Annotated in this window: 204 protein-coding genes, 1 tRNA gene, 7 pseudogenes and 1 riboswitch (2 of these 213 only partly in view); of the genes and pseudogenes, 120 read left to right on the top strand and 92 right to left on the bottom strand. The window is 72.5% G+C overall.

The features are described 5' to 3' along the window. The 5 genes from RM590_RS17755 to RM590_RS17735 form a co-directional block, all read left to right on the top strand. A protein-coding gene (locus RM590_RS17755; protein ID WP_394813890.1) for a glycoside hydrolase family 6 protein crosses the window boundary here: on the top strand, window positions 1-390 show its 3' portion. Its footprint begins 339 nt before the window's first position; the window shows 390 of its 729 coding nt (coding positions 340-729); the start codon falls outside the window, past its left edge; it ends in the stop codon at window positions 388-390. Window positions 391-456: 66 nt separating this feature from the next. Continuing rightward, complete coding sequence (locus tag RM590_RS17750; protein ID WP_311705566.1) at window positions 457-849, top strand: VOC family protein; 393 nt, start codon at window positions 457-459, stop codon at window positions 847-849. Window positions 850-1,025: 176 nt separating this feature from the next. Then, window positions 1,026-1,436, top strand: a complete 411-nt coding sequence (locus RM590_RS17745) for a cold-shock protein (protein WP_311705565.1) — start codon at window positions 1,026-1,028, stop codon at window positions 1,434-1,436. A gap of 76 nt (window positions 1,437-1,512) precedes the next feature. Beyond that, entirely contained in the window at window positions 1,513-2,517 is a 1,005-nt protein-coding gene (locus tag RM590_RS17740) for an aldo/keto reductase family protein (protein WP_311705564.1), read from the top strand. A 174-nt stretch (window positions 2,518-2,691) separates the two neighbouring features. After that, a complete protein-coding gene (locus tag RM590_RS17735; protein ID WP_311705563.1) occupies window positions 2,692-3,471 on the top strand; it encodes an endonuclease I family protein in 780 nt (259 codons plus the stop codon). Window positions 3,472-3,546: 75 nt separating this feature from the next. On the opposite strand, the gene RM590_RS17730 is transcribed toward RM590_RS17735, so the two are convergent. From RM590_RS17730 to RM590_RS17710, 5 genes are all read right to left on the bottom strand, one after another. Next, complete coding sequence (locus tag RM590_RS17730) at window positions 3,547-5,613, bottom strand: ArnT family glycosyltransferase (protein ID WP_311705562.1); 2,067 nt, start codon at window positions 5,611-5,613, stop codon at window positions 3,547-3,549. After that, window positions 5,610-7,052: a bifunctional glycosyltransferase family 2/GtrA family protein gene (locus tag RM590_RS17725; protein ID WP_311705561.1), complete on the bottom strand. Its 1,443-nt coding sequence runs from the start codon at window positions 7,050-7,052 to the stop codon at window positions 5,610-5,612. Before RM590_RS17725 ends, RM590_RS17730 begins: the two co-directional genes overlap by 4 nt. Before the next feature lie 26 nt (window positions 7,053-7,078). Continuing rightward, window positions 7,079-8,518, bottom strand: a complete 1,440-nt coding sequence (locus RM590_RS17720; protein ID WP_311705584.1) for an ATP-binding protein — start codon at window positions 8,516-8,518, stop codon at window positions 7,079-7,081. 50 nt (window positions 8,519-8,568) lie between these two features. Further along, entirely contained in the window at window positions 8,569-9,336 is a 768-nt protein-coding gene (locus RM590_RS17715; protein WP_311705560.1) for a response regulator transcription factor, read from the bottom strand. A gap of 154 nt (window positions 9,337-9,490) precedes the next feature. Beyond that, a complete protein-coding gene (locus tag RM590_RS17710) occupies window positions 9,491-10,531 on the bottom strand; it encodes a LacI family DNA-binding transcriptional regulator (RefSeq protein WP_311705559.1) in 1,041 nt (346 codons plus the stop codon). Window positions 10,532-10,686: 155 nt separating this feature from the next. Here RM590_RS17710 and RM590_RS17705 point away from each other — a divergent pair, with 155 nt between their 5' ends. From RM590_RS17705 to RM590_RS17680, 6 genes are all read left to right on the top strand, one after another. Next, entirely contained in the window at window positions 10,687-11,988 is a 1,302-nt protein-coding gene (locus RM590_RS17705) for an ABC transporter substrate-binding protein (RefSeq protein WP_311705558.1), read from the top strand. Between the two features lie 79 nt (window positions 11,989-12,067). Continuing rightward, complete coding sequence (locus RM590_RS17700) at window positions 12,068-13,015, top strand: carbohydrate ABC transporter permease (RefSeq protein WP_311705557.1); 948 nt, start codon at window positions 12,068-12,070, stop codon at window positions 13,013-13,015. Beyond that, window positions 13,012-13,839, top strand: coding sequence for a carbohydrate ABC transporter permease (locus RM590_RS17695; protein WP_311705556.1), 828 nt, complete (start codon window positions 13,012-13,014; stop codon window positions 13,837-13,839). The genes RM590_RS17700 and RM590_RS17695 overlap by 4 nt, the downstream gene beginning before the upstream one ends. Then, on the top strand, window positions 13,836-15,494 hold the full coding sequence (locus tag RM590_RS17690) for a glycoside hydrolase family 13 protein (RefSeq protein WP_394813888.1): 1,659 nt from the start codon (window positions 13,836-13,838) through the stop codon (window positions 15,492-15,494). The genes RM590_RS17695 and RM590_RS17690 overlap by 4 nt, the downstream gene beginning before the upstream one ends. Window positions 15,495-15,661: 167 nt before the next feature. Continuing rightward, window positions 15,662-16,504 carry a sodium/glutamate symporter family protein gene (locus RM590_RS17685; protein WP_311705554.1) on the top strand — a complete coding sequence of 281 codons (843 nt, stop codon included), beginning with the start codon at window positions 15,662-15,664 and terminating at the stop codon, window positions 16,502-16,504. Beyond that, on the top strand, window positions 16,495-17,091 hold the full coding sequence (locus tag RM590_RS17680; RefSeq protein ID WP_311705553.1) for an FAD-dependent oxidoreductase: 597 nt from the start codon (window positions 16,495-16,497) through the stop codon (window positions 17,089-17,091). Before RM590_RS17685 ends, RM590_RS17680 begins: the two co-directional genes overlap by 10 nt. Here RM590_RS17680 and RM590_RS17675 read toward each other — a convergent pair. Then, window positions 16,974-17,894 (bottom strand): LysR family transcriptional regulator, encoded by a 921-nt coding sequence (locus tag RM590_RS17675; protein ID WP_311705552.1) that lies wholly within the window; start codon window positions 17,892-17,894, stop codon window positions 16,974-16,976. The two genes, RM590_RS17680 and RM590_RS17675, sit on opposite strands and share 118 nt — an antisense overlap. Before the next feature lie 235 nt (window positions 17,895-18,129). Between RM590_RS17675 and RM590_RS17670 the strand changes: the two genes are divergently transcribed. Then, complete coding sequence (locus RM590_RS17670) at window positions 18,130-18,870, top strand: FkbM family methyltransferase (RefSeq protein ID WP_311705551.1); 741 nt, start codon at window positions 18,130-18,132, stop codon at window positions 18,868-18,870. 138 nt (window positions 18,871-19,008) lie between these two features. Here RM590_RS17670 and RM590_RS17665 read toward each other — a convergent pair whose 3' ends face one another. Next, window positions 19,009-19,893: an NAD(P)-dependent oxidoreductase gene (locus RM590_RS17665; protein WP_311705550.1), complete on the bottom strand. Its 885-nt coding sequence runs from the start codon at window positions 19,891-19,893 to the stop codon at window positions 19,009-19,011. Between the two features lie 147 nt (window positions 19,894-20,040). On the opposite strand from RM590_RS17665, the gene RM590_RS17660 reads away from it, so the two are divergent. Continuing rightward, window positions 20,041-21,033 carry a GlxA family transcriptional regulator gene (locus RM590_RS17660; protein ID WP_449657245.1) on the top strand — a complete coding sequence of 331 codons (993 nt, stop codon included), beginning with the start codon at window positions 20,041-20,043 and terminating at the stop codon, window positions 21,031-21,033. Window positions 21,034-21,167: 134 nt separating this feature from the next. Beyond that, window positions 21,168-22,214 carry a methyltransferase gene (locus RM590_RS17655; RefSeq protein WP_311705548.1) on the top strand — a complete coding sequence of 349 codons (1,047 nt, stop codon included), beginning with the start codon at window positions 21,168-21,170 and terminating at the stop codon, window positions 22,212-22,214. A 19-nt stretch (window positions 22,215-22,233) separates the two neighbouring features. On the opposite strand, the pseudogene RM590_RS17650 reads toward RM590_RS17655, so the two are convergent. Together RM590_RS17650 and RM590_RS17645 are read right to left on the bottom strand one after the other, a co-directional pair. Continuing rightward, window positions 22,234-23,683, bottom strand: a pseudogene (locus RM590_RS17650) (NADH-quinone oxidoreductase subunit N). Between the two features lie 14 nt (window positions 23,684-23,697). Further along, a pseudogene (locus RM590_RS17645) lies at window positions 23,698-24,186 on the bottom strand (proton-conducting transporter transmembrane domain-containing protein); the annotation flags it as partial. A gap of 349 nt (window positions 24,187-24,535) precedes the next feature. On the opposite strand from RM590_RS17645, the gene RM590_RS17640 reads away from it, so the two are divergent. Beyond that, complete coding sequence (locus tag RM590_RS17640) at window positions 24,536-25,216, top strand: hypothetical protein (protein ID WP_311705547.1); 681 nt, start codon at window positions 24,536-24,538, stop codon at window positions 25,214-25,216. Here the strand turns inward: RM590_RS17640 and RM590_RS17635 are convergent. The 5 genes from RM590_RS17635 to RM590_RS17615 all read right to left on the bottom strand — a co-directional run bounded on the left by RM590_RS17635 (window position 25,180) and on the right by RM590_RS17615 (window position 28,460). Next, entirely contained in the window at window positions 25,180-25,566 is a 387-nt protein-coding gene (locus RM590_RS17635; RefSeq protein WP_311705546.1) for an NADH-quinone oxidoreductase subunit A, read from the bottom strand. The genes RM590_RS17640 and RM590_RS17635 overlap by 37 nt on opposite strands. Window positions 25,567-25,615: 49 nt before the next feature. Beyond that, the gene (locus tag RM590_RS17630) at window positions 25,616-26,239 is read right to left on the bottom strand and encodes a DUF305 domain-containing protein (protein WP_311705545.1); all 624 of its coding nucleotides are present in this window, start codon (window positions 26,237-26,239) and stop codon (window positions 25,616-25,618) included. Between the two features lie 84 nt (window positions 26,240-26,323). Beyond that, window positions 26,324-26,725: a DUF6153 family protein gene (locus tag RM590_RS17625; protein ID WP_311705544.1), complete on the bottom strand. Its 402-nt coding sequence runs from the start codon at window positions 26,723-26,725 to the stop codon at window positions 26,324-26,326. A gap of 31 nt (window positions 26,726-26,756) precedes the next feature. Then, complete coding sequence (locus tag RM590_RS17620) at window positions 26,757-27,497, bottom strand: NUDIX hydrolase (protein WP_311705543.1); 741 nt, start codon at window positions 27,495-27,497, stop codon at window positions 26,757-26,759. 60 nt (window positions 27,498-27,557) lie between these two features. Then, window positions 27,558-28,460 (bottom strand): MBL fold metallo-hydrolase, encoded by a 903-nt coding sequence (locus RM590_RS17615; protein WP_311705542.1) that lies wholly within the window; start codon window positions 28,458-28,460, stop codon window positions 27,558-27,560. 80 nt (window positions 28,461-28,540) lie between these two features. Between RM590_RS17615 and RM590_RS17610 the strand changes: the two genes are divergently transcribed. The 5 genes from RM590_RS17610 (at window position 28,541) to RM590_RS17590 (ending at window position 34,730) form a co-directional block, all read left to right on the top strand. After that, the gene (locus tag RM590_RS17610; RefSeq protein ID WP_311705541.1) at window positions 28,541-29,236 is read left to right on the top strand and encodes a TetR/AcrR family transcriptional regulator; all 696 of its coding nucleotides are present in this window, start codon (window positions 28,541-28,543) and stop codon (window positions 29,234-29,236) included. A gap of 303 nt (window positions 29,237-29,539) precedes the next feature. Next, a complete protein-coding gene (locus tag RM590_RS17605) occupies window positions 29,540-30,838 on the top strand; it encodes a helix-turn-helix domain-containing protein (RefSeq protein WP_311705540.1) in 1,299 nt (432 codons plus the stop codon). Between the two features lie 27 nt (window positions 30,839-30,865). Next, on the top strand, window positions 30,866-31,663 hold the full coding sequence (locus RM590_RS17600) for a toll/interleukin-1 receptor domain-containing protein (protein ID WP_311705539.1): 798 nt from the start codon (window positions 30,866-30,868) through the stop codon (window positions 31,661-31,663). Then, on the top strand, window positions 31,660-33,663 hold the full coding sequence (locus RM590_RS17595) for an ABC transporter substrate-binding protein (RefSeq protein WP_311705538.1): 2,004 nt from the start codon (window positions 31,660-31,662) through the stop codon (window positions 33,661-33,663). Before RM590_RS17600 ends, RM590_RS17595 begins: the two co-directional genes overlap by 4 nt. Continuing rightward, window positions 33,660-34,730: a hypothetical protein gene (locus RM590_RS17590; protein WP_311705537.1), complete on the top strand. Its 1,071-nt coding sequence runs from the start codon at window positions 33,660-33,662 to the stop codon at window positions 34,728-34,730. Before RM590_RS17595 ends, RM590_RS17590 begins: the two co-directional genes overlap by 4 nt. A gap of 94 nt (window positions 34,731-34,824) precedes the next feature. On the opposite strand, the gene RM590_RS17585 is transcribed toward RM590_RS17590, so the two are convergent. The 4 genes from RM590_RS17585 to RM590_RS17570 form a co-directional block, all read right to left on the bottom strand. Continuing rightward, entirely contained in the window at window positions 34,825-35,694 is an 870-nt protein-coding gene (locus tag RM590_RS17585) for a carbohydrate ABC transporter permease (RefSeq protein WP_394813887.1), read from the bottom strand. Next, the gene (locus RM590_RS17580) at window positions 35,691-36,545 is read right to left on the bottom strand and encodes a carbohydrate ABC transporter permease (protein WP_311705582.1); all 855 of its coding nucleotides are present in this window, start codon (window positions 36,543-36,545) and stop codon (window positions 35,691-35,693) included. The genes RM590_RS17585 and RM590_RS17580 overlap by 4 nt, the downstream gene beginning before the upstream one ends. Window positions 36,546-36,682: 137 nt before the next feature. Continuing rightward, window positions 36,683-38,014, bottom strand: coding sequence for an ABC transporter substrate-binding protein (locus RM590_RS17575; RefSeq protein ID WP_311705536.1), 1,332 nt, complete (start codon window positions 38,012-38,014; stop codon window positions 36,683-36,685). An 81-nt stretch (window positions 38,015-38,095) separates the two neighbouring features. Next, window positions 38,096-39,154, bottom strand: coding sequence for a LacI family DNA-binding transcriptional regulator (locus RM590_RS17570; RefSeq protein WP_311705535.1), 1,059 nt, complete (start codon window positions 39,152-39,154; stop codon window positions 38,096-38,098). A 70-nt stretch (window positions 39,155-39,224) separates the two neighbouring features. Here RM590_RS17570 and RM590_RS17565 point away from each other — a divergent pair, with 70 nt between their 5' ends. After that, complete coding sequence (locus RM590_RS17565; RefSeq protein WP_394813886.1) at window positions 39,225-41,336, top strand: glycoside hydrolase family 36 protein; 2,112 nt, start codon at window positions 39,225-39,227, stop codon at window positions 41,334-41,336. A gap of 91 nt (window positions 41,337-41,427) precedes the next feature. Here the strand turns inward: RM590_RS17565 and RM590_RS17560 are convergent, their stop codons facing one another. Beyond that, a complete protein-coding gene (locus RM590_RS17560) occupies window positions 41,428-42,465 on the bottom strand; it encodes a LacI family DNA-binding transcriptional regulator (RefSeq protein WP_311705534.1) in 1,038 nt (345 codons plus the stop codon). Window positions 42,466-42,994: 529 nt separating this feature from the next. On the opposite strand from RM590_RS17560, the gene RM590_RS17555 reads away from it, so the two are divergent. Next, window positions 42,995-45,730, top strand: a complete 2,736-nt coding sequence (locus tag RM590_RS17555; protein ID WP_311705533.1) for a carbohydrate-binding protein — start codon at window positions 42,995-42,997, stop codon at window positions 45,728-45,730. 85 nt (window positions 45,731-45,815) lie between these two features. On the opposite strand, the gene RM590_RS17550 is transcribed toward RM590_RS17555, so the two are convergent. Further along, window positions 45,816-46,097 carry a metal-sensitive transcriptional regulator gene (locus RM590_RS17550; protein WP_311705532.1) on the bottom strand — a complete coding sequence of 94 codons (282 nt, stop codon included), beginning with the start codon at window positions 46,095-46,097 and terminating at the stop codon, window positions 45,816-45,818. 104 nt (window positions 46,098-46,201) lie between these two features. Between RM590_RS17550 and RM590_RS17545 the strand changes: the two genes are divergently transcribed. Continuing rightward, on the top strand, window positions 46,202-46,768 hold the full coding sequence (locus tag RM590_RS17545; protein WP_311705531.1) for a rhodanese-like domain-containing protein: 567 nt from the start codon (window positions 46,202-46,204) through the stop codon (window positions 46,766-46,768). Between the two features lie 16 nt (window positions 46,769-46,784). On the opposite strand, the gene RM590_RS17540 is transcribed toward RM590_RS17545, so the two are convergent. After that, window positions 46,785-47,537, bottom strand: coding sequence for a class I SAM-dependent methyltransferase (locus tag RM590_RS17540; protein WP_311705530.1), 753 nt, complete (start codon window positions 47,535-47,537; stop codon window positions 46,785-46,787). Next, window positions 47,521-48,831, bottom strand: coding sequence for an APC family permease (locus RM590_RS17535; protein ID WP_311705529.1), 1,311 nt, complete (start codon window positions 48,829-48,831; stop codon window positions 47,521-47,523). Before RM590_RS17535 ends, RM590_RS17540 begins: the two co-directional genes overlap by 17 nt. Window positions 48,832-48,940: 109 nt before the next feature. Between RM590_RS17535 and RM590_RS17530 the strand changes: the two genes are divergently transcribed. Further along, window positions 48,941-49,405 carry an Lrp/AsnC family transcriptional regulator gene (locus RM590_RS17530; protein ID WP_311705528.1) on the top strand — a complete coding sequence of 155 codons (465 nt, stop codon included), beginning with the start codon at window positions 48,941-48,943 and terminating at the stop codon, window positions 49,403-49,405. 819 nt (window positions 49,406-50,224) lie between these two features. After that, window positions 50,225-50,776 carry a DUF3885 domain-containing protein gene (locus RM590_RS17525; protein WP_449657244.1) on the top strand — a complete coding sequence of 184 codons (552 nt, stop codon included), beginning with the start codon at window positions 50,225-50,227 and terminating at the stop codon, window positions 50,774-50,776. A 16-nt stretch (window positions 50,777-50,792) separates the two neighbouring features. On the opposite strand, the gene RM590_RS17520 is transcribed toward RM590_RS17525, so the two are convergent. After that, window positions 50,793-50,918 (bottom strand): hypothetical protein, encoded by a 126-nt coding sequence (locus tag RM590_RS17520; RefSeq protein ID WP_311705526.1) that lies wholly within the window; start codon window positions 50,916-50,918, stop codon window positions 50,793-50,795. Between the two features lie 146 nt (window positions 50,919-51,064). Beyond that, window positions 51,065-51,604, bottom strand: a complete 540-nt coding sequence (locus RM590_RS17515) for a CGNR zinc finger domain-containing protein (RefSeq protein ID WP_311705580.1) — start codon at window positions 51,602-51,604, stop codon at window positions 51,065-51,067. Between the two features lie 124 nt (window positions 51,605-51,728). On the opposite strand from RM590_RS17515, the gene RM590_RS17510 reads away from it, so the two are divergent. Then, window positions 51,729-53,036 carry an MFS transporter gene (locus RM590_RS17510; protein ID WP_394813885.1) on the top strand — a complete coding sequence of 436 codons (1,308 nt, stop codon included), beginning with the start codon at window positions 51,729-51,731 and terminating at the stop codon, window positions 53,034-53,036. Between the two features lie 10 nt (window positions 53,037-53,046). Beyond that, window positions 53,047-54,075, top strand: a complete 1,029-nt coding sequence (locus RM590_RS17505) for a CehA/McbA family metallohydrolase (RefSeq protein ID WP_311705524.1) — start codon at window positions 53,047-53,049, stop codon at window positions 54,073-54,075. Window positions 54,076-54,162: 87 nt separating this feature from the next. Here RM590_RS17505 and RM590_RS17500 read toward each other — a convergent pair whose 3' ends face one another. Beyond that, window positions 54,163-56,346: a hypothetical protein gene (locus RM590_RS17500; protein WP_311705523.1), complete on the bottom strand. Its 2,184-nt coding sequence runs from the start codon at window positions 56,344-56,346 to the stop codon at window positions 54,163-54,165. A 181-nt stretch (window positions 56,347-56,527) separates the two neighbouring features. Here RM590_RS17500 and RM590_RS17495 point away from each other — a divergent pair, with 181 nt between their 5' ends. Beyond that, window positions 56,528-56,878, top strand: a complete 351-nt coding sequence (locus RM590_RS17495; protein ID WP_311705522.1) for a hypothetical protein — start codon at window positions 56,528-56,530, stop codon at window positions 56,876-56,878. Here RM590_RS17495 and RM590_RS17490 read toward each other — a convergent pair. Both RM590_RS17490 and RM590_RS17485 read right to left on the bottom strand, forming a co-directional pair. Beyond that, window positions 56,817-57,419 (bottom strand): hypothetical protein, encoded by a 603-nt coding sequence (locus tag RM590_RS17490; RefSeq protein ID WP_311705521.1) that lies wholly within the window; start codon window positions 57,417-57,419, stop codon window positions 56,817-56,819. The genes RM590_RS17495 and RM590_RS17490 overlap by 62 nt on opposite strands. A 211-nt stretch (window positions 57,420-57,630) precedes the next feature. Beyond that, window positions 57,631-58,551, bottom strand: coding sequence for an SMP-30/gluconolactonase/LRE family protein (locus RM590_RS17485; protein WP_311705520.1), 921 nt, complete (start codon window positions 58,549-58,551; stop codon window positions 57,631-57,633). 99 nt (window positions 58,552-58,650) lie between these two features. Between RM590_RS17485 and RM590_RS17480 the strand changes: the two genes are divergently transcribed. After that, complete coding sequence (locus RM590_RS17480; RefSeq protein WP_311705579.1) at window positions 58,651-59,085, top strand: Lrp/AsnC family transcriptional regulator; 435 nt, start codon at window positions 58,651-58,653, stop codon at window positions 59,083-59,085. Window positions 59,086-59,127: 42 nt separating this feature from the next. Here the strand turns inward: RM590_RS17480 and RM590_RS17475 are convergent. Then, a pseudogene (locus tag RM590_RS17475) lies at window positions 59,128-59,836 on the bottom strand (DUF4328 domain-containing protein). Between the two features lie 172 nt (window positions 59,837-60,008). Here RM590_RS17475 and RM590_RS17470 point away from each other — a divergent pair. The 4 genes from RM590_RS17470 to RM590_RS17455 all read left to right on the top strand — a co-directional run bounded on the left by RM590_RS17470 (window position 60,009) and on the right by RM590_RS17455 (window position 63,710). Beyond that, window positions 60,009-61,022 (top strand): ABC transporter ATP-binding protein, encoded by a 1,014-nt coding sequence (locus RM590_RS17470; protein ID WP_394813892.1) that lies wholly within the window; start codon window positions 60,009-60,011, stop codon window positions 61,020-61,022. Further along, window positions 61,019-61,849 carry an ABC transporter permease gene (locus RM590_RS17465; protein WP_311705518.1) on the top strand — a complete coding sequence of 277 codons (831 nt, stop codon included), beginning with the start codon at window positions 61,019-61,021 and terminating at the stop codon, window positions 61,847-61,849. The genes RM590_RS17470 and RM590_RS17465 overlap by 4 nt, the downstream gene beginning before the upstream one ends. A 7-nt stretch (window positions 61,850-61,856) precedes the next feature. Then, window positions 61,857-62,675 (top strand): ABC transporter permease, encoded by an 819-nt coding sequence (locus RM590_RS17460; protein ID WP_311705517.1) that lies wholly within the window; start codon window positions 61,857-61,859, stop codon window positions 62,673-62,675. Window positions 62,676-62,984: 309 nt separating this feature from the next. After that, entirely contained in the window at window positions 62,985-63,710 is a 726-nt protein-coding gene (locus RM590_RS17455) for an SDR family NAD(P)-dependent oxidoreductase (RefSeq protein WP_311705516.1), read from the top strand. A 70-nt stretch (window positions 63,711-63,780) separates the two neighbouring features. On the opposite strand, the gene RM590_RS17450 is transcribed toward RM590_RS17455, so the two are convergent. The 3 genes from RM590_RS17450 to RM590_RS17440 form a co-directional block, all read right to left on the bottom strand. Further along, complete coding sequence (locus RM590_RS17450; RefSeq protein WP_311705515.1) at window positions 63,781-64,827, bottom strand: sulfotransferase family protein; 1,047 nt, start codon at window positions 64,825-64,827, stop codon at window positions 63,781-63,783. A 146-nt stretch (window positions 64,828-64,973) separates the two neighbouring features. Then, window positions 64,974-65,528 carry a choice-of-anchor K domain-containing protein gene (locus tag RM590_RS17445; RefSeq protein WP_311705514.1) on the bottom strand — a complete coding sequence of 185 codons (555 nt, stop codon included), beginning with the start codon at window positions 65,526-65,528 and terminating at the stop codon, window positions 64,974-64,976. A 192-nt stretch (window positions 65,529-65,720) separates the two neighbouring features. Continuing rightward, window positions 65,721-66,344: an HD domain-containing protein gene (locus RM590_RS17440; RefSeq protein ID WP_311705513.1), complete on the bottom strand. Its 624-nt coding sequence runs from the start codon at window positions 66,342-66,344 to the stop codon at window positions 65,721-65,723. Between the two features lie 200 nt (window positions 66,345-66,544). Between RM590_RS17440 and RM590_RS17430 the strand changes: the two genes are divergently transcribed. After that, window positions 66,545-67,516 carry a hypothetical protein gene (locus RM590_RS17430; protein ID WP_311705512.1) on the top strand — a complete coding sequence of 324 codons (972 nt, stop codon included), beginning with the start codon at window positions 66,545-66,547 and terminating at the stop codon, window positions 67,514-67,516. A 26-nt stretch (window positions 67,517-67,542) separates the two neighbouring features. Here RM590_RS17430 and RM590_RS17425 read toward each other — a convergent pair whose 3' ends face one another. Then, window positions 67,543-68,790: an MFS transporter gene (locus RM590_RS17425; RefSeq protein WP_311705511.1), complete on the bottom strand. Its 1,248-nt coding sequence runs from the start codon at window positions 68,788-68,790 to the stop codon at window positions 67,543-67,545. Window positions 68,791-68,912: 122 nt separating this feature from the next. Here RM590_RS17425 and RM590_RS17420 point away from each other — a divergent pair, with 122 nt between their 5' ends. Then, window positions 68,913-69,881: a LysR family transcriptional regulator gene (locus RM590_RS17420; RefSeq protein ID WP_311705510.1), complete on the top strand. Its 969-nt coding sequence runs from the start codon at window positions 68,913-68,915 to the stop codon at window positions 69,879-69,881. A gap of 20 nt (window positions 69,882-69,901) precedes the next feature. Here the strand turns inward: RM590_RS17420 and RM590_RS17415 are convergent, their stop codons facing one another. Continuing rightward, a complete protein-coding gene (locus RM590_RS17415; protein ID WP_311705509.1) occupies window positions 69,902-70,279 on the bottom strand; it encodes an ArsR/SmtB family transcription factor in 378 nt (125 codons plus the stop codon). Window positions 70,280-70,357: 78 nt separating this feature from the next. Here RM590_RS17415 and RM590_RS17410 point away from each other — a divergent pair. After that, window positions 70,358-71,968, top strand: a pseudogene (locus tag RM590_RS17410) (heavy metal translocating P-type ATPase); the annotation flags it as partial. Window positions 71,969-72,017: 49 nt separating this feature from the next. Here the strand turns inward: RM590_RS17410 and RM590_RS17405 are convergent. From RM590_RS17405 to RM590_RS17395, 3 genes are all read right to left on the bottom strand, one after another. Next, window positions 72,018-72,866: a phosphotransferase gene (locus tag RM590_RS17405; RefSeq protein WP_311705508.1), complete on the bottom strand. Its 849-nt coding sequence runs from the start codon at window positions 72,864-72,866 to the stop codon at window positions 72,018-72,020. Between the two features lie 174 nt (window positions 72,867-73,040). Then, window positions 73,041-73,928 carry a TIGR03619 family F420-dependent LLM class oxidoreductase gene (locus RM590_RS17400; RefSeq protein ID WP_311705507.1) on the bottom strand — a complete coding sequence of 296 codons (888 nt, stop codon included), beginning with the start codon at window positions 73,926-73,928 and terminating at the stop codon, window positions 73,041-73,043. 124 nt (window positions 73,929-74,052) lie between these two features. Next, on the bottom strand, window positions 74,053-75,000 hold the full coding sequence (locus tag RM590_RS17395) for an RNA polymerase sigma-70 factor (RefSeq protein ID WP_311705506.1): 948 nt from the start codon (window positions 74,998-75,000) through the stop codon (window positions 74,053-74,055). A 363-nt stretch (window positions 75,001-75,363) separates the two neighbouring features. Between RM590_RS17395 and RM590_RS17390 the strand changes: the two genes are divergently transcribed. The 8 genes from RM590_RS17390 to RM590_RS17355 all read left to right on the top strand — a co-directional run bounded on the left by RM590_RS17390 (window position 75,364) and on the right by RM590_RS17355 (window position 84,828). Beyond that, window positions 75,364-76,131 (top strand): SDR family oxidoreductase, encoded by a 768-nt coding sequence (locus tag RM590_RS17390; protein ID WP_311705505.1) that lies wholly within the window; start codon window positions 75,364-75,366, stop codon window positions 76,129-76,131. 92 nt (window positions 76,132-76,223) lie between these two features. Next, window positions 76,224-77,825 carry an MFS transporter gene (locus RM590_RS17385; RefSeq protein ID WP_311705504.1) on the top strand — a complete coding sequence of 534 codons (1,602 nt, stop codon included), beginning with the start codon at window positions 76,224-76,226 and terminating at the stop codon, window positions 77,823-77,825. A 210-nt stretch (window positions 77,826-78,035) separates the two neighbouring features. Continuing rightward, window positions 78,036-78,572: a VOC family protein gene (locus RM590_RS17380; RefSeq protein ID WP_311705503.1), complete on the top strand. Its 537-nt coding sequence runs from the start codon at window positions 78,036-78,038 to the stop codon at window positions 78,570-78,572. After that, a complete protein-coding gene (locus RM590_RS17375; RefSeq protein WP_311705502.1) occupies window positions 78,565-79,368 on the top strand; it encodes a MerR family transcriptional regulator in 804 nt (267 codons plus the stop codon). Before RM590_RS17380 ends, RM590_RS17375 begins: the two co-directional genes overlap by 8 nt. Before the next feature lie 423 nt (window positions 79,369-79,791). Next, a complete protein-coding gene (locus tag RM590_RS17370; RefSeq protein WP_311705501.1) occupies window positions 79,792-80,193 on the top strand; it encodes a hypothetical protein in 402 nt (133 codons plus the stop codon). Beyond that, complete coding sequence (locus tag RM590_RS17365) at window positions 80,190-80,564, top strand: helix-turn-helix domain-containing protein (RefSeq protein WP_311705578.1); 375 nt, start codon at window positions 80,190-80,192, stop codon at window positions 80,562-80,564. Before RM590_RS17370 ends, RM590_RS17365 begins: the two co-directional genes overlap by 4 nt. 33 nt (window positions 80,565-80,597) lie before the next feature. Next, window positions 80,598-81,872, top strand: a complete 1,275-nt coding sequence (locus RM590_RS17360; protein WP_311705500.1) for an FtsK/SpoIIIE domain-containing protein — start codon at window positions 80,598-80,600, stop codon at window positions 81,870-81,872. 523 nt (window positions 81,873-82,395) lie between these two features. After that, complete coding sequence (locus RM590_RS17355) at window positions 82,396-84,828, top strand: SpoIIE family protein phosphatase (protein ID WP_311705499.1); 2,433 nt, start codon at window positions 82,396-82,398, stop codon at window positions 84,826-84,828. A 248-nt stretch (window positions 84,829-85,076) separates the two neighbouring features. Here RM590_RS17355 and RM590_RS17350 read toward each other — a convergent pair. Continuing rightward, window positions 85,077-85,161, bottom strand: a tRNA-Leu gene (locus tag RM590_RS17350). A gap of 222 nt (window positions 85,162-85,383) precedes the next feature. Between RM590_RS17350 and RM590_RS17345 the strand changes: the two genes are divergently transcribed. Beyond that, complete coding sequence (locus tag RM590_RS17345; RefSeq protein ID WP_311705498.1) at window positions 85,384-86,946, top strand: acyl-CoA carboxylase subunit beta; 1,563 nt, start codon at window positions 85,384-85,386, stop codon at window positions 86,944-86,946. A gap of 51 nt (window positions 86,947-86,997) precedes the next feature. After that, window positions 86,998-87,753, top strand: coding sequence for a thioesterase II family protein (locus tag RM590_RS17340; protein ID WP_311705497.1), 756 nt, complete (start codon window positions 86,998-87,000; stop codon window positions 87,751-87,753). Window positions 87,754-87,767: 14 nt separating this feature from the next. Here RM590_RS17340 and RM590_RS17335 read toward each other — a convergent pair whose 3' ends face one another. Beyond that, window positions 87,768-88,223: a carboxymuconolactone decarboxylase family protein gene (locus RM590_RS17335; protein WP_311705496.1), complete on the bottom strand. Its 456-nt coding sequence runs from the start codon at window positions 88,221-88,223 to the stop codon at window positions 87,768-87,770. Between the two features lie 32 nt (window positions 88,224-88,255). Between RM590_RS17335 and pdxR the strand changes: the two genes are divergently transcribed. Further along, entirely contained in the window at window positions 88,256-89,761 is a 1,506-nt protein-coding gene (gene pdxR, locus RM590_RS17330; protein WP_394813884.1) for a MocR-like pyridoxine biosynthesis transcription factor PdxR, read from the top strand. On the opposite strand, the gene RM590_RS17325 is transcribed toward pdxR, so the two are convergent. Continuing rightward, window positions 89,691-90,323 carry an ATP-binding protein gene (locus RM590_RS17325; RefSeq protein ID WP_311705494.1) on the bottom strand — a complete coding sequence of 211 codons (633 nt, stop codon included), beginning with the start codon at window positions 90,321-90,323 and terminating at the stop codon, window positions 89,691-89,693. The genes pdxR and RM590_RS17325 overlap by 71 nt on opposite strands. A 226-nt stretch (window positions 90,324-90,549) precedes the next feature. Between RM590_RS17325 and RM590_RS17320 the strand changes: the two genes are divergently transcribed. After that, window positions 90,550-90,792, top strand: a complete 243-nt coding sequence (locus tag RM590_RS17320) for a DUF397 domain-containing protein (RefSeq protein WP_311705493.1) — start codon at window positions 90,550-90,552, stop codon at window positions 90,790-90,792. A gap of 92 nt (window positions 90,793-90,884) precedes the next feature. After that, complete coding sequence (locus RM590_RS17315) at window positions 90,885-91,808, top strand: helix-turn-helix domain-containing protein (RefSeq protein WP_311705492.1); 924 nt, start codon at window positions 90,885-90,887, stop codon at window positions 91,806-91,808. Window positions 91,809-91,884: 76 nt separating this feature from the next. On the opposite strand, the gene RM590_RS17310 is transcribed toward RM590_RS17315, so the two are convergent. Further along, window positions 91,885-92,700 (bottom strand): SAM-dependent methyltransferase, encoded by an 816-nt coding sequence (locus tag RM590_RS17310; RefSeq protein WP_311705491.1) that lies wholly within the window; start codon window positions 92,698-92,700, stop codon window positions 91,885-91,887. A 137-nt stretch (window positions 92,701-92,837) separates the two neighbouring features. Beyond that, entirely contained in the window at window positions 92,838-93,779 is a 942-nt protein-coding gene (locus tag RM590_RS17305) for an alpha/beta fold hydrolase (RefSeq protein WP_311705490.1), read from the bottom strand. Between the two features lie 128 nt (window positions 93,780-93,907). Here RM590_RS17305 and RM590_RS17300 point away from each other — a divergent pair, with 128 nt between their 5' ends. Further along, on the top strand, window positions 93,908-94,756 hold the full coding sequence (locus RM590_RS17300) for a helix-turn-helix domain-containing protein (protein ID WP_311705489.1): 849 nt from the start codon (window positions 93,908-93,910) through the stop codon (window positions 94,754-94,756). Between the two features lie 24 nt (window positions 94,757-94,780). Here RM590_RS17300 and RM590_RS17295 read toward each other — a convergent pair whose 3' ends face one another. Continuing rightward, window positions 94,781-95,191 carry a hypothetical protein gene (locus RM590_RS17295; RefSeq protein ID WP_311705488.1) on the bottom strand — a complete coding sequence of 137 codons (411 nt, stop codon included), beginning with the start codon at window positions 95,189-95,191 and terminating at the stop codon, window positions 94,781-94,783. A 176-nt stretch (window positions 95,192-95,367) separates the two neighbouring features. Between RM590_RS17295 and RM590_RS17290 the strand changes: the two genes are divergently transcribed. Further along, window positions 95,368-96,171 carry a class I SAM-dependent methyltransferase gene (locus RM590_RS17290; protein ID WP_311705487.1) on the top strand — a complete coding sequence of 268 codons (804 nt, stop codon included), beginning with the start codon at window positions 95,368-95,370 and terminating at the stop codon, window positions 96,169-96,171. 35 nt (window positions 96,172-96,206) lie between these two features. On the opposite strand, the gene RM590_RS17285 is transcribed toward RM590_RS17290, so the two are convergent. Both RM590_RS17285 and RM590_RS17280 read right to left on the bottom strand, forming a co-directional pair. Next, complete coding sequence (locus RM590_RS17285; protein WP_311705486.1) at window positions 96,207-97,259, bottom strand: serine hydrolase domain-containing protein; 1,053 nt, start codon at window positions 97,257-97,259, stop codon at window positions 96,207-96,209. After that, on the bottom strand, window positions 97,259-97,489 hold the full coding sequence (locus RM590_RS17280) for a hypothetical protein (RefSeq protein WP_311705485.1): 231 nt from the start codon (window positions 97,487-97,489) through the stop codon (window positions 97,259-97,261). Before RM590_RS17280 ends, RM590_RS17285 begins: the two co-directional genes overlap by 1 nt. 159 nt (window positions 97,490-97,648) lie before the next feature. Between RM590_RS17280 and RM590_RS17275 the strand changes: the two genes are divergently transcribed. The 8 genes and pseudogenes from RM590_RS17275 (at window position 97,649) to RM590_RS17240 (ending at window position 104,995) form a co-directional block, all read left to right on the top strand. After that, window positions 97,649-98,545 (top strand): carbohydrate kinase family protein, encoded by an 897-nt coding sequence (locus RM590_RS17275; RefSeq protein WP_311705484.1) that lies wholly within the window; start codon window positions 97,649-97,651, stop codon window positions 98,543-98,545. A 417-nt stretch (window positions 98,546-98,962) separates the two neighbouring features. After that, window positions 98,963-100,078 (top strand): ATP-binding protein, encoded by a 1,116-nt coding sequence (locus RM590_RS17270; RefSeq protein WP_311705483.1) that lies wholly within the window; start codon window positions 98,963-98,965, stop codon window positions 100,076-100,078. After that, entirely contained in the window at window positions 100,075-100,476 is a 402-nt protein-coding gene (locus RM590_RS17265) for a roadblock/LC7 domain-containing protein (RefSeq protein ID WP_311705482.1), read from the top strand. Before RM590_RS17270 ends, RM590_RS17265 begins: the two co-directional genes overlap by 4 nt. Next, the gene (locus RM590_RS17260) at window positions 100,473-100,844 is read left to right on the top strand and encodes a DUF742 domain-containing protein (protein WP_311705481.1); all 372 of its coding nucleotides are present in this window, start codon (window positions 100,473-100,475) and stop codon (window positions 100,842-100,844) included. Before RM590_RS17265 ends, RM590_RS17260 begins: the two co-directional genes overlap by 4 nt. Further along, a complete protein-coding gene (locus RM590_RS17255) occupies window positions 100,819-101,409 on the top strand; it encodes a GTP-binding protein (protein ID WP_311705480.1) in 591 nt (196 codons plus the stop codon). The genes RM590_RS17260 and RM590_RS17255 overlap by 26 nt, the downstream gene beginning before the upstream one ends. An 8-nt stretch (window positions 101,410-101,417) precedes the next feature. Continuing rightward, window positions 101,418-102,803, top strand: a pseudogene (locus RM590_RS17250) (cytochrome P450). A 268-nt stretch (window positions 102,804-103,071) separates the two neighbouring features. Next, window positions 103,072-104,214 carry a cytochrome P450 gene (locus RM590_RS17245; RefSeq protein WP_311705479.1) on the top strand — a complete coding sequence of 381 codons (1,143 nt, stop codon included), beginning with the start codon at window positions 103,072-103,074 and terminating at the stop codon, window positions 104,212-104,214. 7 nt (window positions 104,215-104,221) lie between these two features. Then, window positions 104,222-104,995 (top strand): enoyl-CoA hydratase/isomerase family protein, encoded by a 774-nt coding sequence (locus RM590_RS17240; RefSeq protein ID WP_311705478.1) that lies wholly within the window; start codon window positions 104,222-104,224, stop codon window positions 104,993-104,995. 291 nt (window positions 104,996-105,286) lie between these two features. Here RM590_RS17240 and RM590_RS17235 read toward each other — a convergent pair whose 3' ends face one another. Further along, entirely contained in the window at window positions 105,287-105,505 is a 219-nt protein-coding gene (locus RM590_RS17235; RefSeq protein WP_311705477.1) for a dodecin, read from the bottom strand. Between the two features lie 686 nt (window positions 105,506-106,191). Here RM590_RS17235 and RM590_RS17230 point away from each other — a divergent pair. From RM590_RS17230 to RM590_RS17220, 3 genes are all read left to right on the top strand, one after another. Continuing rightward, on the top strand, window positions 106,192-106,929 hold the full coding sequence (locus RM590_RS17230; RefSeq protein WP_311705476.1) for a family 43 glycosylhydrolase: 738 nt from the start codon (window positions 106,192-106,194) through the stop codon (window positions 106,927-106,929). Between the two features lie 18 nt (window positions 106,930-106,947). Then, a riboswitch (ZMP/ZTP riboswitch) is annotated at window positions 106,948-107,037 on the top strand. Between the two features lie 22 nt (window positions 107,038-107,059). Beyond that, complete coding sequence (locus RM590_RS17225) at window positions 107,060-108,505, top strand: glycine hydroxymethyltransferase (RefSeq protein ID WP_311705475.1); 1,446 nt, start codon at window positions 107,060-107,062, stop codon at window positions 108,503-108,505. Beyond that, window positions 108,502-109,191 carry an endonuclease V gene (locus RM590_RS17220; RefSeq protein ID WP_311705577.1) on the top strand — a complete coding sequence of 230 codons (690 nt, stop codon included), beginning with the start codon at window positions 108,502-108,504 and terminating at the stop codon, window positions 109,189-109,191. The genes RM590_RS17225 and RM590_RS17220 overlap by 4 nt, the downstream gene beginning before the upstream one ends. On the opposite strand, the gene RM590_RS17215 is transcribed toward RM590_RS17220, so the two are convergent. Further along, window positions 109,170-110,243, bottom strand: coding sequence for an aminotransferase class V-fold PLP-dependent enzyme (locus RM590_RS17215; protein WP_311705474.1), 1,074 nt, complete (start codon window positions 110,241-110,243; stop codon window positions 109,170-109,172). The genes RM590_RS17220 and RM590_RS17215 overlap by 22 nt on opposite strands. A 248-nt stretch (window positions 110,244-110,491) precedes the next feature. Between RM590_RS17215 and RM590_RS17210 the strand changes: the two genes are divergently transcribed. The 7 genes from RM590_RS17210 (at window position 110,492) to RM590_RS17180 (ending at window position 120,689) form a co-directional block, all read left to right on the top strand. Next, on the top strand, window positions 110,492-112,594 hold the full coding sequence (locus RM590_RS17210; RefSeq protein ID WP_311705473.1) for a bifunctional serine/threonine-protein kinase/ABC transporter substrate-binding protein: 2,103 nt from the start codon (window positions 110,492-110,494) through the stop codon (window positions 112,592-112,594). A 59-nt stretch (window positions 112,595-112,653) separates the two neighbouring features. Beyond that, window positions 112,654-113,484, top strand: a complete 831-nt coding sequence (locus tag RM590_RS17205) for an SAM-dependent methyltransferase (protein WP_311705472.1) — start codon at window positions 112,654-112,656, stop codon at window positions 113,482-113,484. 93 nt (window positions 113,485-113,577) lie between these two features. Further along, a complete protein-coding gene (locus RM590_RS17200) occupies window positions 113,578-114,828 on the top strand; it encodes an ROK family transcriptional regulator (protein WP_311705471.1) in 1,251 nt (416 codons plus the stop codon). 91 nt (window positions 114,829-114,919) lie between these two features. Continuing rightward, entirely contained in the window at window positions 114,920-116,071 is a 1,152-nt protein-coding gene (locus RM590_RS17195; RefSeq protein WP_311705470.1) for a CaiB/BaiF CoA transferase family protein, read from the top strand. Between the two features lie 25 nt (window positions 116,072-116,096). After that, a complete protein-coding gene (locus tag RM590_RS17190; RefSeq protein WP_311705576.1) occupies window positions 116,097-117,242 on the top strand; it encodes an acyl-CoA dehydrogenase family protein in 1,146 nt (381 codons plus the stop codon). Between the two features lie 28 nt (window positions 117,243-117,270). Next, entirely contained in the window at window positions 117,271-118,485 is a 1,215-nt protein-coding gene (locus RM590_RS17185) for an acetyl-CoA C-acetyltransferase (protein ID WP_311705469.1), read from the top strand. A gap of 23 nt (window positions 118,486-118,508) precedes the next feature. Continuing rightward, window positions 118,509-120,689 (top strand): 3-hydroxyacyl-CoA dehydrogenase NAD-binding domain-containing protein, encoded by a 2,181-nt coding sequence (locus tag RM590_RS17180; protein ID WP_311705468.1) that lies wholly within the window; start codon window positions 118,509-118,511, stop codon window positions 120,687-120,689. 19 nt (window positions 120,690-120,708) lie between these two features. On the opposite strand, the gene RM590_RS17175 is transcribed toward RM590_RS17180, so the two are convergent. Both RM590_RS17175 and RM590_RS17170 read right to left on the bottom strand, forming a co-directional pair. Beyond that, window positions 120,709-121,131 (bottom strand): ATP-binding protein, encoded by a 423-nt coding sequence (locus RM590_RS17175; RefSeq protein WP_311705467.1) that lies wholly within the window; start codon window positions 121,129-121,131, stop codon window positions 120,709-120,711. 190 nt (window positions 121,132-121,321) lie between these two features. Next, complete coding sequence (locus RM590_RS17170; RefSeq protein ID WP_311705466.1) at window positions 121,322-122,176, bottom strand: SDR family oxidoreductase; 855 nt, start codon at window positions 122,174-122,176, stop codon at window positions 121,322-121,324. A gap of 103 nt (window positions 122,177-122,279) precedes the next feature. Here RM590_RS17170 and RM590_RS17165 point away from each other — a divergent pair, with 103 nt between their 5' ends. Further along, the gene (locus RM590_RS17165) at window positions 122,280-122,705 is read left to right on the top strand and encodes a winged helix-turn-helix transcriptional regulator (RefSeq protein WP_311705465.1); all 426 of its coding nucleotides are present in this window, start codon (window positions 122,280-122,282) and stop codon (window positions 122,703-122,705) included. Here the strand turns inward: RM590_RS17165 and RM590_RS17160 are convergent. After that, a complete protein-coding gene (locus RM590_RS17160) occupies window positions 122,671-123,312 on the bottom strand; it encodes a TetR/AcrR family transcriptional regulator (protein ID WP_311705464.1) in 642 nt (213 codons plus the stop codon). The two genes, RM590_RS17165 and RM590_RS17160, sit on opposite strands and share 35 nt — an antisense overlap. 191 nt (window positions 123,313-123,503) lie before the next feature. Here RM590_RS17160 and RM590_RS17155 point away from each other — a divergent pair, with 191 nt between their 5' ends. From RM590_RS17155 to RM590_RS17145, 3 genes are all read left to right on the top strand, one after another. Next, window positions 123,504-125,909, top strand: coding sequence for a Tex family protein (locus RM590_RS17155; RefSeq protein ID WP_311705463.1), 2,406 nt, complete (start codon window positions 123,504-123,506; stop codon window positions 125,907-125,909). A 160-nt stretch (window positions 125,910-126,069) separates the two neighbouring features. Then, complete coding sequence (locus RM590_RS17150; protein ID WP_311705462.1) at window positions 126,070-127,047, top strand: acyl-ACP desaturase; 978 nt, start codon at window positions 126,070-126,072, stop codon at window positions 127,045-127,047. 308 nt (window positions 127,048-127,355) lie between these two features. Continuing rightward, the gene (locus RM590_RS17145) at window positions 127,356-128,963 is read left to right on the top strand and encodes an ABC-F family ATP-binding cassette domain-containing protein (RefSeq protein WP_311705461.1); all 1,608 of its coding nucleotides are present in this window, start codon (window positions 127,356-127,358) and stop codon (window positions 128,961-128,963) included. A gap of 63 nt (window positions 128,964-129,026) precedes the next feature. Here RM590_RS17145 and RM590_RS17140 read toward each other — a convergent pair whose 3' ends face one another. Both RM590_RS17140 and RM590_RS17135 read right to left on the bottom strand, forming a co-directional pair. Continuing rightward, complete coding sequence (locus RM590_RS17140; protein ID WP_311705460.1) at window positions 129,027-130,793, bottom strand: ABC transporter ATP-binding protein; 1,767 nt, start codon at window positions 130,791-130,793, stop codon at window positions 129,027-129,029. Window positions 130,794-131,150: 357 nt separating this feature from the next. Beyond that, complete coding sequence (locus RM590_RS17135) at window positions 131,151-131,372, bottom strand: hypothetical protein (protein WP_311705459.1); 222 nt, start codon at window positions 131,370-131,372, stop codon at window positions 131,151-131,153. Between the two features lie 230 nt (window positions 131,373-131,602). Here RM590_RS17135 and RM590_RS17130 point away from each other — a divergent pair, with 230 nt between their 5' ends. Beyond that, window positions 131,603-132,076 (top strand): ATP-binding protein, encoded by a 474-nt coding sequence (locus RM590_RS17130; RefSeq protein ID WP_311705458.1) that lies wholly within the window; start codon window positions 131,603-131,605, stop codon window positions 132,074-132,076. 4 nt (window positions 132,077-132,080) lie between these two features. Here RM590_RS17130 and idi read toward each other — a convergent pair whose 3' ends face one another. After that, window positions 132,081-132,650, bottom strand: a complete 570-nt coding sequence (idi, locus tag RM590_RS17125) for an isopentenyl-diphosphate Delta-isomerase (RefSeq protein WP_311705457.1) — start codon at window positions 132,648-132,650, stop codon at window positions 132,081-132,083. Window positions 132,651-132,786: 136 nt separating this feature from the next. Then, complete coding sequence (gene galE / locus RM590_RS17120; RefSeq protein ID WP_311705456.1) at window positions 132,787-133,764, bottom strand: UDP-glucose 4-epimerase GalE; 978 nt, start codon at window positions 133,762-133,764, stop codon at window positions 132,787-132,789. 206 nt (window positions 133,765-133,970) lie between these two features. Between galE and RM590_RS17115 the strand changes: the two genes are divergently transcribed. The 11 genes from RM590_RS17115 (at window position 133,971) to RM590_RS17065 (ending at window position 145,469) form a co-directional block, all read left to right on the top strand. Next, window positions 133,971-135,818 (top strand): DUF5941 domain-containing protein, encoded by a 1,848-nt coding sequence (locus RM590_RS17115; protein WP_311705575.1) that lies wholly within the window; start codon window positions 133,971-133,973, stop codon window positions 135,816-135,818. Continuing rightward, the gene (locus tag RM590_RS17110) at window positions 135,815-136,567 is read left to right on the top strand and encodes a phosphocholine cytidylyltransferase family protein (protein WP_311705455.1); all 753 of its coding nucleotides are present in this window, start codon (window positions 135,815-135,817) and stop codon (window positions 136,565-136,567) included. The genes RM590_RS17115 and RM590_RS17110 overlap by 4 nt, the downstream gene beginning before the upstream one ends. Further along, entirely contained in the window at window positions 136,555-137,616 is a 1,062-nt protein-coding gene (locus RM590_RS17105; protein ID WP_311705454.1) for an iron-containing alcohol dehydrogenase family protein, read from the top strand. The genes RM590_RS17110 and RM590_RS17105 overlap by 13 nt, the downstream gene beginning before the upstream one ends. Continuing rightward, window positions 137,594-138,379: a CDP-alcohol phosphatidyltransferase family protein gene (locus RM590_RS17100; protein ID WP_311705453.1), complete on the top strand. Its 786-nt coding sequence runs from the start codon at window positions 137,594-137,596 to the stop codon at window positions 138,377-138,379. The genes RM590_RS17105 and RM590_RS17100 overlap by 23 nt, the downstream gene beginning before the upstream one ends. A gap of 47 nt (window positions 138,380-138,426) precedes the next feature. Then, entirely contained in the window at window positions 138,427-139,272 is an 846-nt protein-coding gene (locus RM590_RS17095) for a glycosyltransferase family 2 protein (RefSeq protein WP_311705574.1), read from the top strand. 85 nt (window positions 139,273-139,357) lie between these two features. Further along, on the top strand, window positions 139,358-140,272 hold the full coding sequence (locus RM590_RS17090) for an ABC transporter permease (protein ID WP_311705452.1): 915 nt from the start codon (window positions 139,358-139,360) through the stop codon (window positions 140,270-140,272). Further along, window positions 140,265-141,059, top strand: coding sequence for an ABC transporter ATP-binding protein (locus tag RM590_RS17085; protein WP_311705451.1), 795 nt, complete (start codon window positions 140,265-140,267; stop codon window positions 141,057-141,059). The genes RM590_RS17090 and RM590_RS17085 overlap by 8 nt, the downstream gene beginning before the upstream one ends. Window positions 141,060-141,161: 102 nt before the next feature. Next, window positions 141,162-142,070 (top strand): squalene synthase HpnC, encoded by a 909-nt coding sequence (gene hpnC, locus RM590_RS17080; protein WP_394813883.1) that lies wholly within the window; start codon window positions 141,162-141,164, stop codon window positions 142,068-142,070. A gap of 11 nt (window positions 142,071-142,081) precedes the next feature. Continuing rightward, a complete protein-coding gene (gene hpnD / locus RM590_RS17075) occupies window positions 142,082-143,011 on the top strand; it encodes a presqualene diphosphate synthase HpnD (protein ID WP_311705450.1) in 930 nt (309 codons plus the stop codon). Continuing rightward, the gene (gene hpnE, locus RM590_RS17070) at window positions 143,008-144,411 is read left to right on the top strand and encodes a hydroxysqualene dehydroxylase HpnE (RefSeq protein WP_311705449.1); all 1,404 of its coding nucleotides are present in this window, start codon (window positions 143,008-143,010) and stop codon (window positions 144,409-144,411) included. Before hpnD ends, hpnE begins: the two co-directional genes overlap by 4 nt. Then, window positions 144,408-145,469, top strand: coding sequence for a polyprenyl synthetase family protein (locus RM590_RS17065; protein WP_311705448.1), 1,062 nt, complete (start codon window positions 144,408-144,410; stop codon window positions 145,467-145,469). Before hpnE ends, RM590_RS17065 begins: the two co-directional genes overlap by 4 nt. 19 nt (window positions 145,470-145,488) lie before the next feature. Here the strand turns inward: RM590_RS17065 and RM590_RS17060 are convergent, their stop codons facing one another. Further along, a complete protein-coding gene (locus RM590_RS17060) occupies window positions 145,489-146,298 on the bottom strand; it encodes a tyrosine-protein phosphatase (RefSeq protein ID WP_311705447.1) in 810 nt (269 codons plus the stop codon). A 69-nt stretch (window positions 146,299-146,367) separates the two neighbouring features. Next, on the bottom strand, window positions 146,368-147,777 hold the full coding sequence (locus tag RM590_RS17055; protein ID WP_311705446.1) for a cytochrome P450: 1,410 nt from the start codon (window positions 147,775-147,777) through the stop codon (window positions 146,368-146,370). Window positions 147,778-148,091: 314 nt separating this feature from the next. Here RM590_RS17055 and RM590_RS17050 point away from each other — a divergent pair, with 314 nt between their 5' ends. The 3 genes from RM590_RS17050 to RM590_RS17040 all read left to right on the top strand — a co-directional run bounded on the left by RM590_RS17050 (window position 148,092) and on the right by RM590_RS17040 (window position 151,231). Continuing rightward, a complete protein-coding gene (locus RM590_RS17050; RefSeq protein WP_311705445.1) occupies window positions 148,092-148,817 on the top strand; it encodes an alpha-ketoglutarate-dependent dioxygenase AlkB family protein in 726 nt (241 codons plus the stop codon). A gap of 10 nt (window positions 148,818-148,827) precedes the next feature. Continuing rightward, on the top strand, window positions 148,828-149,664 hold the full coding sequence (locus RM590_RS17045; RefSeq protein WP_311705444.1) for an RNA polymerase subunit sigma-70: 837 nt from the start codon (window positions 148,828-148,830) through the stop codon (window positions 149,662-149,664). 166 nt (window positions 149,665-149,830) lie between these two features. Continuing rightward, the gene (locus tag RM590_RS17040; protein ID WP_311705443.1) at window positions 149,831-151,231 is read left to right on the top strand and encodes a sensor histidine kinase; all 1,401 of its coding nucleotides are present in this window, start codon (window positions 149,831-149,833) and stop codon (window positions 151,229-151,231) included. A 72-nt stretch (window positions 151,232-151,303) separates the two neighbouring features. On the opposite strand, the gene metG is transcribed toward RM590_RS17040, so the two are convergent. Further along, window positions 151,304-153,043 carry a methionine--tRNA ligase gene (gene metG, locus RM590_RS17035; protein WP_311705442.1) on the bottom strand — a complete coding sequence of 580 codons (1,740 nt, stop codon included), beginning with the start codon at window positions 153,041-153,043 and terminating at the stop codon, window positions 151,304-151,306. 151 nt (window positions 153,044-153,194) lie between these two features. Here metG and RM590_RS17030 point away from each other — a divergent pair, with 151 nt between their 5' ends. After that, window positions 153,195-154,373, top strand: a complete 1,179-nt coding sequence (locus RM590_RS17030) for an anhydro-N-acetylmuramic acid kinase (RefSeq protein WP_311705572.1) — start codon at window positions 153,195-153,197, stop codon at window positions 154,371-154,373. Window positions 154,374-154,410: 37 nt separating this feature from the next. Here RM590_RS17030 and RM590_RS17025 read toward each other — a convergent pair. The 3 genes and pseudogenes from RM590_RS17025 to RM590_RS17015 all read right to left on the bottom strand — a co-directional run bounded on the left by RM590_RS17025 (window position 154,411) and on the right by RM590_RS17015 (window position 158,814). Continuing rightward, a pseudogene (locus RM590_RS17025) lies at window positions 154,411-156,577 on the bottom strand (putative bifunctional diguanylate cyclase/phosphodiesterase). Beyond that, complete coding sequence (locus RM590_RS17020) at window positions 156,574-157,386, bottom strand: SAM-dependent methyltransferase (RefSeq protein ID WP_311705441.1); 813 nt, start codon at window positions 157,384-157,386, stop codon at window positions 156,574-156,576. The pseudogene RM590_RS17025 and the gene RM590_RS17020 overlap by 4 nt, the downstream one beginning before the upstream one ends. Window positions 157,387-157,581: 195 nt before the next feature. After that, window positions 157,582-158,814: a transglycosylase family protein gene (locus RM590_RS17015; RefSeq protein WP_311705440.1), complete on the bottom strand. Its 1,233-nt coding sequence runs from the start codon at window positions 158,812-158,814 to the stop codon at window positions 157,582-157,584. A gap of 229 nt (window positions 158,815-159,043) precedes the next feature. Between RM590_RS17015 and RM590_RS17010 the strand changes: the two genes are divergently transcribed. The 3 genes from RM590_RS17010 to RM590_RS17000 all read left to right on the top strand — a co-directional run bounded on the left by RM590_RS17010 (window position 159,044) and on the right by RM590_RS17000 (window position 163,137). After that, window positions 159,044-160,237, top strand: coding sequence for an RtcB family protein (locus RM590_RS17010; protein WP_311705439.1), 1,194 nt, complete (start codon window positions 159,044-159,046; stop codon window positions 160,235-160,237). Between the two features lie 85 nt (window positions 160,238-160,322). Further along, window positions 160,323-160,502: a hypothetical protein gene (locus RM590_RS17005; RefSeq protein WP_311705438.1), complete on the top strand. Its 180-nt coding sequence runs from the start codon at window positions 160,323-160,325 to the stop codon at window positions 160,500-160,502. A gap of 10 nt (window positions 160,503-160,512) precedes the next feature. Continuing rightward, window positions 160,513-163,137: a class III lanthionine synthetase LanKC N-terminal domain-containing protein gene (locus RM590_RS17000; RefSeq protein ID WP_311705437.1), complete on the top strand. Its 2,625-nt coding sequence runs from the start codon at window positions 160,513-160,515 to the stop codon at window positions 163,135-163,137. On the opposite strand, the gene RM590_RS16995 is transcribed toward RM590_RS17000, so the two are convergent. Beyond that, on the bottom strand, window positions 163,076-163,942 hold the full coding sequence (locus tag RM590_RS16995) for a phosphatase PAP2 family protein (RefSeq protein WP_311705436.1): 867 nt from the start codon (window positions 163,940-163,942) through the stop codon (window positions 163,076-163,078). The genes RM590_RS17000 and RM590_RS16995 overlap by 62 nt on opposite strands. Window positions 163,943-164,777: 835 nt before the next feature. Here RM590_RS16995 and RM590_RS16990 point away from each other — a divergent pair. From RM590_RS16990 to RM590_RS16960, 7 genes are all read left to right on the top strand, one after another. Then, window positions 164,778-165,401 carry a TetR/AcrR family transcriptional regulator gene (locus RM590_RS16990; RefSeq protein WP_311705435.1) on the top strand — a complete coding sequence of 208 codons (624 nt, stop codon included), beginning with the start codon at window positions 164,778-164,780 and terminating at the stop codon, window positions 165,399-165,401. A gap of 155 nt (window positions 165,402-165,556) precedes the next feature. Continuing rightward, window positions 165,557-166,744 carry an ROK family transcriptional regulator gene (locus RM590_RS16985; protein ID WP_311705434.1) on the top strand — a complete coding sequence of 396 codons (1,188 nt, stop codon included), beginning with the start codon at window positions 165,557-165,559 and terminating at the stop codon, window positions 166,742-166,744. Window positions 166,745-166,931: 187 nt separating this feature from the next. Further along, window positions 166,932-168,452 carry a sugar ABC transporter ATP-binding protein gene (locus RM590_RS16980; RefSeq protein ID WP_311705433.1) on the top strand — a complete coding sequence of 507 codons (1,521 nt, stop codon included), beginning with the start codon at window positions 166,932-166,934 and terminating at the stop codon, window positions 168,450-168,452. Further along, window positions 168,449-169,504, top strand: coding sequence for an ABC transporter permease (locus tag RM590_RS16975; RefSeq protein WP_311705432.1), 1,056 nt, complete (start codon window positions 168,449-168,451; stop codon window positions 169,502-169,504). The genes RM590_RS16980 and RM590_RS16975 overlap by 4 nt, the downstream gene beginning before the upstream one ends. Window positions 169,505-169,525: 21 nt before the next feature. Then, window positions 169,526-170,581: a substrate-binding domain-containing protein gene (locus RM590_RS16970; protein WP_311705431.1), complete on the top strand. Its 1,056-nt coding sequence runs from the start codon at window positions 169,526-169,528 to the stop codon at window positions 170,579-170,581. Between the two features lie 39 nt (window positions 170,582-170,620). Then, on the top strand, window positions 170,621-171,787 hold the full coding sequence (locus RM590_RS16965; RefSeq protein WP_311705430.1) for a Gfo/Idh/MocA family protein: 1,167 nt from the start codon (window positions 170,621-170,623) through the stop codon (window positions 171,785-171,787). Between the two features lie 22 nt (window positions 171,788-171,809). Beyond that, complete coding sequence (locus tag RM590_RS16960; protein ID WP_311705429.1) at window positions 171,810-172,811, top strand: sugar phosphate isomerase/epimerase family protein; 1,002 nt, start codon at window positions 171,810-171,812, stop codon at window positions 172,809-172,811. Between the two features lie 139 nt (window positions 172,812-172,950). On the opposite strand, the gene RM590_RS16955 is transcribed toward RM590_RS16960, so the two are convergent. Both RM590_RS16955 and RM590_RS16950 read right to left on the bottom strand, forming a co-directional pair. Continuing rightward, entirely contained in the window at window positions 172,951-173,457 is a 507-nt protein-coding gene (locus tag RM590_RS16955; RefSeq protein WP_311705428.1) for a gluconokinase, read from the bottom strand. A 66-nt stretch (window positions 173,458-173,523) separates the two neighbouring features. Further along, window positions 173,524-174,279, bottom strand: a complete 756-nt coding sequence (locus RM590_RS16950) for a histidine kinase dimerization/phosphoacceptor domain-containing protein (protein WP_311705427.1) — start codon at window positions 174,277-174,279, stop codon at window positions 173,524-173,526. 240 nt (window positions 174,280-174,519) lie between these two features. Between RM590_RS16950 and RM590_RS16945 the strand changes: the two genes are divergently transcribed. Further along, window positions 174,520-175,662 carry an MBL fold metallo-hydrolase gene (locus tag RM590_RS16945; RefSeq protein ID WP_311705571.1) on the top strand — a complete coding sequence of 381 codons (1,143 nt, stop codon included), beginning with the start codon at window positions 174,520-174,522 and terminating at the stop codon, window positions 175,660-175,662. A gap of 52 nt (window positions 175,663-175,714) precedes the next feature. On the opposite strand, the gene RM590_RS16940 is transcribed toward RM590_RS16945, so the two are convergent. The 9 genes from RM590_RS16940 to RM590_RS16900 all read right to left on the bottom strand — a co-directional run bounded on the left by RM590_RS16940 (window position 175,715) and on the right by RM590_RS16900 (window position 183,564). Continuing rightward, window positions 175,715-176,065 carry a DUF3140 domain-containing protein gene (locus RM590_RS16940; protein WP_311705426.1) on the bottom strand — a complete coding sequence of 117 codons (351 nt, stop codon included), beginning with the start codon at window positions 176,063-176,065 and terminating at the stop codon, window positions 175,715-175,717. 30 nt (window positions 176,066-176,095) lie between these two features. Next, window positions 176,096-176,731: an HhH-GDP family DNA glycosylase gene (locus tag RM590_RS16935; RefSeq protein ID WP_311705425.1), complete on the bottom strand. Its 636-nt coding sequence runs from the start codon at window positions 176,729-176,731 to the stop codon at window positions 176,096-176,098. A 34-nt stretch (window positions 176,732-176,765) separates the two neighbouring features. Continuing rightward, window positions 176,766-176,963 (bottom strand): hypothetical protein, encoded by a 198-nt coding sequence (locus RM590_RS16930; protein ID WP_311705424.1) that lies wholly within the window; start codon window positions 176,961-176,963, stop codon window positions 176,766-176,768. A gap of 96 nt (window positions 176,964-177,059) precedes the next feature. Next, on the bottom strand, window positions 177,060-178,082 hold the full coding sequence (locus tag RM590_RS16925; protein WP_311705423.1) for an ABC transporter ATP-binding protein: 1,023 nt from the start codon (window positions 178,080-178,082) through the stop codon (window positions 177,060-177,062). Beyond that, complete coding sequence (locus RM590_RS16920) at window positions 178,075-179,103, bottom strand: ABC transporter ATP-binding protein (RefSeq protein WP_311705422.1); 1,029 nt, start codon at window positions 179,101-179,103, stop codon at window positions 178,075-178,077. Before RM590_RS16920 ends, RM590_RS16925 begins: the two co-directional genes overlap by 8 nt. Then, the gene (locus RM590_RS16915; protein ID WP_311705421.1) at window positions 179,100-180,098 is read right to left on the bottom strand and encodes an ABC transporter permease; all 999 of its coding nucleotides are present in this window, start codon (window positions 180,096-180,098) and stop codon (window positions 179,100-179,102) included. Before RM590_RS16915 ends, RM590_RS16920 begins: the two co-directional genes overlap by 4 nt. Beyond that, entirely contained in the window at window positions 180,095-181,021 is a 927-nt protein-coding gene (locus RM590_RS16910) for an ABC transporter permease (protein ID WP_311705420.1), read from the bottom strand. Before RM590_RS16910 ends, RM590_RS16915 begins: the two co-directional genes overlap by 4 nt. An 8-nt stretch (window positions 181,022-181,029) precedes the next feature. Beyond that, window positions 181,030-182,595 carry an ABC transporter substrate-binding protein gene (locus RM590_RS16905; RefSeq protein ID WP_311705419.1) on the bottom strand — a complete coding sequence of 522 codons (1,566 nt, stop codon included), beginning with the start codon at window positions 182,593-182,595 and terminating at the stop codon, window positions 181,030-181,032. 36 nt (window positions 182,596-182,631) lie between these two features. After that, the gene (locus RM590_RS16900) at window positions 182,632-183,564 is read right to left on the bottom strand and encodes a 5-dehydro-4-deoxyglucarate dehydratase (RefSeq protein WP_311705418.1); all 933 of its coding nucleotides are present in this window, start codon (window positions 183,562-183,564) and stop codon (window positions 182,632-182,634) included. A 108-nt stretch (window positions 183,565-183,672) separates the two neighbouring features. Here RM590_RS16900 and RM590_RS16895 point away from each other — a divergent pair, with 108 nt between their 5' ends. Beyond that, window positions 183,673-184,443, top strand: a complete 771-nt coding sequence (locus RM590_RS16895; protein ID WP_311705417.1) for an IclR family transcriptional regulator — start codon at window positions 183,673-183,675, stop codon at window positions 184,441-184,443. Window positions 184,444-184,527: 84 nt separating this feature from the next. Here RM590_RS16895 and yicI read toward each other — a convergent pair whose 3' ends face one another. From yicI to RM590_RS16865, 6 genes are all read right to left on the bottom strand, one after another. Further along, window positions 184,528-186,816: an alpha-xylosidase gene (gene yicI / locus RM590_RS16890; RefSeq protein WP_311705416.1), complete on the bottom strand. Its 2,289-nt coding sequence runs from the start codon at window positions 186,814-186,816 to the stop codon at window positions 184,528-184,530. 34 nt (window positions 186,817-186,850) lie between these two features. Continuing rightward, window positions 186,851-188,248 carry a GH1 family beta-glucosidase gene (locus RM590_RS16885; protein WP_311705415.1) on the bottom strand — a complete coding sequence of 466 codons (1,398 nt, stop codon included), beginning with the start codon at window positions 188,246-188,248 and terminating at the stop codon, window positions 186,851-186,853. Between the two features lie 14 nt (window positions 188,249-188,262). Continuing rightward, on the bottom strand, window positions 188,263-189,090 hold the full coding sequence (locus tag RM590_RS16880) for a carbohydrate ABC transporter permease (RefSeq protein WP_311705414.1): 828 nt from the start codon (window positions 189,088-189,090) through the stop codon (window positions 188,263-188,265). A gap of 5 nt (window positions 189,091-189,095) precedes the next feature. Further along, entirely contained in the window at window positions 189,096-190,019 is a 924-nt protein-coding gene (locus RM590_RS16875) for a carbohydrate ABC transporter permease (RefSeq protein WP_311705413.1), read from the bottom strand. 10 nt (window positions 190,020-190,029) lie between these two features. Continuing rightward, a complete protein-coding gene (locus RM590_RS16870; RefSeq protein ID WP_311705412.1) occupies window positions 190,030-191,268 on the bottom strand; it encodes a sugar ABC transporter substrate-binding protein in 1,239 nt (412 codons plus the stop codon). 65 nt (window positions 191,269-191,333) lie between these two features. Further along, entirely contained in the window at window positions 191,334-192,350 is a 1,017-nt protein-coding gene (locus RM590_RS16865) for a LacI family DNA-binding transcriptional regulator (RefSeq protein WP_311705411.1), read from the bottom strand. A gap of 334 nt (window positions 192,351-192,684) precedes the next feature. Here RM590_RS16865 and RM590_RS36035 point away from each other — a divergent pair. Together RM590_RS36035 and RM590_RS16855 are read left to right on the top strand one after the other, a co-directional pair. After that, window positions 192,685-192,774: pseudogene (locus RM590_RS36035) on the top strand (helix-turn-helix domain-containing protein); the annotation flags it as partial. Between the two features lie 67 nt (window positions 192,775-192,841). Beyond that, window positions 192,842-193,792 carry a zinc-dependent alcohol dehydrogenase family protein gene (locus tag RM590_RS16855; protein WP_311705410.1) on the top strand — a complete coding sequence of 317 codons (951 nt, stop codon included), beginning with the start codon at window positions 192,842-192,844 and terminating at the stop codon, window positions 193,790-193,792. 302 nt (window positions 193,793-194,094) lie between these two features. Here the strand turns inward: RM590_RS16855 and RM590_RS16850 are convergent, their stop codons facing one another. Then, window positions 194,095-194,565 (bottom strand): MmyB family transcriptional regulator, encoded by a 471-nt coding sequence (locus RM590_RS16850; RefSeq protein WP_394813891.1) that lies wholly within the window; start codon window positions 194,563-194,565, stop codon window positions 194,095-194,097. Window positions 194,566-194,699: 134 nt separating this feature from the next. On the opposite strand from RM590_RS16850, the gene RM590_RS16845 reads away from it, so the two are divergent. From RM590_RS16845 to RM590_RS16835, 3 genes are all read left to right on the top strand, one after another. Continuing rightward, window positions 194,700-195,743, top strand: coding sequence for an alcohol dehydrogenase catalytic domain-containing protein (locus RM590_RS16845; protein ID WP_311705408.1), 1,044 nt, complete (start codon window positions 194,700-194,702; stop codon window positions 195,741-195,743). Between the two features lie 158 nt (window positions 195,744-195,901). Next, complete coding sequence (locus RM590_RS16840; protein ID WP_311705407.1) at window positions 195,902-196,684, top strand: hypothetical protein; 783 nt, start codon at window positions 195,902-195,904, stop codon at window positions 196,682-196,684. A 256-nt stretch (window positions 196,685-196,940) separates the two neighbouring features. Then, a complete protein-coding gene (locus tag RM590_RS16835; protein WP_311705406.1) occupies window positions 196,941-198,527 on the top strand; it encodes a carbohydrate-binding protein in 1,587 nt (528 codons plus the stop codon). A 73-nt stretch (window positions 198,528-198,600) separates the two neighbouring features. Here the strand turns inward: RM590_RS16835 and RM590_RS16830 are convergent, their stop codons facing one another. Beyond that, complete coding sequence (locus RM590_RS16830) at window positions 198,601-198,969, bottom strand: nuclear transport factor 2 family protein (protein ID WP_311705405.1); 369 nt, start codon at window positions 198,967-198,969, stop codon at window positions 198,601-198,603. Window positions 198,970-199,340: 371 nt separating this feature from the next. Here RM590_RS16830 and RM590_RS16825 point away from each other — a divergent pair, with 371 nt between their 5' ends. After that, complete coding sequence (locus RM590_RS16825; RefSeq protein ID WP_311705404.1) at window positions 199,341-199,577, top strand: alpha/beta fold hydrolase; 237 nt, start codon at window positions 199,341-199,343, stop codon at window positions 199,575-199,577. A gap of 9 nt (window positions 199,578-199,586) precedes the next feature. Here the strand turns inward: RM590_RS16825 and RM590_RS16820 are convergent, their stop codons facing one another. Genes RM590_RS16820 through bioB form a run of 5 tightly spaced genes read right to left on the bottom strand, consistent with a single transcriptional unit; the run spans window position 199,587 to window position 203,701 of the window. Then, a complete protein-coding gene (locus RM590_RS16820) occupies window positions 199,587-199,961 on the bottom strand; it encodes a VOC family protein (RefSeq protein WP_311705403.1) in 375 nt (124 codons plus the stop codon). After that, window positions 199,958-200,575 carry a TetR/AcrR family transcriptional regulator gene (locus RM590_RS16815; RefSeq protein WP_311705402.1) on the bottom strand — a complete coding sequence of 206 codons (618 nt, stop codon included), beginning with the start codon at window positions 200,573-200,575 and terminating at the stop codon, window positions 199,958-199,960. The genes RM590_RS16820 and RM590_RS16815 overlap by 4 nt, the downstream gene beginning before the upstream one ends. 25 nt (window positions 200,576-200,600) lie before the next feature. After that, window positions 200,601-201,317: a dethiobiotin synthase gene (gene bioD / locus RM590_RS16810; protein ID WP_311705401.1), complete on the bottom strand. Its 717-nt coding sequence runs from the start codon at window positions 201,315-201,317 to the stop codon at window positions 200,601-200,603. A gap of 16 nt (window positions 201,318-201,333) precedes the next feature. Next, complete coding sequence (locus RM590_RS16805) at window positions 201,334-202,647, bottom strand: adenosylmethionine--8-amino-7-oxononanoate transaminase (protein ID WP_311705400.1); 1,314 nt, start codon at window positions 202,645-202,647, stop codon at window positions 201,334-201,336. Next, complete coding sequence (gene bioB / locus RM590_RS16800) at window positions 202,640-203,701, bottom strand: biotin synthase BioB (protein ID WP_311705399.1); 1,062 nt, start codon at window positions 203,699-203,701, stop codon at window positions 202,640-202,642. The genes RM590_RS16805 and bioB overlap by 8 nt, the downstream gene beginning before the upstream one ends. 149 nt (window positions 203,702-203,850) lie before the next feature. Here bioB and RM590_RS16795 point away from each other — a divergent pair, with 149 nt between their 5' ends. Then, the gene (locus tag RM590_RS16795) at window positions 203,851-205,020 is read left to right on the top strand and encodes an 8-amino-7-oxononanoate synthase (protein ID WP_311705398.1); all 1,170 of its coding nucleotides are present in this window, start codon (window positions 203,851-203,853) and stop codon (window positions 205,018-205,020) included. A 189-nt stretch (window positions 205,021-205,209) separates the two neighbouring features. Here RM590_RS16795 and RM590_RS16790 read toward each other — a convergent pair whose 3' ends face one another. Beyond that, entirely contained in the window at window positions 205,210-206,172 is a 963-nt protein-coding gene (locus RM590_RS16790; protein ID WP_311705397.1) for a sugar-binding transcriptional regulator, read from the bottom strand. 396 nt (window positions 206,173-206,568) lie between these two features. Here RM590_RS16790 and RM590_RS16785 point away from each other — a divergent pair, with 396 nt between their 5' ends. The 3 genes from RM590_RS16785 (at window position 206,569) to RM590_RS16775 (ending at window position 209,831) form a co-directional block, all read left to right on the top strand. Next, window positions 206,569-207,888, top strand: coding sequence for an ABC transporter substrate-binding protein (locus RM590_RS16785; RefSeq protein WP_311705396.1), 1,320 nt, complete (start codon window positions 206,569-206,571; stop codon window positions 207,886-207,888). A 126-nt stretch (window positions 207,889-208,014) separates the two neighbouring features. Then, entirely contained in the window at window positions 208,015-208,881 is an 867-nt protein-coding gene (locus RM590_RS16780) for a carbohydrate ABC transporter permease (protein WP_311705395.1), read from the top strand. Then, window positions 208,878-209,831, top strand: a complete 954-nt coding sequence (locus RM590_RS16775) for a carbohydrate ABC transporter permease (RefSeq protein ID WP_311705394.1) — start codon at window positions 208,878-208,880, stop codon at window positions 209,829-209,831. The genes RM590_RS16780 and RM590_RS16775 overlap by 4 nt, the downstream gene beginning before the upstream one ends. Window positions 209,832-209,854: 23 nt before the next feature. Here the strand turns inward: RM590_RS16775 and RM590_RS16770 are convergent, their stop codons facing one another. Continuing rightward, the gene (locus tag RM590_RS16770) at window positions 209,855-210,961 is read right to left on the bottom strand and encodes a LacI family DNA-binding transcriptional regulator (RefSeq protein ID WP_311705393.1); all 1,107 of its coding nucleotides are present in this window, start codon (window positions 210,959-210,961) and stop codon (window positions 209,855-209,857) included. Between the two features lie 132 nt (window positions 210,962-211,093). Between RM590_RS16770 and RM590_RS16765 the strand changes: the two genes are divergently transcribed. Together RM590_RS16765 and RM590_RS16760 are read left to right on the top strand one after the other, a co-directional pair. Beyond that, window positions 211,094-212,074 (top strand): hydroxyacid dehydrogenase, encoded by a 981-nt coding sequence (locus RM590_RS16765; protein ID WP_311705570.1) that lies wholly within the window; start codon window positions 211,094-211,096, stop codon window positions 212,072-212,074. A 173-nt stretch (window positions 212,075-212,247) separates the two neighbouring features. Further along, window positions 212,248-213,609, top strand: coding sequence for a glycoside hydrolase family 140 protein (locus tag RM590_RS16760; RefSeq protein WP_311705392.1), 1,362 nt, complete (start codon window positions 212,248-212,250; stop codon window positions 213,607-213,609). 6 nt (window positions 213,610-213,615) lie between these two features. On the opposite strand, the gene RM590_RS16755 is transcribed toward RM590_RS16760, so the two are convergent. Beyond that, window positions 213,616-214,800, bottom strand: coding sequence for a thiolase family protein (locus RM590_RS16755; protein ID WP_311705391.1), 1,185 nt, complete (start codon window positions 214,798-214,800; stop codon window positions 213,616-213,618). A gap of 151 nt (window positions 214,801-214,951) precedes the next feature. Between RM590_RS16755 and RM590_RS16750 the strand changes: the two genes are divergently transcribed. Next, the gene (locus RM590_RS16750; RefSeq protein ID WP_311705390.1) at window positions 214,952-215,767 is read left to right on the top strand and encodes an SAM-dependent methyltransferase; all 816 of its coding nucleotides are present in this window, start codon (window positions 214,952-214,954) and stop codon (window positions 215,765-215,767) included. A 2-nt stretch (window positions 215,768-215,769) separates the two neighbouring features. Here the strand turns inward: RM590_RS16750 and ligD are convergent, their stop codons facing one another. Then, window positions 215,770-216,804, bottom strand: coding sequence for a non-homologous end-joining DNA ligase (ligD, locus tag RM590_RS16745; RefSeq protein ID WP_311705389.1), 1,035 nt, complete (start codon window positions 216,802-216,804; stop codon window positions 215,770-215,772). A 77-nt stretch (window positions 216,805-216,881) separates the two neighbouring features. Between ligD and RM590_RS16740 the strand changes: the two genes are divergently transcribed. Next, entirely contained in the window at window positions 216,882-217,958 is a 1,077-nt protein-coding gene (locus tag RM590_RS16740; protein ID WP_311705388.1) for an ATP-dependent DNA ligase, read from the top strand. Here RM590_RS16740 and RM590_RS16735 read toward each other — a convergent pair. Next, on the bottom strand, window positions 217,933-218,361 hold the full coding sequence (locus tag RM590_RS16735) for an HIT family protein (RefSeq protein ID WP_311705387.1): 429 nt from the start codon (window positions 218,359-218,361) through the stop codon (window positions 217,933-217,935). The genes RM590_RS16740 and RM590_RS16735 overlap by 26 nt on opposite strands. A gap of 64 nt (window positions 218,362-218,425) precedes the next feature. On the opposite strand from RM590_RS16735, the gene RM590_RS16730 reads away from it, so the two are divergent. The 3 genes from RM590_RS16730 to RM590_RS16720 all read left to right on the top strand — a co-directional run bounded on the left by RM590_RS16730 (window position 218,426) and on the right by RM590_RS16720 (window position 221,140). Continuing rightward, window positions 218,426-219,535 (top strand): NAD(P)-binding domain-containing protein, encoded by a 1,110-nt coding sequence (locus tag RM590_RS16730; protein WP_311705386.1) that lies wholly within the window; start codon window positions 218,426-218,428, stop codon window positions 219,533-219,535. Between the two features lie 253 nt (window positions 219,536-219,788). After that, on the top strand, window positions 219,789-220,565 hold the full coding sequence (locus RM590_RS16725; protein ID WP_311705569.1) for an SAM-dependent methyltransferase: 777 nt from the start codon (window positions 219,789-219,791) through the stop codon (window positions 220,563-220,565). A gap of 65 nt (window positions 220,566-220,630) precedes the next feature. Further along, entirely contained in the window at window positions 220,631-221,140 is a 510-nt protein-coding gene (locus RM590_RS16720; protein WP_311705385.1) for an NUDIX domain-containing protein, read from the top strand. 8 nt (window positions 221,141-221,148) lie between these two features. Here RM590_RS16720 and RM590_RS16715 read toward each other — a convergent pair whose 3' ends face one another. Continuing rightward, window positions 221,149-222,252: a type III polyketide synthase gene (locus tag RM590_RS16715; protein ID WP_311705384.1), complete on the bottom strand. Its 1,104-nt coding sequence runs from the start codon at window positions 222,250-222,252 to the stop codon at window positions 221,149-221,151. Between the two features lie 84 nt (window positions 222,253-222,336). Then, the gene (locus RM590_RS16710) at window positions 222,337-223,542 is read right to left on the bottom strand and encodes a cytochrome P450 (protein WP_311705383.1); all 1,206 of its coding nucleotides are present in this window, start codon (window positions 223,540-223,542) and stop codon (window positions 222,337-222,339) included. Between the two features lie 191 nt (window positions 223,543-223,733). Between RM590_RS16710 and RM590_RS16705 the strand changes: the two genes are divergently transcribed. Next, on the top strand, window positions 223,734-223,859 hold the full coding sequence (locus tag RM590_RS16705) for a hypothetical protein (protein WP_311705382.1): 126 nt from the start codon (window positions 223,734-223,736) through the stop codon (window positions 223,857-223,859). A gap of 557 nt (window positions 223,860-224,416) precedes the next feature. On the opposite strand, the gene RM590_RS16700 is transcribed toward RM590_RS16705, so the two are convergent. After that, a complete protein-coding gene (locus RM590_RS16700; RefSeq protein ID WP_311705381.1) occupies window positions 224,417-225,691 on the bottom strand; it encodes an ROK family transcriptional regulator in 1,275 nt (424 codons plus the stop codon). A 363-nt stretch (window positions 225,692-226,054) separates the two neighbouring features. Here RM590_RS16700 and RM590_RS16695 point away from each other — a divergent pair, with 363 nt between their 5' ends. Further along, on the top strand, window positions 226,055-226,663 hold the beginning of the coding sequence (locus RM590_RS16695; protein WP_311705380.1) for an ABC transporter substrate-binding protein. It continues 1,035 nt past the right edge of the window; 609 of the gene's 1,644 nt are visible here — the first part of the coding sequence; its start codon is at window positions 226,055-226,057; the stop codon falls past the right edge of the window.

Here is a 226,663-nt window from a genome sequence, read left to right as displayed (position 1 = left end):
GCCTGCGACCGGGACGACCCGGACAACGAGCTGCTGCCGTACGAACTGCCGCGCTACCGGGCCGAGTTCATCGACCCGATCGCCGGCATCCTGGCCGACCCGGCGTACGCCGGCCTCGGCCAGCGGCCCACCGCCGCGCCGGAGCCCGGCATCGACGCCTACGTCTGGGCCAAGCCGCCGGGCGAGTCGGACGGCAGCGACATCCCCCTCCCCATGGAGGGCGCGACGTTCGACCGGATGTGCGACCCCACCTATGAGGGCTGGGTCCACAACGACTACAACCCCACCGGCGCGCTGGCGTTCGCCCCGCTCAACCGCGAGTGGTTCCCCGCCCACTTCCGCGAACTGCTCCGCAACGCCTGGCCCCCGCTGCCCGCCCCGGGCACGTAACGGCCGTCGCCCGGCGCCGCCCCGGAACTGCTCCGGCGCGGCGCCGGGCCCCCCTAGGCTGGTGCGATGACGACCATCGGACAGATTTCGCTGGGCGTGCGCGACGACCGGCGGGCCGGGGAGTTCTGGCGGCGGGCACTGGGATATGTGCGGCGGCCCCCGCGGTACGAGGGCGACGAGTGGATCGTCCTGGAGCCGCCACCCGGAGGCCGTGGCAGCGCGCTGGCCATGGATGTGAGCGAGAGCCCGGCCGAGGAGTTCCCCCGGATCCACCTCGATCTCGACGCGGGCGAGCGCGACCTCGACGAGGAGGTCGACCGCCTGGTCGCGCTGGGCGCCCGGCACGTGGACTGGCCGTACTACCCGGAGGAGCCGGAGCCCGGCGCGCTCCCGTACGTCGTGCTGGCCGACACCGAGGGGAATCGCTTCTGCGTGGCGGGCCGGCGCCGGGCGAAGTGAGCCGCCGCGCCCCCGAAAGGGGTAAGTTGCGGCAGCAGGGGACGTCGGACCGCGGTCGTCCGTTGCCGGTATGGGCGGACGGCCCGGTGGCCGTCGCCGCCCCGGAGCGGGTCCGGGCCGGTCGGCGGCGGGCCGCGCCCCGGTACCTGCTGTGTGGCTGGGATTGGATGTGTGTGATGGTTACGGGAAAGGTCGTGCGGTTCGACGAGCTCAAGGGCTACGGGTTCGTCGCCCCCGACACCGGCGGCGAGGACGTGTTCATCCACGTCAACGACCTGGAGTTCGACAAGCGCCTGCTGGGACCGGGGATGCTGGTCTCGTTCGACGTGGAGGAGGGGGACCGCGGGCTGAAGGCCAGCCGGGTGCGCCTCCAGGAGGGGGTCGAGCGGCCGTTCTCCGCGTCCGGCCGCGCGTCGGGCGTCTCGCCGGGTGAGGAGCTCTGCGACGTCCTGTCGGCGAAGGAGTTCATCGAGGAGATCACGGAGGTGCTGCTGCACGCCGCGCCGACCGCCACCTCGGAGCAAATCCTCCAGATCCGCCAGCGGTTGGTCCAGGTCGCGCACTCCCACGGCTGGGTCGATTCCTGACGGCCGGGCCCGCGTCCCTCCCGCTCCCCGATGCCGGTTCCGGCGGCGGGGACGGGGGGCGTTAGGTTTGACCACCATGGAACATCGTCACCTTGGCCGCAGCGGTCTCCTCATCAGCGAGATCGCCTACGGCAACTGGCTCACCCACGGATCCCAGGTGGAGGAGGACGCCGCCGTCGCGTGCGTGCGCGCGGCCCTGGACGCCGGGATCACCACCTTCGACACCGCGGACGTCTACGCCGAGACCCGCGCCGAGTCCGTGCTCGGCCGGGCGCTGAAGGGCGAGCGCCGTGAGGGGCTGGAGATCTTCACCAAGGTCTACTGGCCCACCGGCCCGGGCCGGAACGACCGCGGTCTGTCGCGCAAGCACATCATGGAGTCCATCGACAACTCCCTGCGCAGGCTGCAGACGGACTATGTCGACCTCTACCAGGCGCACCGGTTCGACCGGTTCACGCCGCTGGAGGAGACCATGGAGGCGTTCGCCGACGTGGTCCACTCCGGCAAGGCCCACTACATCGGCGTCTCCGAGTGGACCGCCGACCAGATCCGCCGCGCCCACGCGCTGGCCCGCGAGCTGCGGATTCCCCTGGTGTCCAACCAGCCGCAGTACTCGATGCTGTGGCGGATCATCGAGGCGGACATCGTCCCGGCTTCGGAGGAGCTGGGGCTGGGCCAGATCGTCTGGTCGCCGATCGCGCAGGGCGTGCTGACCGGCAAGTACCTGCCGGGCGAGCAGCCGCCCGCGGGCTCGCGCGCCACGGACGAGAAGGGCGGCGCGAACATGATCAGCCGCTTCATGCGCGACGAGGTGCTGGAGGCCGTGCAGCGGCTGCGGCCGCTGGCCGACGAGGCCGGGCTGAGCCTGGCCCAGCTCGCGGTCGCCTGGGTCCTCCAGAACCGGAACGTGTCGGCCGCGATCATCGGCGCCTCGCGCCCGGAGCAGGTCGCCGAGAACGCCAAGGCGGCGGGCGTCACGCTGGACGCCGGGCTGCTGGAGCGGATCGACGAGATCATCGCGCCCGTCGCGGTCACCGACCCGCTGCTGCCGTACCAGAACACGCCGGCGCGGCGGCCGTAGCCCGGCCGGGGCGGCGGAGGTCTCTTCCGCCGCCCCGGGGCCCGGCGCGTGATGGGGGCCACGCGCGATGACGCGCGTAGCGGGGCCTGATGGCAGGTACATATCACTCGAACGGCCGCTCGTATCGGGGCCGTTCGGCGAATGCCCCAGGATCCGCACCGAGAGGCCCCCCACATGAAACGGACCCTGCTGACCGGCGCCCTGACGGCCGCGCTGATCGCGCCGCTGTCGCTCGCCGCCACGGCCGAACCCGCCGTCGCCGCCGACGACGCCTACTACGCGGACGCGCTCGGCCTGACCGGCGAGCCGCTGCGGGACGCCCTGCACGACATCATCAGCACGGGCACCACCACCCTCACCTACTCCCAGGTCTGGGACGCGCTGAAGAACACCGACCAGGACCCCGCCAACGTCGCCAACGTCCGCCTCTTCTACACCGGCCAGTCCCGCGACGCCGACCTCAACGGCGGAGACGTCGGCGACTGGAACCGGGAGCACGTCTGGGCCCAGTCGCACGGCGACTTCGGCACCTCCCCGGGCCCGGGCACGGACATCCACCATCTGCGGCCCACGGATGTGCGGGTGAACAGCACCCGCGGCAACAAGGACTTCGACGACGGCGGCTCCCCGGTCTCCATCGCCCCGGGCAACTACACGGACGCCGACTCCTGGGAGCCCCGCGACCAGGACAAGGGCGATGTCGCCCGGATGCTCTTCTACATGGCGGTGCGCTACGAGGGCGGCGACGGATTCGCCGACCTGGAGGTCAACGACGCGGTGAACAACGGCGGTTCCCCCTATATGGGCCGGCTCTCCACGCTGCTGGAGTGGCACGCCGAGGACCCGCCGGACGCGTTCGAGGAGCGCCGCAACGAGCTGATATACGACACGTACCAGCACAACCGGAACCCGTTCATCGACCACCCCGAATGGGCCGACGCCATCTGGGGCTGACCCACGGCGGGCCCGCCCGCCGTGGGTGCCTTTCCCCGCCTCGTCGAAACGGCCCGAGGCGGGGAAAGGCATCGCTCAGGCCACCGAGCCGACGTCGTAGAGCGTGATCCCGTCGATCGTGGTGGCGGGGAAGTTCGCCGTGACCCAGTCGGTGATCCGCGCCGCCTCGGAGTCCTCGTCGCCGCCGGGGCCCAGGCCCATGGGGGAGTCGGTGCCGATGAAGTAGTGGACGCGTCCGCTGTCCACCAGGCGCCGGAACTCCTCCAGCGTCGGCGACGGGTCGCTGCCGTTGAAGCCGCCGATGGGCATCACCGGTTCCCCGGTGGCGAGTTGGTAGCCGGAGGCGCCCTGCGAGCCGACCACGGCCGCCACCCAGGTGTAGTCGTCGCTGTCCCTCTCCAGCGCGGCGGTCAGCTCCGCGCTGGGCTTGCTGCTGTTCAGCAGGCCGCCCGCGCCGTTCTCGCCGGGTGCCCCCGGGCCGAGCACCTGGAGGCCCGGCTCCCCGCGTTCCCCCTGGCCCGGGCCCCCGGGCGCCCCCCGCCCGCCCGGGGCCCCGGGCCCGTATCCCAGGTGCAGCGGTCCCGCGCCGCCGCCGGGGCCGAAGCCGGTGGCCGGTCCCGCCAGCGGAATCGAGCCCTCGGCGGCGGAGGCGGCGGTCTCCAGCGCGAAGGCCGCCGGTCCGGCCAGCGCCGTGACCAGCGCCGCGCCGCCGACCACCACCGCCACCCGCGGCCCCGGCCGCCGGGTCCCCGCCCGCCGCGGCCGGACCGGCACCAGCAGTCCGAGCGCCGCCACGCAGCCCGCGGCCAGCACCACGTACCGCAGCCACGGGTGCCAGTCCTCCGCGCGCCCCAGCAGGACGTAGGACCACCAGGCCGTGAGCGCCGTGGCCGCCGCCAGGGTCACCGCCGCCAGCGGGCGCCGCCGGCGCCGCCACAGCACCGTCGCGCCCATCCCGACCACCGCGGCGATCCCCGGGGCCAGGGCCACCGTGTAGTACTCGTGGAAGATGCCCCGCATATGGCTGAACACCAGCCAGTGCGTGAGCAGCCACGTCCCCCACAGCAGGAACGCGGCCCGCGTGGCGCTGGTGCGCGGCCGGCGGCGGCTGAACCACAGGCCCGCCGCGAGCAGGATCAGCGAGGCGGGCAGCAGCCAGGCGATGTGCCCGCCCAGCCCCGCGGAGAACAGGCGGCCGATGCCGGTCTCGCCCCAGCCGCTCTGCGTGACCTCGCCGTTCGGCCCCATGATCACCATGCCACCGACGCTGCCCTCCTCCTCCCCGTTCAGCCGGCCCAGGCCGTTGTAGCCGAAGGTCAGCTCCAGAATGCTGTTCTCCTGTGAACCCCCGATGTACGGACGGGAGTTCTCCGGCCACAGCTCCACCAGCGCGACCCACCACCCCCCGGAGACCACCAGGGCCAGCCCGCCGAGCAGCAGTTGCCCGATTCGCCGGTACAACCCGGTCGGCGCACACACGAGATACACCAGCGCCAGCGCGGGCAGCACCAGGAACGCCTGGAGCATCTTGGTCAGGAAGCCGAACCCGACGCAGGAGCCCGCCAGCACCAGCCACCCGGTCCGCCCGTCGGCCACGGCCCGCAGTACCGCGTACGCCGCGACGGTCATCAGCAGCACCAGCAGGGCGTCGGGGTTGTTGTAACGGAACATGAGCGCCGAGGCGGGCGTGAGCGCGAACACGGCGGCGGCGACGAGCCCGGCGGCCGGGCCGAACCGCGGCCGCACGGCGGCGTACAGCACCGCCGCGGTGGCCACGCCCATCAGCGCCTGCGGAACGAGCAGGCTCCAGGAGCCGAGCCCGAAGATCCGGGCGGACAGCGCCATCACCCACAGCGAGGCGGGCGTCTTGTCGACCGTGATGGAGTTCCCCGCGTCGGAGGAGCCGAACAGGAACGCCTTCCAGCTCTCGGTCCCGGCCTGCACGGCCGCCGAGTAGTAGGCGTTGGCCCAGCCGGAGGCGCTGAGATTCCACACGTACAGCGCTCCGGTGAGCGCCAGCACGGCGAGCAGGGCCGGCCGGGCCCAGCGCGGGTCGCCGGGCTGGCCGCGCCAGAGCCGGCTCGGCCACGCGGTGCCGAGGCGCGCGGCGGCTGCCGGGGCATGGGCGGATGCGGTGGTCATCGGAGGGTGGTCCTCGGTTCGGTGGTGGGGGCGACGGGTGTCGCGCGGGAGGCCCGGGCGAACACCCAGGCCCGGAAGAGCAGGAAACGGGCCAGGGTGGAGGCGAGGTTGGCCGCGACGAGCACGGTCAGCTCCACCGGCCGGGAGGGCAACGGGTCCAGCGCGTGCAGCACCGCCAGCGAGCCGCTGGTCAGCGCGAGCCCGAACAGGAACACCACCAGGCCCCGCGCCTGGTGGTGCGCGGCGCGTGCCCGGCCCCGCACGCCGAAGGTGAGACGGCGGTTGGCGGCCGTGTTGCCGACGGCGGTGAGCAGCAGCGCTAGCGCGTTCGCCGCCTGCGCGCCCACGGGCTCGCGCAGGCCGGTGAACAGCAGCAGATAGGCGAGGGTGCTCACGGCGCCGACCGCGCAGAACCGGAGCAGTTGGCCGCCTAGGGGCTGTCGTTTGGATCTTCGTGGATCAGGTCGCGTCGTATGGCGCCCGTCTGGCAAGGCGCCGGATCGCAGCTCGTACTTGGCCGTACTCGCGCGATTCGGTAACGCAGCCAGGCGGGATGCCAGGCGGCGTGACCCCGCGAAGATCCAAACGACAGGCCCTGGTCCCGGGGGCACGCCGCCCGCCGCGGCCGGGTCGTCGGCGCGGTGCAGGGTGGCCAGCGAGAGGCGTCCGCGCGCCAGCGCCCTGCCCAGCCGCGCGATGCCGCGCAGATCGGCGAGGGCCGTGGCGAGGATGTCCACCCGGCTGTCGGGGTCGTCCACCCAGTCGACCGGCACCTCGTGGATGCGCAGCCCGGCGCGTTCGGCGACGACCAGCATCTCCGTGTCGAAGAACCACCCGGTGTCCGCCACCATCGGCAGCAGCCGCTCCGCGACGTCCTTGCGGATCGCCTTGAACCCGCACTGCGCGTCGGAGAAACGGGTCGCCAGGGTGCCGCGCAGGATCAGGTTGTACGCGCGGGAGATCACCTCGCGCTTGGGGCCGCGCACCACCCGGGAACCGGGCGAGAGGCGCGAGCCGATCGCCAGGTCCGAGTGGCCGGAGATCAGCGGGGCGACCAGCGGCAGCAGCGCCGCGAGATCGGTCGACAGGTCCACGTCCATATAGGCCAGCACCGGCGCGTCCGACTCCGACCACACCCGGCGCAGCGCCCGGCCGCGCCCCTTCTCCGGCAGCCGCACCGCGGTGACCTCGGGCAGGTCCCGCTGGAGCGCGGCGGCGATCTCGGCCGTGCCGTCGCGGCTGGCGTTGTCCGCGATCGTCACCCGGAACGGGTAGGGGAACGTGCCGCGCAGGTGCGCCAGGAGCCGCCGCACGCACGGCTCCAGATCGCGCTCCTCGTTGTGGACCGGTATCACGACGTCCAGCACGGGTCTGCCGCGGGCGGCGGCGACGGGGCCGCGGGCGGGCAGCGCGCCCGGCGTGGGGATCAGCGTCTCCATGTCCCCGACCCTCGCGACGCCGCCTGTCAGGCCGGTGTGGAACCGCTGTGCCCCGCCTGTGAGTTCACCGCCGGCAGCCGCACGGTGAACGACGTCCGGCCCGGCGCGCTGGCCACCCCGACCGTGCCCGCGTGCGCCGCGACCACCGCCGCCACGATGGCCAGCCCGAGCCCGGTGCTGCCCGCCGACCGGGACCGGGAGGTGTCCCCGCGGACGAACCGCTCGAAGACGTTCGGCAGCACCTCCGGCGCGATCCCCGGCCCGTTGTCCGTCACACGCAGCTCCACGGCGTCGCCGTCGAGGCGGGCGAGCGACGTGGTCACCACGGTGCCCGGCGGCGTGTGGGTGCGCGCGTTGGCCAGGAGGTTGACCAGCACCTGCTGCAAACGCGCGGGGTCGGCCGACACGTGCAGCGGCTCGTCCGGCACCGTCAGCCGCCAGTGGTGACCGGGACCGGCGGCGCGGGCGTCGCTCACCGCGTCGATGACCAGCGGGGAGAGATCCACCCGGGTCCGCTCCAGCGGCCGGCCCGCGTCCAGCCGCGCCAGCAGCAGCAGGTCCTCCACCAGCGACGTCATCCGCGTCGCCTCCGCCTCCACCCGCCGCATCGCGTGCGCGGCGTCGGGCGGCAGCTCCGCACGCCCGCGCCGGGTCAGCTCGGCGTAGCCGCGGATGGACGCCAGCGGGGTGCGCAACTCGTGGCTGGCGTCCGCGACGAACTGGCGCACCCGCGTCTCGGTGGCGTGCCGGGCGGTCAGGGCGGCCGTGACATGGTCGAGCAGCCGGTTCAACGAGGCGCCGACCTGGCCTACTTCGGTGCGCGGGTCGGTGTCGGCCGCCGGGACCCGCTCCAGCCACTCGACCTCCCCCTCGTGCAGGTTCTGCCCGGAGACGCGGATGGCCGTGCCCGCGACGCGGCGCAGCGGGCGCAGGGCCAGCTTGACCACCACGACCAGCGCCAGCCCCGCGGCCACCAGTCCCGCGGCGGACACCACGACCTCCACGGTGAGCACCTGCTGGATCGCCTCCTGCACCGACGCCATCGGCACGCCCGTGACTACCAGCTCGCCGCTGTCGGGGTGGCCCACCGTGATCAGCCGGTAGTCGCCGAGCCCCGGCACGGAAAGGGTGTGCGGCTCCGCGTCGGCCGGGATGCCGAGCACCGCCTCGGTCTGCTCGCGCGTCAGCTCCCGCAGCCGCGGCGGGGTGCCGCCGTCCAGCACCGCGCCCGACACGGTCCCGTCGGGGAACCGGCGCACGCCCACCGCGTCCGGTTCGACCCCCGGGCCGCGGAGGAAGTCCAGCCCCGGCGGCTCGCCGGGCGGCGCCCCCAGATGGACGACCACGCCGGGCCCGGCCCGCGCGCCCGCGTCGATCACCCGCTGATCCAACTGCGACATGAGGAAGGCACGGATGGTCAGCGTGCTCACCACCGCGATCACCGTGAGCACGACCGCGAGCAGCATGATCGCGGAGGCGACCAGCCGGGCGCGCAGCGGGCGCCCGTTCCACCAGTTCACCGGCCCGGGGCCGGCTTGAGGATGTAGCCGGCGCCGCGCCGGGTGTGGATCATCGGCTCGCGCCCGGCGTCGATCTTGCGCCGCAGATAGGAGATGTACAGCTCGACGATGTTGGCCTGGCCCCCGAAGTCGTAGGACCACACCCGGTCCAGGATCTGCGCCTTGCTCAGCACCCGCCGCGGATTGCGCATCAGGAACCGCAGCAGCTCGAACTCCGTCGCCGTCAGCCGTATCGGCTCCCCGGCCCGGTGCACCTCGTGGCTGTCCTCGTCCAGCGTGAGATCCCCGATGACCAGCAGCGAATCCGGCCGCGCCGACGCCACCCCGGACCGCCGCAGCAGCCCGCGCAGCCGGGCGACGACCTCCTCCAGGCTGAACGGCTTGGTGACGTAGTCGTCGCCGCCCGCGGTCAGGCCCGCGATCCGGTCCTCCACGGCGTCCCGGGCGGTGAGGAACAGCACCGGCAGCTCCGGCAGTTCGGCCCGCACCCGGTGCATCACCTCCAGCCCGTCGAAGTCGGGCAGCATGATGTCCAGCACCACCGCGTCCGGCCGGAACTCCCGCGCGGCGCGCACCGCCCCGGCCCCGTCGCCGGCCGAACGGACCTCCCACCCCTCGTAACGCAGCGCCATCGTCAGCAGATCGGCGAGCGACGCCTCGTCGTCGACGACCAGCACCCGCACCGGGCTGCCGTCGGGCCGGCGCAACTCGACGGCGGGGCGCGGGCGGGACTCGGGAGAGCGGTCGGAGGCCATCGCGGTCATGCTGCCACGCTGGCGCCGCATTCTGAGCGCCGCCTGAGAGTTGTCTGTGAACCGGCTGTGAGCCCACTGTGGGCCGGCGGCGCCCGGCGCCGGACCCACTGTGAGCCGGCGGCGCCGGAAGCCCCGGGCGCCGGGCGGCCGTTCAGCGGATCGGCTACCCGGCGGTTCCGGGCCGGCCGGGCCGGGCGCTGGTGGTGCCCCGGGGGACCAGACGGGTCTCCAGCCGGACCGCCGGCTCGGCGACGCGGGCCTGCTGCACCGCCTCGACCAGCATCCGCCCGGCGATCAGCCCCTGTTCGTGCACGGACTGCGCGACGGTCGTCAGGTCGAGCAGCTCGGCCATCGGGCTGTCGTCGAACCCGATCACCGACATCTCGCCCGGCACGGCGATCCCGGCCCGCCGCAGCGTGCGCAGCGCGCCGATCGCGATCTCGTCCGCCTCGGCGAACACGGCGGTGGGCGGCGTCCGTTGGGACAGCAGCTCGCCCATCGCGCGGGCGCCGCCGTCGATGCCCCAGGGCGCCGAGACCACCAGCGCGGGATCCACCTCCAGGCCGGACTCGGTCATCGCATCCTCGTAGCCGGCCAGCCGGCGCCGGGAGACCCCGCCGTGGAACCCCTCCTCGTCGGTGGACCGGATCATGGCGATCCGCCGGTGCCCCAGGTTCGCCAGGTGCCGCACGGCCTTCGCCGCGCCCGCCACGTCGTCGATCCCGACCGCGGGCGCGGGCCCCAGGTCCGTGCTCGCGCCGACGACCGGCATGCCCAGACCGTTCAGCCGGGCCAGCTCCTCGTCGGTCAGCGACAGCGCGATCACCACCAGCCCGTCCGCCCGCCGCCGCACCGGCAGCGTCTCGAAGAACTCCCGGCGCTCCGCCGTGCCCTCGACGTGGTAGAGCACGATCTCGAAGCCCGAACCGCGCAGCACCTGGTGTGCGGCGGCCAGCACCTGGGCGTGGAACCAGCGGCTGATGAACGGCACCAGCACCGCCACCGACCCCGTGCGCCCGGTGACCAGGCCGGAGGCGGCCGGGGAGACCACATAGTCCAGGCTCTCGGCGGCGCGCAGGATGCGCCGGCGCATCGCGTCCGAGACGCCGGGCTGCCCGCGCAGCGCCCGGGAGACGGTGCCGGTGGAGACCCCGACCGCGCGTGCGACATCGGCCATGGTCGGGGGTGACTGCTCAGGGCTCACGTCGGCAGATTACCAGGCGCTTACGCAAAGGTTTTAGTTCATTCGTGCGCCCGGCGCTTCCCTTGTGAATGTGAATCCGAAGTTTCCGGCTCTTGACGGACGGCCGCATCGACCGCAGGATGACGCAAGCGCTTTAGCAAGGGACGGAGGGCGTGGTGGTGTGGAGATCACAGCGGGCGGTCACGGTGATCGCCGCCGGGCTGGCGCTCGGCCTGACGGCGGCCTGCGGCTCAGGCGGCGGCTCGGCGGACGACGACGGGCCGGTGACGATCACCTGGCAGGCGGCGCCGTTCGGGGACCGCTCGGACGACGCCCGCCACTATCTGGTCGACGCCTTCGAACGTGAGCACCCCGGCATCGACGTCGAGGTGGTCAGCGCCCCGACCAACGTCGACACCAACCGGGCGAGCCTGGCCACCCAGATCCTGGGCCAGGCCAGCACGCCCGACGTCTACAACGGCGATGTCTCCTGGGCCGCGCAGTTCGCCTCGGCCGGTCTGGCGCTGCCCATCGGCGACCACGTAGCCGCCGGATTCTGGGACAAGTTCGACCCCGCTACCGTCGCCGGGGCCTCCTTCGAGGGCACCGCGTACGGCGTGCCGCTCACGCTCGACCAGTCGTTCCTCTACTACCGGGAGGACCTGCTGGAGAAGCACGGGCTGCCGGTCCCGACCACCTGGGAGGAGGTCGCCGAGCAGTCGGAGATCCTGCGCGAGGCGGGTGACGTCGACTACGGCGTGGCCTGGCAGGGTGCCTCCTACGAGGGCCTGACCTGCGTGGTCAACGAGTTCCTCGCCGCGGGCGGCGGCGGCCTGGTCACGGCGGACGGCTCCCGGCCGGACGTGGCGGCCCCCGGCTCCCGGGGAGCGCTGGAATTCCTCGGCGGGCTGATCGACGACGGCGTGAGCCCGCGCGCCACGACGACGTATCAGGAGCCGCAGGCGCTCCAGGCGTTCACCGGCGGCCAGGCCGCGTTCCTGCGCAACTGGTCCTACGCCTACGACACCGCGAACGCCGCGGGCTCCGGCGTCGCCGGCCGGGTCGGCGTGACGGCCATGCCCGCCCTGGAGCAGGGCGACGGCACCCGGGCCTCGACCGTCGGCGGCTGGAACGTCTACATCAACCCGCACACCCGCCAGCAGGAGGCGGCGCTGACCTTCGTCCAGTGGCTGACCGGCGCGGAGACCCAGCGGCTGATGGCCGAGCGGTCCTCCACCATCCCGACCGTGGACAGCGTGCGCAACGCGCCCGAGGTGCGGGAGCTCAGCCCGGTGCTGCGCGCCTCGGCCGACAACGACCTGGTGAGCCGGCCCACCACCTCGCCGTACTACACGCAGGTCAGCCAGGCCACCTACACCACCGTCAACTCCATGCTGTCCGGCTCGCTGTCCGCCTCCGAGGCCGTGCGCCGGCTGGCCAGTGACATCGAGGCCGCCCTCGCCGGCCGCCGCCTCTAGGCCGCGCGCCCCGCGCCGGCCGGCCTCGACCCGAACGAACGGCCGGCCTCGACCCGAACGAACGAAAAGGCACCTTCCCATGACCGCACACGCCTGGCCGCCCGGCCGCACGCGCGCGGCGCGGACGCGCCCGGGCGGGCGACCGCCCCGCCGCTCCCGCGTCGCCTGGTGGTACACCGCGCCGACGCTGCTGGTCGTCGCGCTGGTGACGATCTTCCCCATCGGCTTCTCCGTGGTGATGAGCTTCTCCCGGGTGGAGCTGTCCTCCTCCGGCTTCTCGTTCACCGACTGGTCCACCGACAACTACGCCGCCGTCCTCCAGAGCCCGGTCTGGCGCGAGGCGCTGGTCTTCACCGTGCTCTACACGCTGGTGAGCGTCGCGGTCGAACTGGTCCTGGGCGTCCTGGTGGCGCTGGTCCTGGAGCGCCTCACCGCCGCGCGCGGCTGGCTGATGGCGCTGCTGCTGATCCCGTGGGCCATGATCACCGTGATCTCCGCGCAGTTGTGGAGCTACATCTTCAACTCCGCCTATGGCGCGGCCTCCTGGCTGCTGGGGCTGTTCACCGACGAGCCGCCGGTGATCCTGGGCACCCCCGCCTCGGCGTTTTCCGCGATCCTGGTCGCCGACGTGTGGAAGACCACCCCGTTCGTGGCCATCATCGTGCTGGCCGGGCTGGTCACGATCGACCGGAGCGTCTACGAGGCGGCCGAGATGGACGGCTCCGGCCCGTGGTCCACGTTCTGGCGCATCACCCTGCCGCTGCTGCGCACCACGCTCGCCATCGCGGTGCTGTTCCGGGTGCTCCAGGCGTTCGGGATCTTCGACCTGCCGTTCGTGCTGACCAGCGGTGGGCCGGGCACCTCCACCCAGCCGCTGGCGCTGCTCGGCTGGCGGGTGATGTTCCAGAACCTCAACATGGGCGCGGGCGCCGCCGTGGCGGCGTCCACGGCGCTGATCGTGTTCCTGGCGTGTCTGCTGTGCCTGCGGGCGTTCCGCGCCCAGGTCGGTGAGGAGGAGGTCCGGTGAGGCGCCGCCGCGTATTCAGCCCCGTCCACCTCGGCGCGTTCGTCATCGCGCTGCTCGTCGCGCTGCCGCTGTACTGGCTCGCCGTCTCCTCGCTCAAACCGGGCGCCGAGCTGGGCAGCCTGCCGCCCCGGCTGTGGCCACAGAACCCGACCACCGAGCACTACACCGAGGCGTTCGCCGACTACAATTTCGCCCGCTACATGCTCAACAGCCTGCTGGTGGCGACGGTTTCCACCGCCGGGGTGCTGGCCCTGTCCCTCTTCTCCGGCTACGCGCTGGCCCGGCTGCCGATGCGCGGCAAGCGGCCGATCCTGGTGGGCCTGCTGATGATCTCGGTCTTCCCGACCGTCTCGGTCATCACGCCGCTCTATCTGATCGAACGGGAGATCGGCTGGCTGAACAGCTACCAGGGCCTGATCGTCCCCTACATCGCCTTCCATCTGCCGTTCGCCGTCTGGATCATGCGCAACTATCTGCTGCGCATCCCCGCCGAGATGGAGGAGTCGGCGACCGTGGACGGCGCCGGGCCCACCCGGACGGTGTTGCAGATCATCGTTCCGCAGGCGCTGCCGGGGCTGTTCACGGCCGGGGTGTTCACCTTCACGGCCACCTACACCGAGTTCCTGATGGCGCTCACCTTCAACAGCGAGGACGCGTTCCGCACGGTGCCCGTCGGGGTGGCGCTCTTCGGCGCGGAGTTCGAGGTGCCCTACGGAACGATCTTCGCCGGGTCCATGGCCGCCATCCTGCCGGTGGTCATCCTGGTCCTGGTCTTCCGGCGGGCCGTGGTCTCCGGGCTCACCTCGGGTGCGGTCAAGGGATGAGAGACGAACGAGAGGATGCCGTGACAGACAGCACGTGGTGGCGCGATTCCGTGGTCTACCAGGTCTATGTGCCGAGCTTCGCCGACTCCGACGGCGACGGCGTCGGCGACCTGAACGGCATCGCCGAACGGCTGGACCACCTGGCGGGGCTCGGCGTGGACGCCGTCTGGCTCACGCCGTTCTACCGCTCGCCCTGGGCCGACGGCGGGTACGACGTCGCCGACTACCGGGACGTCGATCCCCGGCACGGCACCCTGGACGACTTCCGGGCGCTGCTCGCCCGGGCGCACGGCCTGGGCCTGAAGGTCATCGTCGACATCGTGCCCAACCACTGCTCCGACCGGCACCCGTGGTTCGCCGAGGCGCTGGCGGCCGGGCCCGGGTCGGCCGCCCGGGACCGGTTCGTCTTCCGCGACGGCAAAGGACCGGACGGCGCGGAGCCGCCCTCCGACTGGCAGTCGAAGTTCGGCGGCCCCGCCTGGACCCGGGTGCCGGACGGACAGTGGTACATGCACATCTTCGCCGCCGAGCAGCCCGACCTGAACTGGGAGAACCCCGAGGTCGCCGCCGACTTCGAACGCACCCTGCGGTTCTGGCTCGACCTCGGCGTGGACGGCTTCCGCATCGACGTGGCGCACGGCCTGCGCAAGGACCTGGCCGAGCCGCTGCGCGAGACCCACGGCAACGACGCGGCCCCGCTCAACTCGCCACCCGAGGGCGACAACCACCCGTTCTGGGACCGCGACGAGGTGCACGAGATCTACCGCTCCTGGCGCAAGCTCACCGACTCCTACCGCCCGCCGCGGATCACGGTCGCCGAGGCCGGTGTCAGCGCGCCCCGGCTGCCGCTCTACACCCGGCCCGACGAGCTGCACCAGGCGTTCAACTTCTTCTATCTGCGCTGCCCCTGGGGCGCGGACGACTTCCGCCGCGTCATCGACACCTCGCTGGCCGGCGCCCGTTCCGTCGGCACCCTCCCGACCTGGGTGCTGTCCAACCACGACGTGGTCCGCCACACCACCCGCTACGCGCTGCCGCCGGGCACCGACCTGGTCGAGTGGCTGGCCGGCGACGGCCGCGCCCCGGCCCCCGACCCCGCGCTGGGCCGGCGGCGCGCCCGGGCGGCGGCCCTGCTGACGCTGGCGCTGCCCGGCACCGCGTACCTGTACCAGGGCGAGGAGCTGGGCCTGCCGGAGGTCGGTGACCTGCCGCGCGAGGCGCTGCGCGACCCGATGTGGGAACGGACCGGGCACCGGCAGAAGGGCCGCGACGGCTGCCGGGTCCCGCTGCCGTGGACCCGGGGCGGCCCCTCGTACGGCTTCGGCCCTGCCGCCGCGAGCTGGCTGCCGCAGCCGCCCGGCTGGGGCGACCTCTCGGTCGAGGCCCAGCGCGGGCGCGCGGACTCCTTCCTGGAGCTGTACCGCGCGGCGCTCACCCTGCGCCGCACCTTCCTGGACGACGACAGCTTCCGCTGGCTCCCCGGGGCCGATGGCGAACTGGCGTTCGCCAAGGGCCGCCTGGAGTGCCGGATCAACTTCACCGCCGAACCGTTGCCACTGCCGCACGCCGGTGACGTGCTGCTGTCGAGCGGCCCGCTGCCGGACGCCACGCTTCCGCCGGACACGGCGGTCTGGCTGGGCGAGCCGGGGAAGTGACCGCGCGGTGACGGGAGCCCGCGCCGGCGGGACCGCCTCCGGCGCGGGCAACGCTCGCCGAGGGGCCGCGTCCCCGTTCCTTTGCCGCATGATCGCGGCGTTTAGGATTCCACGGTGTTTCCGGCGGATGACGCCCCAGCTCGAATTCGAGGCCATAGCCGTTTCGTATGACCCCATCCGCTCATTCGTATGGGCCGCCCCCTGTCCCGCCCGCGCGGCGTGCTGATAGAAAGTCGTGCGTCATCACCAACTGGGGCGCGCGGCGCGGGCACGCCAAGGGCGTCGGCAGCTTCGACGAACTGCCCGAGGAACTGCGTTCCGGACTGATCAGGGAGGAGCGGGACCGGACCCCCACTGGCACGGCGACCACCTCGGCCGTCGCCATCGAGCCCCTGGCGCTTCAGCTCTCCCTGATCGCCGCGGTGTCGGCGGCGGCCTACGGACTGTCGGAGTGGGCCGGGGACCTCTACCCCGACTTCGCCGTCCCGGTGTTCGCCGTCGCGTTCCTGGTGGGCCTCGCGCTCCGCCTGCTCGGCGGCCGCACGCCCGCCTGGCGCTATGTCGACCCGGTGACCATCCGCAGCGTCTCCGGCTCCGCCACCGACGTGCTCATCGTCTGCGGCACAGCCTCCATCGTCCCCAGCTTCGTCGCCGATTACGTCACCCCGCTGATCCTGCTCTTCGTCCCGGCCCTCGCCCTGTGCCTGGTGCTGTTCCTGTGGGTGGCGCCCCGTGTGTTCGAGCGGGCCTGGTTCGAGAAGGCGCTGTTCACCTGGGGCTGGGCGACCGGCTCCGTCTCCACCGGCATCGCCCTGCTGCGGATGAGCGACCCCAAGCTGGAGACCCGCACTCTGGACGAGTTCGGGCTCGCCTACCTGCCGCTGGCGCCGCTGGAGACCCTGACCGTCACACTGACGCCCACCATCGTCGCGGCCGGCGGCGTCTGGGCCCTGGCCGGCGGCTCGTTCCCGCGCTGGCCGGCCACCTCACCGTCCGGCCCGTGGTGCTGACCTGGTTCGCGCCGAGGGACCTGGCCCGTTACACACCGGACCGCTTCCCCGCCTTCATCCGCGACACCGACGGCGTGCACCTCTTCGGGGTGCCCGTGCTGGACGGGATGTCGGTCAAGACGGGCTTCGCCGACGACTTCGGCGACCTGGCCGGGCCCGAGGCGTACACCTGGGACTTCGACGAGGCGCGGCTGCGCCCGGTGAGCGAGGCCGTCCGGAACCTGCTGCCCGGGCTGCACCCCGACCCGATCCGTTACGCCGTGTACCAGGAGGGGTACACCGCCGACCGCACGGCTGTGGTGGACCGGGTGCCCGGGCAGGAGCGGGCCATCGTGCTCGCCGGATTCTCCGGGCACGGCTTCAAGATGGCGCCGTGTTCGGCCAGATCGCCGCCGACCTGGTGCTGGAGCGGGGCGCCGGCTTCGACATCGGGCCGATGGCCGCCGGCCGGTTCGCCCCCGCCGCGGTCTCAGGGTGACTCGGCCGGGCCGGCGGGCCGCGCGGCGCTGAGCGCGTCCCGCAGCGACAGCGCCGCCTCCGGCGGGCTCCCGGCGCTGACCGCCACCGACAGCGGGGTCACGGCGTAGGGCTCGCCCACCGGTAGGTAGACCACGTTCCGCACCCGCACCCGGGTCGTCATCTCCGGCACCAGGGCGAGCCCGAGCCCGCACGCGACCAGGCCGAGAATGGCCTGGTCGCTGCGCGCCTCCTGACGGAACCGCGGCGAGAACCCCGCCCGCTTGCACACCGCGACGATCGTGTCGTAGGCCACGGGCGCCAGCGAGCGCGGGAACCCGACCAGGTCCTCGTCGGCCAGCGCCCGCAGCGACAACGGACCGCCGCCCGCCGCCGCGACGAGCGGATGGCCCTCGGGAACCGCGCAGCGCAACGGCTCGTCGCCCAGCCGCAGCACCGCCACGCCCGCGTCCGGCTCGGCCCGGGGGAGCCGGCAGACGCCGACGTCGATGTCGCCCGCGCGCAGCGCGTCCACCTGCCTGCGCTGCCCCATCTCGTACACCAGGGGGACCACCTCCGGGCGCGCCGCGAGGAAGTCCGGCAGCACGCGCGGCAGCAGCCCCGAGACGGCCGAGGCGATCGAGCCGATCCACAGCACCGTGCGCTCCGGGCCCCGGACGAGTGGCACGAGCTCGGCGATCTCGTCCGCCCGGTCCAGCAGCGCCCGGGCCTCCGGCACCAGCAGCCGGCCCGCCGCGGTGAGCCGCAGCCGCCCGCCGCCCCGGTCGAACAGCGAGGCGCCCAGTTGCCGTTCCAGCCTGGTGATGGCCTGGCTCAGCGCCGGCTGCGCCATATGGAAACGGCGGGCCGCCGCCGTCACGCTCGACTCCTCCGCCACGGCCAGGAAGTACCGCAGATGTCTCAGCTCCACCATGCGCCTCAGCTTCGTCCACGGGAGGGCGGTCGGCCATAAGGGAGCGCCGGGGAATGCGGAGTCAACCTCCTGTCGGCTTTCTCACAGCGCCTCTCATCCGGCGCGAAAGTATAGTAAGTGGCCTTTGGCTTAAGGAAGTTGACAAAGTGCCAGGGGCGTCGGAGGATCAACGGCGTTGGATGCTCGACGCATGCGACCTGCTGCTAGATGCGGATGGTGCACATTGACGGATTCAGTGGAACTGGCGTCCCTTCCGAATGGTCTTGAGCTCTACACGGAGAGCCCGACCGAGGCGGAATATCTGTACAAGGAAATGTACGAGCACGGCTGCTACGATTCGATTTCCCTGCCGGATGACCCGTTCGTGCTGGATGTCGGGGCCAACATCGGCATGTTCAGCCTGTATACCAAGCAGCGCTATCCCAAGGCGCGGATCATGGCCTTTGAGCCGATTCCGGTGACGCGGGGGATTCTGGAGCGCAACATCGCGCTGCACGGGCTCACCGATATCCAGGTCGAGGGGCACGCCCTGGGCGCCGAGACCGAGGCGGACGTCGTCTTCACGCATTACCCCCGGCTGCCCGGGAATTCGACCCGGTATCCGGAGCAGAAGCAGCTCCAGATCGACGTCTGTCTCCGGCTCTACCCGGACGACGACACCATTGAGCAGCACCAGGGGTACGAAGTCACCGTGCCCGTCGACCGGCTCTCCCGTCGACTTCCCGCGGACACCCGGGTGGATCTGCTGAAGGTCGATGTCGAGGGCGCGGAATACGAGGTGCTTCTCGGTATCGACCCGGAGGACTGGGCCCGGATCGACCGCATCATCCTGGAGGTGCAGGACCTGGACGGCAGGCTGGACCGGATCAACGGATTCCTGGCCGGCAAGGGGTACCGCACCGAGACCATGCCGAGCCCGATGGTCGAGGAGGAGATCCTGACCTTCCTCGTCACCGCGGTGCGCGAAGGGCTCTGACGGCTCCGGCGGCCGGCGCGCACCCGCGCCGGCCGCGTCCCCCAGCGGTCGGCCGGAGCGCCGGCCCGCGAACGAGGACGCGCAGGATCGCGTTGACGCGGGCCATCGTCAGCCGCCGGCAGCGACACCGGCCGGGGATCAGGCCCCGTCGGACGGGTTTCGCAGGACCTCGATCACGCTCGCGTAGCTGTCGGAGCCGTGGCCCGCCGAACTGGCGCGTTCCATGGCGGACTTCAGCAGCTCGGGCAGGGCGTTGTCGATGCCCCGGGCCGCCGCCGCGTGGATGAGGTGGCCGATGGCCGCGATCTGCACGTCGACGGTGGCGTCGTCGCCCGGGTAGCGGCCGGCGTCCACCTGGGGCGCGTAGGTGGTCAGGAACCCGGCCACCGCGGTCAGCCAGCGGATCGCGACGGGCGTGAACGCCGTGGCCGGGGTCTTCTCCGCGCCGACCAGCGCCGTGCCGTGCAGCCAGCCGGTCATGGTGGCCCACATCAGGCCGAGCAGGGCGGCGTCGTAGAGCGAGGCCAGGCCCGGGTCGGTGCCCAGGTGCAGCGGGTCGCCGAGGGCGGCCAGGGTCGGACGGTGGGCCTCGAAGACGGCCTGCTCGCCGCTGTACAGGAACATCATGTCGGCGCTGCCGACGCCGGGCGGGGTCGTCATGATGGCGCCGTCGAGGTAGTCCGCGCCGTGTGACCGCGCCCACGCGGCGGCCTCGCGGGCCTGCTCCGGGGAGCCGGAGGTCAGGTTGACCAGGGTCTTGCCGGCCAGGGAGCCGGCGATGGGGTCGAGGACGGCGTGCAGCGCGTCGTAGTCCAGCACGCAGGCGATGACGAGCGGGCTCGCCACGATCGCCTCCTCGGCCGTCGCGGCCGGGCGGGCACCCCGGTCGGCCAGCGGCCGGGCCTTGTCCGCCGAACGGTTCCACACGGTGGCCGGGTGCCCCCGGTCCAGCAGCGCGGCGGCCAGCGCCGAGCCCATCGAGCCCAGTCCCAGGACGGATACGGCCTGGCGGTCACGGTTCATCGCACAACTCCTCGTACGTCCGCACATGGCGGTTGATCAGGTGCGCACCACGCTCGCAGGGCTCGGCGAACGGGGACAGTGACACCGGTGACGGCGATCACCAAATTCCTGCCATACCCTCGGGGCATGAGTGCTGGTTCTGTCGCCGTGGTCGTGACCGAGGAGATCGGCGTCCCCTCCTGGGACCTGTACGAGTTGAGCATTCCGTGCACGGTCTTCGGCAAGCCGCAGCCCGATCTCGCCGACCCCTGGTACGACCTGCGGCTGTGCGGCACCGGCGCGCCGGCCGCGGACGGCGCGGCGGTCGGCGCCGGGCTCGCCGTGCGGACCCGCCACGGTCTCGACGACCTCGTGGGCGCCGACACGGTCATCGTGCCCTCGGTGCCCGACGCCTGCGTCGAGGAGGGCAGGCCGCTGCCGCCGGAGCTGATCTCGGCGCTGCGCCGCGCCCACGAGGCGGGCGCCCGCATGGTCTCCCTGTGCACCGGCGCCTTCGCGCTCGCCGAGGCCGGGCTGCTCGACGGGCGCCGCGCCACGGCCCATTGGATGCACACCGCCCAACTGGCCGAGCGCTACCCGGAGGTGCGGGTCGACGCGTCGGTGCTGTACGTGGACGACGGCGACGTGCTCACCAGCGCCGGGCTGACCGCCGGTCTCGACCTGTGCCTGCACCTGGTGCGCCAGGACCTCGGCGCGCACGTCGCCAACCAGCTCGCCCGCCGGATGGTGGTGCCCGCCCACCGGCCGGGCGGCCAGGCGCAGTTCATCGAGTTGCCCGTGCCCACCGGGGACGATCAGGGCCTCGCGCCCGTGCTCGACTGGGCCCGCGCCCACCTGGACCGGCCGCTGACCGTCGAGGACTTGGCGCGGCGGGCCGCGATGAGCCCGCGGACGTTCTACCGCCGGCTCCAGGCCGCCACGGGGACAACTCCCCTTCAGTGGCTGCTCGATCAGCGCCTGGGCCGGGCCCGGATCCTGCTGGAGTCGACGGACCTCCCGATCGAGAAGGTGGGGGAGCTCAGCGGGCTCGGCTCGGCCAACAACCTCCGCCATCACTTCCTCCGGCACGTCGGGGTCTCGCCCGGCGACTACCGGCGGGCCTTCCCCCGGGCAACGCCCGGGCCGTCCCTCGCGGTCTGAGACCCGGTCCGCCATCGGCCCTCAACTCCCCTCATCAGGCCCCCTCTTATCGAAAATCGTGTTCGTTTCCGATAGGGTCGCCGTCCGGCGGCCGTCACCCGGTCGGCCGTCCGGTGACCGAGCGTGAGGGAGCCATGGCGACGAACGAGGGACCGGCCGCGGCGGCGGAGGCGCGCGGCAAGCTGGGCCGGATGGTGTTCGGGACGATGGCGGCCCAAGTGGTCGCGACCGCCGCCCGGTTCGGGCTCATGGACCGCATCGGCGACGGCGAGCGGACCGCCGCCGAACTGGCCGAGGAGTGCGACGCCGACCCGCAGGCGATGCACCGGCTGCTGCGCGCGCTCGCCGGGCTCGAACTGCTCACCGAGCATCAGCCGGGAACGTTCTCCGCGACCGCGGTCGGTGCCCTGCTGGTCACCGATCGCCCGGACTCGTTCCACTCCTTCGTGCGGATGTTCACCGACCCCGCCATGCTGCGCGCCTGGGACCACCTGGAGGACAGCGTCCGCACCGGCCGGCCCGCCTTCGCCGACGTGTTCGGCACCGACTTCTTCGGCTACCTCAAGCAAAACCCCGAGCTGTCCGCCCAGTTCAACGGCGCCATGAGCCAGGGCACCCGGGCCACCGCCATCGCCGTTCCGGCGCGCTACGACTTCGGCCGCTTCTCGACGGTGGTGGACGTCGGGGGCGGCGACGGCACGCTCCTGGCCGCGATCCTGCGCGAGCACCCGGCCCTGCGCGGGGTCCTCTTCGACACCGCCGAAGGACTCGCCGGGGCCGCCGAGACGTTCCGGCGCGAGGGCGTCGGCGAACGCTGCGAGTCGGTGACCGGCGACTTCTTCCGGTCGGTGGCCCCGGGCGGGGATCTCTACCTGCTCAAGAGCGTGATCCACGACTGGGACGACGAGCGGGCGGCGACCATCCTGCGGCACTGCCGGGCCGCGCTCCCCGGCCACGGCCGGGTGCTGCTGATCGAGCCGGTCCTGCCGCCCGTGGTGGACCCGGCCACCGCCTCGCTCACCTACCTCAGCGACCTGAACATGCTCGTCAACCTCGGCGGACGCGAACGCACCCGCGCCGACTTCGAGGACCTCTGCGGGCGAGCGGGCCTGACCGTCACGGCGGTTGAGCCGCTGCCGCCGCCCAACGCGTTCTCGCTCATCGAGGCCGCGCCGGTCTGAGGTCGCCCCCCGCGCCGGTTCAGCGCGCGCCCAGCGCCGCGAGCACCGGCCCGCCGGTCAGGCCCAGAACCAGCGACGCGGCCGCCGCCGCACACGCGACCGCGACGGCGGCCCGCCCCGCGCCGCCGCCCGGCCCGCCCGGCCCGCCCGGCCCGCCCGGCCCGCCCGGCCCGCCCGGCGCGGTGGCCAGCGCCGGGACGAGCCAGCGCAGGTAGTAGAAGAGCGAGGCGGCGGTGTTGACCACGGCGACGGCGGCGAGCCAGGCGTAGCCGCCGTCGACCGCCGCGCCGAACGCCTCCAGCTTGCCCAGGAAGACGGCGGTGGGCGGGGTGCCGACGAGCCCGAGGAGACAGACCAGCAGCGACCCGGCCAGGGCGGGCCGCCGGGCGGCGAGGCCCCGGTAGTCGGTGAGGGTCCGGGCGCGCGGCAGGGCGCACACGACGGCGAACGCGCCCAGGTTGGTCAGCGCGTAGGCGCCCAGGTAGTACAGCAGCGCCTGCTCGGCCAGCGCCGAACGTCCGGCCACCGCGACCGGCATGAGCAGATAACCGGCCTGGCTGATCGCGGAGTACGCGAGCAGCCGTTTGACATCAGTTTGGAAGAACGCCGCGAGGTTGCCCAGGGTCATCGTGGCGGCGGCCAGGACCGCCAGCAGCGCGGGCCACGGCACGGACGTCGCGGCGAGCGGCCCGGACCCGAGGCGGAACAGCGCGGCCAGCGCGCCGGCCTTGGGCAGCGTGGTGAGGAGCGCCGCGACCGGCGCGGTGGCGCCCTGCACGGCGTCCGGCATCCAGAAGTGCCCGGGCACCGCCCCGGACTTGAGGAGCAGTCCCGCCAGCACCCCGGCCAGCCCGGCGGCCACCAGGGCGTCCGGCGCCCCCGGCAGTTGATCCCGCAGCGCGCCATAGGCGGTGGCGCGCCCGGCGGCGTACAGCACCGTGACACCGGCCAGCGTCAGCGTGCCGAACAGCGCGCCCAGGACGTAGTACTTCAGCGCCGCCTCCGTCCCGGGGGCCGTCCTTGGCGAAGCCGGCCAGGGCGTAGGCGGGGACACCGGCCAGCAGATAGGCGGCGGCCAGCAGCAGCAGGTCGCCGGCGCCGGCGAGCATCAGGGCGCCGAGGGCGGCCAGTTGGAGCAGGACGTAGAACTCGCTCTCCCGGGGATGGCCGCGCAGCGGCCCGGCGCTCAGCGCGAGGATCACCAGGGTGCCCGCGAGGATGACGATCCGGGCCGTGGTGGTGACCGGGTCGATGACGAACACGTCGCCGAATGCCGTGGTGGGCGAGTCGGCCGCCGCCTGGACGGCCGCGGCGACGATGCCGGCCGCGCTCGCCGCGGCGGCGAGCAGCGCGGCTGGCCACTGGCGGTGCCGGGGCAGCCAGGAGCCCAGCAGCAGCCCGAGGACGGCGGACGCGGCGAGCAGCACCTCGGGCAGGACGGCCAGCGGGTTCTCGTTCATCCCGTCCATCCCGGTCATCCCGGTCACCGGGCGAGGAGGTCCAGCAGCTCGCGCGAGGCGGGCTCGACCACGTCGAGGAAGAAACGGGGCGCCACGCCGAGGACGACGGCCAGTCCGAGCAGGGGCACGATCGCCGCCGCCTCGTGCGCCCGGATGTCGGGGAACGCGCCCAGCCCCTGCGGCAGCCGGGCCGGGCCGAGGAGGATCCGATGCAGGGCGCGCAGGAACAGCCCGGCGGTGAACAGGATGCCCAGCACGGCCAGCGCCGTGGCCACGGGCCGGGCGGGCAGGCTGCCGGCGAAGATCTGGAACTCGGCGATGAACCCGGAGAAGCCCGGCAGGCCGAGGGAGGCGAACGCCGCGACACCGGTCAGGGCGGCGAAGACGGGCGCGATGCCGGCCAGTCCCGACCAGTCGGCCATGCGGTAGGTGTGGCCCCGGTCGTGCAGCACGCCCGCCAGCAGGAACAGCGCGCCGGTGAGGAGGCCATGGCTGACCATCTGGGTGACCGCCGGGGACCGGACCTTCGTCACCCGTCAGCGCTCCGCGTTCCCCGAACAGCGCCGGTGCCCGCCCGATCTCCGCCAGCCAGTGGCGGAACCGGTCGTACGCGTCCCCGCCCGCCGCCAGCGCCGGACCCGTCACCCCCGCCGCCCGCGCCCGGCGCGCCGGCAACGGGCCCAGCCCGCCCAGCATCCACCGCAGCGCCCGCGAGCGCTCGCCCCGCCGGACCAGCTCCCGTAGCCCCTCCGGGGCCCCGGCGCCGCCCGGCCCCGCCAGCACCGCGTCCCGCACCCGGCGCGCCAGGGCGGCCAGGTCCGCCCAGCCCGCCACCCCGAGCAGCCGGCCGACGCTGTCCAGGTGCGCCGCGCACAACCGCCGTGCCCCCGCGCCCCGTTGGACGCGTTCGCCGCGCGCGGCCAGCAGCCAGGGCTCGTTCCAGAACGGGGGAGCGGCGGGCGCCGGGGCCGCCGGCACCCGGTCCACGGCCGCCGACTGCACCACATCGCCCTGCATGGCCAGCCGCAGCACCAGCCCGGCGGGCCAGTCGCGCAGCGCGGGACCCAGCGGGACATGCAGCCGGTCCAGCCGCAGGCCGTCGCGGTCGTCGGCCCGTTCGGCGAGCGGCCGCCCGGCCACAAGCATTCCGTGTCCGCCGTGCTCGCTGTGCCCGCCGTGCTCGTTGTGCTCATGCCCGGCGTGCCCGTCGGCGAGCAGCCGGGCCCGCCCGGCCCGCAGCGCGCCGGCCGCCCGGTCGGGCGACTCGACCGTCACCCGCGCCCGCGGGCCCGGCACCGAGTCGAACAGCCCGTCCAGCCACTCCGGCCGCCCGGCGTCGGCCCGCCCCGCCACCACCAGCAGATCGGCGGCGGCCGGTCCCTCCGCCAGCGGCCACCGGGACCGGCGCAGCTCCCGCTCCACGGCCAGCCGGCTCCGCGTGCCGCCGGGCATCGCCACCAGGAGAACGGCCGGCCGGGCCAGCGCCCGCCGCCGTACCGCCGCGGTCAGGTCCACCGGAACGCCCCCTCGCGCCAGGCGTAGCCGACGCCGGCCAGCAGGATCCCGAGGAAGAGGAACATCTCGACCACGGCCGCGGTGCCGACCTCGGCCACCACCACGGCCCACGGGTACATGAAGAGCATCTCCATGTCGAAGGCGAGGAAGATCATCGTCACGGCGTACCACCGCACGTGGAACCGGGACGCCGCGTGCTCCGCCGGATCGAGGCCGCCGCTGAACGGCCGCGCCCGCAGCGGCTCCCCGGACCCCGCCAGCCACGCCCGCAGCGCGTACAGCGCGGCGACCGCACTCGCCACCACGCCGAGGACCACGAACACCGGCTGCCACTGGCTCACGCCATCGATCGTCCGTCGGCGACGGCGCGGGCGCATCCCGGGCGGGGGCGGGGGCGGCCGGCGCCGCGCCCCGCCCGGGCAGGGCTCAGCCCTCGTCGAGCAGTTGGTTCATCTGGTCGATCTCGGCGGTCTGGGAGGTGGTGATGTCCTCCGCCATGTCCAGCGCGGGCTCGTACGCGCCGTCGGCCCGTTCCGCCTCGGCCATCTCCACCGCGCCGCGGTGGTGCTCGACCATCATCTCCAGGAAGGCCGTGTCGAAGGCGGCACCGGAGGCGTTCGCCAGCTCGGCCATCTCCGCCTCGGACATCATCCCGGCCATCTCGTGTCCCTCGCCGGCTTCGCCCGAGCCGTGGCCGGAGTGGTCCATCCCGGCTCCGGGGACCTCCTCGCCCCACTCCTCCAGCCAGCCGGTCAGGGTCTCGATCTCCGGGTCCTGTGCCGCGCGGATCTGCTCGGCCAGGGCCCGGACCTCTTCCGAGCCGGCCCGCTCCCGGGCGAGGTCGGCCATCTCCACGGCCTGCTGGTGGTGCGGGATCATCCCCTGGGCGAACGACACGTCGGCCTCGTTGTGCTCGGGCGCGGTGGTGTCGCCGCCGTGCCCGGCGTGTTCGGCGGAGTCGTCGTCGCCGCCACAGGCGGCCAGCAGCAGTGCGGCGGTGACGGCACCCGCCGCGGCGACGGCGGAACGGTGGAAACGCTTCTTGCTCATGGTGGTGCAACTCTCTGCGTGAAAGAAGTGATAGGCGTGCTCGGGACCGGCGTCCCCGGGCTGGGCCCGGCGCCGGTGGCGCGCCTATATGCGCAGGAGTTGCAGTTCGCTCAACGACGGCGGGGCCCGCCCGCCCGGCGCGTTCCCCACGGCCCGGGCGGCGGCGCACGGCTCACCCGCACCGGACGGAACGCCGGCGGGCAGCACCACGGGAAGCTGCGGGCCGCCGCTCACCCCGCTCGCGACACAGTCGGCGTCGGCGTGCTCGGCGTGTCCCGGCGCCTCGTCGTGGGCGTGCTCGCCGCCCATGTCTTCCATGCCGTTCATGTCGTCCATGGCCCTGACGTGCTCCGATCCGGGCCCCGGGCCGGGGACGGACGACAGTCCGTGCATGGCCACGATGCCGAGGAGAACCCCGAACAGGAGCAGCACAAGCCCGGCCCGCTTCCGTGGAAGCGGCACCGGTGTCCAGCGCTGCGGCGACATGGCCCCCATGGTACGGAGTCCGGGCGAGTGGTCAGGCGGCGTGGCGGCGGACGACCGGCTCCAGGTAGTCCGCGTGCGGGCCGCCGAGGCCCGTCACCTCGGCGTGGGAGCCGACGAAGGCGATCCGGTCCAGTTCCGGGGCGCGGCCCAGCGCCGTCTCCGCGGACACCAGGGCCGCGTACCGTTCCCGCACCGCCGACGCGGGCAGGCTCGGCGCGCGGAACAGGAAGCCGACGTTCCCGTTCCCGCCGCGTGTCACCTGCCACAGCGCCAGGTCCTCGGGCGGCGTGACGATGCCGGTCTCCTCGACCAGTTCACGGGCGGCGTGCCGGCGGAGCGCGGCCAGGTCCAGCGGCCGGTGGTCCTCCGGCGGTTCCATGGAGCCGCCCGGAAGCTGCCAGCGGCCCGGCGAGGCCGTCCACGGTGCCATCCGACCCACCAACAGCCGCGCGTCGTCCGCCGGCTGGAGGACGCCGACGAACAGGGAGGGCAGCCAGGAGGTGGCGCCCGGGACCCGGTGCAGGGCGCGGAACCGGTAGGTGGTCCGCGCCCAGTCGACGACCAGGCTGTGCGGCTCCTCCCAGTCCAGGCCCGCGCACGCCACCACGGGCCCGTCGAAGAGGTTCGGGTTGGCCCGCACGGCCTCGTCCCAGACGCGGTTCAGGGCGCGCAGTTCCTCGGGCGACGGCGTGGGGGCGGGCGTTTCCACCAGGCGGAGTTGGTGAACGTCCAGGAGTTCGACGCCGGGAGGTCGCAGCAGTGGCTCGGTCACCGGGTCATGCTGGCACACGCGCCTCCGCGAACGGCTGATCGCCGTGGCGGCCGCGTCGGGTCACCGCGCGCTGTCGTAGAACGCCCGGGCGGCGAAGCCGATCCACTCGGGGTTGTCCCAGGTGCTCCACCGGGCCCGGGCATCCCGGTCGATGGTGGCCGCCGCCTCGTCGGCGGTGGCACCGGCGGCGCGCAGGCGCGCGGCCTCGCCGCGGACGTGGTCGAGGTAGTCGCGGACCTCCCGGAGCAGCGAGACGTCGGTCACCTCGCCATGTCCGGGAACGACCACCTCCGGGCCGAGCGCGATGAGCCGGTCCAGGACGGAGATCCAGCGGTGGCCGTCGACATCGGTGTCGTGCGGCGGGAAGTAGGGCGCGATCGGGAACATCCGCGTCTCGAACAAGTCGCCCCCGAACAGCACCCGATCGTCGATCAGCACCGTCTGGTCCGAGGCGGTGTGCGCGGGGCCAACGGTGCGCAGCGTCGCCCGGTGGCCGCCCAGGTCGAGCTCCAGGCGGCCGTCGTGGACGAGGTCCGGCTCGACGAGTTCGACGCCCTCCAGCTCCGCCGCGATGGCCCGGCCCAGCCCCTTGAACATGTCGACGTAGCCGGCGCCCTTGCGGCGCAGCTCCTCCCGCTGGGCGCGGTCGCCGACGATGGTGGCGATGCCCTTGAACGCCTGGGCGCCGAAGCCGTGTTCGGGGTGGAAGTGCGTGGCGGTCACGAACAACGGCCGGTCGCCGGCCAGTTGCCGGGCCCGGTCGAGGACGTAACGGCCGTTGCGGGGCCCGAGGCCGGTGTCGACGACCAGGGCGGCGCGGTCGCCGACGACGATGCCGACGTTCGGGACGAGCGGCACGCGGTTGTCCGGGATGACGAAGACGCCGTCCGCCGCCCGGACCGGCTCTCCCCGCACGACGGGCGGCGGGGTTTTGTTCACGTCGGGCAGTTCGTTGGCGCACATGGCTCAACTCCCATCTAAACGGTGTTCAGTTGATGGCGCTGTCAGCATAGCGCCGATCTGAGCGGCGTTAAGATTGGGTCATGCCCAAAGCGTGCTACCACCATGGACAGTTGCGCGGCGCCCTGCTGGACGCCGCGGAGACGCTCGTCCGCGAACGCGGCGTCGACGGCTGGTCCCTGCGCGAGGCGTCGGCCCGGGTGGGTGTCAGCCCGAGCGCGGCGTACCACCACTTCGCCTCACGCGACGCGCTGGTCCGCGCGCTGTCCGAGCGGGTGCTCGGCCGCCTGGGCGAACGCGTGAGCCGCGCCGCGGCCGAGACTCCCGACCCCGGCACCGACCACCAACGACGCCTGGTCGCCGTCGGCCGCGCCTACGTCCGCTGGGCACTGGAAGACCCGTCCGTCGCCACCCTGGCCTTCCGCGCCGGCGCCACCGGCCCCGAAACGTCCCTCGACCCCCACCCGCACGACGTACTCGCGGCGGAACTCGACCACTTGACCACCACCGGCGGCCTGCCACCCCGGGCCCGCCCCGGAGCGGAATTCGTCCTCTGGTCGGCCGTCCACGGCCTCGCCACGCTGCTCGCCGACGGCCTCATCCACCTCGACGACGACCAGGCGGTCGACCACGAAGCGGAACGAGTGGTCCGCGCCACCCTCACGGGCCTCGCCCACGAGACCACCACCCCCGGACCGACACCGCACTCGGCCCACACGAAACGCCTGTGCCAACGCCCAGGCTCCCCGGGCGCTCCGGCCCTGCATGGCGGGGCGTAGCCCAGTCCTGCCGACTCAACCGCGGCGGCCCCACCCGGGCCGGCCGGGCGGGTGGCGTTCTTCGAACTCGCCCCTGAGCTGCACCAACGCCGCCCGCGCGCCCGCCCGTTCATCCCCATGACACCGCTGCGGGGCATGTCCGAATGGTGCGGTATCGGCTCGACACCGACAGGTGCTCCCTGTTCACTCTCCGTATGGGAAACGGGAAACAGCCTCATTCGCCTTGTTCCACCAATGCCCGGTGCCGCAGGCTGACTGCCGGTGACCGACGGCCCTTCGGGCGGGAGAGTCACGGGGGTTCGGATGTCTGAGCGTATGCACCGGTTCGGGCCCGAACTCCGCAGGTTACGCCTGGCCGCCGGGCTCACGCTCGACCGCCTGGCCGCCCTGGTGCACTACAGCAAGAGCTACCTGAGCAAGGTCGAAACCGGGCAGAAGCGCCCCACGCCCGACTTGGCCCGGCTCTGCGATACCGCGCTCGACGCGGGCGGCGCGCTCGCGGTCCTCGTTCCCGAGCAGGCGGCGCCCGTTGGGCTCCCCACTATCAGTCACAGGGGTGAGGTGTGGTTGTTGCGCATGAGTAAAGAGGGCTGGAGCCAGTTCGAGTCCATGGACCGGCGGCAGGTCACGGCGGCCGGCGCCGGCGCGGTGCTCGGCCTTGGCCTGGGAGGGCCGCGCTCGTCCGCCGAAGCCCAGGGAACGAGCCTGATCGAGGCTTCGCGATCGCTGTTCGTGCAGTTCCGGCTGCTCGGCCAGACCTCGGGTCCCGGCGTCCTGCTTCCATCCCTGATCGCCCAGACACACAGTCTGGAACAGTTGGCACTCCGCTCCGGCTCTCGTACCCGACGTGAACTCCTCGTCCTAGCATCGCGGTTCGCGGAGTACGCCGGGTGGATGGCCCAGGAGTCCGGCAACGACGAGGCGGCACTCTGGTGGACGGACCGGGCCGTCGAACTCGCGGCGGCCGGGGAAGACCGTCATCTCGCGGCGTACGGCCTGGTTCGGCGCAGCCTGGTCAGTCTCCTCCGCGGAGATGTGGCCCAGGCCCTCGGCCTCGCGGAACACGCCCTCAACGGCAACGCTCCGCCTCGCATCCGGGGCCTGGCCGCACAGCAGCAGGCCCAGGGGCACGCGCTCAGTGGCAACTACCGCGCCTGCATGCGCAGTCTGGATCAGGCGCGTGAACTGCTCGCACTCGACCCTCCGGATCCCGGCGCCCCGGTCATCGGCGCCTCACACGTTCCCGACGTGGCGGCGATGTACACGGGCTGGTGTCTGTACCACCTCGGACAGCCGCAGCGGGCCGCCGAGGTCTACGCCCAGGAGACGGCCCGCATTCCAGGCCACGCATGGCGCACCCGAACCCGCTGCGGCATCCGGCTGGCTCTCGCCCACGCCGCGGCCGGGGAGATCGAGCGTGCCTGCGAACTCCTACGACCGTTGCTCGACCAGGCCGGGATGGTCCAATCCGCGACCATCGCCACCGACCTCCGCCGCACGGTTCGCATCTTGGGCCGTCACTCGCGCAACGCCGCGGTGGAGGCCCTGAGCCCTTATCTCGCGGCCGCCTTGACCAACGTTTCGCCCTCCACACCTCAATGAGACCCGACTGCCGGAAAGGACGTTCCCATGCCCGAAGTGTTCATCAACTACCGCACGAGCGACGGCAAGGAGGCCGCATACGCGATCTGTGAGGAGCTATCCCGCCGTTTCGGTGACAGCAATGTCTTCCTGGCGGCCAAGTCCATAGCCCCCGGCGAGAACTACGTCAACGCCCTCCACAGGGGGGTGCGCCGCAGCAGCGTCCTGCTGGCATTGATCGGCGAGGGCTGGCTCGACGCGCCCCATCGGACCCGGCCGGAGGCCAGGGCACTCGACGACGAGCAGGACTGGGTGCGCAGGGAGATCGAGGACGCCTTCGAACACGGGGTCGCGGTCATCCCCATCCTCATCGGGAGGAAGGCCGAACAACTGGACCCCCAGCGCCTCCCGGGTTCGCTGGCCCGACTCGCCGAGTGCCAGTACATGCGCTACACGCTGCGCTCCGCACGGCACGACCTTGCCCTGATCGGCGACAGGCTCGCCAAACAGGTGCCGGAACTGGCCGCCGCCGACACGGGTCCGGAGCCGACGCCGGCGGAGACGGGCAAGGCGACGACGAGCGCGGACGAGAAGCCTTCGGAGGAGCACGGCGGTATGCACAACACCCACCAGCGCGGCGGCATCGGCAACATCAGCGGCACCGTTGGCACGGTCATCGGCGAGTCGAACGCGCCACTGCACACGGGCTCCGGCGACCAGATCCACGGAACACAGGTCAACGGGACGCACGTCAACGGCGACGGCACTTCGGTGGGCGGCAGCATCCACGGTGGGATCCAGCACCATTTCGGTCCATCGCGTCGCCGACGGGAGAACGAGCGGTGACGAGCTTCTATACCGAGGTCTCCCACGCGGGCGGACCCGTCAACATGGGGTCGGGCAACCAGAACAACCTCTACATCTCGCTGGCGGAAACATTCCAACGGCTCGGCACCCACGGCAAGGACCGCCGGGCCATCGCCGAGCAGGAACTGAACTGGCTGCACCAGCGATTCATTCCGCCCGACCGGTTCGGCCGGGCACGCGGCCTGCTGCGCGACCACCGGACCGTCATCGTCTCCGGCCAGTCGGGCAACGGACGTCGCACGGCGGCGTTGATGCTGCTGTACGAACTCGCGGAGGACGGTGCCGGCATGCACGAGATCGACCCGGGCCGCGACGAGGACGGTCCGATCCTGGATCGCCAGGCCGTTGGCGACGGTGACCGGCTGCTGCTGGACCTGTCCGGCAGCGACTCGTCCCGCTACCTCGGTGTGCAGAAGGACCTCTCCGCCTTCCGTTCCGTCGTCGAGGATCGCGACGCCCGACTGGTCGTCGTGCTGCCGCCACACCTCAAGGGTCATCTCGCCGCCGAGTTGCAGCGGCTGACCGTGGAAATTGGTCGGCCACGCGGGGATGAGCTGCTGATGCGTTATTTGCGGCGAGACCGCATCATCCCCTCCCCGACCGAACTTCTGGCCCCTTCCTTGGCCGACTACCTGGCCAGTAAACCCATGAGAGACCTCGCGCGGCTGGCGAACCTCATTGGCCGCAACCGCGACAGCACGCCCGCCGGAGGCTTCTCCGAGTGGTGGAACGAGGCGCTGGCGCAGCTGACGGACGACGGTTCCGAGACGGCCACATTCATCGCCGAGCTGAACGACGGACGGCGTCGAGCCCTCGCGTTGACGGTCGCCATGTTCCACGGCTCCGCACCTGACACCATCAACCAGGCTGTGATGAGCTTGCTGGCACAGGTGAGCCACCCGGAGGACGACCGACCCCGGCTGGACCGGTCCGATCTCACCACGGAACTGCACAGGATCGGAGCCTCAGCCGGGGCGGAGGGCCGCGTCCGTTTCGATACCGTCGGACGCGACCGAGCGGTTCTAACGCACTTCTGGACCTACTTCCCCGACCTGCGCCCCGGCTTTCGCGCCTGGGTGGGGGAGTGCGGAAGGAACCTGCGGCTGGACGGCGAGGAACGAAGGGATCTGATCGCCCGCTTCGCGGAACAGACGCTGCGCGCCGACCTCCCCGAAGAACTGCTGTCGCTGGCCCGTGAATGGACGCAACGCGGTGACGCGCAACGGCTGCTGCCGGACGCGGCTCAGGTCCTGGCGGAAGGACTGCGCCACGATCTTCACGGCCGCGTCCTGCGCCAGCGGATTCTCGATCTGGTGAAGGAGCCCGAGTTGCCCCGGACGTTCCGGCTGGCTTTGACCCTGGTCTGCTCGCAGGTGATGGCCGTGCGCCACCCGGACGAGGCTGTGACCCGGCTTCACCACCTGGCCCGGCGAGAGGCAACCCTCGAAAGACGCCCGGCATGGGATGCCCTGCTCACGCTCGCGGTGAGCGAGCGTCGGCTGTGCGCCCTGCTACTCCACCGCCTCACGCGCTACGGCAGCAACTCTCCCGGCTCCCTGTCGGCCGACAGCCGCATATTCCTGGCGCTCGCCGACTCGGTGTCCCGCCGCCCGGACCTCTGCGCCGGCTACGCCATCAGGGAACGGCTCACCGCGGGCTGGGCCACCGTTCTGGAACACGGCCCGCACGAGGACTGGGCGCCGCACGTGGAGCACTGGCTGGAGGCCGCGCGGGCCACCGATGGACAACGTGACCGGCTGCTCGCCACGCTCGCCGAATCCGGGGCCCACCAGCCCGGTGCCATCGGCCGGATGTACGTCATCTCGCAGCGCTGGGCGCGGACGAGTACCGCCGACCGCGCGGAGCGCCGACTCGTCGCCGACCATTTTCGGCGCAGCCTCGACGCGGCTCAGGGGATCGAGCCCCCGACCGCCACCGCTGCCCCTGCGGACCAGCCCGCCCCGGAGGCAATTCCATGAGTTCTGGACACCGCACGTTGACGGTGTTGCTCGCCATCATCTGCACACTCGTTCTCACGATCGCCGGTCTGTGCACGGACTGGCCCGTGTGGTTGTGGCCGGCCCCCGCCGCCGTGCTGCTGACCGGTTTGATCACGGCCATCAGAGCCGCGGCCCGGCCGCCCGGATACATTGCGCCGGAAAACACGCTGGAGCCCGACCTGCCCATCCCACCTCCGCTGCGTCAGGAACACCGGGTGACGAATGTCGCGCTGCCCAGCGCCGCGCCGGACTACGACTTCCTCTTCTCCGCGACGGTGCGGTGGATTCCACAGGATTCCGAGATCTCGTCGTACTTCGACCCGAGCGGCCTCGCGGTCCAGTCCGTCCTGCTGCGAGCTCGTACGTTCACGGCCCGGCAGCATCCCACGAGCAGCACCATGGCTCAGCATGAGCTGAACGGCGTGCTGGGGGTGATGGAACCGGATTCCTCCGGCCGCGTGCTCGCCATGGCGAAGAACGTCACCCTGACTCTCTCGGACACCGACTTGGAACGCCTCACCAAGTTGTCGAACGTACGCAAGGACGAGGAGGTCTGGGAGCACGAACGGAACTACGAGCGGAGCAAGCGCACTTATCTGGCCGATGACGTCCTCAAAGATCCGGGCAGCGCCGTGGTCTGGTGGCTGGCGAGGAACGAGGAGCATGTCGAGCGGACCGTGGAACGCATCGGCCTGCTGGCCCAGCTCTCGGCCGCGGCGAACAACAGCGAGGTGGCGGAGCCGTTCCGCGAGTTGCTGTACTCGATGGTCCCCGAGCAGGCCACGGAGTACGAGCCGCGGCTCGACGAACCGCCTGAACCGTCTACGGAACGGGCCGCCGAGGCGTTGATGCGCTGGCTCGGGCTCGGCCGAGATGACCCCCAAATGCGCCTGCTTGCCGACAGGTTCGCCGTCGATCTGCGGGCCGCGGGGAAGAAGGAGGAAGCCGAGGAGTTCTCGCGCCTCTTCGCCTTCCCCGACGATTCCCCCGCAGACGAGGAGGGAGACCCGAGCCGCCCGGATCCGCCTCCGTCCGACGGCAGTTGAGAAGCCGCCCGTCGGCCCACTTCGGCCGACGGGCGGACAGCGATGCGTGGCCACGCACGGTCACGTGCCTCGCCGCGGCATGTCAATGTGTGCGTTACTTGACGGCTCCGCTCGTGATACCGGAGACAATCCTTCGCTGGGCGACCAGGAAGATCGCGATCATCGGCAGGCTCATCACCACCACATAGGCGAAGATGAGGTGCCAGTTCTCCTGGTACAGCTCCGCGCTCGCCACCTGGTAGAGATTGATCGGCAGCGTGGCGGCGTCGCCCCCGCCGAGGACGAAGAACGAGTAGAAGATGTCGCTCCAGGCGTAGAGCATCACCATGATCGTCGCCGTGGCGATGACCGGGCGCAGCAGGGGAAGCACGATCCGCAGGAAGATCCGCAGCGGCTTGGCGCCGTCCATCCGGGCCGCCTCCTCCAGTTCGTAGGGGATGGCGCGGATGAAGCCGGTCATGAAGAAGATGGACGTGGACAGGTACATCGCCGTGTAGACGGCGATCATGCCGGGGCGGGTGCCGGCCAGGTCGAGCTGCCGCAGTTGCAGCACGATGGTGATGATGGCCGGCGGCAGCAGGAGGCCGCTGATGCACACCGCGTAGGCCGTGGCGACCAGCTTGCCCCGGCGGCGGGCGAAGACCCAGGCCGCGGCGGCGCCTAGGATCAGCACCAGGACCACCGAGGGCACGATGACCAGCAGGCTGTTGGCGAAGCCGCGCATCATCTCGCCCTGGTCGAGGGCGTCGGCGTAGTTGCTGCCCGGCTGCCAGTGGTCCGGTGGGTCGAGGTTCGGATTGATGGCCTCGCCCCGGGGCTTGGCGGAGGTGGCGAGCACCAGCCACAGCGGGATGCCGATGACCACCAGCGCCAGGGCGACGACGATCGTCGGCCGCGCCCACCGCCAGATCCGCGGGCCCAGCGGCGCGTTGCGCGGGCCGGGGGTGTCCAGGACAGCCGTCACAGCATCTGCTCCCTTCGTCGCAGGCCGATGACCAGGGGGAAGGCCATGGCGACCACCACCAGGAAGAGCACCAGGCTCATCGCGGACGCCTCGGCCCACTGGCCCTGGCCGAAGACTCGGAACATGTAGATGTTCATGACCTCGGTGGAGGAGGCCGGGCCGCCCCCGGTGGTGGCCTGGACGATGTCGAAGGTGTTCATCGAACCGAGCAGCGAGGTCGTGACGTTGAAGGTGACGGCCGGGGCCAGCATCGGGAAACGGACGGACCAGAACATCCGCCAGGGCCCGGCGCCGTCCGCCCGCGCCGCCTCCAGCATGTCGCCCGGGATGCCCTTGAGCCCGGCCAGGTAGATGAGCATGGCCAGGCCCATCCACTTCCAGCCGTGCACCACCGCGACCAGCACGATGGTCCAGGACGTGGAGCCCAGCCATGGAACGTCCGTGCCGAGCGTCTCGTTGATGGCGCCGTCGGTGTTCAGCAGCGCCTGGAAGACATAGCCGACGGCCAGCGCCGAGATCAGCACCGGCAGGAAGAACAGCGCCCGGAAGAACCGGTTGAACCGGGTGTCCTTCTCCAGCAGCAGCGCCAGCAGCAGACCGAAGAGGTTCTGGAAGAACGCCGCCAGCAGCGCGTAGACCAGCGTGACGCGAAGCGCGCGCCACAGCGTGCCGTCGTCCAGGATCTCCCGGAAGTTCCGCGTCCCGACCCAGTTGATGTCGGTGTGGTAATTCGACCAGTCGGTGAACGGGTAGTAGAAGTTGAGCAGGTTCGGCAGCAGGAAGAAGCCGCCGAAGATCACGACGGCCGGCAGGGCGAACCACCAGGGGTGGTGAACGGCGGCCCGCGACATCCGGCCCGGCGGCCGGCCGCCCGCCCGCCGAGGGGACGGCGGCCGGCCCCGGGTCGTCACGGGCTGCGCGGCGGCTGCCCCGGTGGTGGCTGACTGCGCCACGGGGATTCCCCTTCCATGTCCGGTGTCACCAGCCGTCAGAAGCCCTCGGCGCCCTGGTCCCTGGCGATGTCGTCGAACTGGTCCTCCACGAACTCCGCCACCTCCTGCGGACTCCTCTCGCCGTAGATCATGTCGGCGAGGGCGACGTGGAGTTCGGGCGCGACGATCGCCTTGGCCTGGAACACGCCGTGCGCGTCGGCCAGTTCGCCGACCTGGTCGACGGCGGTCTGCGGCATTCCCTCCGGGTTCGGCACATCCGGCTGGACGGACGGGATCTTCCGGGCGTCGAGGAAGTCGGCGTAGTCGGGGCCCAGCCAGAAGGCGAGGAACTGCCGTGCGGCGTTCTGCCGTTCCTCGTCACCGGTGGCGAACGCGACGACGCCGTTCGTCTGGTCCGGCGAATACAGACCGCGCGCCTCGGAGTTGGCGATCGGGAACCAGCCGATCCGCTCGTCGATCTCCTCCGTGCTGTGCTGCGCCTGGAGCTGGGACTGGAACGAGGTGACGTTCAGCGCCATGGCCGAGGAGCCCTCCCACAGGGCCTCGCCCTGACCCGTGAAGGTCCCGGTCCGGTAGTCCTCCTGCGCCAGGCCGGCGCCGAGCAGCTCCTCGTTGTACGTGGTGATGGCGTCCACGACGGCCGGATCGGTCCAGGACTCCTCGTTGCGATTGAGGCCCTCCCACCAGGTCTCCGGCAGATCGGTGAGCTGCACCTGCACCTGCCACTGCAACGGCCACTGGTCGCCGCCGACTTCGTAGAACGCCGACGCGTCGGTCCGGTCCTGAACGGTGTGGCCGAGCTCGAGCAGCTCCTCGTAGCTGGTCGGGAAGTCCTCCTCGGTGATCCCGGCCTCGGCGAAGACGTCCTTGTTGTAGTAGACGCCGAGCATCGCCGGGCTGGTCACGATCGCCGCGTAACGGGTGCCGTCGATCACACCGAGCGACTGCTCGGTGGGCCCGAGATCGCCCACCCACGGCTCGTCGTCCAGCGGCAGGAGGTTCTGCCGCGGCTGGATGAACGGCAGCGTGCTGATGCTGGGCTGCCAGAACATCAGGTCCGGGCGCTCGCCGGAGGCCAGCCGGGTGGGCACGTTCTGCTCGTACAGGTCGGGGATGGCCTCGACGTTGACGGTGGCACCCGTCGCCTCCTCGAACGCCTCGATGACCTGGTCCGCGGCGTTGACGGTGTTCTGCGCAGTCCAGAAGGTCAGTTCGACGCCGTCGAGACGGGCGGTGGGATCGACCTCCCCGCCGCCGCTGCCGCCGGCCCCCGTGCCGTTGGCCGTTCCCGCCGTGTCGTCACTGCACGCGCTCAAGGTCAGGGCGGCGGTGGCTATCAGCGCCACCGCGGTTGCTGTTCTTCTCATCGCGGGCTCTCCGGTTGATCCGTTGGTCGTGACCACGTCCCGTGGTCCTGGGCCGTGCTCCGTCTGTGTGGTGCGTGGTGCTCAGCGACTGCCGGGCGCCGGACCCGTGCTCTCCCGGACGATCAGACGCGGCGTCGCCACCGGGTGCGGCGAGATCGGATCGCCCTGTTCGACCAGGCCGTGCAGCAGCGCGAAGCAGGCGCGCCCCACGCCCGTGAAGTCGAGCCGGACGGTGGTCAGGGCGGGCGTGAGGAACGCGGAGTGCGGCGCGTCGTCGAAGCCCGCCACGCTCACGTCCCCCGGCACCTCGCGGCCCGCCTCCCGCAGCGCGCGCAGCATCCCGATGGCCAGGTCGTCGTTCCCGCACAGCACGGCCGTCACGGCCGGGTCCTCGGTCAGGCGCCGGCCCGCCGCATAGCCCCCGGCCGGCGTCCAGCCCGCCTCGACGGGCTCGGGAACGACGGCGCCGGCGCGGGTGAGCGCCTCGCGCCAGCCAGCCGTGCGCTGCGCGCCGCCGTCGCTGTCGGTGGTGGAGGGGATCGCCAGGTAGTGCACGGTGCGGTGGCCGAGTGCCAGCAGGTGTTCCGTCGCCTCGCGGGCCGCCGTCCGGTCGTCCGTCCACACCCAGGGGCTGCCCGCCGCGGGCGGCGCGGCCGGGGTCTCGACGGCGGCGACGAGCGGCACCCCCTCCGGCGCCAGGTGCAGCGCCCGCACGCCCGGCCGGTCGTAGGCGATCAGGATCAGCCCGCCGCCGGCGTCCGTTGCCCGGTCCAGCGCGTCGCGCACCACCCGGGGGTCGTCCGAGTCTAGAACGCTGATGCCGACGGCGAACGACGCCGCCCGCGCGGCCTCCTCCACTCCCTGGAGGATGGCGGCGTGACCGTAGTGCGTGGTGTTCGCGGTCAGCACCGTGACGGCCCGGGTCCGGCCACTGGCCAGGGCGTGCGCGGTGGCGCTGCGCCGGAAGCCCAGCTCGGCGATGGCGGCCTCGACGCGCTCCCGGGTCGAAGCACGCACGCTGGGATGGCCGTTGATGACGCGCGAGACGGTCTGGTGGGACACCCCGGCCGCGGTGGCGACGTCACGGATGCTCACTGATCGCTGGGCGCCCGAGCCCCTTGTGTTACCGGTCACACGCATGCCAGGATTGTGACCGGTCACACAGGGGTCGTCAAGAGACGGAAACCAACCAGTCATCGGGAGGCAAGCGTTGTCCGGTATAACGACGGCCGGCACCACCGAACGCGTCCAATGGGGCCACTCCGCGTTCACCGCCGAGTTCGCCACGGCGGCCGACGGCTCCCTGCGGACCGTCCGGCTCGGCCCGCCGGACGCCGCGGCCCGGCCCCTCGCGCAGGCCACACCGGTGGTCGAGGTGCTGGCGCTCGGGCACGGCAGCGCCTGGTCCGGGCGGCGGTCGATCGAGACGGTCATCGGCGGCCGGCTGCGGCTGCGCGACCACGCGCGGGAGCGCGACGGCGTCTGGCACCGGCTGCGGCTGCGGCTCTTCGACGCGGACAGCGGTCTGACCGCCGAGCTCCACCTCGCCTCTCCCGAGGGGCTGCCCGTCGTCCGCGCGTGGGTCGAGATCGGCAACGAGGGCCCCGGCCCGCTGACCCTGCTCGCCGTCTCCTCCCTGGCGCTCGGCGGCCTGCCCGCGCCCGGGGAGCTGGACCTGCACTGGGCGGACAACGACTGGCTGGCCGAGTGCCGTTGGCACCGCCGACCGCTGCGGGAGGCCCTGCCCGACCTCAACCGCGGCGCCCACGAGCGCGACAGCCGGGGGCGGTTCGGGCTCGGCAGCCGCGGCAGTTGGTCCACCGACGGGCACCTGGCGATGGGCGCGCTGACCGAACGCGGCGGCCGGGGCTGCTGGTTGTGGCAGGTCGAGTCGGCCTGCGGCTGGGCATGGGAGACCGGCGAACGCGAGGGCGGCACCTACCTCGCGCTGCACGGCCCCACCGACACCGAGCACCAGTGGCGCCAACGCCTGCTGCCCGGTGAGTCGTTCCGCACCGAGGCGGCCGCCCTGGCGGTCACCGGCGACGGCTTCGAGGGCGCGCTCGCCGCGCTGACCGGCTACCGCAGACAGGTGCGCCGGCCGCACCCGGACCACGAGTCGCTGCCGGTCATCTTCAACGACTACATGAACACCATCGGCGGCGACCCGACCACGGCCAAGCTCCTCCCGCTCATCGACGCCGCGGCCCGGGCCGGCGCGGAGTACTTCGTCATCGACTCCGGCTGGTACGACGACGACGCGGTCGGCTGGTGGGACAGCGTGGGCGCCTGGGAGCCGGCGGCCAGCCGCTTTCCCGGCCCGCGCGGCATCCACGAGGTGCTCGACCGGATCCGGGACCGGGGCATGGTGCCGGGCCTGTGGCTGGAGCCCGAGGTGGTCGGGGTGCGCAGCGCGCTCGGCGACCGGTTGCCCCCCGAGGCGTTCTTCCGGCGCGACGGGGTCCGGGTCAGCGAACACGGCCGCTACCAGCTCGACTTGCGGCATCCGGCGGCCGCGCGGCACCTGGACGAGACGGTCGACCGGATCGTGGGCGACTGGGGCGTGGGCTACCTCAAGCTCGACTACAACATCAGCGTGCCGCCCGGCACGGACGGCGGGGGCGCGGACAGTCCCGGCGCGGGGCTGCTCGGGCACACCCGCGCCTACCGGCGCTGGCTGGACTCGGTGCTCGACCGGTATCCCCGGCTGGTCATCGAGAACTGCGCCTCGGGCGGCATGCGCATGGACGGCGCGATGCTGCGCGTCGCCCAGCTCCAGTCGACCAGCGACCAGCAGGACCACCTGCGCTACCCGCCGATCTCGGCCGCCGCCCCGACCGCCGTGCCGCCGGAGCAGGGAGCCGTGTGGGCTTACGCGCAGCCGGAGTTCACCGACGACGAGAACGGCTTCATCCTGGCCGGCGCCCTGCTGGGCCGTGTTCACCTCTCCGGCCACCTGGACCGGATGTCCGAGGCGCAGCTCGGGGTCGTCACCGACGCGGTGCGGGTCTACAAGAAGATCCGGGCGGATCTGCCGCGCGCCGTCCCGTTCTGGCCGCTGGGCCTGCCCGACTGGACCGCGCCCTGGATCGCGCTGGGGATGCGCGCGGGCTCGACGTCCTATCTGACGGTGTGGCGGCGCGACGGCGACGCGCCCCAGGCGGTGCTTCCGCTGCCGCAACTGCTGAGCCGGAAGGTGGACTTGGAGATCCTGTACCCCACCGCCGCGCCGGGCAGCGCCGCTTGGTCCGCCGCGACGGGCGAGCTGACGGTCACTCTGGACCGCCTGTATACGGCGCTGGTGCTGCGGTTCACCGCCTGACGGCCGGTCGGCGCACGCCCGTTCGGCCGCGCATGCCGTTCCGCGCCGGGTCGGGGTGGCCGGGCCGTACGAGCCGCCGGCGCGGCGCGCGTCACGCCGGCGGGCGGGGCGTCGCGCGCCGAGCGGGCGGGGGAGCGGTGCTGGAGCGGATGACGACCCGGGGCCGGTCGGACGAGAAGCGCCGGGTGGAGGTCCCGTTGACCGCCCCCATCAGCAGCGCGAACCCGCGCTCGCCGAGACGGAGGAAGTCCTGCTTCACCGTGGTGATCGCCGGGGACCACAGGGCCGCCAGCGGGTGGTCGTCGAAGCCCACGACGCTGACGTCGTCCGGCGTCACCAGCCCCCGGTCGGCGAGGCCCCGGATCACGCCCATGGCGATCTCGTCGTTCCCGCAGAACACCGCCGAGACGTCGGGGTTCTCCGCCAGCCGCCGGCCGATGTCCCGCGCGGTGTGCGGGGACCAGGTGGCGGCCTCCAGCGGCGGGACGCGCGCACCTGCCGCGCGCAGGGCGCGGCGCCAGCCGGTGGTCCGCCCGTCCTCGCGGCGGGAGGGCGGAACGGGGACGTGGTGCACGGTGGCGTGCCCGAGGTCCAGGAGGTGGTTCGTCAACTCCTCGGCGGCGCTGGCCTCGTCGAGAACGGCCTGCCGCACGCCGATGCTGCGGACGCCGGACAGCGCGACGACCGGCATGTCGGGCGGCATCCGGCGCAGCGCCGCGACGCCCGGCGGATCGAACTTCAACACCACCACACCGGCGATCGCCTGAGTGAGAACGAGTCGCAGCGCCCGGTCCACCTCCTCGTCCTCCGGGCTCTCGACCACCGTGATCATCACCGTGTAGCCCTCCGCCCGCGCGGCGGACTCGATGCCCCTGATCGTCTCCGCGTAGCCGTACTTGGAGGTGTCGCCCGCCACGACGGCGATGGCCATCGGCTGGCGGGAGGCGAGGATGCGGGCCGCCGCGCTCGGGCGGAAGCTGAGGGCGCTGATGGCCGCCTCGACGCGCTCCCGTTTCAGGGGACTGACCCGGGCGGCGCCGGAGAGCACGCGCGACACGGTCGGCACGGACACCCCGGCCATCCTCGCCACATCGGCCATGGTGGCCGGGCGTCTCGAATCGGCGGTCACGCGCCCCCCTCACCCACGTGCCGACCCCGGACACCCGGCCGCGCGGAGGGAGCGGGCACCGGGCGGGGCTGGTTCCCCAGGATCATAGGCGATGGCTCCCGCGCCGCTCCGGCCGTGAGCACCGCGCTCCCGGGCGGCTGAACCCCCCTTCCACTGCCGGGCGTTGGCCCTGCACCCGGACCGGATTCCCACCGCACCACGCATCTCCCGTCGTCGACCAGCACTCTTGAAAACGCTATCAGCGCGCGTCTTGAAACCGTTATCAAGCCGCTGTTACGGTGCAACGCGATCCCCTCCCCAGGGGGTTGAACACCCGCACCCCGTTCCCGTTCTCACCAGTTGCACGGCCGCGGCGGCGGCTCGGCCGGGACGAGGAAACGATCGTCCCGGCGTTCGGTGTTCCACGGCGGTTCGTCCGGCATGACGACGTAACGCCGCAGTCGTCGGCCGGATATCGCCAACCGCCTTCTCCCGAGCCGCAGTCAGGGGCGACGGCGAACAATTCCCCAACTCGCGAGGGAGCATTTCGATGAGGAAATCCCTGAGACGCCTGGCCCTGGCCGCGGCCACGGTCACCGCGGCGGGGCTGCCGGTGCCGCCCGGCGCCGCGGCGGCCGAACCCGACGTCCTGGCCGTCGACTTCGGCGAGACGACGGGCGCGTTCCGCGGCGGCGCCAGCGGCACGCTCTACGGCTTCGGCGACGACGGCTCGCCCACCCAGGCGCTCATCAACGGCGCCCACATCACCAACTCCTCGCAGAAACCGCAGGACGGGCTCCAGCACCCCAGCGGTGACGTCCTGAACATCGAGGACGGCTTCTTCGACAAGCACGGCCGGGAACTGGCCGTCTACGTCCAGGACTTCTACCCCGACTGGGCCTACCACGGAGGCGTCCGCCCCCAGGACACCCGCACCTACGACCAGTCGGACGGCTCCTGGACGGAGGGCGGGAACGGCACCTGGGACTATCTGGAGGTCGTGCGGTACGTGGTCACGGACATCGCGACCCACTCCGCCCACCCCGACAAGTACCTGTTCGTCCTCTTCAACGAGCCGGACTGGATCTGGTACCAGGACTGGCCGGGGATGAAGGACCAGTTCTTCGCCGACTGGACCGAGACGTACAACCTCGTCCACGAGATCTACGACGATGTCTTCGACGGCGCCGTCGAGCCGCGCATCGGCGGCCAGGGCAACTCACACTGGTACGGCTCGGGCGAGCCGGCCGACCGCCGGCGCGAGCGGGACTTCCTGGAGTACGCCGACGCCAACGACGTCCTGCCCGACACCTACATCTGGCACGAACTCGGCACCAACCCCGACCAGTTCCGGACCAACTTCAGCGAGTACCGCGCGCTGGAGGACGACATCCTCGGCACAGACACCGAGCTGCCCATCACCATCAGTGAGTGGGGTCTGCTGACGGACATGAGCACCCCCGGCCGGATCGCCCGCTGGTTCGCCGCCTTCGAGGAGGCGAAGGTCGATGCCCAGACCGCCTACTGGAACTACGCCGGCAACTTCTCGGACAACATAGCCCGGGCCAACGGCGCCAACGGCGGCTGGTGGCTGTTCAAGTGGTACGGCGACCTCGCCGGCTCCGACACCGTCCAGGTGACCCCGCCCAGCCCCGGCGTCTGGGACTCGCTCCGCGGCGTCGCCGCCATCGACGAGGACAGCCGGCGTGCCACCGTCCTGTACGGCGGCACGGACGCCGACGTGACCCTGAAGGCGGGCGGCCTCGACCCGGCGCTGTTCGGAAAAAGCGTCGACGTCGAGGTGCGGGAGATCACCCTGACCGGCGCGGAAGGCGTCCAGGGCACCCCCCGGCTCGTCGCCGCCCACGAGGGCGTGCGCCTGGGCGCGGACGGGACGCTGGCGGACCTCACCTTCCCCACCCATGACGAGGACTCCGCCTATCAGGTCCTCATCACGCCCCGCCAGGCCCGGGACGTCGAGCGGACCCTGGGCGCCCAGCCCTGGAGCCGTTCCATCGAGGCCGAGGACACCGAACTGACCCAGGCGGCCGTGCGGGACGCGACCAGCCACGAATTCCAGGCATCCGGCGACGCCGACGTCGCCTGGTTCAACCAGACCGGCTCCCGCTCGGACTTCACGGTCACCGTGCCGCGCACGGGCACCTACCGCCTCCAGGTCATCGGCTCCGCGCCCGCGCCCGGCCGCCACGCCCTGTTCGTCGACGACCGGTTCGGTGAGACCGTCCAGTACTCCGCCGACCTGTCGTCGACCCGGGGCAAGTGGATCTACCGGGGCAGCGCCGAGATCGAGGTGGAACTGCCCGCCGGCGAGCATGAGTTGTCGCTGCGAGCGAGCCGGGACGGCACCACCGCGCTGCCCAACAGCGACATCACCCTGGACCGGTACGTGCTCACCGACGTCACGGACGGCGAGCCCACCGTCTACCCCGCGAGCACCATGCGCCTGACCGGCGGCGCCCACCTCGCCTTCGACACCGCCAGGACCCGCGGCACCGCGCGGATCGCCGGTTCCGGCCAGCGCGCCGACCTGTACGCCACGGCCTGGGAGTCCGGCTACCACGACGTCGCCATCGACTTCGCCGGCTCGGGGGCCACCTCGGCGACCCTCAGCGTCAACGGCGTCGAGGTCGGCACCATCCAGGCCCCGCGCGCCGGTTCATGGCGGTCGACCGCGCCCGTTCACCTCTCCCAGGGCATCAACGAGCTGGAGATCACCTCCGACAGCGGCGTGACCATCTCGGCCGTGACCACCACCAGGAACCGGCGGGCGGACGCCTCGGCCGTCACCGTCGAGGCCGAGGACGCCACCCTCCACGGCTCGGCCGCGGTCACGACGCTCCCGGACGGCTCGGGCACGAACGCCTCGGGCGGCGCCTTCGTCGGCTGGCTCGGCAACGACACCGCGGACTCCGACAACCGCCTGGAGATCGCGCGGCGCGACGGGTTCGACGAGCCGGGGAAGTACACCGTCGTCGTGCGCTACGCCAACGCCGAGACCGTCGGCGACCACGCGTACAACCCCCAGGTCGTCGACCGCGGCCTGCAGATCTCCGAGGCGGGCGCCGACGGGTACGCGGGCAGGGGGGAGTTCCGCAACAACCACCACTGGGACAGCTTCTGGGAGCGCTCGGTCGGTGTGACCCTGACCACTGCCGACGGCTCCCTCTCCCTCGGCAACGACGAGCCGGGCGCCTGGGCCCCCAACGTCGACGCCGTGACCATCGCCCCCGTGACCGCCGGCGGTTTCCGGACCACCGCCCGGTAGCCCGCGGGCACCCCCCCCGGCCACGGCCGGACCCCGCCCCGGGCCCGTACGACCGAAGCCTCGGCCGTACGGGCCCGCGGCGTCCTCAGGCCAGGGACAGGAACAGCTTCTCCAGCCGGGCGCGCATCTGCTCGCGGTCGTCGCCGGTCGCCAGGGCCGTGTCGGTCAGGCAGCGCTGCAGGCCGGTGGCGATGATCGCGAAGCCCGCCTTGTCCAGGGCGCGGGAGGCCGCCGCGAGCTGTGTGACCACGTCCTCGCAGTCCCTGCCCTCCTCGATCATCTTGATCACGCCGGCGATCTGGCCCTGCGCGCGGCGCAGCCGGTTGACCACCGTCCTCAGTTCCTCGGCCGCCATTGTCAGTTCCATGGGCACCCACCCCTCGTCGATATACCCCACGGGGTATCCTGTCCGGAGAAACCGCACCCCGGAGAGAACTCACCCCCGGACAGCTATTGAAGAGGCCCCCCACCGTGACCGCCACCACCCCCCTCACCCCCGAGCAGGCCCGCGCCCGGCTCGCCGAGCTGACCGTCGTCGATGTGCGCACCCCCGGCGAGTACGCCTCCGGCCACCTGCCCGGCGCCCACAACGTTCCGCTGGCCGACCTCGATCAGGCGCTGGACGTTCTGAAGATCGCCGCCGGGCGCGGCGATCTCCTCATGGTGTGCGCCTCCGGGGCCCGCTCCGCCCAGGCGTGCGAGCGCCTCGCGGCCCACGGTGTCGCCGCCGCCACGCTCACCGGGGGCACCGAGGCCTGGGCCCGGCTCGGGCACGACATCGAGCGGGCCGCCGAGGCCCGCGCCACCTGGGCCATGGAGCGCCAGGTCCGGTTCGCGGCCGGGTCCCTCGTCCTGACCGGGCTGCTGGCCGGCCGGCGCTGGGGCGTGGCCCGCTGGATCTCCGCCGGAATTGCCGGTGGCCTGATCTTCTCCGCCGTGACCAACACCTGCGGCATGGCCCACGTCCTGGCCAGGCTCCCGCACAACCGGCTCGCGGCCACCGACCTCGACGCGACCCTCGCCGCCCTGGCTGGCTGACCCAGGGCGGGTCAGTTCAGGGTTTGACCGCCGCGATCACCCGCAGCCCACGCGGGACCGTGCCGTTGTGGACGACGTCCATGCCCGCGGAGCGGCACTCGCCGGCCAGCCAGTCTGGGTGGACGCGGAGCTTGGGGTAGCTGCCGGTGCGCAGCGTCCACGTGTCGCCGGACCGGACGTGGATCAGGTCGTGCACGACGACGGTGCTCTCATCCCAGTACTCCAGGAAGCACGTCATGATCCGGTCCGGGGTGGCGCGGACCGGGATGAACCGGTCGGTTCCGGTGAGTGGCGCGGTCAGGTCCCGGTAGCTGAGCACGAGCTTTCCGCCGCCGGCCAGCGCCCGGGCGGCGTCGCCCAGCAGGGAGACCACGTCCTGCCTGGTCGGCAGGTGCGTGAGGGTGTCGCCCATGCACACGATGGCGGCGGCGCTGCCCGGCTCGGTGTGCGCGGGCAGCGCCCCGCGCAGGTCCGCGTGAACGGGCCGCACGGCCGGGGCCGTTGCCTCGGCGTGGCGGGCCAGCTCGGCCAGGAGCGGCCGACTGGTGTCCACGGCGAGCACGGGGTCGAAGCCGAGCCCGGCCAGGGCCAGGCTCTGCGCCCCCGAGCCGCAGCCGAGGTCGACCGCGAGGCGCGACGGGCCGGGCGAGACGGCGAGGTCCCGCAGCAGCGCCGTCTGTCCGGCGGCGAGTTCCGCGATGTCGCCCCCGAGCATCCAGGTGTAGTGCGCGGCCAGCAACTGGTCGTAGTGGTCAACGGCGGTTGGCACGGGATGTGTCCTCTCCATGGGTTCCGGCGTGGGTTCCAACTGGGTTCATTCGGCGCCCGCTTACGACCCGGTGAGCGTAGGCGGCCACTCCGATCAGGACCGGGACGAGCAGCAGCGGCCCGCAGAAGACGAGCACCACCGCGATCAGGGCGCTGCTCAGGATGGCACCGAGCCGCATGGCGCCGTGGCGGGGCAGCAGTACGGCGGCGGCCAGCGTGCCGGCCAGGGTGACCGAGGCGAGGCAGGCCGAGGTGGCGCCCAGCAGGACATCGAGGTCAACGGTGCCCACCGCCCACAGCAGCGTGACCACCGCGCAGGCGGCGGCCAGGAGGCCCAGGCTGCACCGGGGGACGCCGTCCGCGCTTGCGCCGTCGGCCAGTTGGCGCGGCAGTTGGCCGTCGCGGCCCAGCGCCGCGCCCAGCCGGGCGCCCCCGGCGAGGTAGGCGTTCACCGCCCCGAAGGTCAGAAGCAGGGCGGCGACGGCGGCGGTCGCGCGGGCGTAGGGACCGATGCCGCGTTCCAGGAGCAGGGTGAGCGGCGTGGACGTCGTCCCGGCGCCGGTGCCGAGAACGCCCATGGTGACGACGGCGAGTCCGAGGTACAGGCCGGAGACGACGGACCAGGCCAGCAGCGTGACGCGCGGCAGATCCCGGCGCGGTGCCGCGAACTCGCCGGACAGATGGCTGATCGCCTCCCACCCCGCGAACGCGAAGAACAGCACGCTCGCGGCGGTGCCCACCGACGTCCATCCCCGGGGGAGGAAGGGCGTGAAATGGCCCGGCTCCACCTGCCCGGCGCCCACCACGACGGTGACGAGGAGCAGCGCGGCGAGCAGCCCGACCACGAGCAGTTGCAGCCGGCCGGACATCCGCAGCCCGGACAGGTTGGCGGCGAACGCGACCGCCATGACCAGTGCCGCCACCGCAAGGGCGGCCGGGCGTCCGCCGCCGGTGGCCACCGCCGTGTACTCGCCCCCGATCAGGGCGGCGGCGGGCACCCCGAGGGGAACGGCCCAGTAGAACCACCACCCCACGGGCGCCGCGGCGGTCGGCCCGAACGCCCGGCGGACGAACGTGGCCACCCCGCCGCCGTCCGGATGGCGCGCGCCGAGCGCCGCGAACACCATCGCGACCGGCAGGCTCAGGCCGACCAGACCGAGCCACGCCAGGACCGACGCCGGCCCGGCCGTCGCGGCGGCCGAGGCGGGCAGGGCCAGGACCCCCGGCCCGAGCACCGCCCCGACGCACAACGCGGCGCCCGTCCCCATCCCCAGCCCCGCTCGACGCGTGTTCACCAGACCGCCTCCGTCACTCGTTCGGCAGGACACGGGGAAGCTAGACCGAGGAACGGCAACGCGACCGGGTCGTCGAACAAAATTCGAGCACGGGTGGACAATGGCGGCCATGGACGAACTAGATTCGGCGATCATCGCCCATCTCCAGCGCGACGCACGGCAGACCAACCGCGAACTCGCCCGCACACTCGGCATCGCGCCCTCCACCTGCCTGGAACGGGTCCGGGCACTGCGCAACCGCGGCGTGCTCACCGGCTTTCACGCGGCGGTCGACCTGCGGAAACTGGGCCTGCGGCTGCAAGCGTTGCTGTCGGTCCAGGTCCGGCCCCTCAGCCGGGAGGTCATCGAGGGCTTCAAGACCTATGTGGCGGCTCTCCCCGAGGTGCTGTCCGTCTTCGTCGTCGCCGGCAACGACGACTTCCTCGTCCACGTCGCGGTCGAGGACGCCGACCAGTTGCACGCGTTCCTCATGGACCGGCTGAGCCAGCGCCGGGAGGTCATCGGCTTCCGCAGCTCGGTGATCTACCAGCACGTCAACAGCGCGGTCGGCGGCCCCGTGCCCGGCGTCAACTAGGGCCTGTATCGAGTTCCCGGTCGGATCAGCCCGCGGCGTCAGACGCGGTGCCCCCCCAGGCCCTTGGGGGCCTGGGAGGTACCCCCAGCAAGGCACCGGATCGCAGCTCATACCCGGCCGTATTCGCGCGATTCGGCTGGGGGCACCTCCCAGACGGAGTCTGGGGGAGCGGCGAGGTGCCGTGACTGGCGTCGCGGGCCCGGGCGGGAACTCGATACAGGCCCTAGCCACGCCCGGAGCGGGGCGGCCGGCGTCCTTCCTGGCCCGGTGCTCCGATTCGAGCGCCGCGGAGACGGCGAACCCGACGGCGGCCAGCGCGAGAACCAGAACGGCGGGGTTGACATACCCGGGGACGTCGTCGGTGGCGTACCGCCCGGTCGCGGTGGTCTCGCAGACGAATCGCAGAGGCAGGTAGTCGACCGAGTAGCCGGTGATGTCCGGGTGTTGCTCCTGCCAGCCCGGGATGCGGCAGGGGCGGATCGGCGCCTCCGTCCTCCGCCACGAGGACCGCGCCGGCCGCGCCGAGCATGCCCCACACGTACACGGCGATCGTGGCGGCGCCCAGGAGGGCGGCGAGGCCACGAAGGAGCGGCCCCCGGCCCGGGCGCCGCGCGGGGTGGCGTCGGAGACATTGGAAGCCGTAGCCGACGAGGGCGACGGCGGTGACCACTCCGCCCAAAAGGATCAGCAGGATCAGCACGGCACCTGCCCGTTCGTCATCCGGCAAGTCCAGCAGCACCCGGCCGACTTGGCTATGGTGAAACGCACACTTCGGGCGGGGAAGCAGCCAGGCGAGGGGGTCGTGGTGGCGGGGACCCGATGACACTGACGGAGCTGTGGCAGCGGCAATGGCCTGACTGCCCTCCCCTCGGGCACCTGCTTCGCGAGAGGTACCGGGACGTGTGGGTGCGTTTCCACAGCCTGCCGGGATCGAAGCGGTACGCCGGGGACGAGACCGAGTACGCGATCGTTCTGCGGCGCTACAACACGGTGTTGCACGAGCTGTTCGCGGGCGGGGACGTGTACGTGATCACGACGGTGTGGTCGCCGGAGCCCGCCGTTCCCGACCACCGGACGGGCGCCGATCACTGGCACACCGTGCTGGTGCGGGACGACCCCGACCCGGAGTTCCGCGCCCACGCGCACTTCTTCACCGCTCGCCTGCCATGGAGGTACGGGTGCGTCGACGACCTGCTGCGTGAGGTCGCCGGCGACCGGGTCGGGAACGTTCTGGTCGCCGACACCCGGCTGGAGCGCGTCCACCATCCCTACGACGGCGGTGCCGACGTCCTGCTGCGCACGGCGGAGGAACGGGATCGGCTCCGCGACCGATTTGCCGCGTGGCTTTCCCGCCACCCGTTGGGCCTGTGAGGGACGCCGGGGCCGGCTACGGCGGCGATCCGTTCAGTGGGAGCCGGTGCGAGACCTCGGTGCCGCCGGCGAACCGTTCGACCGTGTAGGACACCCAGGTCGCGCCCCGCGTGGCCTCCGGGCTGGGCACCTTCACCGCCACCCGAAGACCTGCCTGAGTGCCTCGCACCCGATGCCGCTCGGTGAGCACATGGCCGTGAGTGTCCCAGTGGACGGTGATCACGTCGTTGGCGGCCCTGCCCGGACGCGGCGGGAGCGCGCTGCCGCGAGCGCCGTGGCCGCGGTCGTTCAGCCCGTCTGCCGCCGCCGGGACGCGTAGGAGCGGGACTTGTTGCGGTTCCCGCACACCTTCATCGAGCACCAGCGGCGGCTGCGGTTCTTCGACACGTCCCAGAACGCCCACCCGCAGGTGTGCTCCGCGCAGCGCTTGAGCCGGGCGGCGTCCCCGGTCGTGACCAGTTCGCTCCACGCGATCGCGAGCACGGCCAGCGGGACGCGCTCCGGTGGCAGCCCCGGCGCGGGGGCCAGGGTGCCGCGCGCCGTGATCAGCACCGGGTGGTCGGCCAGCACGCCGTCCGCCGCGGCGAGCAGTGCGGGGTCGGGGGTGTCGCCGACGTGCGCGCCCAACTCCTCGCGGATGCCCGCCCGCAGGGCCAGATAGCTCGCGTGGACCCCGGCCGGGATCCCGACCGGCGCCTCCAGCAGGCCGCGGCCCGTCAGCCAGCCGGCCAGCCCGGCCGGGGTGGCGATCTCGTCGCTCGCCTCTTCCACGTCGACCGTGTTGGCGAAGGCCTCCATCAAGACGGCCGAGGCCGGCGGCTCCAGCACGGCGGTCACCTCCTGCGCGTTCCTGCCCATGCTACCGCCTAAGCGTTTTACCGGTTGTGGGGCGCCGGGGTGTGTGCCAGAGTGATCTCACCAGTCAACGTGTTAGACGGTGAGAGGGGCGGTCATGGTCACGGCGGTGCCCGAACGCACGGAGACCGGCGGCAGGCCCGGCTCCCCGGCGCCCCGGGGCAACCCCGGCCGCCGCAACACCGCCGTCCTGGTCGGCTTCACCGCCGCGACCAACCTCGCCGACGGCGTGATGAAGATGGCCCTCCCGCTGCTCGCCGCCCGGCTCACCGACTCGCCCGCCCAGGTCACCGCCGTCTCGCTGACCCTTACCGCGCCCTGGCTGCTCATCGCCCTGCACATCGGTGTCCTCGTCGACCGCTTCGACCGGCGGCGGCTGCTCTGGGCCGCGAACGGGATGCGGCTGGCGGCCATGGGCTGGCTCACCGCAGCCGCCGTGACCGGTGGCGTCACGCTCGGCCAACTCTTCGCCGCCGGCGCGATCCTCGGCGTCGCCGACGTGCTGGCCTCGACCTCCGCCTCCGCCCTGGTCCCGGCCGCGGTGCCGGCGGCGGGCCGGGAGCGCGCCAACGCCTGGATCGTGGCAGCGGAAACGGTGGGGCAGGAGTTCGCCGGGCCCTTCGTCGGCGGGCTGCTGCTCGCCGCCGGAACGGGCCTCGCGCTCGGGGTGATCAGCGCCTCGTACGCCGTCGCCGCCCTCTCCCTGCTCCTGCTGGTGGGCCGCTTCCGGGCCGCCGGGCCCGCCCCCGGCGCGGCCCCCGCCTCGGTCAACGGCCGGATCGCCGAAGGGCTTCGCTTCCTCTGGCGCGATCAGGTGCTGCGCACGCTGTCGCTGGTCGTCGCCGTGCTCGCCGCCGTCTGGGGCGCCTGGCTGGCACTCATGCCGCTCCACGCGCAGCAGGCCATGGAACTCGGGCCGCGGCAGTACGGCATCGTGCTCAGCGCCCTCGGCGTCGGCGGGCTGGCTGGCGCGGTGGCCGTGACCTGGGTGAACCGGTTGCTGGGCGCGCGCTGGGCGATGTTCGCCGACCTCCTCGGCACCGCCGCGATGGCGGCGCTGCCCGCCCTGACCACCAGCCTGTGGGCCGTGGCGGCCGGCGCCTTCCTCGGCGGCATGGGCGGCACGCTCTGGACGGTCAACGCCCGCACCCTCACCCAGCGTCTGGTCCCCGACGAGATGCTCGGCCGCTTCGGCGCGGCCGCCCGGCTCTTCACCTTCGGCGCCATGCCGCTGGGCGCGGCGCTGGTCGGCCTGCTGGCCGAACTAATCGGCACGCGACCGGCGTTCGGGGCGTTCGCGGTGGCCGCGGCGGCGACGCTGGTGCCGTTCCTGAGGAACATCACCCCGGCCGCCCTGCGTTCCCATCAGGAGCCGTCGGCGCGGCCCTCCGGGACCGCCCCGTAGGGTGACGTCGATGTCGGTGACCGCGGTCGGCGCGAAGGGGGACGAGATGCCGGAGCCGGACTTCCCGCCGACGCGGGTGGCCGGACGGGGGCATGGCTGGTTCCGGGGCGACTGCCATGTGCACTCGGTGTGCTCGGCCGGCGGCGAGATGACGCCGGAGGAGCTCGCGGACGCCGCCCGGGCCGCCGGGCTGGACTTCCTGGCCACCACCGAGCACAAGTCCGCCGCCACGCACGGCGCCTGGGGCCGGCCCGCCGGCGACGACCTGCTGGTGATCCTGGGGGAGGAGGTCACCACCCGGACCGGGCACTGGCTGGCGCTCGGCCTCCGCCCGGGCCAGGTGATCGACTGGCGGTACGGAGTCCGGGACGCGGTGATCGACCGGCATCTGGAACAGGTGCGTCAGGTGGGCGGGCTGTGCGTGGCGGCCCACCCTTACGCGCCGTACCCCTCCGGCACGTTCATGTACCCCTACCGGGGCTTCGACGTGGTGGAGGTGTGGAACGGCCCGTGGACCTCGGACGTGCCCTGGCAGGCGGACAACGAGGCCGCCCTCGCCGAATGGGGACGCGGCCTGGCCGCGGATGTCCAACAGGGGTGGTGGCGGCCGGCGATGGGCAACAGCGACGTTCATCTGAAGGGCCAGCTCGGCATTCCGCACACGGTCGTGCTGGCCGACGAGCTGAGCACTGACGCGATCCTCGCCGGTGTGCGGGCCGGCCGGAGCTGGATGGCCGAATCGGCCGCCGTGGAGCTGGCGTTCACGGTGTCCGCCGGTGAACGCGCCGCCGGGATCGGCGAGCGGCTGGAGACGCGCGGCGAGCCGGCCGTGGTGCGGGCGAAGGTCACCGGCGTGCCGTCCGGCGGCGTCAGCTTCCACACGGAGCTGGGGAAGGCGCACCACGAGGCGCTGCCCGACAGCGGCTCGGGCACCGTGGAATGGCGCACCACCGCGGCGGAGTCGGCCTTCGTCCGCGTCGAGGTGCGCCACCCGGGCGGGCACATGGCGGCGCTCAGCAACCCGATCGTTCTCGACTGACCATGGCCACAGCCGGAATGGCCGGCCGCCTGATCGGCCGCGTCCGGGACCACCACCTGCCGTCCCGGACCGCCCTGTGACGGCCGGTCACTGACCGCTCGCCGACCGCTCCCGGCCGGATCCGCGTGCCCGGCGGTGCGCCAGACAGGCGTCGAGGAGGCGCACGTGCGGGTGGTCCCGGTAGCGCGCGGCCCTGGCCAGTTCGGTCCGGTGGGCGACGGTGAGGTCGGGGATGCGGACGTCGAGCAGCCGGCGCAGCGCGCCGAGCGCCAGGTCGTACACCCGCAGTTCCGCGTCCGACGGGGTGGCCACCTTGGCGATGAGGTGGCGGCCGTCGGGGGTGACGCCGACCTGCCGCACCCTCGCGCTGTCCCGGTGGTCGGCGAGGTCCAGCGCGGGGGACGTGACCGCGTTGCCGGTCACCACGTCCATGAGCTTCTGCTTCATCCGGCCGTACTTCTCGGTCGCGCCGGCGATGTACACCCAGTGGGGGTGGTCGGGCACCGGGAAGAGGTCGGGGGAGTACTGGCCGCGGGCCGGGGTCCGGGCCCAGGACGTGTGAATGGCGTCCACGTCGAACTGGTCGGCGCTCCGGGAGTACCCGCGGTCGTGGATGGTGCCGTCCGCCAGGTCGCTGTGCTTGTACTGCCACGCGTCGGGCACCGCCCCGGCGGGCGCGAGCGTGCCGGGATCGCGCACATCCAGGCGGAACGTGTCGGTGCTGTGCACCCACACGCTCACGTCGTCCGGTCCGTCCACGAACGTCCGCCGGGAGAGCTCCGCGTGTGACCGGCGGTCGCGGTGGGCGACGACGAGGCGGTCGCCGACGAAGGCCGCCGCGCCGATGTCGGGCAGGTCCGCGTGGCCGGACCGGCCGGGGGCGCCGGTGACCACCAGCCGGTGACCGGCCGCCAGCGCCACGCGCTCACCGGCCGCGACGAGCCGGTCGACCGGGAGGTGCGCCTCGTCCAGCCCGAGGCCGGCCAGCGGCTCGCGGCGCCGGACGGGTCCCCCGGGCGCGCCGAACAGCAACTCCTCCCGCGACACGGCGACCCAGCCGTTGACGGTCGCGGTCAGGTGCGTGACCGGCCCGTCGTGCAGCCGCGCCGGTTCGCCCCGCGCCCATGACCACAGCGCGCCCCGGCGGTCGGTGTGTACGAGCGTCCCGTCCGCGCCCAGCACCGCCCGGTGCAGCTCGGGCGCGTCGCGGCGCCCCCACACCCGCCGTTCGAGCAGGTCGCCGCCGGGCACCGCGTAGCGTTCGAGGATCACGTCGTAACGCCCGGCCGTCACCTCGGTGCGCACGACGGCGAGTTGGCCCGGCCCGTGCAGCACCTGGGCCAGGTGAGTGCCCGCGGGCAGGGTGCCGACCCGCGCGGGGTCGGCCTGGGCCGCGAGGACGTCGTCCACCGCCACCGCCCGCAGCGCGGCGAAGAGGCGCGGGTCCCGCGCCTCGTGTTCGGGCAGGTAGCGGGCCAGCCGGACGGCGTCGGCCGGGGCGCTCGCGGTGATCGTGGTCCACAGCGCTGCCCAGTCACCGCGGCCGACCAACACCTCGGCGAGGCGCAGGAGTTCCTCGCCGTCCAGGGCGAGGTCCGGCTCCAGCCGGGTGAGCAGGGAGAACGAGCCGTGCGCCGCCGCGGCGGCGCGCAGCCTCCGGCGCTCGTCCTCGCTCGCGCGCCGGTAGGCGGCGACGGTGTCCCGGCCGGTCGGGTCGGCCAGCCGGTGCCGCAGCGACTGCCCGGTGAGCAGGAAGAACGGGGCGGGGTCGGTCGGGGTCAGCTCGTGCTCGCGGCACCACTCGGCCAGGCCGGGCCAGCGGGCGGCCAGCGCGCAGGCGGCGTCGACCGCGGCCTGGTCGCCGGCGGTGAGGATCTTGCGGCGGGCCACCACGCCGAGCGGGTGCCCGGCCAGCGCGGCGGCCACCGCGATACCGGGCAGCATCTCCCGGGTCACCAGCGCGGGGTCCGGCCGCCCGGCGATGGCCGCGAACGCGTCGAGCCCGGCGTCGAGTTCGGCCGCGCCGGCGCCGAGCAGCGGGCGCAGCTCCTCGGGGGCCGCCAGCGCCTCCCACACCAGGGAGAACCGGGGTATCCAGGGTGGCAGGCGGCCGCAGGCGTGCAGCGCCGGCAGGTCCCCGGCCGCCACGGCTGCCACGAGGCGGGCCAGGGCCCTGTCCCTGCGCCGCCCGGACCGCGGCGAGCCGGCCCGGCGGAGGAGACGGTCCACCTCCGCCCGGCCCAGCCCGGGCGGTTGCGCATGCCGGGACATCAGCTCCCCTCCCTGCCGACGCCGACGGATGCGACACCCAGTGTGCCGGAGGGGCCCGGGACCGGTCCCGGGGGAAGCAGTCCCGGCCCCTTGCGTTAGTGCGACTAACGAGACGCTCGCCCTCACCGTTGTCGGCGATGGCTTCCCGACCGGCGACGCGTTCGCCGACCGGGTCGTCGGCGTGCTGAAGGTGGACCACGCGGCGGCGCGCGAACGCATCGCGGAACTCACCGCCGCGCGCCTCGTTCGCGAAACGCCGGACGGCGCCGTCGAGGCGACCGAGCGGGGCAAGGCGGAATGGAGCCGGATCCGGGCCGGCATCACGCGGATCACCCACCAGCTCTGGGGCGACCTGCCGGAGCACGACCTGGCCACGGCCGGCAGTGTCCTGAACACCGTCCTGGCCCGCGCCAACGCCCTGCTGGCCGCCCGACCGCCTGAGTTCACCGCCGTCGCCGGCGAAAGCCGCCTCAGCACGGTTCGAGGGCGAGGCGCGGAACGGCCAGGCCGTGGGTGGCGCGGCCGGCCGTGAGCCGAGTGAGCACGGTCAGGGTCTCGGTCACCAGGCTGTCGCCGAGGTGCAGTTCGCGCACGCTCACACCGTTCTCGTCGTGGACGCGGACCAGCAGCTCGACGACGCGGGCCGCGGGAACGCCCGGGCAGTACAGGCCGGCCAGTTCGAGCCGGGGCTGGCTGAGCAGGCGCCGCAGGCCGGGGAGCGCGGTGACCGACAGCACCACCCGCTGGCGGGCGCCGCGGGGCACCCGGACGGCCGCCGGGAGGACGTCGGAGGCGCGGGTGAGCACGACGCGGCCCACGCGTTCGGCGGGCCGGCCGTCGTGCGACAGGATGCGGGCGGGCGGAAAGCCGGCGGCCAGGGCGCGGGTCAGTGCGCGGCCGGAGCGGACCGAGATGCCCAGCCCCTCCTCGCCCAGCCAGTGCGGCAGGCCGCGCCTGGCGAAGCGGTCGGCGGGACAGTAGAGGTCGACGCCGGGCAGGGCGCCGCGGTAGGCGCGGACCCGGCGGCGGAGGCCGGGCTCGGGGTCGTGCGTCGGTCGGGGAATGAACGTCATGAGATGGGCCCATCGTCGGGGTGTGGTCGGGACGCCGCGGGCGGCCTCGACCTGCCGACAACGCTAGGAGCGCCGCCGGGAATCGAGTGCCGCGAAGCGTCCGCACTGCGGATTCCTGATGGCGCGCCCGGCCTTTCCTACGTCTCGCTGACGGTTTCCCCACACCTTCCTGACGCGGGCGGAATCCGCCCCTCGGGGGAGGCCGCCGATGTCACCGGCCCGGTAGCGGCGGGGTGCCCGTGACGCCCATGACGAGCGAGTAGAGCGCGGTGTCGGCGGCGATGAACAGGCGGTTGCGCTTGGCGCAGCCGAAGCGGATGTTGGCGACGACGTCGGGGACCAGCAGGCGGCCGAGGAGCGTGCCGTCGGGGTCGTAGCAGTGGACGCCGCCGCTCATGGCGGCCGCCCAGAGCCGGCCGCCGTCGTCGAAGCGGATGTTGTCGAAGTTGCCGATCGAGCACTCGGTGAAGACGTCCCCGTCCGAGAGCGTGCCGTCCTCCCGCACATCGAAGACGCGGATGTGGTTGGCCCGGCTGTCGGAGACGAACAGCCGGCTCTCGTCGAGGGAGAAGACCAGGCCGTTGGGCCCGCTGAATCCGTCCGCGACCAGGCGCACCTCGCCGCTCGCCGGGTCGACGCGGTACACGTTGCAGGCGCCGATCTCGCTCTCCGCGCGGTGGCCCTCGTAGTCGCTGGTGATGCCGAAGTCGGGATCGGAGAACCAGATGGAGCCGTCGGACTTGACGGCCGCGTCGTTCGGGCTGTTGAGGCGCTTGCCCTGGAAACGGTCGGCGATCACGGTGAGGGAGCCGTCGTGTTCGGTGCGGGTGACGCGGCGATTGCCCTGCTCGCACGTGATCAGCCGGCCCTCGCGGTCCAGCGTGTTGCCGTTGGGGTGGCCGGCGGGCGAGCGGAAGACGCCCACCTGTCCCGTTGTCTCGTCCCAGCGCAGCATGCGGTCGTTGGGGATGTCGCTCCAGATCAGGTAGCGGCCCGCGGGGACGTAGAGCGGGCCCTCGGCCCAGCGGCATCCGTCGTGGAGGGTCTCCAGCCGGGAATCGCCGGCATGGCACTTACCGGTGCGGAACCGGTCGTCGAGGATCTCGTACAACTGGGGGCGATCGCCGGGCATGGTCCCTCTCCTCAAGCAGCAATCAGAATGTCATACTCTCAATGAGCGATACTCCAGAATCCCATTCGGTTCGTCAAGGAACACATGGAAGGACATCTGGTGGACGACATCGATCGGCGGCTCCTGGCGCTCCTCCAGGAGGACGCCACGCGCTCCTACGCGACGCTGGGGAAGGCCGTCGGCCTCTCCGCGGGGGCCACCCATGAGCGCGTGCGCAAACTGCGGGACCAGGGCGTGATCCGGCGGACCGCCGCCGACGTGGACCCGGCCGCGCTCGGCAAGGGCGTCCTGGCCTTCGTCCTGGTCAACTCCACGTCCTGGATGGGCGATTCCGGCGCACGGTTCGCCGCCCTGCCGGAGATCGAGGAGGCCCATGTCATCGCCGGCAGCGCCTCGGTGCTGGCCAAGGTGCGCACCTCGACGACGGAACAGCTTCAGGACGTACTGCGCAGGCTGTACGCCATCGAGGGCGTCAGCGGCACGGAGGCGACGATCGTGCTGGACACCTTCTTCGAACGCCCCGTCGCCCCGTAACCGACCGCGGGATGCGGCGTGTTGGGCCGATGGCCGGTCACCTCACGCGGGCACCGGCGCCGTGCGCAGCGGCTCCCGCGTCCGGGCGGCTGTGAGGGCACGGACTACGAGGACACCGGCCACGGCCGCGCCGACGACGGCCGCGTCGGCCATCAGCAGCAGGGGCACGTTTGAGTAGGCGCGGGCGATGACGGTGTCCGTGCCGCCGGTGTACATCAGACCCGCCCCGCTCAGGCTGCCGACCAGCCACAGGCCCCACCACCAGTTCACGGCGCCCGGCAGGCGCTCACCGGGGGCACCGGCGCGATGGACGTTCGCGACGATCCCGCGGGGCACCCACAGGTTGGCGACCGGGACGACCCAGCCAGCGAAGACCCACGGCCAGGCGTAACGAGGGCGCTCGCCCGAGAGAGCCCGCGCGTTGTCCCGGACGCGCCACAGCCAGACCAGGAAGGCGATCGCGCAGAGCGCCGTGGCCACGTCTCCGAGGGAACTGACGAGGTGGTAGTCGTCCTCCAGCGCGGTTAGCGGGCGGTGCCCGGCCGTCGCCCTGGTCCGGCGGTCCGGACGGCGGCTCCCCGGCCGAGGCGAGCCGGATCTGCCACACGGCACGGGCCGCCCAGGCCAGCCCGGCGAGGACGAGAGCGGCGACGGCGCACCGGGCCACTCCCCGGACCGGGCGCAGGGCGGGCGGCGCTATGTGATCGTCCACGTGGTCATCCTTTCTCGCGGCGGGTCGTGCCCGCCACATGCCCCTCGCCGCCCGGAGGTTGGCGTCCGAGCCGTTGCCGGGCGGCGCGGGCAGGAGGGCGCCCGGAAAACCGATCGCGTGCCGGGTGGGTGATCGGCTAGACAGACGGTCGTGGTGGGGGCCCGATCGCCGCTCCGGTCTGTCCGGTGCGGCGCTGTGGAAGCGAGGGAGCCTGATCGTGGCCGCGCCGGTCATCCATGTCGAGGGGCTGGTCAAGGAGTACCGCCGGCCGCGGCGGGTCGAGGGCCTGCTGGGCGGACTGCGGACCCTGCTGACGCGGCAGTATGTGACGAAACGGGCGGTGGACGGCGTCTCCTTCGCCCTCGCGGAGGGCGAGCTGGTGGGCTACCTGGGGCCGAACGGCGCCGGGAAGTCGACCACGATCAAGATGCTGACGGGGATTCTGCGGCCGACGGCCGGGAGCGTGCGGGTCGCCGGGCTGGTGCCGTGGCGGGAACGGGAGCGGCACGCCCGGAACATCGGCGTCGTGTTCGGACAGCGGACGCAGTTGTGGTGGGACCTGCCGCTGCGTGACTCGCTGGAACTGATCGGGCGCCTGTACGGGGTCGAGCCGCCCCGGCACCGCGCCACGACGGCGCGCTTCACCGAACTGCTGGGGCTCGGGCCGTTCCTCGACACCCCGGTGCGGCAGCTTTCCCTGGGACAGCGCATGCGCGGGGACCTGGCCGCGGCCATGCTGCCCGAGCCGCGCATCCTCTTCCTGGACGAGCCCACCATCGGGCTGGACGTGGTGGCCAAGGAACGCATCCGCGAGTTCATCGTCACCCGCAACCGCGAGGACGGCACCACCATCGTGCTGACCACGCACGACCTGGACGACGTGGAACGCCTGTGCCGCCGCATCGTGCTCATCGACGGCGGCCGCGTCCTGTACGACGGGGACGTCGCCCGCCTCAAGGAGCGCTACGCCCCGCACCGCCGTCTCGTCGTGCACCTGGCCGACGGCGCCGCGTGGCGCGGCGTCGAGGTGCCGGGCGTCGGCCGCGACGACGGCGCCGAGGACGGGCCGGGGGCCGTGACGCTGCGCTTCGACCCGGCCCGGACGCAGGTCGCGGAGGTCATCGCGGCCGTCCTGGCGGGCCACGAGGTCACCGATCTGTCCCTGGTCGAGCCCGGCCTGGAAAGCGTCGTCCACCGGATATACGCGAGCCGGGAAGCCGCGTGACGCGCCGCCAGAAGATCGGCGCCTATGTGGCCATCGCGCGCCTCCACCTCCGCGCGCAGCTCGCCTACCGGGCCGACTTCGTCTTCCGCATGCTCGGGCTGCTGGTGCAGGTGTATCTGCTGGCGCTGGTCTGGCGCGCCGTCTACCCCGGCTCCGGCACCGTCGCGGCGCACGGCGGCCACCAGGTCGGTCTCGCCACGCAACTGGCCTACGCCACCTACGCGGCCGTGCAGAACTGGCTGCTCAACCCCGGGGGCCTGGCCCCCACCCCCATCCCGCAACGGGTGCGCGAGGGCAGCGTCGCCTTCGACCTGGCCCGCCCGGTCGCCTTCCCCGCCCAGATGCTCACCGCGCAGGCGGGCACCGTCCTCGCCGGGGTGCCGTTCGCCGCCCTCGCCCTGCCGTTCGCCATCGTCGTCGGCGGAGCGCGGGCGCCGGCCTCCCCCGGCGCCGCGCTCGCCTACGCTCTCAGCCTGGTCCCCGCGTTGCTCAACGCGCTGCTGCTGGCCGTCATCGTCAGCATGGTCTGCTTCTGGACCCTGGAGGTCGTCGGCATCTTCGTGATCCACCGCGTCGCCGCCCAGTTCTTCGCCGGCGCGCTGGTCCCGCTGTGGTTCATGCCCGCCTGGCTGGCCGACCTGGCCCAGGTCCTGCCGTTCCAGACCACGACCTACACGCCCATCGCCCTGTACCTCGGGCACATCCACGGCGCCGGGCCGGTCCTGACCGCGCTGGCCGTCCAGTTCGGCTGGACCGCGGCGCTCTGGCTGATCACGCGCGCCGTCTGGGCCCGCGCGCTGCACCGCGTCGTCGTCCAGGGAGGGTGACCCAGCCATGAGCGCCGCCAACCCCGTCCCGCGCCACCGCGCGTACCGGATCCTGGTCGGCGCCGCGTTCCGCGGTCAGCTCCAGTACCGGGGCAATCTTCTCCTCACCCTGGCCGGAGGCGTCGCCTACCAGGGCATCGGCCTGGTGTTCCTGTGGACCCTCACCACCCGCTTCGGCGACCTCGGCGGCTGGTCCATGGCCGAGATCGCCTTCCTCTACGGCATGCGCGTCACCGCGCACGGCCTGCTGATGGTCCCCACCAGCCAGTTGCACTACCTCGATCAGTCCATCCGCACCGGCGAGTTCGACCGCTACCTGGTCCGCCCCGCGGGCCCGCTCATGCAACTGCTGTGCCGTCAGATCCATGTGCCCACCCTCGGCGACCTGTTCACCGGCGTCGTCGTCCTGGCCGTCGCCGCGCACCAGGTCGGGTTCCGCCCCACGCCCGCCGCACTGCTCTACCTGTGCCTGGCGCTCGTCGGCGGGGCCATGGTCGAGGGCGCCTGCCAGCTCGCCTTCGCCTCGTTCTCCTTCCGCATGATGTCCAACCTGGCCCTGCGCGGTCTGCTGGACGACATCATGAACACCTTCGGCGGCTACCCGTTAAAGGTCTTCCCCGACACCGCGCGTCTCGGCCTGACCTACCTCGTCCCCGTGGCCTTCGTCGCCTACCTGCCCGCCGGCGTCCTGCTCGACCGCACCGACGGCCTCCACGTCACGGCGTGGCTCGCCTATGGCGCCCCCCTCGTCGGCCCTCTCCTCTACGCGGCCGCCTACCTCCTGTGGCGCACCCAGCTCCGCCATTACTCCAGCTCGGGAACGTGATTCCAGCGGGCGGGCCCGCCCGCTGGAGGGGCATCTCGGCGCGGCGGGAGACCCTGTTGGCACCTGTCACGACAGCCCCTTCCCGACCTCGTTGAGCTGCGGTTTCCTCGACGACGACGGCGGTCGGGATGCCGGTCACCCGTCGAATCCCGGGATGCGGCGGCTGCTGGAATGCTCCGCCCGGCCCAGAATGTTGTGGCCGGTGCCGGGCCACGCCCACCGATTCCCCCAGGGAGTACTCGTAACCATGCGCAGCATCCTCAACAAGCCGACCGACCGGGCACCCCGCGTGCGAGGGGCGGTGCGATCGTGAGCCGGATCCTGGTGACCGGTTCCGCGGACGGCCTCGGGCGTGCCGCGGCGGATTCGCTGTTGTCCGCGGGACACGACGTGGTGGCGCACGCCCGGAACGGGAAGCGCGCGGCAAGCCTCGACGCGCTGGTCGACCGTGGGGCACACCTCGTGGTGGGCGACTTCACGGACCGCGACGCCGTACGGCGCGTCGCCGCCGAGCTGAACGACGCCGAGCCGCTCGACGCGGTCATCCACAACGCCGGTGTGTGGAGCGGACGGGCCGTCATGCCGGTCAACATCGTCGCGCCCTACCTGCTCACGGCCCTGCTCCGCGCGCCCCGCCGACTGGTGTACCTGAGCAGCGGCTCGCATTTCAGTGGGCGCCCCTCGCTCGCCGGGGTCGACTGGCGGGGCGAGAGCGCCGGCTCCTACTCCGACAGCAAGCTGTTCGTCACCACGCTCGCGGCCGCGATGGCTCGCCTGCGCCCCGGGGTGCCGAGCAACGCCGTGGATCCGGGCTGGGTACCGACGAAAATGGGCGGACCGAACGCACCGGACGACCTCGAACTCGGCCACCGGACGCAGGAGTGGCTCGTGTCCAGCGACGAGCCCGAGGCCCTGACCACCGGCGGGTACTGGTACCACCACCGGCGACAGGAGCCGCACGACGCCGTCCACGACGAGGCGTTCCAGGACAGCCTCCTGCGGACACTGGCCGAGGAGACCGGCACCGCGCTCTGAGCGCCATCGCCCGCGGTGATCGCCCTGCCACGTTGGTTGGGCCGCAACAGCGGTGTCCGGCCGAGCCGTTCTAGCGCTCTGCTCGGCCGGCGGATTCCAGGGCGCGTCGTCCGGCCTCGCATGCCTGGTCGAGGGCGGTCCTTTCCTCGGCCGACAGATGCTGCGTCTTGTCGCGCCGGGCGGGGTCGAGGCGGGATCGGGCGAGGCCCAGCCAGGCCGGCGTTGGCTCGATGCCGACGAAGTGGGCCAGGCGTCCGAGGGCGTGGCCGGGGTCGTCGAGCACGTCCTCGTAGGACAGTGTCATCCGCCGGCCGGGCGGGACCTCGTCGAGGAAGGCGACGCCCTCGCAGATCAACTCCGACCACAGTGCGCCGAATCGCGTCACGGGCATCTCCCGGTCCCGGATCAGGGCGGGATCGAATTGCGCGCCGAGCAGGGCGGCCAGGTCGGGTGGCAGGGCCGCGACGTGTTGTTCGGTGAGGTCGGCGAGGGTGGGGACGGCGGCGTGGTCGAGGACGTCGCGGAGGAGAGAGATGGTGCGGTAGCCGGGGTGGCGGCTCATCGAGACGGCGCAGTCGGGGCCGTTGCGGTGGAGGTGGACGAATCGCGCCTCCGGGAACGTCTCGTTCAGACGGGGAATCCAGTGCAGGGAGTACCCGGAACGTTCGATGACGGCCCGTCCGCCGAAGCGCGCGCGGAGCAGGTCGAACAGAGCCCGATAGTGCTGGGCGACGGGCCGGGCGGGCCACGGGCGGATGTCGCGGGCGAGGTCGTCCAGCGCCTGGTCCGGGTCGTCGGCCAGGTGGGGGAGGACCATGAGGCTGAGCGCCGGGATGCCGGTCGTGGTGGCCGAGTAACGGCCCGGCTTTCGGATGTAGAGAAATTCGGGCAGGGGAGTGCCACTGCGGATCAAGGTGTCGAAGACGGCATTGGGCTCGGACAGGATCCGCCAGAACTCCTCGCCGGTGACCGGCTGCCCGGGAAAGGCGTGGTCCGGCTCCAGGAGGGAGGCGAGGAGTTCGTTCAGGCTCAGAATGTCGGGGTGGGCGTTGATGATCTCCGACAGGACGGTCGAACCGCTGCGTCCGGTTCCGACGATGAAGGTCAAGGATCGCATGAGTTCCCCTTCTCGCCTCGCCGGTGGGTGACTGGCGCTTGATACCCGTTCAGGAAGAACACCGAACTCGATCTGCTCCGGCGCTGCACGCCGGAGCAGATCGACCGCAACGAGGACCGACGCCCGCCCGTGCCCGCGGGATCCGGCTACCTCGGGCCGGTGTAGCTGGTCAACTGGACGTGGATGTCGGCCGAGCTGGGTTTGCCCTCGGGGGTGCGGAATTTATGGGTGAGCCTGTTCGTGTGGGGCACGTAGAAGCCGTCCACCTTCAAGACGCACGCGACACCGTTGATCTGCACGGCCTCCAGATCCTTCGGCGGTATGACATCCGGCAGCGTGACCTGATCGGCCTGCCCCGCGATCGGGCCCTGATTGGGCGACTCGTAATGCTCGAAGGTGAGAGTGAACGGCGGGAGATCCTCGCCCTCGAAATTCACGGTGACCTCCAGGTCCACCTTGAACCGCTCGAACGGCAGGTAGATCGGGTAGTTGTGGTGCGTGAACTCGCCCAGCGCGAACGAGGGGCCATCGATTTCCGCATGGGCGCCACCGCCCACGAATTCGTAAGAGCTCGTCTGGCCGTTACTGACGGGATCACCCCAGGTGATCGTATTGCTTGTGCCGTCCAGGCCATGGAAGTGCGGTCGGTGCGATGGATCCCAGACTTTCGTCCAGACACCCTCGATGTGAATTTGCGCCATGACAGGAGTGTTCCTTCCGCCGGATTTTCACCGGGCGTCGGCCCGTGGGACGGACGACGCCGAGGACACAACCGCATTCACCGATTCGCCGGTTCCCCAAGGCTCGTGGGCGGCGGGCGCGTCGCGCAAGCATGCCGTGCGGGCAGGCAGACGTTTTCGGACACATTCACGATGCGCCGCCCGCGGCATGTGTCACTGAGTCAGCGCGTTCGGGCTGTCGGCAGCCAGATGACCGAAAGCGTCGCGCCAGACCGCATACCACTGGCGGAACCACGGATGAGACTGCGCGAGCGGGAGGATGAAGTGCACCGTCTCCCGATAGTACGAACGACGTTTCTCCGGCCGGGGATGCGTATCCAGCCGCTGCACGTTGCTCAGCCGGTCCGCCAATTTCAGCAACAGGGCATCGGGCGGGGCGGTGCGCAAGCGCGTCAGATACGCCGCCCGCGCCTCCTCACGCGTCCGGCCCTCCGACGGCGCGGGCTTCGTCACCCAGTCGACCAGGACCGCGACGCGGTCGCCGAAGTGCTCCCGCACGTCATCGAGCGAACACTCCGTGTCCTCGACCACATCGTGGAGAACGGCCGCGCGCAGCACATCGACGTCAGTCGTTCCCACCGCCTCGACCAACACGCACACGACCTCGAGCAGATGCTCGACATAAGGCTCACCCGCCGGCCGCGTCTGGTCCGCGTGCCACCGCACCGCGAACTCGACCGCCTCATCCAGCAAGGCCAAATCCCGATCCGCGACGCGCCCCGCCAATCGCCCACGCACGGACGACCAACCGCCCGCCGCCTCGAAAACCCGCAACACGACGAACAACTCCCCTCACAACGCCACGGCGCCCACGAGTCGTTGGGCGGCTGGACGAAGACTTTCACCGATCCCCGTCCTGGCGCGGCCATCGCCGACCGGCTTACCGTCAATGGCAACAACATCGAGACCGGCACCGACCGCTACCACCTCGCCGGCACCCGAGTCCGTGGTCCCGGCATCCGTGGCAGGCTCTGACCATGCCGCGACGCATACCTGGGGATCCGGCCGTTCCGCCCTGGTCGGGAAATGAGGACGAGCGGGCCGCGCTTCGCGCCCGCGAGGCGGAGCTGCGGCGGTGGCGCGAGCGGGTGGACGCCGCGCTGCGCGTCGCCGATTTCGCCGCGGCCGAGGCCGCGGGCCATCACCCGGCGGCCGTTCGCGAACTCGCCCGCCGCAACGCGGAATCCCAGGGCGATCTCGACGACCTGGCCCGCCAGCTCAACGAGTCCGGGCTGCCCGGCCGGGCGTGGGACGGAGCGAGCGTGGCGTACTGCCTTCAACTCCTCTGGCCCCGCGAGCGCTACCGAGACTGGCCACGCCACCAGGGCAGGTACCCCGGCTACCTCGGCCCGCTGCGCGACAGCCTTCACTTCACGATGCCGTCTGAGCGGATCATCGGCCCCCGACGCCACCAGTACCGTTGCATTCGCTGCGACGCCCAGTGGCCCGAGGGCTGGCCCGGCACCGGGTCCCCCGCCGAGACCCGGTGTCCCGACTGCCAGTCGCCGAACTACGGGGTCGGCGGATCGGCCGAGGAGCACAGCATCATCGACCTGCACTGGCTGACGTTCCGCTACGCCCCTCGCCCCGCCGAGCCCTGCCCGGTCTGCGGCGCCGCCCGCGAGATGACAGCCCGCGGCTACAGCGACATCCCCGAACGCGTCCTGTGCTGGTCCTGCCCCCAGGCCGATGAAATCCACAACCGGGGCAACCCCGACAGCCACTTCGCACGCTCCCTCACCCCCGCCGTCTGGGAGTCGACCGCCGCGCACTACGCCTACTGGCTCGCCGTCGACGCCCTGCGCCGCGCGGCGGCGGCGGGCGAGGTGACCGAGCTGCCCGACGGCGCGCGGTACACGGCCCTGGACGGCAGCGGCGAACGCTGGATCCGCCACGCGAGAACCGGCTGGGAACGGCAGGCGGACGACGAACGGTCACCCGGCACCTGAACCCGCTACCGGGGCCTTGCGGTGAGTCATGCGGCACGGACGTTCTCGGTCGGCGCGGCGGGTTCCGGGGTGGACAAGTGGGTCCGCCCGGGCAGCAGGAGCGGGGTGGCGAGCAGCAGCACGCCGGAGACGGTGATCGCGGTGAGGGGGCTGGTGAGGGTGGCGAGGAGGCCCCAGATCGCCGTCAGGGCGGCCTGGACGAGTTTGCCGCTGACGCTCCATGTGCTGAGGACTTGGGCGGCGTGATCCGCGGGAGTGCGTTGCAGGCGTTCCGTGGCGTGGATCGGGTTGAAGACGCCCATGCAGGTGATCAGCAGACTCTCGACGACGATGACGGTGAGGAGTCCGGGGATGCCGGGCTGGACGAACGCGAGACCGAGCGGGAACAGCGATCGCAGCCAGCCGGAGACGGTCATGACCCGGTGCCGGCCGTAACGCTTCACGAGGGGTGCGGAGAGCCGGGCGCCCACGAAGCCGCCGAGTGCCGGGAGGCCGAAGGCGAGACCGTATTGCCAGGCCGGGAAGTGGTATTCGCCGAGAAGGAGAACGGCCAGGAGCGGGACGGTGGCCATGATGAGGCCGCCGACCAGGATGGAGTTGAGGAACAGGCGCCGCAGTGCGCGGTGGTGGAGGATGAACCGCCAGCCGCGAAGGAGGCCGACTCCGCGCCCCCCGGCGGCCGGGCCGCGGGGCGCCGCGACGTCTCCTCCGCGGATGCGGAGGACCGCGAGCGCGGACAGCAGGTAGCTGAGGGCGTCGGCCGCGACAGTGATGACCGGGCCGAGCAGCCCGATGAGCGCGCCGCCGAGGGGCGGGCCGACCGAGGTCGCCACCCAGCTCGTGCCCTCGAATCTCCCGTTCGCGACAAGGAGATGATCGCCGCGGACGAGGTATTTCAGGTACGCGCCGGATGCGGCGGTGCGGGCGATGGCCGCGGTTCCGGATATGACCGAGACGATCAGCAGTTGGCCGTAGGACAGCGAGCCGAGGAAGTACACGATCGGAATGCTCGCCATCGCGAGAAACCGGATCAGGTCCATCGCGATCATCACCGGACGCTTGGCCCGGTGCTCGACCCACGGCCCGAGCGGGAACGCGACGATCGCCGCGACAGCAAGTCCGGCTGCCCCCAGCAGCGAAACCGCGAATGCCGACGAGTGCAGCACGCGAACCGCGATCAGCGGGAACGCTCCGAAGGCGATCCACGTGCCATACGTGCTGACGGCGTGGGCCGACCACAGCCAGCCGAAATTGGGCCCCAATGTCACGCGCACATGACTCCTTCGCGACAACCGGTGTTTGGGCCCCCGAATCACATCGGCTTGCACACGTGCAGTTCAAACAACCGCCTCCCGGCGAGCCACAACGATCAGTTGGACGTGCGTAGGCTGGGCCAGTGGACACCGAGGCAGTGCGCTCGTTCGTCCGGGCGGCCGAGCTCGGGCAGTTCCAGCACGCCGCCGACGAGCTGGGCGTGACACAGCAGGCGGTGTCGAAGCGGATCGCCGCCCTGGAGCGCGAGCTGGAGGTCCGCCTGTTCACCCGCACCGCCCGAGGGGTCGAACTGACGCTGGACGGCCAGGCGTTCCTCCCGCACGCACGGAGCATCGTCGCGGGGGTCGATCGCGCCGTCACCGCGATCAGGCCGGGCTCGCGGGCCCTCAGGATCGACGTCCTCGGCCTGCGAACCGCGCAGGCCGTCGTTCTGCACGACTATTGGCGGTCTCATCCCGGAACCGACCTCGACGTGGTGACTCTCAAGGTCAACGACCCTCACGTCGCGGTCGCCGCCGTCCAGGCCGGCGACATCGACGCCTCGTTCCGCACCATCACCGATCCGGCCCGGCTGCCGCGCGACGTGCGAATGATCCACGCCTTCGACTCCCCGCTGGAACTCCTCGTCGGCCCCGGGCATCCGCTCGCCGCCGCGCGAACGCTGACACCTCCCCGGTTGCGCGGGCATCGAATCTGGGTGCCCGGTATCGCGCCGGGCACCGAATGGGCGAAGTTCTACGACCAGTTGGCCACCGAATTCGACCTCCGGGTGGACGCCGCGGGCCCGAACTTCGGCAACGAGGTGCTCCTGGACGCCCTCGCGGACTCCGCCGACGTGGCCACCCTCGTCGGCGCGCGCGACCGGTACATCTGGCCCGCGAACCACGATCTGCGCCGCATACCGATCGTGCGCCCGACGCTCGCCTACCCGCTGTTCCTCATCATTCCCGGAACGAATCCGCACCCGGGACTTCGGGCGATCACCGACCACTTCGGAAGCCTGCCGGCGCTCCCCGAGACGACTTGGCGCCCGTCCTGGGCAAGGGCATCACACCGCAGCGCCGGCGATGCGGCGCACATCCGCCGCTGACAGTCGCTCCCCTCACCCGTTCACACGGCCGTCGGCGTGGCGGAGGTGTCGGTGAGGCCGAGACGCAGGTGCTCGACGTGGTAGAGGGCCTGGTCGAGGAGTTCGGCGACGTGGTTGTCGTAGACGGCGTAGACCACGGAGCGGCCCCGGCGGGTGCCGGTGACCAGGCCGAGGTTGCGGAGCAGGCGGAGCTGGTGGGAGCAGGCGGACTGCTCCATGCCGACGGCGGCGGCCAGTTCGGTGGCGGGTAGCGGGCTCTCGCGCAGGCGGGCCAGGATCAGCAGCCGTGAGGGGGTGGCCAGGGCCTGGAGGGTGGCGGCGACCTTCGGGGCGTTGCTCGGGTCGAGACGAGCGTGGGCAACCGCCTGCCCGGCGGGGGTGACGACTCCATGGCCCATGGCTCCATCCTACGGCCATGAGGAATGAATAAGTGTTCATTCTTTCTTGTATGGTGAAGGGGCTGGATCGTCTCCGACTCCGCCCGCACCGAGGACTCGGTGCGCGGCCTGCTCGATCTCGCCCCCACCACCGCCACCCGGCTGCTGCCCGGCGGTGCCGAGGAGACCGTGCCCACCGAGCAGTTGGCGGTGGGCGACACGATCCTGGTCCGGCCCGGTGAGCGGGTGGGCGCCGACGGCCGCGTGGTGGACGGGGCCAGTGAGATCGACCAGGCCACCATCACCGGCGAGCCGCTGCCGGTGGCCAAGGCAACCGGCGACGAGGTCTTCGCCGGGACGCTGAACGGCACCGGGGCGCTGACCGTACGCGTCGAGCGCGACGCCGCCGACTCGGTGATCGCCCGGATCGTGGCCATGGTCGAGGAGGCATCGGGGACCAAGGCGCCGACCCAGATGTTCATCGAGAAGGTCGAACAGCGCTACAGCCTGGGCATGGTGGCCGCCACCCTGGCCGTCTTCGCCGTGCCGCTCGCCCTCGGGGAGGCCCTGTCCGACGCGTTGCTGCGGGCGATGACCTTCATGATCGTCGCCTCGCCCTGCGCGGTGGTGCTGGCGACCATGCCGCCGCTGCTGTCCGCCATCGCCAACGCCGGACGCCACGGCGTGCTGGTCAAGTCGGCCGTGGTCATGGAACGCCTCGGCCAGGTGGACGCCGTCGCCCTGGACAAGACCGGCACCCTCACCGAGGGCACCCCGCGCGTCACCGACCTGCGCCCCCTGCCCGACGTGGGCCAGGACGAGGACGGCCTCCTCGCCCTGGCTGCGGCAGCGGAGCGCCCCAGCGAGCACCCGCTGGCGCGCGCCGTCGTCGACGCCGCGCGTGTCCGCGAGTTGACGGTCCGGAGCGTGGACGACTTCGCCTCCACGCCCGGCCTGGGGGTGACCGCCACCATCGATGGGGCGAAGATCGCCGTGGGGAGCCCGGCCCGGCTCCTCGAGGGCCTGGCCGGGCCACGGGCGGACGCCGCCGCGGAGGCGGCCGCCGAGTTGGAGGCGACCGGCCGCACGGCGGTGCTCGTCACCCGGGACGGCGCCCCCATCGGCGTCCTCGGCATCGCCGACCGGCTGCGCCCCGAGGCCGCCGCCGCCACCGCCGCCCTGACCGCGCTGACCGGCCGGCCGCCGGTTCTGGTCACCGGCGACAACCCCCGGGCCGCCAGGCACTTGGCCGACGAGGTTGGCATCACCGACGTCCGCGCCGGGCTGCTGCCCCAGGACAAGGCCGCCGCCGTGCGGGAATGGGAGGCCGCCGGACGGAAGGTGCTGGTGGTCGGCGACGGGGTCAACGACGCTCCCGCGCTGGCATCTGCCCACACCGGGATCGCCATGGGCAGGGCCGGTTCCGACCTCGCGCTGGAGACCGCCGACGCCGTAGTGGTCCGCGACGAACTCGCCGGCATCCCCACCGTCGTCAGCCTCTCCCGCCGCGCCCGGAGGCTGGTGACCCAGAACCTGGTGATCGCCGGGACGTTCATCGGGGTCCTGGTCGTCTGGGACCTGGCCGGACACCTGCCGCTGCCCCTGGGCGTCGCCGGCCACGAGGGCTCCACCGTCATCGTCGGCCTGAACGGCCTGCGCCTGCTGCGCGACGCCGCCTGGCGCCGCGCCCGCGCCGAAGCCCAACTCTGACGGTTCTCCAGCACGTCGAGCACCGTGAACCCGGTCGACCGACGACCCGTCAGGCGTTCGCCCGGCGGAGGCGTTCGGCCGCCTGTGCGCGCACAGGGTCATGGGACACCGGGGGATTGCCGTGCAGTGCTTCCCAACGGACGTCGTGCGCCGCCGGCCACAGGCTGGCCGCCCACGCGATCTCCCGCTCCTTCACGGTGAACCGGCGCCCCCGAAGGTCCTGATAGGCGCCGAAGAACGCCTCGGAACTCTCGATCGGCGGAAGTACGGCCGGTCCGGTCTTGGGAAACACGCTGCTCGCAGCTCCCACCAGCGCTGCCTCGGGCTGCCACGCCAGGCTGTCCCAGTCGTGCACGGCCCACACGTGGCCGTCGTGCCAGCGGAGGTTCTGTGCTTCGAAGTCGGCGTGGCCCAGCACGCACGGCAGGTCGGCGGCCAGCAACCGCTCGCGGGCCCGCCCGGCCGTGTCGACGACGTACGCGGGCACGGCGCTCTGGTCCCGTTCGTCAAGGAAACCGATCGCCGGCCACAACCCGGAATCCGAGTGGTCCCAACGTACCCAGCGCGGATTCGGCAGCGGCGGCACGACGGTCACGTCGGCCAGTTCGGCCATCAGCCGGGCGAACACGGCCGCATAGCGCACGGCGACATCCGGCGTATCGCCAGGCAGCAGTTCACCACCGGGCCTGAACTCCTCGGCGTGCACGGCCAGCGCACCGACGCCGACCGCGGGCGTGAGCGGCCGGGCACACGGAAACCCCCGTTCCGCCAGCCGGGCCTGGGCGGCAACGCACGACGCGGCCCGGCCGTCGTCCTCCCGCGCCTTCACCACGACGTCCCGCCCACCGGCCAACCGCAGCCCGAACACCGAGGAAATCGACCGCAGCGCGAACAGCACCCCGACCGGCTCGTCCCCCAACTGGTCCGCACACCAGGCCGGCAACCAGTCCGGCAGTTCATCCAACGACACGGTGAGGACTGTGCCATGCGCGCCGGACACGAGGGAAGGCCAACGGGACGTGTCAACGGCAAAGCCCGGGCCGGCGTCCGCGTGCGCCGCCCACCTGGGGCATCACGTCAGCTGCGGCATGACCTCGGCGGCGATCCATTCCATGGCCTTCTCCACGTGTTCGGCCGCGACGGGCAGCCACAGGCTGGCAGCGGTGAGCCCCGCCTCGGCGAGCCGCCCGAGGTCGTCGGCGACGCTCGCCGCGGTGGGCGCGGCACCGCCGATGGGTCGGCCCGGTGGCGGCACCACCGCGGGGATGCCGGGCGGGGTGAGGAACGCGGCCGAGGCGAGTGTCAGTCGGTCGGCATCTCCTGGGTCGGCGGCGAGTTCGCGCAGGCGACGTCGCACGTCGGTGACCTGCGCGGCGCCCGCGCCGGTGCCGTACCAGCCGTCGCCGAACCGGAGCGCACGACGCAGAGCGGCGTCGCTGTGGCCGCCGACCCATACGGGCGGACCGCCGGGGGTGGCCGGGGGCACCCCCAGGTGCGCGGCGCGCAGTCTCGTGAACGGCCCGTCGAAGTCGGCGGGCCGCCGCGCCCACAGGGCCCTGGCGGCCGCGAGGTGATCGTCGGTGCGTGCGCCGCGTTCCCGGGCGGGTACGGCGACGGCGTCGAACTCGTCGGGGTTCCACCCGGTGCCGACGCCCAGGATCAGGCGGCCTCCGGACACGACGTCCAGGGTGGCCGCCTGGTTGGCGAGCACCAGCGCCGGGTAGTACGGCGCGACGAGCACGGACGTCAGTAGCCGCAGGCGCGTCGTCGCGCCCGCGACGGCCGACAGCAGGACGAGTGGATCGGTGTCGAGGCCGAAACCGCTGTCCAAGAGGCGGTTGCCGACGGCTACATGGTCGAAACCCAGGTCCTCGGCACGGCCCGCGGCACGGAGCACGGCAGCTCCGTCGTCGAGCGGCCAGCGGGGCTGAAGGGAGACGCCGAGGCGCAGCAGGGACATGGGCGGGCCTTTCGTTGGTGGTCTGGTGGTGAACGGGACGGTCACCGGGCGGCCTTGTCACCTGCAACGCCCGACAGCCTGCCATCAGTCCGGGGTGGCAGCGGCGGTGACCGTGGTTCCGGCCTCAGCGACTGACGGCGGTCTCCCGCACCACGCGCGACAGCTTCTCGGGGTTGCGGACGTGGTAGGCCCCGGTGACATAGCCGTTCTCCACCCGCACCGCCACCACGCCGTCGATCTCCCCGTCGATCCGGACGAGCAGCCCCGGGCCGCCATTGATCTGAACCGGCTCCGCCGACCGTTCGGCGTCGCGCTTCCACCAGCCGACGGCCAGCAGGCGGGCCACCTTGTCCGCGCCCATGATGGGCCGCAGCAGGGCATGTTTGACTCCGCCGCCGTCGCTCAGGGCGACGACGTCCGGTGCGAGGATGTCGAGCAGGCTCTGCAAGTCGCCGGTTTCGACCGCTCGCAGGAAGGCCTGGAGTGCGGCTCGGCTCTCGGCCGGGGAGACGGTGCCGCGCGGTCGGCGCGCGGCGACGTGTGCCCGTGCCCGATAGGCGAGTTGGCGGACCGCGGCCGAGCTCTTGTCCACGGCTTCGGCGATCTCGTCGTAGTCCAGGTCGAAAACCTCGCGCAGCACGAACACCGCCCGTTCCGTCGGCGCGAGCGTCTCCAGCACCAGCAGCATCGCCATGGAGACGCTTTCGGCGAGTTCGACGTCCTCGGCCACATCAGGCGCGGTCAGCAACGGCTCGGGAAGCCACGGCCCGACGTAGGACTCCTTACGCCGAGCGAGCGCACGCATCCGGTCCAGCGCCTGCCGGGTGACGATCCGCACCAGGTACGCACGCTCCTCCCGCACGGTGGCCAGATCGACGCCCACCCAGCGCAGCCAGGTCTCCTGCAGAACGTCCTCGGCGTCGGCGGCCGAACCGAGCATCTCGTAGGCGACGGTAAACAGCAGATTGCGGTGGGCAACGAACACCTCGGTGGCGGAGTCCACCGAGTCCGCCCGGTCGGCACGATCGAGCGGTTCGGCCGTGCCCGTGATCCGTTCGCTGCGCTCCCTCATGCCTGGCTCCCGCCTGTTCGTTCTGGGCCCTGCTCCACGCACTGGACGCCGGTCCCCGCCGTTTTGTAACACCCCCGATCGGTGGCCTACGTCACATGGCCGGGGCTGTTACGGGGGCCGGGGTGCCGGCGTCTGGTGTTCGTCGGAACGCCGCGCGAACGACCGATCCGGGGCGGCACGCAACACCACGAGCCGAGTTTGAGAAGGGGAGACGTCGCCATGGCCACACCCACGACCGCCCCGGCTTCTTCGCCCCCGCCGCTCTTATCGCCAAGCCGATTCCCGGGATGCCCCGCGGCCGGAGTTACAGCGACTAACGACTAACGCCCACACCCCTGGCATTCAAGAAAGGCACCACAGAACATGACCATCAACAAGTTCGCGGTGGCGGGAGCAACCGGGCGACTGGGACGCCACGTCGTGGACGTTCTCACTGAACGGGGGCACCGGGTCGTGCCGATGTCCCGCGCCACCGGCGTGGACATCATCACCGGTGAGGGACTGGCCGAGGCGCTCACCGGGGTCGACGTCGTCATCGACGTCGCGTCCTGGCACGCCTCCGACCAGGAGGCCGCCACGGAGTTCTTCCGGACGGCGACCCGCAATCTGCACAAGGCCGGCCAGAAGGCGGGAGTCGGCCAGATCGTCGCCGTTTCCATCATCGGCGCCGACAAGGCCACCGCGGGTTTCATCGCCGCCCAGCAGATACACGAGGAGGCCAACCTGTCCGGCCCGCTGCCCGCTCGCATTCTGCGGGCCGCGCAGTTCCATGAACTCGTCGGTCAGCTACTGGACTGGCGGCAGGGCGACGTTGCCTACGTCCCGGCCCTGCCCACCCAGCTCGTGGCCTGCCGCACCGTGGCCGAGACGCTGGTCGACCTGGCCACCGACCCCGACGCGCCCGCCCAGCCCGCCCCCGGAACACCGATCCCGGAGATCGCCGGCCCTCGCAGGGAGATCATGGCCGAGGCGGCCAAACTCCTCGGTGCGCGCCGAGGCATCAGGGTCGTGGACGTCGACGGCTCCGGCATGCCCGACGCCGAGATCGCGGCGGGCGGCGCGTTCCTGCCCGGTCCGCACGCCAAGCTCGCCGGCCCCACCTTCCAGGAATGGCTCGACACCCACCCCTGATCGGGACGTTCCGTGCCGCGGCGCGGCGCCCACCCGCTGCGGTCGACCCCAACCGACCCCAGGCACATACACGTTCGAAGGTATCCCGACACATGGCCGACACAGCCCCGCCCGAAAACGCCCCCGCACGCCCCGTCAGCCCCGACACCCCACCGGACAAGGGCGGAGCAGCCCCGCCGCCCCCCGACCCCCGCCGCTGGTGGGGCCTGGTGGTCATCGCCCTCGCCCAGTTGATCGTGGTGCTGGACATGACCATCGTCAACATAGCCCTGCCGTCCGCCCAGCAGGACCTCGGCTTGACCGACGGCAACCGGCAGTGGGCCATCACCTCCTACACCCTCGCATTCGGCGGCCTGCTCCTGCTCGGCGGACGCCTCGGCGACCTGTTCGGACGCAAGCGCAGCTTCGTCATCGGCCTGATCGGCTTCGCCGGGGCCTCCGCGCTCGGCGGCGCCGCCACCGGCCCCGGCATGCTCTTCGCGGCCCGCGCCCTGCAGGGCGTCTTCGCCGCGCTGCTGGCCCCCGCCGCGCTGTCCCTGCTGACCACGACCTTCACCGACCCGCGCGAACGCGGCAAGGCGTTCGGTGTGTTCGGCGCCATCGCGGGCGCCGGCAGCGCCATCGGCATGCTGGTCGGCGGCCTCCTGACCGAGTACCTGGACTGGCGCTGGTGCCTGTACGTCAACGCCCCGGTGGCGGCCGTCGCGGTGATCGGCGCGGTCGTGATGCTCAAGGACCCCGGCCGCAGGACCGGCGCCCAGTTGGACATCCTCGGCGCCGTGCTGGGCACCGCCGGCGTGCTGTCCATCGTCTACGGCTTCAGCGAGGCCGAGTCCCGCGACTGGGACGACACCCGGGTGCTGACCCTGCTGATCGGCGGCGTGCTGATCCTCGGGATCTTCTCCCTGTGGCAGACCCGCGCCCGGACGCCGCTGCTTCCCCTGCACATCGTCAAGGACCGTCAGCGGGCGGGCGCCTATCTGACGATGGCCCTGGTCACCATCGCGATGTTCGGCGTCTTCCTGTTCCTGACCTTCTATCTCCAGGGCATCAAGGGCTGGTCGCCCCTGAAGACCGGTGCGGCCTATCTGCCGATGACCGTCTGCATGGTCATCGGTTCCACGCAGATCTCGGTGCGGCTGCTGCACAGGGTGCCGGCCCGGGCGCTGATCATCCCCGGCCTGACGCTGGCCGCCGGCGGCCTGGCCTTCCTGGCCTCCATGGATGTCGACGCCACCTACCTCAGCCACGTCCTGCCCGGCATCTGCCTGATGGGCCTGGGCATGGGCGTCACCTTCATGGCGGCCATCTCCACGGCCACCAGCCGCGTCGCCCCGCACGAGCAGGGGGCGGCTTCGGCGACCCTCAACACCATGCAGCAGGTGGGCGGGTCGGTCGGCACCGCGCTCCTCAACACGATCGCCGCCAGCGCGACCACGAACTGGCTGACCGACCACCGGATCAACCCCACCGAACAGACGCCGCAGGTGAGGGCCGCACTGGCGGAGGCGACGGTGCACGGCTACTCCGTGGCGACCTGGATCTCCGCGGGCATCATGCTGCTGGCCGCGCTGATCGCCGGCGCCTTCATCAACGCCAAGGCACCCGGCCGCCAAGCCGGCCCGACGGCGGCCGCGCAGGCGGGCGCCGACCGCGAAGCCACGGCCGTCCAGACGCCGATCCACGCGGGCTAGCCGTGGCCCGGCCCTTGTCCTCGATGTTGTCGACCAGCCACGGCGCCAGCAGCTCGGTCGGCCGTTCACGCTCCACTCGTGCCCGGACAGCCCATCGAGGATCGTGGGGACGCACCTCGGCTCGCTCATACGCCCATGCGGGAGTAGCACCGCTCACCACCCCACGATCCGGCTTGACCCTCACGTTGCGTGAGGCCGGAGGGTGGTCGCATGAGCGACTACTACAACGCGTTTGAGATGAGCCCCGTGCCCGTTCCCGGCCCGGATGCGGTTCCGCCGGAGCCGTTCCGCGGTATCTATGGAATGCCCGCGTTCGTGACGATCCCCACGAGTGATGTGGCGGCGTCGGTGGACTTCTGGGTTCGTGGGCTCGGGTTCTTCGAGCTGTTCAGCAAACCCGACACGGTCGTGCATCTGCGCCGGTGGGCGTTCCAGGACGTGCTCCTCGTCCCGGCGGCGAGCGTTCCGGAGGAGCCACCAGCGATGAGCATCAGTTTCTCGTGTGTGCTCAGCCAGGTCGATTCCCTTGTCGAGGCCTGTCGAGCGTTGCGCCCGAACTCGGTGGACGGTCCCCGGGATACTCCCTGGACCACCCGCGATGTGACGGTGATCACCCCCGAGAACGCGCGGGTCGTTTTCACCGCGGCGAAGCCCTTTGATCCGGCCAGTCGGGAGGCGCGGGACCTTGCCGCCATGGGGATCACCGCACCGGGCGTCGGTCGCGGCGACAATGAGGAGCATGCCTGATGCCACTGACGCCGATGGCCTGACCGTCGGTCAGGTCTCGACACATCTGGGTGTGACAGTCCGCGCGCTGCACCACTGGGACGAGATCGGTCTGGCGCGACCGTCGCTGCGCACGGCTGCCGGATACCGGCTCTACACCGCTGGTGATCTGGAACGCCTGCACCGCATCGTCGTCTACCGAGAGATCGGGCTCGGCCTGGACAGGATCCGGGCCATCCTGGACGACTCGACCGCAGACGTGCCCGGCGCACTGCGCGCGCAGCGCGCCCAGATCGCCGAACGGATCGAGCGCCTCCAGCAGCTCGGTGCCGGACTGGACCGGATGATCGACGCCCACGAGCGCGGCCTGCTGCTGACCGTCGAGCAGCAGGCCGCGATCTTCGGCCCCGAGTGGAACCCGGACTGGCCCGCCCAGGCCCGTCAGCGCTATGGAGACAGCACCCAATGGATGCAGTACGCCGAACGCTCAGCCTCCCGCGCTCCGGAGGAATGGCAGGCCATCGCCGACGCCGTTGCCGGCTTCGACCGCGCCCTGGGGGATGCGATGGACGCCGGCGTCGCGCCTGGTAGCCCGGAGGCGAATCGACTCGTCGAGCGGCACCGCGAGGTTTTTGCTTCGTACTTTCCCCTCACCAGGCAGATGCAGGTCTGCCTCGGCCGCACGTTTGAGACCGATCCGGGATTCGCTGCCCACTACGACGGCATCCGCGCCGGGCTCGCGACGTGGTTCCGGCGCGTCATCGACGCCAGCGCGCGTGCCCACAGCATCGACCCCGACACCGCGACCTGGCAGTAGAGCGTCGTGCCCCTGTCGCGGTTCGTGCGCCGCCGCCGCGTACGCCCGACCCGACGACCGGGACCGCCCGCTGCCCTTGCTCGGCGGTATGTCAGAGTTCTCTCTGGTCATATACGGGGAGGGGGTATCGGCATGGTGGCCGGGGCAGGGCGGAACCAGCGCGGGGCCGTGGCGGAGGACCCGGTGATCGCGGTGTATCAGGAGGTGCGGTCGCGGGGATCGGCCGATTTCGGGGGAGGTCTGCGCCGAACTCGGCCTGGATCCCGAGGAAGCCGGGCACTACCGGTCGGAGCTGCTGCGGCTGGGGCTGATCACGCCGACCGGCGCCCGGCACGCGCCGCGGCACGAGCTGGAGGCGGGGCGGCCCACCGCGCGGGACCGGGACCGGGTGACGGCCGTGCTGCGGAGATCGCGCTGCTGCGGGTGCTCGATCAGGAACGGTTCCGGTTGCGGGAGCACCTGGACCAGGCGGACCGGTTCCATGAGGTGCTCTCCGCTCTCACCAGCTGGTTCCTGGCCACCGGGGGAGACCTGGCGGCCCCGGAGACAGAGATCGAGTTCGTCGCCGACTACCGGCGAATCCAGCAATTCCTCAACGACATGGCGGACTTCGCGCAGCAGGACGTCAGCTCGCTGTTCCCGGTGGTCCTGGGCCGGGAGCTGCCGGAACGGACGCTGGAGCGCGACCGGCTCGTCATCGGACGCGGCGTCCGGGTCCGCTCCATCGGCACGCAGCACGCCTGGTCACAGCCGGAGTCTGCCGAGGTGATCGGCTTGCGTCGCGACGCCGGGGGTGGGTTCGCCTGTCGCCCGTGGTGCCGATGAACCTGGTGCTCGTCGACGATCACTTCGCGCTGGTGCCCGCCGACCCGGACGACCCCGAGGCGGGCGCCGTGCTGGTGCGCGGCGCGGCCCTGGTCCGCTCCTTCCGGACCCTGTTCGAGTACTGCTGGTACACGGCCGCGCCCTGCCCGGACGGCGACACCGCCGTCCCGGCCGAGGACGCGTTGTCGGAGCAGCAACGCGCGGTGCTGCGGATGCTCGCCTCCGGCATGAAGGACGAGAAGATCGCCCGGGCGCTGGGCGTTTCCCTGCGGACGGTGAGTCGGCTGGTGTCGGAGCTGATGCAGGAGCTGAACACCGGCAGCCGCTTCGAGGCGGGGGTCCGGGCAGCCCGTCGCGGCTGGCTGGACTGACCTGATCCCCTGGCCCCGACGCCGCACGTCTAGGTGCCGAAGATCGGCGCCGGGGGCGGCGGCAGGTGGGTGCCGGGCGGGGGCGAGGGCCAGAGCCTGCTCGTTCACCGGGCGGGGGACGGGAAGACGCAGCGCGGCGGCCAGCCGGGCCGCTCCCTCGGGCATGACCGGCCAGGCCCATGCCGCCAGCGCCGCGGCCACCGTGAGCCGGGCGACCAGGACCTGCTGGTGAAGGGCCGCGCCGTTCGGGCGGTCCCGCTGGTGGACGTTGACGTGACCGAAGTCGGCCACCGCGTGGACGATCTCGTCGAGGATCGTCACCGAGCGCCGCGGATCGGGGTGGTCCGGGCCATAGGTCTCCCTCAGTACCGCCACGGCGCGGCCGAGGCCGGCTCGCAGCCGGTCCCATCCCGCGCCGCCCGGCTCGGCGCCGGGCATCATGCCGCCGCAGTCCGACTGAACGGCGGCGAACAGCCTCTCCAGCCACCGCTCCCAGGGATCGCGCAGCACCTGCCAGGAGCGCTCCAGTCCCGCCGCGTGGAACTCCGCCGCCCGGCTGGCCGGACACTCGTGCAGAACGTGGCGCCGCAGCCGGTCGCCCTGGTCGGGATCGACTGCAAGCGGGGCGTGGAGCTGGCGCCGTTCGCGCCCCGGCTCTCCGCCCTGGCGACCGACCCGCACGAAGCGGCCGAACTGCTGCCGGTCCTGGTGTCGTTGATGGAGGAGCGCTACGACCTGATACGCGCCCGGCAGAACATCCCGCCGAGCGTGGCGGACGGGGAGATCACCTCGGACATCTGGGGCCTTGTCGAGCACGAACGTCCCGTGCCGGTCGTCGTGTTCGTGGACGAGGTGGCGGAGCTGTTCCTCACCGCGAGCAGGAAGGACGAGGAGCGGCGGGACGAGATGGTCACCCACCTCGTGCGGCTGGCACAACTGGGCCGGGCCGCCGGGATCTTCCTGGAGGTGTGCGGGCAACGCTTCGGGGCCGAGCTGGGCAAGGGCGCCACGATGCTCCGTGCACAGCTGTCGGGCCGGGTCTGCCACCGGGTGAACGACGAAGCCTCCGCCAAGATGGCGCTGGGCGACATCGCCCCCGAAGCGGTCACCGCGGCCTGCGCCATCCCCGCCGAACGCCCGGGCCTGGCCGTCGCCGCCGACACCTCCGGCGGCTGGACCCGCATCCGCACCCCCTACCTCTCCCTCGCCGAAGCCGCCGCCCGCTGCCGCGACACCGCGCACCTGGCGCCGGACATCCCGGCACTCAAGCCGTTCGCTCCGGGCCCGGTTGTCGAGTCCGCCACCTGAACCCGGCCTACATGGAGACCTGCAGGGTTATCTGCTTGGCTGGGCATCTGGCGCAGGTGCTCAGCCGTGGAATCGACGTCTCCGCAAGGGGAAATGAATCGCAGACGACAGTTACTGTCTTGTGGTGCCTGACGATCCAGACGGCGGCTGCTGCGTCTGCGGATCTCCCACCATGCGAGGGCTGACACCGTGGTGTCGCGGACCCCGGATCAGCGTTCAGGGCCGCCAGCCGCTTCCAGGTGGAGTCGGCGTCACTCATCCCCCGTGGCTGCTTCGTTTTCAGGGCTTCTTTCCGAAAGGGCGCACGGCCACTCTTCGTGGTTTGCCCCGCTGCGCTTCTTGTTCGCCAGGTGCCTGGGAAACGTGCTCGCGAGATGGCTCACGGCGTGAGCAAGGCTCTACTGAGTGTTGCGATCGGTTGAGGGGTGGGGACTGCGGCGGGATGCTGGAGTCGGAGGAAGCGCAGGTGGCGCGCGCTTCAGGCGCTGTACAAGGGCACCGCAGGAACGAGGGCGAGTCTCCTATGGACAACGATCCCGGCACCGCGGGAGGTGCGGCGTCCGCGGGAGTGCCCGAGGATTTCGCGGTCGTCGTCGACGCCGACGGGAAAGTCATCGTGTGGAGTGCCGGGGCCCGGCGCCTGCTCGAATGCGAGCCCGAGGAGATCGTGGGCCGCCCCTTCACCGACCTTCTTGCCTTGGAGCTGCCCCTTGCCACGCGGCGCCACATGGCCGCCGGGGAGCCGTGGACGAGCGCCGTGTCGTTGCGGCACCGGGATGGAAACCGTGTCTCCGCTCAGCTCCGGGGAACGCTGCTGGCGGACACGGGCAGCGGGCTCCTCTGGCTTTTCACCCCTGCGGCGGTGACGTACCCCTCGGGGCCGACCGCCGGGGCGTCGGCGGAGCTGTGGGAGCGTACGCTCGCGCAGCTCCCGCTGCCGGTGGCCGTCTATGACCGCGAGGCGCGGTTCGTGGCCTGCAACCAGGCGATGAGCCAGGCCATGGGCCTGACGCAGGAGGAGATGAAGGGCCGCACGCTGTCGGAGATTCAGTCCACCCCGGACGTTCGCGAGGTCGATCGCCTTCAGCGGCAGGCTGTGCGCACCGGCGAGGTGATCCACCGCGAGATGGAGCCGTCCCGGGCCTCCGGTGAGCTCCGCGATCACGCCTGGTCGGTCTTCCTCACGCCCTTGAAGGACGAGACCGGCACGGTGCGCGGGCTGTCGGCGCTGGTGATCGACACCACCGATCAGTACTGGGCCCGGCGCCGCCTGGCGGTGCTCAACGACGCCGGCGTCCGCATCGGAAGCACCCTGGATGTGACCAGGACCGCCGAGGAACTGGCCGAGGTGGCGGTGTCGGGCTTCGCCGACTTCGTCACCGTCGACCTGCTGGAGTCCGTCGTCCTGGGCGACGAGCCGGAACCACTGTCGCCCACCGCGCAGGTCGTCTTCCGCCGCGCCGCCCATCGATCGGTGCTCCCGGGGTGCCCGGAGGCCGTGGTCGCGGTGGGCGCCACGGACGTCTGTCCGCCCGGCACCCCGCCGTCCCGGGCGCTGCTCACCGGACAGGGCACTCGCCACAGGGTGGGCGACCCCCCGATGCGTGAGTGGCTGGCGGCCCACCCGGCCCGCGCCGCGAGCACGTGGCAGTACGGGATGCACTCGGTGATGATGGTGCCGTTGCGTGCCCGGGGCGTCACCCTCGGCCTGGTGCACTTCGTGCGGCATCGCACGCCCGACGCCTTCGGCCGCGACGACCTGCTGCTCGCCGAGGAGATCGTCGCCAGGGCGGCGGTGAGCGTCGACAACGCCCGCCGTTACACCGGCGAGCGCCGGACCGCGCTCGCTCTCCAGCGCAGTCTCCTGCCCGGGCGTCTGCCAAGAACGGCAGCGATGGACCTCGCCCACCGCTACCTGCCGGCCGGTTCGGGCAGCGGCGTCGGCGGGGACTGGTTCGACGCCATCCCGCTCTCCGGAGGTCGCGTCGCTTTGGTGGTGGGCGACGTGGTGGGACACGGTATCCGCGCCTCGGCCACGATGGGCCGTCTGCGGACCGCCGTGCGCACCCTCGCCGATGTCGATCTCGCCCCCGACGAACTGCTCACCCAACTGGACGACCTGGTCATCCGCCTCGACCGGGACGAGGGCCCGGAGACGCGAGGGCAGGCGGAGGAGACTTCGGGAGAGGTGGGGGCCACCTGCCTGTACGCCGTGTACGACCCGGTGTCCGGCCGGTGCGACCTGGCGCGGGCAGGCCATCCGCCGCCCGCCCTGGTGTCCCCCGAGGGCACCGTGCGGTTCCTGGACCTGCCCGCCGGGCCGCCGCTCGGGCTGGGTGGCCTGCCCTTCGAGACCGCCGAGGTCCACCTCGGCGAGGGCAGCCTGCTGGCCCTGTACACCGACGGTCTGATCGAGGCCGCCGACCGGGACATCGACGCCGGACTCGACCTGCTGCGGGACGCGCTGGCCGCTCCGGCCGCGACTTTGGACGCCCTCTGCGACCAGGTGGTGCGCACGGTGCCGCCCGGTCCTCGCACCGACGACATCGTGCTGATGCTGGCCCGCACCTCCGTGCTCGGCGCCGACCAGGTGAGCACCTGGCCACTGCCCATGGTCCCCGAGGCCGTCGCCAGGGCCCGCCGGATGGCGGTCGAACAGATGGACATCTGGGGGCTGGCCGAGCTGGCCTTCCCCACCGAGCTGATCGTCAGCGAACTGGTCACCAACGCCATCCGCTACGGCAATCCGCCCGTCCAACTGCGGCTCATTCGCGGCGACACGCTCGTCTGCGAGGTGTCCGACGCCAGCAGCAGCGCCCCCCACCTGCGGCGGGCCCGCACCTTTGACGAGGGCGGGCGCGGGCTGCTGCTTGTCGCCCAGGTCGCCGAACGCTGGGGCAGCCGCCGAACGGCCACGGGCAAGACCATCTGGACCGAACACCCCCTGCCACGCTGAGCGTCACGCACCGAACCGGCTTGTGCACCTGGACCGTCACCTTCGACGGGATCGGCATCTTGGCCGTCGCCCAGCACCTGACCGCCGACGGCATCCCCTGCCCCGCCGCCCACGACCCCGGCCGCAACGGCCACCGCTCGGGCCCGCCAGGAGATCCGCGAGCTCGTCGACCTGCTGAACGCCCTGCGCTGAAAAGCAAGAGGTGCTGGCCGAGTCCCGGCCAGCACCACGCGTGGGCGTACTGGTTGTGTCCGAGGGGGGACTTGAACCCCCACGCCCTTAAACGGGCACTAGCACCTCAAGCTAGCGCGTCTGCCATTCCGCCACCCGGACCGGTGGTGTGCGCTCGGGTCAGGTGTACCCCCGGCGACGGCATCAACCATACCAAGCCTTACGGGGTGCTCTCACCCGGCTATCGCTCCGTGAGTGGCCGGGCGCGCACGGTGATCGACAGGGGTGGGCGAGGTCGGACTTTAGATGGCTATAAGCGTGCTGTGCAGACTCATGAACAGGCAGTTTCGGATCGTGGGCTTCGCGTCGGTGGAGGAGAGCCGCATGGGATCACAGATGGCGTTCCAGACTCGGGTGGCGGAGTTGGCTGCGATTCGTGCGGAGGCGTTGGGGGGGCCTTCGGAGGCGGCGACGGCGGCGCAGCATGCGAAGGGGAAGCTGACGGCGCGGGAGCGGATTGGTCTGTTGTTGGATGAGGGGTCGTTTCGTGAGGTGGGGGTGTTGCGGCGGCATCGGGCTTCGGGGTTCGGGTTGGAGGCGAAGCGGCCGTATACGGATGGTGTGGTGACGGGGTGGGGGACGGTGCATGGGCGGACGGTGTTCGTGTATGCGCATGATTTCCGGATTTTTGGGGGTGCGTTGGGGGAGGCGCATGCGGCGAAGATCCACAAGATCATGGATATGGCGTTGGCGGCGGGGGCGCCGTTGGTGTCGTTGAATGATGGTGCGGGGGCGCGTATTCAGGAGGGGGTGTCGGCGCTTGCGGGGTATGGGGGGATTTTTCAGCGGAATACGCGGGCGTCGGGGGTGATTCCGCAGATTTCGGTGATGTTGGGGCCGTGTGCGGGGGGTGCGGCGTATTCGCCGGCGTTGACTGATTTTGTGTTCATGGTGCGGGAGACCGCGCAGATGTTCATTACGGGGCCTGATGTGGTGCAGGCGGTGACCGGGGCGCGGGTGACGCAGAACGGTCTGGGTGGTGCGGATGTGCACGCGGGTACCTCCGGCGTCGCCCACTTCGCCTACGACGGGGAAGAGGCGTGTCTGGCCGAGGTGCGGCATCTGCTGTCGATGCTGCCGAGCAACAACCGGGAGAACCCGCCGGCCGTGGTCTCCAAGGATCCGGTGGACCGGCGGTGCGAGGCGCTGGTGGATCTGGTGCCGGTGGACGGCAAGCAGCCCTATGACATGCGGGCGGTGATCGAGGAGCTGGTGGACGACGGGGAGTTCCTGGAGGTCCATGAGCGGTGGGCGGTGAACATCATCTGCGCGCTGGCGCGGCTGGACGGGCAGGTGGTGGGGGTGGTGGCGAACCAGCCGCAGTCGCTGGCGGGGGTGCTGGACATCTCGGCGTCGGAGAAGGCGGCGCGGTTTGTGCAGATGTGCGACGCGTTCAACATCCCGATCGTGACGCTGCTGGACGTGCCGGGGTTCCTGCCGGGGGTGGACCAGGAGCACGGCGGGATCATCCGGCACGGGGCGAAGCTTCTGTACGCGTACTGCAACGCGACGGTGCCGCGGATCTCGGTGGTGCTGCGGAAGGCGTACGGCGGGGCGTACATCGTGATGGACTCGCAGTCGATCGGGGCGGATGTGGCGTTCGCCTGGCCGACGAACGAGATCGCGGTGATGGGGGCGGAGGGCGCGGCGAATGTGATCTTCCGGCGGCAGATCGCGGCGGCGGAGGACCCGGAGGCGATGCGGGCGCGCATGGTCAAGGAGTACAAGGCAGAGCTTATGCACCCCTATTACGCTGCCGAGCGCGGTCTGGTCGATGACGTCATCGAGCCGGCCGAGACCCGTGAAGTCCTCATCCACGCACTGGCGATGCTGCGCAGCAAGCACGCCGATCTGCCCGCCCGCAAGCACGGCAACCCGCCCCAGTAACCACGGCAGCATGTGAAGCACCGAGAAGGCGAGCGAAGGGAAGCGTTCCCCATGGCAGACAGCGACACCTGGATCCGGCGGTTCCACCCGGCCCCCAGGGGCCGGCTCCGGCTGGTCTGCTTTCCCCACGCCGGGGGCGCGGCCAGCTTCTACTACCCGGTGTCCCAGGCGCTGCACCCCGACATCGAGGTGCTGTCCCTCCAGTACCCCGGGCGGCAGGACCGCAGGACCGAGCCGCCGGTGCCGGACATCATGCCGCTGGCCGAGCAGGTCGCCGAGGCCCTGCTGCCCTGGAAGGAGGGGCCCTGGGCGTTCTTCGGGCACAGCATGGGGGCGGTGGTGGCCTTCGAGGCCGCCCGCATCCTGGAGGGAACGCCCGGCGCGGCGCCGCTGACCCAGCTCATCGTCTCCGGCCGCCGGGCGCCCGGCACGCGCCGTGACGAGGCGGTGCACGAGCGTGACGACGACGGGCTGATCGCCGAGATGCGGCGCCTGAACGGCACCGAGAGCGGCGTTCTCGACAACGAGGAGCTGCTGCGCATGGTGCTGCCCGCCCTGCGCAACGACTACCGCGCGATCGAGACCTACCGCGGGGATCCCGGGGCCCGGGTGAGCTGCCCCATCACCGCGCTCATCGGCGACGACGACCCCAAGGCCACCGTCGAGGAGACCCGCGCCTGGGCGGAGCACACCACCGGCGGCTTCGACATGCACGTCTTCCGCGGTGGGCACTTCTTCCTCGTCGACCGGCAGCTGGAGGTGCTGGAGCTGATCACGAGCAGCCTCAAAGGGACCGACGACGAGTAGTCCGGCCGGCCCGGTCAGCCCCGCCGCGGTCCCTGCCGCGTGGTGACGCCGATCCGGTTCCAGGCGTTGATCGTGAAGATCAGCGATATCAGCCGGGCGAGCTCCTCCTCGGAGAAGTGGGCCGCCGCCCGCTCGTAGACCTCGTCCGGAACGAACCCGTCGGTGAGGACCGTGACCGCCTCGGTGAGCGCCAGCGCAGCCTGCTCCCGCTCGCTGAAGACGCCGGCCTCCGCCCAGGCGTTCAGCAGGAGGACGCGCTCCTCGGTCTCGCCCGCCGCGCGCGCGTCGTTGCTGTGCATGTGGATGCACAGCGCGCAGTGGTTGATCTGGGAGGCGCGGATCCTGACCAGTTCGGCGATGGTGGGGTCGAACCCCTTCGAGGCGGCCTGGTCCAGCGCCAGCATGGCCTGGTAGACGTCGGGGGCGAGGCGGGAGAGATCCATCCGGGGGGTGTGCGTGTGAGCCGTCATGCCCCCGACCCTAGGCGGGCGAGTGGCCGGTCATGTGGTCCACTTACGGGGTGGATTCATGGGCCATTTCACCCGAGGGCACCGGCCTTGACCTGCACCTGGACCTGTCGGGCGGGGGTGGCGTCCGAGCCGGTCTGATGCGTGCGCTGCGCGATGCCATCCGCACCGGGCGGCTGGCTCCGGGTACCCGGCTGCCGTCCTCCCGGTCCCTGGCCGCCGACCTCGGCGTCGCCCGCAACACGGTCGCCGACTCCTACGCGGAGCTGGCCGCCGAGGGCTGGCTGGTCGCCCGGCAGGGCTCCGGCACCCGGGTCGCGCCGCGCGCCGCCTCCCGCGCCCGCCCGCCGGGCCGCCGCGTCCCCGAGCCCCGGCGGGCGGTGGCGCCGCCCGCGGTCAACCTGCTGGCCGGCCGCCCCGACGCCGGGGCCTTTCCCCGCGCCGCCTGGCTGGCGTCGGCGCGCCGCGCCCTGACCGCGGCGCCGACCGAGGCGTTCGGGCTGGGCGATCCGCACGGCCGCCCCGAGCTGCGCCGGGCGCTGGCCGACTACCTCGCCCGGGCGCGCGGAGTGCTGACCGACCCCGACCGGATCGTCGTCTGCTCCGGCGCCCACCAGGCGATGCGGCTGCTCGCGCGGGTCCGGGAGCTGCGGCGGGCGCCGCTGGCCGTGGAGTCCTACGGGCTGTTCCTGCACCAGGAGCTGTTCTCCGCCGAGGGCGTGCGCACCGTTCCGCTGGCCGTCGACGAACTGGGCGCGGATGTCGGGGCGTTGGCCGACACCGGGGCGCGTTCGGTGCTGCTGACGCCGGCGCACCAGTTCCCGCTGGGGGTGCCGCTGCACGCCGAGCGGCGGGCGGCGGTGGTGGACTGGGCGCGCGCGACGGGCGGGCTGGTCCTGGAGGACGACTACGACGGCGAGTTCCGCTACGACCGGGAGCCGGTGGGCGCGTTGCAGGGCCTGGATCCGGAACGGGTCGTCTACCTCGGCTCGGCGAGCAAGAGCCTCAGCCCCGCGCTGCGGCTCGGCTGGATGGTGCTGCCGGGGCACCTGGTCGACGACGTGCTCGCCGCGAAGGGGCCCTGGGAGCTGACGGCTGGCAGCCCGGACCAGTTGACGCTCGCCGACTTCCTGGACTCCGGGGGGTTCGACCGCCATGTGCGGCGGGTGCGCCAGCGCTACCGGCGCCGGCGCGACCAGTTGGTCGCCACGCTTGCCGCGCGCGCCCCGCACATCCGGGTGACGGGCATCGCGGCGGGGCTGCACGCCGTGCTCCGGCTGCCGCCGGGAACGGAGGAGCCGGTGGTGCGGGAGGCGCGCCGGCGGGGCATCGCCCTGACGGGGCTGGGGCGTTACCGGCACGCGTCGTTCGGCCCGCCGCTGCACGACGGGCTCGTCGTCGGCTATGGAACGCCGCCGGACCACGACTTCGCGGCGGCGCTGGACGCGTTGTGCGCAATCCTTCCGCCGCTCAACGCCGGTGCGCGACGGCCGTCTTCGCCGCCGAGGCGCCCAGCGACTTCAACCACGAAGGACCGCTGAGCAGTTCGAGAAGGAGCAGCAGGCGGGTCAGCGGCTCCCAGTCGGAGGCGCCGGGGGCGACGGGCTCGGCGTCCCCCGGCCGCATCAGCAGGGCCCACACCGCCTTGCCGTAGTGGTCTGGGGCCGTCCAGCCCCAGCGCTCGGCCAGGGACTCCAGTACGTGCAGGCCGCGCCCCGACTCCTCGTAGTAGTCGGGCTCCTTGACGCGCGGCACGTCGTGGCCCGGGTCGAACACGGCGCACAGCACGGCTCCGCCGCAGTGCACCAGGCTCAGCAGAATGGGCCGCTCCCGGGAGGCGGGCGGCAGGGGCGCCGGGCGGGAGGGGGGCAGGCCGTAGCGCAGCGCGTTGGTGACTAATTCCGAGACGACCACGGTCGCGTCGTCGACCAGGGCCTCAAGTCCCCAGCCCCGCAGCGTGGTTCGCGTCGCCCTGCGGGCCTCACCGGGCGTCTCCCGGGCGACGGCGAGTGGGAAAGTGGCGAATCCGCCCGCGTCCACGACCCCTTCCCTCAACCGCCGCGCCTGGTCAGGCGCCATGACGGCGAACGGGAGAGCTGTCATCTGGACCTCCGCGACGTGACGACACGTGACCGAAACCCCCACGGCGGCGGCTCCGCTGGGTCCATCCTCGTGGACTCAGCGTATCGCTGCAAGTGCACCTGAAATAACGAATGCAAGAACAGATGCAAGAACAAGTGCAAGAACGCTCGGAAGTTGGGCAGTATGCGGTCAGGAGCCGTCCGGAGCCGCACGCCGGATGGCAGGCACGACAGACGTAGGAGTGGACATGCCGCAGTTCGTCAACGGTGTCCCCGCCGGCCGCATCGAGGGAGCGGCCTGGCGGAAGAGCGCGCGCAGCAACCCCAACGGGAACTGCGTCGAGGTGGCCGGGCTGCCCGGCGGCGAGGTCGCCGTCCGCAACTCCCGGGATCCGCAGGGTCCCGCCCTCATCTACACCCGGGCGGAGATGACCGCCTTCATCATGGGAGCCAAGGACGGAGACTTCGACGATCTCATCAGCGGGAGCTGACTGAATCACGCTGAGTGTCCCGAGGGCGACTGTACGCCGCGCCCGAAGAATGCAACACTTGGGCGCGGTTTCAACACTCAGGGGACACAGACATGGCGTCAGCTCAGGCAGGTCGCATCTCGTCGGTGCGGGACATCCTCTCGCACCCGCGCGGCGGACCCACGGTTCTGCGGATCGTGCTCGGCACGCACCTGCGCCGGCTGCGCGAGGCGAGTGGCATCACCCGGGAGGCCGCCGGTGACGCCATCCGCGGTTCGCACGCGAAGATAAGCCGCCTCGAACTGGGCCGGGTGGGCGCCAAGGAGCGTGACATCGCCGACCTGTTGACGCTGTACGGCGTGGTCGACGAGGAGCAGCGCGAGCAGTTCCTGGCGCTCGCCCGGCAGGCCGGCAAGCCCGGCTGGTGGCAGCGGTACAACGACGTGCTGCCGAGCTGGTTCGAGACCCTGATCGGCCTGGAGGAGGCCGCGTCGATGATCCGCACCTACGAGGTGCAGTTCATCCCCGGCCTGCTCCAGACGCCCGACTACGCCCGCGCCTGCATCCGCCTGGGGAACCCGCGGGCCACCGACCGCCAGGTGGAGCGCCGCGTCGAGCTGCGCATGGAGCGGCAGCGCCTGCTGACCAACGCGCACGCGCCCAAGCTGTGGGCCGTGGTGGACGAGGCCGCGCTGCGCCGCCCGCTCGGCGGCACCGACGCGATGCGCGCGCAGATCCGGCATCTGCGCGAGATGGCCGAACGGCCCAACATCACGCTCCAGATCGCGCCGTTCCGCCTCGGCGGACTGGCCGCGGCCGGCGGCCCGGTGACGATCCTGCGCTTCCTGGAGCCCGATCTGCCGGACATCGTCTACCTGGAGCAGCTCAACAGCGCGCTGTACCTCGACAAGCGCGAGGACGTCGAGGACTACCTCGCGGTCATGGACAGCCTGTGCGCCACGGCCGAACCGCACGGCAAGACCGAGGAGTTCCTCGACGGGCTGCGGTTCCTCGAAGGGCTCAAGCGCAGCCTGTGACCTGGCCGTTCGCCCCGCCGCCCGGTGCGGACGGGGCAAGGACGGCGCCCCCGTCCGCACCGGGACGGGCGGCGGCTCACGGCTTGCGGGCCACGCCCCCGAACTCGATCCACTCCGTGGTCTGCTGCTTCGGGCCGAGCTCCGTGTCCGGCCGCCAGGTGCTGATCTCCACCAGCCCCGGCTCCAGCAGCTCCAGGCCCTGGAAGTACCGCCGGACATCCCGCTCTTCGCGCACCCGGCCCCAGTTCCCCCGGGTGCTCTCCAGCATGAAGTCCGTCAACTCCTTGCGGAGCACGGGGTCGTCGCTGACGAGCTGATTCATCACCAGGAAGCTCCCCGAGGGCAGCCGGTCGGCCACCCGGCGCACCAGCGCCCCCGGGTCGTCGGAGTCGGGAACGCAGTGCAGCACCGAAACGAACAGCGCGGCCACCGGCTCGGAGAGATCGATCAGCCGCTCCACCTCCGGGTGCGCGAAGATCGCCTCGGTGTCCCGGAAGTCGGCCTGGATCACAGCGGTGTTGTCGTTCTCCTCCAGCAGCGCCCGGCCGTGGGCCAGCACGATCGGGTCGTTGTCGATGTAGACCACGCGCGCTTCCGGATCCACCCGCTGGACTATCTGGTGCACGTTGTCCTGGGTCGGCAGCCCGGAGCCGTGGTCCACGAACTGGCGGATGCCGTAGTCCTCGGCCAGGATGCGGGCCGCGCGCTGGAGGAAACGGCGGTTGTTGATCGCCAGCGGGCGCGTGCTCGGCGCGGTGATCTCGATCTGCTCGAACGCCTCCCGGTCGGCGGCGTAGTTGTCCTTGCCGCCCAGGGCGTAGTCGTACATGCGGGCAACGCTCGGCACGTTGACATCGATGTCGGGGGACGCGTCCCCGCCGGTCTCGGTCATGCTGCCACTCTCTCCCTGTGTCCACGGGTGCTGACTGACCCGAATCTACCGAGCGCCACAGGTAATTGACTCTCCGTCGGCCAGCCCGATCGTATGCCCCGGGTGACGCGGCGTATGCCCAGGGTGACGCCGCCCCCTCAGCGCGGGTGCTCGGCCAGCCAGGCCAGCAGATCGGCGTACACCTCCTCCCGGTTCGTCTCGTTGAGGATCTCGTGCCGCGCGCCCGGATACGCCCGCCAGGCCAGATCCCGGGTCCCGAGATAGCGGAAGTCCTCCAGGAGTTCGTGCACCAGGTTCATGCCGACATGGCACGGGTCCTGGTCGCCGACCACGACGAGCACCGGGAGATCGGCGGGAATCCGCCCCTGCGCCGCCGGGTCGTTGATCTTCCGCACGCCCCGGACCCAGTCCAGCGCCAGTCCCGCGCTGAACGGGAAGCCGCAGCGCTCGTCCGCGACATAGGCGTCGACCGCCGCGGTGTCCCGGGACAGCCACTCGAAGCCGGTGCGGAAGGGATAGGGGTCGTTGAACGAGGAGAACAGCTCCGGCACGAACCCGGACGGCGCCGCCCGCCCGCCGCGCGCGATCTCCTCCTCCAGCCGCGCGATCGCCGCCTCCGGCTCGCACCCCGGCAGCGAGCGGAACGTGCCGCACAGGATCAGCCCGTCCAGCGCGCCGCCGTGCTCCTGCGCGTAGTCCCGGGCCAGTTGGGAGCCCATGCTGTGCCCGAACAGCACATGCGGCAGCCCCGGGAACCGGGCCCGCACCCGCTCGCCCACGGCGTGGATGTCCTCCACCACCGCCCGCCAGCCGGACTCGCCCACCACCCCCAGGCCGCCGGTGCCCGGGGCCGTGTCGCCGTGGCCGCGGTTGTCCGAGGCGATCACGGCGTAGCCGTGCGCGGCCAGCCGGCGCGCGAACGCGTCGTAGCGCCGGGCGTGTTCGGCCGCGCCGTGCACGAGCTGCACCCAGCCGCGCGGCGCGTCGCCGGCCGGCAGCCAGGTGTGGGTGGCTATCGGCACGCCGTCCGGCGCCGTCGTGAAGTCCAGGGTGACCGTTGCCTCCGGCTGGGTGCCCATGCTCATTCCTTGTCGGGGATCAGTGCCGCGGCCAGTATGGAACGCCCCGTCGCCGGGCGGACCTCTCCGGCTCCGGGGGCGTTCCCGAAAGGTGGTGTGCCCCCGCGCCCGGGGGTTACGCTCGCGGCATGCCCAGCGCCGCCTTGACCACCGCCGCTCCGACCACCGCCGCTCCGACCACCGCCGCTCCGACCACCGGCACCCCCGGCGTTGGCCCCCTGCTGCGGGAATGGCGGCAGCGGGCCGGGGTCAGCCAGCTCGACCTGGCGCTGCGCGCCGACTCCTCGGCCCGGCACATCAGCTTCATCGAGACCGGCAAGACCCGGCCCAGCCGGGAGATGGTGCTGCGGCTCGCCGAGCACCTGGACGTTCCCGTGCGGGAGCGCAACGCCCTGCTGGTGGCGGCCGGTTACGCCCCGGAGTACCCGGAGTCCTCGCTCGACTCCCCGGCGCTGGAGGTGCTGCGGCTGGGCCTGGACCGGTTGCTTGCCGGCTACGACCCCTACCCCGCGCTGGTCCTGGACGGCACCTACCGCGTGTGGGGAGCCAACCGGGGCGCCTCGCTCCTGCTCGACGGCGTCGCTCCCGAGCTGCTCGCCCAGCCGCTCAACGCGATGCGGATCACGCTGCACCCCCGGGGACTCGCTCCCCGCATCCTCAACTTCCAGGAGTGGCGCGGCCATCTGCTGGACCAGATGCGCCGCCAGTTGGCGCTGCTCCGCTCCGAGCCGCTGCGTGCCCTGTACGAGGAGGTCGCCGCCTACCCCGCGCCGCCCGGCGGCGACGAACGGGCCGGTGAACGCAGCCCGCTCGCCCTGCCGTTGATCGTCGGGATCAATGGCCGGCGGCTGTCGTTCCTCTCCACCATCGCCACGTTCAACACCCCGGTTGATGTGACGGTTTCGGAGCTAGCGCTGGAGACGTTCCTGCCGGCCGACGCGGAGACCGCGCGGCACCTGGCGGAACTGGCCGGGTAGCCGCGCGGCGGGGACGGGCGGCGATCAGCGCGGCACGGCCCGCAGCGCCGCGTACTGGGCCGCGGCGAGGGCGGCCACCACCAGGGCCTGCGCGGGGATCCACACGGCACCGGCCGTGCTGGGGCCCAGCCACAGGACCACGCCGGCCAGGCCGGCCACCGCCCAGGCGGCGTTCGCCTCGATGACGCACCGCACGGCGGTCACCGGGGGCTCCGGCCGGCTCGCCAGCCAGCCGACGCCGGCCGCGAACAGCAGCAGGAACGCCCCGACCCCGGCGATCAGCGCGGTGTCCAGGCCGAGCAGCCGGCCGACCGGGCCGGCGGCGGCGAGGTACGCCAGCGCGTTGCCGCCCGTGATGACGGCGTCGAGCGCCAGCCAGCGACGCAGCCGGAGCACGGGCGTGGTGGGCGTGGTGGTGAAGGCGAGTGCGGACATCGGTCATCAGCTCCTCGAAAGGACGGGTCCTGGCTGCCCCCACCCTCGCCTCGCCACGGGCCGGTCGTCGATGACGCGCGAGGTAATGGCCGCCGCGCGTGGGATCCTCCCGGTCGCAGCGGCACGGTCGGAAAAACACGTTGCCGCGCGTCGCCGGTGACCGGCAGCATCGCGGCATGCCGCCCTCACTCGACCCGCATGTGCTGGCCTACTACGAACAGGGCCGCGAGGACGCCCGCCTGGCCCCGGTGGCCGGCAACGAGGCTGATTCCCGGCTGGAGTTCTGGCGCACCCAGGACGTGCTGCGCCGGGCCCTGCCCGCGCCGCCCGCCCGGGTGCTGGACGTCGGCGGGGCCAGCGGACGGCACGCGGCGTGGCTGCGGGCGGATGGGTACGACGTCGAACTCCTCGACCCGGTACCGCTGCACGTCCGGCAGGCGCGGGCGAAGGGAATCCCGGCGCGGGAGGGCGATGCCCGCCAACTCCCCGAGGACGACGACTCGTTCGACGTGGTGCTGGTGCTCGGGCCGCTCTACCACCTGCCGGCACGGGCCGACCGCGTCCGGGCGCTGGCCGAGGCGCGCCGGGTTGTGCGGCCCGGCGGCCTGGTCGCCGCGGCCACGATCAACCGCTGGGCCGTGCTCCACGACGGCCTGCTCAAGGGTTTCTTCTTCGAGGCGCATCGCCGGGAGCACACCATGAAGGTGCTGCGGACGGGCCATCAGGACAGCAGCACCGACCTCTTCACCGTCGCGTACTTCCACGATCCGGCCGAGATCCCGGGGGAGTTCGCCGACGCCGGGCTGTCCCGCCCGGTGCCTCACGGCCTGGAGGGCGCGGCGTGGCTGACGGGCGGCATGCGGGAACGGCTCGACGACCCGGAGCAGCGCGCCGTGGTCCTGGACGCGCTGCGCGAGGTGGAGACCGAGCCGGCGCTGCTGGGCGTGAGCGGGCACGTGCTCACCACCGCCCGGGCCTGACCGGCCGGGTGCGCTCCCGGGCGGGGCGGGCCGGGTCAGCCGGAGATCCGGACCGGGCGCGTGTGTTCGTCCGGCGGGGCGGAGCGGATCAGCCGGACGAGCAGCTCCAGCCCGGCGCGGTCGACCGAGCGGGCCGTGGCGCTGAGCACGACGACCGCGGCCTGGCGCTCGGGGGCCACGGCGAGGAACGACCGGTAGCCGCCCGTTCCGCCGTTGTGGAAGAGGACGTGGTGACCGCCGTCCCGCGCCTTGAGGCGCAGGCCGATCCAGCCGGGGTGCACGGCCATGGCGTGGCCGACGCGATGGGACGTCTCGTGGGTGAGGGCGATGGCCTGGGTCAACGAGCCCGGCGCGTCGCCCAGTTGGGCCAGGGCGAACTTCAGCAGATCGGGCGCGGTGGAGTGCAGCCCGCCGGCGCCGGCGAGGGCGCCCATCCGCCAGCGCGGCCGGGGTCGGCCGGTGCGGGAGTGGCCCTGGGCGAGCCGTTCGGTGCGGTCGTCGTCCAGCACCACCCGGGTGTCGGCCAGGCCCAGCGGCTCGCAGATCTCGGACCGGATCAGCGCGTCGTAGTCGCGGCCCGTGTGCCGGGCCAGGGCGAGTCCGAGCAGCCCGGCCCCGAGATTGGAGTAGTGGTAGCGGCGACCCGGCACCGAGCGCAGGCGCGTGCGGGCCAGGCCGGCCAGCAGCGACTCCGGCGTGCAGTCGGCGTACGGGTCGGGCGGGGGAATCAGGGAACGCGGCATCATGCCGGCTGGCAGCCGGGGCAACCCCGAGGTGTGGCAGGCCAGTTGGCCCAGCTCTATGCGCCGGCCGCCGCGCTCCGGGACGGCCGTGCCGGGCGGCAGCAGTTCGCTCAGCGGCTGGTCGAGGGAGACGCCGCCGCGCACGGCGAGCCGGGCCAGCGCCAGCGCCGTGAACGTCTTGCTGACCGAGCCGATCTCGAAGACCGTGCCTGGATCGGCGCCGGCGAACTCGCAGGCGTCGTCCCGCACCGCACCGACGACGACCGCGCCGCGCCGCCCGTCGGTCAGGCGTCGCGCGATCTCGCCCACCTGGGCGTCCAGTTCCGTGTCCGTCGTCATGGTCATCAGTCCTCCTTGCGTCCGAGCAGCCGCCGGCCGCCGTACTTCTTGTGCACCGCCTGCTTGGTCACGCCGAGCGCGCCGGCGATGTCCGCCCAGCTCGCGCCGCCGTTGCGCGCGCGGCGCACCAGCACCGCCTCCTCCCGCTCCAGCCGCTGGCGCAGGCCGGCGGCGGCGCGCAGCGCCGCGAGCGGGTCGGCTTCCCCGGTGATCGGGGAGAGATCCACATCACCCATGGCGTCAACCTTGATTGACGCTGGCCGCCGATGTCAACCTAGGTTGACGCGAAAAGCGTATGAATCGGACCCCGCCTTGCTGTCGAATGCCGCTTCCGCCCAGGATGAACGCCTGCCGCGGGGCCGCGCCGGTGCGGCCCGCCCGGAAGGAGATGGTTCGTGGGAACGCGCGTGACGGTGGTCGGCGAGGCGCTGGTCGACCTCCTGTGGCGTACCGGCGCCCGGGAGTTGAGCGCGGTGCCCGGCGGCAGCCCGGCCAATGTCGCGGTGGGACTGCACCGGCTGGAGCGGCCTGTCACGCTGCTGACCGCCTGGGGCGACGACCCGCCGGGGGCGCTGGTGAACGACCACCTGGTGACCACCGGGGTGGAGGTGCGCCGGGTCCCGGCCGACTCGGCGCGCACCATCGTGGCCCTCGCCTACCTCGGCGCGGACGGCGCCGCCACCTATGACTTCCTCGCGGACTGGGCGCCGCTGGAGCTGCCGGTGCCCGAGGACACCACCGTGCTGCACACCGGATCGCTGGCCGTGGTGATCGAGCCGGGCGCGTCCCGGGTGCTCGATCTTTGCCGAAGGGAACGGGCGCGCGGCAGGACCGTCGCCGCCGACCTCAATGTGCGCCCCGCGGTGCAGCCCGACCGGGACGCCTACCGCGAGGTGTGCCTCCGGCTGGCCGGCGCCGTGGACGTGGTGAAGGCCAGCGACGAGGACCTGGCCTGGCTCTTCCCGGACCGTGAACCGGCCGTCGCCGCCCGCGCGTTGCTGGCCGCCGGGCCGCGCCTGGTCGTGGTGACCCTGGGCGCCGAAGGCGCGTTCGCGGTCACGGCGGAGGACGAGGTGCGGGTGGCCGCGCCGGTCGTCGACGTGGTGGACACGGTCGGCGCGGGGGACACCTTCCAGGCCACCCTGCTGGACGCCATCGCGGAAAACGGCGGCCCGCCGGCCGGCCGGGAGGCGCTGGCGGCCGTGCTCGCGCGTTGTGCCGAAGTGGCGGCGGTCACGTGTACTCGGGTCGGCGCCGATCCGCCCTACAGGGCGGAGCTCACAGGCATGTGACCGCCGTGTGTGGAACTTGAGATGGGCTTAACGGCTTGGAAACAGAAGCCCGGTGAGCGCGCGTCAGATCCGGTAAGGGACTCGGGGGGACGGTTGTCGCCCTGCGCTCTGATGATACGATCACCGGGCTTGCCAAACGAGCTGAGGGCGCGTAAGGCAGAAGGGTCAACCGATAATCAGCCGAGAGGGTTTCACCCCCTGAGGAGCATTATGCCGTCAATAGGGCATAGGGAGGCGCGGCGGCAGGCTGGCGGGCATGTGCCCCGCGAAGTACGGCCGACGGCTTCCTCCCAGGCTGAACGGGACCCATCGTCGTGTCAGGTCGACTGGTAGGGCGGATCCGCACGGGGGAAGTCGGATTCACGACCACGACCCCCTCACTTTTTGTACCTGGCGGTCTAGCTTGAAGAGAATCTTATGACCCAATACCTACAGGATCCAGCGCTCTGGGGTCTGATCGTTGGTACTCCCCTTGCCGCATCCGTCATTTACCGAGGACGCAAAGCAACTGCAAAGCTGCGCGCAGAGAAAGCCGAACTGGAAGCGCGCCACTTTGAGCTTGAAAGCAACTTTTCCGAGGCGGTCGAGGATGCTCGGCTCCGCGCCGAGGAAGGCACCAAGACTGCCCTGAAGTCCGCTATGCGGACGCTCCAGGGCCTGGCCAATGAACAACAGTTGGCCATTTCGAAGATCCAGGAGAAGTACGGGGACCAGGAGTACCTCCAGGACCTCCTGGAAATCGACCACATGAACTCGCAGTTCGGCCGGCGGGCGCAGTCCGTGGCCGTGCTGTGCGATGGATGGCTGGGCCGCCAGCGGACCGTTGCCTCGGTGTATGACGTGGCCCGCAGCGCCAAGGGCCGTATCCGGCACTTCACGCGCGTGGAGATCCGGTCGCAGACCAATTTCGCCGTCATCAGCCAGGTCGTCGAACCGGTCGCGCTGGTGCTCGCGGAGCTCCTGGACAACGCGACCAGTTACTCGTCGCCCGAGACCACGATCGACATCAACATCCGGACGGTTCCCAAGGGCGTCTGCGTCGTCATCGACGACGCCGGCGTCGGCATGAACGAGGAGGAGAAGAGCCGGGCCGCGCGGCTGCTGTCGGGTGAGCACCCGGTCAGCGTCACCGAGCTGGGCAACCCGCCGCAGTTCGGCTTCGCCGTCATCGGCGTGCTCGCCGCCCGCTACGGATTCAGCGTGTCCGTGGACTCGGCGTCCCCCTACGGGGGTGTGCGCGCCGTGGTCCTCCTTCCCCAGGAGCTGCTCACCAGCATGCCCGAACCGCAGAACCCGCCCGCGGCCGAGGTGCCCGCCCAGCAGGAGTCCCCGGAGGACGTGACGACGGCCGGCGGCCTGCCCAAGCGCCGGCGGAGAGGTGCGATCGCCATAGTGCCGGAGGCCGGCCAGGCCGCCGGTGGCGCACCCGCGCGGTCGAGCGAGGAAACCGCCTCCATCATGGGCGCTTTCCAGCGCGGCACGCAGTCCGGCCGCACCGCCGATCCGAGCAGGGAAGGGTATGAGGTCCAGTGAACACCGAACTCTCGTGGATGCTTGAGAGCGCGCTGGAGGTCCCGGGGGCGCGGCACGCGATTCTGGTCTCCGCCGACGGCCTGCTCATGGCCCGCTCCAAGGACGTCGACAAGGACCACGCGGACACCGTCGCCGCCGCGATGAGCGGGATGCAGTCCCTCAGCCGCACGGTCGCCGGCTTCAGCGGCGGCATCGCGATGCAGTGGCGGCAGACCGTCGTCGAATTCGACGGCGGCTGGGTCTTCCTCATCTCCGCCGGCGAGGGCGCGTACCTGGCCGTCTCGGCCTCCCCGAACGTCGACATGGCGGACATCACGTTCCGCATGCAGCAGCTTGTCGCCCAGCTCGGCAAGGCACTGACCACTCCACCTCGTGAGAACACGGGTATCCAGGCATGAGTGCACCTGATGAGCAGCCCGCCGAGTCTGTCGAATTAGTGCGACCGTATGTCATCACCAACGGCCGCGAAATCGCAGACGGCGACAGATTCGAGCTGGTCACGCTGATCACGGCCGCCGAACACCCGCACAAGGACCGACTTGACCCGGAGAAGCGCGGGCTTGTGGATCTCTGCGAGGGCGGATATCTCTCGGTTGCCGAGATCGCCGGTCACCTCCGGCTGCCGGTAGGCATTGTCAAGGTACTGCTGTCCGATCTCGCGGATGCGGGGTTCATCCACACCCGGGCACCCGTGCCGCGGGCTCAGCTCACCGACATTCAGGTCCTTCAGGAGGTGCTGGATGGTCTCCAAGCCCGTTTCGGGTGACGCGCGGCACCTGCACGACAATGTGCAGATCGCGGCCAAGATCCTGGTTGTGGGCCATTTCGCGGTCGGCAAGACGACGTTCATCGGCACGCTCTCCGAGATTCCTCCGCTGCGCACCGAGGAAAGGATGACGCAGGCCGGCGTGGACATCGACGACCTGAAGGGTGTCCGAGGCAAGACCACCACCACCGTGGCGATGGACTTCGGGCGCCTCACGCTCAACGACCGGCTGGTGCTCTACCTGTTCGGCACTCCGGGACAGCAGCGCTTCGTCCAGGTCTGGGAAGACATGAGCCGAGGGGCCCTCGGAGCCCTTGTGCTGGTCGATCCCCAGCGGCTGAAGGAATCCTTCGCCATCATGGACCTGGTCGAAAAGTACGGCATTCCGTACGCCATCGCCGTCAACAATTTCGACGGCAGCCCGACCCATTCCGAGGCGGAGCTGCGGGAAGCGCTGGATCTGCTTCCCGAAACGCCCGTCATCACATGCGACGCGCGGGACGAGAAGTCATCGGCCAAGGCGCTGGTGTCCCTCGTCCGCTATTTGCAGAGTCGCACCCGATAGGAGCAACCATGGACTCTCACTCTGACTTCGGGACGCCACCCCCCGGTTGCCCCGCTCATCAAGGCGGCCGTCCGCCCCAGGACGTCACCGTCCGAGTCCCCTTGTACGGACCTGAGTTCTCGGCCAACCCCCAGGCGTACTACGAGGCGTTGCGCGCCCAGGGCCCGGCCGCTCCCGTCGAGCTGGCGCCCGGCGTGGACGCCACCCTCGTGACCGACTACGCCGCGGCCCTGCAAGTGCTGCAGAACCCCGACGCGTTCACCCGGGACTCCCGCCGCTGGCGGGCCCTGGAGGAGGGCACCGTGCCGCCGGACAGCCCCGTGCTCGGCATGATGGGCTACCGGCCGAACGTCCTGTTCGCCGACGGTGCCGAGCATCTGAGGCTCCGTCAGGCAGTGGCCGACAGTCTGGCCCGGCTGGACGCCTACCGGGTGAGCCGCCACGTCGAGCGCGTATCCGCGTACCTGGTCGACTAGTTCAAGTACAAGGGCACCGTCGACCTGCTCGGCGACTACGCCAAGCCGCTGGCGTTCCTCGTCTTCAACGAGCTGTTCGGCTGCTCGGCGGAGATCGGCGACCGGCTGATCCACGGGTTCACCGGCATCTTCGACGGCATCGACGCCGAGGCGGCGAACCAGGAGCTGGCCGAGTGCCTGATGCAGCTTGTGGCGCAGAAGCGCGCCAAGCCCGGTGACGACATCACCTCCTGGCTGATGGAGCACCCGGCGAAGCTGTCGGACGTGGAGGTGCTCCACCAGATCACCATCCTCCTCGGCGCCGGCATAGAACCCGAGCGCAACCTCATCGCCAACGGCCTGCTCCTGATCCTCTCCGACGAGCGGTTCTTCGGCGGCCTGTACGGCGGCGGCCTGCTGGTCGAGGACGCGCTCAACGAGGTCCTGTGGAACTCGCCGCCCATCGCCAACTACGCCACGCACTTCCCGGTGCGGGACACCGATCTGGGCGGGGTGCAGCTCCCCGCCTACTCGCCGGTGCTGATCAGCTTCGCGGCAGCCAACACCGACCCCGTGCTCTCCCAGTCGCGGCAGATGCTCAGCAAGCGCGCACACCTCGCCTGGGGTGCGGGTCCGCACGCCTGCCCGGTCAAGGAGTCCGCCTCGCTGATCGCCACGGTGGCCATCGAGCGCCTGCTCAACCAGGTGCCGGACGTCGAACTGGCCGTCCCCGTGGAGAGCCTGGAGTGGCGGCCCGGCGTCTTCCACCGCGCCCTGGTCGCGCTGCCCGGCCGCTTCACGCCGCTGCAGCGTCCGGTCACCCCGGACACCGGTGCGGCGACCGGCCGTCCCGCGGAGAACGCCACCTCGTCCCGTGGTCAGGGCCGGCCCGAGCGGGGCCGTTGGTGGAGCTCGTTCCTCAACTGGTGGCGGGTGTGACGCACACGACTGACGCATATCCGCCTGGCATATGTATGAAAATCAGTGTATGGGGGTAAAGGTGCCGGAGGTCACGTCAACTGCTGAGCCCCACCCGGGTGACGCACAGTTATGTGGCCTCCCATGGCGGGCCTAAGAGGAGTATTTCGTGGAACTTGCTGAAGGCGTTACGGCGATCAATCCACGTTCCATCGTCTCCCTGATATCGCGTCTACGCGCGTCGCGAGGACAGGCAGATCCCTATCCGATTTATGAGGAACTCCGGTCCATGGGAGATGTCGTTCCAGCACCCTGGGGCGCGCATCTCCTGACCACGTTCGACGTCTGCGACCAGGTGCTGCGCGGCAAAACCTGGTTGGCGCTCGACAGCGACTGGCGCGCACGTCAGGAGGCCGGCAGCCGCTGGACCTCCCCCTCTTCGGAGGAGTTGGGGCATGTGCTCCAAGGGCTCAATCCCCCGGAGCACACCCGGCACCGCAGGTCCGTCGGGAACATCTTCGACAGAAAGACCCTGCACCGGCTGCGCGGCCCGCTGACCCGCATCGTCGATCGCCTTCTCGACGATCTCGCCGAGAAACTCCGCGACGGTGAGGCTGACTTCTCGGCCGTGGTGAGCGAGGAACTCACCATTGCCGCCATGGGGCACTGGCTGGGAATTCCCGAGGCGGATTACGCCACCGTCCGCTCCTACAGCCACGCGCATCTCTACGCGCAGGAACTCCTGCCCTCGCCCAGCCAATTGGTGTCCGCCAACGCCGGAATGCGCGGCATGCGGCATTACTTCACCGGTCTCGTTCGCGACCGCCGGGCCAATCTGGGGGACGATGTCCTCTCCGGCTGGATCAGGGCCTGGGATCTGCTGGAGCCGGACCGCGAGGTGGCCGACGAATCGGTGTACTACCTCGCGATGTTCATCACCGGGGCGGCCCTGGAGACCACCTCCACCCTGCTGTCGAACCTGGTGCTGATCTTCGATCAGCACCCGGACCAGCGGGACTGGTTGCGCGAGAACCCGCACCGTGTGCCCGAGGCCGTCGAGGAGGTCCTGCGCTACGACGCGCCGGTGCACGTCACCACGCGCGTCGCCGGCGAGGACACGATGCTCGGCGGGGTCCTGATCAAGCGTGACGAGATCGTCCACGCGCTGATCGCCTCCGCCAACCACGACCCCTCACGCGTCCCCGACGCGGACGTCTTCGACATCCGCCGGTCCTCCCCGAGCCTCAGCCACCTCGCGTTCGGCGGTGGGGTTCACTACTGCATCGGGGCCGGACTCGCCCGCCTGGAGGGCCAGGTGCTGCTCGAGAGCCTGCTCAGGCGCTTCCCCCGGCTGCGGCTCAGTCAGCCGCCGGTCTGGGAGCCCCGGGTGGCCTTCCGGCGCCTGTCCGCCCTGCACGTCGTGGAAGACTGACGCCGGGATGGCGCTCTATCGGGAATTCAAGACGCTCGCGGTCGGCCAGGACGGCCATGTTTTGCATGTCCGCTTCAATGTGCCGGAGTCCGGAAACGCCATCACCCAGGACGTTCTCAATGAACTCCTGACGGTGCTCGGCGCGGCCCGTGACGACACCGATATCCGCGTACTCGTGCTCTCCGGCGCGGGCGAGGACTTCTGCCTGGGCGGAGATCTCCGCGAATACGACGCCCTCCTGGCCGAGGACCCGGCCGGCGCGGGGATCGCCACGCTCGGCGCCAAGGCCCGCCAAGTCTGCGATGCCCTGGCCACCGCCGACCTGGTCACCGTCGCCCGGCTGCACGGCCGGGTGGTCGGCGCCGGGCTGGCCCTCGCCCTCTTCTGCGACCTGCGGGTGGGCTCCGACACCAGCCGCTTCCGCATGCCGGAGCTCGCGGTGGGCATCCCCATGGCCTGGGGCGGCGCGGTGGCCCGGCTCCTCCAGGAGGCCGGCGCGGCCCGCATCCGCGAACTGCTGCTGCTGGGCACGAGCTTCGACGCGGTGACGGCCCGCGACCTGGCGGTGCTGCACCGGATCGCTCCCGAGCACGAGCTGGACCAGGTCATCCGGGAGTGGACCGGCCCTCTGGTCCGGCGTTCCCCGGTCGCGCTGCGTGTGACCAAGGCCCTGCTGAACTCCTACGCGGCGGCCTCCCGGCTCGCCGACGCCTCGATCGTGGAGGGGGAGCTCCTCGCCGCCGCCCTCGCCGCCCGCAACCGCACGCGCCACGAGATCTAGGGCCTGTATCGAGTTCCCGCCCGGGCCCGCGACGCCAGTCACGGCACCTCGCCGCTCCCCCAGACTCCGTCTGGGAGGTGCCCCCAGCCGAATCGCGCGAATACGGCCGGGTATGAGCTGCGATCCGGTGCCTTGCTGGGGGTACCTCCCAGGCCCCCAAGGGCCTGGGGGGGCACCGCGTCTGACGCCGCGGGCTGATCCGACCGGGAACTCGATACAGGCCCTAGACGGCGCGCGAACAGCGGGAGCGGAGTCCGGGGCGGGGGGTGCCGCGCCGGCTCCCGGCGCGGCTCAGCTCTCCTCGTCCTCCAGCCGGAAGCCGACCTTCAGGCCCACCTGGTAGTGCTCCACGGCGCCGTTCTCGATGTGGCCGCGCACCTCGGTCACCTCGAACCAGTCGAGCTGGCGCAGCGTCCGCGCGGCCCTGGCGATGGCGTTGCGGATCGCGTCGTCCACACCCTCCTTCGAGGAACCGACGATCTCGGTCACCCGGTAGATGTGCTCGCTCATGCTGGCCTCCCGGAGTACGGGGCGTGTGTGTCCACCTACCACCGTGTCCCAGGGCGGCGCGTTCCGCGAACGCGCGCACGGGGATTGACCGCCGGCTGATCGCGGTGGCACCGTTCGCGCGCCGGTGTTTTAACGATTCAAGGGGTGGCGGTCACCATGGCACCGATCGGAAGACGAGCGTTGATCGGCGCGGCCGGGGCCGCCGTCGTCCCGCTGGCGGCCGGCCCCGCAGACGCCGCCGGGGGAGCCGGGGGAGCGGCCCCGCCGAAGGGACTGCGGCTCAACGAGATCTGGGCGCACGACCCCTGGATCACGGCCCACCGGCCCAACCGCACCTACCACCTCTACGTCCGCAACCTGGCGGACAACACCGGCATCCCCGGCACCGGCACCGTGATGTACCGCAGCCGGGACCTGGTCTCCTGGCAGGGGCCCTACTCGGTGTTCACGGTGCCCGGTGACAACTGGGCGACGGATGGGGGATGGGTCTGCCTTTCGGGTCTCCGTGGATCAGGGAGCGGCGTCAGATGCGGTCAATCGCAAGGCGCCGGATCGCAGCTCATACCCGGCCGTACTCGCGCGATTCGGCTGGGGGCACCTCCCAGCGTTAGCTGGGGGAGCAGCGAGTGGCCGTAGCTGGCGTCGCGAGCCCGCGGAGATCCGAAAGGCAGGCCCCAGCGCCCGAGGTGCACGCCCACGCCGGGAAGTGGTACCTCTTCGTCACCCTGCACGACGAGGCGCAGACGCTGGCCGAGCCCCCGGAAGTGCTGATCACCACCTACCGGCGCGGCACCGCCGTCGCGGTCGCCGACTCGCCCTACGGCCCCTTCCGGCTGCTGGACGCCGAACGCCCCCAGACCCCGGACGCGTTCATGGCGCTGGACGGCACGCTCTGGGTCGAGGACGGGGTGCCCTGGCTCGTCTACGCGCACGAGTGGATCCAGCGCCTCGACGGCACCATGGAGGCCGTTCGCCTCAGCCCCGACCTGAGCCGTTCCGAGGGCGAGCCGCTGCACCTGTTCAAGGCGTCTTACGCCCCCTGGCTGGGGGAGCGCATCACCGCCGACGACCGCGCGCTGCCCCCGTACGTCACCGACGGCCCCGAGCTCTTCCGCAGCCGGACGGGCGAACTGCTGATGCTGTGGTCCACCTATCTCGGCCTGGCCGGCACGCAGGGGTATGTGCAGACCCAGGCCCGGTCCGTCTCCGGCCGGCTGGCCGGCCCCTGGGAACTCGCGCCGGTGCTGGTCGGTGACAACGCCGGGCACGGCATGCCGTTCCGCGCGTTCGACGGCACCCTGCTGCTCGTGGTGCACCGCCCGTTCGGCTCCCCGGCCACCCGCGCCAAGCTCTACGAACTCCACGACGCCGGCGACCGTTTCGACCTCGGGCGCCGCCGGACCGATCTGGACGGTGGCGACTGACCTGGCGATGCTACCCTCGCACGGGGCCGTGACTGGCGCGTCTGGATGGGATGAACCATCGGGGAGCGGCCCTGTCGAGCGACAGAGCCGTGCGCCTGGGCCGTCGCGACGTCACGTCAAGGAGGCCCCTGTGAGCGAATCCGCCCGCACGACCGAGTCGACCGCCTTTCGCAGCGGTCTGGAGGTGATCCGCGGCATCGAGCCGCGCGTCGCCGACGCCATCGGAGCCGAGATCGAGGATCAGCGCGCGTCCCTCAAGCTCATCGCCAGTGAGAACTACGCCTCGCCGGCCGTGCTCCTCGCCATGGGGAACTGGCTCAGCGACAAGTACGCCGAGGGCACCATCGGCCGCCGCTTCTACGCGGGCTGCCGCAACGTCGACACCGTCGAGTCCGTGGCCGCCGAGCACGCCCGCGAGCTGTTCGGCGCCCGCCACGCCTACGTTCAGCCGCACTCCGGCATCGACGCCAACCTCGTGGCCTTCTGGGCGGTCCTCGCCGCCCGCGTGGAGTCCCCGGCCCTGCAGCGCGCGGGCGTCCGCCAGGTCAACGACCTCACCGAGGAGGACTGGGCCGCCCTCCGCCGCGACCTGGGCGGCCAGCGCATGCTCGGCATGTCCCTGGACGCCGGCGGTCACCTCACGCACGGCTTCCGGCCCAACATCTCCGGCAAGATGTTCCACCAGCGCAGCTACGGCACCAACCCCGAGACCGGCCTCGTGGACTACGACGCCGTGCGCGCCGCCGCCCGGGAGTTCCGCCCGCTGATCCTCATCGCCGGCTACTCCGCCTACCCCCGCCTGGTGAACTTCCGCGTCATGCGCGAGATCGCCGACGAGGTCGGCGCCACCCTCATGGTGGACATGGCCCACTTCGCGGGCCTCGTCGCCGGCAAGGTCCTCACCGGCGACTTCGACCCCGTCCCGCACGCCCAGATCGTCACCACCACCACCCACAAGTCCCTGCGCGGCCCGCGCGGCGGCATGGTGCTGTGCGACGACTCGCTCGCCGACCAGGTCGACCGCGGCTGCCCGATGGTGCTCGGCGGCCCCCTCCCGCACGTGATGGCGGCCAAGGCCGTCGCCCTCGCCGAGGCCCGGCAGCCGAGCTTCCGCGACTACGCCCAGCGCATCGTGGACAACTCCCGCGCCCTGGCCGAGGGCCTGCTGCGCCGCGGCGCCCGCCTGGTCACCGGCGGCACGGACAACCACCTCGCGCTGATCGACGTCTCCGGCTACGGCCTCACCGGCCGCCAGGCCGAGGCGGCGCTCCTGGAGTCCGGCATCGTCACCAACCGCAACGCCATCCCCCAGGACCCCAACGGCGCCTGGTACACCTCCGGCATCCGCATCGGCACCCCCGCGCTGACCACGCGCGGCCTGGGCACCGCCGAGATGGACGAGGTCGCCGAGCTGATCGACACCGTGCTGTCCCGCACCACGCCGGGCACCACCAAGAGCGGCCAGCCCTCCAAGGCCACCCATGTGCTGGAGGACGGGATCGCCAAGCAGGTCGCCGGGCGCGCCGCGGACCTGCTCGCCAAGCACCCGCTCTACGGGGAGATCGATCTCACCTGAGCCTCCCGCTGCGCCACCCGCACACCACCCCCGCCACCGCGGCGGAGGCCGAGGCGATCCAGCTCGGCCTGCGCCGGCACACCGTGCTGGACGGTTCCGGGCCCGCGCCCGGGGCGCCCGGCACGGTGGCCGGCGTCGACGTGGCGTACGACGACGGCCGTGATCTCGTCGCGGCCGCCGCCGTCGCCCTGGACGCCGTCACGCTGGAGGTCGTCGACCGGGCCACGGCGGTGGGCCCGGTGGCCTTCCCCTATGTGCCCGGACTGCTGGCCTTCCGCGAACTGCCCGCCGTGCTCGACGCCCTGGGCCGACTGCGGCGCACCCCCGACCTCGTCGTGTGCGACGGGTACGGCATCGCCCACCCGCGCCGCTTCGGCCTCGCCAGCCACCTCGGGGTGCTCACCGGCCTGCCCACGATCGGCGTCGCCAAGAATCCGTTCACCTTCCGCCACCAGCCGCCCGCGCCCCACCGCGGCGCGTTCACCCCGCTCCTCGACGGCGACACCGAGGTGGGCCGCGCCCTGCGCACCCGCGACGGCGTCAAGCCGGTGTTCGTCTCCCCGGGCCACCGCGTCACGCTGGACGGCGCCTGCGCCCACGCGCTGGACCTCGCCACGCACTACCGGCTGCCGGAGACCACCCGGCAGGCGGACCGGCTCTGCCGTCAGGCGCTGAGCGCAGCCTGACCCCGACCCGCGTCCGCCAGCACCGTCAGCGCGCGGTCCACATCGGCGGCCGAGTTGTAGAGGTGGAACGAGGCGCGCAGATTGCCGCCGCGCGCCGCCATCCGCACCCCGGCCGCCTCCAGCGCCGCCGCGGCCCCGCCCAGCCCCGGCACCGCCACCACCGGCGAGCCGCCGGGCACCGGCGTCAGCCCCAACTCGGCCAGCCCCGCCCGGAATCGACGGGCCAGTTCCAGATCGTGCGCGGCGATCCGCGCCCGGCCCAGCTCCGCCACCAGGGACAGCGACCGCGCGGCGGCCACCCACGACAGGAACGCCGGGCTCTCGTCGAACCGCCGCGCGCCGGCCGCGAGCACCGCCACCGGCCCATAGGTGCTGTTCCACGGCTCCTCGCCCGCCACCCAGCCGGCGTGCAGCGCGCGCAGCCCGCCGCCGTCCGGGGGCACGGTCAGGAACGACGTGCCGCGCGGGCACAGCAGCCACTTGTACGCCGCGCACACCGTGAAGTCGAAGTCCGCCGCCGACACCGCCGACCAGCCGGCCGCCTGTGTGAGATCCACCAGCGTCCGCGCCCCGTGCCGCCGCGCCGCCTTCGCGATCGCCGGCAGATCGGCGTCCCGCCCGTCCAGCGACTGCGTCGCGGAGACCGCCACCAGCGCCGTTCTCGGCCGCACCTCGCCCGCCAGCTCCGTCAGCGGCACCGCCCGCGTCACCAGCGTCCCGCGCTGCGCGAACGGCGTGACCAGCGAGCTGAACTCGTTTTCCGCGAAGAGGACTTCGGAGCCGGGCGGGAGCGAGGCCGCCACCAGCGCGGTGTGCGCGGCGACCGTCGCGCCGACCGCCACGCGCTCGGCGGGCACCCCGGTCAGCCGCCCGAACGCCGCGCGCGCCGCGGTGACCGCCGCGAAGTAGCTCTCCGTGTCCACCCGGCCGTCGCCCATCCCCGCGACCGCCTCCCGCAGCGCGGCGACGGAACGGGCCGGCAGCAGCCCGTGCGCGGCGGTGTTGAGATAGGTGGTTCGCGGTGCGTATTCGTCCGGCGACAGTGGGTCCACGAGAACTCCTCGGGTAGCGCGGAGCGCCACGGCTTCGCTACAGTCTGACATCACGCCGTCCGGGTGGCGGGCGGGTCCACGCGAACGCCGTCGGCCCGTTTCCCGCATCCTTCCCGGCACGGCACCGGCACGTGCGTGGGTCACCCGGCGGCCGTCCGGGAGGTGCCCCCGAGGGACCGGGAGGGAACGGTGCGGTACCGCAGGTCCGTGCAGGACACGCACGCGCGACGCCCCGGGAGCCCGCCCCGGTGAAACCGCTCGAACCGACCGACCCCCGCCGCATCGGCGGCTACCGGCTACTGCGCAGGCTGGCCCGGGGCCGAACGGGCCTGGTCTACCTGGCCACTTCGCTCGGCGGCACCCCGACCGCCCTCAAGGTGATCGACCCTCAGCACTCCCGGGCCCCGGGCTTCCGCGCCCGTTTCGAACGCGATGTCGCCGCCGCCCGGCACGTGACCGCGCGCGGTTTGGCCACCGTTCTGGCCGCCGACACCGCCGGTACCACGACCTGGGCGGCCCACCCCTATGTCCCCGGCCCGCCGCTGCCCGAGGTACTGGCCGCCCATGGCCCGCTGCCGCCGCGCGCGACGCGGCTCCTCGGCGCCCGGCTGGCCGAGGCGCTCGGTGCCGTCCACGACGCCGGGCTCGCGCACCGCGACGTCCGGCCCGGGCATGTGCTGCTGATGCCGGACGGCCCGGTGCTGACCGGGTTCGGCGGCAGCGGCACCCGGACCGGCCAGCCCGGCTACCTGTCGCCGGAACAGGCCCGCGGCGTCGCCCTCTCCCCGGGGCCGGCCGACGACGTGTTCGCCCTCGGCTGCGTCCTGGCCCACGCCGTCACCGGCCGCCCGCCGTTCGGCCGCGGCACCGACCAGGAGCTGCTGCTGCGCGCCCTGACCGAGCCGCCCGACCTGGCCGATGTGCCGCGCAGCCTGCTGGAGGTCGTCCAGGCGTGCCTGCACCGGGACCCGGTGCCGCGGCCCACCGCCGCCGACCTGCGCGCCGAACTCGACCTGCCCGCCGCCGACGGCCGGCTCCCGGACCCGGTCGCCCGCCGCGTCGCGGCCCGCGTCGCCGCCCCGCTGCCCGAGCCCCATCCCGAACGGCCGCCGCCCGCGCCCGCCCCCCGCGCCGCGCCCCCGGAGCCAACCCTGGTGCGCCGCCGGGGCGTTCTGGTCCTCGGCGCGGCCACCGCGGTGGGCGTCGTCGGGGTGCTGGCCGGCCGGGAGTTCCTGGACGCCCGGCGGGGCGGCGCCACCGCGCCGGCCGACGCCGGCTACGCCATCGGCCTGCACACCGACCTCACCGGCAGCCGCGCGCACTTCGGGCGCGGCCAGGAGCGCGGCGTCACCATGGCCGTCGAGGAGCTGAACAAGCTCGGCCGACTGCCGTTCGCGTTGCGGCTCCTCCCGGTGGACGACCGCGGCGATCCGGACCTCGCCGTCGCCGCCGCCCGGCAACTGGCCGCCGACCGCTCGGTGCTGGCCGTGATCGGGCCCACCGGCGACGAGGTCGCGGGGGTGGCCGCGGACATCTACGCCGAGGCCGGGGTGCCGCTGCTCGCCCTGTCCGTCGGCAGCTTCGGCTCCCGGGAGGAGTACGGCACGCTGCTGCACGCCCGGCCCGACGTCGGTTACACCGGCCTCGTCATTCCCGGCTATGTGACGGACGGCCTCGGCGCCCACCGTGTGGGCCTGATCGACGACCGCGCCGCCGACACCTACAGCTCCCTGACGACGCGCGCCGTGAGCGGCGCGATCGACCGTGCCCGGATCGAGCTGCTGCCGCGCGTTGTGCCCGTCGGCACCGAGGACTTCACGCCCGTCGCCGCCGAGTTCGCGGACGCGGACATCGACGTGGTCGTCTACTGCGGCTTCGCCCGGGGCGCGGGGCGGCTCGCCCGCGCGCTGCGCGAGGCGGGCTTCACGGGCCGGGGCCTGGCCACCCAGGAGGCGCTGGGCCCGGTCTTCCTGCGGGAGGCGGGGGACGCGGCGGAGGGCTGGCTCTTCGTCGCGACCTACACCGACCCGGGTGGCGAAGAGGCCGGCCAGGGCTTTGTGTCCGTGCACCGGGAGCGGTTCGGCTCCGCGCCCGGGCCGTACGCGGCCGAGGGGTACGACGCCGCCCGCATGCTCGTGGACGCCATGCGGGGCGCGGCCGAGGAGGGCGCCCGGCTGACCCGTGCCGGGCTGCTGTCCCGGCTGCGGGGCGCCCGGTACCACGGTGTGGCCCGGGAGTTGGCGTTCGACGCGGCGGGGCACTACGCCGGCGAAGGCCCGATGGCCTATCTGTACGAGGCGGAGTCGGGCGAGTTCCGGTTCCGCGGGCCCGTCCCGTCCCCCGGCACCTGAATCGCCAACGCCTGGGTGTACGACGGGAGATGACACCTACTCATGAGACTCGTAGGAGCATGGTGACCGAGGACGCCGCACCGCCGCCGCAGCGGTCCGGGGGGCCGGTGATCGACACGTCGGTGCCGCATTCGGCGCGCATCTGGAACTTCTGGCTGGGAGGCAAGGACTACTACGAGGCCGACCGCGTCATGGGCGAGCGGATCCTCGCGCACTTCCCGGAGATCGTCGAAAACGCCCGCGCCAACCGGTACTTCCTCTGCCGCGCCGTCCGGTACCTGGTCGGCACGGCGGGCATCCGCCAGTTCCTGGACATCGGCACCGGGCTGCCCACCGTCGACAACACCCATGAGATCGCCCAGCGGCTGGCCCCGGAGTGCAGGATCGTCTACGTGGACAACGACCCGCTGGTGCTGGCCCACGCCCGGGCCCTGCTGACCAGCACGGCCGAGGGCGCCACCGACTACCTCGACGCCGATGTGCGCGACACCGACGCCATCCTGGCGAGGGCCGCGCGGACGCTGGACCTCTCCCGCCCGGTCGCGCTGATGATGCTGGGCGTCATGCAGTTCGTCGAGGAGGACGGCGAGGCGTACGCGACCGTGGCCCGGCTGCTCCAGGCGCTGGCGCCCGGCAGCCACCTCGTGCTGTCCCACCCCAGTAACGCCCTGCGCGGCGAACGGATGGAGGAGGGCGTGCGGCAGTGGAACGCGGGCGGCGGCTCGCCCCGGATCGTGCTGCGGACCCAGGCGGAAATCTCCGGGCTCTTCACCGGACTCGAGCTCCTGGAGCCCGGCGTGGGGTCCACCGGCCTGTGGCGTCCCGACCTGCACGACTCGGGCCCGCCGTACGCGGGCGACGACTTCGGCGGCGTGGCCCGGAAGGTGTGACCGGCCCGGTCACCGCGGCGGGCGGTCCCGCACCGGAATCCAAGGTGATCACGGCGGGGTTGGGCGCCCGGTAGGTTGCTCGCGGAGGTTCACATGGCTGAGACGAAGAGACAGACCGTCCGCGACCTCAGGCGCGCCAACCGCGCGGCGCTGCTGCGGCATCTGTACTTTCACGGTCCGCTGAGCCGGCATGAGCTGGGGCTGGCCACCGGCCTGAGTTCCGGCACCGTCAGCAACGTCACGGCCGATCTGCTCGCCGACGGGCTGCTGTGCGAGGCCGGCTCCGTGGAGTCCGACGGCGGCCGGCCGCGCACCCTCCTGCGCGTCGACCCCGACTGCGGGCGGCTGATCGGCGTCGATGTCGGCGAGACCCGGGTCCGGGTCGAGCTGTTCGACGTGGCCCTCCGCGAACTGACGCGCGCCGAGCACCTGTTGCCGGACGAGGGGCACGACGTCGAGCTGGTCGTGCGGCACATCGGGGCGGGCGTCGCCGCCGTCCTGGAGGCCGCGGACACCGGCCCCGACCGGCTGCTCGGGGTGGGCGTGGGGGTGCCCGGCATCGTGGAACGGGGCGCGCCCGGCGGCGCGGGCGCGATCGTGCACGGCCAGACGATCGGCTGGGACGCCGTTCCGCTGGAGGCGCTGCTGCGGTCGGCGGTGGATCTCCCGGCGCGGGTGCCGTTCCTCGTCGGCAACGGCGCCCGGACGTTCGGGCAGGCCGAGATGTGGTTCGGCGCCGGGCGCGGCTCGCGGGACGCCGTCATAGCGCTGCTCGGCTCCGGCGTCGGCGCCTGCATCGTGACCGGCGGGGTGCCGTACGGCGGCGCGGACAGCGCGGCCGGCGAGTGGGGCCACACCACGCTGCGGGTCGGCGGCCGGCGCTGCCGCTGCGGCGCGCGCGGCTGCCTGGAGGCGTACGTCGGCGCGGGCGCGCTGCTGGAGCGCTGGGCGGAGGCCGGGGGCGAGGTGGCCGGCGCCGGTCAGGAGGCGGCGCTGGCCGCGCTGCTGGCCGCGGCGCAGGCGGCGGACGAGCGGGGCGTGCGGCTGCTGGAGGAGACCGCCGAATACCTTGGCGCGGGCATCGCCGACCTGGTGAACCTCTTCAACCCCGAGAAGATCGTGCTGGGCGGCTGGGCCGGCCTGCTCCTCGGCCCTCACCTGCTGCCCGCCGTGCGGGAGGCGGCCGACGCCTACGCCTTGCGGCACCCGGCCGGCCGGACCACCATCGAGCTGGGGCGGCTGGGCCCCGACGCGGTCACCGTCGGCGCCGCCACGCTGCCGCTGGCCGACTTCCTGGCGCGCGGCGGATGCCCGGAGGCGGCGGCGGGCGCGTCGCCCCGCTGACCCGGGCCCGGCCAGGCGGACTTGTAAAAAGTGGAACGTGTTCTTAATCTCGCCCCTGTCACCGCACTGCCGCGACGCGCCTGGGGGCCTGATGACGACAGCGACGGAGCCGGGCGACGGCCCGCTGGCCGGCGTGCGCGTGGTGGAGCTGGCCGGCCTCGGCCCCGGCCCGTTCGCCGCGATGCTCCTGGGCGACCTGGGCGCCGACGTCGTCCGGGTGGACCGGCCCGGCGGGTCCTGGCCGGCGACCGATCCGGCCGGTGACCTCACCAACCGGAACAAACGATCGCTGCTGCTCGACCTCAAGTCCCCGGACGCGGCCGGGCTGGTGCTCGAACTGGCCGCCCGCGCGGACGTGTTCATCGAGGGGTTCCGGCCCGGCGTCGCCGAACGCCTCGGCGTCGGCCCCGGGCCCTGCCACGAGCGCAACCCCCGGCTCGTCTACGCGCGCATGACCGGTTGGGGCCAGGACGGGCCGCTCGCCGACCGCGCCGGACACGACATCGGCTATCTGGCGATCTCCGGCGTCCTCGGCATGACCGGCCCGGCCGAGGGGCCGCCCGTGGCGCCCGCCAATCTGCTGGGCGACTACGCCGGCGGCTCGCTCTACCTGGTCGTCGGCGTGCTCGCCGCCCTGCACCACGCCCGCGCCACGGGCCGCGGTCAGGTCGTCGACGCCGCCATCGTGGACGGCGCCGCCCACCTCGGCACGATGATCCACGGCCTGCTCGCCGCCGGCGCCTGGCGGGACCGCCGCGCGGCCAACCTGCTGGACGGCGGCTGCCCCTACTACGCCGTGTACGGCACGGCCGATGGCGACCATATGGCGGTGGGCGCGCTGGAGCCGCGTTTCTACGCCGAGTTCGTCCGGCTGCTGGGCGTCGAGGACACCGCACCCGACCGCGACGACCCGGCCAACTGGCCCGCGCTGCGGGAGATCTTCGCCCGGCGCTTCGCCGGCCGCACCCGCGCCGAGTGGACGGAGGTCTTCGCCGGTTCGGACGCCTGCGTGGCCCCGGTTCTCTCGCTGCGCGAGGCGCCCCGGCACCCGCACCTGGCCGCCCGCCGCACCTTCGCCGAGCACGGCGGCGTCACCCAGCCGGCGCCCGCGCCGCGCTTCTCGGCCACCCCGGCGGCGATCCGCCGCGGGCCGGCTATCCCGGGCGCGGACGCCGCCGCGATCGCCCGCGACTGGGACCTGCCGGCCGACCACGCACGACGACTCGTCACGGGCGACTCGTGAAGACGGAGGAGACGCGATGAAGCGGATGAAGCGGCAGATCTTCACCCTGGACCACGAGGCGTTCCGCGAAACGGTGCGCACGTTCCTGGCCAAGGAGGCGGCGCCGCACTACGAACGCTGGGAGCGCGACGGCATCGTCTCCCGCGACGCCTGGCTGGCGGCCGGCCGGCAGGGGCTGCTCGGCCTCGCGGTCGAGGAGGGGTACGGCGGCGGGGGAGCGGCCGACTACCGCTACAGCGCCGTCCTGGGCGAGGAGTTCGCGCGCGCGGGCGCCCGCGGGTTCGCGGTCACGCTGCACAACGACGTGATCGGCCCCTATCTCACCTCGCTGGCCACCCCCGCGCAGAAACGGCGCTGGCTGCCCGGGTTCTGCTCCGGCGAGTTGATCTCGGCCATCGCCATGACCGAGCCGGGCGCCGGATCCGACCTCCAGGGCATCCGCACCACCGCCACCGACGCGGGCGACCACTGGCTGCTCAACGGCGCCAAGACGTTCATCTCCAACGGCATCCTGGCCGACCTGGTGGTCGTGGTCGCCCGCACCACCCCCGAGGGCGGCGCCCGGGGCCTGAGCCTGCTGGTCGTCGAGCGCGGCACGCCCGGCTTCGAACGCGGGCGGAACCTCGACAAGATCGGCCAGAAGGCGCAGGACACCGCCGAGTTGTTCTTCGACGACGCCCGGGTGCCGAAGGAGAACCTGCTGGGGCGGCTGCACGGCGGGTTCGGTCATCTGATGGACCATCTGCCGCAGGAGCGGCTGACCATCGCCGTCGGCGCGATCGCGGCGGCCGAGCACCTGCTGGACATCACCGCGCGCTACGTCAAGGAGCGCGAGGCGTTCGGCCGCCCGCTGGCCAAGCTCCAGCACGTCCGCTTCGAGATCGCGGAGATGGCCACCGAATGCGCCGTCACCCGCGCCTTCGTCGACCGGTGCATCGCCGACCACGCCGCGGGCGGGCTGGACACCGAGCACGCGTCGATGGCCAAGTGGTGGGCCACCGAGCTCCAGAAACGGGTGGCCGACCGCTGCCTGCAACTGCACGGCGGCTATGGGTACATGACGGAGTATCCGGTCGCCCGCGCCTTCACCGACGGACGGATCCAGACCATCTACGGCGGCACGACCGAGATCATGAAGGAGATCATCGGCCGGTCGTTCCTCACGGACTGAGACGAGGGTCCGAGAACCAGGAGACACCGTGAGTCCAGAAGCCTATGTGTACGAGGCGATCCGCACCCCGCGCGGGCGGGGCAAGGCCGACGGCGCGCTGCACGGCACCAAGCCCATCGACCTCGTCGTCGGCCTCATCCACGAACTGCGCCGCCGGCTGCCGACGCTGGATCCCGCCGCCATCGACGACATCGTGCTCGGCGTGGTCAGCCCGCACGGCGACCAGGGGTCCGACATCGCCAAGATCGCCGCCATCGCCGCGGGCCTGCCCGACACCGTGGCCGGCGTTCAGGAGAACCGCTTCTGCGCCTCCGGCCTGGAAGCCGTCAACATCGCGGCGGCCAAGGTCCGTTCGGGCTGGGACGACTTGATCCTGGCGGGCGGCGTGGAGTCCATGTCCCGCGTCCCCATCGGCTCCGACGGCGGCGCCTGGGCGATGGATCCGATGACGAACGCGCAGGTGGGGTTCGTTCCCCAGGGGGTCGGCGCCGACCTCATCGCCACGCTGGACGGCTACGGCCGCCGGGATGTCGACGAGTACGCCGCCCTCTCCCAGGAACGCGCCGCCCGCGCCTGGAAGGAGGGCCGGTTCGGCCGTTCCGTGGTGCCCGTCACCGACCGTGCCGGGCTGGTGGTGCTGGACCACGACGAGCACCTGCGGCCGGGCACCACCGCGGACTCCCTGGCGAGGCTCAAGCCCTCGTTCGCCGCGATCGGCGAGCAGGGCGGGTTCGACGCCGTCGCGCTCCAGAAGTACCACTGGGTCGAGCGGATCGACCACGTCCATCACGCCGGGAACTCCTCCGGCATCGTGGACGGCGCGGCGCTGGTCGCGGTCGGCAGCGCGGCCGTCGGCGAGAGCTATGGCCTCACGCCCCGCGCCCGGATCGTCTCGGCCGCCGTCGTCGGTTCCGAGCCCACCATCATGCTCACCGGCCCCGCCCCGGCGACCCGCAAGGCGCTGGCCAAGGCCGGGCTGACCATCGACGACATCGATCTGGTCGAGATCAACGAGGCGTTCGCCGCCGTGGTGCTCCGTTTCGTGCGCGAGATGGACCTGGATCTGGCGAAGGTGAACGTCAACGGCGGCGCCATCGCCATGGGCCACCCGCTGGGCGCCACCGGCGCGATGATCCTGGGCACTCTCGTCGACGAACTGGAACGCCGCGACCTGCGCTACGGCCTCGCCACCCTGTGCGTCGGCGGCGGCATGGGCATCGCCACCGTGATCGAGCGCGTCTGAACCCCTCCTGGAGTACACCGACCATGCCTGAGTCCACGCCGCCGTCCGGTCCGATCCGCTGGCACCGGGGCGCCGACGACATCGTCACCCTCACCCTCGACGACCCCGGCCAGTCCCACAACACGATGAACGCCGCGTTCATCGACGCCCTGACCGCCGCCGCCGACCGCCTGGAGGCCGAACGCGACACCCTCACCGGCGTCATCGTCACCTCCGCCAAGAAGACGTTCTTCGCCGGCGGCGACCTGCACGACCTGCTCGCCGCCGGACCGGAGGACGCCCAGCGCGTCTTCGACACCGGCATGCGCGTCAAACGGGCGCTGCGCCGCATCGAGACCCTGGGCCGGCCGGTCGTCGCCGCGCTGAACGGAAGCGCGCTCGGCGGCGGCCTGGAGATCGCCCTCGCCTGCCACCACCGCGTGGCCCTGGACCGGCCCGACATCCGGTTCGGGCTGCCCGAGGTCACCCTCGGCCTGCTGCCGGGCGGCGGCGGCGTGGTGCGCACGGTACGGCTGCTCGGCATCGTCGACGCGCTGAGCCGGGTGCTCCTCGAGGGGCGCCGCCACCGGCCGGCCGCCGCCCGGGAGCTGGGTCTGGTCCACGAGGTGGTGGACACTCCCGACGCCCTGCTTGCCCGGGCCCGGGCGTTCATCGCCGCCCACCCCGACGCCCGGCAGCCCTGGGACGTTTCCGGCCACCGCATCCCCGGCGGCACCCCCGCCGGCCCGGCGCTCATGGCCGTGCTGCCCGCGCTGCCCGCGACCCTGGCCAAACGGACCGGCGGCGCGCCCTACCCGGCGCCGCGCAACATCCTGGCCGCGGCCGTCGAGGGCGCCCAGGTCGGCTTCGAGACGGCGGAGATTATCGAGGCCCGCTACTTCACCGAGCTTGTGGTCGGACAGACCGCCAAGAACATGATCCAGGCGTTCTTCTTCGACCTCAAAGCGGTCAACTCCGGTGCCGCGCGCCCGAAGGACGTGGGCGAGCACCCGGCCGCCCGGGTCGCCGTCCTGGGCGCCGGCCTGATGGGCGCGGGCATCGCCTACGTGTGCGCGAGTGCCGGCCTGGACGTCGTGCTCAAGGACGTGACGCCGGAGGCGGCGGCGCGCGGCAAGGTGTACTCGGCGGACCTGCTGGCCTCGGCCGTGGCGGCCGGCCGCACCACCGGGGCGGAACGCGACGCGGTGCTGGCCCGGATCACGCCCACCGCCGAGGTTGCCGACCTCGCCGGCTGCGATGTGGTCATCGAGGCGGTGTTCGAGGACCCGGGGCTCAAGCAGAAGGTGTTCCAGGAGGTCCAGGCCGTGGTGGCGCCCGACGCGCTGCTGTGCACCAACACCTCCACGCTCCCCATCGGCCAGCTCGCCGAAGCGGTCCAGCGGCGGCGGGACTTCATCGGGCTGCACTTCTTCTGGCCCGCCGACAGAAGGACGCTGGTCGAGATCGTCAAGGGCGCGGACACCGGTCCCGAGGCGCTGGCCCGCGCCATCGATCTGGTCCGGCGGCTCGGCAAGACCCCGATCGTCGTCAACGATTCCCGCGGTTTCTTCACCTCGCACGTGATCGGACGCTTCCTGAAGGAAGCCCTGATCATGCTCGCCGAGGGCGTCGACCCCGTCTCGCTCGAACAGGCCGCCCGGCAGGCCGGATACCCCACGCCCGCGCTGGCCCTGCTGGACGAACTGTCGCTCACGCTGCCCCGGAAGATCTGGGACGAGGTGGCCGCCGCGGCCGAGGCCGAGGGCGAGACCTGGGAGCCGGGCCCGGCCGAGGCGGTGCTGGACCGGATGCTGAACGAGTTCCGGCGGTCCGGCCGCGGCGCGGGCGCCGGCTTCTACGAGTACGAGGACGGCCGGCGCGGCGGCCTGTGGCCCGGGCTGCGCACGCACTTCGCGCGCCCCGGCGTGACCGTGCCGTTCGCCGACATCCAGGAACGGCTGCTGTTCGCCGAGGCGCTGGACGCCGTCCAACTGCTCGAGGACGGCGTGCTCACCTCGGTCGCCGACGCCAACGTCGGCTCGCTGCTGGGCATCGGCTTCCCGGGCTGGACCGGGGGAGTGCTCCAGTACGTCAACGGTTACGCGGGCGGCCCGGCCGGCTTCACCGCGCGCGCCCGCGAGCTGCGGGACCGCTACGGCGACCGCTTCGAGCCGCCCGCCCTGCTGGTGACCACGGCGGAACGGGGTGCCACATTCACCGACTGATCGGGCGGGCGGTCGGGCTCTACGCGTCCGGCCGCTCCCCGCTCACCCGCACCCACACCTGCTTGCCGCTCTCGGTGAGCGCGTAGCCGAGGTCGTCGGCCATCTCCCGCAGCAGCCACAGCCCGCGGCCCTCCTCGGCCGTCCAGCCCGGCAGCGTGATCTTCGGCAACGCGGAGGACCGGTCGTGCACCGTGACCTGGACGCTCCGGCCGATCAGGGCCAGCTCCAGCGTGCAGCGCGGGTCCTCCACGTGTCGGGCCACGTTGGACAGCAGCTCCGTGACGCCGTGCAGCACGACCTCGGTGACATCGGACGGCTGCGCCCACTCCCGGGTGGCCAGCTTGGCCAGGCGCCGGAAGTGCGCCAGATCCTCCCGGCGCGCCGTCAGCAGCCAACTGAACAGGAGGCGCTGGGCGCGTGCTTCCTGGCCGGTGAGCGTCATGGTCCCTCCGTGGCTCCACGGGATGTTATGGCGTGGGTGCACTGTGTCACCTACCGCACCCTGCCCTGAACTCCCGGTGATACGCAAGCAATTCAGACTGCGCGTGGGGAGTTCATATCACCCGGACGAGTGGTCCGGAGGGCAATGGGCGCGGAAAGCCACGGAGGGAGCGGTTTCGCGCGCCGGATGGCTAATCCTTGAGCGCCGCCGCGATGGCGTCGGCGATCGGCGTGGTCGGGCGGCCGATCAGCCGGGACAGATCGCCGGAGGTGCCGGCGAGCAGCCCGCGCCGTATCGCGTCGTCCACGTCCGCCAGGATGGCGGCCAGCGGCTCGGGAAGTCCCGCCCCGGCCAGGGCGGCGGCGTGCGCCTCGGTCGACAGGTCGGTATAGACGATCTCGCGCCCGGACTGCCGGCCGACCTCCGCCGCGTAGTCGGCGAGGCTCCACGAGGTGTCGCCGCTCAGTTCGTAGGCCGCGTCCTCGTGGCCCTCGCCGGTCAGCACGGCCGCCGCCGCGGCGGCGTAGTCGGCGCGGGAGGCGGAGGCGATCCGGCCCGCGCCGGCGCTGCCGAGCACCGCGCCGTGCTCCAGCACCGAGGCGAGGTGGCCGGTGTAGTTCTCGTGGTACCAGCCGTTGCGCAGCAGCGTGTAGGGGATCCCGGCCCCGGCGATCTCGCGCTCGGTGGCCTGGTGCTCCTCGGCGAGCCGGAAGTCGGCGGCCGGCCCGCCGAGGATGCTGGTGTAGGCGAGCAGGGCGACGTCCGCGGCCTTCGCCGCCTCGATGACGGCCCGGTGCTGCGGGATCCGCCGGCCGACCTCGCTGCCGGAGATCAGCAGCACCCGGTCGCCGGCCCCGAAGGCGCCCTCCAGCGTCTCCGGCCGGTCGTAGTCCCCGACCCGGACCTCGACGCCGCGCGCCGCGAGCGGCGCGGCCTTCTCCTTGTCGCGGACGACGGCCGCGATCTCCCCGGCGGGGACCGTCGTCAGCAGGGTGTCGATCACGAGTCGGCCCAACTGGCCGGTGGCTCCGGTGACGACAAGCATGCGCAGGCTCTCTTTCCTCGTTCATCCCGTTCGGGCGATTGAGAACGAGCGTACGCAGCACACTAACTATGCGAAAGTACCCACCTTGAAGTAAGGTACTGGCATGAGCGTGAGCTTCGAATGCAATGTGAACGCGGCGAACTGCCCCTCTCGCGCGGTCCTGGAGCACGTCACCAGCCGCTGGGGCGTCCTGCTGCTCGCCGTGCTGCTGGACGAGCGCAGCATGCGTTTCAGCGAGCTGCGCCGGGCCATCGGCGGCATCAGCGAGAAGATGCTCGCCCAGACGCTGCAGACCCTGGAGCGCGACGGATTCGTGCATCGCGAGGCACGCCCGGTCATCCCGCCGCACGTGGACTACTCGCTGACGCCGCTGGGCGAGGAGGCCGCCCGGCAGGTGTGGGGACTGGCGCGGTGGGTCGAGCAGCGGATGCCCGAGGTGCGGGCCACCCAGGAGCGCTACGACCGCGCGCGCGCCGGCACCCGCCAGGCTGCCGCTAGTCCTGCCGCGGCTTCTCCCGCCGCCAACTGACCGCGACCGCCTCGTGCAGCGTCGTCAGATGCGCCTCGCTCATGGCCTCCAGTGACGCCATCGTGCCGTCGGCGCCCTCCTCCCAGGAGAGCGTGGTCTGGATGGCCGCGGCGGTGAACGCCGCGGCCAGCAGCACCGGCCGCAGATCACCCGGCTCGGTGCTCTCCCGGGCCGCCAGCACCGCGGCCAGGTCCCGCTGCTCCTCCGCCCCGAAGCGCAGAACGGCCGCCCGCGCCTCGGGCTCCGAGCCGATCACCCGCAGTGTGTTCAGATACAGCTCCGGCGTCGGCGCCATCACCCGCCGCATCGCGGCCATTCCCCCGGCCCGCAGCGCCTCAAGCGGCTCCTCCTCGGGCGGACGGCCCTTCACCTCGGCGAGCAGGGCATGGCTGGCGTCCCGCAGCGGACGCAGGACCAGCTCCTCCTTGTTGGCGAAATAGCGGAAGAAGGTGCGCTCCGAGACCTCGGCCCGCTGCGCGATGTCGCCGACTGTCGTCTTCTCGTACCCCCGGGTGAGGAAGAGATCCAGGCCGGCGCGCAGCAGTTCGTCGTGTGTGCGCCGCTTTTTGAGTTCGCGCGACCCCGAAGGCGTCGTGTCGGCTCCCATGGGAGGCATGGTACGGCGGGTCGGCCGAACTTACTCCGGGGGCACCTCCGTTGCCCCGGCCCGGCACCGGAGCCGCGCCCGCCCGGTCCGGCGAGCTCCCCGGCGGGCGCGCCTGAGCCAGCGGTTGTCGGTGCGCCCTGCCACAATGCACACCGCGGCGCAGAGCGCGCCGGGAAAGCGGAGCGTTGATCGTGACACAGTCCGTCGCAGGCCGGTCCATCGAAGAGCGGATCGCCGAGGAGCTGGGCGTACGGGAGGGGCAGGTACGGGCCGCGGTGGGGCTGCTCGACGGCGGCTCCACGGTTCCGTTCATCGCCCGCTACCGCAAGGAGGCCACCGGCACCCTCGACGACGCGCAGTTGCGCACCGTCGAGGAGCGGCTGCGCTACCTGCGGGAGCTGGAGGAGCGACGCGAGGCGATCCTGGAGTCCATCCGCGCCCAGGGGAAGCTGGACGACGCGCTCGAAGCCGCCATCCGCGACGCCGAGACCAAGGCGCGGCTGGAGGACATCTACCTGCCCTACAAGCCCAAGCGCCGCACCAAGGCCCAGATCGCCCGCGAGGCGGGCCTGGAGCCGCTGGCCGACGGGCTGCTCGGCGACCCGGACGTGGTCCCGCTCGCCGCCGCCGCGGCCTTCGTCGATCCCGACAAGGGCGTGCCCGACGCCGAGGCCGCGCTCACCGGCGCCCGCGCGATCCTCACCGAGCGGTTCGGCGAGGACGCCGACCTGGTGGGCGAGCTGCGCGAACGGATGTGGACCCGGGGCCGCCTGGTGTCGCGGGTGCGCGAGGGCAAGGAGACCGCCGGCGCCAAGTTCGCCGACTACTTCGACTTCGCCGAGCCCTTCACCGAGCTGCCCTCGCACCGGGTGCTGGCCATGTTCCGCGGCGAGAAGGAGGAGGTCCTCGACCTCACCCTGGAGCCCGAGGAGCCGTCCGACGAGGCGGGCCCCTCCTCGTTCGAGCGGGCCATCGCCCACCGCTTCGGCATCGCCGACCGCGGCCGGCCCGCCGACGCCTGGCTCGCCGAGACCGTCCGCTGGGCCTGGCGCACCCGCCTGCTGGTGCACCTCGGCATCGACCTGCGCACCCGGCTGCGCACCGCCGCCGAGGACGAGGCGGTCGGCGTCTTCGCGGCGAACCTGCGCGACCTGCTGCTCGCCGCCCCCGCCGGCACCCGCGCCACCATGGGCCTGGACCCGGGGCTGCGCACCGGGGTGAAGGTCGCCGTGGTCGACGCCACCGGCAAGGTGGCGGCCACCGACACCATCTACCCCCATGTCCCGCACCGGCGTTGGGACGAGGCACTGGACCGGCTGGCCGCGCTCGTCACCGAGCACGGCGTCGAGCTGATCGCCATCGGGAACGGCACCGCCTCCCGCGAGACCGACAAGCTGGCCGGTGAGCTGATCGCCCGGCTCCCGGAGCGCAAGCCGATCCGGATGGTCGTCTCCGAGGCCGGCGCCTCCGTCTACTCCGCGTCCGCCGTGGCCGCCGCCGAGCTGCCCGGGCTGGACGTCTCCCTGCGCGGCGCCGTCTCCATCGCCCGCCGCCTCCAGGACCCGCTCGCCGAGCTGGTCAAGATCGACCCCAAGTCGATCGGCGTCGGCCAGTATCAGCACGACCTGTCCGAGGTGAAGCTGTCCCGCTCGCTGGACGCCGTCGTCGAGGACTGCGTGAACGGCGTCGGCGTGGACGTCAACACGGCCTCGGTGCCGCTCCTGGCCCGCGTTTCCGGCATCGGCACCACCCTGGCGGAGAACCTCGTGGCCCACCGCGACTCCAACGGCCCCTTCCCCGACCGGAGCGCGCTCAAGTCGGTGCCCCGGCTGGGGCCCAAGGCGTTCGAGCAGTGCGCGGGCTTCCTGCGGATCCGCGGCGGCACCGACCCGCTGGATGCCTCCGCCGTGCACCCCGAGGCGTATCCGGTGGTGCGCCGCATCGTGGGCTCCTCCGGCACGGATGTGTCCGCGCTCATCGGGAACGCGACGGCGCTGCGGTCGATCAAGCCGGCCGACTTCGTGGACGACACCTTCGGCCTGCCGACCGTCACCGACATCCTCCGGGAGCTGGAGAAGCCCGGGCGCGACCCGCGCCCGGCGTTCAAGACGGCGCAGTTCAAGGAGGGCGTCGAGACCCTCGGCGACCTGGCCCCGGGCATGATCCTGGAGGGCGTCGTCTCCAACGTCGCGGCCTTCGGCGCGTTCGTCGACGTCGGCGTCCACCAGGACGGCCTGGTCCATGTCTCCGCGATGTCCAAAAAGTTCGTGTCCGACCCGCGCGATGTGGTCAAGCCCGGCGACATCGTGAAGGTCAAGGTGCTGGACGTGGACGTGCCGCGCAAGCGGATCTCGCTGACGCTGCGCCTGGATGAGGAGCCGGCGGCCGGCGGCGGCCGCGGCCGGGAGCGGGAACGGGAGCGCGAGGACCGCGGCGGCCGGGGCGGGGCGCCCCGGCAGCGCGACCGGCGCGGTGGCGCGCGGGCCGAGGGCGGCCGGGGCGGGCAGCGGCGCGAGGCGCCGCCGGCCAACAGCGCGATGGCGGACGCCCTTCGCCGGGCCGGCCTGCTCAACCCCGGGCGCGGCAAGCGCGACTGACCGGCGCGGACGACCCGCGCGAGGAGGCCCGGACCGAATGGGTCCGGGCCTTTCGCGTTGGCGAATTCTCTCCGCTCTCCTTGCCAGACCGGCGAGTAACAACTTACGGTGCCGTAACCTACGGTTTCGTAAGTAGCCCCGTTTTCTCGCAGGAGACCCCGTGACCTTCGACCGCACCCCCGAGACCAGGCCCGACGAGTGGACCGACACCCGGCTGCTTTTCGCGCTGGAGGAGGTGGTCGAGCGGGAGCTCAACCGGCACCTGAAGGCGGCCAAGGACTGGATGCCGCACGAGTACGTGCCGTGGAGCGAGGGGCGGAACTTCGACGGGCCGCTGGGCGGCGAGCCCTGGGCGCCGGAGCAGTCCAAGGTCACCGACATAGGCCGTACCGCCCTGGTGGTCAACCTGCTGACCGAGGACAACCTGCCGAGTTACCACCACGAGATCGCCACCATGTTCGGCCGGGACGGGGCCTGGGGCACCTGGGTGCACCGCTGGACCGCCGAGGAGGGCCGGCACGGCACCGTGATGCGCGACTACCTCCTCACCACCCGAGCCGTGGACCCGGTCCAGTTGGAGAACTTCCGGATGGCCCACATGTCGGAGGGCTTCGAGTCGGACAACCAGCACTCGATGCTGCACTCCGTGGCCTACGTCGCCTTCCAGGAGCTGGCCACCCGCATCTCCCACCGCAACACCGGCCGGGAGTCCGGCGATCCGGTGTGCGACCGCATGCTGGCCCGCATCGCCACCGACGAGAACCTGCACATGGTTTTCTACCGCAATTTGCTGAGCGCGGCCTTCGAGCTGGCCCCCGACCAGACCATGCGCGCGGTGCGCGACGTGGTGGTCGGGTTCCGGATGCCGGGACACGGCATGCCCGGCTTCGAGCGGGCCGCCGCCCGCATGGCGATCGGCGGCATCTACAACCTCCGCATCCACCACGACGACGTCCTCCAGCCGGTGCTGCGCTTCCTGAAGACCATGGAGCTCGGCGGGCTCGGTCCCGAGGGGCTCAAGGCGCAGGACGAGCTGGGCACGTTCCTGAACGGCCTGGACACGGAGGCCAGCCTCTTCGAGGAGCGCCTCGCCGCCCGCCGCGCCCGCGTCGCGGCCCGGGCGGAGCGCGCCGGCTGACGCGCCGGCTGAAAAAAGGGGTTTGCCGGGGCCGGCGACCGGCTCTACAGTCGGTCCCGGCCCTGTCGCCGTCGTTGGGAGAGTCCGTTGAGCCTCTGAGGTCTCAGACACCGTGAGCCCGTCCGCCGCGCGTCAGCGATCCCGCTGACCCCGTACGCGCGCCGCGCCTCGCGATCGACCTCGGATGTGAACGGCAGTCCTCTCGCCCTTCCCTCTTCTCCTCCGGTCAGCCAGCGCCCCGGTCCGGGCCCGGTGTCTCCCTGTGTAGCCGCATATTCACCCCGCGCTGTCAGCACACGGAGGCCCACATGTCCGCCGCCACCACTCACATCGTCTGCCACGGCCTGACGTTCGCCTGGCCCGACGGCACCTCTCTCTTCAAGGGGCTCGAACTCGCCATCGGCCCCGGACGCACCGGGTTGATCGGCCTCAACGGGACCGGAAAGTCCACCCTGTTGCGGCTGATCGCGGGCGAACTCACGCCCATGGCCGGCGTCGTCCGGGTCGCCGGCGAGATCGGTTACCTCCCGCAGAACCTCACCCTCGACACCACGCAGCGCGTGGACCGCGTGCTCGGCATCGACCGGATCCGGGCCGCGTTGCACGCCATCGAGGGCGGCGACCCGGACGAGGCGCACTTCGCCGTGGTCGGCGAGGACTGGGGCATCGAGGAGCGCACCCGCGCCACGCTCGATCAGCTCGGCCTGTCGCACATCGGCCTGGACCGGACCGTGGGCCAGGTCTCCGGCGGCGAGACCGTGCTGCTGCGGCTCGCCGCGCTGCTGCTCCGCAAGCCGGAGGTGCTGCTGCTGGACGAGCCGACCAACAACCTCGACCGGGACGCCAGAACGCGGCTGTACGCGGCCGTCGCCGCCTGGCAGGGCGTGCTCGTCGTGGTCAGCCATGACCGCGAACTGCTGGACCGCGTGGACAACATCGCCGATCTGCGCGCGGGCGACGTGCGCTGGTTCGGCGGCACGCTCACCGAGTACGAGGAGACCCTCGCCGTCGAACAGGAGGCCGCCGAGCGGATGGTGCGGTCCGCGGAGGCCGATGTGCGTCGGCAGAAGCGCGAACTCATCGAGGCCCACGACAAGCTGGCCGGCCGGCAGCGCTTCGCCCAGAAGGCGTTCGAGAACAAGCGCGAGCCCCGCGCCGTCATGCGGGTGCGCAAGCGCACCGCCCAGGAGTCCGCCGGGAAGTACCGCCTCCTCCACGAGGGACGGCTCGCGGAGGCCCGGGAACGCCTCACCGAGGCCGAGGGGGCGGTGCGGGACGACGACGAGATCCGCGTGGACCTGCCGCACACCGCCGTTCCCCCGCGCCGCCGGGTGCTCACGCTCGACGACGCGGAGATCCGTTTCGGCGCCCGGGCCCGCCTGGAGGTCCAGGGGCCGGAGCGGATCGCCCTGGTCGGCCGCAACGGGGCGGGCAAGTCCACGCTGCTGAGCACCATCGCCGGTGAACTGTCGGTGGTGTCCGGCGAGGTCACCGCGCACGTCCCGCTGCGCTATCTGCCCCAGCGGCTGGACATCCTGGATGAGTCGCTGTCCATCCTGGACAATGTGCGGCGGCTGGCGCCGGGGGCCGAACCGCAGCGCGTCCGCGCCCAGTTGGCCCGCTTCCTGTTCCGGAAGGAACGCCCCGATCAGCGGGTGGACTCGCTCTCCGGCGGCGAGCGCTTCCGCGCCTCGCTGGCCGCCCTGATGCTGGCCGAGCCGGCGCCCCAGCTCCTGTTGCTCGACGAGCCGACGAACAACCTGGACCTGGCCAGCGTCCGGCAGCTCGTCTCCGCGCTGGAGTCGTACCGGGGCGCGCTGCTGGTTGCCAGCCACGACGTGCCGTTCCTGCGGATGCTGGGCATCACCCGGTGGCTGCGCCTGGACGGCGAGTTGGCGGAGTCCGAGCCGTTGTGAGGCGTGCCCGGCGCAGGGCGGCGGGGCGCCCCCGGCGGTGGCGCCCCGCGCGCGGCCCTTCCGTCAGCTCATCTGGGTCGCCTGGAGCCGGGCGTAGGCGCCGTTGCGTCTGAGCAGTTCGGCGTGGCTGCCGATCTCGCAGATGCGGCCCTGGTCCATGACCACGATGCGGTCGGCGCCGCGGACGGTGGACAGGCGGTGGGCGACCACGAACACGGTGCGGCCGCGCATCAGGCGGCCCAGCGCCTCCTGGACCAGCGCCTCGGAGCGGGTGTCGAGGGCGGAGGTGGCCTCGTCGAGGACCAGAATTCGCGGATCGCGGATCAGCGCACGGGCGATCGCGATGCGCTGGCGCTGTCCGCCGGAGAGCCGGGCGCCGCGTTCGCCGACGATCGTGTCCAGGCCGTTGGGCAGCCGGTCGACGAACTCCAGGGCGTTGGCGTCGCGCAGCGCGTTCCGGACGGCCTGGCTGTCGACGTCGCCCATGCCGTAGCCGACGTTCTCCTGGATGGTGCCCTCGAACAGCACGGACTCCTGCGGCACGACCGAGAGGAAACGGCGGTAGCTGCGCAGGTCCAGCGTCGCCATGTCGGTGCCGTCGAGCAGGATGCGCCCCGACACCGGGCGGATGAAGCCGATCAGCAGGTTGAGGATGGTCGACTTCCCGGCCCCCGAGGCGCCCACCAGGGCCACGGTCTCACCGGGCGGCACGGCGAGGTCGAAGTCGGCGACGGCGGCCGGCCCCTCGCCGTCGTAGCGGAAGTACACGCCCTCGAAGTCCAGCCGGCCCTTGACCGCCGTGACCTCGGCCTTGCCCGCGTTCACCTCCAGGTCCGGGGCCTGGAGAACCTCGCCCGCGGAGCGGACGGACTCGAGTCCCTTGTTGAAGATGGGCGCCAGGCCCATGAGCATCGTCATCGAGCCGGTGAGGGTGGTGAAGAAGGTGCTGAGCATCACCACGTCCCCGGGGGTCACCGGCAGCCAGGCGTAGTACGACACGAGCGCGGCGGCGGTCAGGAAGGCCAGCCCGATCACCTGGAGCAGAATCCAGGCCAGGGCGCCGAAGTGGCCGTTGAGCAGGTCGAGCCGTATGCCGGCCATGAGCACTTGGCGCAGCGAGCCGTCCACCCGGAGCAGGGCGGTCCGTTCCAGGCCGTGCGCGCGGGTGACCGGAATCAGGCTCGTCATCTCGCCGACCCGGGAGGACAGTTGCTCCACCTGCCGGCGGAAGGCCTCGTTGTGGCTGCGCATGCGGCCGCGCAGCCGGCGCACCAGCAGCGCGGCGGCCGGCACGACGAGCACGAACGCGGGCAGCGCGGCCGGCACCCGCAGCGCGATGACCCCGAGGCCGCCGGCGAGCGTGATGACCGCCGCGAGCCCCGTGTCCGCGCTCTGTTGCGCCGATGTCTCGATGTTCTCCACATCGCGGATCACCTTCGTCTGGAGCGCGCTCGCGCTGACCCGGGAGTGGTAGCCGATGGACAGCTCCTGCATGCGGCGGCAGAGGGCCGAGCGCAGCGCGGTGCCGACGCGGCGCACGCTGCCGTGCATGCACCGCACGTAGAGGATGTGGGTGGGGTAGTTGAGCATCAGGACCACGACGAGCACGATGGCGTTGCCGACGAGCTCGGAGATGGGCCGCCGCTCGACGACGATGTCGATGATGTTCGCGGTGACCAGCGGAAGCAGCCAGGCCGGGCTGTGCTTCACGATGAACGCCAATACGGCGACCAGGAGCCGGAGGCGGTCTTCCCGGAAGAGATAGGCGAGGGTCCGCACTGGGTGCTCCCCCTGGTAGCGGTGCTCCAGGGGACCTTGCGGAAGAGCCATGACTTGCAGCACTCCAACGTCCAGGGGATTCAGTCGGAATGACCTTGCCCCTGAAGCACCTCGAACATCCTCCGAAATATGGACAGCAAAAGGGATCTGCCCTATTCCTTATGGTTCGGGGTAATTCATATACATCGTGATAGTAGTCATGGATGGCGCCGAGTGTACCGAAAAGGCGGAGGTCGTCGCCTACTCGCGGTGCGATTTCTCATCTTCCGTATATTCGCGCCACGCGTGACGGTGCGGACCGGCGCTCGCCCCGAGGCGATGGCCCGCCGCGCGTTCGCAACGGTGCGCCCGCCCGGTCGGGTGACGCCGGGGCGCGAGGCGCCCCGCGTCGGCCGGGGGGCGCCGCCCTCAGGCGGGCTCGCAGCGGATCTGTGGTTCGAGGAACATCTGGACGTGGCCGCACTGGCCGCAGATCAGTCCCGTGGCCGACTTGTTCGCCCAGTCCAGCCCGAGCAGTGACATGCCCGTGCTGTTGAGCTTGATGTCGCGCTGGCTGAAGAGGTGGTAGCGGCAGAACGGGCAGTGGACCTGCTGGTTGCTCACGAACACCCGCTGCGGATGCTGGCTCATCGCGCTCCTTCGGTCGCCTCCAGTCGCTGTCAGATGATCATGTCACCTCAATGGTGAGGCCCCCGAGGGGGGGCAAGAAGATGGTCGTAAATCTATCGGAAATGAATCGAGTTGATCGGGGTACGCCTCATATGTGACGAGTTGCGCTCACTGGGTCATGTCGCCGTGGCACATGCCAACACTCGGAAGAGCCGAAGACCACGCGAGCAAGAGAGACTGGTGCCGGACCCATGAACAGTCGATCAGGCGCTCTGCCACCCCCCGTCGCCTCTCTGGCGCCCGGCCGCACCGGGGCCTGGCGGTTCACCGTCGCCCCGCTGGACGTCTCGGTCCCGCGGATACGGCACGTGGTGCGCGACCTCGTCCGCCGGCAGCGCGCCCCGCTGTCCGGCGACCGGCTCCAGGGAGCGTTGCTGATCCTGTCGGAGCTGGTGACCAACGCCGTCCGGCACGCCGCCCTGCTCACCTCCGAGATCGGCGTCGAGGTGGTCCTGGACGCGCACGGGCTGCGGCTGTCCGTCGAGGACGGGCACCCCTACCGGCCGCGGGCCCTGGAGGCGAACCCAGAACGGCAGCACACGAGTGGGCGCGGGCTGCTGCTCGTGAAGGCCATTGCCCTGGAGACGGGCGGTGACTGCGGGGTGGAGCCGACCGCCGCGGGCGGCAAGGTGGTGTGGGCGGCGCTCCCGTTCGACGCGGGCTGAGGCGTCACCAGCCGGCGGCGGCGCCCGTCACTTCCCGGATCACCGGCCGGGCCGCGTCCAGGACGGTGCCGAACCAGGCCGAGAACGTGCTCTCCTCCCGGAGCCGGGCCAGCGCCTCCGGGGTGACGAACGCCGTGTCCAGCACCTCGGCCGGGTCCGGTCGCGGCGGCTGGGTCACCAGCCCGGCGAAGAGGTGGTTGTACTCCTGCTCGACCAACCCCGAGGCGGGGTCCGGGTGGTTGTAGCGCACGGTGCCCGCCTCGCGCAGCAGCGCCGGGGCCGCGCCCAGCTCCTCGGCGGTGCGCCGGGTGGCGGCCAGGAACGGCGGCTCGCCCGGAAACGGGTGTCCGCAGCAGGTGTTGGACCACACGCCGGGGGAGTGGTACTTCTCCCGCGCGCGCCGCTGGAGCAGCAGCCGCCCGTCCGCGTCGAAGAGGAACACGGAGAACGCGCGGTGCAGCCGCCCGGGCGCCTGGTGGGCGGTGAGCTTCTCCGCCGTGCCGATGGTCCTGCCGTCCTCGTCCACCAGCTCCAGCATGACCGGCTCCGCCACGACGGGCGCGCTGTGGGGCATGTGTACTTTCCTGACTTTTCCGGGGATGTCTGGGATGTCTCGCGGACTCGCTCGAACCAGTCTGCCGCACCGGACCGCCGCCCCGGACGCTTCCCGGGAGCCGGAGAGATGTGCGCGGCGGTGGTGAACCGCGGCGTCAAAGCCCCGGGTGGTGCAGCCGCCAGCCGTCCCAGGCCGAGGAGATCATCTCCGCCAGGGTGTGCCGCGTGGTGAAGCCCAGCCGCTCCCGGGCCAGTCCGGCCGCGGCGACCACCTGCGCCGGATCGCCCGGGCGCCGCCCGCGGACCCGGGCCGCGGGCTCCCGGCGGCCGGTGATCTCCGCCACCAGCTCGGCCACCTCCCGCACCGACGCGCCCTGCCCGGTGCCGACGTTCACGGTCAGGTCGCCGCCCTCCCGCCCGGCCAGATGCCGCGCCGCCACCAGGTGGGCCCGCGCCAGATCGGCGACATGTACGTAGTCGCGTACGCAGGTGCCGTCCGGCGTGGGGTAGTCGTCGCCGTAGATCTCCGGGGCCTCGCCGCGGCCGAGCCGTTCGAAGAACATCGGGATGACGTTGGCCGCGCCCAGGTCCGCCAGCTCCGGCCGGGCCGCGCCCGCCACGTTGAAATACCGCAGGCAGACGGTGGCGATGCCGTGCGCGCGGCCGGCCGCGCGCACCAGCCACTCGCCGGCCAGCTTGGTCTCCCCGTACGGGCTCTGCGGCAGGCAGGGCGTCTCCTCGGTGACCGGGCCGCCGTCCCCGGGCGTGCCGTACACCGCCGCCGAGGAGGAGAACACGAAGCGCCGCAGCCCGGCCGCGGCGACCGCCTCCAGCAGCACGGTCAGCCCGTGCACGTTCTCCCGGTAGTAGGTCAGCGGCTCGGCCACCGACTCGCCGACCTGCTTACGGGCGGCCAGGTGCACCACCCCGGTCACGCCGTGGGCCGCCAGCGTCTCGTCCAGCAGCGCCCGGTCCGACACGGAACCGCGCACCAGCGGCACGTCCGCCGGCAGGCGCGCCGCCGCGCCGGTGGAGAGGTCGTCCACCACCACCACGCGCTCGCCCGCGCCCCGCATGGCATCGACGACGTGCGCCCCTATGTATCCGGCACCACCGGTGATCAGCCAGCTCATGTCGGCAGCCTAACCTCTGGCGCGCGCACGGCGGTTGCGTCCTGTAGTTGCTTGATCTCGTAGAGTCGCATCGACTGCTGTGACGGCCGCTCCATATGAACTCCGGGTTTCCTGACGTCAACGCCATTCTTGCCACACGGTGGTCATCAGATAATCTCTGCCGACGTGCAGCCGCAGAGACGGTTCTGCCCCAAGGAGTGAGTTCGCTGTCGACCGCTATCCTCACCGGTCCGCCCCTTTCCGGGGCGCCACTCGAAAGCGACCTGCGCGCGCTGGGTTTCTCCGTTCGAGTGGTGGACGGAGTTTCCGGGTTGACGGAGGCGCTTTCCTCGGTACCGGCGGGTGAGCGCGTCGCCGTGGTGGATCCGCGTTTCGTCGGGCACCGCCACAGCCTCCGCCTCGGCCTCACCGACCCCCGGTTCGACGCCGCGGCGATCTCGGGCGCGGTCACCGTACTGCCGTCCCGGCGCGACGCGTTGACCGCCGCCGTGTCGGCCGCCGCCGTCCCCGCGCGGCTGGCCGCCAGGGGCGCGCGCCCCGGGCCCGCCGAGCCGCCGGCCGCCGACCGCGTGCCCGACCGCCTCGCCGCGCATCTGGACGGCACCGGAACTCCCGTGCACCGCCCGGAGCTCGGCACCCTGGTGGCCGCCGTGCCCGCCACCGACGACGAGCGCGCCGAGGCCGCCGCGGCGGTCGCCGCCGTGGACGACGAGGCCGTGCGCCTGCGTTCCGCCGTCAAGTCCCGCGACGGCTTCTTCACCACGCACTTCGTCAGCCCCTACTCCCGCTACCTGGCCCGCTGGGGCGCCCGCCGGGGACTCACCCCCAACCAGGTCACCACCGCCTCGCTGATCACCGCGCTGATCGCCGCCGGCTGCGCCGCCACCGGCACCCGTGGCGGATTCGTCGCCGCGGCGGCGCTGCTGCTCGCCTCGTTCGTGCTGGACTGCACCGACGGCCAACTCGCCCGCTATTCCCTGCGGTTCTCCACCCTCGGCGCCTGGCTGGACGCCACCTTCGACCGGGCCAAGGAGTACGCCTACTACGCGGGGCTCGCCCTCGGCGCGGCCCGGGGCGGCGACGACGTCTGGGCCCTGGCACTGGGCGCCATGATCCTCCAGACCTGCCGCCACATCGTGGACTTCGCCTTCAACGAGGCGCACCCGCCGGCGGCCCCCGGCGGCGGCAGCGGCGGGGCCACGGCCCTGTCAGGCCGGCTGGACCGCATCGGCTGGACCGTGTGGCTGCGCCGCATGATCGTGCTGCCCATCGGCGAGCGCTGGGCCCTGATCGCCGTCCTCACCGCGCTGACCACCCCCCGCGTCACCCTGACCGTGCTGCTGGTGGCCAGCGGACTGGCCGGCTGCTACACCATCGCCGGCCGGCTGCTGCGCTCCCGGCGGCTGTCCGGCGGCGGCCCCGGCACCGCCACCGCCCTCACCGGCCTCGCCGACAGCGGCCCGCTCGCCGAGGCCGTCGCCCGCCCGCGCCCCCGCCCCGCCGGGGGGAGCGCGTTCACCGCGCCGCTGTGGGCCCTGGCAGGCACCGCCCTGCTGACCGGCGCGCTGCTGATCCCGGGCGTGGCCGGCGGCTGGGCGGGTGTCGCCGCCGCCGCGCTCTACGCCCTGTGCGCGGGCCGCGCGGTCGCCGCGCCCCTCACCCGGCCCTTCGACTGGCTGCTCCCCCCGCTCTTCCGGTGCGGCGAATATGTGACCGTCCTCATCCTGGCGGCCGACAGCGGAGTGAACGGAGCGTTGCCGGCGTCTTTCTTCCTGGTGGCTGCTTGCGCCTACCATCACTACGACACGGTGTACCGCCTCCGCGGCGGCGCCGGGGCACCCCCCCGCCGGCTGGTCCTCGCCACCGGCGGTCACGAGGGGCGGGCCCTGGTGGTCACCGCCGCAGCCGCCCTCTGGGCGACCGGCCAGGGCTTCACCGCCGCGCTCACGGTCCTTGGCGGGGCCACGGCGCTCCTGGTGCTGGGCGAGAGCATCCGCTTCTGGATCTCCTCCCAGGCACCGGCCGTACACGACGAAACAGGAGAACCCGCATGATCGGCCTTGTGCTGGCCGCTGGCGCCGGACGGCGTCTTCGCCCCTACACCGACACCCTGCCCAAGGCCCTGGTGCCGGTCGTCGACCCGGAGGGCGAGGACAGCAGAACGGTCCTCGACCTGACCCTGGCCAACTTCGCGGAGGTCGGCCTGACCGAGGCCGCCATCGTCGTGGGTTACCGCAAGGAAGCGGTCTACGAGCGGAAGGCCGCCCTGGAGAGCCGCTATGGCGTTCGCCTCACCCTGGTCGAGAACGACAAGGCCGAGGAGTGGAACAACGCCTACTCGCTGTGGTGCGCCCGGGACGTGATCGCCGAGGGCGTCATCCTCGCCAACGGCGACACCGTCCACCCGCCCTCGGTCGAGCGCACCCTGCTCGCCGCCCGCGGTCGGGGCCGGCGGATCATCCTCGCCCTGGACACGGTGAAGAAGCTCGCGGACGAGGAGATGAAGGTAGTCGCCGACCCCGAGAAGGGCGTTCAGCGGATCACCAAGCTCATGGACCCCGCCGAGGCCACCGGCGAGTACATCGGCGTCACCCTCATCGAGCCCGAGGCCGCCGCCGAGCTCGCCGACGCGCTGCGCACCACCTTCGAGCGGGACCCGCAGCTCTACTACGAGGACGGTTATCAGGAGCTCGTCCACCGCGGCTTCCGCGTCGACACCGCGGCCATCGGCGAGGTGAGCTGGGTCGAGATCGACAACCACGACGATCTCGCCCGGGGACGGGAGATCGCGTGCCGGTACTGACCCGCCTCATCCCGTCCCCCGTATCGGTCGACATCACCGCCGGGGCCCTGGACAATCTGGCGGGGCTCCTGGCCGACCAGCGGATCTCCTCCTCCGGGCGGCTCGCCGTGGCCATCAGCAACGGCTCCGGCGCCGCCCTGCGCGAACGGCTGACCCCGGCCCTGCCGGGCGCCGACTGGTACGAGGTCGGCGGCGGCACCATCGACGCCGCCGTCCAGCTCGCCGACGCCATGCGCTCGGGCCACTACGACGCCGTGGTCGGCCTGGGCGGCGGCAAGATCATCGATGCCGCGAAGTACGCCGCGGCCCGCGTCGGCCTGCCCATGGTGGCCGTCGCGACCAACCTCTCGCACGACGGCATCTGCTCCCCGGTGTCCACCCTGGACAACGACGCCGGCCGCGGCTCCTACGGCGTGCCCACCCCCATCGCCCTGGTCGTCGATCTGGACGTGATCCGCCGGGCGCCCGTCCGCTACGTGCGCTCCGGCATCGGTGACGCCGTGTCCAACATCTCCGCCATCGCCGACTGGGAGCTCTCCCACCGCGAGACCGGCGAGCAGATCGACGGGCTGGCCGCCGCGATGGCGCGGCAGGCCGGCGAGGCCGTGCTGCGCCACCCCGGCGGCTGCGGCGACGACGCGTTCCTCACCGTCCTCGCCGAGGCGCTGGTGCTCTCGGGCATCGCCATGTCGATCGCCGGCCACACCCGGCCCTCGTCCGGCGCCTGCCACGAGATCTCACACGCGCTCGACCTGCTCCACCCCCGCCGTTCCGCGCCGCACGGCGAACAGGTCGGCCTCGGCGCGGCCTTCGCCATGCACCTGCGCGGCGAGCCCGAGCACTGCGTGCTGATCGCCGAGACGCTGCGGCGCCACGGACTGCCCGTGCTGCCCGACGAGATCGGCTTCCAGGCGGACGAATTCGTGGCGGCCGTGGCGTTCGCCCCACAGACCAGACCAGGCCGTTACACCATCCTCGAGCACCTCGACCTGACCACCGACGAGATCAGGGACCAGTACGCGGACTATGTCAAAACCATCAGTAGCTGAACTCAGGCCGGTCGTGCACCCCCCGGGGGTCAAGGACCGGCGCAGCGGTGAGCACTGGGCCGGGCGCCTGTACATGCGGGAGATCTCGCTGCGCTGGACCCGGCACTTGGTGACCACGCGTGTCACGCCCAACCAGCTCACCTATCTGATGGTCCTCGCCGGCCTCGCCGCCGGCGCGGCGCTTCTGGTGCCCGGGCTGCCCGGCGCGCTCCTGGGCGCGCTGCTCATCCAGCTCTATCTGCTGCTCGACTGCGTCGACGGCGAGGTCGCCCGCTGGCGCGCGCAGACCTCGATCACCGGGGTCTACCTGGACCGCGTCGGGCACTACCTGGCCGAGGCCGCCCTGCTGGTGGGCTTCGGCGTCCGCGCCGCCGACGTCTTCGCCCAGGAGGAGGCCGCGCCCAACTGGCTGTGGGCCTTCCTGGGCACGGTGGCCGCGCTCGGCGCGATCCTGATCAAGGCCGAAACGGATCTGGTCGACGTCGCCCGGACCCGCGGCGGCCTGGCCGCGGTCCGGGACGAGGCCGCCATACCCCGGTCGTCCGGGCTGGCCCTGGCCCGCCGGGCGGCGGCGGCACTCAAGTTCCACCGGCTGGTCGGCGGGGTCGAGGCGTCCCTGCTGATCCTCTTCGTCGCCGTGCTCGACCTGATCGGCGGCGACCTGTTCTTCACCCGGCTCGGCGTGGTGCTGCTGGCCGCCGTGGCGGTGGTGCAGACCCTGCTGCACCTGGTGTCCATTCTGGCCTCGAGCAGGCTGAGGTGATCGCGGTGGGTACGGCGCAGCTCAGACTGGGTGCGGTCATCCTGACCATGGGGAATCGCCCCGAGGAACTACGGGCGCTGCTCGACTCGGTGGCGGCGCAGGACGGCGCGCCCATCGAGGTCGTCGTCGTGGGCAACGGAGTCGAGCTGCCCAGCCTGCCGGACGGTGTGCGCAGCCTCGAACTGCCGCAGAACCTGGGCATCCCCGGCGGTCGGAATGTGGGCATCGAGGCGTTCGGCCCGGGCGGCAGCGAGGTCGACGTGCTGCTGTTTTTGGACGATGACGGACGGCTTCCGGACAAAGGTACGGCCGAATTGGTTCGGTCCGCGTTCGACGCCGATCCCCAGCTCGGCATCGTCAGCTTCCGCATCGCCGACCCCGACGACGGCACCACGCAGCGTCGGCACGTGCCCCGGCTGCGCGCCTCCGACCCGTTGCGCTCCTCCCGCGTCACCACGTTCCTCGGCGGCGCCAACGCCGTGCGCACGCAGGTCTTCCAGCAGGTCGGCGGCCTGCCGGACAACTTCTTCTACGCCCACGAGGAGACCGATCTGGCCTGGCGCGCCCTGGACGCCGGCTGGAATATCGACTACCGCGCGGATCTCGTGCTGCACCATCCGGCCACCGCGCCCTCCCGGCACGCCGTCTATCACCGCATGATCGCCAGAAACCGGGTGTGGCTGGCCCGTCGCAATCTGCCACTCCCGCTCATTCCCGTCTATCTTCTCGACTGGGTGCTGCTGACGATCGCGAGGCGGCCCTCCCGGGCCGCCCTGAAAGCGTGGTTCGGTGGCTTCCTGGAGGGCTGGCGGACGCCCTGCGGTCCCCGGAAGCCGATGCGTTGGCGTACGGTATGGCGCCTGACCCGGCTCGGACGACCTCCTGTCATCTGACAAGCTCGGGTCTGAGACCATCCAGTAGCCGTCGCATGCATCGCGGCTTCTTCCAGCTTGTGCCCTGTGAGGACGAGAGTTCAAGGTGAGTGAGACCACGCACGACAGTGCGCCCCCCCGTGATCTGTCATTGGCCGAGCTCGCGGCCCGTCACGGTCTGTCCGTCAGTGGTGCCCGACCTCCGTTGCCGCAGTATGTGCGGCAGTTGTGGGGGCGTCGGCAGTTCATAGTCGCCTTCTCCCAGGCGAAACTGGCCGCGCAGTACAGCCAGGCCAGGCTCGGTCAGATCTGGCAGGTGCTCACCCCCCTGCTGAACGCCTTCGTGTACTTCCTGATCTTCGGCGTGCTGCTGGACGGGCGCGCCAACATGGAGAACAGCGAGTACATCCCCTTCCTGGTGACGGGGGTGTTCGTCTTCACCTTCACCCAGAGCTCCGTGATGTCCGGGGTGAAGTCGATCTCGGGGAACCTGGGGCTGGTGCGGGCGCTGCACTTCCCGCGCGCCTCGCTGCCCATCTCGCTGTCCCTCCAGCAGCTCCAGCAGCTCCTGTATTCGATGGTGATCCTGCTGATCGTCGTGGTGGGCTTCGGCCACTACCCGGCGCTGACCTGGGTCCTGATCGTTCCGGCGCTGGCCCTTCAGCTCGTCTTCAACATCGGCCTGGCCCTGTTCTTCGCCCGGCTGGGCAGCGCCACCCCCGACCTGGCGCAGCTCATGCCGTTCGTCCTGCGCACCTGGATGTACGCCTCCGGGGTCATGTTCCCGCTCAACTACATGGTGCAGGAGCACACGACCTGGCCCGGCTGGGTGGGGGATACTCTGGAGGCCAACCCGGCCGCGGTGTACATGGACCTGGTGCGCTACGCCCTCATCGAGGGGCCCTATCAGGACACCGTCGCCATGACGAGCTGGCTGTACGCCCTCGGCTGGGCGGTCGTCGTCGGTGTGGGCGGCTTCGTGTACTTCTGGAAGGCGGAGGAGCGGTACGGCCGTGGCTGAACAGAACATCCCCGCCGGTGCGGTGGACGACGGGCGCGTCCCCACCGTCATCGCCGACGATCTGCACATCGTCTACCGCGTGCACGGCGGGGGCGGCCGGGGCACCGCCACCGCGGCGCTGCGCCGCATGATCCGCCGCGAGCGCGGCTACAAGACGCGCGAGGTGCACGCCGTGCGCGGCGTCAGCTTCGTCGCCTACCGCGGCGAGGCCATCGGGCTGATCGGGTCCAACGGTTCCGGCAAGTCCACGCTGCTGCGGGCCATCGCCGGGCTGCTGCCGGCCGAGCGCGGCCGGGTCTACACCGACGGCCAGCCCTCCCTGCTCGGGGTCAACGCCGCGCTGATGAACGACCTCACGGGCGAGCGCAACGTGATACTGGGCGGTCTCGCCATGGGCATGTCGCGGGAGCAGATCCGGCAGCGGTACCAGGACATCGTCGACTTCTCCGGGATCAACGAGAAGGGCGACTTCATAAGCCTGCCGATGCGGACCTACTCCTCCGGCATGCAGGCCCGGCTGCGGTTCTCCATCGCGGTGGCGAAGGACCACGACGTGCTCATGATCGACGAGGCGCTGGCCACCGGGGACAAGAAGTTCCAGCGGCGCTCGGAGGCCAAGGTCCGCGAGATGCGAGCCGAGGCGGGCACCGTCTTCCTCGTCAGCCACAACAACAAGTCGATCAGGGACACCTGTGACCGCGTGCTGTGGCTGGAGAAGGGCGAGCTGGTGATGGACGGCCCCACCGACCAGGTGCTGAAGGCGTACGAGGAGGAGACCGGCAAGTAGCCGGCCGCGGCCCCCGCCTCGAACCGCGTGTCCGGGGCGGGCGGTTGTCCGACCGTAAGGTAAAAGTGTGAGCATGACGGCAATGGTGACGACGGGCTGCCCGTGCTGACCCCCGCCTCCGACCCGCACGCCGAGAGCGTGCTGGCGAAGGCCGCGCACGAGAACTTCCCGGTGGCCCCGCGTTTTCTGCCGCGTGCCTGGCGCGGCGACCTCATGGCCGTCTACGGCTTCGCCCGCCTCGTCGACGACATCGGCGACGGCGACCTCCCCCCGGGCGGCGCCGACGCCCGGCTGCTCGGCCTGCCCGCCGACCGGGCCGAGGACCGGCCCGCCATGCTGGACGCCCTCGAATCCGATCTGCACCGGGTGTTCGCCAGCGCGGGAGGCGGCACGCCGCCCCGGCACCCGCTGCTGCGCGAGCTGATCCCGACCGTGCGGCGCGGCGGGCTGACCCCCGACCCGTTCCTCGCCCTCATCGAGGCCAACCGCGTCGACCAGCGCGTGCGCCGGTACGCCACCTACGAGGACCTGCTCGGCTACTGCGAGCTCTCCGCCAACCCCGTCGGCCGGCTGGTGCTCGCCATCACCGGCACCTCGTCGCCCGAGCGCGTGCGCCGCTCCGACGCCGTGTGCACCGCCCTCCAGTTGATCGAGCACCTCCAGGACGTCGCCGAGGACCTGGCCCGGGACCGGATCTATCTGCCCGCCGACATCATGCGGCGCTTCCACGTCACCGAGGCCGACCTGGCCGCGCCCACCGCTGGCGCATCCGTCCGGACCCTGGTCGCGTACCTCACCGACCGGGCACGTAGGCTGCTGGACGAGGGCGCGCCCCTGATGAGCGGCGTGTCCGGGCGGCTGCGGCTGCTGCTCGCCGGGTTCATCGGCGGCGGCAGGGCGGCGGCCCAGGCCATAGCCGACGCGCGGTACGACGTGCTGGCAGGGCCACCGCGTGCGTCCAAGGGCGGACTGCTGTACGCGGCGGCCTCGACACTGCGAAGAGGAACGTGAGCTTCGAGCCCGTGACCAAGAGCCCACCGCCGTCCCCTGCCGTCGTCGCCGCCTACCGTTACTGCACGACCGTCGCCGCCCAGCACGCGCGGAACTTCCGTTACGGCGCCCGGCTGGTGCCCGCCCCCAAGGGGCAGGCGCTGTCCGCCCTCTACGCCTTCGCCCGGCGGGTCGACGACATCGGCGACGGGCGGCTCGCCCCCGCCGTCAAGGAGCGCCGGCTGGCCGAGGCCCGGGCCCTGCTCGACCGGGTGCGCGACGGCGACGTGGGCGAGGACGACACGGACCCCGTCGCCGTGGCCCTCAGCCACGCGGCGCGCCGCTACCCCATCCCGCTCGGCGGCCTGGACGAGCTCATCGACGGCGTGCTGATGGACGTCCGGGGCCAGAGCTATGAGAGCTGGGAGGACCTGAGGCACTACTGCCGCTGTGTGGCCGGGGCCATCGGCCGCCTCTCGCTGGGCGTCTTCGGCCTGCTGCCCGGCGTCCGCGGCGCCGACCGCGCCCCCGAGTACGCCGACACGCTCGGCCTCGCGCTCCAGCTCACCAACATCCTGCGCGACATCCGCGAGGACGCCGCCAACGGCCGTGTCTACCTGCCTGCCCAGGACCTGCGGAAGTTCGGCTGCCCCGAGGACACCGGCCTGGCCACCCCGGGCCCGGAGGCCGACTTCGCCGGGCTGGTCCGGTTCGAGGTGCGGCGCGCCCGCGAGCTGTTCGACGAGGGGTTCCTGCTGCTGCCCATGCTCGATCGCCGCTCCGGCGCGTGCGTCGCGGCCATGGCCGGGATCTACCACCGGCTGCTGGACCGCATCGCGGCCGACCCCGGCGCCGTGCTGCGCGGGCGCGTGGCCCTGCCCGCCACGCAGAAGGCGCTGGTCGCCGTGCGCGGCCTGACCGGCCTCGACGCCCGCCGGGTCGCCCGGCGCGAGGGGCCATGACCGGCGGGTTGCCCCGTACCGTGGTCGTCGGCGGCGGGCTGGCGGGGATCACCGCCGCGCTGGCGCTGGCCGACCGCGGCGGGCAGGTCACGCTCGTCGAGACCCGGCCCCGGCTGGGCGGCCTGGCGTTCTCCTTCCGCCGCGACTCGCCCGCCGGCGAGCTGACCGTCGACAACGGCCAGCACGTCTACCTCCGTTGCTGCACCGCCTACCGCGGCTTCCTCCAGCGGATCGGCGCCACGTCGCTGGCCCCGCTCCAGCGCCGTCTGGACGTGCCCGTCCTGGACGCGGCCCGGGGCCGGCTGGGCCGCCTCCGCCGCACCGCGCTGCCCGTGCCGCTGCACCTGGCCGCCAGCCTCGCCCGTTACCCCCACCTCTCGCCGGGCGAACGCGCCTCCGCCGCCCGCGCCACGCTGGCGCTGCGCGGCCTCGACCCGGCCGATCCCGCGCTGGACGGGCGGGACTTCGGAAGCTGGCTGCGGGCGCGCGGCCAGACCGACCGAGCCATCGAGGCGCTGTGGGACCTCATCGGCGTTGCCACGCTCAACGCCCGCGCCGGGGACGTGTCCCTCGCGCTGGCCGCCATGGTCTTCCGCACCGGCCTGCTCACCGAGCCCGGCGCGGCGGACATCGGCGTGCCCCGGGTGCCGCTGGGCGACCTGCACGACACGCGCGCCCGTGCCGCCCTCGGCCGGGCCGGCGTCACCACCCTGCTGGCCACCCGGGTCCGCGCGCTGCGGCGCGACCCGGCCGGCGGCTGGCGGCTGGCCGTGTCCGCCCGCGGCGCCGCGGGCGCGGCGAGCCGGGAGCTGACCGCCGGCGCCGTTGTGCTGGCCGTGCCGCACGACGCCGCGCACGGCCTGCTGCCGGACGGCGCGCTGCCCGACCCGGACCGGCTGCTGCGCATCGGCACCGCCCCGATCCTCAACGTGCACGTCGTCTACGACCGGAAGGTGCTGCCCCGCCCGTTCCTCGCCGCGCTGGGCAGCCCCGTCCAGTGGGTCTTCGACCGCACCGACGCCTCCGGACTCGCCACCCCCGGCCAGTACCTGGCGTTGTCCCAGTCGGCGGCCGGCGAGGAGATCCAGCAGCCGGCGGACGTGCTGCGCAAGCGATATCTGCCGGAGCTGGCCCGGCTGCTCCCGCGCGCGGCGGGCGCGCGCGTCATCGACTTCTTCGTCACCCGCGAGCGTGCCGCCACGTTCGCCCCCGCGCCCGGCGTCGGGCAGTTGCGCCCGGGGCCGGTGACCCGCGCGCCCGGCCTCTACCTGGCCGGCGCTTATACCGCCACCGGCTGGCCGGCGACCATGGAGGGCGCGGTGCGCAGCGGGCACGCCGCGGCCCGGGCGGTCGCCGCCGGCGCGCGGACATCGCACGAACTGTTTGAGGAGAGCGCGTGAACCAGTCTGACCCCCACACCGACGGTGCCGTCCCGGCACTGCTGGAACGCGGGCGGGCGCTGGCCGCGCCGGCCCTGCGGGAGGCGGTCGGCCGCCTCGCCCCGCCCACAAGCACGGTCGCCGCGTACCACTTCGGCTGGATCGACGCGCAGGGCCGCCCGGCCGACAGCGACAGCGGCAAGGCAGTCCGGCCCGCCCTGGCGCTGCTGTCCGCGGAGGCCGCGGGCGCCGAGCCCGAGACGGGCGTGCCGGGCGCCGTGGCCGTCGAGCTGGTGCACAACTTTTCGCTGCTCCACGACGACCTGATGGACGGCGACGAGCAGCGCCGGCACCGCGACACCGTGTGGAAGGTGCACGGCCCGGCCCAGGCCATCCTCGTCGGCGACGCGCTGTTCGCGCTGGCCCACGAGGTCATCCTGGACCCCGGCACCGCGCACGCGGCGCGCGCCGCCCGCCGGCTGGTCGTCGCCAGCCGCAAGCTGGTCGACGGCCAGGCGCAGGACATCGCCTTTGAGCACCGGGAACGCGTCAGCGTCGCCGAGTGCCTGGAGATGGAGGGCAACAAGACCGGTTCCCTGCTGGCCTGTGCCGCCGCCATCGGCGCGGTGCTCGGCGGGGCGGACGACGAACTCGCCGACGCCCTGGAGCTGTACGGCCACCACCTGGGGCTGGCGTTCCAGGCCGTGGACGACGTGCTCGGCATCTGGGGCGACCCGCGGACCACCGGCAAGCAGGCCTGGAGCGATCTGCGGCAGCGCAAGAAGTCGCTGCCCGTGGTCGCGGCGCTGGCCGCCCGGGGCTCGGCCGCCGACCGGCTGACCGCGTTGCTGACGGCCGACGCCAAGAAGTCGCAGGCGGAGTTCGACGACTTCGACGAGGCCGAGTTCGCCGTCCGGGCCGCGCTGATCGAGGAGGCCGGCGGCCGGGAGTGGACCGAGGCCGAGGCCCGGCGCCAGTACGACACCGCCGTCGCCGCGCTGCACCGCGTGCCCATGCCCGGCCCGGTCCGCGACCGGTTCGCCGCGCTGGCCGACTTCGTGGTCGTCCGCCAGAAGTAGCCGCCCGCGCGGCCCTGCGTCAGCCGGCCGTGACCAGCAGGCCGCGCAGCCGCTCCCGGTCCTCGGGCGTGAGCCCGAGCCCCTCGGTCAGATAGGTCTCGGTGCCGCCCCACCGGCTGTCCATCAGCTCGAACGCGGCCAGCAGGTACTCGGCGCGGGCGTCGAACAGCGGGGCCAGCAGCTCCGCGACCTCCTCCGGCAGGGCCGCCCCGGCGCCCTCCGCGGCCTCCCCGCGCCGCACGAGGTAACGGCGGTGCGGGGCGTTGGACTCCAGATAGTCGGTGAGGATCGTGTCCCGCGCCACACCCACGGCCAGCAGCGTCAGCGCCACGGTCAGCCCGGCCCGGTCCTTGCCCGCCGAGCAGTGCAGCAGCGCGGGCACGTCGCCGGCGGCCAGGGTACGCAGCACCTGGCCGTGCTCGGCGGTGCGGGTCAGGATCATCTCCCGGTAGGAGTCGATCATCATGGCCACGCCCTGACCGTCGGTGAGCTCGGCGCGCAGCGCCGCGAAGCTGCCGTCCCGGACCAGCGCCCAGAACTCGGCGCCGTCCGTCGGCTCGTTGAGCGGCAGATTGACGTTGCGCACGCCGGGCAGCGGGACGTCCTGGCCCTCCAGCGCCTGGTCGGCGGAGTTACGGAAGTCGAACACCGTGCGCAGGCCGAGGCCCGACAGGAACGCGCGGTCGGCCGGGGTCGCGTACGCCAGATGCCCGCTGCGGTACAGCACGCCGTGCCGCACCCATGCCCCGTCCGTCGTTGGCAGGCCCCCCACATCGCGGAAATTGCGCACCCCTGTCAGCGCGGACTCGTCGGTTCGCTGCTGCGTCACGAGCTCTCCCTCCGTCACCGTTGCACTCCCCGGCCGACCATACGTGATGACCGGACGCGTACGGTGACGTCATGCGGAGGGGTTTTTGCGGCGCGTCAGGGTCAGCGTGAAGCCCTCGGGGATCAGCGTCAGGCGCTCCGAGACCCGCAGCCGGTAGTTCGCGTGGTCGTGCAGGTCGTACCGGCGCACCAGCAGGCCGAGCACCAGCGTGGCCTCGTGGAGGGCGAACTGCCGCCCGATGCAGGCGCGTTCGCCGGTGCCGAAGGGCTTGAACACATGCGCGGGCCGGGCCCGCACCCGCTCCGGCAGAAACCGGTCCGGATCGAACTCGTCCGGGTCCGGGCCCCAGACCGGGTCGCGGTGCAGCGCCGGGATGATGACCAGGGCCCAGGCTCCCTCGCGCATCGGATGCCGCCCGCCCAGCACGGTGTCCATCCGGGCGCCGCGCGTGAACGCCGGGGCCGTGGGCCACAGCCGCAGCGACTCGTCCAGCACCCGACGCAGATAGCGCAGCTTGCTGACCTGCTCATACGCCGGAACGGCCGCCGTGCCCCAGACCTCGTCCACCTCGGCCCGGGCGCGGGCCAGCACCTCGGGGTGCTTGGCCAGGTAGTAGAGCGCGAAGGACAGGGCGCCGGACGTCGTTTCGTGGCCGGCGGCCAGGAAGGTGAGGATCTGGTTGCGGATGTTCGCCGGGTCGAGCCGTTCACCGGTGCCGGGCTGCTCGGCGGTGAGCATCAGCCCGAGCAGGTCGTCGGTGCGGGTGTCGCCGGAGGCGGTGCGTTCGGCGACGACCTGGTCCACCACCGAGGTCATGAAGCCGACGTGCACGGCGTTGCGCCGGTCGCCGGCCCGGGCGAGCGCGCGCCGGAAGAACGGGGGAGCTATCCGCCGGGCCTGGGCGTTGCGCAGGGCGCCGATCATCGCCACGACGAACGGGTGCGGCTCCTCGCGCTCGAACGAGCCGAAGTCGTACCCGAATCCGGTGTGCGCGATGGTCTCCAGCGTCAGCCTCGTCATGTCCCGCGGGACATCCACCGGGGTGCCCTCGGCCGCGCGCCGGTCCCACACGTCGGTCAGCCGGCCGGCCATGGCGAGCATCGTCGGGTGGTACCGCACCATGGCCTCGCGGGTGAACGCGGGGGCGAGGATGTCGTGCGCGCGGCGCCAGTTGGGCTCGTCGCTGTGCGCGGTGAACAGCCCGTCCCCGACCATGGCGCGCAGGTTCCGAACCGCCATCACCACGCGCTTGCCGAACCGGGACTCGTCGGACAGCTCGGCGACGAGCTCGGGGCCGGACACGAACACGATGTCCTGTCCGAAGACCCGGAGGTGGAAGATCGGGCCCAGCTCGCGCGCCAGGCGCATGGAACCCTGTATGGGCCTGCTCGGCGGGGTGCTCAGCAGGTCGCCGAGCAGCGGCACGCGGTGCCGGGGATGGGGAATGCGCGCGATCTCGGGCCAGAGCGCGGACGCCATGGAGGAGCTCCCTTTCGAAGTCGTGAAACTCCGTGAGCCACCTTGGAGTTGTACTGAACTTGTGTCAAGTGGCGTGAGGCGCGGGGCGGATGACTCCTCACGCCGTCCGGCGCGCCCGCCCACAACCGGGAACGCCTACGCGGGCCCCTCACGGGAGACGGCACCGTAGCCGTCCGGACGCGCTATGGGCAGCTCCGGCCGCGAGGTCCCGGCAGTGCCGGTGCAGGGCCGTTGAGCGAGGTGCCCGGCTCGGGGGCGGGGACGCGTGTGACCATCGCGCACGTGTTCGAGGTGGGTCCGGCATGATGGGGATCATGAGTGGTGAGCTGTTTCCGCGCGAGCGGCGCGAGGTGGCGCCCGGTGCCGTGCATCTGCCGGACTGGCTTTCGCCGGAGCGGCAGCGGGAGCTGCTGGCCGCCTGCCGGGAGTGGGCCAGGCCGCCGGCGGGGCTGCGGACCGTGCGGACGCGGACCGGGGTGATGTCCGTCAAGCAGGTCTGCCTGGGCTGGCACTGGGGGCCGGTGCCGCGCTGTCCCCGGTGCGGCAAGGCCGGCAAGGAGCTGCCGGCGGCCTGTCCCCGGCACGCGTACCCGTACGCGTACGACCGCACCGTCGTGGACGGGGACGGCGCGCCGGTCAAGGCGTTCCCGGCGTGGCTGGGGGAGTGGGCCCGGCAGGCGGTCGCGGACGCCTTCCCCGGCGAACGGGAGCCGGGCGGCGACCCGTTCGACATCGCCCTCGTCAACTTCTACGACGCACACGCCCACATGGGCATGCACCAGGACAGCGACGAGCGCTCCCCGGCGCCCGTCGTCTCCTTCAGCCTGGGCGACACCTGCGTCTTCCGCTTCGGCACGCCCGCCGGCCGGGGCCGGCCGTGGACCGACACCGACCTGCTCAGCGGCGACGCGTTCGTCTTCGGCGGCCCGTCCCGGCTGGCCTACCACGGCGTGCCGCGCACCCGGCCCGGCAGCGGACCCGCCGAACTGGGGCTGACCGGCCGGGTCAACGTCACGGTGCGGGTGGCCGGGTTCGACTGAGGGGTGTGCCGTGGACTTCGAACCGTACCGGGGTGAGCTGGTGGCGTACTGCTACCGGCTGACGGGCTCGTACGCCGACGCCGAGGACCTGGTCCAGGAAACGATGCTGCGCGCGTGGCGGGCCCGGGAGGGTTACGACCGCACGCGCGCGTCCGTGCGGACCTGGCTGTACCGGATCGCGACCAACGTCTGCCTGACCGCGCTGGAGGGCCGGGCGCGGCGGCCGCTGCCGTCCGGGCTGGGCGCGCCGAGCCACGATCCCGGGGCGCCGCTCACGCCGGCGTTCGACATTCCCTGGCTGGAGCCGTTTCCCGACGCGCGGTTCGACGTGGCGGCGCGGGCCGACCTGCGGCTCGCGCTGGTGGCGGCGATGCAGGTCCTGCCCGCGCGGCAGCGGGCCGTGCTCGTGCTCCGCGAGGTTCTGGAGTTCAGCACCGCCGAGGTCGCCGCGCAACTGGGGACGACGGTCCCGGCCGTCAACAGCGCGTTGCAGCGGGCCCGGGCCGCCCTGGCCGGCGAGGGTGACGTGAGCGAGGTCACCGAGCCGGACGATCCCGAGGCGCGTGCGGTGATCCAGCGCTATGTGCGGGCGTTCGAGGCGGCGGATGTCCCCGCGCTCGTGCGGCTGCTCACCGAGGACGCGGTCCTGGAGATGCCGCCGGTGCCGCTGTGGTACCGGGGCAGCCGCGACTACGGCCTGTTCATGGAGCGCGTGTTCGCGATGCGCGGGACGGCATGGGGGGCGAGGCACCTGACCGCCAACGGCCAGCCCGCGCACCTGGAGTGCCTGGCGGCCGAGTGGGTCGGCCCCGCCGTCCTCACCCGGTACGCGCGGGCGGCGCGATGACGGCGCCTTGCCGCCCGTGCGAGGCGTGCGGTCAACCCCGGGGCCGGCGGAGTCACCCGTGGGGAGCTGGCGAGGGGTGGCGATTGCCGGAACTGTGCCCGTTCGCCCGGGTGTTGCCCCATAACGTGGCTCTTACGCCCATGTGATTCGCCCGATAAGGACGCCCATGCCACACCTGCCATCCCGCGGGGCGCGCCCCGCCCGCGACAGCCGGCCGGCCCTCGGAAGACCCGGTGGCGGGCCGCCCGGGAGCGGGCGCCGCCTGGTGCGCCTGGCCGTGCTGCCCGCCGCCCTGGTCACGCTGCTCGCGGCCGCGGTCGTCGCCTATGTGCTCAACGGACGCCCGGCCGCGCCCGGCTCCGGCGCACCCACGGGAGTCCTGGCCGGGGTCCTGGCCGCCGCCGGGGTCCTCGCCGCCGTCGTGCTGGCCGGCGCCGCCGCCGTCGCGGCGGGCGAGGCCCGCGCGCACGGCGCCCGGCTCGCCGCGCTGCGCCGCCAGGCGGCCCGCGGCCGGGTGGAGCTCCAGGCGCTGCTGGCCAAGGTCGAGCAGGGGGAACGGATCAAGCCCCCGGACGTCCCGCCGCCCGCCGAGCCGGACGAGGACCCGCTGGACCAGCTCCAGCACGAGATCGAGTCCGCCCGGTACGCGGCCGAGTCCGCCGTCTGCCAGGCCGCCTCCCTGATGCAGGGTGCCGGTGACCGCGACGAGCGCGTCGAGGTCTTCGTCAACCTGGCCCGGCGGCTCCAGTCCTTCGTGCACCGGCAGATCGAATACCTCGACGAGCTGGAGGAGGAGGTCGAGGACCCGGAGCTGCTCAAGGGCCTGTTCCACATCGACCACCTGGCCACCCGCGTCCGGCGGCACGCGGAGAACCTGGCCGTCCTCGGCGGCGCCGTCTCCCGCCGCCAGTGGTGCCGCCCGGTGCCGATGTCCGAGGTGCTGCGGGCCTGCGTCTCGGAGGTCGAGCACTACGGGCGGGTCAAGGTCGTGCCGCCCGTCGAGGGCACCGTGCGCGGCCACGCCGCCGCCGACGTCATCCACCTCCTCGCCGAACTGGTGGAGAACGCCACCGAGTTCTCCGCCCCGCAGACCCAGGTGCTGCTGCGCGTCCAGCGCGTGACGGCCGGGGTGGCGATCGAGGTCGAGGACCGGGGACTCGGCATGACACCCGCCGAGCAGAACCGGATGAACGCCGTGCTCTCCGGCGCCGAGGGGCTGGACGTCACCGAACTGCTGGAGGACGGCCGGGTGGGGCTCTTCGTCGTCGCCACCCTGGCCAAACGGCACGACATCGGGGTGCAGTTGCAGAGCAACATCTACGGCGGGGTCCAGGCCGTGCTGGTGCTGCCGCACGCGCTGCTCGGCGACGGCTCCGAGGCCGGCCGCGTCCCCGGCCGCGCGCTCCGCACCGCCGAGGAGCCCGGCTCCCGGCAACTGCCGGGGCCCGCGCTGCCGCGCCTGGTGTCCCAGCCGCGGGACCTCGTGCCGCCCGCGACGGGCGCCGGCCCCGGCGTGCTGGCGGCGTTCCAGCGGGGCACCGGCCGTTCCGACGAGCGCGAGGACTGACAACGGCGCCCGGCCATGCCCCCGAAGGCGCCGGGGACATGGCCGGGCGAACGCGCCTCGATGCGGCCGGGCTCAGCCCTCCTGGCCGCCGAACCGCTCCCGGTAGGAGTCCAGGTCCTCATCGGTGATCTTGGCGAACAGCACCGGCGGCACGGTGAACGGCGTCCCCGCCGGGATCGCGTCCAGCGCGCGCGCCTGCTCGGCGGACACCCAGCGCTCGCCCCCCGGCTCCTCCTCCGCGCCGCCCGCCGGCGTGAACACCGCCCGCATCGCCTCCGAGGTGAACGGGATGAACGGCTCGGAGACCACCGCGTAGAGGTGGATGAGGTTCATCGCGGTGCGCAGCGTCAGCGCGGCGGCGTCCGGGTCGGTCTTGATCTCCCGCCAGGGCGCCTTCTCCTCCAGATACGAGTTGCCCGCGCTCCACAGCGCGCGCAGCGCGAAGGCCGCCTTGCGGAACTGGAGCGCCTCCGTGTGCTGCTCGTACTCACCGAGCAGCCGCGCGATCTCGTCGCCGAGCCGGCGCTCGGCCTCGCCCGCCTCGTGCCCGGCGGGCACCTGGTCGCCGAACCGCTTGCGGGAGAAGGAGAGCACCCGGTTCACAAAGTTCCCCAGGGTGTCGGCGAGGTCCTTGTTCACCACGGAGGAGAACAGCTCCCAGGAGAACGAGGCGTCGTCCGACTCCGGGGCCCCGGCCATCAGGAAGTACCGCCAGTAGTCCGCGGGCAGCAGCTCCAGCGCCGCGTCCGCGAAGATGCCGCGGTTCTGCGAGGTGGAGAACTTGCCGCCGTAATACGTCAGCCAGTTGAACGCCTTGACGTAGTCGACCTTCTTCCAGGGCTCGCGGGTGCCGAGCTGGGTGGCCGGGAACATCACCGTGTGGAACGGCACGTTGTCCTTGGCCATGAACTCCGTGTACCGCACGGACTCGTCGGCCTCGTACCACCACGAGCGCCAGTCCCGCTCCTCGCCCTCGCCGGCCGCGTCCGCCCACTCCTTGGTGGCGCCGATGTAGCCGATCGGGGCGTCGAACCAGACGTAGAACACCTTGCCCTCGGCCGCCAGCTCGGGCCAGACGTCGGCGGGCACGGGCACGCCCCACTCCAGGTCGCGGGTGATCGACCGGTCGAGCAGGCCCTCGGTCAGCCACTTGCGGGCGATCGAGGACGCCAGGGTCGGCCACTCCGTGCCGTGCTCCTCGACGAACGCCTCGACCTCGCTCTCCAGCTTCGACTGGAGCAGGAACAGGTGCTTGGTCTCCCGGACCTCCAGGTCCGTGCTGCCGCTCACCGCGGAGCGCGCGTCGAGCAGGTCGGTGGGGTCCAGCACCCGCGTGCAGTTCTCGCACTGGTCGCCGCGCGCCGCCTCGTAGCCGCAGTACGGACAGGTCCCCACGATGTACCGGTCGGGCAGGAAACGGCCGTCGGCCAGCGAGTACACCTGACGGGTCGCGCGCTCCTCGATGAAGCCGTTCTCCTTGAGGCGGCGCGCGAAGTGCTGGGTGATCTCGATGTTCTGCCGGGACGACGTCCGGCCGAAGTAGTCGAACGCGAGGCCGAAGCCGTCGTAGACGGCCTTCTGCGCGTCGTGCTGCCGCGCGCAGAACTCCGCCACCGGCAGCCCCGCCGCCTTGGCGGCCAGCTCGGCCGGGGTGCCGTGCTCGTCGGTCGCGCAGATGTACAGCACGTCGTGGCCGCGCTGCCGCAGATAACGGGCGTAGACGTCGGCGGGGAGCATCGAGCCCACCATGTTCCCCAGGTGCTTGATCCCGTTGATGTAGGGCAGCGCACTGGTGATGAGGTGTCGGGCCATCCTCGGATGCTCCAATGGTGAGAGGTAAGAGCGAAAAGTGACGGGCCACAGAGTGTGACGGATCACGTTTATGGACTTCAGTCATCCTACCGAGCCGGTGACGGCGCCCCCCACCAGGTTTTCCCGCGACCGGTCCTGGCTGGTCATCGGCATGCTCAGCGGCACCTCCTACGACGCGGTGGACGCCGCCGTCGGGGAGATCGCGTTCGCCGGCCCGGACCTCGTGCTGCGCCCGCTCGGGCTGCACACCGAGCCCTATCCGGCCGGCCTGCGTGCCGAGCTCACCGCCTGCCTGCCGCCGGCCGCCACCACGCTGGAGGCCGTCTGCCGCCTGGACACGGGGCTGGGGAGGTTCTTCGGGGAGGTCGCGGCGCGGGCCGACCAGGCACTGGCCGGCGGCCACGCGGATCTCGTCGTCTCGCACGGCCAGACCGTCTACCACTGGGTGGCGGACGGGCACGCGCTCGGCACGCTCCAGCTCGGCGGCGCCGCCTGGATCGCCGAGGCCACCGGGCTGCCCGTCGTCTCCGACCTGCGCACCCGGGACATCGCCCGCGGCGGGCAGGGCGCCCCGCTGGCCGCGATGCTCGACTCGCTCCTGCTGCTCGGCGGAAACGGGGACGGGAACGGCGGCGTGGTGCGCGGGGCGCTCAACCTCGGCGGCATCGCGAACATCACCGTCGCCGGTCCCGGGGGCGAGGTGCTGGCGTACGACCTCGGCCCGGCCAACGCCCTCATCGACGCCGCCGTCACCGAGGCGACCGGGGGAGCGGAGCGCATGGACACCGACGGCGCCCGGGCGGCGCGCGGCCGGGTGGACCGGGAGCTGCTGGCCGGGCTGCTCGCCGAGCCCTACTACCGCCTGCCACCGCCCAAGTCCACGGGCAAGGAGCTGTTCCACGCGGCCTATCTGCGCGACCGGCTGGCCGAGCTGGACCGCCGCCCGTCCGCCGACGACCTCGTGGCCACCCTCACCGAGCTGACCGCGGAACTGGTGGCCGCCGCCTGCCGGACGCACGGGCTGAGCGAACTCGTCGTCTCGGGCGGCGGCGTGCGCAACCCGGCGCTGATGGACCGCCTCGGGGCGCTCGCGGCTCCGGTGCGCCTGGTGCGCCCCGAGAAGTTCGGGCTGCCCGCCCAGGCCAAGGAGGCGTATCTGTTCGCCCTGTTGGGCTTTCTCACCGTGCACGGGCTGGCCGGCGCCATTCCCTCGGCCACCGGCGCCCGTTCCGGCGCGGTGCTCGGCTCCCTCACCCCGGGCGCGGGCCCGCTGCGGCTGCCCGAGCCGCACCCCGGCCCGCCGCCGCGGCGGCTGGTGATCGAGCGCTGATCGCGGGCGATCGCGCGGTGACCGGCCGGGGCCGCGGTCAGACGGCCTCCGGAAGCCGCTCGGGGGGTCCGGGCCTGGCGTAGTACCAGCCCTGCGCGGAGTCGCAGCCCAGCTCCCGGAGCTGCTCGGCCTGCGCGGAGGTCTCCACGCCCTCCACGGTGACGGACAACTGGAGCGTGTGGGCCAGCGAGACGATGCCCTCCACGATCTTCAGATCGACGGGGTCGGCGGGGTCGCGCTGGAGGCCCTGGGTGAAGGAACGGTCGAGCTTGAGGGTGCTCGCGGGCAGCCGCCGCAGGTTGGCCAGGTTGGAGTACCCGGTGCCGAAGTCGTCCAGCGCGATGCCCACGCCCAGCTCGGCCAGCTCCCGCAACGGCCGCAGCTCGTTCTCGTCGGCCCGGATCATCGCCGTCTCGGTGACCTCCAGGCACAGCGAACTCGGCTCCAGCCCGGCCTCCTCCAGCACCGCGACCGTGTCCTCGACGAGCTCGGGGTGGTGGAGCTGGCGCGGCGACAGGTTGACGTTGACCTTCAGCGGCCGGGCGCCCCCTATGCCGCGCACCTGCCACTGGCACGCCTGGCGCACGGCCTCCTGGAGCACCCAGCGGCCCAGCGGGACGATCAGCCCGGTGTGCTCGGCCAGCGGGATGAACCGGTCCGGCCCGAGCACGCCGTGCCGCGGGTGGCTCCACCGCACCAGCGCCTCGGCGCCCTCCAGGCTGCCGTCCTCCATCTTCACCAGCGGCTGGTACTCGATGAAGAACTCGCAGCCCTTCAGCGCCGCGGGCAGATGGTGGGTGAGGTGGTGGCGGCTGATGGCCCGGGCGTCGGAGTCGGGGTCGGCCAGCGCGTAACGGTTGCCGCCCTCGGCCTTGGCGCGGTACATCGTGATGTCCGCGCTGCGCAGCACCTCGGCCGAGGTCAGATGCCGCGTGGCGCCCTCGACGATGCCGATGCTGGCGCGGACCATGAGCTCCCGGCCGCCGACCTCCACGGGCACGGCCAGCGCCTCCAGCGCCCGGCGCGCCAGCCCGGTGACGGTGTCCGGCGTGGCCGGGTCGATGACCAGCGCGACGAACTCGTCCCCCCCCTATGCGGGCGAGCATCTGCCCCGGGCCCGAGGCGCAGCCCTGCAGCCGCTCCGCAACCGCGATCAGCAACTGGTCGCCGACGGCGTGGCCGAGGCTGTCGTTGACCGCCTTGAAGCCGTCCAGGTCCAGGTAGCACAGCCCGATCCGGGACGGGCCCGAGCCGGGTGCGAGCGCCTGCTCCAGCCGCTCGAAGAAGAGCGAGCGGTTGGGCAGATCGGTCAGGGCGTCGTGGGTCGCCTGGTAGCGCAGCCGGAGGTTGAGCAGGCGCCGCTCGGAGACGTCCTCCATCATCGCCAGCATGTAGCGCGGCTCGCCCCCGGCGTCGCGCAGCAGCGAGACCGTCAGATTGGTCCACAGCATGGTGCCGTCGGACCGGGCGTAGGACTTCTCGACCTGGTAGTGCTCGCGCTCGCCGCGCATCAGCTCCTGCTGCATGCGCGTCACCTCGGGGGAGTTCTCCGAGCGCGCCCAGTCCAGGATGTTCCGGCTGCGCACCTGGAACTCGGAGCCGCCGAACATCTGGGCGAGCGCGTCGTTGATGTCCAGGATGTTGCCGCCCATGTCGGCGATGCCGATGCCGAGCGGCGCGTCCTTGAACACCGCCCGGAACCGCGTCTCGCTCTCGTGCAGCGCGAGGGCCATCTCCGTCTGCGCGGCCAGCGCGGCTCGCGAAAGGGCCTCCTGCTCGGTGCGGGTGCGCTCCTGAAGGGCCTTGGCGAAGCCCGCGGAGAGGGCGTGCTGGAGCCGGGTGCAGCGGCTGCGGGCCTCCTCGGCCGGCACCGCGGCCGGGTCCGCGCAGTGCCGTACCAGCTCGGAGTCCAGGACGCCGAGGATGCCCGGCAGCGCCTCCGGCGCGGTGCAGTGGGCCGCGACCAGCGTCTCGCCGGCCTCGCGCGCCGGGGTGGCGTCGAAGCCCGGCGCGTTCAGCGCGTCGGCGAGCTGGCGGGTGAGCCGCAGCAGCAGCGCCTCGAACTCCGGTCTGGTCAGCGAGGTGGCGGTGGTCGGATAGACGGCCCGGCACCACAGCGCGGCGAACTGCCGCACACCGTCGGGCGGCTCCGCGCTGCCGTCGGTGTCGAGATGGCCGGCCGGCCCCGATGGCGACGATGTCACGCTGTGCGTCCTACTCCCGCGAAGCCGCTGTACACGATGGGATCCTCCTCGTCGAGCGGGCCGTCGGGCCGCCAGTCGGGCAACGGGACCAGGCCGGGCTCGACCAGCTCGAACCCCTCGAAGAACCGGGCGATTTCGGCGCTGGAGCGCATCACCAGGGTCGAGCCGCCCCTGCGGTACACGTCCGAGATGCGGTCGCCCTGCTCCACCGTGGCCGGGCCGCGCTCGACGGACGCGTGCGTGAGGACGAGCAGGCTGCCCGGGGCGAGGGCGTCGCGCAGCTCCGCGACGTGCTCGTGCGGCTTCTCGTCGTTGTCCAGGAAATGCAGCAGGGCGACGAGCAGCAGCGCCACCGGGCGTTCGAGGTCGAGCAGCCGTGTCACCGGCTCGCTGCCCAGAATGCTGGCCGGACTGCGGAAATCGGCCGCGACGATGTCGGCGCGGTCGTCTCCCGCCAGCACGGCCCGACTGTGGGCCACGGCCACGGGGTCGTTGTCCACATACACGACGCGAGCCCCGTCGCCGGCGTCGCGTGCTATCTCGTGGACATTCCCGAAGGTGGGAATGCCCGAACCGATGTCCAGGAACTGAGTGACGCCCTGCGCCATGGCGTAGCGCACCGCGCGGCGCATGAACGCGCGATTCGCCTGCATGATCTTGGGGAGCCCGGGAAACGCCTCGATGGCCCGGCGCGCCGCCGCCCGGTCCGCCTCGAAGTTGTGTGAACCGCCCAGGTAGTAGTCGTACATGCGGGCGACGCTGGGCACGGACAGGTCGATGCCCTGTGGTGCCCAGGCGGGTCGTTCCATCGACGTCTCCAATGTCCCCTGCATATGCGCGAATTGGCCCCAGACGGTCGAGAGTACTGACCCTGCGCCAGATCAGGGAAGGAAACGGAGGATCAACATCCTCCTTCGGGGTGGTTACCTGGGTATCTGTCCAGAATTGGGCCGCGGGAATCTCGCCACATCAAGCCAAACGCATGGCCGAATACCGCAAGGCGCTCAGATCGAGACGCCGTGCTGCCGGAGATAGGCCAGCGGATCGACGTCGGTGCCGAACGCCTCGCCGGTCCGGATCTCGAAGTGCAGATGCGGGCCGGAGGAATTCCCCGTGGAGCCGGAGCGGCCGACGCGCTGGCCGCTGCTGACCGGTTGCCCGGCCGACACCGAGATCGCCGAGAGATGGGCGTACTGGCTGTACCTGCCGTCGGGGTGCCGGACGATGACCTCGTAGCCGAACGAGCCGGCCCAGCCCGCGGACACCACCTCGCCCGCGGCCACCGACCGCACCGAAGTGCCCGTGGGAACGGGGAAGTCCACCCCGGTGTGATAGCCGAGCGACCAGGAGCCGCCCGAGGCGTGGTACGCGGTGCCGGTGCCCGCGTCGACGGGGGCGGTGTAGGCCGGCGCCGCCGGGGCGGCGTCGGCGGGCTCCTCCGCGCGCTCGCCCTGCGGCTCTTCGGCCGGCTCCGCCTCCTCAGCGGGCTCCGGCTCCGGTTCCGGCTCGGGCTCCTGCTCCTCGCGCGGCTGTTCCTCAGGCTCCGGCTCGGACTCGGGCTCCGCCGCGGGGGCCTCGGTCACCGTCCCGCCCCCGGCGGGCGCCGTCAGCGTCAGCCGCTGACCGGGAAAGATCAGGTCCGGATCGCCGCCGACCGTCGCGCGGTTGAGCTCGTACAGGGACTGCCAGCCGCCCCGGACCTGCTCCGCCTCGGCGATCCCGGACAGCGTGTCACCGCGGACCACCTCGTAGAGGTCGCCGGACCGCGCCGACTCCCCGGCCTCGGCCGCCTCTTCCGTCTCCTCGGCGCGCGGCTGCTCCCGCGGCGCGGCGGCCGGGGTGATGTCGGGGGCCACCCCGTCCCGGGTCAGGCCGGCCCGGTCGGAGCACGCGGGCCAGGCGTCCGGGCCCTGCCCCTCCAGCACCTTCTCCGCGATGGCGATCTGCTGGTCGCGGGTGGCCAGATCGGCGCGCGGCGCGTACTCGGTGCCGCCGTACGCCTCCCATGTGCTCTGGAGGAACTGGAGGCCGCCGTAGAAGCCGTTGCCCGTGTTGATGTCCCACCGGCCGCTGCTCTCGCAGTCGGCGACCTCTTCCCACGTCTCCACCGGCGCGGCGCTCGCGCCGCTCGTCCCGATCAGCGGGAGCGCGAGGCCCGCGCCGCTCGCCGTGACGGTCAGCGAGGCCCGGGACACCGCGCTCGGCCGGTAACGGCGGTGTCGTCCACGAGTGGCCATGAGCGGATCCCTCCCCGAAACCGGCTGATGCCCTGCCCCGCGCCAGGTTATGTCCCGAACACGGGAGTTGTACGGCGGATCAACGATATGGGGGCGGAATCCGCTCGGCAAGGGAGCCTTCGGAGGGGTGAAAGCCGGGACGAACAAAAGCAGTTGCCGGGCATGGCCCCCCTTCGAACACAATGGAACCGGCGAAAGTCACCGCAGATATGACGGGGGATGAGAAGTCATGGCATTTACCGAACTGCCCGGTGCGCGGGTTCCCATCCGGATATGGGCCGACCCGGCGACAGTTGAGGACGCCGCGATGCGGCAGCTCCACAACGTGGCGGCGCTGCCGTGGATCCGCGGGCTCGCCGTGATGCCGGACGTGCACCACGGCAAGGGCGCCACCGTCGGTTCGGTGATCGCCATGGAGGGCGCGGTGTGCCCCGCCGCCGTCGGCGTGGACATCGGCTGCGGCATGTCGGCCGTGCGCACCTCCCTCACCGAGAACGACCTGCCCGGCGACCTGTCCCGGCTGCGTTCGCGGATCGAGGAGGCGATACCGGTCGGGTACGCGATGCACGGCGAGGCCGTCGACCCCGCCCGGGTGCCGGGCCTGCCGACCGCCGGGTGGGACGACTTCTGGTCCGGCTTCGGCGAGGTGACCCCGGCCGTCGCGCACCGCCGGGAGCGCGCGGTCCGGCAGATGGGCTCGCTCGGCGGGGGCAACCACTTCATCGAGGTGTGCCTCGACACCGACGGGGCCGTCTGGCTGCTGCTGCACTCCGGCTCGCGCAACATCGGCAAGGAGCTGGCCGAGTACCACATCGAGCGGGCGCGCGAACTGCCGCACAACCGGGGGCTGGTCGACCGGGACCTGGCCGTGTTCATCGCGGACACCCCGCAGATGGAGGCGTACCGGCACGACCTGTACTGGGCCCAGGAGTACGCCCGGCGCAACCGCGCGGTGATGATGGGGCTGCTCCAAAACCAGGTGCGCCGGGAGTTCCGCAAGGCGCGGCCGACCTTCGGGGAGGTCATCTCCTGCCACCACAACTATGTGGCCGAGGAGCGCTACGACGGGCTGGACCTGCTGGTCACCCGCAAGGGCGCGATCCGGGCGGGCAGCGGGGAGTACGGCATCATCCCCGGCTCGATGGGGACCGGTTCGTACATCGTGAAGGGCCTGGGCAACGAGGCGTCCTTCCGGTCGGCCTCGCACGGCGCGGGTCGGCGCATGAGCAGGAACGCGGCCAAGAAGCGCTTCACCGTCCAGGATCTGGTCGAGCAGACGCATGGCGTGGAGTGCCGCAAGGACGCGGGCGTGGTGGACGAGATCCCCGGCGCCTACAAGCCGATCGAGCAGGTGATGGACCGCCAGCGCGACCTCGTCGAGGTGGTGGCCAAGCTGCGGCAGGTGGTCTGCGTCAAGGGCTGACGGCACGGCGGAGGCGTCATGGGCAGGACGCCCGGCCGGTGTTACGTTCGTCGCGTTGGCCAGGCGACTACGCAGGGAGCCATGTATGGAAGCCTTGACCGATCTGGTCCCGCGCCCGGCCGGGGAGTTCGCCGTCGAGCCCCGGATCGCCTTCGACTCGGTGGAGCAGGCCGCCCACGCGGGTGACCGCTGTCCGATCAGTTGCGTGTGCATTACCTCGACGAACAACTGTCTGGCCACGGGGAACAGTTACCCGTTCGCCTGAGCGCTCCCTCGTGAGTGAGCACTCGGACGAGTGGGCCGGCGGCGGAGCCGGCGCGGGGCCCGGCTGGGACGGCGTGGAGCTGATCCGGCGGGCCCTGGCGGCGGCGCCCGGCGCCGGCCACTCCCTGCACGTCTCCGACTCGTGGATCACCGTCGTTCCCGCTGGTGTGCCGCTGGCCGAGCACGGTTGGAAGCTGCACATCTCGGCGCGCGCCGGCACATTTCCCCAACTGGCCGGCACCCTGCTGCCGTTCCTGCTGGCCGAGCGCTGCCACTTCAAGATCGTCCGCTCCGGGGCCGTGCTGACCCGGGTCAACAGCGGGCTGGCGGCCCCGGCGGCGGTCGGCAAGGCGGTGACCGTCTACCCGGACCCCGGCCGGGTGCGCGACCTCGGCCGGGCCCTGGCCCGGCTGCTGCGCGGCCACGAGGGGCCGCGCGTCCTCAGCGACCGCCGGGTCGCCGCCGACGCGCCCGTCTACTACCGCTACGGCCCGTTCGCGGCGCGCTGGTACGCGGGGGAGCGGGGCGGCCTCGGCATCCGGATCCCGGGTCCCGGCGGCGCGTGGTTCGACGCCGTGGCCTCCCTCGAATACCGCCAGCCGTCCTGGGTCGCCGACCCGTTCCGCGCCGCCGGGCCGGACGGCTCGGATAGCTCGGGCGGCTCGGCCGACCCGGTGGAGGAGCCGGTCGTCCTCGGCGGCCGGTACCGCCTGACCCGCGGCATCTACCGCGCCGCCCACGGCAACGTCTTCCGCGCCGAGGACACGGCGACGGGGCGGCGCGTCATCGTCAAACAGGCCCGCGCGCACGTCGCCGAGGGGCGCTCGGGTGACGCGCGCACCCGGCTGCGCAACGAGCGCCGGGTGCTCACCGCCTGCGCCGGCATCGAGGGCGTCCCCACGTTCCACGACCACTTCGCGCACGGGCCCGACGAGTTCCTGGTGACCGCCGACGTGGGCGCGCTGAACCTGCTGCACCACGTCCGCCTGAACGGCGCGCTGCCGCTCGGCACGGCCGACGCCCTCGGCGAGCCGCTGGCCGTCCGGCTCGCGGGCACCATCGCCGCGCTGCACGACCGCGGCGTGCTGATGCGCGACATCACCCCGCGGAACGTGGTGCTCGGCCCGGACCGCCCGTTCCTCGTCGACTTCGGCCTTGCCGCGCTCGACGGCCTCCAACTGCCCGGCGGCACCCCGGGGTTCGCGCCGCCCGGCCAACTGCGCGGCGAGCCGCCCGGCCCGGCCGACGACTGCTTCGCGTTCGGCATGACGCTCGGCTACGCGGCCACCGGGATGCTGCCGCTGACCGGCGTCACCGACCGCGAACTGGCGCGCCGGCGCATGCTCCAGGCGCTGACGGCCGTGCCGCCCGCCGTCGTCGAGACGATCGACGGGCTGCTGAGTCCGAACGAGGCGCGCGCCACCGGCACCCTGCGCGCTTTCGCGGCGGGCCGCCGCCCGCCCGCCGCGAACGGCCCACTCGCCCGGCCGCTCGCGCCCGAGCCTCCGGACGAGCCCGCCGCCCTGCTGGAGGAGCGCGTGCTGTCCCTGATCCTGTCGGCCGTCGACCGGCACCAGCTCGACGGCGACGAGGCGGCCATCGGCGCGGTGGACGCCAGCGTCCACACCGGCAGCGCCGGCCTCGGGCTGGCGCTGCTGCGGCATCGCGAACGGCCGGGCGTGCCGCGGGTGCTGCGCCGGCTGATCGGCCACGCCCGGGACGCCACGCGGAAAGTGGCGCTCGCCGAGGGGCTGTTCGCGGGCAGCACCGGCATCGAGCTGTTCCTCGCCCGGGCCCGGGCGGCCGGGTTCGACGCCGGGGAGGTGGCCCCGGCCGGGGCGCCCGAGCCGCAGGACGACGTCTTCAGTGGCGCCGCCGGGGTGGGGCTCGGCCAGTTGCTGCTGGCCGAGGTCTCCGACGACCCGGCCGAGCGGCTCGCGTTCGCCCGCGGTGAGGCGGAGGTGCTGATGGCCCGGTCCGAGCCGCTGCTCGGCGTCGGCGACGCGGGGCTGCCGCCGGGCGCGGGGGTCGCTCCGTCGTTCGGCTACGCGCACGGGCTGTCCGGCATCGTGGACTTCCTGGTCGGGCTCGCCGCGGTGACCGGCGATCCGGACGTGGCCCGGGCCGCGCTGGACCGGTCCCGGCGGCTGGCCCGCCGCGCACGGCAACTGGCCGCCGCCGCGGGCGCGCCCTCCGCCGTGCCGATCGCCGCCTCCTGGTGCCAGGGACTGGCGGGCGCGGCGCGCGCGTTGCAGCACGCGGGCGTGGTGCTGGACGAGCCGGAGTGCGTCCGGGCCGCCGCGGTGGCGGGCGACGCCTGCGTCCGGTGGATCCCCCGCATGGAGAACCTGTCGCAGTGCTGCGGGGTCTGCGGGGTGGGCAGCGCGCTGCTGGATCTGGCCGACAGCGGCGGCGGGGAGAAGTACCGGGCGGCGGCCGGGCGGGTGGCGCGCCACCTGATGGTGCGCAGTCACGGCCCGGACGACGCGCCCGAACTCATCGCGCTCACCGGCCAGGACGCCCCGCTGTCGTTCGGCATGGGCTACGCGGGCGTTCTGGCCTTTCTGTACGGGCTCAGGTCTCCCGGCGCGCCAGATGTGCTGGCCGCTGTGGTGACACCGGCCGCGCGCCCGTAGCCTCCGGGGCGCTCGCGGGCGGCTCCTCGTCCGCCGCCGCGCGGTCCGGGGCGGGCGCCCGGCCGAGGCGCGGCGGGCGGAGCACGACCAGGATGACCGCGAGGATCGCGCAGGCCACCAGGCCGTCCATCCAGTAGTGGTGGGCGGTGGCGACGACGGCGACCAGGGTGATGAGGGGGTGCAGCAGCCACAGCCAGCGCAGCCTGCCGCGGGTCGCCATGATCAGGGCGACGGCGATGAACACGGCCCAGCCGACGTGCAGCGAGGGCATGGCCGCGAACTGGTTGGCCATGGAGTCCGGTTTGGGTTTTCCGTAGACGGCGGGGCCGTAGAGCACGCCGGTGTCGACCATGCGGGTCGCGCGGAAGAGCCGGGGCGGGGCGAGGGGTACCAGCAGATGCAGCACGAGCGCGGCCCCGGTCAGCCAGGTGAGCACCCAGCGCACCCAGACATAGTGGCCGGGCCGCCGCCAGTACATCCAGACGAGAAAAAGGACCATGGCGGGGAAGTGCACCGTGGCGTAGTACACGTTGATGCCGCGAATGAGGATTTCGCTGTGCATCAGCAGGTCCTGCACCCGTGCCTCGCTGGGCAGATGAAGGGTGCGCTCCAGGCTCCAGATCCATTCGGCGTTGTCGTGGGCGTCCGCGAACTGCCCGTTGGCCGCCCGTCTGCCGAACTTGTACGCCATATACAGGGCGATGACGAGTGGCAGTTCACGGATGAGCGGCGGCCGGGAGGCGGTGGCGGACCGCTCCCGGTTCGGCTTGGTAAGGGCTCGCTTCAGCACACGAGTGCTTGGCATAGGCAGTATTCCCGAATGGCAGGGTCGGCTGATCGCGGTCTGGAAGCGGAACCCCTTTCCGTTCACGCTTCGATCTTCTGTTCCCCGCCCCGAGTTTACGTTGCTCCTTCCCGGCGGGGCACCGCACACACCGGAACCACGCGATCCCGAACGTTTTCGGGCCGGGCGGTGGAACGGCCGGGCCAGCACCTCGACGGGGGTCGCGCGGGGGGCCGGAACCAGACCCCAGGTGTGCCGGAGGTCCCGAAGTGCGTGCCGCTTCCCACCAGCACGACGCGGGCGGGGGCGGCCGGGGTGCCGGTGGCCCGGGTCTTCCGGGGGGCAGGCCCAGCGCGCCGGTGATGACCCGGTCGCGCAGCCGGGGCGGCGGCTTGGCCGGCACGCCGACGCGGCCGGCGTCGCCCCACCGAGTACCCGATCTTGGGCTTCCGCGCCTCGACGACCGTGACGATGGCCTTGGCCACGGCGTCCACCGGTCCCTGCTTGTTCTTCGCGATGGTCTCCTCGAAGCTCCGCAGCCGGGCGGCGTAGAGGGCGGTCAGCTCCGGATCGGCGTCGTTCAGCGCGGCGCGCGCGGCCGGCTCCGCCTTGGCGGAGATCGGGTCTCGGTGGTCCCGGACTCGACCAGGGTGACCGCTGTGCCGAACGGCGCCAGCTCGATGCGCGGCGCGCGGGCCGACGACTCGTCCGTGACGTCCATCGGGACCTGGTGGACCCCGTCGAGCCGGGCCAGCTCGGACCCTGCCCGCGTTTGCGAATCATCATTCGCATTGTCATGGGCTGTCATGATGGCGCCCCGGGGCGGGGCGGACACGGAGAACAGGAGGTGGATGACGTGGCGCACGAGGCTCGGCCGCGACGGAAGCGGCAGGCCCGCGGTGAGCAGCGGATGGCCCAGATCCTCGACGCGGCGGCGACGGTCTTCGCGGAGCACGGCTACGAGGCGGCGACCACCATCAAGATCTCGGCCGAGGCCGGGATCTCCCCCGGCTCGCTCTACCAGTTCTTCCCGAACAAGGAGGCCATCGCCGAGGCGCTGGCCCTTCGTTTCGTCGCCGACCTCGGCGCCGCGCACGACGAGGCGTTCAGCGGTGTGGACCTCGCGGGCCTGGGCCTCGACGAGTTCATCGACCGGATCGTGGATCCGCTGATCGCCTTCAACATCGCCAACCCCGGCTTCAAGGCGCTCTTCGCCAGGACCGATCAGCCGGCCGGCCTCAGCTCCGCCGCCGAACCGCTGGAGCGGGCGGTGATGGGGCGGGTGGTGGGCGTCGTCGTGGAGCGCGCCGGTCGGCTGACGCCCGCCGAGGCCACCCTCGCCGCCCACGTCGGCGGCCAGGTCTTCAAGGCGCTGATCCCCATGGTCGTGGCCGCCGCCGAGGGAGGCGAACGGGAGGCCGTGATCGGGGAGTTGAAGAAGGTGCTGCGCGGGTACTTCGGGCAGGTCCTGGACCCCTGATCACGGCTTTGTCCTCACTGCGGGAAAAGTTCCAGCGATCCGTGCAGAACTTCTTCCCAGGCCGCCGGGCCGCTGCTACATTCCCCACCCAGGCCGACGCGGATCCCGTGCCGGCGCCCGATGCCGACGGGGGCGGGAGGGACAGCGTGAGGCGGATGACGGCTCGGCCCGGGAACGCGCACCAGGCGCGGCTGCTTCGGCTGCTGCGCGATGGCGGCCCCAGTTCCCGTGCCCAGCTCGGCGACCGCATCGAGCTCTCCCGGTCCAAGCTCGCCGTGGAGATCGACCGGCTCCTGGAGACGGGGCTGGTCGTGGGCGACGGGTTCGCCGCCTCCCGCGGCGGACGCCGGTCGCACAATGTGCGGCTCGCGCCCCAACTGCGTTTCCTCGGCGTCGACATCGGCGCCACGTCCATCGATGTCGCGGTCACCGGCCCCGAGTTGGAGATCCTGGGGCACCTCACCGAGCCGATGGACGTGCGCGAGGGGCCGGTCGCCGTCTGCGAACAGGTGCTGGCGATGGCCGCCAAGCTCCGCGACGCCGGGCTCGCCGACCACTTCGACGGCGCCGGCATCGGCGTCCCGGGCCCCGTCCGCTTCCCCGACGGGGTCCCGGTGGCGCCACCCATCATGCCGGGCTGGGACGGCTTCCCGGTCCGCGAGGCACTCGGCCAGGAGCTGGGCTGCCCGGTCATGGTGGACAACGACGTGAACCTGATGGCGCTGGGCGAACAGCACGCCGGAGTCGCCCACTCCGTCCAGGACTTCATCTGCGTCAAGATCGGCACCGGCATCGGCTGCGGCATCGTCGCGGACGGCAAGGTCCACCGGGGCGCCACCGGCAGCGCCGGGGACATCGGCCACATCCGGGTCGAGGCCGACGGCCGCCAGTGCCCCTGCGGCAACCGGGGCTGTCTGGAGGCGTACTTCGGCGGCGCCGCGCTCGCCCGGGACGCCGAGGCCGCCGCCCGCGACGGCCGCTCCCCCGAACTCGCCGCCCGCCTCACGGCCACCGGCGCCCTCACGGCCGCGGACGTGGCCAGTGCGGCGGCGGCCGGTGACGTGGCCTCGCTCGACCTCATCCGGCACGGCGGGAGCCGCACCGGCCAGGTCATCGCCGGCCTCGTCAGCTTCTTCAACCCCGCGCTGGTGGTGATAGGCGGTGGCGTCACCGGCCTCGGGCACACCCTTCTCGCCGCCATCCGCACCCAGGTCTACCGCCAGTCCCTGCCCCTGGCCACCGGCAACCTCCCCATCGTTCTCGGCGAACTCGGTCCCGTCGCCGGTGTCACCGGCGCGGCCCGCCTGATCAGCGACCACCTCTTCAGCTACTCCCCGACCTGACCCGACCGAGGGCGCCCGCCCTCCCGTTCCGGCCGCCGGGCCACGTGTCACGGGACACGTGCCCACCGCGGCGGTGCCCCATCCGGCACATCCGCACCGGCCGTCGCACAAGCCGCATCAGCACCGCGCGCCACATTCCTGCCCACGCACGCCCGCGCACCGGCACAGTCGCCGAGGAGGCCAGCCCATGGCAAGCGCGTCACCGCCGATTCTCACCCTGACCGGCATCACCAAATCGTTTCCCGGTGTCCGCGCCCTGGACGGCGTCGACCTGGACGTGAACCCCGGCGAGGTGCACTGCCTGCTGGGCCAGAACGGCGCCGGGAAGTCCACCCTCATCAAGGTCGTCTCCGGCGCCCACCGGCCCGACTCCGGCGAGATCGTCTGGCAGGGCGAACGCGTCGTCCTCGGCTCGCCGTCCGCCGCCATGCGGCTGGGCATCGCCACGATCTACCAGGAACTCGACCTCGTCGAGCACCTGTCCGTCGCCGAGAACGTCCATCTCGGGCACGAGACCGCCACCGCCGGCTTCGTGCGGCGCGGCGCCGCCCGCGCCGCCACCGCCGCGCTGCTGGCCCGCCTCGGCCACCCGGAGATCGACCCCGGCCGCATCGTCGGCACCCTCTCCGCGGCGGGCCGGCAGATCGTCAGCATGGCCCGCGCCCTCTCCCACGACGCCCGGCTGATCATCATGGACGAGCCGTCCGCCGTTCTCGACCCCGACGAGGTGGGCAACCTCTTCCGCATCGTCGACGACCTCACCGAGGCCGGCGTCGCCATCGTCTACATCTCCCACCGGCTGGAGGAGATACGGCAGATCGGCGACCGGGTCACCGTCCTCAAGGACGGCCGCGTCGTCGCCCGCGGCCTGCCCGCCGCCACCACCGCCACCCGCGACATCGTCGCCCTGATGACCGGCCGCGAGGTCGAACACGCCTTCCCCGCACGCCCACCGGCGCCCGCCGACACCGGCGCCGAGCCAGTGCTCCGCGTCGAAGGACTCGCCCGCGCCGGCGAGTTCGCCCCGTTCCACCTCCAGGTGCGGGCCGGCGAGGTCGTCGGCCTCGCCGGGCTCGTCGGCTCCGGCCGCTCCGAGATCCTGGAGACCATCTACGGCGCCCGGCGCGCCACCGCCGGCCGCGTCCTGGTCGACGGCCGCCCGCTGCGCCCCGGCGACGTCACCGCCGCCGTGCGCGCCGGGCTCGGCCTCGCCCCCGAGGAGCGCAAGGCCCAGGGCCTGTTCCTGCTCGAATCCGTCACCCGCAACGTCTCCATCTCCTCCCTGCCCCGCTTCTCCCGCGCCGGCTGGCTGGACCGCGCCGGCGAACGGGCCGCCGCGGCCGCCCGCGCCCGCGAGCTGTCCCTGCGCCCCGCCGACCCCGACCGCCAGATCCGCACGCTCTCCGGCGGCAACCAGCAGAAGGCCGTGCTCGCCCGCTGGCTGCTGCGCCACTGCAAGGTCCTGCTGCTCGACGAGCCGACCCGGGGCGTCGACGTCGGCGCGCGGGCCGAGCTGTACGCCCTCATCCGCCGGCTGGCCGACGACGGCGTGGCCGTTCTGCTGGTCTCCAGCGAGATACCCGAAGTCCTCGGTCTCGCCGACCGGGTGCTGGTCCTGCGGGAGGGACGGGTCGTGCACACCGCACCCGCCCGGGAGCTCGACGAGCACCGGGTCCTCGATCTCGTCATGGAAGGGAGTCCGGCGTGACCCACGGCGCCACCTCCGAACCCGCATCGTCGCCCTCGCTCGCCAAGTCGCCGCCGCCGGACGCGCCGTCGCCGGCGGCCGGCCGCGGGCCCCGCGCCCGGCTCCCGCTCGGGTCCCTCACCGATGTCCACAGCCTCTCCCTGGTCGGGGTGCTCGCCGTCCTGTCGCTGATCGGCGCCATCACCGCGCCCGACCAGTTCCTCAGCGTCGACAACGTGCAGTTGATCCTCACTCAGGCTTCCGTGATCGGCGTGGTCACCGTCGGCATGACCTTCGTCATCATCGGCGGCGGCATCGACCTGTCCGTCGGCGCGATCGTCGCCCTGGCCTCCGTCTGGTGCACCACCGTGGCCACCCAGGAGTACGGCATGGGCGGCATGATCTTCTGCGCGCTCGCCGTCGGCCTCGGCTGCGGACTGGTCAACGGAGTGCTGATCGCGTACGGGCCGATGGTCCCGTTCGTGGCCACCCTCGCCATGCTCGCCTCGGCCCGCGGCCTGGCCCTCCAGATCACCGAGGGCCGGACCCAGATCGTCACCGTCGACTCGGTGCTCGACCTCGGCGGGCGCGACGCCTATGTCCTGGGCGTCCCGCCGCTGGTGATCATCTTCGCGGGTGTGACGGCCATCGGCTGGGTGCTGCTCAACCGCACCACCTTCGGCCGCCGCACCGTGGCGATCGGCGGCAACCCCGAGGCGGCCCGGCTGGCCGGCATCGCGGTCAAGCGCCAGCGGCTGATGATCTACGGCCTGTCCGGCCTGTGCTGCGGCGTCGCCGCGTTCATGCTCGTCGTGCTCAGCGGCTCCGGCCAGAACACCAACGGCAACCTCTACGAGCTGAACGCGATCGCTGCGGCGATCATCGGCGGCACCCTGCTCAGCGGCGGGCGCGGCACGATTCTCGGCGCCGTGCTCGGCGTCCTCGTCTTCCAGACCATCACCAACCTCTTCACGCTGAACAACCTGGAGAGCGCGGTCCAGCAGATCGCCCAGGGCGCGATCATCGTCGCCGCCGTCCTCCTCCAGCGCCGCACCGCCGCACAACAACCCTGACCTCCACGGAAGGTGCACACCATGACCGATTCACCCGCCGGTCCGATCGCCAGCCGCAGAGGGCTGCTCTTCGGCACCGCCGCCGCCTCCGCCGGCATGTTCCTGGCTGGTTGCACCAGCAACGAGTCCAATGACGACGAGGGTGGCGAGCAGGCGCCGGCCGCGGCCAGCGACGAGCCGGGCCGCCACGTCACCATCGGCTTCGCCGGCCCGCAGGCCGACCACGGCTGGCTGAACGCGATCAACGAGAACGCGCGCAGCCGCGCCGACGGATACGAGGACGTCACGCTGGAGATCACCGAGGGCTCCAACGACACCGCCACCCAGATCGGGCAGATCGAGACCCTGATCAACAGCGCGGTCGACGTCCTCGTCATCCTGCCCGCCGACGGCCGCGCGCTGACCCAGATCGGCCTCGACGCCATGCGGGCCGGGATCCCCGTGATCAACCTGGACCGGATCTTCGACAGCCCCCAGGCGTACCGCTGCTGGATCGGCGGCGACAATTACGGCATGGGACTCAACGCCGGGCACTTCATCGGGGAACGGCTGCGCGACGTCGAGAACGCCCGCGTGGTCGAACTCGCCGGCACCGACAGCCTGGAGCTGACCCGGCAGCGCACCCAGGGCTTCGACGACGCGCTGGCCACCTACCCGAACATCGAAAAGGTGGCCCGCCAGGCCGCCGAGTTCACGGTGGAGTCGGGCCAGGAGGTCATGTCGGGGCTGCTCCAGGCCCAGCCGGAGTTCGAGGCCCTGTGGAACCACGACGACGACCAGGGCGCCGGCGCCCTGCGCGCCATCGACCAGGCCGGCCGTGACGAGTTCATCATGGTCGGCGGGGCCGGGTCCAAGGCAGCCATGGACGCCATCCAGGCGGACAACTCGGTCCTGAAGGCCACCGTCCTCTACCCGCCCACCATGGCCGCCTCCGCCATCGACCTGGCCCGTGCCCTCGGGCAGGCCAAGGGCGTGGGGGGCCTGGCCGAGTTCGAGATCCCGTCCTCCGTCACCCTCTACTCCGCCGTCGTCACGAAGGACAACGTCGAGCAGTACCTGCCGACCGGCTTCAACTGACGCACCGCACCAGAAGAATCGCGACTGACAGGGAACCAGATGCCGCATTCCACCACACCTCCACTCGGCGTCGGCATGGTCGGCTACGCCTTCATGGGCGCCGCCCACTCCCAGGGCTGGCGTACCGTGGCCCGGGCCTACGACCTGCCGCTGTCCCCCGTGCTGGCCGCCGTCTGCGGGCGCGACCCGGGCGCCGTCCGGGCCGCCGCCGACAAGCTCGGCTGGGCCGCGGCCGAGACCGACTGGCGGGCGCTGATCGCCCGCGACGACGTGTCGCTCGTGGACATCTGCACCCCCGGCGACAGCCACGCGGAGATCGCCATCGCCGCCCTGGAGGCCGGCAAGCACGTGCTGTGCGAGAAGCCGCTGGCCAACACCGTGGCCGAGGCCGAGGCGATGACCGAGGCGGCCCGGGCCGCCTCGGAGCGTGGCCAGATCGCCATGGTCGGCTTCAACTACCGCCGCGTTCCGGCCCTCGCCCTGGCCCGCCGGCTGGTCGCCGACGGCCGGATCGGCACGCTGCGCCACGTGCGCGTCAGCTACCTCCAGGACTGGGGCGAGGATTCGGACCTGCCCCTGGTCTGGCGGCTCCAGAAGGAGAAGGCCGGCTCCGGGGCGCTCGGCGACCTCGGCGCGCACATCGTCGACCTCGCCCAGCATCTCTCGGGCGAGCTGCTGACCGGCGTCTCCGCGCAGACCGAGACGTTCATCACCGAACGCGCCCTGCCCGGCGGCGGCCCGGGCGAGACCGGCCGGGTCACCGTGGACGACGCCGCCGTGTTCACCGGCCGGCTCGCCTCCGGCGCGCTCACCTCCTTCGAGGTCAGCCGGCTGGCCGCGGGCCGCAAGAACCAGCTCCGGATCGAGCTCAACGGGTCCGACGGTTCTCTGGCCTTCGACCTGGAGCGGCTCAACGAACTGGAGTTCCACGACCACACCCTGCCCGGCGCCGAGGCCGGCTTCCGCCGCATCCTGGCGACCGAGCCGGACCACCCCTACCTGGAGGGCTGGTGGCCGCCGGGGCACGGCCTCGGCTACGAGCACACGTTCACCCACCAGGCGCGCGACCTGGTGCGGGCCATCGCCGAGGGCGTCCAGCCGGAGCCCACCTTCGCCGACGGCCTCCAGGTCCAGCGGGTCCTGGCCGCGATCGAGGAGAGCGCGGAGAAGAACGCCGTCTTCACCCCCGTCCCGGCAGCCGAGTAGGAGAGGCAGGAACACGAACGCCATGCCACGCAAGTTCACACTGTTCACCGGCCAGTGGGCGGACCTGCCCCTGGAGGAGGTCTGCCGGCTGGCCCGTGACTTCGGTTACGACGGTCTGGAACTGGCCTGCTGGGGCGACCACTTCGAGGTCGACCGGGCGCTCGCCGAGCCGGACTACGTCGCCGGGCGCCGCGCGCTGCTGGAGAAGTACGGCCTGGAGTGCTGGGCCATCTCCAACCACCTCGTCGGCCAGGCCGTCTGCGACCACCCGATCGACGAGCGCCACCAGGGCATCGTGCCGCCCCGGATCTGGGGTGACGGCGAGCCGGAGGGCGTCCGGACCCGGGCCGCCAAGGAGATGGCCGACACCGCGCGGGCCGCCGCCGCCTTCGGCGTGCGCACCGTCATCGGCTTCACCGGCTCCTCGATCTGGCACCTGGTCGCGATGTTCCCGCCCGTGCCGCCGGGGATGATCGAGCGCGGCTACGAGGACTTCGCCGAGCGGTGGAACCCGATCCTCGACGTGTTCGACGCCGAGGGCGTGCGGTTCGCCCACGAGGTGCACCCCAGCGAGATCGCGTACGACTACTGGACGACCAAGCGCGCCCTCGAAGCGGTGGACCACCGCCCGGCGTTCGGGCTGAACTTCGACCCGAGCCACTTCGTCTGGCAGGACCTCGACCCGGTCAACTTCCTCTACGACTTCCGGGACCGCATCTACCACGTGGACTGCAAGGAGGCCCGCCGGCGGCTGGACGGTCGCAACGGCCGGCTGGGCTCCCACCTCCCGTGGGGCGACCCGCGCCGCGGCTGGGACTTCGTCTCCGCCGGGCACGGCGACGTCGTGTGGGAGGACGTCTTCCGGATGCTGCGCTCCATCGGCTACGAGGGACCCGTCTCGGTGGAGTGGGAGGACGCCGGCATGGACCGGCTGGCCGGCGCCCCCGAGGCCCTGGCCCGGCTGCGGGCCTACGACTACCCGCCGCCCACCGCGTCGTTCGACGCGGCTTTCGGCAGCGAGTGACGCCGATCTCCCGAACGCCCGGTCTCCGCACGGACCGTGCCCGGCCCGCGGTGGGCCCGGGCCGGCCGTGACGGAGGCGTTCCCCTGCCCGTCGCCATCGGCGCGGGGGAACGCCGGGGCGGGCAGTACGACGCGCGGGTCAGGCGCCCTTGAGCAGGTCCAGCGCCGCGTCGGCCAGCCGCTCCGGGGGCGGGCCGACGTCCAGCACCGCGCCGTTCTCCCCGGGGGTCAGCGGCTCCAGGTCGGCGAGCTGCGTGGCCAGCAGCTCCGGGGGCATGAAGTGGCCGGCGCGCTGCCCGATCCGCTCGGCGATCAGCTCCGTCGTGCCGTGCAGATGGAGGAAGAACACCCCGGGGGAGCCCGCCCGCAGCACGTCCCGGTAGCGGACCTTGAGGGCGGAGCACGTCATCACGCCGCCACTGCCCTCCTCCTCCCGCTCCCGCAGCCAGGCGCCGAGCGATTCCAGCCAGGGGCCGCGGTCGGCGTCGTTCAGCGGGATCCCGGCCGACATCTTGGCGATGTTGGCCTCGGGGTGGAAATCGTCCGCCTCGGCGAAGGGGACGCCCAGCCGCTCGGCCAGCAGCCGCGCGACGGTCGTCTTGCCCACGCCGGATACGCCCATCACGACCACGGTGGAGTAAGCCATGCCCCCACTATCCGGCTCCGGGCGCGTCTTCGCCAAATGCGCGCCGGTCCGGCTCCCAGCCGGTCCTCAGTCCTGGCCGCGGAGCAGTCCCCGGGCGCGGCGCAGTTCGGTCTCCGACTCGCGGCCGGTGCCCGCGATGACGGTCAGCGCCTGCCGGGCCTTGCCGGGCGCCGAGTCCAGCACCCGGCCGGCCGCCTCGGCCTGGACCACCATTCCGGCCACCCGGTGCCCGGCGATGTCGTACATCTCACGGCAGATCTCGATGCGTTGCGCGGCCACCGCCGCCCGCTGCCGGGCGGCCCGGATCTGCGCCAGCCCGGCGGCCCGTTCGGCGAGCTGGGTGCGGTAGCACCGGCGGCAGCGGGTCCGGTAGCCCAGGGCCCAGGCCAGCGCGATCGGCACCGACAGCGCGACGGTCGTCTTGATCGCGGCGCCCGGGGCGTCGGCGTCCCGGACGGCCGCCAGGACCGCCACGCCCAGGCCGCCGGCCAGCGCGAGCCGCACGGCCCACCGCGCGCCCCGGTCGGCCACCGCGCAGATGATGGCGTACACGGCGAGGGCGGCGGCCGGCAGCGCGCCGTCCCGCAGGATCTCGGCCAGGCACCCCGCGAGCGCGAGGAGCAGCATCCGCTCCGGCAGCCGCCGCCGCAGGGCCACCCCGAGGGACAGCGCGACCGCCACCGTGGCCGGTACCACGGCCGCCCAGCCGTGCAGCGAGGAGTCCACCGCGATGTTCACCACGCACAGGGCGAACACCAGCAGGGCCCCGCAGATGTCCGTCGCCGCGGGGTTCCGGCGTGGATAAACGCGTGGCCGATTCATGCCGGTCAGGGTATGGCCGCGACCCGGTGGGTGAACAGGGCCGGAACCGGATTTCCGGAAGCGGTGGATCCGCTTGCCGGGGAACGGGCGTTGGCGCACCCGTGGCCGCCCGCTGTTCTCGCGGACGGTGACTGATTGTCACACCCATGGATTACAGTGGCGACAGCCGCGCCCTGGGAGGTTCTCGTGACCGAGTCGTCGTCCCAACCATCCGCCACCCGGAAATCCCCCCGCCCGCCTCTGCTGCCGGACCGGCTGCGCCCCGCCGCGTTCGGGGCCCGGTCCACCGGGGAGCGGCTCACCCGCGTCCAGCGCTCCCCGCAGTACCGCGACGGCGCCTTCCGCAACGAGCGGCCGGTCAGCATGGGCGGTGCCCGCGACATGCTGCCGATGCTGCGGGACATGCTGCGGCGCGCCGACCGGGTGCGGCGGAAGCCGGCCGGCCGGCTGCCCCTTGTCCGGCCCGCCGCCGTCGAGCCGGGCGATGTGCCGGGCTCCGGGCTCCGGTTGACCTGGCTGGGGCATGCCAGCGTGCTGGCCGAGATCGACGGGCACCGGGTGCTGTTCGACCCGGTGTGGGGCACGCGCTGCTCGCCCTTCCCTTTCGCCGGGCCGCGGCGGCTGCACCCGGTCCCGGCGCGGCTTGCCGAGCTGGGACCGCTGGACGCCGTCGTCATCTCCCATGACCACTATGACCACTTGGACATGCCGACGATCCGGGCGCTGATCTCGTCCGAGGCGGTGTTCGCCGTGCCGCTCGGCGTCGGCGCGCACCTGGAGCGGTGGGGGGTGCCCGCCGCGCGCCTCGTCGAGCTGGACTGGCACGAGTCGGCGCGGGTGGGCGGGCTGACGCTGACGGCCACCCCCGGCCAGCACTTCTGCGGCCGGGGCCTGCGGGACCGTTTCCAGACGCTGTGGGCCTCCTGGGTGGTGACCGGCCCCGAGCACCGGATCCACCACACCGGGGACACCGGGTACTTCCCCGGCTTCGCCCGGATAGGCGCGGAGCACGGCCCGTTCGACGCGACCATGGTGCAGATCGGCGCCTACAGCAGCGAGTACTGGCCGGACATCCACATGACCCCGGAGGAGGGCGTGCGGGCCCATCTCGACCTGTCCGGCGGCGTGCCGCACGGGGTGCTGCTGCCCATCCACTGGGGCACGTTCAACTTGGCGCTGCACCCGTGGGAGGAGCCGGTGGAGCGGACGGTGCGCGCGGCCAAGGACGCGGACGTGACCGTCGCCGTGCCGAAGCCGGGGGAGTCGTTCGAGCCGGCCGCGGGTCTGCCGCTGGACGCCTGGTGGGAGGCCATCGCCGTACGGCCCGCGGCGAGCGCCGCGTCCCCCGACCCCTCGCTGAACGCCCGCCCCGCGGACGGCTGATGACGGCCGGGCCGGACGCCCCTGGGGGTCCGGCCCGGCCGTCCGGCGGTGGTCACTCGGGAGGCGGGGCGCGCAGCGGGTCGTGGCCCACGCTCATCAGCCGGTAGCGCCACGTCGGTTCGGGCACCTCCTCGCGCGGGCCCTGCGCGCGCTCGTCGCGGATCGTGTCCACCACCTCGCGCATCAGCCGGATGTCGCCGTCGGTGAGGTCCATCTGCCGCTTGCGGAGAATCGCCAGCACCCCGCGCCCCTGCTCGCTGCCCGACTTGTCGGGCGGCTCCTCCGTCTCCTCGCCCGCGCTGCTCGTCCGCAGCCACGCGCCCAGCTCGTGCGACGTCATGTTGACGACGTTGTGAAACTCGGCCCACAACGCGTCGATCTCGAACGCGTCGGTGTCGGCCATGGTGCGCCTCCCAACCCGTGGTTGCCGCCGTCAGCGGCCCGCTCGCGCGCGCACGTCCGCCGCGAGGTCCTTGTCCAGCGCGATCCGGACCAGCCCCGCCGTGAGCCGGGGCACGTCGTCCCGGGACACCAGCCCGCCGAGCGTCTTGGGGGAACGCGGCAGGCCGACCCGTTCGGCGCCGTCCTGCGCCTTGCGGTCGATATAGGGGGCGTGCTCCGGCCAGACGGCCTGCACCTCGCGCAGGAAGATGTCCACGCCCATCGGGCCGATCCCGGGGAACTCCCGCAGCCGCTGCGACACGTCCGGCCCGCGTACCTTCCGCAGGTCGCCGCCGTACCGGTCGAGCAGCAGTTGTGCGCCGTCCCCCAACTGGGTCGCGGTCCGCTCGTCGTAGCGGCGGTAGTGGCCCACGCCCAGCGCGTCCACCCGTTGCTGCCAGGTGGCCTCGGCCATCCGCTTGGGGTCGCGCATCCCGGCGTCGAACAGCGCGCGGGCCGCGGCCACGGCGATGTCCGACTTGATGCGGGCGGAGAGCAGGTGCGCGAGCACCAGCGCCTGGTAGAGCGGCCCCGGCGTGTTCCGCAGCCGGATGCCGGCCTGCTCGGCGTACGTCTGGCCGCACCGGTCGATCAGCGCCTGTGCGGTCTTCTCGGTTCGCGTGCTCATCGCGAGTCCCGCCTCTCCGCCCGCGCGGGGCCGGTCACTGCGTCCCGGGGCGCTCGGACTGCGGGCCGCGGCCCCGCTCGGTGCGCGGGCCCCGGGAGCGCCAGTGGGGATCGTTCTGCAGCTCCTCGTTGGCCTGTCGGTTGGCCTGTTTGTCCGGCACGCCCTCGTCCTCGGCGCGCTTGCGCTTGTGGGCGCGGTGGATGTCGTACTTCTTGCTGCCCGGTTCAGGCATCGTCACCACCTCGTGCCGCCGAGTTCCCCGCCGGGCCCGGGTGAAACGACACGGCGACGGCCCGGGCCGCGCGAGCGTCGTTTCACCCGGCGCCGCTCAGTCCCCGGCCGCGGCCGGGGCCAGGCCGAGCGGCAGGTGGCAGGCGGCCAGGTGCGAGCCGTCGCCGGGCGCCGGCTGCTCGGCCGGGACGACCTCGGCGCAGATGTCCACGGCCTGCCAGCACCGGGTCCGGAAGCGGCAGCCGGACGGCGGGTCGACCGGGGAGGGGACCTCGCCGGACAGCACGATCCGCTGGGGCCGCTCCGGCCCGCCGGTGCCCGCCAGGCTGGGCGCGGCGGACAGCAGCGCGGCCGTGTACGGGTGGCGCGGCGCGGTGAACACCTCCTCCGCCGGTCCCGACTCCACCACCCGGCCCAGGTACATCACCGCGACGCGGTCGGCCACGTGCCGCACGACCGACAGGTCGTGCGAGATGAACACGTAGGCGACGCCCAGCTCCGCCTGGAGGTCGGTGAGCAGGTTGAGCACCTGCGCCTGCACGGACAGGTCCAGCGCCGACACGGGCTCGTCGCAGACGATCACCTCGGGGTTGAGGGCCAGGGCCCGGGCGATGCCGATGCGCTGGCGCTGGCCGCCGGAGAACTCCTGCGGATAGCGGTCCGCGTCGCTCGCGCGCAGCCCCACCATCTCCAGCAGCTCGCGCACCCGCTTGCCGCGCTCCTGCCGGGGCACGAGGCCGGGGTGCGAGCGCCACGGCTCGCCGATCAGGTCCGCCGCGTTCAGCCGCGGGTTGAGCGAGGCGAAGGGGTCCTGGAAGACCATCTGCACCTTGCGCCGCCAGGCCAGGAGCTCCTTGCCGCGCAGGGCGAACGGGTCGGTGCCGTCGAACCGCACGGTGCCGGCGTCCGGGCGTTCCAGCATCAGCAGCACCCGGGCCAGCGTGGACTTGCCGCAGCCCGACTCGCCCACGAGCCCCAGGGTCTCGCCGCGCCCGACGGTGAGGTCCACGCCGTCCAGCGCGCGCAGCCGGTTGCTGCCCGAGGGGCTGCGCGGCACGCGGAAGCTCTTGGTCAGGCCGCGTGCCTCCAACAGCGGCTGCGGTGGCGCGTTGTCAGGCATGGGCCAGCTCCTTCCAGTAGTGACAGGCCGAGGCGCGGCCGGGCCCCGTGCCGGTCAGCGGCGGTGCCTCGGTGGCACACCGCTCCCGCGCCATCGGGCAGCGGTCGCTGAACGCGCAGCCCGCGGGCAGCGTGGCCGGCCGGGGCGGGCTGCCCTCGATCGACAGCAGCCGGGTGCCGCGCGGGTGGTCGGCGGGGACGGAGCTGAGCAGCCCGCGGGTGTAGGGGTGGCGCGGCGCGCCGAACACCTCCTCGACCGGGCCGGACTCCACGATCGAGCCCGCGTACATCACGGCGACCTCGTCGGCCTGTTCCGCGACGACGGCCAGGTCGTGGGTGATGAGCACGAGCGCCATCCGGGTCTCCCGGCGCAGCTCCGCCAGGAGTTCCATGATCTGGGCCTGCACGGTGACGTCGAGGGCCGTCGTCGGCTCGTCGGCGAGCAGCACCGTGGGGCGCAGCGCCACGGCCATCGCGATGAGCAGGCGCTGCCGCATGCCGCCGGAGAACTGGTGCGGGTACGCCTTCGCGCGCGACCGCGGCTCGGGTATGCCGACCCGTTCCATGAGCTCGATGGCCTTCTCGGCCGCGGCGCGGCGGGAGAGCCCCTCGTGGATGCGGAACGGCTCGGCAAGCTGGGAGCCCACCGTGTACACGGGGTTGAGGGCGGTCAGCGCGTCCTGGAAGACGACGGCCAGGCCCGGGCCCGCGAGCCGGCGCCGTTCGCGCGGGCTCAGCCGGAGCACGTCCGTGCCGTTCAGGAGCACCTCGCCGCCGACGACCTCGGCGACCGGGTCGAGGAGTCCGGCGATGGCCTGGGCCGTCATGCTCTTGCCGCACCCGGACTCGCCGAGCAGGGCGAGGGTCTGTCCCGAGCGGACGGAGAAGCCGACGTCGCGGACCACCGGCACCGGGCCGTCCGGGGTCTGGACCCGCACGGAGAGCCCGTCGACCGCCAGGGCCGCCCGTTCCGCCGGGGGGTCGGCGAGGGAGACGGCGACGGCGTTGTCGTCCTTGTTCATGCCCCCTCCTTTCCGATGTGAGGCGCCTGGGCGACCTGGGCGGCCTGTCCGATCGTCGGGGCCCGTCCGCCGCCGGCCGCGCGGCGGCCGCGCTTGGGCGCGGTGAGCCGCCAGCGCTGGCCCGGGTCGCCGGCGATCCTGGCCCAGGCGGCGAGGACGGTGGCCGAGACGGTGGTGAGGATGATCGCCAGGCCCGGGAAGAACGCGATCCACCAGGCGGTCTGCAGCTCCTGCCGGCCCTGGGCGACCATGAGGCCCCAGGAGACGTCCGGAGGCTGGATGCCGATGCCAAGGAAGCTCAGCGAGGACTCGGTGAGCATCACGAAACAGAAGTCGACGGCGGCCACGGTGAGCAGCGTGGGCAGCACGATCGGGGCGACGTGGCGCCGGATGGTGGCCCAGTTGCCAGTGCCGAAGGTGCGTGCCGCGTCGACGAACAGCCTGCTGCGCAGCTCGGCCGACTCCGCCCGGGCGGTGCGCAGGTAGATGGGGATGCGGGCGATGGCCAGCACCAGCACGATGTTGGCGGCGCTCGGGTCGAACACGTAGAGGACGACAACGGCCAGCAGCAGCGAGGGGAAGCTGAGGATGACGTCGGCGACGCGCATCGACAGGCTCTCCCGCCAGCCGCGGTGGAAGCCGGCCCACATGCCCCAGACGGAGCCGACGATCAGCGACAGCAGCACCGCGGGGACGGCGACGGACATGGTCGTGCCCGCCGCGACCACCAGCCGCGCCAGGACGCTGCGGCCGAGCGAGTCGCTGCCGAGGACGAACTCCCAGCCCTCGTCGACGCTGAGGGGCCGCAGGTTCACGGCGTGCAGGTTCTGCTCCCGGGCGAGGTCGCCCAGCAGGGGCGGCCCGAGGACCGCGCAGAGCGCCACCAGCAGCAGCACACCGCTGGCCGCCATCGCCATCCGGTCCTCGCGCAGCAGGGCGAACGCGCCGGCCGCCCGGCCGCGGGTGCCGGTCTTCTTGGTCTGGTCGGTGGTCATGCCATCGCCCCCTGCCTGACGCGCGCGTCCAGCAGCGCGTAACAGACGTCGATGAGGATGTTGAGCGCGAAGATCGTCAGCGCGGTCAGCAGCACCGCCGCCTGGAGCACCGCGAAGTCGCGCTGGAGGATGGAGTCGATCATCAGCTTGCCGATGCCGGGCCAGCCGAAGATGGTCTCCACCACGACGGCGCCGTTGACGAGCCCGACGGTGAGGTCGCCGGCGACGGTGAGGGCCGGCGCGCCCGCGTTGCGCAGCGCGTGCTTGAAGATGACCCGCCGCTCGCTGGCCCCCTTGCTGCGCGCCACCTTGATGTAGGGCGCCGACAGCGCGGACACCATGGCGCCGCGCACCACCTGGACCAGGACGCCGAACGGCCTGATCAGCAGGGTCGCCACGGGCAGTACCCAGGCCGCGGAACCGGCGGTGCCGGAGGTGGGCAGCCAGTCGAGCTGGACCGCGAAGATCAGCACGCCCATGATCGCGAACCAGAAGTCGGGGGTGCTGGCGGCCGTCGCGGACAGGAAGCTCGCGACGCGGTCGGCCGGCGAGTTGGGCCGGTAGGCGGCGAGGCTGCCGACGACGACGGCGCCGATGACGGCCAGGAGCATGGTGAACCCGGCCAGTTGGAGAGTGGCGGGGAACGCCCGCAGCACGGCCTCGTCGGCGGGCTGCGCGGTCCGCAGCGACTCACCGAAGTCGAACTGGACGATCTGCCGGAGGTAGTCGCCGAACTGGGCGATGAGCGGGTCGTCGAATCCGTTGTGGGCGGCGAACGCCTCGCGCATCTCCGGGGTGGCGCTGAGCGGGAGGTAGAGGTTGGCGGGGTCCCCGGTGAGGCGCGCCAGGAAGAACACGCCGAGTATCACGACCAGCAGCGGGAGGGCGCTGGATGCGATGCGGTGTCGTAGGAAGGTCAGCATCGTGTACCTCAGCCTGCCGGGTGCATCTCGGACAGATGCATTTCGTCGTTGGTCGCGGAGTTCGGCTCGTAGGTCACGCCGGGGGCGAGCGCGATGATGCCCGTCATATGGGCCAGCACGGCGTCGCGGACCACCTCGTCGTTCTGGTGGGCGAGCGCCTCGGCGAACGCGGCCTCGCGCTCGGCTCCCGAGGCCAGTTCCGCCTCGTGGATCAGCTCGTCGAGCTGGGGGGTGCCATAGCTGCTCTGGGCGCCCTCGCTGCCGTAGATCTGGTCCATGGTGAACGCGGCGTCGCCCGCCTGGTTGCCGTGCTGGGCCTGGAGGAGGGTGGGGCCGATGTCCTCGGGGAAGGGCCGCAGGAGGTATTCGAGCCAGGCGTTGACGTCGAGCATCTGGATCTCCACGTCGAGGCCGGCCTCGGTGAGCGCGTTCTGCACCACCTCCATGGTCTCGGCGGCCTTGGGGTAGATGCCGTTGCGGCCGATGATGGTGATGGTGTTGTCCACCGGCACCCCGTCGGCGCGGGCCTCCTCGATCAGCTCCCTGGCCCGGTCCATGTCGTAGGGCCACGCCTCGATGTCCGGGTTGTAGCCGGTGACGTTGTCGGGCACGAGCTGTCCGGCGGGCTCGCCGAGCCCGGCGAAGACGGAGGCGACCAACCCCTCCTTGTCGATGGCGTAGTTGATGGCCTGGCGGACGCGGATGTCGTCGAGCGGGGGCTTGGCGGCGTCGATGCGCAGATACGAGGTCTCGTTGTTGGGGAACTCGACCGCGTTGTCGCCGGCGCCGTCCGCCGGCGCGAGGCCCACGGCGATGTCGGCCTCGCCGCTGGAGACCATCGCGGCGCGGATGCTGCCCTCGGCGCGCCAGGAGTACAGGGCAGCCGGGTAGTCGGGCGCCTCGCCCCAGTAGTCCTCGAACCGCTCCAGCCGCAGGTTGATGCCCTGGTTCCACTTGTCGATGCGGTAGGGCCCGGTGCCCACGGGCTCGCGCACCTTGGCGTCGGGGTCCGTGGTGGTCGGCACCATCTCCACGAAGGAGAGCCGCAGCGGGAGGATGGGGTCCGGCTCCTCGGTGGTGACCTCAAGCGTCGTCGCGTCCACGGCCGTCGCGGTGATGGCGTCGTCGCCGAAGACGTAGCCGGCCACGTTGCAGTCGATGTCCGAGTTGATCGTGCGGTCCACGGAGAACGCGGCGGCCTCCGCGGTGAACGGGGTGCCGTCGTGGAAGCGCACGTCCTCGCGGAGCGTGAACGTCCAGGTGGTGGGGGACGTTTGTGTCCACTCGGTGGCCAGCTTGGGTTCGAGTTCGCCGGTCTCGGGCACGCGCTCGGCCAGCGGCTCGGTGATGTTCGAGCGGGTGACCCGGCCCGTGGCGGTCAGTGAGGCGTCGCACGGCTCCAGCGTGGGCGGCTCCTCCGGCAGCACGATGCGGACGGTGCCGTCGCCGGCCACGCTCCCGGAGTTGGCGACGGTGCACCCGCCCGTCAGCAGCATCGCGCCCACCCCGAGGGCCGCGGCCGCTCCCCGGCCCGGTGGGCCGGCGGTCCTGAGCGGACGGAGAGGGGACTTCATTGTTCCTCGTTCCTCCTTGGTCACATTCGGCGGATGTCAGGCACCCGCGGGGACGGCCAGGGCCGCGTGGCCGCGCTCCAGCAGCCGGGAGAGTTCGGCGCGGTGCGCGGGCGAGAGGTCCACCAGCGGCGGGCGGACCGGACCGGCCGACCGGCCCTGCACGTCGAGCCCGGCCTTGACCAGGGAGACCGCGTAGCCCTCCGTGGTGTGCCGCAGCTCCGTCAGCGGCACGTAGAACTCGCGCAGCAGGGTCCGCTGGACGTCCTCGTCGCCGCGCTCGAAGGCGTCGAAGAAGGCGCGGGCGATGGCCGGGGCGAACGCCAGGGTGGCCGAGGAGTAGGAGCGGGCGCCCACCGCCGCGTAGGCGCGGGCGAAGGTCTCGGCGGTCGGCATGCCGTTGAGGAGCGGCAGTTCGCCGCCGGTCGCCGTGTGGATGCGCTGGAGCAGCTCCAGGTCGCCGTGCCCGTCCTTGAAGGCCACGATCTGGTCCAGCTCCGCCAGTTCGGCCACCGCCTCGGGGGAGAAGATCGCGGTCGAGCGCTGGTACGGGATGAGCGGCAGGCCGGTGGTCGCGGCGAGCTGCCGGTAGTGCGCGACGAGCCCGGCGGGCGGGCCCACCTGGAGGTAGGGCGGCAGCACGAGCGCCCCGTCCGCCCCGGCCTCCTCGGCGGAGCGGAGGAACTCCACGGCCAGCCGGGTGCCGCCGCCGGCGCCGGCGAACACCGGCACCGCGCCGCCCACATGGGCGACGGCGGCGCGCACGACCTCGCGGTGCTCGGCGGGGGTCAGCGAGGCGAACTCCCCGGTGCCGCAGGCGACGAACAGCGCGGCGGGCCGGGCGTCCAGCATCTCGGCGAGGTGTCGCTCGAAGCGCGGAAGGTCCAGCTCACCGTCCTGGCCGAACGGCGTGACGGGGAAGGCGAGCAGGCCGTCGAGAGACTTCGCCCGCTCGGAATGGGTCAGCGACATGGAGCACCTTGCCTCATGGTTGTCTACATAAGGAGACAGCGTCTATCTTTGTAGACGGGAGTAAAGTGCTGCGCGGCTGGCACGTCAAGGGACGCAGAGGAGAAATACGTGGCTGAGACGGACGGACCGCTGGACACCGGTGGCGTGCGCAGCGTGAAATCCGCGGACCGGACCATCGCGCTGCTGGAGTACCTCAGCGCGGCTGAGTCTCCCCGTTCCCTGCGCGATGTCACCGACGACCTGGGCATCCCGCGGGCCAGCGCCTACGCGTTGCTGATGACCCTGGTCCGCACGGGCTGGGTCGAGCCCAACGAGACGGCAACGGGCTTCCGGCTGGGCATCCGGGCCCTGCGCGCCGGCGCCTCCTACGTCGAGCACGACGACGTGGTGCGGCGGGCCCAGCCCGTGATGAACGATCTGTCGGAGCAGCTCGGCGAGACCATCCACCTGGCTCGCCTGGACGGCGACGAGATCGTCTACCTCGCCACCAATCTCTCCCGGCACTCGCTCGCTGTCGTCTCCAAGCCGGGCCGGAGACTGCCCTGTTGGGCCACCGGCCTGGGGAAGGCGATCCTGGCCCACCGCCCCTGGCGCGAGGTGGACGCGCTGCTGCCGGACGTCCTCACCCCGCGCACCGCGCACACCATCACCGACCGGGACCGGCTCCGCGAGGAACTGACCGCCGTCGCCGAGCGGGGCAGCGCGGTGGACGAGCAGGAATCCACCATCGGCCTGCGCTGCTTCGCGGTCCCGCTGCGCTTCGGGGGCACCGTGAGCGAGGCGCTGAGCTGCTCGATCCCGGTCGTGCGCCTCGACCCCGACCGGGAGCGGGTGATTATCGATGCCCTGCTCCGGGCCCGGGACCGCCTCGGGGGCTGACACGCTTCAACGGGGACCGCCCCCGGGCCGTTGACGGCCCGGGGGAGACCCGTTCGAGGATCCGGGAACCGGATCTAGTCGGATCTAGTCGCCCGTGGGCACCGACACCGAGTCCGCGCCCGGGGCCACCTCCACCGGCTCGCCGTAGCCGGCCGGGCCCGCCACCGTGACCCGCCAGGGGCCGGGGGCGCCGGTCGCCGTCACGGTGACCGTGTCGCCGCGGCGCCGGGTGCGGAAGACGGCCGCCGGGCCGCCGTCCGGCGTCGGGACCCGGGTGACGACCTCGTCGCCGTCGGCCGGCGCGTGGACCCGCAGCGTCACGCCGTGGGCCCAGCCGTACTCGGGGCGTTCCTCGTTCTCCCCGACGGGGATCACCGAGCCCGGCCGGGCCAGCAGGGGCAGGCTGTCGAAGCCGAACTGCTCGCGCCGCCAGCCCGGGCCCTGGATCCGCTCGCCGGACAGCAGGTGGGTCCACGTGCCCGCGGGCACGTAGTACTCGACGACGCCGTCCTCCGACAGCACCGGCGCCACGAGGATGTCCTCGCCCAGCATGTACTGGCGGTCCAGGGTCGCGCAGGCCGGGTCCTCGGGGAACTCCAGCACCATCGCCCGCATCACCGGGGTGCCCTGTTCCCGCGCCTGCTCGGCCGCTCGGAAGAGGTACGGCATCAGCCGGTGCTTGAGCCGGGTGAAGTCCCGGGTGACGGTCACGGCCTCCTCGTCGTAGTCCCACGGCACCCGGTAGGAGTTGCTGCCGTGCAGCCTGCTGTGCGACGACAGCAGGCCGAACTGCACCCACCGCTTGAAGACCGCCGGGGTCGGCGTGCCCTCGAAGCCGCCGATGTCATGGCTCCAGAAGCCGAAGCCGGACAGGCCCAGTGACAGGCCGCCGCGCAGCGACTCGGCCATCGCGTCGAACGTCGACTCGCAGTCGCCGCCCCAGTGGACCGGGAACTGCTGGCCGCCGGCCGTCGCCGACCGCGCGAACAGCACCGCCTGGCCCGGGCCGTGCTCCTCGCTGAGCACGTCGAACACCGTCTGGTTGTAGAGCTGCGTGTAGTAGTTGTGCATCCGCTCCGGGTCCGAACCGTCGTGCCAGACCACGTCGGTGGGCACCCGCTCGCCGAAGTCCGTCTTGAAGCAGTCGACGCCCTGCCGGGCCAGCACGCGCAGCTTCTCGGCGAACCACTCCCGGGCGGCCGGGCTGGTGAAGTCCACCAGTGCCATCCCGGCCTGCCACATGTCCCACTGCCAGACGTCGCCGTTCGCCTTGCGCACCAGATGGCCCAGCGCCTTCGCCTCGGCGAACAGCGGCGACTTCTGCCCGATGTACGGGTTGATCCACAGCGAGATCCGCAGCCCCTGCTCCTTGAGCCGGGCCAGCATGCCCTCGGGATCGGGGAAGACCGCCGGGTCCCACGTGAAGTCGCACCACTGGTACTCGCGCATCCAGAAGCAGTCGAAGTGGAACACGCTCAACGGGATGTCGCGCTCGGCCATGCCGCGCACGAACCGGTTGACCGTCGCCTCGTCGTAGTCCGTGGTGAACGAGGTGGACAGCCACAGCCCGAACGACCACGCGGGCGGCAGCGCGGGCCGACCGGTCAGCGCCGTGTACCGGTCCAGGATCTCCTTGGGCGTCGGGCCGTGGATCACCAGGTACTCGATCGACTCGCCCTCGACGCTGAACTGCACCTGGCCGACCGACTCCGAGCCGATCTCGTAGGAGACCCGGCCCGGGTGGTTCACGAAGACGCCATAGCCGCGGTTGGTCAGATAGAACGGGACGTTCTTGTACGCCTGTTCGCTGGCGGTGCCGCCGTCCGACTGCCAGATGTCCACGACCTGGCCGTTCTTGACGAACGGGGTGAAACGCTCGCCGAGCCCGTACACCAACTCACCGACGCCGAGCGAGAGCTGGCCCAGCGAGAAATGCCGGCCCTCGCCGTCGGTGACGAACCCGGTGCCGCGCGACCGCGCCGAGGTCAGGGTCTGCCCGTCGGCGGTGAACTCCAGCCGCCAGGGCGCGGCGGTGTCCACGCGCAGCGTCAGCGAGCCGCTGGACAGCTCGACGACCGAGCCGTCCGCGCGGGTCTTGCCCGCGTGACCGGGGTCGCCGGTCAGCGCGAAGCCCGGGCCGCGGTCCTCCTCGCCCGCGTGGTGCGTGGAGCGGACGCCGATCACGCCCTCCGCCGGGGAGAAGCACTCCACGGTCAGCAGCGGGCTGTTGAGGGTGTGGCCCCGGCGCTCCACGGGCCGCACGGCACCGTAGAGCGTGATCCGGTCCTCGGCCACCTCGGCGTCGGCGACCTGCTTGGCGAAGGCCGCGGTGACGCCTTCGCGCATCAGCCAGTAGCCGTCGGTGAACTTCACGGTGTCTCCTGCTTCTCGGCCGCGCCTGCGGCGCTCACGGGTGCTCCTGCTTGTGGCTGGCGATCATGTCCCGGTACCAGCGGTAGCTGTCCTTCGGAAGGCGTTCGAGGGTGTCGTAGTCGACGCGGACGATGCCGAAGCGCTTGTCGTAGCCGAAGGCCCACTCGAAGTTGTCCATCAGCGACCAGACGTAGTACCCGCGCACGTCCACGCCCGCCTCGACGGCCGCGGCCAAGGCGTGCAGGTGGTCGCGCAGATAGTCCACCCGGTCACTGTCGTGGACCTGGCCGTCCGCGGCGACCACGTCGTTCTCCGCCGAGCCGTTCTCGGTGATGACGATCGGCGGCAGCACCGGGTAGCGCCGGCTCAGGTCGACCAGCAGGTCGGTGAGCGCCCCCGGCACCACCGGCCAGCCCATCGTCGTGTGCCGGACGTCCTGCCGCCAGCTCTCCATGGCCCGGATGTCCACCGCCGTGCGCGTCGCCGGGTCGGGGTCCTGGTGGGGCGCGTCGGCGATGGTGATCGGGCGGTAGTAGTTGACGCCGACGAAGTCCAGCGGCGCGCCGATAGTGATCAGGTCCCCGTCCCGCCGGTAGGAGCCGTCGGCCAACTCGCCCCAGGTCTCCGCCTCGTGGGCCGGGTAGTGGCCGGCGAACAGCGGGTCGAACCAGACGGCGTTGTGCAGCGTCTCGGCCCGCCGCACCGCCGCCAGGTCCTCGGGTGCGTCGGTCGCCGGCAGCAGCCGGTCCGGGTTGAGCGTGATCCCGATGTCCTTCGCGCCCGCCTCGCGCAGCGCCCGCACCGCCAGGCCGTGCCCGACGAGCAGGTGGTGCGCGGCGGCCAGCGCGCCGCGGCCCTCACGGGCGCCGGGCGCGTGCCGGCCGATCGCGTAGCCGACGAACGACGAGCAGAACGGCTCGTTCAGCGTGATCCAGCGCGGCACCCGGTCCCCGAGCCGGTCCACGACCAGCGCGGTGTACTCGGCGAACCGCTCCGCCGTCTCGCGCACCCGCCAGCCGCCCCGGTCCTCCAGGGCCTGCGGCAGGTCCCAGTGGTAGAGGGTGGCGGCGGGGGCGATGCCGTTCGCGAGCAGCTCGTCCACGAGGCGGTCGTAGAAGTCCAGTCCCTCGGCGTTGGCCTTGCCGGTGCCGGTGGGCTGGACGCGCGGCCAGGCGATGGAGAAGCGGTAGCTGTCCACGCCGAGGTCGCGCAGCAGGGCGACGTCCTCCCGGTAGCGGTGGTAGTGGTCGCAGGCGACGTCCCCCGTCGCGCCGCCCGCCACCCGTCCCGGCTCGCGGCAGTACGTGTCCCAGATGGACGGGCCGCGGCCGCCCTCGTCGTGGGCGCCCTCGATCTGGTAGCTGGCGGTCGCGGCACCGAAGACGAAGCCGCGCGGGAAGCGGGGGAAGCCGGTGGATTCCGTGGCAGTCATAGAGGTGGCTGGCCTTACTTGATGGAGCCGCCGGCGATCCCGGCGGCGATGTACTTCTGGGCAACGACGAGCAGTATCGCGGCCGGGATCGCGGACAGCACAGCCGTGGCCATGACCGCGCCCCAGTCGCTGACGTGCGCGCCGATGAACTGATAGATGCCCAGCGTCACGGGCCTGACGTCGTCCGTCGTGTTCAGCGTGAGCGCGAAGATGAAGTCCGCCCAGGCGAAGAGGAACGCGAACAGACCCGAGGTGATCAGCGCGTTGCGGCTCATCGGCAGCACGATCCGGACGAACGCCGTGAACCGGTTGGCGCCGTCCACCATCGCCGCCTCCACGACCTCCGAGGGGATCGACACCATGAACGCGCGCAGCAGCACGATCGCGAACGGCAGCCCCAGCGAGGCGTCGGCCAGGATCAGGCCCAGATAGGAGTTGACCAGGTTCAGCTCGGCGTAGGCGCTGTACAGGGCGTTGGCGACGACGATGCCCGGCACCATCTGTGTGATGAGCGTGCCGAACACGATCGCCCGGCTGCCGCGCAGCCCGAACTGCGCCAGCCCGTACGCCGCCGGCGCCGCCAGCGCCAGACAGACCGCCACCGCGCCCAGCGCGACGATCAGGCTGGTCACCAGCGAGCCGCCCTGACTGTCCAGCGCGTTGCTGAAGTTGTCGAAGCTGGGCGAGGTCGGGATCAGATCGGCCGACGCGATGCTCGTGTGCGGCTGGAGGGCCGTGCTGACCATCCAGTACACCGGGAAGAGCATCACGGCCAGGATCAGCAGCGCCGCGACGGTGTTCCAGGAGCGGCGCAGCCGGGAGCGGTTGTGTGTCTGGTTCATCGCGGTCACTTCCCCAGCTCGTGGTCGGCGCGGTTGACGCGCAGGTACAGCACAGCGAAGACGGCGCTGATCAGGATCAGGACATTGCCGACGACGGCGCCCTGGCCGAAGTCGAGCTGGAGGAAGGAGAGCTGGTACGTCAGCGTGCCCAGCGTCTGCGTCGAGTCCGCGGGCCCGCCGCCGGTCAGCGCCAGGATCAGATCCAGGATCTTGATCGTCGACATGAAGCCCAGCACCAGCACCACGGTGACGACCGGCCGCAGCATCGGCAGCGTGATGCTGCGGAACGTCCGCCACGGGCCGGCGCCGTCCAGCGCCGCCGCCTCGTACAGCTCACGGGGGATCTCCTGGAGTCCGCCGTAGAGGATCACCATGTTGAACGGGATGCCGATCCAGATGTTGACCAGGATCGCGGCGAGCAGCGCCACGCTCGGGCTGCTCAGCCACGGCACGCCGTTCGCCGACAGGCCGATCGTCTCCAGGAAGCTGTTGAGCACCCCGTGGTCCTCGTCCATGATCCGCCGCCACACGACGGCGGACACCACCATCGGGACCAGCCACGGCAGCAGCAGGATCGCCCGGATGAACGCGGACAGGTGGAACCGCCGGGAGAAGAACACCGCCAGGCCGAGGCCGATGGTGAACTGCCCGGCCAGCGAGCCGACCGTGAACAGGATCGTCTGCCACAGGGCGTCGCCGAACAGGTCGTTCTCGAAGACGCCGCGCCAGTTGTCCAGCCCGTTGAACGGGGCCTCGCCGGTGAAGTACGTCCGGGGCGTGAACTCCTGGAAGCTCATCAGGACGTTGCGCACCAGCGGATAGCCGAAGAACGCGGCCAGGTAGGCCAGCGCCGGGGCCACGAAGAGCCACTGGTAGAACTTCCGGCGTCCGGCGCCGCGCCGGGCCGGGGGAGCGGTGGTGGTGGTCATCGGTCCGTCCTCACTCTCCGGCCGTGGCCTGCTGCTGGGCGCGGTTCAGGGCGTCCTCGGGCGAGGACCTGCCGGTCAGCACGGACTGGAAGGCCCCGGCGAGCGCGTCGCCGATCACCGGCCAGCGGGTGCCCACCTCGGCGGTGCGCGAGCGGGCGGTCAGCACCAGGTCGGCGAACGCCGCCAGCTTCGGGTTCTCCTCGCGGTAGGTCTCCGCCGCGCCGGCCAGAGTGGGCACGTTGTTGACGCGCTCGCCCCAGGCGAGCTGGTTCTCCTCGGTGTTGAGGCAGTTCAGGATCCGGCCCGCGTTCTCCTCGCGCTCCGGGTGCCCGTCGTTCTTCGGCACGGTCATCACGGTCCCGCCGATCGGCGGCACCGGGTCCTGGCCGGCCTCCGGCACCGGGATGGTGGACACGGCCCAGTCCACGTCGTCCTGCGCGCTGAGCACCGGCACCTGCCAGGGGCCGTTGATCATCATGGCCGCGCGGCCGGAGATGAACTGGTCGTTGACGTCCTGCTGGTTCCAGTTGACCACCGACCGGGAGGCCGAGCCGTCGTCCACCAGGTCCTTCCACAACTGGAGCGCGGACGCGCCGCTGCCGTTGTCCAGCTCCGCCTCGTCGCCGCCGGCCGACCAGAAGAACGGCAGGAACTGGTAGACGCCGTCGGCGTTGGGGCTGGCGCTGAACGCCATGCCGTACGTGTCGCCCTCGGTGAGCGCCGCGGCTGTGGTCTTCAGCTCGTCCCAGGTGGTGGGCGGCTCCAGGCCGGCCTCGGCCAGCAGCTCGGTGTTGTAGATCAGCGCCAGCGAGTTCACCGAGCGGGCCACCCCGTACTGGACGCCGTCGTAGGAGCCCAGGGACGTGGAGCTGTCGGAGAACCCGGAGGTGTCCACCCCGACGTCCTCGATGGGGCGCAGCCCGTCCGTCTCGGCGAACTGCGGCAGCTCGGAGCCGTCCAGCTCCAGGATGTCGGGCAGCGAGTCGGAGGAGGCCATCCGCAGCGCCTTCGAGGCGACCTGGTCGGCCGGCACGCTGATCTGCTCGACCTTCATCCCCAGCGGCTCGGCGCAGCGGTCGAAGAAGTCCTGGTTGGCCTCGTGCTCCGCGGTGTCGGTGGCCGAGTTGAGCACGGTCACGGTGTCCGGGTCCGGCTCGGCGGCACAGCCGGTCAGGCCGAACGCGACCGCGGCCGAGGCCAGGGTCAGCGCGGTGGCGGGCGTCGTTATGCGCCCGATTCTGGATCGCATGGGTTCGGAGGTCTCCAATCGCGGGGACGGGAGCGGCGGTCGGGGCCGCGGCTTATGGAGCGCGGTCATCGGCTCGCCGGGGACGGGGGTACGATGCCCGGACCGGGTGCCAGCCGGGGGGCGATGAGCTCGTGCCGGGGCGGGGTCTGCCCGATCGCCTCGACGGCGAGCCGGGCGATGGCGGCGGACATCTGCCCCACCGGAAGGTCGATGCGCGGCAGCGCCTGCGTCCCGTGCTCCTCCGGGAGGCTGCCGACGAGCACGACGGCCAGATCCTCCGGCACCCGCAGGCCCATGGCCGCCACCTCGGACAGCAGCACGGGCAACGGGATCAGGTGCTGGACGATCAGCGCGGTCGGCGCGGGCCGGGCGGCCAGCGCCGACCGCAGCCGCGCGCGCAGCGCGGCCTCGTCGGCGGCCGAGGGCCGCACGCGGACCTCGGCGCCGGTCTCCCGGGCGGCGAGCCGGGCGCCGTCGAGGCCGTGCATGGCGTAACCGCGGCGGGCCGCGATCTCGTGGTCGGCCGAGGCCCAGAAGACGATCCGCCGGTGCCCGGCCGCGGCGGTCTCCCGCACGGCCAGGGCGACGGCCGCCTCCCAGTCCAGGTCCACCCAGGACAGCTCGGCCTCGTCGCGCTCGTCGCCGTGGCCGAGCAGCGCGGTGGGGAAGCGCAGGTCCCGCAGGGCAGCCACGCGGGGGTCTTCCTGCGCCACGGCCATCAGGATGGCCGCGTCCGCCAGCCCGCTGCCGGCGATCCGGCGCAGCCCGCCCACCCCGTCGGGGTCGGTCATCATGAGCACGTCGTAGCCGTGGCCGCGCGCCGCGTCGCTGATCTCGATCGCGAAGCGGCCGTCCATCGCGCGGTACTTCCCCGGCTCCCGGGGGACCGCGAGCACCAGCACCTCGCTGCGCGCGCTGCGCAGCGTGCGGGCGCTGGCGCGGGGGTGGTAGCCGAGCTCGGCTATGGCCGCGCGCACCGCGCTCGTGGTCTCCTCGGAAATCTTCCGGGAGCCGCTGAGCACATAGGAGACGGTGCTCGGCGCGACGCCCGCCCGCTCCGCGACATCCTTGATCGTGGCCATCCCCGCTCCCTCGCGGCGTTCGCTCTCCGTTGTCGAAGCGCTTCGTCGAATCGATTCGATCGACGGAACGGGATGTTACGCACATGTGTGCTACGCAGGCAATACCCGCCTGCAAGATTTCTACGGGGCCTCGGAACGGTCACGAGTCGGTGTGTGCGCAGAGTGATATTCACGCGCTACCGCCGGGCGGGCCCCGGTCGCCGTCCGTCACGGCGGAACGCGTCCGGCCGCGCGCCACGTGGGGTCTCTTCCCCGACCGTTACGCGCGGTGCGGGCACCCGTCGCCGCGTGGCTGACGATCCGTCATCTCGCTGACGGCGTGGGCCAGGTATGTATGGTGATCCGTGTGCAGCTCAGGTACCAGTTCCGCGTGTACCCGAGTGCTCCGCAGCGGCAGCAGCTCGCGAGGGCGTTCGGGTGCGCCCGTGTCGTCTTCAATGACGCGCTCCGCGCCCGCCGGGACGCCTACAAGCAGGGCGCCAAGCGCCCGAGTGCGGCCGAGCTGTCGCAGCGGTTCATCACCGCAGCGAAGCAACGCCGTCAGCCTTCGCGACCTGCTGGTCCTCGCCGGCGACTACCCACTCCCGATCACCCCCGGGATCGTCGCGGGCTGCGAGGGCGCCGGCGAGGTCGTCGCGACCGGGCCCGGAGCCGTCCGGGTACGCGTCGGGGACCGGGTCATGCCCACCGTCTTCCCGGACTGGATCGACGGGCCGTTCGGACTTGAGCGCGCCGCCCAGCTCGGCGGGACCCGGAACGGCACGCTCGCCGAGTACGCCGTCGTGCCTGAGGAGGCCCTGGTGCCCATCCCCGAGCACCTGTCGTACGAGGAGGCCGCCGCCCTGCCGCTCACCGCCGTCACCGCGTGGCACGCCCTGACCGGATCCCGGCCGCCCCTGCCCGGGCAGACCGTGGTGGCGCTCGGCTCGGGCGGCGTCAGCCTGGCTGTGATCCAGCTCGCCGCCCTGGCCGGCGCGCGGGTCATCGTGACCACGTCCGACGTGGCGAAGGCCGAACGCCTGCGCGCGCTCGGGGCGCACGAGGTGATCGACCGCCGAGCCCGGCCACGATGGCACGAGGCCGTCCGGGAACTGACCGACGGGCGGGGCGCCGACCTGGTCGTGGACGTGGCGGGCACCCTGGAGGAGTCCCTGCGGTCGGTCGCGATCGGCGGTGATGTCGCGTTCGTCGGCTACCGCACATCCGCGACGGCCGCGCCCCGCACGGCGCTCGACGCGCGGGTGCTCTTCGCCTCTGGGGCCCGGGTCCGGGGCATCGCGGTGGGCAGCCGCGCCCAGTTCACGGCCCTGACCCAGGCCCTCGCCACCGGGCGGACACAACCGGTCCTGGGCCGCGTCTTCCCCTTCACCGAGGCGGTCGCGGCGCTGCGTCACCAGGAGCGCGGCGACGGCTTCGGCAAGGTGATCCTCACGCACGCGTAGCGCGTTGGGGCCGGCGGCGGGGATCGGCGTACCGGGCGCGGCGCCGCTCTCCAGGCGTCCGCCGTGTGAGTGGTCCCCGCGGCTGTCGTCGCGGTATTTCACGGGTCGGCGGCCGGGGCCGCGGCGTGGGAATGCGCCCAGTGCCGCCGCGCAGGTGACCGACAGCGACGCGGCACCGAGCCGAGGCTCACGGCGGTGGGCAGCGGGTCGCCAAGTGCGAATCGGGCAGCGGTCGTTCCGATGGCGAGGACGGCCTCGGGAGCGGTGATCGGGTCGTCCGTGTCGAACAGCGCCCGCGCGAACTACTGCTTCAGGTGCCCGATATCGGTCCCGTCCCGCCCCTGGTCGGCCGATGTCGCCCCGGGGTGGGTGGCCGCCCAGCTCGCGAGGACCTTGAGGCGGTCCTCCGATGTGGTGCCCGGTTCCGCGGTGTAGATGGTCAGGTTGTGCACCGCCCGGCTGGCCAGGGGCAGGTCCAGGGACTGGTAGGTCAGTTCCGGACGGCCGACTTCCGGGTGCCGCAGGAGCTTGACGCCCTCGTGGCGGATGCGGACGTCGTGGGCGGCCCAGCGGGTACGGAAGTCGGGGCTGAGCGTGGACAGTTCGCCGATGAGCTCGCGCAGGGACCGGTCGTTGGGCTCGCGTCCGGCCTCGGCGCGCAGCAGCGCTTCTCCGCGCGCCACGAGGCCGGTTTCGTTGGGCCGACACGAGCACCACCCCCGCGAACTCGGAGGACCACCATGCGAGGAGATGTCCTTCCACGCCCCCGGCACCGTGCCCGTCGCGGACCGCACGACGGCTGACCATCTCGGCGTTCAACCCCAGCATCGCCGTCGCCCTCACCCGGCGCCGCGTCCGCTCCACCTGACCTGTCGGATTCCACCATCACGCACCTTGGAGAACTCTCATGCGCGCGACTCTCATGTACGGCGCCGGCGACGTCCGAGTCGAGGACGTCCCGGACTCCGTCATCAAGCTGCCCACGGACGCGCTGGTCCGCGTCACCGCGTCGTGCATCTGCGGAAGCGACCTGTGGCCGTACGGCTCGATGCCCCCGGCGGACGCCCCGGCCCGGATGGGGCACGAGTTCGTCGGCGTCGTCGAGGACACCGGCGCGGAGGTGACCACCGTCACGAGGGGCGACCTGGTCGTCGCTCCCTTCGCCATCTCCGACAACGCCTGCGCGTTCTGCCGCGATGGCCTGCACACCTCCTGCGCCCACCCGCAGGCGAACTTCTGGGGCTCCGGAAGCGAGGACGGCGGCCAGGCCGAAGCGGTCCGGGTCCCGCTCGCCGACGGCACTCTCGTCAAGCTGCCCGTCGCACCGGACTCGGCCCTCATGCCGTCCCTGCTGACGCTCTCGGACGTCCTCGGCACCGGCCACCACGCCGCCGTGGCGGGCGGTGTCAACGAACGCACCAGTGTCACCGTCATCGGTGATGGCGCCGTCGGCCTGCTGGCGGTGCTGTCGGCCAAGCGACTGGGCGCCGAGCGGATCATCCTCATGGGACGCCACCAGGCGCGCACCGATTTCGGCCGGGAGTTCGGCGCCACCGATGTCGTCGCCGCCCGGGGCGAGGAAGGCATCGCCCGGGTCCGTGAGCTCACCGGCGGGCACGGCACCCGCGCCGTCATCGAGGCCGTCGGCCACCTGACCGCCTATGAGCAGGCGCTCGGAGTCGTTCGCCGGGGCGGCGTCATCAGCCGCGTCGGCGTCCCGCAGTACGAGGAGGCGCCGGTCGGCTTCGGGAGCCTGTTCCGCCACAACCTCCGCCTGGCCGGCGGCCCCGCGCCGGTCCGCGCCTACATCGAGGAACTGATGCCCGACATCCTCGACGGCACCATCGAGCCGGGCAAGGTCTTCGACACCACGACCGACCTCGACGGCGTCCCCGCCGGCTACCAGGCCATGGCCGACCGCAAGAACCTCAAGGTCCTCATCGCCCCCTGACCGTGGGCACCCCATGGGGCGATCCGGGCTCGGGCGAGGCCCGGGCCCGCGCCAGCGGGGCCCACCGGGCATCACTCGTTCCGGTGAACTCCCGCCCTACCGGACGTGGTTGCTGCGAGACTGCCGACGACCGGTGGGCCCAGAAGGAGAACGCACCGATGGGGACGTTATGGCGGATCCTGCTGCTGGCGGCGGCGGCCGGGGCCTGGCCGTGCTGGCGGGCGTGGTTCTACCCGGGCGGCCCGTTCCGCGCGGACCTGAAGCCGCTCCGCGACGAGTTGGCCGTCAATCGCCGCCAGAGGTGGTCCGCGGCCGTGCGGATGGTCGTGAACCGCGTCACCACGGGCAGCGACATCCGGCGGGAGGAACGCAGGCACCTCGAAGGGATCGCGGCCCGCGAGCGCGCCATCGAGGAACTGAAGAATCCACCGCTGGGCGACCCCGTCGACAAGCTGGGCCGCATCGTGCTGTACGAACACGTCCTGCACATCGTGACGGACTCCCCGCCGGCCGCCGATGCGAACGACCCGTCACGCGAAGAACCACCCCCGCCGATTGAACTCCCGCTGACGGGCCTCCGCGTCCGGTCGGAGCCCTATCCCGACACCGCATGCTTCATCCTGACCCCTGCCCGCGGCGACCGCCGGCGTGAGTGGTTCCCCACCGGGGACCACGACATCCGGCAGGTGATGCGGTTCTTCGACCTGATCGAGAGAACGATCAAGGCTCATGAGAAGTCCCGCCCTCAACGCGAGGCTCAGCGCGTCGCGGCCGAGGACGATTTGAAACGGTGGCGCGCCTCCCGCCCCGGGGTCGAGAAGGCGGTCCGACGGCGCGACGCCGTCCTCGGCGAACTCCACGCGCTCCGGCAGGCCCTGGCGGACAGCCGCGCGGTCATCGCCGCGAGTTGGGATAAGGAAACGAACCGCCGGCCGCGGTAGGCGACCCCCGCCTTCACGACGGTTGAGGAAACTTCACATCGGCGCGCGATAGTCCACGCTTCGCCCCTCATTGTCCACACTCGCCTATCTAGCATGTCCATGACTGAGCCGCACGGCGTCGGCGTGACGCCGTTTCTTCCTTTCCACCCGAGATCGCGGGCACCTGCGCGTCGGCCACCACCATCACAGCCGGTCGACGGCTCCTGTCGTGCTGCCCGCCGCCCAGCCTGAACGCCCCAAAAGAGGAGGAGAAGGTATGACGAGGCAGAGACGAGTGAGACCCGTGGTCGCGACCTGGCTGACGGGTCTGCTCGCCGCCACCGCGTCCCTGGCCGCGGTCGACACGGCGCATGCCGCGACGACCCGGTACGAGGCGGAGGGCTCGTCGGCCACCTGCGACGGCACCATCGACTCGAACCACTCGGGATTTTCCGGGTCCGGCTTCTGCAACACCGACAACGCCTCCGGCGCCTCCGCGCAGTTCACGGTCGACGCCCCGGCGGCCGGAGAGGCGACGGTCGGCGTCCGGTTCGCCAACGGCGGCTCGGACGCCCGGCCGTCGAACCTCGTGGTGAACGGGGCGACGGTGCAGGCACCCTCGTTCGAGTCCACGGGAGCGTGGAACGGCTGGGTGACGAAGACCCTCACCGTGCGGCTGAACGCGGGCAGCAACACTGTCCGCCTCAGCGCCACCGGCTCCGGCGGCCTGGCGAACATCGACTACGTCGAGGTCACGACGGACGGCGGCAGCACCGAGCCACCCACGGGCGTGCTCTACGTGGCGCCGAACGGCAGCGACGGGGCGGACGGTACGCAGGCCAACCCGACGACGCTCGCCTCGGCGATCAACCGTGTCACCCCCGGCGGGACGATCTACATGCGCGGCGGGACCTACCGCTACTCGCAGACGGTCACGATCCCGGCGGGCAAGAACGGCACCTCGGGCGACCGCACCCAGCTTTTCGCCTACCCGGGTGAGACGCCGGTGCTGAACTTCTCGGCGCAGAGCGAGAGCACCTCAAACCGCGGGCTCGCCCTGAACGGCAACTACTGGCACCTCAACGGCCTCGTCGTGGAACGCGCGGGCGACAACGGGATCTTCGTCGGCGGCAGCAACAACGTCGTCGAGCGCACGGTGACCCGCTTCAACCGTGACTCGGGGCTCCAGTTGTCGCGGATGGCCTCCGACACGCCCCGCGACCAGTGGCCGTCCAACAACCTCATCCTGAGCGCGGTGTCGCACGACAACGCCGACTCCGACGGTGAGGACGCCGACGGCTTCGCCCCGAAGCTCACCGTCGGCCCCGGCAATGTCTTCCGCTACACCGTGGCCCACAACAACATCGACGACGGCTACGACCTCTACACCAAGAGCGACACCGGAGCCATCGGCGCGGTGACCATCGAGAACTCCCTCGCCTTTGAGAACGGCACCCTGTCCGACGGCTCCCAGGCCGGGGCCGGCGACCGCAACGGCTACAAGCTCGGCGGCGAGGACATCGCGGTCAACCACACCATCAGGAACAGCATCGCCTACGACAACGGCAAGCACGGGTTCACCTTCAACAGGAACCCCGGCACGATGACGGTGTCGAACAACGCCAGCATCGGCAACGCGCAGCGCAACTTCAACTTCGACGCCGGCACGTCGGTGTTCCGCAACAACACCTCGTGCGACAGCGGGGACGAGGACAGGATCGTCGGCAACGCCGACGGCTCCAACCAGTTCTGGTCCGGCTCGAACGGATCCCGGTGCTCCTCGTACTCCGGCTCCCTGAGCTGGTCCTTCGCCTCCGACGGCTCGCTCGTCGTGAGGTTCGGCGGTACCCAGGTCCTGCCGTAACCGATCTCGTCGCCGGCCCATCCGGTCTGCCCGGATGGGCCGGCGCCCAGCACGTCGCCCGCCACGGGGGGCGTTACGCCGCCGGGACTCGGTCCAGGAACCCCAGAACCTGGGTCAGCCGTCCGTTGCCGTCGGTTGTCGCGACGTCGAAGCCCACGATCGGCGCCTCGGCGCCTTCCGGCCCCAGCTCCCAGGTGAAGCGGACCTGGTTGTGGTGGCCGTCGACCGGTCCGGCCAACCGGAACGTCATGCCGGGGAACTGGCTCTGCGCCGCGGCGATCATCGCGTCGATCGCATCACGGCCCTCGGCGACGGCCAGCGGGTCGATGTAGCGGGCCTCGGGGGCCCACAGGTCGTTGATGTCCTGGCGCCGCCTCGCCGGATCGGTCTCGTTCCAGATCGCGATGTACCGCTCGGCCAGCTCATCGAATGACGTAGCCATGGATTTCTCCTTGTTTGCCGGGAATGTTGGCGGTTGTCGCCTCTGGAAGAGATGATCTCCCGCGCCTCGGCCCGCCGTCGATGACGTCGCGGGTAATGGCCTGTGCGCCGGTGCGGCCATGGGGCCGGCCACGCGGCCCGGGCGTCGGCTACAGCGACCCCCCGTACCCGGCGCGTTCCCCACGCCCGCTCGCCGCGCGGCCCTGGCGGAGGCGGTGGCTGAACGGGGCCCGCGTGCGGAGATCCTCGGTGAGGTCCCGCCGGGGGTGGCCGAGCGGATCAGCCCCGATCTGTGGAGGTTGGCCTGGCCGTTGATGAGCCGCCCGCGCAACCGCGAGATCATGGTGGACTCTTCGCGGGCATCCGGTCAGTGTGGAGCTCTTCCCCGACTACCAGGCCTACTTGCGGCAGCACCGGCCGCCGGCCCTCATCGTCTGGGGGCCGCACGACGGCTATATGCCGGAGGAGTCCGCGCGAGCCTATCTGCGGGACCTCCCCGACGCCGAACTCCACCTGCTGCCGGACGCCGGTCACTGGGCGCTGGAGACGCACCTCGGGGAAATCGTCCCCCTGATGCGGGATTTCCTCGGCCGGGTGCTGCCCGCCTGAACACCCGGCTCAGGCCGGGGACATCACCTCGTACAGATTCCCCGCCTCGTCGGTGAAGAACAGGCCGCGCGGGCACAGGGGATGGTCGGTCCGGCCGTTGTCCGGCTCCGTCGGGTCGCTGCCGTAGGGCACGCCGGCCGCTTCGAGGCGGGCGAGGATCGCGTCGAACGTCTCCGGGTCCACGTCGAACGCCAGGTGGTGGCCCTCCGGTTCGGGCACGGCCATGAAGTCCAGCGTCAGCGAGTCGTTCACCCGGACCGGGGCGAAGTGTCCGTCGCGTCCGGCCGGGGGCAGTTCGGGCAGGCCCATCACCGAGGCGAAGAACCGGGCCGCCCGGCGGTGGTCCACGGCCGGGACGATGGTGTGGTTGAGCGTGACGGTCATGTCGCCCTCCGGGGCTCGTCGTAGGAACCGTGCAGCAGAACGTCGACCAGCTCCGCCGGTGTCGGGTCCGCGTCGGCGGGCTCGTCGCGGAGCTGGGTGAAGAGCATCCCGAGGAAGACCGCCGCCACCTTTCCGGGCGGCAGGCGCAGCGCCGCCCGGTCCGGCTCGATCAGCTCCGTCACGGCCTCGGTGATCGCGCGCACCGACGCCTCCCTGCTGCCCGGCGCCGGCTCCTCGCGGGCGCGGTCCCGCCGGTGGCCGGAGGCGTGCAGCGTGCCGACCACCGCGCCCATGCGGGCCAGATGGGCGCGCAGCGCCTCGGCCGCCTCGGTCAGCCGCGCGGGCAGCGGCTCGTCGAGGGGGATCGAGGCCAGCTCCCGCAGGACGTGGTCCGGGTTCACCGCCTCGGCCACGCAGGCGTCCAGCAGCTCGTCCTTGTCCGCGAAGACCCGGAAGATCGTGCCCTCGCCGATGCCCGCCGCCCGCGCGATCCGGCTCGTGGTGACGGCGGCTCCGTGCTCCGCGACCAGTGGCAGCGCGGCGGCGACGATCATGGCCCGGCGCTGTTCGGCGCTCATGCCGGGGGCCCGTCGGCGGGCCGGGATGTCGGTCATGCCGGCCAGCCTACGGAGTGAGTGCTCACTCCGTCAATGCGCTCCAGTGCCCGCCGAGCGGCGGGGCCAGCCAACTCCCCGCCCGGGCGCGGAAGTCGGGCGGCGCCAGGGCGCCCGCGCCCGCCGGTACGGCGCCCAGCAGGGGCGCGTCGGCGGCCGACGGCAGGTCGGTGACGTTGCAGCGGGCCGCCAGGTCGGGGTCGGCCGGCCAACTGCCGATCACCACGCCCAGCGTGATCAGGCCACGGGCCCGCAGCGCCTCGCCCGTCAGCGCCGTCAGATTGAGCGTGCCCAGGCCGGCCTCGGCGACGACCAGCACCGGCGCGCCCAGCAGCGCGGCGGCGTCCGCCAGCGTGCCGCCCGTGTCGTCGAACCGCACCAGCAGCCCGCCCGCCCCCTCCACCAGCACCAGGTCGTGCCGGTCGGCCAGCTCCACCGCCGCCTTGGCGGCCTCGGCCGGTCCCACCGGCGGCAGCCCGGCCCGCCGCGCCGCCGTCGCCGGCGCCAACGGCTCGGGGAAGCGCGCCAGTTCGCACCGCGTCACCGCACCCGCCAGCCGCGCCGCCTCCGCGACATCCCCCGGCTCGCCGGCCGCCACGCCCGTCTGCGCGGGCTTCAGCACCGCCACCGACCGCCCCGCGGCCAGCGCGACCGCCGCCACCGCCGCCGTCACCACCGTTTTGCCGATGCCCGTGCCCGTCCCGGTCACCACCAGGATCTCGCCGTCCGGTTGCCCGTTCACCGCGCGCTCCTCGGAATCAGGCAACGCGAGCCACCGCGCAGACCGCTTCACAGATCCGGGCCAGGTCCTCGTCCCCGGTGACATACGGCGGCATCGTGTACACCAGCTCGCCGAACGGCCGCAGCCACACGCCCGCGCGCACCGCCGCGCGCGTCGCCTCCGCCATGTCCGCCGGGTGATCGAGCTCGACCACGCCGATCGCGCCGAGCACCCGCACATCCCGCACGCCCGGCAGGCCGGCCGCCGCCGCCAGGCCCTCCCGCAGCCCGGCCGCCACCCGGGCCACCTCGCCCGCCCAGTCCCCGGCCAGCAGCAGCCCGAGGGAGGCGTTGGCGATCGCCGCGGCCAGCGGGTTGCCCATGAACGTCGGCCCATGCGCCAGCACCGGCACCTCGCCCCGGGAGATCCCCTCGGCCACCCGGCGCGTGCACAACGTGGCGGCCATCGAGAGATAACCACCCGTCAGGGCCTTGCCCACACACATCACATCGGGCGCCACCCCGGCGTGGTCCGCCGCGAACAGCGCCCCCGTGCGGCCGAATCCGGTGGCGATCTCGTCGAACACCAGCAGCACGTCGTGCTCGTCGCACGCCTCGCGCAACACTCGCAGATAGCCGGGGGAGTGGAACCGCATCCCGCCCGCGTTCTGCACCACCGGCTCCACGATCACCGCCGCCAGCTCCGCCGCGTGCCGCCCGATCAGCTCGCGCAGCGCCGCCGCGTACCGGCGGTCCGGCTCCGCGTCGAACCCGGGCGGCGGCGCGTCCGCGAACACCTGCCGCGGCAGCGCCCCCGACCACAGCCGGTGCATCCCGCCGTCCGGATCGCACACCGACATGGGATGCCAGGTGTCGCCGTGGTAGCCGCGGCGCCACGTCAGCAGCCGCCGCTTGCCGGGGCGGCCGGACGAACGCCAGTACTGGAGGCACATCTTGATGGCCACCTCGACGGACACCGAGCCGGAGTCGGACAGGAAAACGTGTGCCAGCGGCTCCGGCGTGATGTCGACCAGCCGCTTCGCCAGCCGGATCGCCGGCTCGTGCGTCAGCCCGCCGAACATCACATGGCTCATCCGCTCAAGCTGATCCCGCGCCGCCGCGTTGAGCACCGGGTGGTTGTAGCCGTGCAGCGCCGACCACCACGACGCCATGCCGTCCACCAACTCCCGCTGGCCGTGCGCCGGTTCGGCCAGCCGCAGCCGGACCCCGGACGCCGACTCCACCACCAGTGGAGCCCGCTGCCCGGGCATCGGCCCATACGGGTGCCAGACGTGTTCGCGGTCCAGGGCGAGCAGTTCGTCCACGGACAGCTTCGCGTTCGCCTCAGGCATTGGGCGGCAGCTCCGTGCCCGCGCCCCGGCGGCGCACCGCCACCAGGTCCGTGCGGTGCTCGGGCAGCGTCGTCGTCTCCGCGCCCTCCACCTCGAAGCCGGCGTCCGCGATCATGTCGAGGTCCGCCTGACCCGCCTGGCCCTCGCTGGTCAAGTAGTCGCCCAGGAAAATGGAGTTCACCACGTGCAGCGCCAGCGGCTGCAACGACCGCAGGTGGAGCTCCCGGCCGCCCGACAGCCGGACCTCGGCGTCCGGGCAGACGAAACGCACCATCGCCAGGATGCGCAGCGCCCGTTGCGGGGTCAGGTTCCACTCGGAGGCGAGCGGCGTTCCCTCGAACGGGATCAGGAAGTTGACCGGCACGGAGTCCGGGTCCAGCTCGCGCAGCGCGAACACCACGTCCACCAGGTCCTCGTCGCTCTCGCCCATCCCCGCGATCAGGCCCGAACAGGCCGACAGCCCGGCGCCCTTGGCCTGCCGCACGGTGGCCACCCGGTCGTCGAACCCGTGCGTCGTGCAGATGTCGCCGTACGTCGCCTCGGACGTGTTGAGGTTGTGGTTGTAGGCGTCGGCGCCCGCCTCCCGCAGCCGCTCCGCCTGCCCGTCCGCGAGCAGCCCCAGACACGCGCACACCTCGACGTCCGCGTGGCGCGCCCGGATCGCCGCGATCGTCTCCGAGACCCGGTCCACGTCGCGGTCGGTCGGCCCGCGCCCGCTGGCCACCAGGCAGACGCGCTTGGCGCCGCCCGCCACCCCGGCGCTCGCCACGTCCGCCGCCTCGTCCGGCTTCAGCCACGTGTACTTCAGGATCCCGGCCCGCGACCCCAGCCGCTGGGAACAGTACGAGCAGTCCTCCGGGCACAGCCCGGACTTGAGGTTGACCAGATAGTTCAGCTTCACCCGCCGCCCGAACCACTGGCGGCGCACCTTGCCGGCCGCGGAGATCACGTCGAGCAGCTCGTCGTCCGAGGTCGCCAGCACGGCCAGTGCCTCGGCACGGGTGGGCAGTTCACGGCGGAGGCCCTTGTCCACCAGGGTGTTGAGCAGATCCATGCCCCGATCCTGGCCCACCCGCCCCGGCCCGGCCAAGGAAGAAAGCTACAGAAGCCGCCCCGGCCGAGTGTACCCATCGCCACTGCCGCCCGCCCGGGCCGGACCAGTAGATTGACGCACGACTCACAGGATCCGAAGGACGGCGGCCGGTGCACGACGACAGAGACGGCCGGGTCTTCGACTGGCTCGACGCGGCCGCCGAGAGCCGGCGGCGGGCGGGCCTCGTCCGCGAGCTGCGCCCCCGGGCCGCCGACGCCGCGCCGCTGGACCTCGCGGGCAACGACTACCTGGGGCTGTGCCGGCATCCCGAGGTGATCGCGGCGGCCGCCGCCGCGGCGGCCGAGTGGGGCGCCGGCGCCACCGGTTCCCGGCTGGTCACCGGTAGCACCGCGCTGCACGCGCGGCTCGAGGCCGAACTGGCCGCGTTCTGCGGGTTCGAGGCGGCCCTCGTCCTGGCCTCCGGCTACGCCGCCAACCTCGCCGTCCTCACCGCGCTCGGCGGCCGGGGGGCGCTGATCGTCTCCGACGCGGCCAACCACGCCTCGCTCATCGACGGCTGCCGGCTCTCCCGCGCCGATGTCGCGGTCGTCCCGCACGCCGACCCCGACGCGTTCGCCAAGGCGCTGGACGACCACCCCGGACGCGCGCTCGCCGTCACCGACGCGGTGTTCTCGGTCGACGGCGACGCCGCGCCGCTCACGGCCCTCGCCGCCGCCTGCCGCGCCCACGGCGCCGCCCTCGTGGTCGACGACGCGCACGGTCTGGGCGTGCTGGGCGAGGGCGGACGCGGCGCGGTCGCCGCCGCCGGCCTGGCCGGAGCGCCCGACGTGGTGGCCACCGTGACGCTCTCCAAGTCGCTGGGCAGCCAGGGCGGCGCCGTGCTCGGCCCGGCCCGGGTGATCGCCCACCTGGTCAACACCGCCCGCACCCTCATCTTCGACACCGGACTCGCGCCCCCCGCCGCCGGCGCCGCGCTCGGCGCCCTGCGCCTGCTGCGCCGCGAGCCCGCCCGGGCCGGGCGCGTCCGGGCCGTGGCCGCCGAGCTGCACCGGCGGCTGGCCGCGGCCGGCCTGCCGGCCACCCGGCCGGACGCCGCCGTGGTGTCCGTGCGCGCCCCCTCGCCGGAGGCCGCGGTGCGCTGGGCCGCCGACTGCCGCGCGGCGGGCATCGCCGTCGGCTGCTTCCGCCCGCCGTCCGTGCCGGACGGCGTCTCCCGGCTCCGGCTGACCGCCCGCGCCGACCTGACGGACGATCAACTCGACCGTGCCGTGAGCGAGATCATCCGGACCGCGCCCGCCGCCGGAGGGAGCGGGCGCTAGCGTCCGTCTTCGCCGGGCGCGTCCGGCCGCCCTGGGCACCCCGGGCGCGGGACAGCCGCCGCTGGACGGCCACTTCAGGGGCGTTGCCGACCTCGCGGGCGAGGAGGCGTTCGCTCACACCGGCACCGGTTCCGGGCCCTCGTGGGTATGCCGACCCGCACCTCGGCCCAGCAGTGCGAACGCCGCGCCCTACACCGTGTGCTCCGCGATCAACCGCTCGGCCGTGAACCGGTCCGTGATCAGGACATCCACCAGCCCCGCCCGCAACGCCCCGTGTATCGCCGCGGTCTTGCGCGGACCGCCCGCGACCGCGACCGCCCGGGGCGCCGCGCGCAGCAGTTCCGGCGGCATGCCGATCACCCGGTCCGCGGTGGCGCCGTCCACCAGCCGCCCCGTCGCGTCGAAGAACCGCAGACAGACATCCCCCACCGCCCCCGCGCGGCGCAGCTCGGCCACCTCGGCCGGCTCCAGCACCGCCGCGCCGCCGCTCGGCGCGGTCGCCGACTCGACCGACCCGATGCCGACCAGGGCGACCGTGACCCTCTCGAACAGCGCCATGCCCCGGGCCACGAACGGGTCCTCGCGCAGCGCCCGGGCGCTCGCCGTCGAGCCGGCCACCCCCGGGGAGGGCAGATGCACCGCCTCGCCGCGCACCAGCTCGGCCAGCCGCGCCGTCAGCCGCACGGCGTGCTCGGGCGCGGTGGGGCTGCCGATGCCGCCCAGGATCTGCACGACCCGGACGTCCCGCAGGCCCGGCACCGCCCGCATCGCGTCCACGGTGGTCCGCAGCGCGGTGCTCCACGCGGACAGCCCGACGACGTCGCCCGACCGGAGCGTCACCTCCAGATAGTGCGCCGCCGCCGTGCCCAGCTCGGCGAGCACGCGCTGCTCCTCGTCGTCGTGCGCGTCCACCACCAGGGCGAGTTGGAGGCCGTAACGGTGCTGGAGGGCGTCCTCCAGCTCGGGGTGGGCACCGGGCGGCGTGGCCACGGTGATCCGCACGACGCCCTCCTCCTCCGCCTTCTTCAGCAGCCGGGACACCCGCGCCTGGGACAGGCCCAGCCGGGCCGCGATCTGCGGCTGCCGGACCCCCTCGGTGTGGTACATGCGCGCGACTCGCGTCATCATGCGCAGTTCCGCCGCGGATGCCATCCGCTCTCCCTTCCCTCGGCGCGCAGGTGACAGCCTGTCGGCGCGCCCCCACCATGGCACCGGCCGTCGGGGGAATCAAGATTCAGTCACGAATAGGTATTCAAGAGGTGGCTGTCCGAAAGTTCCGCCCCGAGGCATTGACGTGCGCGGGCCGGGCGCCTAACGTGCCGATGAATCAAGGCGCAGGCCTGAATATCCATTCACAAGGTCGGCTCCCGGGTGAGTGCGGTCGTGACCGGCTCCGGGAGCGACGGTCCCCCCGGTAGTGGTTCCAAGAAGCGGTTCAGAGGGAAGAGGTTTTTGCTGTGGGAGTAGCAAACGTTATCTAGAAACCGGTTCCCCCAGCCCCTCGGCGGTGCTCCGCACCGGCCCGTGAAACTCGAAGGAGAGCAGTACATGAGCAGCGCGAAGAGGCGTTGGTTGACCGGCGGAGCGGCGTTCGGCCTTGTGGTGACGCTTGCTGCGTGCGGCGGTGGCGACGACTCCGGATCGGGGTCGGGCGACGGCCCGGTCACCCTGGAGCTGTGGAGTGACAAGCAGGGGGCCGAGGCGTCGGTCCGGGCGTTCAACGAGGCGCACGAGGACGTCCAGATCGAACTCGTCAGCGTCCCCGCGCCCGAACTGCCCAACACCCTCAACAACGCCCATGAGGCAGGCGACGCCTCCGGTGTCCCCTGCCTGGCGCAGACGGACAACCGGCAGGGCGGCGCGCTGCTGGCCCAGGGCGTGGTGGCCGACATCGGTGAGTATCTGGACCCGCACGCCGACCAGTTCGCGCAGGGCGCGATCGAGGCGATGTCCATCGCGGACTCCGTCTACGCGGTGCCCAACCAGCGGCAGCCGATCTTCACGATGTTCCACGCCCCGACGTTCGAGGAGCGCGGCCTGGAATACCCCACCTCCTGGGAGGAGGCGATCGAGGTCGGCCGCCAGCTTCGCGAGGACGGCATCTACATCTTCAACCTGGCCGGCGAGGACCCCTCGACCTGGATGAACATGGCCTGGCAGGCGGGCGCCCGCTGGTACTCCGTCGAGGGCGACGCCTGGAAGATCGATTTCACCAACGACGCGTCGCGCTGGGCGTCCGGCATCATGCAGCAGCTCCTCGACGAGGACCTGGTGGAGCGCATCTCCTACGCCGAGTACCCGGCGATGATGCAGCAGTACGACAACGGCCGGATCGCCATGCGCCAGCTCTCCACCTGGCAGCTCGCCGGCCACCAGCGCAACGCGGACCAGACGCTGGGGGAGTGGCAGCCCGCCCCGAACCTGACGGCCAACGGTGAGACCGAGCCGCTCTCGGCCGGCGACACCTCGGGCTTCGTGGTCCCCTCCCTGTGCGAGGACCAGGAGGCCGCCGTCGAGGCGGCGGTCTGGCTCGCCACCCAGGAGGCGCCGCTGACGTACATGGCCGACCCCGCCGAGGGCTCCGGCTGGTTCCCCGCGGTGACCGACCCGTCGCCCTACCTGGACGCGCTCGTTCCCACGGAGCTGTTCGGCGACTACTCCGACGAGACCGTGCCCGTGATCGAGCAGTCGGAGAACTTCGCCGAGGGCTGGGTCTACGGCCCCAACTCCCGCGCGATGTACGAGGAGCTCGCCGACCAGTGGGGCAAGGCGATGAACGGTGACATCACCGTCGAGTCGATCCTGGAGCACATGCAGGAGTGGACGGTCAACGACCTCCGCGAGCAGGGCGTGAACGTCGTCGAGTAGGCCCGTCACCAGAACACGTTAGGCACACCTCAGATGTCGATCACCGCCACCAAGGCGGAGCCGAGGGGGACCGCGGCCGGGCGCCGCGGTCCTCGTCGGACACCCCGCTGGCACACGCTCCGCGCCGTGAAGGGCGCGGCGTTCGCCGCCCCCTTTTTCATCGGCTTCCTCTTCGTCTTCGTCGTCCCGGTGGGCTACGCGGTCTACGAGAGCCTGTTCACCGAACGCAGCTCCGGCCTGGGTATCGGCGGGCAGGAGAAGGTTTTCGTCGGCTTCGACAACTTCTCCCGGGGCCTGTCGGACGGCGACTTCTGGGCCGGGGTCAGCCGGGTGCTGGCCTTCGCCTGCGTCCAGATCCCGGTCATGCTGGCCCTCGCGCTGACCATGGCCCTGCTGCTGGACAGCATCGCCACCCGGACCGCGCACCGTTACCGGCTGGCGTTCCTCATCCCCTACATGATCCCCGGCATCGTCGCGGCGCTGATGTGGATGTACCTCTACAGCCCGCGCCTTGGCCCGCTGACCGACGTGCTGGACGCCGTCGGCATCGACGCCAACTTCTACTCCTCCAACATGCTGTGGATCTCGATGGGCAATCTGCTCACCTGGCACGGCGTCGGCTACAACATGCTGATCATCTACGGCGCGCTGCGCGCCGTGCCCCGGGAGATCTTCGACGCCGCGCGCGTCGACGGGGCCTCCGAGCTGCGCATAGCGCTGTCCATCAAGGTGCCCTTCGTCCGCGGTGCCCTGGTGCTGACGGGCATGCTCTCCATCATCGGCATGCTCCAGATCTTCAACGAGCCGCTGCTCTTCCGGCAGGTCGCCCCGGAGACCGTCACCAAGAGCTACACGCCGATCATGCTCATCTACTACCAGGCGTTCGACAGCAACGACTACGGCTACGCGGCCGCCCTGTCCGTCATCCTCGCGGTGATCGTGGGTGCGATCTCGTTCCTCTTCTACAAGCTCACGAACAGGCCCCACTCATGACTGCACCCTCTCCCGCCCCGCTGACGACCCGGCCGGCACCCGAGAGCGGGACGTCCGGCCGCCCGCGCCGCCGCCCCGCCGACCCGGCGGACGAACTGCCGGTGGGTGCCAGGCAGTCCAGGGCCTCGCGCGGCCTGGTCCTGCTCGGCCTGGGCATGCTCGTCCTCTACTCCATAGCGCCGGTGTGGTGGCTGATCGTCTCTGCGACCAAGGACCAGCGGGACCTTCTGTACTCCAACGGCATGTGGTTCGCCGACTTCAACCTGATCGACAACCTCGAACAGGTCTTCAAGTACAACGACGGCATCTACTTCCGCTGGCTGCTCAACTCGCTGCTGTACGCGGGCGGCGGAGCCGTGGTGGGCACGCTCATCGCGCTGGCCGCCGGATACTCGCTCTCCCGGTTCAGCTTCCCCGGGCGCGGCCTGATGCTCGGCGCGGTCATCGGCTCGTTCCTCGTGCCCTACGCCATGCTGACGCTGCCGCTCTACCTGCTGTTCTCGCGGATCGGCCTCGTCGACACCATCTGGGCCGTGCTGATCCCCTCGTTCATCAGCCCGTTCTCGGTCTACCTCGCCAAGGTCTACACCGACGGCGCGGTGCCCGAGGAGATCATCGAGGCGGCCCGCATCGACGGGGCGGGGGAGCTGCGCATCTTCTTCCAGATCGTGGTGCGGCTGATGTCCACCGGCGGCGCGACCGTGTTCCTGCTGTCCTTCGTGCAGAACTGGAACCAGTTCTTCCTGCCGCTGACCATGCTTCGCGGCGAGGACAAGTGGAGCCTGAACCTCGGCCTCTACTTCTGGAACGGCAAGCGCGACGAGGCGGGCATCGACCTCACGGCCCTGGTGCTGACCGGCGCCCTGCTCTCGGTCGTTCCGCTGGTCATCTTCATGGTCGCGATGCAGCGCTACTGGCGCACCGGCGTCACCCTCGGTGCCCTGAAGTGACCGCGCCCGCGGGCGCGGCGCCCTCAGCGCGGCGCGGCCGGCGGGGGAGCGGTGGAGTCCCGGATCGACACATGGGTGCCCAGCAGCACCCGGTCGCCGCCACCGCCCACCCCCTCCCGGCGGTCCAGGACCAGCCGCGCCGCGGTGCGTCCCAGCTCGTCGAACGGCACATGGACCGTCGTCAGCCGCGGCGTCAGCTCGCGCGCCACGGGGATGTCGTCGTATCCGACCAGGGAGACGTCCTCGGGCACCCGCAGCCCGGCCTCCCGCAGCCCTTCCAGGGCGCCGAGCGCCACCATGTCGGTGGCCGCGAACACGGCGGTGAACGAGGTGCTGGCGCGCACCGCCTCCCGGACGCGCCGCAGCCCGGACTCCCGGGAGAAGTCCGCGTAGGTCAGCAGCTCGGGGTCCGGCTCCAGGCCATAGGCGGCGAGCGCCCGCTCGTGGCCCGCCAGCCGCCCGGTCGCGGTGGACTGGCCGCGCTCGCCGCCGAGGAAGAGGATGCGGCGGTGGCCAGCGCCCAGCAGGTGCGCGGTGGCGACGTACGCGCCGCCCTCGTTGTCGTACTCGACGACCGTGACCGGCAGCCCCTCGCCGATCGGCGGCCGGCCGCACAGCACGAGACGGGAGCCCACGCTGTCCAGCGACCGGGCGAACCGGCCCATCCGCTCGCGGTATTCGGCCGTGTACTGGAGGCCGCCGACGAGGATCACGGCGGCGGCGTGCTGCTCGCGCATCAGGTTGACCACGGCCAGCTCGCGCTGCTGGTCGCCCTGGGTGGTGCACACCAGGCACAGCCGGCCGCGCCGCGCGGCCTCCTGCTCCACGCCCGCGCCGATCTGCGCGAACGCGGGCCAGGTGATGTCGTCCAGCACCAGGGCGATCGTCTCCACCCCGGATCCGGCCAGCGCCTTGGCGTGGGCGTTCGCCACGTAGTCGAGCTGCCGGACGGCGCGCAGCACCTTCGTCCGAGTGCTGTGCGTGACGGGGTAGTTGCCCGCCAGGACCCGGGAGACGGTCGCCACCGAGACCCCCGCCTGCCGGGCGACGTCCCGGATGGTGCTGCGCCGCCCCGGCGCGCCTCCCGGGGAGGCGGCAGAAACCGTCTTCTTCGATCCAGTGGTTGCCACGACCCAACGTTACCTTGACTCACTCGTCTCTCCGCGCCCCCGAGTTGGCGCGGATTCAGTAACCGGTTACAAGCAGCGTCACACTTAGCGGAGGATTTCGTGGAGCACCGATGCCCGAGGGCCGCCCTGGCCATGGTGGCCGATCTGCCGGGCCGCCTGTTCAGCCCGCCGCAGTGGACCCGGCTGCGGAAGCTGGCCGACCTGCACGAGGGCACGGTGCTCACCGAGTTCACCTCTCCCGGGGCCCGTGCCGTGCTCGCCGAAACCGAGGTGCTGATCACCGGCTGGGGCAGCCCGCGCCTGGACGAGGCGGCCCTGGCCGCCGCCCCCCGGCTGCGCGCCGTCCTGCACGCGGCCGGATCGGTCAAGGGCCATGTCTGCGAGGAGACATGGCGGCGGGGCATCCGGGTCTCGACCGCCGCGGGGGCGAACGCCGAACCGGTCGCCGAGTACACCCTGGCCATGATCCTGCTCGCGCTGAAGCGCGTCCGGGCGGCCACCGCGCGATATGTCGTCCGCCGCGAATTCGTCGACGTGCTGCGGGAGTTCCCCGGAATCGGCAATCACCAGCGGCGGGTCGGCCTGGTCGGGGCGTCGCGCATCGGCCGCCGGGTGGCCGAGCTGCTGCGCCCGTTCTCGCTGGACGTCGCGCTGGCCGACCCCTATCTGAGCCGGGCGGAGGCCGACCGGCTGGGCGCGCGCCTGCTGCCGCTGGACGAGCTGCTTGCCGAGTCCGACCTGGTCAGCCTGCACGCCCCGGCGCTGCCCGAGACCCACCGGATGATCGACCGGCGGCGGCTGGCGCTGCTGCGCGACGGCGCGGTGCTCCTCAACAGCGCCCGGGGCTGGCTGGTGGACGAGCAGGCGCTGACCGACGAGCTCGTCTCCGGGCGCATCGACGCCGTGCTGGACGTCACCGAGCCCGAGCCGCTGCCCGCCGACTCGCCGCTCTACACGCTGGAGAACGTCTGGCTGACGCCGCATCTGGCCGGCGCCCAGGGAGTCGAGCTGTACCGGCTGGCCGATGTCGTGCTGGAGGAACTGACCCACTACGCCGCCGGCCGCCCGCTGGCCCACGAGGTGGCGGCCGGCGAGCTGGCCCGGATGGCCTGAGCCCGCGCGCGGACCGGGCCCGCCCCGGACGGGGCGGCGCGAGATGCCCCGCCACACTGGACACCGGCCCGTGCGCGGGGCATGCTGACCTAGAAACCGTTTTCTTTCCCGGGATGGCGGGCGACGGTTCGGCTCCGGTCAACGGCTCCGGGGCCGGGAGGGAGCGCGAGGCCATGGCTCTGCCGAGACTGCGGGTCGCCCCGGGCGGACGGCATTTGGAGACGGTCACCGGCGAGCCGTTCTTCTGGCTGGCGGACACCGCCTGGACGCTGCCGAACCACCTGACCGAGGCCGAGGCGCGGGAGTACTTCGGCGACCGGCGGGCGAAGGGGTTCAACGTCGTCCAGCTCGTCGCCCTCGACCCCGAGACCAACGCGGACATGCGGAACGCCGCCGGGCTCACCCCGCTGGCCGGCGACGGCTCGCTGCGCTGGACCGACGCCTACTTCCGCCATCTGGACCGGATCCTGGACCTGGCCGAGGAGCACGGCTGCTATGTGGCGCTGGTGCCGGCCTGGGGGCAGTTGGTCACCGGCGACAACTGGGCCTGGGAACGGTTTCCGGTGGCGCTGGACGAGCGGGCCGCCCGCGCCTACGGCCACTGGCTGGGCGCCCGGTACGCCGACCGCACGCATCTGGTCTGGGTGCTGGGCGGCGACCGGCACCCCGTGCACCTCGGGCACGACCACCGGCCGGTGTGGCGGGCCCTGGCCGAGGGCATCGGCTCGGGGGTCACGGGCACCGCGCTGCGCTGGAACCGGCGCGACCCGGCCTGGGACCGGGTGCTGATGACGTACCACCCCTGTCACTCGGAGGACCCGCCGGTGTGCAGCTCCTCGGAGTGGCTGCACGACGACGCCTGGCTGAGCTTCAACATGCTCCAGTCCGGGCACCGCGACATGGTCCGCAGCTATGAGGCGATCCACCGCGACTACACCCGCACCCCCGCCAAACCGGTGCTGGACGGTGAGCCCAACTACGAGGACTGGCAGTACCCGACGGTCACCGGCACCGCGACGCACGAGGCGTGGAACGTGCGCAAGCGCGCCTACTGGTCCGTTCTCGCGGGCGCCTTCGGCCACACCTACGGGCACGCGTGCGTCTGGCCGATGATCGACGAGAAGCGGACGACCGCCGCCCTGCCGTACACCTGGCGGGAGGCGCTGGACCGGCCGGGCGCGCGGCAGATGCGGCATCTGCGCGCGCTGGTGGAGTCCCGGCCGTTCCATCTGTCCGTGCCCGACCAGAGCCTGGTGGTCGCCCTGCACAACTATCTGGACCTGCGGGTCCAGGCGCGCCGCGGGCTGGGCGGGACGTTCGCCTTCCTCTATCTGACCAGCGGCGGGTCCGTGACCGTCGACCTCGCCGCGCTGCGCCGCGGGCCGGTCCGGGCCGGCTGGTTCGATCCGCGGAACGGGTCCTGGCACGCGGGCGAGCACGTCGGCGCGGGCGGATCGCGGCACACCTTCCACGCCCCGGGCCGGGGACCGGGGAACGACTGGGTGCTGGTGCTGGACGCCGCCAGGGGCGAGTGACGCCCGTCAGCGATCCAGGACCAGGGCGAGTCCCTGGCCGACCCCGACGCACAGCGCTGCGACGCCCGTGCCCGAGCCATGGGCGGCCAGTTGGTGCGCGACGGCTCCGGCCAGGCGCGCGCCGGAGGCGCCCAGGGGGTGGCCGATGGCGACCGCGCCGCCGCGCGGGTTGACGAGGTCCGGGTCGAGGTCGGGGAGTTCGGCCAGACAGCCCAGCACCTGGGCGGCGAACGCCTCGTTGAGCTCCACCGTGCGCAGCTCGTCGAAACGCCGGCCGGCCCGCTCCAGCGCCCGGGTGATCGCCTCCACCGGGCCGAGGCCGTAGTACGGCGGCTCGATGCCGGTGACGGCCGACGCGCGGACGCGGGCCAGCGGCTCGCGGCCGGTGGCGGCCAGGCCCGCCGCGTCGGTGATCAGCAGCGCGGCGGCGCCGTCGTTGAGCGGGGAGGAGTTGGCCGCGGTGACGGTGCCGCCGGGGCGGAACGCCGGCCTCAGCCGGGCCAGCGCCTCCGGGGTGCCGCCGTCCCGGATGGTTTCGTCGCGCGGCAGGTCCACGCCCGGCGGGACCACGGTCTCCGCGTCGTAGAGCCCGTCCCGCCAGGCCCGGGCCGCCTTGGCGTGGCTGGCCAGGGCGAACGTGTCCTGCCGCTCGCGGGTGATGCCGTGCTTGTCGGCGATCAGCTCGGCGCCCTCGCCCAGGGGCACGGTCCACTCCGGCGGCATCCGCTCGTTGACCATGCGCCAGCCGAGGGTGGTCGAGTACAGCTCCTGGGACCCGGCGGGGAAGGCCCGGTCCGGTTTGGGCAGCACCCAGGGGGCGCGGCTCATGGACTCCACGCCGCCCGCGATCACCACCGACGCGTCGCCGAGGGCGACCGCGCGGGCGGCCTGGACGACGGCCTCCAGGCCGGAGGCGCACAGCCGGTTGACGGTCGAGCCGGGCACGGTGGGCGGCAGGCCGGCCAGCAGCGCGGCCATCCGGCCGACGTCGCGGTTCTCCTCGCCGGCGCCGTTGGCGTTGCCCAGCACGACGTCGTCGATCCGGGCCGGGTCGAGCCCGGGGGCGCGTTCCACCAGGGCGCGCACCACGTGCGCGGCCAGGTCGTCCGGCCGCACCGCGGCCAGCGCGCCGCCGTACTTGCCGACGGGGGTGCGCACGGCGTCGGCGATGTAGACCTCGCGGACGGTCATCGGGGTCCTCCCCACGCGCCTTCGGTCCCGCAGCTCCCGCGGGGGAGTCTCCGAGCCCCGGACAGGCGTGTCAAGAGTGCTTGCCGGGCGCGCGGGGGTGGCCCCGGCTACGTTGTGGAACGGCAGGCACGACGCATGGCAGGGAGGCACCGTGACCGACGACGCGTCCGCTCCGCGGTCCGAGGCGGTATCCAAGATCGACACCTCGGTGCCGCACTCCGCGCGGATCTGGAACTACTGGCTGGGCGGCACGGACAACTACGAGGTGGACCGCGCCGCCGGCGACGCCTACCGCGAGGCGTTCCCCGGCATCGTGGACGTGGCCTGCGGCTCGCGGCGGTTCCTGGCGCGCAGCGTGCGCCATCTGGCGCTGGACGCCGGGCTGCGGCAGTTCCTCGACGTCGGCACCGGGCTGCCCACGGCCGACAACACCCACCAGATCGCCCAGCGCGTGGCGCCCGACTCGCGCGTCGTCTACGTCGACAACGACCCGCTGGTCCTCATGCACTCCCGCGCCCTGCTCACCTCGACGCCGGAGGGCGCCACCGAGTTCCTGGAGGGCGATCTGCGCCGGCCCGAGGAGATCCTGTCCGCCGCCTCCGGCACGCTGGACCTGACCCGGCCGGTCGGCCTGATCCTGAGCGGCATCCTGGGCCACATCCCCACCTACGAGGAGGCCCGTGCCATCGTCCGGCGGCTCATGGACGGGCTGCCGTCCGGGAGTTACCTCTCGCTGAACGAGGGCACCGACACCGAAGAGGCGTACGTCCGCGCGCAGCAGGCGTACAACGAGTCCGGCGCGATCCCCTACCGGCTGCGCAGCATGGCGGAGATCGCCGGCTACTTCGACGGTCTGGAACTCGAGGAGCCCGGCGTGGTGCAGGTCCCGTGCTGGCGGCCCGACGAGGCGACCATCGGCGGCCCCGCCGACGTCGGCCAGGCCGGCGGCGTCGCCCGGAAACCCTGAGGTCACCTGCCCTTGTTCTTCCCGCCGGACCGCGAACCCTTGGCGCGGCTGGGCTGGACCCGCTTCGGCTCCCCTTCCGCCTTGGGGTGCTCCGGCGGATACGGCAGATCGCCCAGCCCGTGTTCCCGTTCGTCCCGCTCCGCCAGGTCCAGCGCGGCCTCCAGCCGGCACGGGTGGTCGGGCATCTCCGCGTGCACGTCCCCCACCTCGGCGAACCGGCCCGGCATCGTTCCCAGGTCGAAGTCCTCCGGAACGGCCTCGGTCAGCTCCTCCCAGCGCAGCGGCGCCGACACCGGCGCCCGGGGGCGGGGCCGCACCGAGTAGGCGCTGGCGATCGTGCGGTCCCGCGCCGTCTGGTTGTAGTCGACGAAGACCTTCTCCCCGCGCTCCTCCTTCCACCACGCCGTGGTGACGCGCTCCGGCGCTCGCCGCTCCAGCTCCCGGCCGATCGCGATGGCGGCCCGCCGCACCTGCGGGAACGTCCACTCCGGCTCGATCGGCACGAACACGTGCATGCCGCGCCCGCCCGAGGTCTTCGGCCAGCCGCGCAGCCCCAACTCCTCCAGCACTTCGCGCAGTTCGACCGCCGCCCGGACCGCGTCCGGGTAACCCGTGCCGGGCTGCGGGTCCAGATCGATGCGCAGCTCGTCCGGGTGCTCGGTGTCGTGACGGCGCACCGGCCAGGGATGGAACGTCAGACAGCCGAGGTTCGCCGCCCACACCACCGCCGCCGGCTCGTTCGGGCAGATCTCGTCCGCGTACCGGCCGCTGGGAAACGCGATACGGCCGGTGGGGATCCACTCCGGCAGGTTCTTCGGCGCACGCTTCTGGTAGAACGACTCGCCCGTCACGCCGTCCGGATGGCGCTCCAGCGTGGTGGGCCGGTCCCGCAGCGCGCGCACCACGCCGTCCCCGACCGCCAGGTAGTACCGCGCGACGTCCAGCTTGGTGAAGCCGCGCTCCGGGAAGTACACCTTGTCGGGGTTCGACAGCCGCACCGTCCGCTCGCCGACCGTGAGTTCCAGGGCTTCTGCCATAGGGCCACGGTAGGCCGGGGCACCCGAACGCGCCCGTCGGCGGGCGGCGGCCCCCGGCCGGCACCACAATCCGGACCATGGACCTCCCGGTGATGCCGCCCGTCAAGCCCATGCTCGCCAAGCCCCAGGCGCGGATCCCCACCGGCATGCACTACGAGGCCAAGTGGGACGGCTTCCGGGCCATCGTGTTCCGCGACGGCGACGAGATCGAGATCGGCAGCCGCACCACCAAGCCCCTCACCCGCTACTTCCCGGAGCTCGTCGAGGGCCTGCGCGCCAACCTCCCCGAACGCTGCGTCGTGGACGGCGAGATCGTCATCGTGCGCGGCCCCCGCCTCGACTTCGACGCCCTGCTCGAACGCATCCACCCCGCCGACTCCCGGGTGCGGATGCTCGCCGAACGCACCCCCGCCGGCTTCGTCGCGTTCGACCTGCTCGCCCTCGGCGACGACGCCCTGCTCGACACCCCGCTGAGCGAGCGCCGCGCCGCGCTCGCCGACGCCCTCGCGGGCGCCCGCCCGCCGGTCTTCGTCACCCCCGCCACCACCGACGTCGAGGTGGCCCGGCAGTGGTACCGGCAGTACGAGGGCGCCGGGCTGGACGGCGTGATCGCCAAGCCGCTGGACCTGCCCTACCGGCCCGACGAGCGGCTGATGGTCAAGGTCAAGCACGAGCGCACCGCCGACTGCGTGGTCGCCGGCCTGCGCCACCACAAGTCGGGGCCGGTCGTCGGCTCGCTGCTCCTCGGCCTCTACGACGACTCCGGGCGCCTCCAGCACGTCGGCGTCTCGGCGGCGTTCGCCATGCGCCGCCGCCAGGAGCTGATGACCGAGCTCGAACCGCTGATCATGGACGCCGTCGACGACCACCCCTGGGCCGACTGGGCCCGCGAGGAGGCCCACGCCGAGAGCCGGATGCCCGGCGCGCCCAGCCGCTGGACCGGCCGCAAGGACCTGACCTGGGTGCCGCTGCGCCCCGAGCGGGTCTGCGAGGTTGCGTACGACCACATGCAGGGCGACCGTTTCCGGCACACCGCGCGCTTCCGCCGCTGGCGCCCCGACCGCGAGCCGCGCGACTGCACCTACGAGCAGCTGGAGGAGCCCGTCGGCTTCGACCTGGCCGACGTGCTCACCGCCCCGGAGCCGCGTCGCTGATCGCGCGCCGCAGCCGGCCGGCCACCTCGGCGGCCTCGGCCTCGTCCGCGTACTTCGCGCGGGGCCAGAAGAAGCCGCGCAGCCCGTCCTTGCGGCGGCGGGGCACCACATGCACATGGAAGTGCGGCACGGACTGACTGATCCGGTTGTTGGCGGCCACGAACGAGCCGTCGGCCGCCATGCCGCGCTCCACCGCCGCCGTGATCAGCCGCACCCGGCCGAAGAACGGGCCCACGTCCGCCTCGGGCAGCTCCGTCAGGGTCGGCACATGGTCCCGGGGCACCACCAGCACATGCCCGGGGAACAGCGGCCGGGCGTCCAGGAACGCCACCGCCACCGCGTCCTCGAAGACCCGGTGGGCGGCGACCTCGCCCGTGATGATCGAACAGAACGCGCACGCCACGCCCGTAAGTCAACTACCCGCCGCGCCCGGGAAGCGGGAACGCCGCCCGATGGTTGAAGAGGACATGAACGAAGTGGCGGTCGTCGTCATCGGCGCCGGGCAGGCGGGCCTGTCCAGCGCCTACCACCTGCGCCGCCGCGGCCTGCGCCCCGGCCGGGACTTCGTGGTGCTCGACCACGCGCCGCGGCCGGGCGGCGCCTGGCAGTTCCGCTGGCCCACCCTCACCTATGGCCGGGTGCACGGCATGCACGCCCTGCCCGGCATGGAGCTGACCGGCGCCGACCCCGAGCGCCCGTCCGCCGAGGTCATTGGGGAGTACTTCGCCGCCTACGAGGAGACCTTCCGGCTCTCCGTGCTGCGGCCCGTGGACGTCACCGCGGTGCGCGACGCGGGCGACGGCCGGCTGATCGTCACCACGTCGGCGGGGGAGTGGACCACCCGGGCGCTGATCAACGCGACCGGCACCTGGGACCGCCCTTTCTGGCCGCATGTGCCGGGCCAGGGCACGTTCGCCGGCCGCCAGCTCCACACCGCCGACTACCGCGGACCCGAGGCGTTCGCCGGCGAATCCGTCATCGTCGTCGGCGGCGGCACCTCGGCCGTCTCGCATCTGCTGGAGGTGGCCGAGGTGGCCGCCGCCACCACCTGGGTGACTCGCCGGCCGCCCGTCTTCCTGGACACCTTCGGCGAGGAGCAGGGCCGCGCCGCCGTCGCCCTGGTCGAGGACCGGGTCCGGCGCGGACTGCCGCCGCGCAGCGTCGTCTCGGTCACCGGCCTGCCGATGACGGAGGCCGTGCGCCGGGGCCGGGAGAACGGGGTGCTCGACCGGCTGCCGATGTTCGACCGGCTCACCCCCGAGGGCGCGGCCTGGCCCGACGGCCGCACCGTGCGCGCCGACACCGTGCTGTGGGCGACCGGCTTCCGCGCCGCCATCGACCACCTCGCCCCGCTGCGGCTGCGCGAGCCGGGCGGCGGCATCCGGCTGGCGGGCACCCGCGCGGTGCGCGACGCCCGCGTTCACCTCGTCGGATACGGCCCCTCCGCCAGCACCATCGGCGCCAACCGCGCGGGCCGCGCCGCCGTTCACGACATCCTCGGGCTGCTGGAACGCGCGGCGCCGGCCGCCGAGCCCGAACTCACCGTCGCCCAGGGCGCTTTGTCGACGAGGCGATAGTCGCCGTCTATGATGCGGTTCTGTTATGGACCTCCGTGAGCCGCGTTCCCAGGCCGGCGTCCCGCCCGGCCCGGCCCGCGGGGCTCACCGGGAGGAGCCGTCGGCGAGCCCGTCGTCACGCGCCGCCGTCGAGCCGTTACGCACCGGCTGATCCGGGCCCCCACACCACCGCGTCGTCCCGTCACTCCGCACGCCCCAACGCGCCACAGCACGCCAGCAACAGGAGAAACACCCCGTGACCGACGAAGCGCCCATGATCGACATCTCGGTGCCGCACTCGGCTCGGATATGGAACTACTGGCTCGGCGGGCGGGACAACTACGAGGTGGACCGCGCGGCCGGCGACCGCTACACCAGCGTCTTCCCCGGCGTCGTCGACGTCGCGCGCGCCTCCCGCGGCTTTCTCATCAGGTCCGTGCGGTATCTCGCCGGCGAGGCGGGGATCACCCAGTTCATGGACATCGGCACCGGACTGCCCGCCGTGGAGAACATCCACGAGGTCGTCCAGCGCGTCGCCCCCGAGGCCCGCATCGTCTATGTCGACAACGACCCCCTCGTCATCGCCCACGCCCGCGCCCTGCTCACCAGCGGCCCGGCCGGCGTCACCGACTACGTCGACGCGGATCTCCTGGACCCGGACGGGATACTGGCCGCGGCAGCCGAAACGCTGGACCTAGGGCGGCCCGTGGGCCTCATCCTCAGCGGCGTCCTCGGGCACGTCCCCACCTACGACCGCGCGCGCTCCATCGTGCGGCGGCTCCTCGCCGGCCTGCCGCCCGGCAGCCACCTCTCGCTCAACGACGGGACCGGCGCGCTCAGCCCGGACATCGAGAAGGCCCAGCGCGCCTACAACGAGACCGGCGCGGAGCCCTATCACCTGCGCACACCCGGGGAGATCACCGGGTTCTTCGAGGGACTGGAGCTCGTCGAGCCCGGCGTCGTCTCCTGCCCCCGCTGGCGGCCCGCCGCGGACGAGCCGGACCCCGGCGAGGATCTCGACGTGTTCGGCGGCGTCGGCCGCAAGCGCTGAACGCCCACGGGGATCGTTCGCGCGTTCGATAAGCTCGTTGACCGAAAGGTGGGTGCCAGCCCCTCATGGTGTACACGTACGGCCGTACCGTCACACACTGTCCGTTCTGCGGAGCCGGCTATCCGGCGACCGTGGCCTGGCCCCGGGACTGCCCGGGCTGCGGGGAGACCCACTGGGCCAACCCGCTGCCCGTCGCCGTCGCCCTGCTGCCCGTGGCCGGTCCGGACGGCCCCGGCGTGGTGGTGGTGCGCCGCGACATCGAGCCCTGCCGCGGCGAACTGGCGTTGCCCGGCGGCTACATGGAGATCGGCGAGACCTGGCAGCAGGCCGCCGTCCGGGAGCTGCGCGAGGAGACGGGGCTGACCGCGCCGGCGGCGGAGGCCACGCTGTTCGACGTGCGGAGCGGGGACCGGACGCTGAACCTGTTCGCCCTGCTCCCGCCCCGCGAGGCCGCGACGCTGCCGGCGTCCACGGCCACCCCCGAGGCCACCGAGTGGCTGGTCCTCACCAAGCCGGCGCCGCTCGCCTTCCCCAGCCACACCGAGGTGCTGGAGGCGTACTTCGCCGGCCGCTGACCCCGGCCTCAGGCCACGGCGGCCCGCTCCTCGGCCGGGCGGCCCTGGCCGCCCACCGCGTGCCGCCGCGCCGTCCACCGGCCGAGGGTGATCTCCGCGGTGATGCCCGGCCCGAAGCCGGCGATCAGCCCGCGCGCGGAGTCATGGACCCCGCCGTCCGCGAAGAGCCGGTCCAGCGCGTCGAAGACGACACAGCTCGCGATGTTCCCCCGCTCGGTCAGGGTGGCCCTGCTGTAGCGGAACATCGCGGGCTCCACGTCCAGGAAGTGGCACAGATCGTCCAGGATCCGGGGCCCGCCCGCGTGCACGATGTGGAAGTCCAGATCGGAGACGTCCCAGTCGTGCTCGGTGGCCAGCGTGCGCAGCGCCGGGGCGAGCATCTTCATCGTGGTCGGGACCCGCTTGTCCAGCAGGAAGTGGAACCCGGTCCCCTTGACCGCGTAACTGATCCAGTCCTCGGTGTCCGGCACCAGATGCGAGCCGTTGCGCTCCAGCCGCACCCCCGTGCCGCCCCGGCCGCGCACCACGGCCGCCGCGACGGCGTCCCCGAAGAGGCCGTTGGACAGCAGCGAGCCGACGCCGATGTCCGTCGGCTGGTAGCACAGCGAGCAGAACTCGCAGGCCACGATCAGCGCGTTCGCCCCCGGGTAGGCCAGGCAGAAGTCGTGCGCGCGGTTGATGGCGGCGCCGCCCGCCGCGCAGCCGAGCTGCGCGATCGGCAACTGCCGCGTCTCGTTGCGGAACCCCATGTCGTTGATCAGCCAGGCCGTCAGCGACGGCATCATGAAGCCGGTGCACGAGACATAGACGATGAGGTCGATGTCGGTCACGCCCAGCCCGGCGTTGTCCAGCGCGCGGTAGATGACCTGCGGGACGCGCTCCTTCGCCTCGGCCTCGTACACGTTGTTCCGCGCCTCGAAGCCCGGGTGCCGCAGCGTCTCCTCGATCGGCCGCACGATGTGCCGCGTGCGCACCCCGGTGTTCTCGATCAGCCGCAGCGCCAGGGCGAGCTGCGGATGGTCGGCGTGCATGGTGCGGGCCAGCTCGAGCGTCTGCTCCATGGTGAGCACGTTCTCCGGTACCGAGATGGCCGGTCTGCACAGTGTTGCCATGGTCGTGATCCCCTCCCCTTGCCGCGCCCGGTCACCCGGGTGTCCGGCGCGGCACATCGATGGCTGTGTCGGTGGTCGGCCCGGTCACCAGGTGACCGGGAGCTCGTACGGGTAGCGCCAGATCGACTCGTCGTTCCAGCGGACCTCCTCGGCCGGCACCGCCAGGGCGAGCTTCGGGAACCGCCGCAGCAGCGTCCCGATGGCGAGCTGGAGCTCCATGAGTGCCAGCGGCGCGCCGATGCAGTGGTGGGCCCCCCAGCCGAACGTCATGTGCGGCGACGGCGGCCGGTCCAGATCCAGCTCGTCCGGCCGGTCGAAGCGGCGCGGGTCCCGGTTGGCGGCCAGATACGACACGTGCACCGTGTCGTTGGCCCGGATGGTCACCCCGCCGACCTCGACGTCCTCGGTGGCGATGCGCGGAATGCCGACGCCCTTGCGGAACGGGATGTAGCGCAGCAGCTCCTCCAGGGCCTGCGGCATCAGGTCCGGCTGCGCGCGCAGCTTGTCCGCCGCACCGGGGTGCGTCAGCAGCGTGTAGGTGATGTTGCTGAGCTGGTAGGTGCTGGTGTCGTGGCCGGTCATCAGCAGCACCATGGCCATGACGGTCAGCTCGTCCTCGCCCAGGACCTCGTCCCCGTCCCGGGCGGTGGCCAGCGAGCTGATCAGGTCGTCCCCGGGCTGCTCGCGGCGCCGCTGGGTGAGGTCGGCGAAGTACGCCCGCAGCTCGGCCTTGGACTGCACGGCGTTCTCCCGGGTGGTGGCGCCGATGTTCATCATGGCCATCGCCCGGCGCCGCAGCTCGGGCCGGTCGTCCTCCGGGATGTCCAGGACCTCGCAGATCGTCGTCAGCGGCAGCCGCATCGACACGTGCTTCACCAGGTCGGCGGGCGGGCCGTGTTCGGCCATCTCGTCGAGGAGCCGGTCCACGATCTCCTGGGTCGCCGGCTTCATCCGCTCCACCTTGGGCGCGGTGAACGCCTGGGCCACCAGGCGGCGCAGCCGGCTGCTCTGCGGCGGATCGAGCAGGTTGATCGATTCGTCCTGGACGATGGGCGCGGGGGTCATGCGCGGGAAGTCCCGGCCGGTCACGGCCGCCCGGCTGAACCGGCGGTCGGTGGTCACGAACCGGACATCCTCGTAGCGGGTGACGAGCCAGGCCTCGCCCTCGCCGTACGGCATCCGGATGCGGGCGACGCGATCTTCCGTCATCAGTTGCCGCAGCAACGGATCGAACTCCAGCCCCTCGGCGAAGTCGAAGGGACATGACCACACTTTGTCGGAGGTTCCCACTCCGGCGCTCCTATCGTCGGGACACCAAGGCGCGAGCGCGCCATGGCCATTCGCCTGGACGAACGGTGTGTCCCCCACCGCCGTGGCGGTCATGTGCCCGGGTCGGGAAATTAACCCGTTTGGGGATGGGAAGGCGGGACTTTCTCACACAGCGTCGTGCCTTGACCGGGACTTGGCCCGCCGGATATCCGTTGCCCAGGCGAGTTGTCAGGCGCCGGGGCGCGACGTGGTGCGCGGCGCTCGCCGGCGCGGTCGCCCTGCTCGGCGGCGACGCCGGGCGCGCCGCCCAAGTGCCGTCCAGCGGCTGGATGGTGTGACGGTCTACTCCACGGCCGTCGAGAGCCACCACGACGGCGAGCGGGTCCCCGTCACCGGCTGCCCGGTGCTGGACTGCGCACACGGCGACGCCGAACTGGGCAGCTATCCGAGGTGTTCTCACCAGGAAGCGCGGTCGTTCATGGCCGGGAGGAATGGCTTCCTCGGTCCTGGTGGCGCGGAGCGTCGCCGTATCGCTACGCTACCGGGACGGGACTGTGAGCGTTAAGGCACGAACCACACGCCGGGTGGGGACACGGTTGGCGCCAGGACCAGCCCAGTAAAGGACTTGGCCCGCCCATAGGCGGGTCGCGGCGACTCCCTCGCCCCCCGGGGCGTGCGGCAGCGGGGCCCAGTCAATGGCCCCGGTACCTCCCTTCGGGGTGGTACTGGACGCGGGGGACCACGCGGCAGCCAGTCGCGCTCCACTTGCAATCCCGGCCTTCCGGACCAGTCGACAGCTCGGTCCTTCTTCAGGTCGAGAAGTTGGCCTCGGACCCGCTCTACACCGCGCTGTACGGCGCCACCCTCGTCCTGGAATGAGCCGGCGCCGCCTGGATCAGTGCGCCGCGGGCTGCCCGGTGGGCTCGGCGTCCGCCAGATTCCCGGGGAGCCGCAGTCCTTCGCGCAGGGGAACGAGCTCGGACTGGAGGACCAGGGCCGCGGCGCCGATCGCGGGCGCGGTGGCGGCCGAGAGGGACAGCCGGACGGTGACCGAGTGGGTGGCCCGGGAGAAGAACGAGCGGTCCAGCTCGTCCTGGACCACCGGCAGATAGATCGAGCCGGCGATGGCCAGGCTCGGTCCGGTCAGCACGAGCTGCTCCAGGTCCATCACGTTGGCCAGGGTGCGCGCGGCCACCGCCAGATAGCGCGCGGACCGCTCCAGCAGGGCCCGCGCCCGGGGGTCGCCGCGCAGGGCGGCGCGGGTGACGGCGGCGAAGTCCGCGACGCGCCGGGGTCGTTCCTCGGTGTCGGTCAGGCCCGCCGAGCGGGCCAGCTCCGCGTCGGCGCGGGCGGCGCTGACCACCGCGCCGGGGCCGGCGAGCTGCTCGGTGCAGCCGCGGGCGCCGCACCAGCAGGCAGGACCCTCGATATCGAGACAGATATGGCCGATTTCCCCGGCGTTCCCGCCGGCGCCGCGGTAGGTGACGCCGTTGACCATGAGGCCCGCGCCGATGCCCGTGCCCATGTAGATCGCGGCGAACGTCGCCGTGCCGCCGACGTCGCCCGACCAGTGCTCGCCCAGGGCGGCGGCGGTGGCGTCGTTGTCCAGGATGACGGGCAGGCCGACGGCCGAGCCCAACTCCCGGTCGAGCGGGAAGTTCTTCCAGTGCCGGATCGCGGGCGGGTAGAGCGGCATCCCGCCGGTTTGGTTCAACGGGCCGGGAGCCACGAGTCCGAGGCCCAGTATCCTGCTGCGGTCGATGCCGGCGCCGTCGATCAGCGCGTCGACCTCCGTCGCGATCCTGGCCACGACGACCGGGGGATCGTCGGTGCCGACACCCGCGCGGGACATCCGGGCGATCACCGATCCGCCCAGATTGGTGAGGACGTACGTGATGCCCGCGTGGTCAAGATGCACGCCAACAGCGAACCGGGAGGACTGGTTGAGCTGGAGCAGCACCCGGCGCTTGCCGCCGGTGGACTCCGCCCGCCCCGTCTCCAGCACGAGGCCGTCATCGATGAGACGTCTGACCACGGTCGAGATCGTCGCGCCGGTGAACCCGGTGGCCTTGACGAGACCGACGCGGCTGATGGTTCCCGCCGCGCGGATCACGTCGAGGACTGCCGCCCTGCTGCTGGCATGGGGGGTGGCTCCCGCTGGTCCGCTCACTGAGTCCTCCGCATCGTTCACGGGAGTTGATGACTTCGCTTCGCAGTACGAGGGTAACGCTGCGCGATGCTTAGTTTATTTGCCTGACGAACGAGTTTGCCAGAGTCTTTTCCGGCTCAATGGCGATGAACCGGCGCATGACGGAAGGCGGTCTTGTGAACGCGGTGAGTGACCGCGAGGATTCGTGCACGTCGTTGTCTGTTCGTGTCATTAGAGGGTTGACTTTGTTAATTCGGCGGCTTAACAATCACATACCCCTGGGTGACTCCGCCCATGCCCCAAAGGTGGGGCAGGCCATGAGAGGAACTGAGCATGTCCTTGCACGCAAGGTGGCGGCGCGTACGAACAGCAGCGATAGGAGCGGTGACCATCGGCCTGCTCGCCGCCGGCTGCGGCGGTTCGAGCGGGAACGGCGGCGGTTCGTCGACCGACAGCGACACGCTGATCGTCTACACCGGTCAGGCCGGCGACTGGCAGCGCAACTTCAACCCGTACCTCCCGGCGGTCAACGAGGGGTCGGGCACGATCTTCGAGCCGCTGTTCTTCTTCAACATCGCGCGGCAGGACGACCCCACGCCCCGGCTCGGCACCGAGTACGCGTGGAACGAGGACGGCACCGAGCTGTCCATCACGCTGCGCGAGGGCGTGAAGTGGTCGGACGGCGAGGACTTCACCGCCGACGACGTGGCCTTCACGCTCAACATGCTGAAGGAGCACGAGGCCCTCAACGCCCAGGGCTTCGACGGTGAGGTCGAGGTCGTCGACCCGACCCACGTCGTCGTGACCTACCCCGAGCCGGCGTTCATGCGCGCCTACGACCTGCTGGGCAAGACGTACATCGTGCCCGAGCACATCTGGTCCAAGATCGAGGACCCGTCGACCGACACGATCGCGGAGCCCATCGGCACCGGCCCGTTCACGCTGACGGACTTCAAGGCGCAGGCGTTCACGCTCTCCGCCAACGAGAACTAC

Source organism: Streptomyces litchfieldiae (assembly GCF_031845365.1).
Classification (GTDB): domain Bacteria; phylum Actinomycetota; class Actinomycetes; order Streptomycetales; family Streptomycetaceae; genus Streptomyces; species Streptomyces litchfieldiae.
The sequence above is the reverse complement of the archived record's forward strand: the minus strand, read 5'-3'. Positions and strand labels throughout refer to the sequence as shown.

Excerpts from the sequence above, each read along its gene's own strand:
- RM590_RS17285 (WP_311705486.1), bottom strand. The coding sequence starts at position 97,259 with ATGACCATGACGACGGACACGGAACTGGACGCCCAGGTGGGCGAGATC.
- bioB (WP_311705399.1), bottom strand. The coding sequence starts at position 203,701 with ATGGATCTGCTCAACACCCTGGTGGACAAGGGCCTCCGCCGTGAACTG.
- RM590_RS16910 (WP_311705420.1), bottom strand. The coding sequence starts at position 181,021 with ATGCTGACCTTCCTACGACACCGCATCGCATCCAGCGCCCTCCCGCTG.
- RM590_RS16815 (WP_311705402.1), bottom strand. The coding sequence starts at position 200,575 with ATGACCGACATCCCGGCCCGCCGACGGGCCCCCGGCATGAGCGCCGAA.
- RM590_RS16930 (WP_311705424.1), bottom strand. The coding sequence starts at position 176,963 with ATGCCTGAACCGGGCAGCAAGAAGTACGACATCCACCGCGCCCACAAG.
- RM590_RS17690 (WP_394813888.1), top strand. The coding sequence starts at position 13,836 with ATGAGAGACGAACGAGAGGATGCCGTGACAGACAGCACGTGGTGGCGC.
- RM590_RS16775 (WP_311705394.1), top strand. The coding sequence starts at position 208,878 with ATGACTGCACCCTCTCCCGCCCCGCTGACGACCCGGCCGGCACCCGAG.
- RM590_RS17625 (WP_311705544.1), bottom strand. The coding sequence starts at position 26,725 with ATGTCGCCGCAGCGCTGGACACCGGTGCCGCTTCCACGGAAGCGGGCC.
- idi (WP_311705457.1), bottom strand. The coding sequence starts at position 132,650 with ATGCCCCACAGCGCGCCCGTCGTGGCGGAGCCGGTCATGCTGGAGCTG.
- RM590_RS17575 (WP_311705536.1), bottom strand. The coding sequence starts at position 38,014 with ATGAGAAGAACAGCAACCGCGGTGGCGCTGATAGCCACCGCCGCCCTG.
- RM590_RS16905 (WP_311705419.1), bottom strand. The coding sequence starts at position 182,595 with ATGAAGTCCCCTCTCCGTCCGCTCAGGACCGCCGGCCCACCGGGCCGG.
- RM590_RS17195 (WP_311705470.1), top strand. The coding sequence starts at position 114,920 with ATGACGACAGCGACGGAGCCGGGCGACGGCCCGCTGGCCGGCGTGCGC.
- RM590_RS16960 (WP_311705429.1), top strand. The coding sequence starts at position 171,810 with ATGCCACGCAAGTTCACACTGTTCACCGGCCAGTGGGCGGACCTGCCC.
- metG (WP_311705442.1), bottom strand. The coding sequence starts at position 153,043 with ATGGCCCGACACCTCATCACCAGTGCGCTGCCCTACATCAACGGGATC.
- RM590_RS17635 (WP_311705546.1), bottom strand. The coding sequence starts at position 25,566 with ATGCGCCCGCGCCGTCGCCGACGGACGATCGATGGCGTGAGCCAGTGG.
- RM590_RS16785 (WP_311705396.1), top strand. The coding sequence starts at position 206,569 with ATGAGCAGCGCGAAGAGGCGTTGGTTGACCGGCGGAGCGGCGTTCGGC.
- RM590_RS17615 (WP_311705542.1), bottom strand. The coding sequence starts at position 28,460 with ATGTGCGCCAACGAACTGCCCGACGTGAACAAAACCCCGCCGCCCGTC.
- ligD (WP_311705389.1), bottom strand. The coding sequence starts at position 216,804 with ATGGCAGAAGCCCTGGAACTCACGGTCGGCGAGCGGACGGTGCGGCTG.
- RM590_RS17110 (WP_311705455.1), top strand. The coding sequence starts at position 135,815 with ATGATCGGCCTTGTGCTGGCCGCTGGCGCCGGACGGCGTCTTCGCCCC.
- RM590_RS17590 (WP_311705537.1), top strand. The coding sequence starts at position 33,660 with ATGAGTTCTGGACACCGCACGTTGACGGTGTTGCTCGCCATCATCTGC.
- RM590_RS17240 (WP_311705478.1), top strand. The coding sequence starts at position 104,222 with ATGGCGCTCTATCGGGAATTCAAGACGCTCGCGGTCGGCCAGGACGGC.
- RM590_RS17445 (WP_311705514.1), bottom strand. The coding sequence starts at position 65,528 with ATGGCGCAAATTCACATCGAGGGTGTCTGGACGAAAGTCTGGGATCCA.
- RM590_RS17280 (WP_311705485.1), bottom strand. The coding sequence starts at position 97,489 with ATGGGTGATGTGGATCTCTCCCCGATCACCGGGGAAGCCGACCCGCTC.
- RM590_RS17355 (WP_311705499.1), top strand. The coding sequence starts at position 82,396 with ATGGACAACGATCCCGGCACCGCGGGAGGTGCGGCGTCCGCGGGAGTG.
- RM590_RS17685 (WP_311705554.1), top strand. The coding sequence starts at position 15,662 with ATGACCCCATCCGCTCATTCGTATGGGCCGCCCCCTGTCCCGCCCGCG.
- RM590_RS17100 (WP_311705453.1), top strand. The coding sequence starts at position 137,594 with ATGTCAAAACCATCAGTAGCTGAACTCAGGCCGGTCGTGCACCCCCCG.
- RM590_RS16880 (WP_311705414.1), bottom strand. The coding sequence starts at position 189,090 with ATGAACCAGACACACAACCGCTCCCGGCTGCGCCGCTCCTGGAACACC.
- RM590_RS17130 (WP_311705458.1), top strand. The coding sequence starts at position 131,603 with ATGAACAGTCGATCAGGCGCTCTGCCACCCCCCGTCGCCTCTCTGGCG.
- RM590_RS17400 (WP_311705507.1), bottom strand. The coding sequence starts at position 73,928 with ATGTCCCTGCTGCGCCTCGGCGTCTCCCTTCAGCCCCGCTGGCCGCTC.
- RM590_RS17300 (WP_311705489.1), top strand. The coding sequence starts at position 93,908 with ATGCCCAGCGCCGCCTTGACCACCGCCGCTCCGACCACCGCCGCTCCG.
- RM590_RS16875 (WP_311705413.1), bottom strand. The coding sequence starts at position 190,019 with ATGACCACCACCACCGCTCCCCCGGCCCGGCGCGGCGCCGGACGCCGG.
- RM590_RS17505 (WP_311705524.1), top strand. The coding sequence starts at position 53,047 with ATGTCGGTGACCGCGGTCGGCGCGAAGGGGGACGAGATGCCGGAGCCG.
- RM590_RS17430 (WP_311705512.1), top strand. The coding sequence starts at position 66,545 with ATGCCGCGACGCATACCTGGGGATCCGGCCGTTCCGCCCTGGTCGGGA.
- RM590_RS16820 (WP_311705403.1), bottom strand. The coding sequence starts at position 199,961 with ATGACCGTCACGCTCAACCACACCATCGTCCCGGCCGTGGACCACCGC.
- RM590_RS17175 (WP_311705467.1), bottom strand. The coding sequence starts at position 121,131 with ATGACGCTCACCGGCCAGGAAGCACGCGCCCAGCGCCTCCTGTTCAGT.
- RM590_RS16805 (WP_311705400.1), bottom strand. The coding sequence starts at position 202,647 with ATGCCTGAGGCGAACGCGAAGCTGTCCGTGGACGAACTGCTCGCCCTG.
- RM590_RS17555 (WP_311705533.1), top strand. The coding sequence starts at position 42,995 with ATGAGGAAATCCCTGAGACGCCTGGCCCTGGCCGCGGCCACGGTCACC.
- galE (WP_311705456.1), bottom strand. The coding sequence starts at position 133,764 with ATGAGCTGGCTGATCACCGGTGGTGCCGGATACATAGGGGCGCACGTC.
- RM590_RS17345 (WP_311705498.1), top strand. The coding sequence starts at position 85,384 with ATGGGATCACAGATGGCGTTCCAGACTCGGGTGGCGGAGTTGGCTGCG.
- RM590_RS17375 (WP_311705502.1), top strand. The coding sequence starts at position 78,565 with ATGCCTGATGCCACTGACGCCGATGGCCTGACCGTCGGTCAGGTCTCG.
- RM590_RS17205 (WP_311705472.1), top strand. The coding sequence starts at position 112,654 with ATGGTGACCGAGGACGCCGCACCGCCGCCGCAGCGGTCCGGGGGGCCG.
- RM590_RS17005 (WP_311705438.1), top strand. The coding sequence starts at position 160,323 with ATGGAAGCCTTGACCGATCTGGTCCCGCGCCCGGCCGGGGAGTTCGCC.
- RM590_RS17050 (WP_311705445.1), top strand. The coding sequence starts at position 148,092 with ATGAGTGGTGAGCTGTTTCCGCGCGAGCGGCGCGAGGTGGCGCCCGGT.
- RM590_RS17015 (WP_311705440.1), bottom strand. The coding sequence starts at position 158,814 with ATGGCCACTCGTGGACGACACCGCCGTTACCGGCCGAGCGCGGTGTCC.
- RM590_RS17610 (WP_311705541.1), top strand. The coding sequence starts at position 28,541 with ATGCCCAAAGCGTGCTACCACCATGGACAGTTGCGCGGCGCCCTGCTG.
- RM590_RS17485 (WP_311705520.1), bottom strand. The coding sequence starts at position 58,551 with ATGCCCGGCGATCGCCCCCAGTTGTACGAGATCCTCGACGACCGGTTC.
- RM590_RS17655 (WP_311705548.1), top strand. The coding sequence starts at position 21,168 with ATGGCGACGAACGAGGGACCGGCCGCGGCGGCGGAGGCGCGCGGCAAG.
- RM590_RS17160 (WP_311705464.1), bottom strand. The coding sequence starts at position 123,312 with ATGGGAGCCGACACGACGCCTTCGGGGTCGCGCGAACTCAAAAAGCGG.
- RM590_RS16865 (WP_311705411.1), bottom strand. The coding sequence starts at position 192,350 with ATGGCCACGATCAAGGATGTCGCGGAGCGGGCGGGCGTCGCGCCGAGC.
- RM590_RS16950 (WP_311705427.1), bottom strand. The coding sequence starts at position 174,279 with ATGAATCGGCCACGCGTTTATCCACGCCGGAACCCCGCGGCGACGGAC.
- RM590_RS17340 (WP_311705497.1), top strand. The coding sequence starts at position 86,998 with ATGGCAGACAGCGACACCTGGATCCGGCGGTTCCACCCGGCCCCCAGG.
- pdxR (WP_394813884.1), top strand. The coding sequence starts at position 88,256 with ATGTGGTCCACTTACGGGGTGGATTCATGGGCCATTTCACCCGAGGGC.
- RM590_RS16900 (WP_311705418.1), bottom strand. The coding sequence starts at position 183,564 with ATGTCGCTGACCCATTCCGAGCGGGCGAAGTCTCTCGACGGCCTGCTC.
- RM590_RS16970 (WP_311705431.1), top strand. The coding sequence starts at position 169,526 with ATGACCGATTCACCCGCCGGTCCGATCGCCAGCCGCAGAGGGCTGCTC.
- RM590_RS17055 (WP_311705446.1), bottom strand. The coding sequence starts at position 147,777 with ATGGCGTCCGCGCTCTGGCCCGAGATCGCGCGCATTCCCCATCCCCGG.
- RM590_RS16995 (WP_311705436.1), bottom strand. The coding sequence starts at position 163,942 with ATGCCAAGCACTCGTGTGCTGAAGCGAGCCCTTACCAAGCCGAACCGG.
- RM590_RS16980 (WP_311705433.1), top strand. The coding sequence starts at position 166,932 with ATGGCAAGCGCGTCACCGCCGATTCTCACCCTGACCGGCATCACCAAA.
- RM590_RS17750 (WP_311705566.1), top strand. The coding sequence starts at position 457 with ATGACGACCATCGGACAGATTTCGCTGGGCGTGCGCGACGACCGGCGG.
- RM590_RS17730 (WP_311705562.1), bottom strand. The coding sequence starts at position 5,613 with ATGACCACCGCATCCGCCCATGCCCCGGCAGCCGCCGCGCGCCTCGGC.
- RM590_RS17490 (WP_311705521.1), bottom strand. The coding sequence starts at position 57,419 with ATGACGTTCATTCCCCGACCGACGCACGACCCCGAGCCCGGCCTCCGC.
- RM590_RS17335 (WP_311705496.1), bottom strand. The coding sequence starts at position 88,223 with ATGACGGCTCACACGCACACCCCCCGGATGGATCTCTCCCGCCTCGCC.
- RM590_RS17245 (WP_311705479.1), top strand. The coding sequence starts at position 103,072 with ATGGGAGATGTCGTTCCAGCACCCTGGGGCGCGCATCTCCTGACCACG.
- RM590_RS16935 (WP_311705425.1), bottom strand. The coding sequence starts at position 176,731 with ATGAGCACGCGAACCGAGAAGACCGCACAGGCGCTGATCGACCGGTGC.
- RM590_RS17385 (WP_311705504.1), top strand. The coding sequence starts at position 76,224 with ATGGCCGACACAGCCCCGCCCGAAAACGCCCCCGCACGCCCCGTCAGC.
- RM590_RS17450 (WP_311705515.1), bottom strand. The coding sequence starts at position 64,827 with ATGCGATCCTTGACCTTCATCGTCGGAACCGGACGCAGCGGTTCGACC.
- RM590_RS16925 (WP_311705423.1), bottom strand. The coding sequence starts at position 178,082 with ATGCCTGACAACGCGCCACCGCAGCCGCTGTTGGAGGCACGCGGCCTG.
- RM590_RS17165 (WP_311705465.1), top strand. The coding sequence starts at position 122,280 with ATGAGCGTGAGCTTCGAATGCAATGTGAACGCGGCGAACTGCCCCTCT.
- RM590_RS16830 (WP_311705405.1), bottom strand. The coding sequence starts at position 198,969 with ATGGCTACGTCATTCGATGAGCTGGCCGAGCGGTACATCGCGATCTGG.
- RM590_RS16870 (WP_311705412.1), bottom strand. The coding sequence starts at position 191,268 with ATGCGATCCAGAATCGGGCGCATAACGACGCCCGCCACCGCGCTGACC.
- RM590_RS17500 (WP_311705523.1), bottom strand. The coding sequence starts at position 56,346 with ATGTCCCGGCATGCGCAACCGCCCGGGCTGGGCCGGGCGGAGGTGGAC.
- RM590_RS16920 (WP_311705422.1), bottom strand. The coding sequence starts at position 179,103 with ATGAACAAGGACGACAACGCCGTCGCCGTCTCCCTCGCCGACCCCCCG.
- RM590_RS17310 (WP_311705491.1), bottom strand. The coding sequence starts at position 92,700 with ATGACCGAGACCGGCGGGGACGCGTCCCCCGACATCGATGTCAACGTG.
- RM590_RS17530 (WP_311705528.1), top strand. The coding sequence starts at position 48,941 with ATGGACGAACTAGATTCGGCGATCATCGCCCATCTCCAGCGCGACGCA.
- RM590_RS17040 (WP_311705443.1), top strand. The coding sequence starts at position 149,831 with ATGCCACACCTGCCATCCCGCGGGGCGCGCCCCGCCCGCGACAGCCGG.
- RM590_RS17010 (WP_311705439.1), top strand. The coding sequence starts at position 159,044 with ATGGCATTTACCGAACTGCCCGGTGCGCGGGTTCCCATCCGGATATGG.
- RM590_RS17665 (WP_311705550.1), bottom strand. The coding sequence starts at position 19,893 with ATGAACCGTGACCGCCAGGCCGTATCCGTCCTGGGACTGGGCTCGATG.
- RM590_RS17315 (WP_311705492.1), top strand. The coding sequence starts at position 90,885 with ATGGCGTCAGCTCAGGCAGGTCGCATCTCGTCGGTGCGGGACATCCTC.
- RM590_RS16885 (WP_311705415.1), bottom strand. The coding sequence starts at position 188,248 with ATGACTGCCACGGAATCCACCGGCTTCCCCCGCTTCCCGCGCGGCTTC.
- RM590_RS17570 (WP_311705535.1), bottom strand. The coding sequence starts at position 39,154 with ATGCGTGTGACCGGTAACACAAGGGGCTCGGGCGCCCAGCGATCAGTG.
- RM590_RS17180 (WP_311705468.1), top strand. The coding sequence starts at position 118,509 with ATGCCTGAGTCCACGCCGCCGTCCGGTCCGATCCGCTGGCACCGGGGC.
- RM590_RS17235 (WP_311705477.1), bottom strand. The coding sequence starts at position 105,505 with ATGAGCGAGCACATCTACCGGGTGACCGAGATCGTCGGTTCCTCGAAG.
- RM590_RS16715 (WP_311705384.1), bottom strand. The coding sequence starts at position 222,252 with ATGGCAACACTGTGCAGACCGGCCATCTCGGTACCGGAGAACGTGCTC.
- RM590_RS17390 (WP_311705505.1), top strand. The coding sequence starts at position 75,364 with ATGACCATCAACAAGTTCGCGGTGGCGGGAGCAACCGGGCGACTGGGA.
- RM590_RS17365 (WP_311705578.1), top strand. The coding sequence starts at position 80,190 with ATGAACCTGGTGCTCGTCGACGATCACTTCGCGCTGGTGCCCGCCGAC.
- RM590_RS17510 (WP_394813885.1), top strand. The coding sequence starts at position 51,729 with ATGGTCACGGCGGTGCCCGAACGCACGGAGACCGGCGGCAGGCCCGGC.
- RM590_RS16965 (WP_311705430.1), top strand. The coding sequence starts at position 170,621 with ATGCCGCATTCCACCACACCTCCACTCGGCGTCGGCATGGTCGGCTAC.
- RM590_RS17725 (WP_311705561.1), bottom strand. The coding sequence starts at position 7,052 with ATGGAGACGCTGATCCCCACGCCGGGCGCGCTGCCCGCCCGCGGCCCC.
- RM590_RS16835 (WP_311705406.1), top strand. The coding sequence starts at position 196,941 with ATGACGAGGCAGAGACGAGTGAGACCCGTGGTCGCGACCTGGCTGACG.
- RM590_RS17145 (WP_311705461.1), top strand. The coding sequence starts at position 127,356 with ATGTCCGCCGCCACCACTCACATCGTCTGCCACGGCCTGACGTTCGCC.
- RM590_RS16845 (WP_311705408.1), top strand. The coding sequence starts at position 194,700 with ATGCGCGCGACTCTCATGTACGGCGCCGGCGACGTCCGAGTCGAGGAC.
- RM590_RS16740 (WP_311705388.1), top strand. The coding sequence starts at position 216,882 with ATGGACCTCCCGGTGATGCCGCCCGTCAAGCCCATGCTCGCCAAGCCC.
- RM590_RS17700 (WP_311705557.1), top strand. The coding sequence starts at position 12,068 with ATGACCGCACACGCCTGGCCGCCCGGCCGCACGCGCGCGGCGCGGACG.
- RM590_RS17395 (WP_311705506.1), bottom strand. The coding sequence starts at position 75,000 with ATGAGGGAGCGCAGCGAACGGATCACGGGCACGGCCGAACCGCTCGAT.
- RM590_RS17735 (WP_311705563.1), top strand. The coding sequence starts at position 2,692 with ATGAAACGGACCCTGCTGACCGGCGCCCTGACGGCCGCGCTGATCGCG.
- RM590_RS17550 (WP_311705532.1), bottom strand. The coding sequence starts at position 46,097 with ATGGAACTGACAATGGCGGCCGAGGAACTGAGGACGGTGGTCAACCGG.
- RM590_RS16730 (WP_311705386.1), top strand. The coding sequence starts at position 218,426 with ATGAACGAAGTGGCGGTCGTCGTCATCGGCGCCGGGCAGGCGGGCCTG.
- RM590_RS17135 (WP_311705459.1), bottom strand. The coding sequence starts at position 131,372 with ATGAGCCAGCATCCGCAGCGGGTGTTCGTGAGCAACCAGCAGGTCCAC.
- RM590_RS17270 (WP_311705483.1), top strand. The coding sequence starts at position 98,963 with ATGACCCAATACCTACAGGATCCAGCGCTCTGGGGTCTGATCGTTGGT.
- RM590_RS17295 (WP_311705488.1), bottom strand. The coding sequence starts at position 95,191 with ATGTCCGCACTCGCCTTCACCACCACGCCCACCACGCCCGTGCTCCGG.
- RM590_RS17200 (WP_311705471.1), top strand. The coding sequence starts at position 113,578 with ATGGCTGAGACGAAGAGACAGACCGTCCGCGACCTCAGGCGCGCCAAC.
- RM590_RS17140 (WP_311705460.1), bottom strand. The coding sequence starts at position 130,793 with ATGGCTCTTCCGCAAGGTCCCCTGGAGCACCGCTACCAGGGGGAGCAC.
- RM590_RS17630 (WP_311705545.1), bottom strand. The coding sequence starts at position 26,239 with ATGAGCAAGAAGCGTTTCCACCGTTCCGCCGTCGCCGCGGCGGGTGCC.
- RM590_RS16840 (WP_311705407.1), top strand. The coding sequence starts at position 195,902 with ATGGGGACGTTATGGCGGATCCTGCTGCTGGCGGCGGCGGCCGGGGCC.
- RM590_RS16915 (WP_311705421.1), bottom strand. The coding sequence starts at position 180,098 with ATGACCACCGACCAGACCAAGAAGACCGGCACCCGCGGCCGGGCGGCC.
- RM590_RS16940 (WP_311705426.1), bottom strand. The coding sequence starts at position 176,065 with ATGGCCGACACCGACGCGTTCGAGATCGACGCGTTGTGGGCCGAGTTT.
- RM590_RS17720 (WP_311705584.1), bottom strand. The coding sequence starts at position 8,518 with ATGCTGCTCGCGGTCGTGCTCACGGTGATCGCGGTGGTGAGCACGCTG.
- RM590_RS17745 (WP_311705565.1), top strand. The coding sequence starts at position 1,026 with ATGGTTACGGGAAAGGTCGTGCGGTTCGACGAGCTCAAGGGCTACGGG.
- RM590_RS16760 (WP_311705392.1), top strand. The coding sequence starts at position 212,248 with ATGGCTCTGCCGAGACTGCGGGTCGCCCCGGGCGGACGGCATTTGGAG.
- hpnE (WP_311705449.1), top strand. The coding sequence starts at position 143,008 with ATGACCGGCGGGTTGCCCCGTACCGTGGTCGTCGGCGGCGGGCTGGCG.
- RM590_RS17580 (WP_311705582.1), bottom strand. The coding sequence starts at position 36,545 with ATGTCGCGGGCCGCCGTTCACCACCCCTGGTGGTTCGCCCTGCCGGCC.
- RM590_RS17255 (WP_311705480.1), top strand. The coding sequence starts at position 100,819 with ATGGTCTCCAAGCCCGTTTCGGGTGACGCGCGGCACCTGCACGACAAT.
- RM590_RS16725 (WP_311705569.1), top strand. The coding sequence starts at position 219,789 with ATGATCGACATCTCGGTGCCGCACTCGGCTCGGATATGGAACTACTGG.
- RM590_RS17460 (WP_311705517.1), top strand. The coding sequence starts at position 61,857 with ATGAGCGCCGCCAACCCCGTCCCGCGCCACCGCGCGTACCGGATCCTG.
- RM590_RS17030 (WP_311705572.1), top strand. The coding sequence starts at position 153,195 with ATGCTCAGCGGCACCTCCTACGACGCGGTGGACGCCGCCGTCGGGGAG.
- RM590_RS17605 (WP_311705540.1), top strand. The coding sequence starts at position 29,540 with ATGTCTGAGCGTATGCACCGGTTCGGGCCCGAACTCCGCAGGTTACGC.
- RM590_RS17095 (WP_311705574.1), top strand. The coding sequence starts at position 138,427 with ATGGGGAATCGCCCCGAGGAACTACGGGCGCTGCTCGACTCGGTGGCG.
- RM590_RS17415 (WP_311705509.1), bottom strand. The coding sequence starts at position 70,279 with ATGGGCCATGGAGTCGTCACCCCCGCCGGGCAGGCGGTTGCCCACGCT.
- RM590_RS17525 (WP_449657244.1), top strand. The coding sequence starts at position 50,225 with ATGACACTGACGGAGCTGTGGCAGCGGCAATGGCCTGACTGCCCTCCC.
- RM590_RS17170 (WP_311705466.1), bottom strand. The coding sequence starts at position 122,176 with ATGCTTGTCGTCACCGGAGCCACCGGCCAGTTGGGCCGACTCGTGATC.
- RM590_RS17320 (WP_311705493.1), top strand. The coding sequence starts at position 90,550 with ATGCCGCAGTTCGTCAACGGTGTCCCCGCCGGCCGCATCGAGGGAGCG.
- RM590_RS17715 (WP_311705560.1), bottom strand. The coding sequence starts at position 9,336 with ATGACCGCGATGGCCTCCGACCGCTCTCCCGAGTCCCGCCCGCGCCCC.
- RM590_RS16985 (WP_311705434.1), top strand. The coding sequence starts at position 165,557 with ATGACGGCTCGGCCCGGGAACGCGCACCAGGCGCGGCTGCTTCGGCTG.
- RM590_RS16720 (WP_311705385.1), top strand. The coding sequence starts at position 220,631 with ATGGTGTACACGTACGGCCGTACCGTCACACACTGTCCGTTCTGCGGA.
- RM590_RS16955 (WP_311705428.1), bottom strand. The coding sequence starts at position 173,457 with ATGGCTTACTCCACCGTGGTCGTGATGGGCGTATCCGGCGTGGGCAAG.
- RM590_RS17325 (WP_311705494.1), bottom strand. The coding sequence starts at position 90,323 with ATGACAGCTCTCCCGTTCGCCGTCATGGCGCCTGACCAGGCGCGGCGG.
- RM590_RS17020 (WP_311705441.1), bottom strand. The coding sequence starts at position 157,386 with ATGGAACGACCCGCCTGGGCACCACAGGGCATCGACCTGTCCGTGCCC.
- RM590_RS16755 (WP_311705391.1), bottom strand. The coding sequence starts at position 214,800 with ATGACCGTCCGCGAGGTCTACATCGCCGACGCCGTGCGCACCCCCGTC.
- RM590_RS17380 (WP_311705503.1), top strand. The coding sequence starts at position 78,036 with ATGAGCGACTACTACAACGCGTTTGAGATGAGCCCCGTGCCCGTTCCC.
- RM590_RS17740 (WP_311705564.1), top strand. The coding sequence starts at position 1,513 with ATGGAACATCGTCACCTTGGCCGCAGCGGTCTCCTCATCAGCGAGATC.
- RM590_RS16765 (WP_311705570.1), top strand. The coding sequence starts at position 211,094 with ATGGTGGCCGATCTGCCGGGCCGCCTGTTCAGCCCGCCGCAGTGGACC.
- RM590_RS17600 (WP_311705539.1), top strand. The coding sequence starts at position 30,866 with ATGCCCGAAGTGTTCATCAACTACCGCACGAGCGACGGCAAGGAGGCC.
- RM590_RS17260 (WP_311705481.1), top strand. The coding sequence starts at position 100,473 with ATGAGTGCACCTGATGAGCAGCCCGCCGAGTCTGTCGAATTAGTGCGA.
- RM590_RS17675 (WP_311705552.1), bottom strand. The coding sequence starts at position 17,894 with ATGGTGGAGCTGAGACATCTGCGGTACTTCCTGGCCGTGGCGGAGGAG.
- RM590_RS16790 (WP_311705397.1), bottom strand. The coding sequence starts at position 206,172 with ATGGCATCCGCGGCGGAACTGCGCATGATGACGCGAGTCGCGCGCATG.
- RM590_RS17290 (WP_311705487.1), top strand. The coding sequence starts at position 95,368 with ATGCCGCCCTCACTCGACCCGCATGTGCTGGCCTACTACGAACAGGGC.
- RM590_RS17305 (WP_311705490.1), bottom strand. The coding sequence starts at position 93,779 with ATGGGCACCCAGCCGGAGGCAACGGTCACCCTGGACTTCACGACGGCG.
- RM590_RS17190 (WP_311705576.1), top strand. The coding sequence starts at position 116,097 with ATGAAGCGGCAGATCTTCACCCTGGACCACGAGGCGTTCCGCGAAACG.